Origin of the sequence: Clostridium sp. UBA871, from assembly GCF_002295255.1 — a bacterium.
In the GTDB taxonomy this organism is placed as follows: domain Bacteria; phylum Bacillota; class Clostridia; order Clostridiales; family Clostridiaceae; genus Clostridium_J; species Clostridium_J sulfidigenes.
Genome location: NZ_DBFV01000004.1, coordinates 1 through 230,686, shown reverse-complemented (window position 1 = coordinate 230,686; position 230,686 = coordinate 1). Strand labels below are relative to the sequence as shown.

At 29.9% G+C, this 230,686-nt stretch carries 239 protein-coding genes, 1 tRNA gene, 2 pseudogenes, 1 CRISPR repeat array and 1 other annotated feature (1 of these 244 cut by a window edge); of the genes and pseudogenes, 42 read left to right on the top strand and 200 right to left on the bottom strand.

Features of this window, described 5'->3' with window-relative positions; genetic code table 11:
• The 61 genes from B3086_RS07070 to B3086_RS06770 form a co-directional block, all read right to left on the bottom strand.
• On the bottom strand, nt 1-788 hold the 5' portion of the coding sequence (locus tag B3086_RS07070; RefSeq protein ID WP_346880324.1) for an SDR family NAD(P)-dependent oxidoreductase. 421 nt of this gene lie to the left of the window's left edge; the window shows 788 of its 1,209 coding nt (coding positions 1-788); the start codon lies at nt 786-788; the stop codon falls past the left edge of the window.
• Between the two features lie 416 nt (nt 789-1,204).
• A complete protein-coding gene (locus B3086_RS07065) occupies nt 1,205-2,245 on the bottom strand; it encodes a serine hydrolase (RefSeq protein ID WP_346893103.1) in 1,041 nt (346 codons plus the stop codon).
• Between the two features lie 402 nt (nt 2,246-2,647).
• Nucleotides 2,648-3,310, bottom strand: coding sequence for a Type 1 glutamine amidotransferase-like domain-containing protein (locus B3086_RS07060; RefSeq protein WP_346880326.1), 663 nt, complete (start codon nt 3,308-3,310; stop codon nt 2,648-2,650).
• 219 nt (nt 3,311-3,529) lie between these two features.
• On the bottom strand, nt 3,530-4,372 hold the full coding sequence (locus tag B3086_RS07055; protein ID WP_346876734.1) for a class I SAM-dependent methyltransferase: 843 nt from the start codon (nt 4,370-4,372) through the stop codon (nt 3,530-3,532).
• A gap of 151 nt (nt 4,373-4,523) precedes the next feature.
• The gene (locus B3086_RS07050; RefSeq protein ID WP_346893101.1) at nt 4,524-5,444 is read right to left on the bottom strand and encodes a phosphotransferase enzyme family protein; all 921 of its coding nucleotides are present in this window, start codon (nt 5,442-5,444) and stop codon (nt 4,524-4,526) included.
• Nucleotides 5,445-5,548: 104 nt separating this feature from the next.
• Nucleotides 5,549-6,403, bottom strand: a complete 855-nt coding sequence (locus B3086_RS07045; RefSeq protein WP_346893099.1) for a hypothetical protein — start codon at nt 6,401-6,403, stop codon at nt 5,549-5,551.
• Nucleotides 6,404-6,531: 128 nt separating this feature from the next.
• The gene (locus tag B3086_RS07040; protein WP_346893097.1) at nt 6,532-7,278 is read right to left on the bottom strand and encodes a GNAT family N-acetyltransferase; all 747 of its coding nucleotides are present in this window, start codon (nt 7,276-7,278) and stop codon (nt 6,532-6,534) included.
• Nucleotides 7,279-7,352: 74 nt separating this feature from the next.
• Complete coding sequence (locus B3086_RS07035) at nt 7,353-7,964, bottom strand: GNAT family protein (RefSeq protein WP_346893095.1); 612 nt, start codon at nt 7,962-7,964, stop codon at nt 7,353-7,355.
• 13 nt (nt 7,965-7,977) lie between these two features.
• Nucleotides 7,978-8,478 carry a GNAT family N-acetyltransferase gene (locus tag B3086_RS07030; protein ID WP_346846863.1) on the bottom strand — a complete coding sequence of 167 codons (501 nt, stop codon included), beginning with the start codon at nt 8,476-8,478 and terminating at the stop codon, nt 7,978-7,980.
• Between the two features lie 188 nt (nt 8,479-8,666).
• Nucleotides 8,667-8,876 (bottom strand): hypothetical protein, encoded by a 210-nt coding sequence (locus B3086_RS07025; protein ID WP_346846862.1) that lies wholly within the window; start codon nt 8,874-8,876, stop codon nt 8,667-8,669.
• An 11-nt stretch (nt 8,877-8,887) separates the two neighbouring features.
• Nucleotides 8,888-9,412 (bottom strand): hypothetical protein, encoded by a 525-nt coding sequence (locus tag B3086_RS07020; RefSeq protein WP_346846861.1) that lies wholly within the window; start codon nt 9,410-9,412, stop codon nt 8,888-8,890.
• A gap of 59 nt (nt 9,413-9,471) precedes the next feature.
• Nucleotides 9,472-9,900: a GNAT family N-acetyltransferase gene (locus tag B3086_RS07015; RefSeq protein ID WP_346893092.1), complete on the bottom strand. Its 429-nt coding sequence runs from the start codon at nt 9,898-9,900 to the stop codon at nt 9,472-9,474.
• A 272-nt stretch (nt 9,901-10,172) separates the two neighbouring features.
• Nucleotides 10,173-10,934: a sugar phosphate isomerase/epimerase family protein gene (locus B3086_RS07010; RefSeq protein WP_346893090.1), complete on the bottom strand. Its 762-nt coding sequence runs from the start codon at nt 10,932-10,934 to the stop codon at nt 10,173-10,175.
• Entirely contained in the window at nt 10,912-11,043 is a 132-nt protein-coding gene (locus tag B3086_RS07005; RefSeq protein ID WP_346893088.1) for a hypothetical protein, read from the bottom strand. Before B3086_RS07005 ends, B3086_RS07010 begins: the two co-directional genes overlap by 23 nt.
• Before the next feature lie 474 nt (nt 11,044-11,517).
• Nucleotides 11,518-11,964 carry an NUDIX domain-containing protein gene (locus tag B3086_RS07000; protein WP_346846858.1) on the bottom strand — a complete coding sequence of 149 codons (447 nt, stop codon included), beginning with the start codon at nt 11,962-11,964 and terminating at the stop codon, nt 11,518-11,520.
• Nucleotides 11,965-12,087: 123 nt separating this feature from the next.
• On the bottom strand, nt 12,088-12,399 hold the full coding sequence (locus B3086_RS06995) for a hypothetical protein (protein WP_346893086.1): 312 nt from the start codon (nt 12,397-12,399) through the stop codon (nt 12,088-12,090).
• A gap of 80 nt (nt 12,400-12,479) precedes the next feature.
• A complete protein-coding gene (locus tag B3086_RS06990; RefSeq protein ID WP_346893084.1) occupies nt 12,480-12,668 on the bottom strand; it encodes a hypothetical protein in 189 nt (62 codons plus the stop codon).
• Between the two features lie 5 nt (nt 12,669-12,673).
• Entirely contained in the window at nt 12,674-12,805 is a 132-nt protein-coding gene (locus tag B3086_RS06985) for a hypothetical protein (RefSeq protein ID WP_346893082.1), read from the bottom strand.
• Nucleotides 12,806-13,045: 240 nt separating this feature from the next.
• Nucleotides 13,046-13,570 carry an NTPase gene (locus B3086_RS06980; RefSeq protein ID WP_346893080.1) on the bottom strand — a complete coding sequence of 175 codons (525 nt, stop codon included), beginning with the start codon at nt 13,568-13,570 and terminating at the stop codon, nt 13,046-13,048.
• A 320-nt stretch (nt 13,571-13,890) separates the two neighbouring features.
• Complete coding sequence (locus tag B3086_RS06975; RefSeq protein ID WP_346893078.1) at nt 13,891-14,190, bottom strand: hypothetical protein; 300 nt, start codon at nt 14,188-14,190, stop codon at nt 13,891-13,893.
• A 100-nt stretch (nt 14,191-14,290) separates the two neighbouring features.
• Nucleotides 14,291-15,097: a PP2C family serine/threonine-protein phosphatase gene (locus tag B3086_RS06970; RefSeq protein ID WP_346893076.1), complete on the bottom strand. Its 807-nt coding sequence runs from the start codon at nt 15,095-15,097 to the stop codon at nt 14,291-14,293.
• A gap of 185 nt (nt 15,098-15,282) precedes the next feature.
• Nucleotides 15,283-15,774: a hypothetical protein gene (locus B3086_RS06965; protein WP_346893074.1), complete on the bottom strand. Its 492-nt coding sequence runs from the start codon at nt 15,772-15,774 to the stop codon at nt 15,283-15,285.
• A gap of 77 nt (nt 15,775-15,851) precedes the next feature.
• On the bottom strand, nt 15,852-16,280 hold the full coding sequence (locus B3086_RS06960; protein ID WP_346893072.1) for an N-acetyltransferase: 429 nt from the start codon (nt 16,278-16,280) through the stop codon (nt 15,852-15,854).
• Nucleotides 16,281-16,364: 84 nt separating this feature from the next.
• The gene (locus tag B3086_RS06955) at nt 16,365-16,826 is read right to left on the bottom strand and encodes a GNAT family N-acetyltransferase (RefSeq protein WP_346893070.1); all 462 of its coding nucleotides are present in this window, start codon (nt 16,824-16,826) and stop codon (nt 16,365-16,367) included.
• A gap of 62 nt (nt 16,827-16,888) precedes the next feature.
• Nucleotides 16,889-17,083: a hypothetical protein gene (locus B3086_RS06950; protein ID WP_346880338.1), complete on the bottom strand. Its 195-nt coding sequence runs from the start codon at nt 17,081-17,083 to the stop codon at nt 16,889-16,891.
• On the bottom strand, nt 17,074-17,490 hold the full coding sequence (locus tag B3086_RS06945) for an OsmC family protein (RefSeq protein WP_346880339.1): 417 nt from the start codon (nt 17,488-17,490) through the stop codon (nt 17,074-17,076). Before B3086_RS06945 ends, B3086_RS06950 begins: the two co-directional genes overlap by 10 nt.
• 72 nt (nt 17,491-17,562) lie before the next feature.
• A complete protein-coding gene (locus B3086_RS06940; protein ID WP_346880340.1) occupies nt 17,563-18,075 on the bottom strand; it encodes an NUDIX hydrolase in 513 nt (170 codons plus the stop codon).
• 284 nt (nt 18,076-18,359) lie between these two features.
• Nucleotides 18,360-18,566, bottom strand: a complete 207-nt coding sequence (locus B3086_RS06935; RefSeq protein WP_346893068.1) for a hypothetical protein — start codon at nt 18,564-18,566, stop codon at nt 18,360-18,362.
• Between the two features lie 93 nt (nt 18,567-18,659).
• Complete coding sequence (locus B3086_RS06930; RefSeq protein WP_346880342.1) at nt 18,660-19,067, bottom strand: HIT family protein; 408 nt, start codon at nt 19,065-19,067, stop codon at nt 18,660-18,662.
• An 89-nt stretch (nt 19,068-19,156) separates the two neighbouring features.
• The gene (locus B3086_RS06925) at nt 19,157-19,375 is read right to left on the bottom strand and encodes a nucleotide modification associated domain-containing protein (protein WP_346893066.1); all 219 of its coding nucleotides are present in this window, start codon (nt 19,373-19,375) and stop codon (nt 19,157-19,159) included.
• Between the two features lie 228 nt (nt 19,376-19,603).
• Entirely contained in the window at nt 19,604-20,062 is a 459-nt protein-coding gene (locus tag B3086_RS06920) for an NUDIX hydrolase (protein WP_346878863.1), read from the bottom strand.
• A 23-nt stretch (nt 20,063-20,085) separates the two neighbouring features.
• Entirely contained in the window at nt 20,086-20,493 is a 408-nt protein-coding gene (locus B3086_RS06915) for a DUF3795 domain-containing protein (protein ID WP_346893064.1), read from the bottom strand.
• Between the two features lie 5 nt (nt 20,494-20,498).
• Complete coding sequence (locus tag B3086_RS06910; RefSeq protein WP_346880345.1) at nt 20,499-20,918, bottom strand: DUF3788 domain-containing protein; 420 nt, start codon at nt 20,916-20,918, stop codon at nt 20,499-20,501.
• Nucleotides 20,919-21,291: 373 nt separating this feature from the next.
• A complete protein-coding gene (locus B3086_RS06905; protein WP_346880346.1) occupies nt 21,292-21,780 on the bottom strand; it encodes a GNAT family N-acetyltransferase in 489 nt (162 codons plus the stop codon).
• Nucleotides 21,773-22,213, bottom strand: coding sequence for a pyridoxamine 5'-phosphate oxidase family protein (locus B3086_RS06900; protein ID WP_346893062.1), 441 nt, complete (start codon nt 22,211-22,213; stop codon nt 21,773-21,775). The genes B3086_RS06905 and B3086_RS06900 overlap by 8 nt, the downstream gene beginning before the upstream one ends.
• A 70-nt stretch (nt 22,214-22,283) precedes the next feature.
• Complete coding sequence (locus B3086_RS06895; protein WP_346893060.1) at nt 22,284-22,694, bottom strand: VOC family protein; 411 nt, start codon at nt 22,692-22,694, stop codon at nt 22,284-22,286.
• Nucleotides 22,695-22,939: 245 nt separating this feature from the next.
• The gene (locus B3086_RS06890) at nt 22,940-23,611 is read right to left on the bottom strand and encodes a manganese catalase family protein (protein WP_346846838.1); all 672 of its coding nucleotides are present in this window, start codon (nt 23,609-23,611) and stop codon (nt 22,940-22,942) included.
• A 225-nt stretch (nt 23,612-23,836) separates the two neighbouring features.
• A complete protein-coding gene (locus B3086_RS06885; RefSeq protein WP_346893058.1) occupies nt 23,837-24,793 on the bottom strand; it encodes a phosphotransferase in 957 nt (318 codons plus the stop codon).
• A gap of 196 nt (nt 24,794-24,989) precedes the next feature.
• Nucleotides 24,990-25,355 carry a hypothetical protein gene (locus B3086_RS06880; RefSeq protein WP_346893056.1) on the bottom strand — a complete coding sequence of 122 codons (366 nt, stop codon included), beginning with the start codon at nt 25,353-25,355 and terminating at the stop codon, nt 24,990-24,992.
• 162 nt (nt 25,356-25,517) lie between these two features.
• Nucleotides 25,518-26,462 carry an alpha/beta hydrolase gene (locus B3086_RS06875; protein ID WP_346846835.1) on the bottom strand — a complete coding sequence of 315 codons (945 nt, stop codon included), beginning with the start codon at nt 26,460-26,462 and terminating at the stop codon, nt 25,518-25,520.
• Between the two features lie 82 nt (nt 26,463-26,544).
• Nucleotides 26,545-26,991, bottom strand: coding sequence for a VOC family protein (locus B3086_RS06870; protein WP_346893054.1), 447 nt, complete (start codon nt 26,989-26,991; stop codon nt 26,545-26,547).
• Between the two features lie 14 nt (nt 26,992-27,005).
• Nucleotides 27,006-27,266 carry a zinc ribbon domain-containing protein gene (locus B3086_RS06865; RefSeq protein ID WP_346893052.1) on the bottom strand — a complete coding sequence of 87 codons (261 nt, stop codon included), beginning with the start codon at nt 27,264-27,266 and terminating at the stop codon, nt 27,006-27,008.
• An 80-nt stretch (nt 27,267-27,346) separates the two neighbouring features.
• A complete protein-coding gene (locus B3086_RS06860; RefSeq protein WP_346893050.1) occupies nt 27,347-28,249 on the bottom strand; it encodes a YafY family protein in 903 nt (300 codons plus the stop codon).
• Nucleotides 28,250-28,276: 27 nt separating this feature from the next.
• Nucleotides 28,277-28,405, bottom strand: coding sequence for a hypothetical protein (locus tag B3086_RS06855; protein WP_346893048.1), 129 nt, complete (start codon nt 28,403-28,405; stop codon nt 28,277-28,279).
• Nucleotides 28,406-28,417: 12 nt separating this feature from the next.
• Nucleotides 28,418-28,897, bottom strand: coding sequence for an NUDIX domain-containing protein (locus tag B3086_RS06850; RefSeq protein WP_346891405.1), 480 nt, complete (start codon nt 28,895-28,897; stop codon nt 28,418-28,420).
• A gap of 149 nt (nt 28,898-29,046) precedes the next feature.
• Complete coding sequence (locus B3086_RS06845) at nt 29,047-29,601, bottom strand: flavodoxin family protein (RefSeq protein WP_346891407.1); 555 nt, start codon at nt 29,599-29,601, stop codon at nt 29,047-29,049.
• Between the two features lie 404 nt (nt 29,602-30,005).
• Entirely contained in the window at nt 30,006-30,479 is a 474-nt protein-coding gene (locus B3086_RS06840; protein WP_346891409.1) for a GNAT family N-acetyltransferase, read from the bottom strand.
• Between the two features lie 142 nt (nt 30,480-30,621).
• Complete coding sequence (locus tag B3086_RS06835) at nt 30,622-31,068, bottom strand: GNAT family N-acetyltransferase (RefSeq protein ID WP_346846829.1); 447 nt, start codon at nt 31,066-31,068, stop codon at nt 30,622-30,624.
• A gap of 186 nt (nt 31,069-31,254) precedes the next feature.
• Nucleotides 31,255-31,914 (bottom strand): UDP-N-acetylglucosamine pyrophosphorylase, encoded by a 660-nt coding sequence (locus B3086_RS06830; RefSeq protein ID WP_346846828.1) that lies wholly within the window; start codon nt 31,912-31,914, stop codon nt 31,255-31,257.
• Between the two features lie 220 nt (nt 31,915-32,134).
• Nucleotides 32,135-32,362, bottom strand: a complete 228-nt coding sequence (locus B3086_RS06825; protein ID WP_346846825.1) for a hypothetical protein — start codon at nt 32,360-32,362, stop codon at nt 32,135-32,137.
• Between the two features lie 260 nt (nt 32,363-32,622).
• Nucleotides 32,623-33,447: a GNAT family N-acetyltransferase gene (locus tag B3086_RS06820; protein ID WP_346846824.1), complete on the bottom strand. Its 825-nt coding sequence runs from the start codon at nt 33,445-33,447 to the stop codon at nt 32,623-32,625.
• Between the two features lie 280 nt (nt 33,448-33,727).
• Nucleotides 33,728-34,531 carry an alpha/beta hydrolase gene (locus tag B3086_RS06815; RefSeq protein ID WP_346880356.1) on the bottom strand — a complete coding sequence of 268 codons (804 nt, stop codon included), beginning with the start codon at nt 34,529-34,531 and terminating at the stop codon, nt 33,728-33,730.
• A 13-nt stretch (nt 34,532-34,544) separates the two neighbouring features.
• The gene (locus B3086_RS06810; RefSeq protein ID WP_346893046.1) at nt 34,545-35,171 is read right to left on the bottom strand and encodes a TetR/AcrR family transcriptional regulator; all 627 of its coding nucleotides are present in this window, start codon (nt 35,169-35,171) and stop codon (nt 34,545-34,547) included.
• Nucleotides 35,172-35,530: 359 nt separating this feature from the next.
• Complete coding sequence (gene pheT, locus B3086_RS06805) at nt 35,531-37,555, bottom strand: phenylalanine--tRNA ligase subunit beta (protein WP_346893044.1); 2,025 nt, start codon at nt 37,553-37,555, stop codon at nt 35,531-35,533.
• A gap of 18 nt (nt 37,556-37,573) precedes the next feature.
• Nucleotides 37,574-38,581, bottom strand: a complete 1,008-nt coding sequence (gene pheS / locus B3086_RS06800) for a phenylalanine--tRNA ligase subunit alpha (protein ID WP_084178103.1) — start codon at nt 38,579-38,581, stop codon at nt 37,574-37,576.
• Between the two features lie 49 nt (nt 38,582-38,630).
• Nucleotides 38,631-38,917: a binding site (T-box leader), on the bottom strand.
• 983 nt (nt 38,918-39,900) lie between these two features.
• On the bottom strand, nt 39,901-40,359 hold the full coding sequence (locus B3086_RS06795) for a GNAT family N-acetyltransferase (RefSeq protein WP_346891419.1): 459 nt from the start codon (nt 40,357-40,359) through the stop codon (nt 39,901-39,903).
• 223 nt (nt 40,360-40,582) lie between these two features.
• Nucleotides 40,583-41,707 carry a DUF4037 domain-containing protein gene (locus tag B3086_RS06790; protein WP_346893042.1) on the bottom strand — a complete coding sequence of 375 codons (1,125 nt, stop codon included), beginning with the start codon at nt 41,705-41,707 and terminating at the stop codon, nt 40,583-40,585.
• Between the two features lie 201 nt (nt 41,708-41,908).
• Nucleotides 41,909-42,478: a GNAT family protein gene (locus tag B3086_RS06785; RefSeq protein ID WP_346846818.1), complete on the bottom strand. Its 570-nt coding sequence runs from the start codon at nt 42,476-42,478 to the stop codon at nt 41,909-41,911.
• 64 nt (nt 42,479-42,542) lie between these two features.
• Nucleotides 42,543-42,929, bottom strand: a complete 387-nt coding sequence (locus tag B3086_RS06780; RefSeq protein WP_346846817.1) for a hypothetical protein — start codon at nt 42,927-42,929, stop codon at nt 42,543-42,545.
• Between the two features lie 70 nt (nt 42,930-42,999).
• Entirely contained in the window at nt 43,000-43,758 is a 759-nt protein-coding gene (locus tag B3086_RS06775; protein ID WP_346893040.1) for an APH(3') family aminoglycoside O-phosphotransferase, read from the bottom strand.
• A gap of 59 nt (nt 43,759-43,817) precedes the next feature.
• Nucleotides 43,818-44,369: a hypothetical protein gene (locus tag B3086_RS06770; protein ID WP_346846815.1), complete on the bottom strand. Its 552-nt coding sequence runs from the start codon at nt 44,367-44,369 to the stop codon at nt 43,818-43,820.
• 387 nt (nt 44,370-44,756) lie between these two features.
• Here B3086_RS06770 and B3086_RS06765 point away from each other — a divergent pair, with 387 nt between their 5' ends.
• The 3 genes from B3086_RS06765 (at nt 44,757) to B3086_RS06755 (ending at nt 46,863) form a co-directional block, all read left to right on the top strand.
• Entirely contained in the window at nt 44,757-45,227 is a 471-nt protein-coding gene (locus B3086_RS06765) for a hypothetical protein (protein ID WP_346893038.1), read from the top strand.
• A gap of 227 nt (nt 45,228-45,454) precedes the next feature.
• Nucleotides 45,455-46,246 carry a CPBP family intramembrane glutamic endopeptidase gene (locus B3086_RS06760; RefSeq protein ID WP_346846813.1) on the top strand — a complete coding sequence of 264 codons (792 nt, stop codon included), beginning with the start codon at nt 45,455-45,457 and terminating at the stop codon, nt 46,244-46,246.
• Nucleotides 46,247-46,377: 131 nt separating this feature from the next.
• Nucleotides 46,378-46,863: a hypothetical protein gene (locus B3086_RS06755; RefSeq protein ID WP_346846812.1), complete on the top strand. Its 486-nt coding sequence runs from the start codon at nt 46,378-46,380 to the stop codon at nt 46,861-46,863.
• 403 nt (nt 46,864-47,266) lie between these two features.
• Here B3086_RS06755 and B3086_RS06750 read toward each other — a convergent pair whose 3' ends face one another.
• The 4 genes from B3086_RS06750 to B3086_RS06735 form a co-directional block, all read right to left on the bottom strand.
• Nucleotides 47,267-47,767 carry a GNAT family N-acetyltransferase gene (locus tag B3086_RS06750; protein ID WP_346846811.1) on the bottom strand — a complete coding sequence of 167 codons (501 nt, stop codon included), beginning with the start codon at nt 47,765-47,767 and terminating at the stop codon, nt 47,267-47,269.
• A 127-nt stretch (nt 47,768-47,894) separates the two neighbouring features.
• Complete coding sequence (locus B3086_RS06745; RefSeq protein WP_346846810.1) at nt 47,895-48,557, bottom strand: Type 1 glutamine amidotransferase-like domain-containing protein; 663 nt, start codon at nt 48,555-48,557, stop codon at nt 47,895-47,897.
• A 117-nt stretch (nt 48,558-48,674) separates the two neighbouring features.
• The gene (locus B3086_RS06740; protein WP_346846809.1) at nt 48,675-49,202 is read right to left on the bottom strand and encodes a GrpB family protein; all 528 of its coding nucleotides are present in this window, start codon (nt 49,200-49,202) and stop codon (nt 48,675-48,677) included.
• A 235-nt stretch (nt 49,203-49,437) separates the two neighbouring features.
• Nucleotides 49,438-49,890 (bottom strand): NUDIX hydrolase, encoded by a 453-nt coding sequence (locus B3086_RS06735; RefSeq protein ID WP_346891430.1) that lies wholly within the window; start codon nt 49,888-49,890, stop codon nt 49,438-49,440.
• A 511-nt stretch (nt 49,891-50,401) separates the two neighbouring features.
• On the opposite strand from B3086_RS06735, the gene B3086_RS06730 reads away from it, so the two are divergent.
• Both B3086_RS06730 and B3086_RS06725 read left to right on the top strand, forming a co-directional pair.
• The gene (locus B3086_RS06730; RefSeq protein WP_346846807.1) at nt 50,402-50,524 is read left to right on the top strand and encodes a hypothetical protein; all 123 of its coding nucleotides are present in this window, start codon (nt 50,402-50,404) and stop codon (nt 50,522-50,524) included.
• Between the two features lie 30 nt (nt 50,525-50,554).
• Nucleotides 50,555-50,821: a hypothetical protein gene (locus B3086_RS06725; protein ID WP_346846806.1), complete on the top strand. Its 267-nt coding sequence runs from the start codon at nt 50,555-50,557 to the stop codon at nt 50,819-50,821.
• Between the two features lie 217 nt (nt 50,822-51,038).
• Here B3086_RS06725 and B3086_RS06720 read toward each other — a convergent pair whose 3' ends face one another.
• From B3086_RS06720 to B3086_RS06710, 3 genes are all read right to left on the bottom strand, one after another.
• Nucleotides 51,039-51,518, bottom strand: a complete 480-nt coding sequence (locus tag B3086_RS06720) for a GNAT family N-acetyltransferase (RefSeq protein WP_346893035.1) — start codon at nt 51,516-51,518, stop codon at nt 51,039-51,041.
• Nucleotides 51,519-51,631: 113 nt separating this feature from the next.
• The gene (locus tag B3086_RS06715; protein ID WP_346893033.1) at nt 51,632-53,536 is read right to left on the bottom strand and encodes a S41 family peptidase; all 1,905 of its coding nucleotides are present in this window, start codon (nt 53,534-53,536) and stop codon (nt 51,632-51,634) included.
• 211 nt (nt 53,537-53,747) lie between these two features.
• Nucleotides 53,748-54,218 carry an NUDIX domain-containing protein gene (locus B3086_RS06710; protein WP_346893031.1) on the bottom strand — a complete coding sequence of 157 codons (471 nt, stop codon included), beginning with the start codon at nt 54,216-54,218 and terminating at the stop codon, nt 53,748-53,750.
• A 204-nt stretch (nt 54,219-54,422) separates the two neighbouring features.
• Between B3086_RS06710 and B3086_RS06705 the strand changes: the two genes are divergently transcribed.
• The gene (locus B3086_RS06705) at nt 54,423-54,752 is read left to right on the top strand and encodes a hypothetical protein (RefSeq protein WP_346879371.1); all 330 of its coding nucleotides are present in this window, start codon (nt 54,423-54,425) and stop codon (nt 54,750-54,752) included.
• Between the two features lie 252 nt (nt 54,753-55,004).
• Here B3086_RS06705 and B3086_RS06700 read toward each other — a convergent pair whose 3' ends face one another.
• The 18 genes from B3086_RS06700 to B3086_RS06615 form a co-directional block, all read right to left on the bottom strand.
• Complete coding sequence (locus tag B3086_RS06700) at nt 55,005-55,307, bottom strand: spore coat protein (protein ID WP_035135694.1); 303 nt, start codon at nt 55,305-55,307, stop codon at nt 55,005-55,007.
• Nucleotides 55,308-55,311: 4 nt separating this feature from the next.
• The gene (locus tag B3086_RS06695) at nt 55,312-55,527 is read right to left on the bottom strand and encodes a hypothetical protein (RefSeq protein WP_346846800.1); all 216 of its coding nucleotides are present in this window, start codon (nt 55,525-55,527) and stop codon (nt 55,312-55,314) included.
• A gap of 266 nt (nt 55,528-55,793) precedes the next feature.
• Nucleotides 55,794-55,982: a hypothetical protein gene (locus B3086_RS06690; RefSeq protein ID WP_346876788.1), complete on the bottom strand. Its 189-nt coding sequence runs from the start codon at nt 55,980-55,982 to the stop codon at nt 55,794-55,796.
• Nucleotides 55,983-56,253: 271 nt separating this feature from the next.
• Entirely contained in the window at nt 56,254-56,712 is a 459-nt protein-coding gene (locus B3086_RS06685; RefSeq protein WP_346891436.1) for a GNAT family N-acetyltransferase, read from the bottom strand.
• A 220-nt stretch (nt 56,713-56,932) separates the two neighbouring features.
• The gene (locus B3086_RS06680; protein WP_346876790.1) at nt 56,933-57,259 is read right to left on the bottom strand and encodes a hypothetical protein; all 327 of its coding nucleotides are present in this window, start codon (nt 57,257-57,259) and stop codon (nt 56,933-56,935) included.
• A 229-nt stretch (nt 57,260-57,488) separates the two neighbouring features.
• On the bottom strand, nt 57,489-58,124 hold the full coding sequence (locus B3086_RS06675; RefSeq protein ID WP_346891438.1) for a class I SAM-dependent methyltransferase: 636 nt from the start codon (nt 58,122-58,124) through the stop codon (nt 57,489-57,491).
• Nucleotides 58,125-58,406: 282 nt separating this feature from the next.
• A complete protein-coding gene (locus B3086_RS06670; protein WP_346876792.1) occupies nt 58,407-58,919 on the bottom strand; it encodes a GNAT family N-acetyltransferase in 513 nt (170 codons plus the stop codon).
• Between the two features lie 75 nt (nt 58,920-58,994).
• Complete coding sequence (locus B3086_RS06665; protein ID WP_346893029.1) at nt 58,995-59,705, bottom strand: HAD family hydrolase; 711 nt, start codon at nt 59,703-59,705, stop codon at nt 58,995-58,997.
• 374 nt (nt 59,706-60,079) lie between these two features.
• Nucleotides 60,080-60,325, bottom strand: a complete 246-nt coding sequence (locus B3086_RS06660; protein ID WP_346846792.1) for a hypothetical protein — start codon at nt 60,323-60,325, stop codon at nt 60,080-60,082.
• A 174-nt stretch (nt 60,326-60,499) separates the two neighbouring features.
• Nucleotides 60,500-60,919, bottom strand: coding sequence for a GNAT family N-acetyltransferase (locus B3086_RS06655; protein WP_346893027.1), 420 nt, complete (start codon nt 60,917-60,919; stop codon nt 60,500-60,502).
• A gap of 108 nt (nt 60,920-61,027) precedes the next feature.
• Nucleotides 61,028-61,495, bottom strand: a complete 468-nt coding sequence (locus B3086_RS06650; protein ID WP_346891442.1) for an NUDIX domain-containing protein — start codon at nt 61,493-61,495, stop codon at nt 61,028-61,030.
• Nucleotides 61,496-61,629: 134 nt separating this feature from the next.
• Nucleotides 61,630-62,547 (bottom strand): hypothetical protein, encoded by a 918-nt coding sequence (locus B3086_RS06645; RefSeq protein ID WP_346893025.1) that lies wholly within the window; start codon nt 62,545-62,547, stop codon nt 61,630-61,632.
• A 271-nt stretch (nt 62,548-62,818) separates the two neighbouring features.
• Nucleotides 62,819-63,262 (bottom strand): GNAT family N-acetyltransferase, encoded by a 444-nt coding sequence (locus B3086_RS06640; protein WP_346846788.1) that lies wholly within the window; start codon nt 63,260-63,262, stop codon nt 62,819-62,821.
• Between the two features lie 105 nt (nt 63,263-63,367).
• Nucleotides 63,368-63,850 (bottom strand): GNAT family N-acetyltransferase, encoded by a 483-nt coding sequence (locus tag B3086_RS06635; protein ID WP_346846787.1) that lies wholly within the window; start codon nt 63,848-63,850, stop codon nt 63,368-63,370.
• Between the two features lie 184 nt (nt 63,851-64,034).
• Nucleotides 64,035-64,334: a hypothetical protein gene (locus tag B3086_RS06630; RefSeq protein ID WP_346876797.1), complete on the bottom strand. Its 300-nt coding sequence runs from the start codon at nt 64,332-64,334 to the stop codon at nt 64,035-64,037.
• A 158-nt stretch (nt 64,335-64,492) separates the two neighbouring features.
• Nucleotides 64,493-64,855: a sigma-70 family RNA polymerase sigma factor gene (locus B3086_RS06625; RefSeq protein WP_346893023.1), complete on the bottom strand. Its 363-nt coding sequence runs from the start codon at nt 64,853-64,855 to the stop codon at nt 64,493-64,495.
• A gap of 186 nt (nt 64,856-65,041) precedes the next feature.
• Nucleotides 65,042-66,535, bottom strand: a complete 1,494-nt coding sequence (locus tag B3086_RS06620; protein WP_346893021.1) for a virulence-associated E family protein — start codon at nt 66,533-66,535, stop codon at nt 65,042-65,044.
• An 80-nt stretch (nt 66,536-66,615) separates the two neighbouring features.
• A complete protein-coding gene (locus tag B3086_RS06615) occupies nt 66,616-67,017 on the bottom strand; it encodes a sigma-70 family RNA polymerase sigma factor (RefSeq protein WP_346846783.1) in 402 nt (133 codons plus the stop codon).
• Between the two features lie 781 nt (nt 67,018-67,798).
• Here B3086_RS06615 and B3086_RS06610 point away from each other — a divergent pair.
• Nucleotides 67,799-68,143, top strand: a complete 345-nt coding sequence (locus B3086_RS06610) for a hypothetical protein (protein ID WP_346846782.1) — start codon at nt 67,799-67,801, stop codon at nt 68,141-68,143.
• 231 nt (nt 68,144-68,374) lie between these two features.
• Here B3086_RS06610 and B3086_RS06605 read toward each other — a convergent pair whose 3' ends face one another.
• The 6 genes from B3086_RS06605 to B3086_RS06580 form a co-directional block, all read right to left on the bottom strand.
• On the bottom strand, nt 68,375-69,178 hold the full coding sequence (locus B3086_RS06605; protein ID WP_346879384.1) for a RelA/SpoT domain-containing protein: 804 nt from the start codon (nt 69,176-69,178) through the stop codon (nt 68,375-68,377).
• Nucleotides 69,179-69,392: 214 nt separating this feature from the next.
• The gene (locus tag B3086_RS06600; RefSeq protein WP_346890807.1) at nt 69,393-70,631 is read right to left on the bottom strand and encodes an MFS transporter; all 1,239 of its coding nucleotides are present in this window, start codon (nt 70,629-70,631) and stop codon (nt 69,393-69,395) included.
• A 1-nt stretch (nt 70,632) separates the two neighbouring features.
• Entirely contained in the window at nt 70,633-71,382 is a 750-nt protein-coding gene (locus B3086_RS06595) for a hypothetical protein (RefSeq protein WP_346893019.1), read from the bottom strand.
• On the bottom strand, nt 71,382-72,104 hold the full coding sequence (locus tag B3086_RS06590; protein ID WP_346846778.1) for an ABC transporter ATP-binding protein: 723 nt from the start codon (nt 72,102-72,104) through the stop codon (nt 71,382-71,384). The genes B3086_RS06595 and B3086_RS06590 overlap by 1 nt, the downstream gene beginning before the upstream one ends.
• Nucleotides 72,105-72,182: 78 nt before the next feature.
• Nucleotides 72,183-72,830 carry a TetR/AcrR family transcriptional regulator gene (locus tag B3086_RS06585; protein WP_346846777.1) on the bottom strand — a complete coding sequence of 216 codons (648 nt, stop codon included), beginning with the start codon at nt 72,828-72,830 and terminating at the stop codon, nt 72,183-72,185.
• 156 nt (nt 72,831-72,986) lie between these two features.
• Complete coding sequence (locus B3086_RS06580) at nt 72,987-75,158, bottom strand: peptidase domain-containing ABC transporter (protein WP_346893016.1); 2,172 nt, start codon at nt 75,156-75,158, stop codon at nt 72,987-72,989.
• A gap of 426 nt (nt 75,159-75,584) precedes the next feature.
• Here B3086_RS06580 and B3086_RS06575 point away from each other — a divergent pair, with 426 nt between their 5' ends.
• The 5 genes from B3086_RS06575 (at nt 75,585) to B3086_RS06555 (ending at nt 80,920) form a co-directional block, all read left to right on the top strand.
• On the top strand, nt 75,585-75,806 hold the full coding sequence (locus B3086_RS06575) for a lichenicidin A2 family type 2 lantibiotic (protein WP_346846775.1): 222 nt from the start codon (nt 75,585-75,587) through the stop codon (nt 75,804-75,806).
• Nucleotides 75,807-75,827: 21 nt separating this feature from the next.
• Complete coding sequence (locus tag B3086_RS06570; RefSeq protein WP_346846774.1) at nt 75,828-76,016, top strand: lichenicidin A2 family type 2 lantibiotic; 189 nt, start codon at nt 75,828-75,830, stop codon at nt 76,014-76,016.
• Nucleotides 76,017-76,174: 158 nt separating this feature from the next.
• The gene (gene lanM, locus B3086_RS06565) at nt 76,175-79,228 is read left to right on the top strand and encodes a type 2 lanthipeptide synthetase LanM (protein ID WP_346893014.1); all 3,054 of its coding nucleotides are present in this window, start codon (nt 76,175-76,177) and stop codon (nt 79,226-79,228) included.
• Nucleotides 79,229-79,242: 14 nt separating this feature from the next.
• Nucleotides 79,243-79,959: a flavodoxin family protein gene (locus B3086_RS06560; protein ID WP_346876808.1), complete on the top strand. Its 717-nt coding sequence runs from the start codon at nt 79,243-79,245 to the stop codon at nt 79,957-79,959.
• A gap of 100 nt (nt 79,960-80,059) precedes the next feature.
• A complete protein-coding gene (locus B3086_RS06555) occupies nt 80,060-80,920 on the top strand; it encodes a site-2 protease family protein (RefSeq protein ID WP_346893012.1) in 861 nt (286 codons plus the stop codon).
• A gap of 199 nt (nt 80,921-81,119) precedes the next feature.
• Here B3086_RS06555 and B3086_RS06550 read toward each other — a convergent pair whose 3' ends face one another.
• The 4 genes from B3086_RS06550 to B3086_RS06535 all read right to left on the bottom strand — a co-directional run bounded on the left by B3086_RS06550 (nt 81,120) and on the right by B3086_RS06535 (nt 85,121).
• Nucleotides 81,120-83,093 carry an ABC transporter permease gene (locus B3086_RS06550; RefSeq protein ID WP_346893010.1) on the bottom strand — a complete coding sequence of 658 codons (1,974 nt, stop codon included), beginning with the start codon at nt 83,091-83,093 and terminating at the stop codon, nt 81,120-81,122.
• A gap of 113 nt (nt 83,094-83,206) precedes the next feature.
• Nucleotides 83,207-83,962 carry an ABC transporter ATP-binding protein gene (locus B3086_RS06545; RefSeq protein WP_346893008.1) on the bottom strand — a complete coding sequence of 252 codons (756 nt, stop codon included), beginning with the start codon at nt 83,960-83,962 and terminating at the stop codon, nt 83,207-83,209.
• Between the two features lie 26 nt (nt 83,963-83,988).
• Entirely contained in the window at nt 83,989-84,426 is a 438-nt protein-coding gene (locus tag B3086_RS06540; RefSeq protein WP_414632274.1) for a helix-turn-helix domain-containing protein, read from the bottom strand.
• A 260-nt stretch (nt 84,427-84,686) separates the two neighbouring features.
• Nucleotides 84,687-85,121 (bottom strand): DUF3788 family protein, encoded by a 435-nt coding sequence (locus tag B3086_RS06535; RefSeq protein WP_346879393.1) that lies wholly within the window; start codon nt 85,119-85,121, stop codon nt 84,687-84,689.
• 583 nt (nt 85,122-85,704) lie between these two features.
• Between B3086_RS06535 and B3086_RS06530 the strand changes: the two genes are divergently transcribed.
• Entirely contained in the window at nt 85,705-86,142 is a 438-nt protein-coding gene (locus B3086_RS06530) for a GNAT family N-acetyltransferase (RefSeq protein ID WP_346893004.1), read from the top strand.
• Nucleotides 86,143-86,592: 450 nt separating this feature from the next.
• A CRISPR array of direct repeats spans nt 86,593-88,845; the repeat unit is 29 nt; unit sequence ATTTACATACCACATAGTTAATGAAAAAC.
• Nucleotides 88,846-89,036: 191 nt separating this feature from the next.
• Here B3086_RS06530 and cas2 read toward each other — a convergent pair.
• From cas2 to B3086_RS06400, 27 genes are all read right to left on the bottom strand, one after another.
• Nucleotides 89,037-89,300 carry a CRISPR-associated endonuclease Cas2 gene (gene cas2 / locus B3086_RS06525; protein WP_346893002.1) on the bottom strand — a complete coding sequence of 88 codons (264 nt, stop codon included), beginning with the start codon at nt 89,298-89,300 and terminating at the stop codon, nt 89,037-89,039.
• 14 nt (nt 89,301-89,314) lie between these two features.
• A complete protein-coding gene (gene cas1b / locus B3086_RS06520) occupies nt 89,315-90,298 on the bottom strand; it encodes a type I-B CRISPR-associated endonuclease Cas1b (protein ID WP_346893000.1) in 984 nt (327 codons plus the stop codon).
• Complete coding sequence (cas4, locus tag B3086_RS06515) at nt 90,291-90,821, bottom strand: CRISPR-associated protein Cas4 (RefSeq protein ID WP_346892998.1); 531 nt, start codon at nt 90,819-90,821, stop codon at nt 90,291-90,293. The genes cas1b and cas4 overlap by 8 nt, the downstream gene beginning before the upstream one ends.
• Nucleotides 90,821-93,136: a CRISPR-associated helicase Cas3' gene (gene cas3, locus B3086_RS06510; RefSeq protein WP_346892996.1), complete on the bottom strand. Its 2,316-nt coding sequence runs from the start codon at nt 93,134-93,136 to the stop codon at nt 90,821-90,823. Before cas3 ends, cas4 begins: the two co-directional genes overlap by 1 nt.
• A 44-nt stretch (nt 93,137-93,180) precedes the next feature.
• On the bottom strand, nt 93,181-93,924 hold the full coding sequence (gene cas5b / locus B3086_RS06505) for a type I-B CRISPR-associated protein Cas5b (RefSeq protein WP_346892994.1): 744 nt from the start codon (nt 93,922-93,924) through the stop codon (nt 93,181-93,183).
• A gap of 9 nt (nt 93,925-93,933) precedes the next feature.
• Entirely contained in the window at nt 93,934-94,806 is an 873-nt protein-coding gene (gene cas7i / locus B3086_RS06500) for a type I-B CRISPR-associated protein Cas7/Cst2/DevR (protein WP_346892992.1), read from the bottom strand.
• Complete coding sequence (cas8a1, locus tag B3086_RS06495) at nt 94,806-96,452, bottom strand: type I-B CRISPR-associated protein Cas8b1/Cst1 (RefSeq protein WP_346892990.1); 1,647 nt, start codon at nt 96,450-96,452, stop codon at nt 94,806-94,808. Before cas8a1 ends, cas7i begins: the two co-directional genes overlap by 1 nt.
• 15 nt (nt 96,453-96,467) lie before the next feature.
• The gene (cas6, locus tag B3086_RS06490) at nt 96,468-97,190 is read right to left on the bottom strand and encodes a CRISPR-associated endoribonuclease Cas6 (protein WP_346892988.1); all 723 of its coding nucleotides are present in this window, start codon (nt 97,188-97,190) and stop codon (nt 96,468-96,470) included.
• Nucleotides 97,191-98,139: 949 nt separating this feature from the next.
• Entirely contained in the window at nt 98,140-99,951 is a 1,812-nt protein-coding gene (locus B3086_RS06485; protein ID WP_346892986.1) for a hypothetical protein, read from the bottom strand.
• Between the two features lie 319 nt (nt 99,952-100,270).
• Nucleotides 100,271-101,503 (bottom strand): HNH endonuclease domain-containing protein, encoded by a 1,233-nt coding sequence (locus tag B3086_RS06480; protein WP_346892984.1) that lies wholly within the window; start codon nt 101,501-101,503, stop codon nt 100,271-100,273.
• A gap of 250 nt (nt 101,504-101,753) precedes the next feature.
• Complete coding sequence (locus tag B3086_RS18030; protein WP_414632282.1) at nt 101,754-101,900, bottom strand: DUF4351 domain-containing protein; 147 nt, start codon at nt 101,898-101,900, stop codon at nt 101,754-101,756.
• A gap of 89 nt (nt 101,901-101,989) precedes the next feature.
• A complete protein-coding gene (locus B3086_RS06475) occupies nt 101,990-102,772 on the bottom strand; it encodes a GNAT family N-acetyltransferase (protein WP_346892982.1) in 783 nt (260 codons plus the stop codon).
• A 108-nt stretch (nt 102,773-102,880) separates the two neighbouring features.
• Nucleotides 102,881-103,411: a GNAT family N-acetyltransferase gene (locus B3086_RS06470; protein WP_346892980.1), complete on the bottom strand. Its 531-nt coding sequence runs from the start codon at nt 103,409-103,411 to the stop codon at nt 102,881-102,883.
• A 520-nt stretch (nt 103,412-103,931) separates the two neighbouring features.
• The gene (locus B3086_RS06465) at nt 103,932-104,378 is read right to left on the bottom strand and encodes a GNAT family N-acetyltransferase (RefSeq protein ID WP_346892978.1); all 447 of its coding nucleotides are present in this window, start codon (nt 104,376-104,378) and stop codon (nt 103,932-103,934) included.
• Nucleotides 104,379-104,485: 107 nt separating this feature from the next.
• Nucleotides 104,486-104,758, bottom strand: a complete 273-nt coding sequence (locus B3086_RS06460; protein WP_346892976.1) for a CD3324 family protein — start codon at nt 104,756-104,758, stop codon at nt 104,486-104,488.
• Nucleotides 104,759-104,983: 225 nt separating this feature from the next.
• Nucleotides 104,984-105,742: an NERD domain-containing protein gene (locus B3086_RS06455; protein WP_346892974.1), complete on the bottom strand. Its 759-nt coding sequence runs from the start codon at nt 105,740-105,742 to the stop codon at nt 104,984-104,986.
• 236 nt (nt 105,743-105,978) lie between these two features.
• A complete protein-coding gene (locus tag B3086_RS06450; RefSeq protein WP_346846752.1) occupies nt 105,979-106,380 on the bottom strand; it encodes a DUF4351 domain-containing protein in 402 nt (133 codons plus the stop codon).
• Nucleotides 106,380-107,114 carry a hypothetical protein gene (locus B3086_RS06445; RefSeq protein WP_346892972.1) on the bottom strand — a complete coding sequence of 245 codons (735 nt, stop codon included), beginning with the start codon at nt 107,112-107,114 and terminating at the stop codon, nt 106,380-106,382. The genes B3086_RS06450 and B3086_RS06445 overlap by 1 nt, the downstream gene beginning before the upstream one ends.
• 527 nt (nt 107,115-107,641) lie before the next feature.
• Nucleotides 107,642-108,622 carry a serine hydrolase domain-containing protein gene (locus B3086_RS06440; RefSeq protein WP_346893356.1) on the bottom strand — a complete coding sequence of 327 codons (981 nt, stop codon included), beginning with the start codon at nt 108,620-108,622 and terminating at the stop codon, nt 107,642-107,644.
• A 5-nt stretch (nt 108,623-108,627) separates the two neighbouring features.
• Entirely contained in the window at nt 108,628-110,916 is a 2,289-nt protein-coding gene (locus B3086_RS06435; protein WP_346892970.1) for an excinuclease ABC subunit UvrA, read from the bottom strand.
• Between the two features lie 90 nt (nt 110,917-111,006).
• A complete protein-coding gene (locus B3086_RS06430; protein ID WP_312496017.1) occupies nt 111,007-111,942 on the bottom strand; it encodes an AraC family transcriptional regulator in 936 nt (311 codons plus the stop codon).
• A gap of 213 nt (nt 111,943-112,155) precedes the next feature.
• Nucleotides 112,156-112,668 carry a DUF3189 family protein gene (locus tag B3086_RS06425; RefSeq protein ID WP_312496019.1) on the bottom strand — a complete coding sequence of 171 codons (513 nt, stop codon included), beginning with the start codon at nt 112,666-112,668 and terminating at the stop codon, nt 112,156-112,158.
• Nucleotides 112,669-112,835: 167 nt separating this feature from the next.
• Nucleotides 112,836-113,591 carry a PHP domain-containing protein gene (locus B3086_RS06420; RefSeq protein ID WP_346846749.1) on the bottom strand — a complete coding sequence of 252 codons (756 nt, stop codon included), beginning with the start codon at nt 113,589-113,591 and terminating at the stop codon, nt 112,836-112,838.
• A gap of 314 nt (nt 113,592-113,905) precedes the next feature.
• On the bottom strand, nt 113,906-114,889 hold the full coding sequence (locus B3086_RS06415) for an effector binding domain-containing protein (protein ID WP_346892968.1): 984 nt from the start codon (nt 114,887-114,889) through the stop codon (nt 113,906-113,908).
• Nucleotides 114,890-115,325: 436 nt separating this feature from the next.
• Nucleotides 115,326-116,054 (bottom strand): DUF2812 domain-containing protein, encoded by a 729-nt coding sequence (locus B3086_RS06410; RefSeq protein WP_346846747.1) that lies wholly within the window; start codon nt 116,052-116,054, stop codon nt 115,326-115,328.
• A 15-nt stretch (nt 116,055-116,069) separates the two neighbouring features.
• On the bottom strand, nt 116,070-116,390 hold the full coding sequence (locus B3086_RS06405) for a PadR family transcriptional regulator (RefSeq protein WP_346846746.1): 321 nt from the start codon (nt 116,388-116,390) through the stop codon (nt 116,070-116,072).
• A gap of 342 nt (nt 116,391-116,732) precedes the next feature.
• Nucleotides 116,733-117,671 (bottom strand): YafY family protein, encoded by a 939-nt coding sequence (locus tag B3086_RS06400; RefSeq protein WP_346892965.1) that lies wholly within the window; start codon nt 117,669-117,671, stop codon nt 116,733-116,735.
• 127 nt (nt 117,672-117,798) lie between these two features.
• Between B3086_RS06400 and B3086_RS06395 the strand changes: the two genes are divergently transcribed.
• Nucleotides 117,799-118,251, top strand: coding sequence for a VOC family protein (locus B3086_RS06395; protein ID WP_346846744.1), 453 nt, complete (start codon nt 117,799-117,801; stop codon nt 118,249-118,251).
• A 460-nt stretch (nt 118,252-118,711) separates the two neighbouring features.
• Here B3086_RS06395 and B3086_RS06390 read toward each other — a convergent pair whose 3' ends face one another.
• From B3086_RS06390 to B3086_RS06370, 5 genes are all read right to left on the bottom strand, one after another.
• On the bottom strand, nt 118,712-119,266 hold the full coding sequence (locus B3086_RS06390) for a Type 1 glutamine amidotransferase-like domain-containing protein (RefSeq protein WP_346846743.1): 555 nt from the start codon (nt 119,264-119,266) through the stop codon (nt 118,712-118,714).
• A gap of 55 nt (nt 119,267-119,321) precedes the next feature.
• Complete coding sequence (locus B3086_RS06385; RefSeq protein ID WP_346846742.1) at nt 119,322-119,945, bottom strand: class I SAM-dependent methyltransferase; 624 nt, start codon at nt 119,943-119,945, stop codon at nt 119,322-119,324.
• Nucleotides 119,946-120,034: 89 nt separating this feature from the next.
• Nucleotides 120,035-121,273 carry a DUF6179 domain-containing protein gene (locus B3086_RS06380; RefSeq protein ID WP_346892962.1) on the bottom strand — a complete coding sequence of 413 codons (1,239 nt, stop codon included), beginning with the start codon at nt 121,271-121,273 and terminating at the stop codon, nt 120,035-120,037.
• 8 nt (nt 121,274-121,281) lie between these two features.
• Nucleotides 121,282-121,755, bottom strand: coding sequence for a DUF6323 family protein (locus tag B3086_RS06375; RefSeq protein WP_414632273.1), 474 nt, complete (start codon nt 121,753-121,755; stop codon nt 121,282-121,284).
• A gap of 206 nt (nt 121,756-121,961) precedes the next feature.
• Entirely contained in the window at nt 121,962-122,309 is a 348-nt protein-coding gene (locus B3086_RS06370) for a TIGR04076 family protein (protein WP_346846740.1), read from the bottom strand.
• 255 nt (nt 122,310-122,564) lie between these two features.
• On the opposite strand from B3086_RS06370, the gene B3086_RS06365 reads away from it, so the two are divergent.
• A complete protein-coding gene (locus B3086_RS06365; RefSeq protein WP_346846739.1) occupies nt 122,565-123,974 on the top strand; it encodes a YncE family protein in 1,410 nt (469 codons plus the stop codon).
• Nucleotides 123,975-124,135: 161 nt separating this feature from the next.
• Here B3086_RS06365 and B3086_RS06360 read toward each other — a convergent pair whose 3' ends face one another.
• The 7 genes from B3086_RS06360 to B3086_RS06330 all read right to left on the bottom strand — a co-directional run bounded on the left by B3086_RS06360 (nt 124,136) and on the right by B3086_RS06330 (nt 132,721).
• A complete protein-coding gene (locus B3086_RS06360) occupies nt 124,136-124,879 on the bottom strand; it encodes an ABC transporter permease (RefSeq protein WP_346846907.1) in 744 nt (247 codons plus the stop codon).
• Entirely contained in the window at nt 124,866-125,597 is a 732-nt protein-coding gene (locus B3086_RS06355; RefSeq protein WP_346846738.1) for an ABC transporter ATP-binding protein, read from the bottom strand. Before B3086_RS06355 ends, B3086_RS06360 begins: the two co-directional genes overlap by 14 nt.
• A gap of 51 nt (nt 125,598-125,648) precedes the next feature.
• Nucleotides 125,649-126,413 carry a MerR family transcriptional regulator gene (locus B3086_RS06350; RefSeq protein WP_346846737.1) on the bottom strand — a complete coding sequence of 255 codons (765 nt, stop codon included), beginning with the start codon at nt 126,411-126,413 and terminating at the stop codon, nt 125,649-125,651.
• 135 nt (nt 126,414-126,548) lie between these two features.
• Entirely contained in the window at nt 126,549-127,556 is a 1,008-nt protein-coding gene (locus B3086_RS06345) for a D-cysteine desulfhydrase family protein (RefSeq protein ID WP_346846736.1), read from the bottom strand.
• A gap of 69 nt (nt 127,557-127,625) precedes the next feature.
• A complete protein-coding gene (gene uvrA / locus B3086_RS06340) occupies nt 127,626-130,475 on the bottom strand; it encodes an excinuclease ABC subunit UvrA (RefSeq protein ID WP_346892960.1) in 2,850 nt (949 codons plus the stop codon).
• 35 nt (nt 130,476-130,510) lie between these two features.
• Nucleotides 130,511-131,446 (bottom strand): nucleotidyltransferase domain-containing protein, encoded by a 936-nt coding sequence (locus tag B3086_RS06335; RefSeq protein ID WP_346876844.1) that lies wholly within the window; start codon nt 131,444-131,446, stop codon nt 130,511-130,513.
• A 270-nt stretch (nt 131,447-131,716) separates the two neighbouring features.
• Nucleotides 131,717-132,721, bottom strand: coding sequence for a GNAT family N-acetyltransferase (locus B3086_RS06330; protein WP_346846733.1), 1,005 nt, complete (start codon nt 132,719-132,721; stop codon nt 131,717-131,719).
• A gap of 394 nt (nt 132,722-133,115) precedes the next feature.
• Between B3086_RS06330 and B3086_RS06325 the strand changes: the two genes are divergently transcribed.
• Both B3086_RS06325 and B3086_RS06320 read left to right on the top strand, forming a co-directional pair.
• Nucleotides 133,116-133,958 (top strand): hypothetical protein, encoded by an 843-nt coding sequence (locus B3086_RS06325; protein ID WP_346846732.1) that lies wholly within the window; start codon nt 133,116-133,118, stop codon nt 133,956-133,958.
• Nucleotides 133,959-133,994: 36 nt separating this feature from the next.
• Nucleotides 133,995-135,464, top strand: coding sequence for a hypothetical protein (locus B3086_RS06320; RefSeq protein ID WP_346846731.1), 1,470 nt, complete (start codon nt 133,995-133,997; stop codon nt 135,462-135,464).
• A 268-nt stretch (nt 135,465-135,732) separates the two neighbouring features.
• On the opposite strand, the gene B3086_RS06315 is transcribed toward B3086_RS06320, so the two are convergent.
• The 3 genes from B3086_RS06315 to B3086_RS06305 all read right to left on the bottom strand — a co-directional run bounded on the left by B3086_RS06315 (nt 135,733) and on the right by B3086_RS06305 (nt 139,002).
• The gene (locus tag B3086_RS06315; RefSeq protein ID WP_346846730.1) at nt 135,733-136,806 is read right to left on the bottom strand and encodes an aminoglycoside phosphotransferase family protein; all 1,074 of its coding nucleotides are present in this window, start codon (nt 136,804-136,806) and stop codon (nt 135,733-135,735) included.
• A complete protein-coding gene (locus tag B3086_RS06310; RefSeq protein WP_346846729.1) occupies nt 136,796-137,641 on the bottom strand; it encodes a sugar phosphate nucleotidyltransferase in 846 nt (281 codons plus the stop codon). Before B3086_RS06310 ends, B3086_RS06315 begins: the two co-directional genes overlap by 11 nt.
• A gap of 74 nt (nt 137,642-137,715) precedes the next feature.
• Entirely contained in the window at nt 137,716-139,002 is a 1,287-nt protein-coding gene (locus tag B3086_RS06305; protein WP_346846728.1) for a Gfo/Idh/MocA family oxidoreductase, read from the bottom strand.
• Between the two features lie 249 nt (nt 139,003-139,251).
• On the opposite strand from B3086_RS06305, the gene B3086_RS06300 reads away from it, so the two are divergent.
• The 4 genes from B3086_RS06300 to B3086_RS06285 all read left to right on the top strand — a co-directional run bounded on the left by B3086_RS06300 (nt 139,252) and on the right by B3086_RS06285 (nt 142,832).
• The gene (locus B3086_RS06300) at nt 139,252-140,163 is read left to right on the top strand and encodes an AraC family transcriptional regulator (protein WP_346846727.1); all 912 of its coding nucleotides are present in this window, start codon (nt 139,252-139,254) and stop codon (nt 140,161-140,163) included.
• Between the two features lie 92 nt (nt 140,164-140,255).
• Complete coding sequence (locus tag B3086_RS06295) at nt 140,256-141,152, top strand: YafY family protein (RefSeq protein WP_346846726.1); 897 nt, start codon at nt 140,256-140,258, stop codon at nt 141,150-141,152.
• Nucleotides 141,153-141,218: 66 nt separating this feature from the next.
• Nucleotides 141,219-141,659 (top strand): GyrI-like domain-containing protein, encoded by a 441-nt coding sequence (locus B3086_RS06290; protein ID WP_346846725.1) that lies wholly within the window; start codon nt 141,219-141,221, stop codon nt 141,657-141,659.
• 180 nt (nt 141,660-141,839) lie between these two features.
• On the top strand, nt 141,840-142,832 hold the full coding sequence (locus B3086_RS06285; RefSeq protein WP_346846724.1) for a choloylglycine hydrolase family protein: 993 nt from the start codon (nt 141,840-141,842) through the stop codon (nt 142,830-142,832).
• Nucleotides 142,833-142,960: 128 nt separating this feature from the next.
• On the opposite strand, the gene B3086_RS06280 is transcribed toward B3086_RS06285, so the two are convergent.
• The 3 genes from B3086_RS06280 to B3086_RS06270 all read right to left on the bottom strand — a co-directional run bounded on the left by B3086_RS06280 (nt 142,961) and on the right by B3086_RS06270 (nt 145,147).
• A complete protein-coding gene (locus B3086_RS06280; protein WP_346846723.1) occupies nt 142,961-143,848 on the bottom strand; it encodes a hypothetical protein in 888 nt (295 codons plus the stop codon).
• Between the two features lie 409 nt (nt 143,849-144,257).
• The gene (locus B3086_RS06275) at nt 144,258-144,737 is read right to left on the bottom strand and encodes a DNA-deoxyinosine glycosylase (RefSeq protein ID WP_346846722.1); all 480 of its coding nucleotides are present in this window, start codon (nt 144,735-144,737) and stop codon (nt 144,258-144,260) included.
• Between the two features lie 56 nt (nt 144,738-144,793).
• Nucleotides 144,794-145,147, bottom strand: a complete 354-nt coding sequence (locus tag B3086_RS06270) for a winged helix-turn-helix transcriptional regulator (RefSeq protein ID WP_035134068.1) — start codon at nt 145,145-145,147, stop codon at nt 144,794-144,796.
• Between the two features lie 177 nt (nt 145,148-145,324).
• Here B3086_RS06270 and B3086_RS06265 point away from each other — a divergent pair, with 177 nt between their 5' ends.
• Nucleotides 145,325-145,978, top strand: a complete 654-nt coding sequence (locus B3086_RS06265) for an oxygen-insensitive NAD(P)H-dependent nitroreductase NfsB (RefSeq protein ID WP_035134070.1) — start codon at nt 145,325-145,327, stop codon at nt 145,976-145,978.
• A gap of 138 nt (nt 145,979-146,116) precedes the next feature.
• Here the strand turns inward: B3086_RS06265 and B3086_RS06260 are convergent, their stop codons facing one another.
• Nucleotides 146,117-146,986, bottom strand: coding sequence for a methionyl aminopeptidase (locus tag B3086_RS06260; protein ID WP_346846721.1), 870 nt, complete (start codon nt 146,984-146,986; stop codon nt 146,117-146,119).
• Nucleotides 146,987-147,017: 31 nt separating this feature from the next.
• Nucleotides 147,018-147,698 carry a DUF5680 domain-containing protein gene (locus B3086_RS06255; protein ID WP_346846720.1) on the bottom strand — a complete coding sequence of 227 codons (681 nt, stop codon included), beginning with the start codon at nt 147,696-147,698 and terminating at the stop codon, nt 147,018-147,020.
• A gap of 406 nt (nt 147,699-148,104) precedes the next feature.
• Here B3086_RS06255 and B3086_RS06250 point away from each other — a divergent pair, with 406 nt between their 5' ends.
• Nucleotides 148,105-148,698, top strand: coding sequence for an ATP-dependent Clp protease proteolytic subunit (locus B3086_RS06250; RefSeq protein ID WP_346846719.1), 594 nt, complete (start codon nt 148,105-148,107; stop codon nt 148,696-148,698).
• 200 nt (nt 148,699-148,898) lie between these two features.
• Here the strand turns inward: B3086_RS06250 and B3086_RS06245 are convergent, their stop codons facing one another.
• The 4 genes from B3086_RS06245 to B3086_RS06230 all read right to left on the bottom strand — a co-directional run bounded on the left by B3086_RS06245 (nt 148,899) and on the right by B3086_RS06230 (nt 153,461).
• Nucleotides 148,899-150,080, bottom strand: coding sequence for a GNAT family N-acetyltransferase (locus tag B3086_RS06245; protein WP_346846718.1), 1,182 nt, complete (start codon nt 150,078-150,080; stop codon nt 148,899-148,901).
• A gap of 638 nt (nt 150,081-150,718) precedes the next feature.
• Nucleotides 150,719-151,417 carry a LiaF transmembrane domain-containing protein gene (locus tag B3086_RS06240; RefSeq protein ID WP_346846717.1) on the bottom strand — a complete coding sequence of 233 codons (699 nt, stop codon included), beginning with the start codon at nt 151,415-151,417 and terminating at the stop codon, nt 150,719-150,721.
• Nucleotide 151,418: 1 nt separating this feature from the next.
• On the bottom strand, nt 151,419-151,874 hold the full coding sequence (locus B3086_RS06235) for a LytTR family DNA-binding domain-containing protein (protein WP_346846716.1): 456 nt from the start codon (nt 151,872-151,874) through the stop codon (nt 151,419-151,421).
• 306 nt (nt 151,875-152,180) lie between these two features.
• Nucleotides 152,181-153,461 (bottom strand): serine hydrolase domain-containing protein, encoded by a 1,281-nt coding sequence (locus B3086_RS06230; protein ID WP_346846715.1) that lies wholly within the window; start codon nt 153,459-153,461, stop codon nt 152,181-152,183.
• Nucleotides 153,462-153,868: 407 nt separating this feature from the next.
• Here B3086_RS06230 and B3086_RS06225 point away from each other — a divergent pair, with 407 nt between their 5' ends.
• Nucleotides 153,869-155,959 carry a peptidoglycan-binding protein gene (locus tag B3086_RS06225; protein ID WP_346892955.1) on the top strand — a complete coding sequence of 697 codons (2,091 nt, stop codon included), beginning with the start codon at nt 153,869-153,871 and terminating at the stop codon, nt 155,957-155,959.
• 307 nt (nt 155,960-156,266) lie between these two features.
• Here B3086_RS06225 and B3086_RS06220 read toward each other — a convergent pair whose 3' ends face one another.
• The 4 genes from B3086_RS06220 to B3086_RS06205 form a co-directional block, all read right to left on the bottom strand.
• Nucleotides 156,267-156,752, bottom strand: a complete 486-nt coding sequence (locus B3086_RS06220; RefSeq protein ID WP_346846713.1) for a hypothetical protein — start codon at nt 156,750-156,752, stop codon at nt 156,267-156,269.
• 129 nt (nt 156,753-156,881) lie between these two features.
• Nucleotides 156,882-158,045, bottom strand: coding sequence for a MerR family transcriptional regulator (locus B3086_RS06215; RefSeq protein WP_346846712.1), 1,164 nt, complete (start codon nt 158,043-158,045; stop codon nt 156,882-156,884).
• A gap of 379 nt (nt 158,046-158,424) precedes the next feature.
• Nucleotides 158,425-159,279: a DUF6544 family protein gene (locus tag B3086_RS06210; protein ID WP_346846711.1), complete on the bottom strand. Its 855-nt coding sequence runs from the start codon at nt 159,277-159,279 to the stop codon at nt 158,425-158,427.
• On the bottom strand, nt 159,263-159,730 hold the full coding sequence (locus tag B3086_RS06205; protein WP_346846710.1) for a MarR family transcriptional regulator: 468 nt from the start codon (nt 159,728-159,730) through the stop codon (nt 159,263-159,265). Before B3086_RS06205 ends, B3086_RS06210 begins: the two co-directional genes overlap by 17 nt.
• 596 nt (nt 159,731-160,326) lie before the next feature.
• Between B3086_RS06205 and B3086_RS06200 the strand changes: the two genes are divergently transcribed.
• The 3 genes and pseudogenes from B3086_RS06200 (at nt 160,327) to B3086_RS06190 (ending at nt 162,690) form a co-directional block, all read left to right on the top strand.
• On the top strand, nt 160,327-160,947 hold the full coding sequence (locus B3086_RS06200; protein ID WP_346876858.1) for a VanZ family protein: 621 nt from the start codon (nt 160,327-160,329) through the stop codon (nt 160,945-160,947).
• Nucleotides 160,948-161,153: 206 nt separating this feature from the next.
• A pseudogene (locus B3086_RS06195) lies at nt 161,154-162,063 on the top strand (IS1595 family transposase); the annotation flags it as partial.
• 99 nt (nt 162,064-162,162) lie between these two features.
• Entirely contained in the window at nt 162,163-162,690 is a 528-nt protein-coding gene (locus tag B3086_RS06190; protein WP_346846708.1) for a GNAT family N-acetyltransferase, read from the top strand.
• Nucleotides 162,691-163,214: 524 nt separating this feature from the next.
• Here B3086_RS06190 and B3086_RS06185 read toward each other — a convergent pair.
• Nucleotides 163,215-164,156, bottom strand: a complete 942-nt coding sequence (locus tag B3086_RS06185; RefSeq protein WP_346846707.1) for an iron-siderophore ABC transporter substrate-binding protein — start codon at nt 164,154-164,156, stop codon at nt 163,215-163,217.
• Nucleotides 164,157-164,274: 118 nt separating this feature from the next.
• Between B3086_RS06185 and B3086_RS06180 the strand changes: the two genes are divergently transcribed.
• Genes B3086_RS06180 through B3086_RS06170 form a run of 3 tightly spaced genes read left to right on the top strand, consistent with a single transcriptional unit; the run spans nt 164,275 to nt 167,077 of the window.
• The gene (locus tag B3086_RS06180; RefSeq protein WP_346846706.1) at nt 164,275-165,282 is read left to right on the top strand and encodes an iron ABC transporter permease; all 1,008 of its coding nucleotides are present in this window, start codon (nt 164,275-164,277) and stop codon (nt 165,280-165,282) included.
• A complete protein-coding gene (locus B3086_RS06175; RefSeq protein WP_346846705.1) occupies nt 165,279-166,301 on the top strand; it encodes an iron ABC transporter permease in 1,023 nt (340 codons plus the stop codon). Before B3086_RS06180 ends, B3086_RS06175 begins: the two co-directional genes overlap by 4 nt.
• 5 nt (nt 166,302-166,306) lie before the next feature.
• Nucleotides 166,307-167,077, top strand: a complete 771-nt coding sequence (locus B3086_RS06170) for an ABC transporter ATP-binding protein (RefSeq protein ID WP_346846704.1) — start codon at nt 166,307-166,309, stop codon at nt 167,075-167,077.
• Between the two features lie 386 nt (nt 167,078-167,463).
• Here B3086_RS06170 and B3086_RS06165 read toward each other — a convergent pair whose 3' ends face one another.
• Nucleotides 167,464-168,168 (bottom strand): XRE family transcriptional regulator, encoded by a 705-nt coding sequence (locus tag B3086_RS06165; protein ID WP_346846703.1) that lies wholly within the window; start codon nt 168,166-168,168, stop codon nt 167,464-167,466.
• A gap of 108 nt (nt 168,169-168,276) precedes the next feature.
• Here B3086_RS06165 and B3086_RS06160 point away from each other — a divergent pair, with 108 nt between their 5' ends.
• Both B3086_RS06160 and B3086_RS06155 read left to right on the top strand, forming a co-directional pair.
• Entirely contained in the window at nt 168,277-169,554 is a 1,278-nt protein-coding gene (locus B3086_RS06160; RefSeq protein WP_346846702.1) for a DNA polymerase thumb domain-containing protein, read from the top strand.
• A gap of 9 nt (nt 169,555-169,563) precedes the next feature.
• The gene (locus tag B3086_RS06155; RefSeq protein ID WP_346846701.1) at nt 169,564-169,800 is read left to right on the top strand and encodes a hypothetical protein; all 237 of its coding nucleotides are present in this window, start codon (nt 169,564-169,566) and stop codon (nt 169,798-169,800) included.
• Between the two features lie 120 nt (nt 169,801-169,920).
• On the opposite strand, the gene B3086_RS06150 is transcribed toward B3086_RS06155, so the two are convergent.
• The 5 genes from B3086_RS06150 to B3086_RS06130 all read right to left on the bottom strand — a co-directional run bounded on the left by B3086_RS06150 (nt 169,921) and on the right by B3086_RS06130 (nt 175,445).
• Entirely contained in the window at nt 169,921-170,598 is a 678-nt protein-coding gene (locus tag B3086_RS06150) for a class I SAM-dependent methyltransferase (protein WP_346846700.1), read from the bottom strand.
• A gap of 22 nt (nt 170,599-170,620) precedes the next feature.
• Nucleotides 170,621-170,959, bottom strand: a complete 339-nt coding sequence (locus tag B3086_RS06145) for a DUF6054 family protein (RefSeq protein ID WP_346846699.1) — start codon at nt 170,957-170,959, stop codon at nt 170,621-170,623.
• Nucleotides 170,960-171,177: 218 nt separating this feature from the next.
• Nucleotides 171,178-173,415, bottom strand: coding sequence for an RNA polymerase recycling motor HelD (gene helD / locus B3086_RS06140; RefSeq protein ID WP_346846698.1), 2,238 nt, complete (start codon nt 173,413-173,415; stop codon nt 171,178-171,180).
• Nucleotides 173,416-173,734: 319 nt separating this feature from the next.
• Nucleotides 173,735-174,559 (bottom strand): GNAT family N-acetyltransferase, encoded by an 825-nt coding sequence (locus B3086_RS06135; protein WP_346846697.1) that lies wholly within the window; start codon nt 174,557-174,559, stop codon nt 173,735-173,737.
• Nucleotides 174,560-174,572: 13 nt separating this feature from the next.
• Nucleotides 174,573-175,445 carry an AraC family transcriptional regulator gene (locus B3086_RS06130; RefSeq protein WP_346846696.1) on the bottom strand — a complete coding sequence of 291 codons (873 nt, stop codon included), beginning with the start codon at nt 175,443-175,445 and terminating at the stop codon, nt 174,573-174,575.
• Between the two features lie 443 nt (nt 175,446-175,888).
• Between B3086_RS06130 and murC the strand changes: the two genes are divergently transcribed.
• Nucleotides 175,889-177,304, top strand: a complete 1,416-nt coding sequence (gene murC, locus B3086_RS06125; protein ID WP_346846695.1) for a UDP-N-acetylmuramate--L-alanine ligase — start codon at nt 175,889-175,891, stop codon at nt 177,302-177,304.
• Nucleotides 177,305-177,477: 173 nt separating this feature from the next.
• On the opposite strand, the gene B3086_RS06120 is transcribed toward murC, so the two are convergent.
• The 3 genes from B3086_RS06120 to B3086_RS06110 form a co-directional block, all read right to left on the bottom strand.
• Nucleotides 177,478-178,305: a class I SAM-dependent methyltransferase gene (locus B3086_RS06120; RefSeq protein WP_346879955.1), complete on the bottom strand. Its 828-nt coding sequence runs from the start codon at nt 178,303-178,305 to the stop codon at nt 177,478-177,480.
• Between the two features lie 170 nt (nt 178,306-178,475).
• A complete protein-coding gene (locus B3086_RS06115; protein WP_346846693.1) occupies nt 178,476-179,741 on the bottom strand; it encodes an alkaline phosphatase family protein in 1,266 nt (421 codons plus the stop codon).
• A gap of 193 nt (nt 179,742-179,934) precedes the next feature.
• Entirely contained in the window at nt 179,935-180,888 is a 954-nt protein-coding gene (locus B3086_RS06110; protein WP_346846692.1) for a GNAT family N-acetyltransferase, read from the bottom strand.
• Between the two features lie 169 nt (nt 180,889-181,057).
• Here B3086_RS06110 and B3086_RS06105 point away from each other — a divergent pair, with 169 nt between their 5' ends.
• Nucleotides 181,058-181,216 (top strand): hypothetical protein, encoded by a 159-nt coding sequence (locus tag B3086_RS06105; protein ID WP_346846691.1) that lies wholly within the window; start codon nt 181,058-181,060, stop codon nt 181,214-181,216.
• A 43-nt stretch (nt 181,217-181,259) separates the two neighbouring features.
• On the top strand, nt 181,260-182,609 hold the full coding sequence (locus B3086_RS06100) for a DUF4317 domain-containing protein (RefSeq protein ID WP_346846690.1): 1,350 nt from the start codon (nt 181,260-181,262) through the stop codon (nt 182,607-182,609).
• Between the two features lie 31 nt (nt 182,610-182,640).
• Here B3086_RS06100 and B3086_RS06095 read toward each other — a convergent pair whose 3' ends face one another.
• Together B3086_RS06095 and B3086_RS06090 are read right to left on the bottom strand one after the other, a co-directional pair.
• Nucleotides 182,641-183,480 (bottom strand): hypothetical protein, encoded by an 840-nt coding sequence (locus B3086_RS06095; protein ID WP_346846689.1) that lies wholly within the window; start codon nt 183,478-183,480, stop codon nt 182,641-182,643.
• Nucleotides 183,481-183,800: 320 nt separating this feature from the next.
• Entirely contained in the window at nt 183,801-184,193 is a 393-nt protein-coding gene (locus B3086_RS06090) for a hypothetical protein (protein ID WP_346846688.1), read from the bottom strand.
• Between the two features lie 277 nt (nt 184,194-184,470).
• Here B3086_RS06090 and B3086_RS06085 point away from each other — a divergent pair, with 277 nt between their 5' ends.
• The gene (locus tag B3086_RS06085; RefSeq protein WP_346846687.1) at nt 184,471-185,175 is read left to right on the top strand and encodes a DUF421 domain-containing protein; all 705 of its coding nucleotides are present in this window, start codon (nt 184,471-184,473) and stop codon (nt 185,173-185,175) included.
• A 221-nt stretch (nt 185,176-185,396) separates the two neighbouring features.
• Here B3086_RS06085 and B3086_RS06080 read toward each other — a convergent pair whose 3' ends face one another.
• Entirely contained in the window at nt 185,397-185,708 is a 312-nt protein-coding gene (locus tag B3086_RS06080) for a hypothetical protein (protein WP_346892952.1), read from the bottom strand.
• Nucleotides 185,709-185,880: 172 nt separating this feature from the next.
• Between B3086_RS06080 and B3086_RS06075 the strand changes: the two genes are divergently transcribed.
• Together B3086_RS06075 and B3086_RS06070 are read left to right on the top strand one after the other, a co-directional pair.
• A tRNA-Met gene (locus B3086_RS06075) sits at nt 185,881-185,956 on the top strand.
• A gap of 231 nt (nt 185,957-186,187) precedes the next feature.
• Nucleotides 186,188-186,823, top strand: coding sequence for a chloramphenicol acetyltransferase (locus B3086_RS06070; RefSeq protein ID WP_346846906.1), 636 nt, complete (start codon nt 186,188-186,190; stop codon nt 186,821-186,823).
• A 40-nt stretch (nt 186,824-186,863) separates the two neighbouring features.
• On the opposite strand, the gene B3086_RS06065 is transcribed toward B3086_RS06070, so the two are convergent.
• The 3 genes from B3086_RS06065 to B3086_RS06055 are packed head-to-tail and all read right to left on the bottom strand — an operon-like array spanning nt 186,864 to nt 189,580.
• Entirely contained in the window at nt 186,864-188,138 is a 1,275-nt protein-coding gene (locus B3086_RS06065; RefSeq protein WP_346846685.1) for a radical SAM protein, read from the bottom strand.
• Nucleotides 188,139-188,144: 6 nt separating this feature from the next.
• The gene (locus B3086_RS06060; protein WP_346846684.1) at nt 188,145-189,008 is read right to left on the bottom strand and encodes a methyltransferase domain-containing protein; all 864 of its coding nucleotides are present in this window, start codon (nt 189,006-189,008) and stop codon (nt 188,145-188,147) included.
• Entirely contained in the window at nt 189,005-189,580 is a 576-nt protein-coding gene (locus B3086_RS06055; protein WP_346846683.1) for a class I SAM-dependent methyltransferase, read from the bottom strand. The genes B3086_RS06060 and B3086_RS06055 overlap by 4 nt, the downstream gene beginning before the upstream one ends.
• A 256-nt stretch (nt 189,581-189,836) precedes the next feature.
• On the opposite strand from B3086_RS06055, the gene B3086_RS06050 reads away from it, so the two are divergent.
• On the top strand, nt 189,837-191,897 hold the full coding sequence (locus B3086_RS06050; protein WP_346846682.1) for a catalase: 2,061 nt from the start codon (nt 189,837-189,839) through the stop codon (nt 191,895-191,897).
• Nucleotides 191,898-192,052: 155 nt separating this feature from the next.
• Here B3086_RS06050 and thiI read toward each other — a convergent pair whose 3' ends face one another.
• The 20 genes from thiI to B3086_RS05955 all read right to left on the bottom strand — a co-directional run bounded on the left by thiI (nt 192,053) and on the right by B3086_RS05955 (nt 209,772).
• Complete coding sequence (gene thiI / locus B3086_RS06045) at nt 192,053-193,201, bottom strand: tRNA uracil 4-sulfurtransferase ThiI (protein ID WP_346876874.1); 1,149 nt, start codon at nt 193,199-193,201, stop codon at nt 192,053-192,055.
• 1 nt (nt 193,202) lies between these two features.
• Nucleotides 193,203-194,336, bottom strand: coding sequence for a cysteine desulfurase family protein (locus tag B3086_RS06040; RefSeq protein ID WP_346846680.1), 1,134 nt, complete (start codon nt 194,334-194,336; stop codon nt 193,203-193,205).
• 303 nt (nt 194,337-194,639) lie between these two features.
• Entirely contained in the window at nt 194,640-195,002 is a 363-nt protein-coding gene (locus B3086_RS06035) for a DUF4180 domain-containing protein (RefSeq protein ID WP_346846679.1), read from the bottom strand.
• A 14-nt stretch (nt 195,003-195,016) separates the two neighbouring features.
• The gene (locus B3086_RS06030) at nt 195,017-195,505 is read right to left on the bottom strand and encodes a helix-turn-helix domain-containing protein (protein ID WP_346846678.1); all 489 of its coding nucleotides are present in this window, start codon (nt 195,503-195,505) and stop codon (nt 195,017-195,019) included.
• Between the two features lie 277 nt (nt 195,506-195,782).
• Nucleotides 195,783-195,908, bottom strand: a complete 126-nt coding sequence (locus tag B3086_RS18025; protein WP_414632272.1) for a hypothetical protein — start codon at nt 195,906-195,908, stop codon at nt 195,783-195,785.
• 42 nt (nt 195,909-195,950) lie between these two features.
• Nucleotides 195,951-196,940, bottom strand: coding sequence for a GNAT family N-acetyltransferase (locus tag B3086_RS06025; RefSeq protein ID WP_346876876.1), 990 nt, complete (start codon nt 196,938-196,940; stop codon nt 195,951-195,953).
• A gap of 215 nt (nt 196,941-197,155) precedes the next feature.
• Nucleotides 197,156-197,986, bottom strand: coding sequence for a phosphoenolpyruvate hydrolase family protein (locus B3086_RS06020; RefSeq protein WP_346846676.1), 831 nt, complete (start codon nt 197,984-197,986; stop codon nt 197,156-197,158).
• A 38-nt stretch (nt 197,987-198,024) separates the two neighbouring features.
• Nucleotides 198,025-199,233 carry a Tm-1-like ATP-binding domain-containing protein gene (locus tag B3086_RS06015; protein ID WP_346892950.1) on the bottom strand — a complete coding sequence of 403 codons (1,209 nt, stop codon included), beginning with the start codon at nt 199,231-199,233 and terminating at the stop codon, nt 198,025-198,027.
• Nucleotides 199,234-199,390: 157 nt separating this feature from the next.
• Nucleotides 199,391-200,584: a phosphoenolpyruvate hydrolase family protein gene (locus tag B3086_RS06010; RefSeq protein ID WP_346846674.1), complete on the bottom strand. Its 1,194-nt coding sequence runs from the start codon at nt 200,582-200,584 to the stop codon at nt 199,391-199,393.
• A gap of 153 nt (nt 200,585-200,737) precedes the next feature.
• Nucleotides 200,738-201,847: a peptidase S41 gene (locus B3086_RS06005; RefSeq protein WP_346892948.1), complete on the bottom strand. Its 1,110-nt coding sequence runs from the start codon at nt 201,845-201,847 to the stop codon at nt 200,738-200,740.
• Nucleotides 201,848-202,437: 590 nt separating this feature from the next.
• Nucleotides 202,438-203,457 (bottom strand): MerR family transcriptional regulator, encoded by a 1,020-nt coding sequence (locus tag B3086_RS06000; RefSeq protein WP_346876879.1) that lies wholly within the window; start codon nt 203,455-203,457, stop codon nt 202,438-202,440.
• A 146-nt stretch (nt 203,458-203,603) separates the two neighbouring features.
• The gene (locus B3086_RS05995; protein ID WP_346846671.1) at nt 203,604-203,798 is read right to left on the bottom strand and encodes a hypothetical protein; all 195 of its coding nucleotides are present in this window, start codon (nt 203,796-203,798) and stop codon (nt 203,604-203,606) included.
• A 55-nt stretch (nt 203,799-203,853) separates the two neighbouring features.
• Nucleotides 203,854-204,624: an ABC transporter permease gene (locus tag B3086_RS05990; protein ID WP_346846670.1), complete on the bottom strand. Its 771-nt coding sequence runs from the start codon at nt 204,622-204,624 to the stop codon at nt 203,854-203,856.
• On the bottom strand, nt 204,618-205,319 hold the full coding sequence (locus B3086_RS05985) for an ABC transporter ATP-binding protein (RefSeq protein ID WP_346846669.1): 702 nt from the start codon (nt 205,317-205,319) through the stop codon (nt 204,618-204,620). Before B3086_RS05985 ends, B3086_RS05990 begins: the two co-directional genes overlap by 7 nt.
• Entirely contained in the window at nt 205,319-205,687 is a 369-nt protein-coding gene (locus tag B3086_RS05980; protein WP_035135482.1) for a GntR family transcriptional regulator, read from the bottom strand. The genes B3086_RS05985 and B3086_RS05980 overlap by 1 nt, the downstream gene beginning before the upstream one ends.
• 166 nt (nt 205,688-205,853) lie before the next feature.
• On the bottom strand, nt 205,854-206,399 hold the full coding sequence (locus B3086_RS05975) for a cyclase family protein (RefSeq protein ID WP_346846668.1): 546 nt from the start codon (nt 206,397-206,399) through the stop codon (nt 205,854-205,856).
• Nucleotide 206,400: 1 nt separating this feature from the next.
• Complete coding sequence (locus B3086_RS05970; protein ID WP_346846905.1) at nt 206,401-206,871, bottom strand: MarR family transcriptional regulator; 471 nt, start codon at nt 206,869-206,871, stop codon at nt 206,401-206,403.
• 281 nt (nt 206,872-207,152) lie between these two features.
• Nucleotides 207,153-207,983 carry an endonuclease VIII gene (locus B3086_RS05965; RefSeq protein ID WP_346876881.1) on the bottom strand — a complete coding sequence of 277 codons (831 nt, stop codon included), beginning with the start codon at nt 207,981-207,983 and terminating at the stop codon, nt 207,153-207,155.
• Nucleotides 207,984-208,134: 151 nt separating this feature from the next.
• A complete protein-coding gene (recA, locus tag B3086_RS05960; RefSeq protein WP_346846666.1) occupies nt 208,135-209,157 on the bottom strand; it encodes a recombinase RecA in 1,023 nt (340 codons plus the stop codon).
• Between the two features lie 111 nt (nt 209,158-209,268).
• Nucleotides 209,269-209,772: a CarD family transcriptional regulator gene (locus B3086_RS05955; RefSeq protein WP_346876882.1), complete on the bottom strand. Its 504-nt coding sequence runs from the start codon at nt 209,770-209,772 to the stop codon at nt 209,269-209,271.
• A gap of 154 nt (nt 209,773-209,926) precedes the next feature.
• Between B3086_RS05955 and B3086_RS05950 the strand changes: the two genes are divergently transcribed.
• Nucleotides 209,927-210,355, top strand: coding sequence for a MarR family winged helix-turn-helix transcriptional regulator (locus B3086_RS05950; protein WP_346846664.1), 429 nt, complete (start codon nt 209,927-209,929; stop codon nt 210,353-210,355).
• Between the two features lie 97 nt (nt 210,356-210,452).
• Here B3086_RS05950 and B3086_RS05945 read toward each other — a convergent pair whose 3' ends face one another.
• The 10 genes and pseudogenes from B3086_RS05945 to abc-f form a co-directional block, all read right to left on the bottom strand.
• The gene (locus tag B3086_RS05945; protein WP_346846663.1) at nt 210,453-210,806 is read right to left on the bottom strand and encodes a hypothetical protein; all 354 of its coding nucleotides are present in this window, start codon (nt 210,804-210,806) and stop codon (nt 210,453-210,455) included.
• Nucleotides 210,807-211,088: 282 nt separating this feature from the next.
• The gene (locus B3086_RS05940; protein WP_346846904.1) at nt 211,089-211,679 is read right to left on the bottom strand and encodes an HDIG domain-containing metalloprotein; all 591 of its coding nucleotides are present in this window, start codon (nt 211,677-211,679) and stop codon (nt 211,089-211,091) included.
• Nucleotides 211,680-211,761: 82 nt separating this feature from the next.
• A complete protein-coding gene (locus B3086_RS05935) occupies nt 211,762-213,534 on the bottom strand; it encodes a GH3 auxin-responsive promoter family protein (RefSeq protein WP_346846662.1) in 1,773 nt (590 codons plus the stop codon).
• Nucleotides 213,535-213,562: 28 nt separating this feature from the next.
• Nucleotides 213,563-215,320, bottom strand: a pseudogene (argS, locus tag B3086_RS05930) (arginine--tRNA ligase).
• A 173-nt stretch (nt 215,321-215,493) separates the two neighbouring features.
• A complete protein-coding gene (locus B3086_RS05925) occupies nt 215,494-215,835 on the bottom strand; it encodes a hydrogenase/urease maturation nickel metallochaperone HypA (RefSeq protein WP_150843686.1) in 342 nt (113 codons plus the stop codon).
• A 94-nt stretch (nt 215,836-215,929) separates the two neighbouring features.
• Complete coding sequence (locus B3086_RS05920; RefSeq protein ID WP_346846660.1) at nt 215,930-218,620, bottom strand: FAD-dependent oxidoreductase; 2,691 nt, start codon at nt 218,618-218,620, stop codon at nt 215,930-215,932.
• 31 nt (nt 218,621-218,651) lie between these two features.
• Nucleotides 218,652-219,323: a hydrogenase nickel incorporation protein HypB gene (gene hypB, locus B3086_RS05915; RefSeq protein ID WP_346846659.1), complete on the bottom strand. Its 672-nt coding sequence runs from the start codon at nt 219,321-219,323 to the stop codon at nt 218,652-218,654.
• A 489-nt stretch (nt 219,324-219,812) separates the two neighbouring features.
• A complete protein-coding gene (locus tag B3086_RS05910) occupies nt 219,813-220,538 on the bottom strand; it encodes an MBL fold metallo-hydrolase (RefSeq protein WP_346846658.1) in 726 nt (241 codons plus the stop codon).
• A 613-nt stretch (nt 220,539-221,151) separates the two neighbouring features.
• On the bottom strand, nt 221,152-223,059 hold the full coding sequence (thrS, locus tag B3086_RS05905) for a threonine--tRNA ligase (protein ID WP_346846657.1): 1,908 nt from the start codon (nt 223,057-223,059) through the stop codon (nt 221,152-221,154).
• A 117-nt stretch (nt 223,060-223,176) separates the two neighbouring features.
• Complete coding sequence (gene abc-f, locus B3086_RS05900; RefSeq protein ID WP_346892945.1) at nt 223,177-224,775, bottom strand: ribosomal protection-like ABC-F family protein; 1,599 nt, start codon at nt 224,773-224,775, stop codon at nt 223,177-223,179.
• 522 nt (nt 224,776-225,297) lie between these two features.
• On the opposite strand from abc-f, the gene B3086_RS05895 reads away from it, so the two are divergent.
• On the top strand, nt 225,298-225,954 hold the full coding sequence (locus B3086_RS05895) for an HAD family hydrolase (protein WP_346846654.1): 657 nt from the start codon (nt 225,298-225,300) through the stop codon (nt 225,952-225,954).
• A 277-nt stretch (nt 225,955-226,231) separates the two neighbouring features.
• On the opposite strand, the gene B3086_RS05890 is transcribed toward B3086_RS05895, so the two are convergent.
• Nucleotides 226,232-226,954: a DUF434 domain-containing protein gene (locus tag B3086_RS05890; protein ID WP_346846903.1), complete on the bottom strand. Its 723-nt coding sequence runs from the start codon at nt 226,952-226,954 to the stop codon at nt 226,232-226,234.
• 202 nt (nt 226,955-227,156) lie between these two features.
• Here B3086_RS05890 and B3086_RS05885 point away from each other — a divergent pair, with 202 nt between their 5' ends.
• Complete coding sequence (locus tag B3086_RS05885) at nt 227,157-228,269, top strand: DEAD/DEAH box helicase (protein WP_346846653.1); 1,113 nt, start codon at nt 227,157-227,159, stop codon at nt 228,267-228,269.
• Between the two features lie 202 nt (nt 228,270-228,471).
• On the opposite strand, the gene B3086_RS05880 is transcribed toward B3086_RS05885, so the two are convergent.
• On the bottom strand, nt 228,472-229,557 hold the full coding sequence (locus B3086_RS05880; protein ID WP_346846652.1) for a glycosyltransferase: 1,086 nt from the start codon (nt 229,555-229,557) through the stop codon (nt 228,472-228,474).
• Nucleotides 229,558-229,678: 121 nt separating this feature from the next.
• On the bottom strand, nt 229,679-230,686 hold a 1,008-nt coding region (locus B3086_RS05875; RefSeq protein WP_414632271.1), incomplete at its 5' end, for a hypothetical protein.

The following is a 230,686-nucleotide window of genomic DNA, read 5'->3' as shown; positions in this document are numbered from 1 at the left end:
CCAGAATCAGACAAAACCTGTATAGCACCAATTTCTTGACCGTTATATCTATCAGCCATTAAAATTGATATAGCAAATCCAGTGCCAGCCTCTTCAACTCCAAGTATGTGATCTTCATTCATTTCATAAAATTCTTCTGTTGTTATTCCCATATGAGATGACACAAGCTCTATTCCCTTCATTGCCGTTTCTGTTTTAACAAGTCCTGGACCGATAGTATATACTTTTATATTTGTACTTTCCAATTCTCCATATAGTGTATTAGACAACTCCACTTGTGTTGTTTTAAATACTTCATATGCTCCCATAAAAGGTGCTGCACCAGATGATGAAACAAAAACAATTGTTCCAGAATTTTTTTGTTTCATCAGTGGTAAAACTAATTGTGTTAATAGTAATGGGGCTTTGAAATTAACGGCATAACTCTTATCCCATACATCAATAGAAACTTCTTCTACTGTTCCCATAGCAGCTATGGTCGCATTATTAAATAAAACATCTATGCGTCCATATTTATCTTTCACATGAGAAACTAGAGCATATATCTGATTTTCATTAGATAAATCAATTTCATAAAATTCTACAGAGTTTTTACCAAATATACTATCTAAAGTGCTTTGTGCGCATAATACTTTTCGTTTATCGATTTCGGCCACAATAACCTTTGCTCCCATATAAACCAATGCTTTTGCAGTTTCAAAACCTATCCCACCCCCTGCACCAGTTAAAAGTATAACTTTACCTTCCAATTTATTCTTAAAGGATATATTCTTTTCTATAAACATCATAATCTCCTTCTTTATAATTGTTAGCCAATTTCATTTTTGGTTTTAAATACTTATCTTTATAATAAGAAAGAAACTTAACTCGACTTCATATTATGTTTACCAATGAGTCCATATTTTAATACAATCAAATCCAAATAGCATTCATTCTCGTGGATTTGATACATAATCCAGCCAACCTTATTGCCCGTTTCGATATCAGAGATTATATAGTTTTCCTTACGTGATAAAAGTTCGAATCGTTCTTTCCATTCGTCTTCAGACGTATTGTTTTCAGCAAAATATAGTTCATACTCCTCATTCGTAAATAAAGAACGTATAAATTCAATATCACTCACCGTAGTTACACTAAATATAATACACATTAACTTCCCCCTCATAAAATATAAATAATTTTCACCTTAGTTTACATATACGATTTAAACCCCTATCGTTATATCTTCAAATACCTTAAATGCCATATAACTACCTGCATCACGATTGCATAAAACAGTACACACACTTTTGTTTTGTGGATAATAAGCACTTCTGAAAGAGACTCCAGGGTCGCCACCCATAACATGAATTTTTATAACCATGTTATTACATGTATCTAACCATACACCATATCCATAGGCACTACCATTTTCTCCAGTTTTTATTTGTGGAGTACACATAGCTTGTACATTCTGAACCGATAGCAGTTTTCCATTTATAAAAGCATCCCAGAATAAATACATATCACTTGCAGTAGTATATGCCCCTCCATCTCCACCGCCAATGATAGGCATGGAATAAATATTAGACTTTAAGCCTCCCTTTCCATTATCTGTATAACCAATTGCAGTATCACATGGAAGATTGTCCATCGAAAAATAACCGCTATTACTCATTCCACATATGTCAAAAATGTATTTCTGGATAAAAAGTGAAAAATCCACTCCTGAAACTTTTTCTATAATCATAGAAAGTATTACAAATCCACCGTTATTATATTTGAAGCGAGAACCAGGTTCAAACTCCATTTTTTTATTTTTAAGCAATCTCAAAAAATCACTTGGTGATTTCATGACATACATCGGAATATTTCCCCATACCTTAGCATAGTAAACATCAGATTCATTTTCTTCTTCATCAAAATAGTCGCTAAATCCTGATGTATGGGTAAGTAGATGGCGAATTGTCACCGAATTATCCATATATGGGAAAAAGTTCGGCAAACAATCTGTAACCGAATCATCTAATGACAATTTTCCCATTTCAATTAATTTTAATATGGCAATAGCGGTAAAAATCTTACATCCAGATGCTGTTGGAAATCTCGTATTTATATGATTTTTAATGTGTTCACTTATATTAGCTTCACCCATAGCTTCTTGTATAATTTTTTTTCCACTAATCGAGAGGAATATGACTCCAGAAAAGTCAGGGTTCTTGTTTAATATTTGTGATTTAATAATATGAGCATCCAATATTTTCACACTCCACTTCAAATTTTACAATTATATTCATAATATTTTACAACTCAACCTCACCTATCCATATATAAATTTTACCATTGAATTTATACCATGACAAACAATTTATGTTAATATAAATATTTCCTAATAATGTATCATCCAGTTTAAAAATAAGGATTTTCAATTTTATTAGTTCTGAAGGTACTTGAATTGTGAAATGAAAAATACCGTAAAATCCATTTCTGAATAATACGGCATTTAGAAAAATTATTCGATTTTATATTTTAGTTGTTAAATATAAATATTGTGCAAGAAACTTATTATAGATTATGCTTATACTGTACGCGACCATGACCTTGACTGTTGCAGAAGTTTTGCATAAAGAAATTAATTTAGTTAAACCATCATAGCCACTCACCACAACTAAAGCGTCTCATCTAACTTTTGAATCTTTGAGTGAGAAATTAAATATACATTGCCTAAAATGTCGATTTTGTTTCCTTTTACACGTACAGCACAATCTTTGTTCGACGCGTAAATATTCATTTTTTCTGATAATGGAGATAATTCGCTTTGAATTTGTGCAATGTTATTTTCAAGATCAAAATGAGACAGCACAGAAAAATCGTCAAGACCGATACCGTTGTAAATAGAACTTCTGTCACATTCATAGCCAGTATATTTCGAGCATACCCATTTAGCGGACATGTTTATCGCACCCGCACTTGTTCCCATCACAACTGCTTTGCCTTTTTTAATTAAATCCGATAATTGATATTCAATCAAAAGGGCATTTTGTTCAACAGTATTTCCACCTAACAAGAAAATGACCGAAGCATTTTGAATTAATTTTTGGGCCTCTTCCTTCTGTACGCTATAATCAATTAAATGATATTCATCAAATATAATGTTGGCCTGGTCAAGCCACGAACGTTCAGTAGCACCAACTTCCTTATCTTCATGAAGAAATGGATTGGCGCTAATCATAACAAGCATTTTTCTATCAGTTATATCCTCATACAATAACTTGACCAGTTTTTCAAGAAAAACATCGTTAAACCAACCTAAATAATAGTGAGTTTTCATAAGTACCTCCGTATTAAAGTTTATATAATATAAACCATTTGTTATTCGCATTACAATACAATTATAACACATTTTGTAAATACCGCATTATTCAATTTTTAAAGATCAATATGTCTTAATTAGTTCGCACTATCCACAAATTGTAACGTAACTAATATATAACTAATTTTATGCTTTTACATATTACTGAATAATACGGTATCTAAATTTTTTAAGAATTTATAATTTTTCACCAAAGGCATATAAAACAGACTTTGTATGTGGTATGCCTCCTGCTTCTTTCATTTCTCTAAGTTTTTCAAAAACTTCTGATTTAAAGTCTTCAAGCATATCTTTTGGTATCTTTTCTAGTGTGCTTATAGCACCATGAGTCCAAAGTTTATCCCACCATTCTTGTTCATCTTTGTATATAAAAACTTTTTCTTCACTTATAACTCGTATATTTTTAAATCCAGCTTGATTCAAAATTTTATATAAACCTTCTTCTGTATCAAATTCAGGGATATCCTCTGATTGATACTCATCTAATTCATCTTCAAATACAGGTAAATATTTATCAAATAATTCATTTAGCCACATAAATTTTTCATCTTTTTTTCTAAGAAATGTAGTTAATGAGAATCGACCACCACTTTTTAGAACTCTCATGAATTCATGAAAGGCAACTTTATAATTTGGTAAGAAGAATACTCCAAATCCACAGAGTATATGCTGAAAAGTTTCATTTGCAAATTCTAATTTTTCAGCATCCATTACCATTGCATGTACATTTTTTACACCTCGGCGTTGCATTTCTAAATCAATTTCATTAACCATTCCTTCAGCTATATCAATACCTGTAACAACTCCACTCTTTCCAACTTTCTCTGCTGCTGAAAAAAGTGAAGCTCCTTTTCCTGATGCAACATCTAAAACTCTTTCGCCTTCCTTTACATCTGCAAATTCAACCAATCTCTCTCCAAAGTATGTAAAGTATCTTGGACCACTACCATCAAAAACTGCTGATACCTTATTAAATATATTAGTTATATCTTTTTTTATTTCTATACTTTTGTCTTCCATAAATTTCTCTCCTACCAAATAAGTTAATCAATTATTTTTTAATACTAAATATAATGAACTCATACTATATGTTAACCCAATATATTCAAGCTTTTCTTGCAGAAATTCTTCAGTATCTTCTCCTTTTACCACAAACCCTTTTATATAATTATTAATCTTTAAGATATGGTAAAAATATATCATTACACCAACGTTCCATTGATTTCTCAATCCATGGCTGATTATAAATTTTTTCATGTTGACAGATGATAAATAATAGTACCTGTAAGCTTAAACATGTTTGAATAGCTTTTTCATCAACCTTTATACTGCAATAGGATTCATAACCCTTCAAAATTTCTTTATTTAACTTGTCATTATTGATATGACTGAATATTGATGCTAAATCCATTTCTGGAAGACAATATCCTGATAATGAGAAATCAGTTGGAACTATTGCTTCATTACATAAAAGGAGATTTGATTTTCCAAGATCAGCATGAACAAAAGAAAATCTATTTTTATCTTTATCCATCTTCATCTTAATTTTTAATAAAGTATCTATAATAATTGCCCCATGCTCCTTATCATAATGCTTAGCTACTATTGCATACCTGGCCTCTTCCAATAATTTATCAATCATTTCTGCTCCATATATATATCTATTTTCTATCTTTACCTTACTCATAGATTTATGAACACTACCAATCATCCTTCCTAGCCTCAAGGCTAATTCATTGGTAATTTCCACATTTTCTAAAGTCTTACCCTTTATCCATTCCAAAGCAGTAACCAGACTTCCATCCCTTAAAGTGGTAATAGGTTCTCCACTTTTGTTTCTAAATACTTTTTGTGTCCCTAATTGAGAAGTGTTTTCCAGATAAGTAAGTACTTCCATTTCACTTTCTACAAACTTATTCTGTGCAACTCCAAGACGCAAAAAATCCACTGAAAAACCCTTTGATGGTTTATGTATCCTGAGAACAAATTGTCCATTATCATCAGTAATACAATATGTCATATTTTCATTATGACGCACAAATCTTGATGTGGGATTTACAAAATTGTATTTTTCTATTGCTTCTTCAATCATAATTTTTTCTCCTGAATATTCAGTATTTAAGGACGTTAATTATTTTTTAATTGGTTAATGATGTATGAATATTGCTAATCTTTATTAAATAATAATTTAGTAAACTAAAGTATACATCTATAGCATCTATATCTTTCTTTAATTTCAAAACCTGCATTCAACACAAAATTTAGTTCGTCACTATTATCTTCATCAACAAAATATAATATTTCTTTTACGGAACCAAATTCATTATATAATTCCATGAGCATTTCATTGATTAAAATACTTTCAATACCTTTATTTTTATATTCATTATCAATAAATAAACCAACAACGTCTGATAAGTCTTTGTTACCCTTAGTAAAAATGCTTCCATGAATCTCTTCGTCTTTTCTAAAGACAAGTACTTGAAAATAATCCATATCATTTTTCAAATTTGTGCTATTGTAATAAATACCTAATGGAATAGCATGTTTATCATGAAATATAGCATATTCTTCAAAATTATCTTTAGTAATTTTATCTACGTTATCATGCCTTTGATTCCAATGAGTTTTTAAATTATATAAGTTTGCCACAATACTAGATTCGATACATTCTATATTCTTTTTCTTAAAATATTGGTTTGCATTTTCGTTAGAAAATGGTACACCTATAAATAGCTTATATCCAGACAATTCCTTACTTATGTAATGAATCATTTCTTCTGCAACTTGTTGATAATCGTCTCTTATTAAAAACTGTAGTGTTTGTGCATATTTTTCATCAGGTATCCAAAAATAAGTGCATACGCCCCATAATACATCATTTTGATAATAGGCTATTATATTACGATTCTTCTCATTTAGAGTCTTTTCAAGTTCTCCTTTAAGCTCCTCTATTGAGTTTATCCTTGGATAACTTGCATGTATATTGTCCTGACTTAATTCCCATATAAAATCAATTACTTCCTCAGATGTATAAACGTTTTTTATCATTTTTATCCCCCATTATTAATTATTTTGAAATCCTATTTAAATATATTTATTAATCTAAACTCTAATTTCCTATTAAAATGTCACATAAAAAATTGAGGTGTAAATTGCTTGTTACTTCACTTGTAATATTAATATAATAGTTTCACTAATTCATTATAAGATGAACTACCATCAAGTATATTCTTATATGTGCTTATCCAGTAAGGTATCAACCCAGCTCTATGAGCTACTGCTTGTGAGGCAATATTAGATGATGATGCACAGTATATGGGTAAAATGTTTTTGCTTAATATTTTATGCATTAAATGATTTACAAGTACTGTAGCCAAACCACCTGTTCTATAATTACCTTTTACATCCATACCCATTTCCCACATATTATTGTATTCCTTAGATGCACCAGCAAGTCCTATGATTTCTCCATCCTTCATAGCAAAAAATACAATTGCAGTAGATGCATTTCCACATTCATCAAACTCTAATGAATTATTAAATCCTTTAATTTCTCTTAATTTATTTATCTCATTTCCTTCTAAATAGAAATATTTGTATTGTGGTAATAAATCACATAACTTCATTTCTTTCATATCAGGAATATAATAAATTGATTGACCATATATTAAAGGGCATTCAAATACCTCATCTCTTGATTTCCCAACTAATAAAGTCTTCACATTTTCCATAATTTCATCTGAAGCTGATACAATAATTGTTTTTTCAATGCTCGTAATTTCCAAAAATGGATTTTGTTGAAATTCATTTAATTTAATTGGTTTATGAAAAATTAATCCGTTATGATCAAAGATTTCTTGTTCACAATTTAAGTGTTCTCCAAGATTTTCTTTCACAATTTTTTTAATTTGCATCTTATTCATTTATCCATCTCCTAAGTTTTATCTATCCATGTATTATTTAATAATCTTATTTATATTAGAAACAAAAACTGATACTACTCAACTATTGGATTTAATAAAACCATATGCAAATGGTCCTCCCATTTCCCATTTATCTTTTGATATTTTTCAGATAAACCTTCGTTTTTGAAGTTAAGTTTTTCTAAAACTTTTAATGAAGATATATTTTTAGGCATTACTGTAGCTTCAATACGATGAAGTTTATATTCATCAAACATAACAGCTATTCCTTTCTTTAATACCTCTGTTATGTATCCTTTATTTGCTTCACTACAATCAATGCTATAACCTACATAACATGATAAGAAAAACCCTTTAGTTATATTACTAAAACAAATTGTTCCAATTATCCTTTCATATCCTATATCTTCTTTTTTAAAAATCCATAGTCTTAATTGTTTACCATCAATTATTTCAATTAATTCCTGTTCAACTGCATTTTTACGATTTTCTAATTTATAAAAATTCTCACTTCTTAATGGATCAAACTCTCTCATATATTCTCTATTTCTATTAAAATATTCTAATACTAGTTCAGCAAATGAACCATCTATAACTTTTAAAATAAGCCTTTCTGTTTCATATACTTGATATATAGTAATCCCCCTTATTTTTTTGCATACTCCATAGATTCTTATGGTTTTCATAGTTATCTTTGGGTTAAATATTAATAATTTTCAAATTTTTCAACATAGATATATTCTGATTTTTTTCATCTATAACTTCATATTCTAAACTTTTATATAGTGAATAAGCAGGTTTATTGTATTTAAAAACATTGAGTAATATTTTATTAAACCCCTTTTCTATTGCTTCTTTTTCAAGCATAAGCAAGGTCTGTTTTCCATAACCTTGTTTACGGTACTTTTCAAGTATTAAAAAATCGCAAATGAACCCTATATCTTCCTTATACTTTTGATACCAGATAAATCCCAAACTTTCATTGTCCTTATTTACAATCACATAAATATAATTATCTTTTGTTCCCTTTCCTTGTGGGAGCAATTCATTAAAACTTTTTTTTGCATCCTCAAGTGCATTTTCTTCACTAGATAGACCCGCCTTTATTAAATCTTTGGAATAATTTAAAATATCCCACTGAGCAAATCTATCAAATTCAGCATCACTCATTTCTCTAAATTGTATATTGAAGTCTTCCATGTTCTTCCTCCTTAAGTATAGCTTTAATTATACTAATTATAACATGATTTACAATATATTAAATTTATATTTCAAATAATAAAAAATTCAATAAAATTACAGAGCAAAAATACCGCATATCTAATGTGAATAATACGGTATCATAAATAAACTATTTAATTATATATTTGTCTTTTCATTAAAATCTCCTAATATGAAAATGTCTGCAGTAGTAGTAGTCCCAAAATCACTACTCCTGCTATACCAGAAAATCTATAGAAAAAAACTTTAGGATCATCCTTATCTAATTCTTGTAGAATAAACATAACTCTAATTGTGTTCATAATTTTCAAAGGTTTTATAATTATAAATATACTTATTACTATCAATATAATACAAAGAATTTGCTCAAATAACATAAATATACCACCTATAATTTTCCAAGCATATAAAATGTGGTGAAGATCATTAAAGCAATAGCAAGTACAATTCCTACAATAATATTCCACATTAAATCTTCACTGGCTGTTTTAGATTTCTTTGCTATATAAATACAAATATAATTTGTTATAAATACTACTACTAAAACAACTAACGCAAATGGTAAAAACTCATTAAAGCTAAATAATAATTTTGTACCCATTTCATTCATTAATCTTATTTGCATAAATCCATTGAATCCTATTAAAACAGTCAATATATAATAACCTATTATAGTTGTAATTCTCTTTTTTCTAATGAAGTCTCTGCCTTTTTCTTTGTATGCATTATATAACTTTGGGTTTACTAGTACTAAATACTTATCATAGTATTCTGCTTTAAAAGTAAATAATATAGCCAATGCAAATAACATTATTGCTAATATTAGTAAAGTTATGCCTGGTCCTATGGTGCAGTACAATAAAGATATAATTAATAGTAGTAATATAAAAATGCTAACTTGCTTTACACTCATTTAAATCCATCCCTCTCGATTTTCAAGTCTATTCTTTCACTTTTTTTATCCCCATTGTATTATACGGTCTGCTTACTTAAATAATCTTGTTTAGTTAATTCAACAATTTCATCTGAAACTCTTTTAAACCCTACTTTATTAAACACTTTATCTGCTGATATTCTGGATTTTGGAAAATCATCGAATACCTTATCTGCTCCTAACTCATTGAATGCAACATCAACTAATAATCTTAATGCTTGTTCACTAAATCCATTGCCCCTATGTCTTGCTTCGACTAATATATTAACACAGTAAGACTTTTTTTCACTGACATATCTTAGAGCGACCTCTCCAACAGGTATATTTTCATCAATCTTAATAATATATGCATAATATCTTTCTGGAATATTATCAACCCATCGGAAAAACCAGTCTCTCCAAGTATTTTCTTTAAAATCTATACATCCTGTTCCATCAATGTCTCCATATCCTATATTGTAAGTCATTGTTTATCTATCTGATAAAAGTTTCCTTCTATAATCTAACTCTTCAAACTTAGGTATCTTTAATTCCACTTTGTTATTTTCCATTTATGCTCCCCCATATTAGATAAATTAGTGTAAAGTTTTATGCACTTTTAATTTTATAAATTATTTGCATATTAAGGTTTCTAGAGTGTTTTGTATGGTGTGAAAATTATACTTCTCTATTACTTCTTACAGACAGTACATCCTTAAAGAATATTGTGTATTAAGTTCAAAGTGAATCATATTTAAACTTATGCTTTTAAGAAATTATTTTCTATAAGCCAAATTATTGAACTTTCCATATCATTTATATTTGTTTCTATTCCCCAAATTGAGTTTGGAGCATATTCCTCTAAAGCGTTACAAATTTCTAAAAAATCAATTGTACCTTTTTTAAACCCTAAGTGCTCATCTTCTTGTCCATAATTGTTGTGTAAATGAACAAATCCTATTTGTTTATTAAGTTTTTTAACCCAATCTAAAACAGATGTTTTTGAATTGCAATGAGCATGACCTATATCAAGACATATATTCAAACGACTATCATTTACTGTTGATACTACTTCAGAAATCAAATCAGGAGTATGCTCAAGCAAATTTTCTATATAAAAAACTGTTTCATCATCTTTATTTCTTAAAAAGTCATCCCAAAATATTTTACTTCTTTTAACCCAATTAGGGGGATAACTTGTTCCAGGTACATAACCATGATGAAGAACTATGTTTTTACAACCTAATTTACGAGATATTTCATATGAATATTCAAATCTGTTTTTTGTAGCCTCTCTTATAAGACTATCTTTACTTCCAAAACATAAATCGGTAAAAGAACCATGTATTGAGCAGACTTTTATATTTTTATACCTTTCTAATTGTTTTTCTATTTCATTTGGATAAGTATTAAAATATTCAGAGTCACTAAATGCATCAATATTTACATTAACATTAAATTTTTCACATAAATCAGCAACTCTTAAATATTCGCCATTGTCACATAATAATATTTCTTTCATTGTAATTACCTCCTGTGAGAAAATGATTGTAATTGCTTTTCATAAAAGCATTTTCATTAGGTTTTTTAATTTTAATGTCTGTAATATCTCTAATGTCACCTTCGTTCATGCAACCACCACCTCATAAGAAATAAGTATCCATTTCACAATATTTTATAATTTTCCATTTGCAAACATAGTTTTATATACTTATTGTAGCATAATTACAATAAAATGTATGTATATAAAAAAGCACCCCTACATAGAGATGCTCTAAATATTACCTTTTACTATTTTTTATATTAAATAACTATTCCCCAAATGATTTTTTTCTTATTCACAAATAATCCTCCTAATTTTATAAGGTAGTTTAAAGATGTTTCACTTATATTTTATAGTTTCAATATTATATACTTATTATAGCATAAATTCTATATAATGTATGTTTATATTTATAAAAGTTACTACTATAAATAACACTTTCTATCTCACAATTAGGCACTTCAATTTCTACACTTCTAATGTCGGTTGCAGTATTCCAATTAAACATTTTAACGTAGTACTCTTACCAGCATCATTAGGTCCAATATGGATTAGCAAATATTTATTCCATACTCTCATTTCCAAGATATACTACCGTTTCTTCATCATTATATAAATTCATTATCTGTTTTCTTAATTTTGAAGGATATAGTGGCTCATTCATAAGATTTTCAATAGGTAACCAATCAAATCCAATTTGATTATAATCACCAGTAATTTGAGCATCAGGTATTTCTTTGATATACTCGCACAAAAATACTAAATCAACTCTATGAAATGATTCCCCTGTTACTCCTTCAATTACAAATTCAAGAGTTTTTGGTTCAACAATCAATCCAAACTCTTCTTTAACTTCTCTTCTAACAGCCTCTTCCAAAGTTTCTTCAGATTCTTGACCACCTCCAGGCATTATATAAAAAATATCACCGTTATCATTGATTTTTGATGCTAACATTTTCCCATCTTTAATAATCAATGCCTTTGCAGAATTACGTATTTTTCTTTCCATTCTCTTACTCCTTTTATATCTACAAATATAAATAATATTTACTTCGTTCTATCCTATAATTTTTCATTCACAAACATGGTTTCATATACTTATTGCAGCAGAATTACAATAAAATGTATGTATTTAAAGCATCCTATCAACTATTTCATTTATAGCATCAATTACTATCTGAGGCTTATCCTTCTGTATATAATGACCACATTCTTTAACCATGATGTGTTTACTATAATCCGATAATGTTACTAGGTCATTTTGATAGCTTAACCAGGTTTCTTCCGAAATGGCAGCAGACTCTTCACCTTTATGGTCAGCAGTAAGTACAATTATTGGAATATTCCTTAAAGCATCCTTTTTTCTTATTTCTTTTACTTGCTTAGCACTCATTAATAATTTATCAAAAGTTTGCTCTTCTCCAATCAATTGTTTTCTCACCATTTCTATTTCTTCAGCAGAAGAACGGTTTACCCTATCTTCAAATTGATTTTCATGTGAACAGTCAATAAATATAATACCAGCTAATTCTTTAGGGTATGTAACTCGTGAACTTGCTCTAAACTTGTTCTTGATAAATCACCTGTAGCACTATTTCTCAGCTGTGCTCTATCATAAGAAAATGTTATTGTAGTTTTTGAAATTTCTTGCTGAACTAACTTCCAAACTCCATTATCATCGCCTAAACCTGATTCAAATATCACAGTTGGCATTCCTTTCACCTCACATTTATGTTTATTTCTTTATCTTCAACATTCCAGTGACATTGATTCTGTTTCCAGTTAATATCATGACTTACAAAATCTATATTCACATTCCCATCACTTAATACTTTTACTCTATCATCCATATTAGATCTATTTCATAAATTCATATTTTAAAGTAATTTTAATAAAAGCACCCCTACATAGAGATGCTCTAAATATTACCTTTTACTATTCTTTATATTAAATAACTATTCCCAATTTAATCATTCTATTCTCCTTCATTTTTAAAATATTAAAAGTAAGAGTAGAATACACTCATGAAGTTCACCCTTTCTATTGCTTTTCTAATAATATATTTTATACTATTAGAAAACTCTATTAAGCTAAATTAATCCTTGTATTTCATGAAATATGTCTTCTAAAATAGTATTCCTATTTTCATTATTTATTGAATAAATTTTAATTCCAGGAAGTTTTTTTATCTCATCTATATCAGGATGTTTCTCATTAAAAATTGTTCCTATAACACAATTAGTACCACTTAGAATATTACATATTTGCTGTTTGAATTTTGTTGATAATAATTGAATAGGACCTATTTCATCAATAATGATTATTTTATTTCTATTAGAATAATTGCTAATAGTTTGTAATGCAAAATCCTCAAATACTTTTATATTGATACCATATCTGCCTATTCTAACATCACTTGGCATATCAACATCCGCTATTCTTTGCCGTTTACCATCTAAACTTACGCAATCAAATCCAATTCTATCAAAATCATTTTTTACTTCCTCAGTATAAAAACCTATACAATTGCATTCTCCTATCATTTGAATAATCTTTTTTAATATTGTAGTTTTTCCGATTCTAGGTTCACCTGATAATAATACTTTAGTCCCCATTTTATTCTCCTTATTATTAAAAATAATAGTTCTCAAATAGTTTACTGTAATTTGGGTAATTATCAGCTTTACAACTAAGTGTAAATACTCCATTTGTACTTTTGGGTTACTTTTTTATATTATATTTTTTAATATAATAGTTAACGCTTAATTTAATACTATTAGGATGTAATTATAACATATTTTGCAAATACCGTACTATTCAATTTTCAAAGATAATTATATAAGAATGTAGTGTGGTACCACCAATTGGTTATTTCGCTATTTCCTTGAATTGCGAATTAAAATTTATAATACTTTTCATAAGTATCTGGATAAACTTATTTTATTCCTTTTATAAAATCTTCATCTGAATACCCATTATTAATAAGCCACATTTTAAATTCGCCAACTGTTTTTATTTCATCTTTCCCTTTTTTAATTGAGTTAACGAATTGTGGACATCCTTGTACATGTCTAAATTCCTCAATTTCATAAGTATTGTTAATATGATTATTAGTCAATACTATTAGCTTTCCATTCCCTAAACCATAATCATCAAGCCAATAAGGATTAACTGTTGCACCTATATATTCAATACCATCTTTACCTATATTACTTGCTTTAATATATTCAAACATTCACATATCCTCCTTCGCATTTTTATCACATTGCGAAATAAAGCCTATGCTAATTTTTGATATGAGATTTGTATTTAAAATATTTAACTATAAGGGGGGATTAGCCAGTAGGTTTTGGTGCATCATGATTATTAAAATAAGACCAACCAATTATCGTAGCACTATCTCTACCTTTTTGTTTATGCACCTCATTAAAAACTCTTGATATATTTTGGGATATACTACTATCAAATGTTAGCATTTCACATAATTGTTTGCCATTTTCAAATGTTCTATTTCCACATTCTAATACTCCGTCAGTAAGTAAATATATGTAGTTCTGACCTTCTCTTAATAATCTCGTTCCTGTTGTATAGCAAGGAATATCTAAGTCAAAAGTATTTACTTTTCCAACCCACTCATAGAATTGTCTTTGGTTAAGTGCGAATTGATTTAATTCTATAAGTTCTGGATGAAATAAATATACAAGATTATCTCCTATAGACATCCACCAAAGATATTGTTCTTTTTGAGCTACTATTAGGCATGCAGTCTCGCCTTTTATATACTTACACTTTTCTTTAAATTCTTTACTGTTAAATATATTAAAAAAGAATTTATGCAATTGTGTAAAAACATTCTGAATTGGCATATCTAAAATTTGCTCTAAATGATATTGTTCTTTTTTTATTGTTTCAAGAACTAAGTTAGCACTTTCGCTTGTTGCATGTGCATCAAGTAGCAGGGCAAATCGCCAAGCATTGTCACTGCTACAAAGCATCAATGCACCATCCTCATTTTTATATGCACCACTATCAGAATTACCTCCATAGTACCCAAGAGTTATTTCTCCACATATTCTAATTGTATGTTTATTGAGAGACATATCTTCATTTCCAAGCCAATAAAGCCTATTGTTATCAGTCACAAGTCCACCCCCTAAAAGAGAATACATAAATTATTTAGTATGTAATATTTTACAATTTTTCATTTGCAAACATAGTTGCATATACTTATTGTAGCATAATTACAATAAAATGTATGTATGTAAAAAAGCACCCCTACATAGAGGTGCTCTAAATATTATCTTTTACTATTTTTTATATTAAATAATTATTTTAACTCTTCCATAACTTTCCTAATATCAAAATCCTTATCTAGGATTTTATAATATTTTTCCTTATATTGATCTTGTTCTTGAAAACCAATTACGTTATCATCATAAAATGTAATATAAAATACACCTTCAGTATAAGTAGTATATTCATCTTCATCATAGCTTGCTACAAATTCAAGACTATACTTAGACCAATCCTTAGGCCTCCTAGCTTTTTTATAAGACAACTCATCAATTATACTGACTAACTTATCTACTTCGCCATCTTTAGTATTATCTATACAAGTAAAATTATCTAGCAAATCTGAATCTATTTCATTTTCTAGTATATAGGTATAGTCATACGCACGTACTTGTTTATAGGTGTAGTCATAGTTGGTTTTTGACATTAAGTTATTTTTAGGAAAAATATATGGTATGTCAATCCATACAATTGTAGCAAAGAAAATTAAAATAACTATTCCCCAAATGATTTTTTTCTTATTCACAAATAATCCTCCTAATTTAAAAGCGTGTTGCAGAATTTTTTTTGCAATACGCTTTCTTATGTTGATTATATATTAAACTATTTTTCACCAAAAGACATAGTATACTCTATCTCTTTTGTGTCCTCATGAACACGTTCATCTACAACTATAAAATTGTTTTTATCATAGAAGTTTATTGCTCTTTTGTTTTCTCTAAAGACATCTAATAGGAGATATGGATACCTAGATTTACAATGATCTATCAGTTTCTGTCCTACACCTTCTTTTTGATATTCTTTTTTCACAAAAATTCCTGCTATATAATTTTGTTCTACAATTCCTATAAAACCCTTTATAATATTATTTTCTTCATAAACATAAATATCAGCAGATGGCAACATTTGTTTCACCATATCATAATTTTTAATCCAGTATTCTTCCGGTATAAAACTGTGAGCATTAATGTTAGTTTCAAGCCAGATTGCCATTACATCATCTAATTTACTTATATCAAATTTTTTAATCATTCTATTCTCCTTCATTTTTTAAAATATTAAAAGTAAGAGTAGAATACACTCATGAAGTTCACCCTTTCTATTGCTTTTCTAAATTTATGTTGTTCTATTGATATACATTCTTGTCAGATTTTTTTCACCCTCGGCTTGGACCATACACAGAAACTCCCAACCATGACGCTCATAAAAAGACGTGTGGTCTGTAACAAGATAAAGTGTATCAATATTTTTTTCTCTCATATCATCACATACATAGTTCAGCATTTTACCAGCAATTCCTTGACAGCGATAATCATCTTCCACATAAACAGCACATACATTAGGAGTTAAATCTTTTCTGTTATGAAAATCATTTTCTATTACACCAAGTCCACCTACAATTTTATCTCCTATTATTACTATATACCATTGTGGAACAGGAGTTTTATTTTTCATACATTCATCTATGCTTTCAATATATGCTTCAAGGGGAATATTCCACTTTTCATGAAACCAATTTGCCGCGTAGTTTTTCAATTCAGGGTATTCCTGTATTTTTATAATTCTATAATTGCTCATTTTTCACTCCTTAAAAATTAATATTATTACAAGATATTTTTAAATACCGCATTATTCAATTTTCAAAAAAGAACTCTTGTCATATATTTTCTCAGATATTTTCCTGTATAGGATTCATCACACATTACAATATCCTCAGGGGTTCCCACTGTTACTATCTGACCACCATTTTCTCCTGCATCTGGTCCCATATCTATTATATAGTCTGTGGTTTTTATCAAATCCAAATTATGTTCAATTATCTTTTTTAGTGGCATATTATCTTATACTCATAGCTTATGTCAACATTACCTTTTACCATGTTCCAAACAGGGCATAACGACTCTTCCATCAGTTTTATAGTCCTCTCAATCTCATCAGTCTGTACGTCCTTTGATGCAATTTCAAATATTAAATGTATACTTTTAAAATATGTAGGATAGGTTTCTCTTCTTTCACCTGAAGCAATTACTTTTAATTCAGATACAGTTTTGTTCATCTTCCTAAGCAATAAAGCTAAGGTCATCCCACTACAGGTTGCCAGACTCATAAGAAATAGCTCAAGTGGAGTATACCCATCGCCTTCCACGGAATCAATAATTATCTCCTTATTATAACGTGATACCCCTGAAAATTTCACCTTGTCATTTATAAGATCTGCTGTTACTGTCAAATTATTACTCACAATAAAACCTCCTAAAATTACGTTTATACTATTTGAGAATATTTCGAATTACCTCAACGATAAATTTGGAATTTATTGTTGTAAATATCCTTTTTGATTGAAATAGTTTAAATAGCGTTTCTTCTGTGTTTCTATCATTTCTCCAGAGTTTACAAAAGAAATGAAATCTATATCATTTAACCATTTATACGACATAGTTTCCCCCTTTTGAAGTGTTATAGATGTTTTATCACAATCCGTAACGCACAAGAAAGTATAGAAAATACACTTATCATCATCGAAAACAAAATGGTCAACCTCTTCAAAATTTTCTGAAACAATCCCTGTTTCTTCAAGCAATTCTCTTTTTATACACGCCATCTTATCCTCACCTTTAAGTGCAGAACCTCCTGCTGTAGCTTCGTAATATCCACCATAATTACGTTTAGATAAGTCACGCTTCATAAGCAAATAATCGCCATCCTTATGCTGAACAAGAACTTCGCATACCAGATGATATAAACCATCTGGCAATACATCTCCACGAATTAAGTCTATATTGGCACGTGTTCCATCTCTAAAATATCCATCCCAAAATTCCATCATAAGTCCCCCTACAAATTCCTATTTATCTATGCTTTTTTTAATAATCTTTATTCCACCTTAATCTATTATTGAGCATCAATTTATAACCTTCTGTAAATTCAACCTCTTTATTTACATTGGTTCAGTAACTACAAACTTTAATTACAGCATATTCTAAAAATATTTATAATTTTAAGTTCGCACTTTTCTTACAAATTTCTATTTACAAACATGGTTTAATATGATTATTATAGCATAATTACAATAAAATGTATGTATATAAAAAGCACCCCTATAAAGAGATGCTATGTTAAATTATCTAGTAAATCTGAATCTATTTCATTTTCTTGTCTATAGGTATAGTCAAATGCACGTACTTGTTTATAGGTGTAATCATATTTGGTTTTTGACATTAAGTTATTTGTAGGAATAATATATTGTATGTCAATCCATACAATTGTAGCAAAGAAAATGAAAATAACTATTTCCAAAATGATTTTTTTCTTATTCACAAATAATCCTCCTAATTTAAAAGCGTGTTGCAGAATTTTTTTGCAATACGCTTTCTTTATGTTGATTATATATTAAACTTGTCTACTTTTGTTTTAAATTTCTTTATCAAGCATTATTTTTAAATCTTTGGCAATCTCTTGTGAAAAATTATGTTTTTTATCACTAAATGTCCACCCAAATCCGTCTCCCTTATATCTTGGAAAAACATGCATATGGTAATGTCCAATATCATTAAATTCTCCACCATTTTGCATTACACTATAGCCATCAGGAGAATACTTTTCTTTAATTACCTTAACAATTCTTTTAGATAATACCATCATAGAAGTTACTACCTCAGTTGGAATTTCATCAGTATCTAAATAGTGGCTTTTAGGAATTATAAGTACATGACCTTCATTTATTGGCTCTATAGTTAAAAAACACATAATTAAATCATTCTCATATACTAAGTTACATGGTAAGTCACCTTTTACAATTTTACAAAATATACAATCCATAGTTACCTCCTTAATTATTCTTAAACTTTCGTATTATTCTACTATTGTTCATTATTACTCTCCATCTTTATTTTCTATTTCAATGATAGTCATGATAGCGTATCAATAATGCTCTCATCTTTTACCTCGGCGCCCTGCTTAATTAATTGCTTATATCTTCGTAATTTATCTTCCAATCTTATTGCAGGCATAGTCAAACCATACTCTTGAAATCCTTTTGTAAAACTATCTCCATAATCTTTATTCTTTGCGGTATATATTTCATTTAATTCTCCACATATTTTCTTATGTTGATCAATTTTTTCCATATAAAACACTCCTTTCATATGATTCGTAATTTCATGCTATTATAATGTAATTATAACATATTTTTCAAAAACCTTACTATTCAATTTTCAAAGAACAAATCTCAATACTGTTTCACTTTATCCTTGAATTGCGAAATAAAAAATACCGTATATTCAGTTTGAATCGTACGGCATTTTCATAAATTATTCGATTTTATTTTTAGTGAGCTATTTATATTTTTCACAGCTTTACATTTCAATTACTTCACTATATTGAATATCATTTTTATAATTATCAAGAGCTATTTTTCTAATATCAATAATTTCATTTGGAAGATCATCTATTTTAAACCATCTCAATTCTGAGCACTTATCTGGTTCTATGACTTTAGGTATACCATGATACTTATTAACGACAAAATAAATATCATAATAAGTTCTTCCTCCAGTATTGCTAACACGATGAGATAGATGAACAAAAGATAAATCTTTAATTTTCACATCAATCCCTAACTCTTCTGCACACTCTCTTACAACAGCCATTTTAGCCGTTTCACCTTCATCCACATGTCCACTTGCTGCTATATCCCACTTCCCGTCTTGATAACCAGTATTTTTTCTACGATGCAATAAAATTTGTATAGTATCATCCTTCGCTTGTAAAATAATTGGAAATATCGCTGAAAATGACTTAAAATGTTTTCCCATTTTTCACCTCTTCAAATTATTTATTAAAATTTATTTTTCTTATACTCGTCAATTCTTGATTTATTATCATAAGCAAGTAAATACTCATTATATTTAGAAGCATCATAGTTTTCTCCTAATTTTTCTTTTGCTTCATTTGCTGAAAGTCCTTGCCTTTGATTAAAAGTGGAACAGGGATATTTGTTACATTCTCCACAATGATTTAAATTTTCTTCTATAACGCATTTTCTTACAGGACAATTGGTATCAATAAGTTTTCGATTTTCTTTTTCACATCTACATCCATCACAATGTATATCTTCTGCTAAAATATCAAGGCCATAATAATCCTTCCATGCTTTTGAAAGTTCTTTTCGCTGATCATTTTCTTTTATATTTGGTTCAAATGCTTTGCATAAGTCGCAACAATATCCACATCTTGTTATATTCATGATAGTTACGCTCTCTTTCTATTTGGTTTTTTCTTTATAAATAATAATCTTTCTATATCTGCAATTACTGTGTTATTTATTACATCTAAATATAACCATTTCCCATCATGATACTGGCGAGTATTATCATAGAAATTATTAATATATTCAGAGAAGTCTTTCCTTGAAGTTTCAAACTTTTCTCGTTCATTCTTTCCCAATATAATTAAAACTATCATACCTTTTTCTCTTGGATACAACGCACAAAATGTTTTTCCACTCTTACGATATTTTAATTCAAAAACACCTGTTTTCCCACCATTATCCCATAGCATATCCGTATCGTAATTATCCTTAATGAAGTTATTGATAGCACACCAAGTTTTAAATACATCTTCTTCCATTAATTGATTCAATTCCTCTTCTGTTGGTACTTTTTCAAGCATAAGTATATCCCCCTTTTTATAAATTCAAATAATTGAAACTTATATAATCATCATTGTCTCCTATAGATAAGTATGTATATTTATTACCTTGATAGGTTCATAATATCTTACAATTTTTCATTTGCAAACATAGTCACATATACTTATTGAAGCATAATTACAATAAAATGTAATATAAAACACACCTTCAGTATAAGTAGTATATTCATCTTCATCATAGCTTGATATAAATTCAATTTGAATAATACGGTACTGTAAATAAATTGTTTAATTGTATATTAGTTTGTCCATTTAAGAACGGTACGACATAACTGAATAAAAAATATGTTATATCCACCCTACAAATTGGAATTTGATGAACTTCTCATTATACTCATATCTCTTTTTGATAATAAACAGATTCCTTATCTCTGTACATTTCCAAATATCCAAGCTTTTTATAAAATGAATTTGTTCTTATATTCCAAACCGGAGTTTCTAAGCGCCATGTTGTAATCTTTGGAAACATCTTTTCAATATATTTCATTGATTCTAATCCGAAACCTTTTTTATACTCTTTTGGATCTATGAATATTCTTCCCACATACATAATCTCCTTATTTCTTTTATCCTGAAATAAAACGGCTCCGCCAATGAGATAATCCTCCTGCTTTATAGTGTATAAATTATGACTTAACATCATTTTTTTATGCCATTTTTCAGAATCATAATTGGGTGGCCCTCCTACCTCATCGGCACCTACCATTACGTCTGTATCGAAAGCTCTCTTTGAAATATTGGTTACTATTTTGATTTCTTCTGGACTCGCTAACTTAATATCCAATTCACTCACCATCTTTCTTAAAAATCTAATATTATCCAATTCTATAACTCTTTTTATTTAGTACATCTATATATTCACGCCCATTATTATTCCAACACTCAACTTCAGTAATATCCACTTCAATGAGTACCATATTTTTATATTTAGCCCAATACATAAATTCCTTATCAAGATGCTCACATCTCTCTAAAATTTCTTTATTTTCATCACTTAATGGATGTCCTAATATGACTGCTCTTCCTTGTATTTGTACATTATTAAAACACATTGCCACTAAAGGATTTTTAATAATTTGTTTATATTTCGCATAAGCTTTCGAAGTCATAAAATATATTTTCAATTCATTTGATGTGCAGTAAACAGTTCTAGCAGTAACTTTTCCATTTTCGCAGGTTGCTAATACAACATTTTTTTGTTCTTTCAATCGATCAATTATTTTAGCCCTCATCTCTGTATATTCAAGACTCCTCATTACTTTTCACCTCACAAAATATAAATAATCTTCTCTACAAATTACACACTAACATCACTTCAAATTATCATTACTCTACATGGTAGGTATCGTCATTACCTGAACATATTTCAATAAGGTTTCCTTCTGGATCTGCAACATAACAAATTCGCATACCATAAGATTCAGTAGTAGGTTTATAAACTGGCTTTGCTCCTGCATTTATAACACGTTGAAATTCTATATCTACATCAGAATAGTTAGGAACATCAAAACAAAGCTCCATATTGCCATTTATGCCTTTATTCCAATGGTATACCTCAGGTATAGATTCTTCAAAACCTTCTCTTGTGCATAAAATAAAATGATGAATTTGTCCTTCCATTTCAATAGCTGTAAATCCACTGCCATCCCAATTTATATTTAATCCCATTACATCTTTATAAAATTTAACCATGGTTTCCATGTTATTGACATATAATCCAATTGCTCCAAATCTCATTGTTATACCTCCGTTAATTCAAATAATCTTTTAGTTCACCACAAATTATAATTATTCACTTACATTTACAGTTTTATATACTTATTGTAGCATAAATACTATATATTGTATTTTAATATTTGAAAAAATCACTTCTATAAAGAGGTGCTCTAAGTAGCGTATGATTAATTTTTCATATTATTTAAGTCACAAAATAAAAAATACCGCATAATTCACTTCTGAATAAGACGGTATTTAAAATAATATTATCTTCTAGGGTTTTCAAAGGAAGGTGGTGTTGGGTTTGGAGCTTCATGGGAAGGGCCTGGAGTTGATAAATCAAAATATAACTTAGAATCTTCAGTAACTCCAAAATCCTTATTTGAACCGCTCTTTTGAACTTTATTTAAAGCCTCTCTAAATAATGCGTTATGAGCTTCTTCTCTATTAAGTAAAAAATCTATTGTTGCTCTTACTTCTTTATCCTCTATCTGTCTATAGAGATATTCATAAACAACCTTTGCTCTTTGTTCAGATGCTATATTAGATAGTAAATCTGCAACTAAGTCTCCCGTAACAGTTACATAATCTGCTGTCCATGGAGCACCTGATGAGTTAATAAGTACAGGTGATAAACCACATTGTACATGTGTTTGAATTTCTCCATTACATACTTCAGTATTATTAACATCATGACCATTCAAAAGATTTATAGTCTGTGCAACCATTTCCATATGGCTAAGTTCCTCAGCTCCTATATCTAAGAATAAGTCCTTTATTTCAGGATCTTTTATTCTAAAGCTCTGAGAAATATACTGCATAGCTGCTTTTAACTCACCATTTCCTCCTCCTAGTTGTTCTTGCATTAGTACTGCATACTGAGGATTTGGTCTCTCTACTTTAACTTCATGCAACAATTGCTTTTTATGTTCAAACATTCTACTTCCTCCTAATAATATATTTTTATTAAATTTATTATTAGCAAAGTTTCAGTGTAATATTCTACACCTTTACCATAATACGGTATTAAAAATAATAATATTTGATTATATCTTTATTCATCATTGAAAGTATCTACTTTCGAAACCTAAACTACCTATAGAAATAGATGATTTATTAATTGGAAGGATGGTCAATGGCTTGAACATCTAATTCCAATGATTTCATTCTTCTTTCTCAAATTGGTCTTTGCCATTTAAAATGATATCAGCTAAAGCCTCTGCATTTTTATAATAATAAGTGAAACCTTCATCTCTTTCAAGAGATTCATCATTTAATTCTCTTTCAATAAATTCAATACATTCATTTAGCCGTGAAAGTGTCACATCCCAAAGAAACTGTTTGTAATCAGGTTTATATACCAATTTATCATATATGCTTTTTAGGAAAATCTCTCTATATTCATCTGTCATATAAAATGGAAAAGGAAAAAACTTCTCTGATCCGTGGGATATTAAACGCGCAATATCCAAAGAATAAGGCATAATACCTGCAAAGGCCCAGTCTATTAAAACAATACCTTCATTGCTTTCTATTGCATTACACTGCAAGAAATCCCCATTACATAAGGTGCGTGGACATACTAACTGTCTATCTAAAAAAACACCATATGCAGAAGATAGTTTCTGCTCATTTATAAGACATTTTGACCTTTTATTTATTCTTGTCCAATATCTTTCAAATCGGTTGTCCAACTCATTATCTTTAAAGTCATTTTCCTGCCAGTACATATTAAAAATACGAGAAAGACTGTCAGCACATCCATAGGCCATGTCTTCATCAAACATTCGTAAATCCCTTCCAGCAATATGTTCAATTAATATCCACTTCACGTTGTTAATATAAGCCCACCCCTCAAGTTTTGGCACAGGTAAATTTTTATTCTCAAGAAATTTTTCATAAACTTCTACCTCATATTTATCTGACTTTTTCAAAATATATGTCTTATCATCTGACATTATTTTATAGACATTATATGCCCTGTCTACACCTTCTCCGTTATCGTGAAAACGTTCAATATTAATTTTATGTGAAGGTGTTACATTAATTACATCAAGAACACTCTTCAACATGTTTATATGGTTTATATCTCTTATTTTTTCTGTATATACCCCTTTCATTGGATATCCCCCTTTTGTATGGTGAACAATTTCTTACAATAGACATTTATATTTATTTTGCCTAGTTATTTATGATTTTTGTTACAATTTTATTTAATCTATACAACAAATATTATCAGTAATTATTCATTAATAAGGCCTTTTTCTTCCATGAATTGAATCTATAAAACCTAAACTACCTATAGAAATAGCTGATTTATTCATTGGAATAATGGTCAATGGCTTGAATAGCTAACTCCAATGATTTAATTCTTCTTTCTAAAAGTGTTCTTTGAGGACTTCCTACCTTAGATTTAGCATAAACTCTTTCAATTGATGGGAGTAAACCAGTAAGAACATTTCCAGCTTCAACTAATTCTTTCTCATTGTAATGGTGGGGTATTTTATTCCAAACTTTTTCTAGCATTGCCAACCCAATGTGAAGAGCTTTAAGTCGTTTCTTTATTAAGGTAGTATTTGACCTTTTTTCTGTCATCTGAGCCAAGGCCTTTTCAGATTTACTGATAGTTGACTGGAAGGATTTTATTGATTCCAATTTACATTCATCTGATACATTTTCCATGTTAGTGCTCTCCTTTATTCGTCTATTAATTATTTTGATTCACGAGGTTAAACCATATTTGGTAATTTCCATAATATGTATTTATATTTGATTATATTAGCTAATATATTTAAAATACGGCTTAACTACCTCTTATTTATACTTCATAATCTTAGTATTTACTCATAATCTGCAAATATCAGCTAAAGCATTAGTAAATAGTTTCGGTTGATCAAGCATCATAAAGTGACCAGCTTCTTTTATAATAAACATTTTTTTGTTTGGTGCATTAATTGAATCAAAATAACGACTTGCTATTGTATGCGGGGCTTGAAAATCTCTGTCTCCAAGAATATAAAAAACAGGTATTTCATAATCACGACTTTCTTCATATAAACTATGTGAAAATAAAAAATCCCAAAGTTTTTTATTACTACTCATCCCTTTAAATAAACTCACAATATCTGACAACCTGAAAATTGGGCTTTTAAGTAATGTTTTTATTATAGGAATAAAATTCATTCCAACCTTATACTTTCCTTGCAGTATTCTAATTCTTTGTAATTTCTTTATCATAGGCTTTTCGTAATTTTTTTCGGGATAAACCCCTATTTTTTCAAGACTGTCTAAATCCTTTTTATTGCCCGCTTTTATTATTAATTCCCTTACTTTTTCGTAACCAATCTTTTCATTCTCCACTATATCTATTACTTGTCCTGCACCGATGTAGTATAATACCTCTTGAGGATATTTCAGCACAAATAATGTTCCCAGTACACTTCCCCAAGAATGACCTAATATAACAATCTTCTCCTTGTTATATTTCTTTTTCAAATAATTAACTATTTCAAATAAATCATCTATTAATTCTTCACAAGAAGGATAGTTACTATTTCTTTTCGATTTGGTTAATGTTTTTCCTGCACCTCTTTGATCCCAATGAACAATGTTAAAAAAACTTGATAATTCTTTTTGAAAAGCATATGCGAATGTTGACTCTGGCATTCCTGGACCACCATGTAAAAACAAAAGGACAGGAAGTTCAGCACTGATGGTATGGTGTAACAAGTATTGCTCTATTCCATTGATTTTGATATATTCTGAAGAATAATCGTTTTGTTTTTTCATAACTTACACCTCCTCTATAAAAATAATCTCTATTTCTGAACATACTGGTATTTCAACATTATTACTTATAGTTGTACAAATTTTATTTTACTACCTCACCATTATATCCACCAGTAATTTCAATAATGTTATTATCAGGGTCTTTTAATTGAAAATAATAATATGGTGTTCTGGAATAAAAATATTTTATATTAGTAATCTTCGTTGATATATTTAAACTTATAATCCTATCGTATTCCTTTTGCAAATCTTCAATCCAAAAATTTAAAACAAACTTATTTTTATTAGGTGCACTTGTTACACCAGTGAAATCAAATTCTTTATCATATTTGCCTATACTTATTATCTTATCAGGATTTTCTTCATCGAAGTGTGGATTAAGCATAGATATGTTGTGTCCTTCAAAGTGAAATTCTGCAAACCTATTTTGATTTCTACAACTTACTTCTATATCAAGCAATTTACTGTAGAAATCTATAGATTTATTAATATCTGCTACAACAAGATAAATGGAACCTAAATGTAACATAAAAAAATCCTCCTTTACTTCTTTTTCCAACGTTTCAAATTTGGCATATACTTCATCATTTTAGCTCGTGCAGTTTCTGCATCTGGACAATCGTCGCTTATTCTAAACGGAATACAGCTTTCAATCATTTCTTCCAAAGTTTCATCTTTTATAAATCTACCATTAAAAAAACAATAACAGCAATAGTCTTCATTACTTGAACTATCTGAATTTTTTCCAAGCTCCTTCTCATCTTCTAAAGACATACCACAACTTTGACATATTTTTTTCTCCATAGTTAATCTCTCCTATCAATATTTAAATTGTTAATTTTGTCTTATTATACCATTTTAAAATTGACACCTGTATGTCAACTTTAAAAATAATTTTCATAAGCTTCTTTAAATCTATTTGCAACTTCACTTTTTAATGATTCAGGAGAAATAACTTTAGCATGATTCCCAAATGACATAATCATCCCATAAAGCCACTCATCTTTAGGATAATTCAATGATACAGTAAAAGTTCCATCCTCATTAGATTTTATTTCATGTTCTTCAAAATAATCAAATACTTGATATGCCATACATTTATCTATTTTCATAGAAAACGAAATTTTATTTTGCGGAGAATCTATATATTTATCAATTTCTTCTTTATCCTCTATGTTAAGCTCCTTCTTTTTAAAAGACTCATCAAGACATTCAACTCTTTTCATTCTTGACAATTTAAATACTCTAATAGCCTGTTTTTCTTGACAGTACCCTCTTAAATACCATGCATGTCCTTTAAACCAAAGCTGTATTGGCTCCACTTTACGAGTTGAAATATCTCCAATTCTACCGTAATAATCAAATTTTAAAACACGTGTTTTCACTATTACAAATTTTACTCTTTGAAATAATTCTTGATGTTGATTACTCCAATCAGAAAAATCTATCGAAATCCAATTTGGATTTTTTATTTGAAATAGCCCAGATAATTTAACTAATAAATCATTAATAGCGCCTTTTTCTACCTCTTGTATACTTTGAATGGCTGCTAAAATTTGAATCTGTTCATCTTCAGATACAATACTTTTTTCAAAAACAAAATTATCAAGTATTGCAATTCCTCCATACTTTCCTTTTTTAGCGTATATAGGAATTCCAGCCATACTTAACGTTTCCACATCACGATAAATAGTTCGTACAGATACTTCAAAATGTTCTGCTAATTCACTAGCTTTTATACATTTTTTTTCTGATAGCAAATACATTATTTCAAATAATCGCTTCAATCAATCTCCCCCCAAAATGGTGTACAACTAATCAATTATCAACATTAAATCCTCTCCTGCAGGATATCTATATTGTACATATATTGAATAAAACTTACCACAATAGAATTGTATGGTAAGCTTTGTATAAGGTATCTTCTCTATATATTTTGTCATAACAAAAATATTTTAACCGTGATTATAAGCTATATGTTCTGAACCGAAAAATTTAGGATTCTCACTACTTATCATTTCAAAAATATTATCATTTAAAAAACTAGGTAATAAATATATTTCCTTTAAATTATTTATATCAATCCATTCACTTTTAAGTTGCATATCATCTATTTCTGTAGGATTAATAGTTTTGTCATTTTTTAATTTACATATAAAAATATGATATATTTTATGAATATAATCAGGATATAACTCTCGTGTTTTAGGGCTATCACATATTTCTTCATATAAAGCAGAAAATCTTATTGGTACAACATTGTATCCTGTTTCTTCAAGACATTCTCTTATAACAGCCTCATGTAAAGTTTCATATATATCTTGTCCTCCACCTGGCAACGAATAATAATTCCCATTATTCTCATCAAAGCACTTGTTTAATAAAATTTTATTGTTATCTATAATAATTGCTTTTGCTGCACTTCTAATGCTCATTTTTACCTCCATAAAAAACTAACCGGTTGTTAAAATACTCTTTGTCTGACACTTAAAAAGAACTTCATCTTTTCATTTTAATATCTCGCATGACTTATAAGCAATATAAGAAAAATACGAATTACTTAATTTTAGATTACGCCAAAAATCTATTCATCATCATTAAAAAACAATGCTAAATTCTTTGAACTTTCCATTGCTTTTATATCATCTTTAGATGATATATTATTTGTATTATGGCTATAAATAATTGGTGCAATGTCCCTAGAGTTCATATGATGTAAAATTGTACATGCTGTAGTGTAGGCATCTTCAATACGTCCATCCCCACCTCCAACAATTATAACTCCACCTTTTTTTTCTTTCTTAATAGGTTTTATATTTTGAAAATGTCTTGCACAAAAATATGTTTGTAACCTGCTTGTAATAGCAAGTAACTGACCTGTTAATTGAGAAAAGTAAAGTGGTGATGCAATTAATATGTTGTCACATTCTTGAATATATTTATAAACTTCTTGCATCTCATCGTTTATACAGCAGCCATCATTTTGCCAACAGTATCTACAATCAATACAAGGATGAATATGGCAATCATATGCATCTACTATTTTATATTCACCATCTAAATATTTAATAAACTCGTTTATCAAAGCCATAGTATCACCATTTTTTCTAGGTGTGCCACTAAAAATAAGAGTTTTCATTAATCAATACTCCTCGTATAATAAGTTTATAGTCAGTTAAATGACTGCTATAAACTTATTTATTTTTATATTTTAGTATAGATAAGAATGTGTCTGTGTTTTTCTGTGGGGATTCTCCTACAATTATTCATTTGTAAATTCAATCTACTAACTTATTGATAAACAATTTCATGTCGCTTTCAAAAATAGATAACCCCTGAAACCCGCATGAACACAACAACTAGTTTTATAGTTAAATATATCCATAGTTAAATAGGTTCATATTTTTATATTTAAATAGTTCTCTATATCCATATTTATATTTAAAACTAGACAAGGATATTTTTTTCATTTTAATATCTCACATAACTTATAGGCAATATAAGAATATTGTGTATTAATATAACTTCTGATTATGATTATAATTATTTTGCGAGTGTTAGAGGAAACTTATTCATTGATGTATATTTTGATACTCGAAATCCGAGATTTTCATATAATGGTTTCCCTTTTTCAGTCGCCATTAAATCAACTGCGGCAACGCCTAATAGCTTTGCTTCCGATAAAAGTTCAGTCATAACTTTCGTTGCAATGCCTTTTCCTCTATATTGAGGGTATGTAAAAACATTGTATACCGTACCTACAAGATATGATGAAAACGCTATCATCGGAGGTCTTTCCACGATTGACATAAATGCAGTTGCTAATACTTCATTTTCATTCTCGGCAATGATAGCAATAAATCCATTGTTAAGGTGTTGAGTAAAATATTCTTCTAACTTCGTTCTAATATCTTGCACCTCTTCCGAAGAATACACACCTTTTTCTGCAAACAGGTAATCCATACGAATATTTATGAGGAGGTCAATATCCTCTTTAACCATTTTTCTTACTTTCATGTTTTGCACCACCTTATATTTATAATCTTCAGTTCGCACTTTCCTTTGAATTGCGACATAAAAAATACCGCGTATTCAGTTTTGAATAGTACGGTATCTACGTTATATTTAATTTTTATAATACTTTAACATTGTGACTTAATTATCTGACTAAGGACTTCTTAAAATTCAATGGAACATCAACTTCTTCATACCCTAATGATTTATGAGCGATTGGGCTAATAGGATACCTTTCAGTGGTATCTGACCCAATTTCTATGCACCCATTTTCTACAGCCCAAGTTTCACCTTTTTCCACTAATAATTTTCCAACACCTTTTTGCCTATATTCTGGTTTTACATACCATCCCTCTATAAATCCTACGTTCTTTGTTTTACATCCCAATGCAGTTTCACGTATTGATACCTCTATAAACCCTACTATATTCCCATTATCTTCTGCTATATAAAACATATAATCTAATTTGAATCGCTTATATATTTCTTTCATCTCTTTTTCTAATTCTTCCAAAGTATGATAAGACCATAACAAATATCTTAGTTTTAGCCATTCATCAAAATCTTGTATTGATACTTCTCTTATTTTCATATTTTCACCTCAAATTAATTCGTACTATTTTACTATCATGAAGCAATTATAACATATATTGTAAATACCCTACTATTCAATTTTTAAAGAACAAATTTATAATTTAGTTCGCCATATCTACAAAATACGAATTAAAACACAGTAAAATTCACTTCTGAATTAATACGATATCCTGGTTCCTTGACTTTATTTTCTCTCTACAATTTCACCAGTACTTTTCAAAATACTATTCTCTGGAATATAACCTCTTACAGAACTTAATGGATAAACAATACTATCTTTTCCTATTATTGTCCCTGGGTTTAAAACTGAGTTACATCCTACTTCAGCTGAATCGCCTAGAATTGCACCAAATTTCCTTAAACCAGTTTCAACAATATCTGTACCATATTTTACTTTTACTAATGTTCCATCAGACTTTAAATTAGAGGTTATTGCACCTGCCCCCAAATGCGCTTTATACCCTAATATTGAATCACCAACATAATTGTAATGGGGAACCTGCACTTTATTAAAGAGGATTGAATTTTTAATTTCAGTTGAGTTTCCAATTACAACATCATTACCAATAATAACATTGTCTCTAATGTAAGCAGAATGCCTGATTTCACAATTGTAACCGATAATCGCTGGACCGTTTATAAGAACACTTTTTTCTATAGTAGTGCCTTTGCCAACCCATACAAATTCCTTTATTCTTTCAAAATCGCTTGGCAGATTTTTTGCATATTCAAAAATGAAATCCTTAATTTCTGTAAGAGCTTCCCAAGGATACTTAACCCCACAAAATATTGCTTGTGCATATAATTCACTCAATGTAAAAAGTTCATCAACAGAAATCCCCATAATAATCCTCCTTAATGTATTTTATAATAATTAATTGATTTCACATCAAATCCACTAGGATATTCATTATTTTTAGGAATTCTAATACCTAACGGCAATTTATATAAAGCCATCTTTTACCCCTTTCTCATAATAATGATACATATTATATATTTTAAAATATCATACTATTCAGAAATTAATATCCATATTTTAAGTAATTGTAACTTTTATTAAGTTGCTAGATATTTAAAGAAATTTGTCCAGATATATAGAAATGAAAATAAATAAGTACTAAAAATATTACAGTTACACCTATTAGATATATAATTTTTATTAATTTTATTTGTATTGGACTTGCTTTCTTTAAACTTTTTTGAAGTTTGGGTGTTAGTAATAAGAAATAAAATGCTAATGCTACAATGTAATAAATACATGCAATAATTATAAATAAATATTTCTCAATCATGTATATTCTCCCCCCCTGTAATATTAATATAAATACAATTTATATGGCTTAGAATCAATTTAAGAAAATTATACCACATCATATTGAATATTCATCCATAAATCTCACAAATTTAGTAATTAATATTTCAAATACTATACTATTCAATTTTCAAAGATCAAACTTTCTTAATTAGTTAGCAATACTGATATACTTTTCATGTTAGTGATCTCCTTTTTTCATCTATTAATTATTTTTATTGGTCACCTCACTCTTTATAATTATATTTTTTTTACCATACTATATGATCTATAGCCTCTTGGATCATTCTCTTTTACCAAAACTACCTTGTATCCTAATTTTTCGTAGAATTTTTCTGCTTGAAACTCTACTGTACCTAAATTAATGCTATAAACATTTAGCTCTTTTGCTTTTTCCTCTATTTTACACATAAGATTTTTACCAATTCCATTTCCATTACATTCTTCATCAACTACAAGCCAACCTATATACATTGAATCTTCAGTAATGCTCCCATGAACTCCTCCAACAAATTTATCATTATCTAATGCAACAAACATTATATTTCTTTCTTCCATTGGATAAATATTATTATCTCTATTAAACTTTTCTATTCGATTTAATAAAATAGAATTATATTTATCTACTTTTGCAGTCACAACCATAACTTGTATCTGTAAATTACTTTTTATATCAAAATCAATATTCTTCAAATAAAAATATCTAGTTGTTCTTGGTGTCCTTTCTGTAGTTCCTCCAATATCAAAACCAATAGACTTAAAATCTTCTACTCTAGATTCAACTTCTGTATATAATTTCATGCCTATTGCTTTATTTTTATAATAATCACTAACTTCTGAAATCAACTTTTTTAAAACATCAATGTTCTCATAAAACATACTACCAATACTTACCCAATCCCAAGAATAATTTGTATATATACTTCCAACCAGTTTTTCACCATCAATAGCATAAAAATATTCAGTTGATGAATCTTTTTCGCCAGTATGTTTTAAATTATAAGCTCTTAATTCTTTTATCAGTTCATCTTTATATTTAAAATTTTTATCTTCTATATACCTCATTTTACCCCTCCAAAAGTCCATAAATTTCTTGTATCGGACAATTAAAATAATAATACAAAATTTATCTCATATTTATAGAAAAAACTACGGCTACTTATGGTACGGTTCTCGTAACAGTTCTATCGGCGTGCTTAAGCAAAATTTATTATTTATCATAACCATGAATCTGTCTTGAAGATATAATAAGCATCATCTACCACAAATTACCATTTGGCGTTTTGCATTTTTAAAAATGAAAATATAAATATAAATGTATGTAACAACTATACTCCTAATATAACTAATTGTTTACAAAGTCAATAATCAACTTATTAACCATATCTGGATTATCTTGATTTGAGTTATGCCCTGCATGATGAATAAAATAAAATGTACAATTGCTATCATCTTTTGCCCATGCCTCAGCAATTTTTTTAATATTGCCTGTTTTGTCATCTGAACCACAAAGTAACAACACAGGTTTTTTAAACTTAAATTCCGAATCATAGTGAAGACATCCTGTTAAATCTGTTATTATATCAATAAAGGTTTTTTTATCTATCCTTTCAAAGCAATCCCTAACGTATTTCTTTACACTAGCTTTGTTTCCACAAGCATTCGCACTCTGTTTTATAAGTAACTTCCATGGATAGCAGTTAAATATAAACTTAGTACATTTCAGTGAACACTTTTCCATAAATGTGAGCTTACCTGTGTTTTTGGTACAATCAATCAACACTGATTTCTCTACTAGTTCTGGATAATAATAAGATATTTCCTGAGCCAGATTGCCCCCCATTGATTGTCCTATAAGAATCGCTTTATCAATATTATAAATTTCATATAATTTTTTGCAGTCGCTAATCATTTCTTTAAACTGAAATTTTTTCCCTTGCTCCAATTTAGATAAACCGTGCCCTCTAGAATCCCATGCAATTAAATTGTAAGTATCATCAAATGCCTTAAATTGTTCATTGAACATTTCATGATTAACACCTGCTCCATGAAAAAATAGCACCCATTTATTTGCTGTTCCCTTTCTATACCAGTAATGAATCTCACAATTCAAATTTTGAAATACCAAATGTGTGACTTTATCCTCCATAATGAACTCCCCTTTATAGTTTAATCAAGAATTCTTCCTTGTAATAATATTTTTTCAAAGAATTCATCATACCCTTAAACTCACTTACCTTCTGCTGCATTTTTGAAATATCCAAATCTTCCAGTCCACGCATTAACCCTTCTGCCGCAGAAAGAACTATATCAAGCAATATCTTTACATCACTTGGATTTTTAAATTTATCATAATCGATAATCTTTAATATCTCCTCTTCCCCAGTTTGCAGCATTATTTTTTTCCTCTTATCTAGCTCAAGCTTTATCTCTTCAAAGCTTTCATAATACGCTTTTGTGACAAACTTATACAAATATGGATAGTCATTAATCATTTTCATTCTACGCTCCACAGTTTTATTGATTAGTTGAAAAAAATCATTTATTTTTTTATTAACACTCTCTTCCTTCTGTTCATCAAGAAAGTTAATTGCGGTATTAAATAAAAATAAGTAGTATTCCTTTTTGTCTTTAAAATAATAAAACAATAACGACTTGGAGATATCGGCTTCACTAGCAATTGCATTCATTGAAGCTTTCTTATATGGATATAATGCGAATAGCTTGTATCCAGAATTGAGCAAATTTTTTTGTTTATATGATGGTAACTGAAAATATGATTGATTCATAGTATTCTCCTTTATAGACCAAAACGGTCAGTAGATTAATTTTATTTTAACCCTACTGACCGTTTTTTAGAAGACCTAAAATTTAATATTCAATAAATTTGTAAACTAACTATAAATACCTGCTACTCATTTATCGAAATTTTGCTACTACTTGCTGTTGCCCATGCTGGGCGCACAATAACAAAACCCTCAACAACAACTTGTTGAGGGTTTCATTGGTGGAGGTGAAACATGTCATCCCAAATCCACGATTGCTAATTAGTTTACAAAAAAACTTAGATACTATTTATTTTTACTCTACTTCAATTCTAACTGTGAACTTATCTCTAATTATTTTCTAACGTAGTATAACCATTCCACTATCTAAGTTGTAACCCATTTTCATTAAGATAATTAATAAAAAGCTCTTTTACCTTAGTAATCTCTTCAATTTGTAAAGTTCTATTACTATCACCAATAATCATTCTAATAGTAGTACTCTTCATGTTATCTGGAACATTTTTTCCTGAATAAGTGTCTATATAATTAGTTTGTATTATTAATGGGTGGATGAATCTATTCACTAGGGATTCTATATCATCATAAAGCGTATTCATTGGAGTTAAAATACTGAAATCAAGATAAGTTTCAGGATATTTGGAAATTGCTTCATATTTAATTAGATTTTTTTCTACAGTACTAAGAATCTGCAAATTAATGTCTATTACCTTTATAGTATGCTTGCTGCTGAATAATTTCAGTGTAGAGGACGGTATAGAATATACATATCCTAATTTCACATCTTTATAGCTTATGCTAAGGCAATGCTCCTTATAGTCATCCTTTATTTGAATATACTTTCCATCAATATTTTTCGCAGTTTTTAATAAATAGCTGCTAATTCCCTTTGTATAGCGATATAATTGTTCCTCATCTTTGCTGCTGTAAATTGCAGCTGTCAAATGCTTAGGTTGAGCTAATTTACCATCATCCATTTTGAATACTCTTCCTATTTCAAAGATTTTAATTTCCTCGAAGCTTTTTCTATTGTCATAAATTATTTTGAGTAAATTAGGCAGTATATCGCTTCTAAGGCTTTCATACTGCTTTACTCCAGAATTCACTATCTTCAAGGTATTTTTATATTCATAGCCAAGTCTCTTAAGCCAATTGTTATCGTACCATGAGTAGGAGTGAACCTCGTTGAAGTCAAATTTTTTCACTAATATATCATTCAATAAATACTCCATGTCCTTTATAGGATCTTTTATACCAGCAGTTACTTCTGCTTTATTAGGACTGCCTTTTATATTATCATAGCCATACACTCTAAGAATTTCTTCTATTATATCTGCTTTGCAGGTGATATCCTTTGTTGCCCTGAAGGTGGGCACTTTTATATAATATACATTCTCTTTCTCTTCTATCTCAAACTCCAAACTCTTTAGTATATTCATCACAACAGTCTTATCAATGTTGTTTCCTAAATAAGTTTCTATATATTTACGGTCAATGCTAATATCTATAGACTTTACTTCATTAATAACATTATCGTACAGCGATGTTTCTACTTCTATTTCAGGCTGATACTTCTGAAGCAGTTTCAAGAATCTCCCAATGGCAACAATAGTAATTGCGGTATCTAAGAACTTTTCATATCTCACGCTTGCATCTGTTCTAATACCTAAGGATGAGGCAGTTTTTCTTACAGCTATCCCATCAAAAGTAGCAGATTCAAGGATTATTCCTTCTGTATTTTCACATACCTCTGATTCATATCCTCCTATTATGCCTGCTATGGCTAAAGGCTTATCCTCATAGCATATCATTAATGTATCTTTAGGAATATCTCTTTGTGAATTATCTAAAGTATCGAACTGTATTGACTGCTTTAAGCTAGCTGCTCTAATAGAATGGATATCTCTACTATTAAAAGTATGAAGAGGTTGACCTATATCAAGCATAACATAGTTTGCAATATCTACTATAATATTAATTGGTCTAATGCCGCAGTTACTTAATCTATCAGCAATAAGCTCTGGCGATTTATTTGCCTTCACATTACCAATTTTAATTGCAGAATATCTCAAAACCTTTTCTTTATCTTCAATATCGACCTCTAAAGTCTTTTTACTACTGTCTCTTAGCTGCTCTTCCTTTATATAATCTATACTTTTTAATTTTCTACCTGTGATTGCTGAAATTTCTCTTGCTATTCCATAATGGCACCATAAATCTGGCCTATTGGTTAAAGATTTATTATCTATTTCAATTATCACGTCATTCTCTATATAATTTACTTCTTCTATCTCTGCAGTAGTGATTGTGAATTTACTTACAAGCCAATCAACATCTATATCTTTTATTTCCACATAATCATTTATCCAATCTAATGATATCTTCATTTTTCTTACCCCCATTACTTATTTAAATTGCCTCATAATTTTCAAATTGCCAGAGTTGAAAACTCTGATATCTGGTACTCCGTATTTCATCATTGCAAGTCTTGTAAGTCCAAGACCAAATGCAAAGCCTGTGTATTTTTCGCTGTCAATGCCACCATACTTTAATACATTTGGATGAACCATTCCACATGGCAGTAATTCTACCCATCCAGAATGTTTGCAGGTAGGACATCCTTTTCCTCCGCAAATTTCACATTTTATATCAAGTTCAAAGCCTGGCTCTACAAACGGGAAATATCCTGGTCTAAGTCTCACCGTAATCTGCTTTTCAAATATTTTACTTAACATTGTTTCCATAGTATAAATGAGGTTTGCCACAGATATTCCCTCATCTATTACAATACCTTCAAGCTGGAAGAATGTATTTTCATGGGACGCATCAATATCTTCATTTCTGAAGCATCTTCCAGGAATAATAGCCTTGATTGGAGGAGAATACTGCTCCATTATATGCTGCTGTCCTGCTGAAGTCTGAGTCCTTAATACCATACCATTTTCTAGCCAATAGGTATCCTGCATATCTCTAGCTGGATGATATTTAGGAATATTTAAAGCTTCAAAGTTGTAGTAGTCTGTTTCAACCTCATTGGTATCAGCTATGATGAAACCCATTCCCTTAAAAATTTCTTCAATATCCCTTTGAACAATTGTTATTGGATGATAAGTTCCCTCCTCAAATTCCATGCCAGGGAGGGTTATATCAAATTTATTTTCCATGCTGCTGTTTTCAAGGTCAGTTTTTAGTTCTGATATTCTTTCTGTAATGTAGTTTTTAAGCTTATTTCCTTCAACACCTATAGCCTTTCTTTCTTCAATACTAAAGCTGCTTAGTGACTTTAATATATTTGTTAATTCTCCATTCTTACCTAAAAATCTTATTCTCAATGATTCCAGCTCTTCCATAATTTTAACTTCTTCAAAAGCTCTCACTACCACTTCTTTTAATTGGTTAATTGACTCTGCCATTTTAATCCTCTCCTTTTAACTTTTTGAAAATTAAAAAACCCCTCATCCTAAAAAGGACGAGAGGTTAAACTCACGCTGTACCACCTTATTTATCAATCATATTTGATATTCTAATACTGTTTACAGAACACCTAATACAATTGACATCTCAAACAGATACGGGAATGAAATCCGATATCCTCTTTCTTATAACGGTGAAAGCTCCGTTTTACCTAATAAAATTTCAGCTTAAAACTCCAGAGGGAACTTCAAAGTAACTTCCACTGCAGGTTTCTCAGCATCCCCTACTCTCTGTAAGCTTTAGATAAATTTACTTTCCTCTATCATCGTCATATCAATATTCATTTTCAAATATATTAACATAATAATATTTTAAAGTCAATATTTTTTTAAAATTCTGATTAATTCGCATCAATTACTAAATTGTATATTTTAAACTCATAATGTTTATAATGATTAAATTTATTGCTGGAACTACCCTCATCATTCAAAAAACACAACCGACTGTAAGCAGCTTTTTAAGCCACCTACATGCGGTCGAGGGTTTCACTGGTGGAGGCGAACCTTATTTAACTCCTATACAAAAATTCCAAGTCATTTAAGGTATGGTTCTACATAAAGTTCTTTAAAAAAATCTACGTGATTTATGGTAAGGTTCATCTGGAGTTTCTCAAATCATGTTATGTATCATAATTTTGGATGACATCAGTGATTTATAATTAACTACCAATTTTAGTAAAAACCTCATTCACTTATGGTACGGTTCATCTTATCGAAAGTAATCATTCTAACTTGTGTGTAACATATACCCCAATTTTACCTTTATCAAATTATATTGTTAAATAAAATGAATACTTTGACCCCCTCTGAAAGAACTTCATCTAACATTTCATTCCCCACAGTTACACAAAACTAATGTTGGGATATCTGATTTTTACTAGTATTCCCGTCGTTGATATCCGATAATATTATTCTAGCTGACAATTGACTAGTACGTCTTCTCCTACAATTATTCATTTGTAAAATCAACCTACTAACTCATTGATAGACAATTTCATGTCGCTTTCAAAAATAGATAACCCCTGAAACCCGCATGAACACAACAACTAGTTTTACAGTTAAATATATCCATAGTTAAATAGGTTCATATTTTTATATTTAAATAGTTCTCTATATCCATTTTTCCCTATATAAATAGGTAAAAATATACCTATTTATATTTAAAACTAGGCAAGGATATTTTTTTCATTTTAATATCTCACATGACTTATAACTAATATAAAAATATTGTAACCAAATTATAAAAATACAAGAATATATTACAGTTTTTTAGCCATTATTATGAATTCCGTATATCCATCAGAAGTTTCCAATACATTTCTTTCAGTTTCTTTAAAACCTAACTTTTTATATATCTTTATTGCTCTTTCATTGAAGGATGCTACCATTAGCTTAACATTATTTCCTTTATAGTTTAGTCTTTTAATACCAAACTCAATGCATGCTCTGGTAAATTCTTTGCCTAAGCCTTGTCCCGTTAACTCAGGTTTGATCCCTAACCCTATGGTCATTTGTCCATCCTCTAACCAGTGGCAATAAAATCCTATCATATCTTCTCCATTAAAACAGGCAAAATATCTTACCTCGCTATCTGGTGCTAAAAATTCCTTTAAACCATCTTCTGATGGCATATCATAAAATGAATAAATTCCATCATAGTGCCACTTGTTAACTTCACGTATATGTTCTATTGTAAATTCCTTAAATTTTAGATTCATTTTTTATCCCCCCATTTTGGTAAAGCATATTTATTATTAAATATTATAAAATCATTAATTTCACCTCTTAATTATAAAAAGACTATGGGATATTACTCTCCCCTCAGTACTTGTCTTTATAAGATAATCATACTTATAATTTTTTACAGTAGTTATTTATATTAAATTTTATTACCTAATCTATTAAGATTACGATTTTAAATATTATGTTTATTGCTTTACATTATTTGTTTCTATTTACTGACGCTTCAACTATTCTTTTGTTAATAGAATAATTACATCCAAAATTAGAATCATCAAACAATTCTATTCTCGATAGTAAATCAATATCTTTTATATTACTCCAGTTAATTTCGCTGCTTAATTCTTTTAATATAATTTCTGAATCAAAACCAAGATAACCCCTACTATAATAGTTTATAATTTTAGGTTCTACATAACTTGTTAAGCCTATAGAATTATGTTTCTCTATTATCTTAATGTATAAGTTACATAAAGCTGCTTCCCGTTCTTTTCTTTCAGGTGAAGCTATCGCCGTCTCTATTAAATCAGATATAGCACTCGATATTTCAAGCCTTTTGAAAGCAACTACGAACCACTTGCTATAGGGATAATATTTTTTTTCATAATAAAAACATATCTTCATTAGCTTATTTATTATTCTATTCGTAATAATACTTTCACCTATTCTATCATCCTTTTCTGCACATCTACCTATAAAAGCTTGTTCCTCATTAATTGATTTCCATAGTATAAATAAACGTAAGAGCAAAACATTCCTTGGGAAAAATTGAATAGCTTGTCTTGCTTTAGTTAAATCTCCAATTCCATCATAAAATACTTCTCCACTTGTTAGTTCTAGTAGATGCTGTATTGGGAAGGATATCCAGTCCTTAAAATCTATTTCTCTATGTTGATTAACAACTATATCATTGTTAAAAAAAGAATTTACCGTATTTATTTCTACAAAATGGTTAATAGGATATGTATTCTTATATTGCATATAACCATTATTAGTCCATCCTTCGACAGCCTTGTAGTTAGTTGGAAACCCCTTATATTCAAAGGGTAGGTTATATTTGAAGAGGGTATCTAACTTAGTTTTTACATCATTAAAGTTTTCTTCCTCTAAAAAAATTTGTAATCTGGGCCCCCAAACATGGTCAGTGGATTTATAGTCATCAAACCCCAATACATCTGAGCAATGTCCAACGAGCGCTGCTGCATATCGAAGATCCGGATATTGCTTATCTATTAGTGGTTTTATAATATCAAAGTAAAATCCTTTATTTAATTTTAGTCCTGGAATAAATTCATTCTCACTTTTACATACAAAGATATCACTCATATTCCTACTCCTTTTATCAATTAGTGAATAATATCTTACAATTATTCATATACAATCATAATTGTAATACTTATTATAGAACAATTACAATAAAATGTTTTAAAATACAAAAAGCACCTCTATAAAGAGATGCTCTAGTCAGTGTATGAATAACGTTTATTATAATTTGAGTTATTAAATAAAAAATACTGTCGTGATATATTAACCTTCTTTATAATTATTATGATATTCTCGATCCAGCATACTAAAATAGAATTGGTCGACCCACTTACCTCCACATAGATACTCTTCCCTAAATACACCCTGCTTTGACATACCTGCTTTTTCCATTATTGATGCAGATTTTTTATTTTCGCAATGGCACATACCTAATACCTTATGAGCTTTCAATTCATTAAATGCAAAGGATAGCAAAATCTGTACACTCTCTAAACAATAACCATTACCTTGAAACTCAGGCAAGATAACATATCCAATTTCCCAGCTCTTACGTGAAGTAATACATTCCCATATATAAACTACTCCCATCTGTACCCCATCTGAACTTCGTTTAACTATAAAATCAAAAACATCATTTTCTTCAATTCGCTTAATAAACTTCTTTCGAATACGATTTTTGTCAGTCTCAACATGTTCCTCATAACACCATAATTCTTCATCACTTTCTTCATTACATATAAACTCCATATGTTCTTCAGTTACAGGTACAAGTTCTATAGATTTTCCTTTTAATAGATGTTGTATTTGTTTTTCTATATTTATATTTTCCATTCTTATCCCCCACTTTTTCATTTTCCTCTGCTAATCTAATTTCATATAATATTCTAATACCTCTTTATATTTCATATATAGGTGCAGACCTCTTTGCTTTTATTGAATAATCATCAAGGTAATCTGGTAATCTTTCCTCTATACTACATCCATCTAATGAATACCAAGTTATTTTTTCAATGACATCACACAAACTTTTGCCATGAAATACTTTGGAATTTAAAATATCCTCTAATTTAGCATAATCATAGGCTTGTAAGCCATTTGATGTTAATCCATACCAGTATACTTCTTTACCTGGATTATCTCTATCTGGCATTTTCCCAAGCCAGCAATCTTCATATTCTGTGTCATCATCAATACAAAAGTTAATTTCAATACATGAATTATACTTTACTACATCACTTTTTAGTACTGTTATTAAGTCTTGCAATTTGATTTTCGCCAACATTCTCACCCCCAATACTTGTTTTCATAAGATAACCCATCTTTGTAATTTCTACTCCGCAATTTATACATAATTAGAATAGCTCATCTAATAAAATATAGTATTTTATTTTTACATAATCAGGTTTTATTTCTAATTCTTCAAACAACATATCTGTATATCTTGAATCAAAATCCATTAATTCACGAACACATAATGCAATATCTTGATATAGATCGCCAACTCCCCCTCGTCCTAAATCTATAAAGGATGTAATATCTTTACCATCTGTAAAATAATTGTTAAAACAATAGTCTCCATGTGTAAACACTAATTGTTCTACTGGCTTATTCCTTACGAGATAATTAAATACATCCCTAGATGTTTCAAGGCCTTCCGTATATTTATTTCTATCCACTCTTCCTATCAAATTATGTTCAATCCTGTATTTTGCTTTTTCTAATTTTTCCTCTATTCTACTGTTTAAATTACATTCTGTGATATCAACACTCTGCAATTTCTTTATACCAATAGCTGCTAAATGAACTAATCTTTCTGGAGCTTTTCTATATGTTTCATCTTCTAGCATCTGACCTTTTGCATTCTCTATTAGCATATAAGAAATGTCATCTTCTATCACACGATAAATCACTTTTGGTACTGATAGTTTTCCATACAACCACTGGTACATCTCATATTCTCTGATCACTTCATCATTAACCTTTTCTATCTTTAAATAATAAGATTTTTCCATATCAAAGCACTTAATTACTTTTGCTTTAGACATACCTTCTTTATCTACTTCAAAGTGCATACCTGCAAGTATTTTTTCTAACTTATTTGGTAAATACATATATTTTCCCACCAATCCTTTTTCTATATAAATATCTGGTTTTCTATATTCATTTAAATCTATCCTTGTGATTCTGTTGATCTATTTATTTTTTCATCTCTCCATAGTTTTAACAACTTTTTCATTTTTTTTCTGCTATCAATAACCCAAAACGGTTTATTAGGATATTTTTTATGTAAATTCATTATAGTATGTTTACGTGTTTTAGAGAAACTCCATAAGCCTTTACAAAGACGTAAAAACTCCTTATCAAGTTTTTCTTCAAGATATTGGGGTATATCCGAACGCTTTTTACCATTTCTTGTTAATACACTAACCAAACATATGAAACGATTTATATCAAGAAATATTATTAAATCTGCTGCTTTAAATCGCAATTCCATTGTGTCAGTATGATTTCCCTCAATTATCCATTTTACCTTTGATGTAAGTTCCATTTGCTTCTTTATCCATTCTTCTCTCGGAGGTTGTTCCCAATTAGGACGCCAAAACTCAACATCAAGATGAATAAGTGGCAAACCCGTGATAACAGACAATTCTTTAGATAAAAAACTTTTTCCACTACCATTATTACCAACAATAATAATGCGATTGTATCCTAATATACTCAATACTATCACTTCCTAAAATATAAATAATTTAATACCTATTATTAATGGGGCATGTCTAAAGAAATTATTCAGTTTCATATTTCTTAATCTCCTTCGATCAATTTATTATAATTACACATAGCCTATAAAATAATTATACATGAATATAAGCAAGTATAATCTAATTCTTCAAAATATCAGTATTAATAAATTTATTAAATATTTCAATCAGAATCATTTTAATTTTAAAGTGAAATTTACCCTCGTCATATGTAGATATTGGGAACTAATTAAGAAAGTTTGATCTTTGAAAATTGAATAGTACTTTATTGGTAAGATATGTTATAATAGTATCGAATTGTACTGGATAAATGGGAGTCATTGGGCTAGAAGTAAGGAGGATTGGTAATGAGGAAAAACGCATTATTAACTTGCTTTATATTAATTGTGTGTGCCATGATAACAGCATGTTCATCTGTAAGCAAAGATTATTCATCAAATATATCTGTAGATAATTCAGAATTAATATATGAATCGAAAGAATCTCCAAACGAAAACTATGTTAGTTTGGAGAAAGATAAAGTATTTTTTGTGGTACAAGTATTTCAAAAATCAGATAATTCTATCATTGTAAATTCAAGTTCAAATTCACAGTTTTTTGATGATATGCAATATATAATTAAATATGATAAGAAAATTTCTAAATCAGATATAGATATAAAATGGTTGACTCTAATGGGTTCTGAGGATGCTACGAAAGAAAATCAAATAGCCATATCTGATATAATAATATCCTATAGCGGAGAAGTAATTAGTGAAAGAAAAATAAATTTTGTTAAGAAAGCAATAGAAATAGTTGTAGATACTGTCAAAAATTAATTGTAATGCGGGATAAGTCCCCATTTTATAGTATATAGAGGAGTAATTTCAAATAAATACAATTCATTATAATTACACATCACCTATAAAATAATTATACATGAATATAAGCAAGTGTAACCTAATTTTTCAAAATATCATTATTAATAAATTCATTAAATATTTCAAGTAGAATCATCCATCCATTAAAATTCAATGGATACTTCAAAATGTGAGGTGAAGAAATCATGACAGATAAAAAAATTATAGTACAATTTACGATGCTGACATTTTGCATAGCCTATATTGTGTCAGGTGCTTTGATTATTCTTGGGCAGTTCGGATACTCGGTTTACAATTGGGTTCACTCGTTACAGCAATTCGGTATGAACATTCCTTTTGCAATCTATATTTTGTCACCCGCTATTGCTTCATATATCGTTCTGAAGAAGAATAACAAAATAGCAGATTTTAAGGAATGGTTGAAAACTGTTTTTTATTTTAAAAATAAAATTTCCCTCTATTTGTTCGTTGTTGCAGGGCTTGCACTGTATTTTTTGATACATATTGCAGTTTCAGGCCATACGGAAATGGTGCTTCCGTTTTATACGTTCTTCCTTTCTCTACCTGGGGGGCTTATTATCGGTGGCTTGGAAGAAGCTGGCTGGATGTACATATTGCAGCCTGAGCTTGACAAAGATTATGGCTTTGTTTTTTCTTCCATTTTTACAGGTATAGTTTGGATTTTTTGGCATATTCCTCTCTTTTTTATTCCGGGGACTAATCATGGAGAGGGACTCATTAACTTTTGGATGTTTGCAGTTCAACTCATGGCGTTTCGTTTTTTTAATGGAGCAATCTACAAAATATCAGGAAAAGGCTGTGTGTTTATGTGTGTATTATTCCATACCATGTTTAATGCAGCATCCCCCATCTTTGGCACCATGACTATGACTTGGTTAGGAACTGTTGTGGCAAATACTATGATTATTGTTGTTTCAATTGTAACTGTTGTGATGTACAACAAAAGTATAGTGTAATAGTACAACCCTGCATCCTTATACAAACTTTTCTTTGAAAATTGAATAGTACGGTGTTGGGAAATATGTTATAATATGGTCAAAGTAAGCGTGTTTAAATCAGTTGATAAAAAATAACGGGAGGTATTTTTATGGATTTTAGGATAATATCATTGCCACCATTCAAAGCAGCATCATCTGGGATAGATAAAGAATTTAACTTTTCCCCTGACGGTATTTTAGGAAAGTTCAATAAGTATTTTTCTGCAATTAATCTATGTGAACGAGATAGTTTTATGCCCAGAGACTTTTTATGTTTTGATGAAGAAAAACAAGGCCTAGTATGGTGGTGGGCATTGAGTGATGATATGGATGATGGCAGTAACGAAATTGTTGATTTTGAAGGCGGGTACTATGTAACTTATTTCTTCAAAGATGGAGATGAAGAAACACGTGGTAAGTTATATAATCAAGCCTTGGAATATATTAAGAATTCTGATATTTTCGAACTGGATATCCGTCAAAATCATTATGGTATGGGACATATTATTACACCACCAGAGATTATAAAAGCACAAGGATGGGCACAAATGGAAGCGTTTATACCCATTAAATTAAAATCAACCTCCAACTTGTAATGAAAGTTACAGTGAAGTAATTGAAATGTAAAGCTGTAAAAGATATAAATAGCTCACTAAAAATAAAATCAAATATTTTATGAAAATACCGTACTATTAAAACTGAATATACGGTATTTTTAGTTCGCAATATAATTAAAATCCAATTTATTATTTTATGAAAAATCAGCAAATATTGAATTAACCATTTAATATAGTTTTTCTATTATTCTATAGATTCTATTAATCTTACATAATTTACCACTTCATTTAATTCGTATTCATTGTTGTTATTTAATACTTTAATTATATCTCCAGTTTCAAGTGCTGTTGACCAAAAATATCCGGGGTGATGTATTAACCTTACTTATAATTATTATAATATTCTCGCGCCAGAATACTAAAATAGAATTGATCAATACACTTATTGTAAATTGTTTAATGGAAATGTATATTTAAAAACACTAATCATATAATCTTTTTCTTGAAAATCTCCGCAATAATCAAATCCCGCTTTAGAATAATAGTTTTTTAATTTTACATTTCCAGCCCAACAGTCTAAATATAGTGTTTTTCTTAAATTTCTTGAAATCTTAAAGGCATAATTAACAATTTTAAGTCCTATATCTTTTCCTTGATACCCTGGTAATATTGCTATTCTGTAAAGATATAAATTATTGGGTTTGTTGATGTGAAGTACAGCATTAACATCCATGTCTTTTATAGAAAATGTTCCAACTATTAGCTTGTCTATTGTCATCATATAGATGTTTTTATTTTTTACGTCTATGTTTATTTCTTCAATATCCCAAGGATATGTCCATTGATTAATACTTTTTTGATGTAAGTTTAACGTTACTTTATTTAGTAACTCAACTATTATCCTTATATCATCTTCCTCTGCTAATCTAATTTCATATAACATTCTAATACCTCTTTTATATTTCATTTATAGGTGCAGACCTTTTTGCTTTTATTGCATAATCCTCAAGTAATCTGGCAATCTTTCCTCTATACTACAGTTCCTTCTTATTGAAAATTTAATATTAAAGTTATTTTTGATAAACTTTTGCATTTCCTAACAATGATAGGTTATAACCGTCAACAATTATTGCACTTTGTTGTTGTGTAGTATATACCATCTTTCCATTTTCTCTTATATATTTTTCAATACTTTTATTTTGTGAATCAGTATTTTTATAGTGTACTTCAACTGCAAAATTGTCTATACATCTTAGTCCTTTTTCATAAATAAACTCTGGATAATCTTTATCTGGAGAAATATAATACTGCGAGCATTGCATCATAGCACCAGCACTCCATCCCATTATTATTCCACTATGCTGTTCTACGGTATTAATCAATCCTAACTCCGATAGCCTACTCATTATTTTATCTGGGAATCCACCTGTAAAAAAAACTATATCCGCTGAATTAATTTTTGCTTTAGCACTTTCTGAATTGTCTGTAAAGTAATTAATCAATGTTATATTATTATCCTCTATTCCATAAGTGTAAAATGGAGCAGCTATATTTTTGTAATGCTCACCACTTATTTTATTATAGGATTTTTCCCACTCAGCCTCATTTTTTATCCAATCCTCATGAAAAGCAAAAGGAATCACACAAATTTTGTACTCAGGTCTAATTATATTCTTTAATGTTTTATATGCCCATGATTCGTTAAAATCTAATCCATCTAATAAAATATTCATAATACTCCCCCTCAATGAAACTTTTTAAAATTCATAATGCTTCACAATTTAATATAACCGTTTTTATTTTCTGCTACAAACATAAATTCCATTATGTATTCCTTACTAAAGAGCGTGTCAATCCACTTCTTCTTTTACCTTTTTTAATACAGAATTAATAAATTCATTCTTTGCATTTGTATATGAACCTCTATCATTAGTATACTTTGAAGCTAAATTCTTCTTTAGCCTTGAATATTCCTCAACGGCTTCCTTATTTAGCCTAAGGTAATCACGAAAATAGATGTGATTTTTCCACAGTTCTCCGTTAATTATTTCTATATGCAAATAATGAGTTCTTAAATCTTCCCTTCCTTTAGCAAACATTACACGACCTTCAATCCCTGCATTATCTCTAAATTGATATCCATTTGCTTCTAATAAGTTTCTATGCTTATCTACATCATCCAATGATTTAACTCCTACAGCAATATCTATAATTGGTTTTGAATCAAGTCCTTCTATTGATGTACTTCCTACATGTTGTATGTCTATAGCAGTTTTGCCTAACAAATGATACAATAGTTTTTCTTCTTCCTTATAAATCTCTTTCCAATTAAAGCTATATGGAACAATCTTAACGGTTCCCCTTGCTAATCCAATCATTTATTTAACCTCCTTAAAGAGATGCACTAAATATTCTAGTTTAATAGTTAAATATATCTATAGTTAAACTGGTTCATGTTTTTATATTTAAATAGGTCTCTATATGCATTTTTACCTATATTAGATAGTTAAGTATATACCTATATGTATTTTAAACTAGGTAAGGGTATAGTTTTTAAATTTTAATATCTTACATAACTTATAGACAATATATTGAATTTGTAAATTGATTAATCTAAAATAAGTTTGTTTCAATTCTACTATTTAGTTCAAATAGTGCAACTTTATTACTTTCCCAATATAACTTTTTAAAAACCTCTTGATATGTCCCCCAGAAATATTCAGTATGTTCTAATGATAATTCTATATGGTTATTGTTAATATTAACTGCAAAACAATATTCAGGTATTACAAATACATTCTTATCCCAATATTGTCTACATTTCTCTGATATGCAGTTAGCAGGCACATAAAATGTAGATACTAATTGATAAAATTTATTTAAACTTTCTATACCAGACTCTTCAAATGATTCTCTCTTTGCAGCCTCTAAAGGAGTTTCATCGTCTTCAGCTCCGCCAGCAATAAATTGCCAATAATCTCCATTATTTCTCTTAAAAATACAATATAATGGGATTTCATTAACTAATTTATATGGTATTACTAATACCTGTATAGGCGCTCTCATAATATAAACTTCCCTTTTACATTTATTTGTATTTAACGAATAATAAATTACATTTTTTCATTTACAACCATAAATATAATACTTATTATAGCACGATTACAATAAAATGTATGTATATGAAAAAAGCACCTCCATAAAGAGATGCTCTAAAATAAATGGCTCTGATTTTTAATCAAAGCCATTAAATTCAATATTATGCTTATACTATTCGTCTTAATATTGCTTCTCATATTCTATAAGCATAATCCTCAAGATTATTTTGAGCTTCAAATCCTTCTGGCATTTTTTATGCTAACTCAATACTTTCAATGGTTATATTCCCCTTATTCCTTTTAGTCTTCATTAAGGGCAAAAAAGTTAAAGTTAATATATCATCTACGGTAAATTTAAAATTATTTTATTTTTCATTATTTTGTAGTAAACTATTCATAGTATAATTAATCCATAAATTGATTTTTTAGTATTTTTTTCTAATTTGAGTTATGACATTAATTATGAGGAGAGTAAGTAGATGAAAAAAAGAACAAAGATTATATTTAATGCAGAAGGAGAAAATTCAACTCAAAAGAAAGAACATGAGGAATCTATGGAAAGATGGAAAAAGGAAATACAAGAAGATAATAGATCAGATTGATTAACTTTAATATATATTGGGAGGTGTATCATGAATAAGATAGAAAATTTACTAAAAATTCGTAAAATTTCTTTGGCCTGCTTATTTTTATCTGTTCCTCTATGCTTTATAGGATGTTTTTTTCCTTTTACCTTATTTACAATTATTGGTATAAGTTTATTGCCAGTATTTATAGTATTATCTCTTTTGTTTTGGAAATGTCCTTATTGTAATTACAGGTTACCAATGAAATTTGACAAAGATAGTGATATTGATTTGGTATATCAATGTCCATATTGTAATAAGAAGTTTAATTGAAGTAAATATATATTTATAGACAATATCCAGATATGAAAGACAATATGTAAAATGAAATATAAAAACAAATGGAAGAGCAATCTTCCATTTGTTTTTTACCCCTAATATAAATTAAAATTTAAATATCTAGTCACTTTATGCCTCAATATTGTACTTTCCTAAGGCTGATTGTAAAATAAAATTCTATAAACTACAATAGTCTTTATTAGGAATTCTATTAAGAAGAGTGCTCATAAAATTCCATTCTAACAAATTCTCCATAACCAAGAGGCGTATCTTTCCTATAAGTATCTACTACATTAAACCCTGCACTTTTATAACATTTAATCGCCCTTTCATTGAAAGACCGAACTTCTAAAGCAATCTTTTTATCTGTATATATCTTCTTGCATTGTTCTTTTACTATTTCCATTAAGACCTTTCCTAATCCTTGTCCACATAGAGATGGTTTTAAACCAATTCCAATAAAAACACACTCATTTTTATCCAGTAACCTTATGTATCCACATAAGCAATTGCAATGATCAATCACAGCATTAAATTCACTCTTTCTCTTTTCTTCTATTGTAATCCCCCATTTTTCATTAGATACTTTATCCCATCCTGGATAATTATATATAGAATATATATCGTCATATTTCCAATCGCAAACTTCTTTTGCATATAGCTCTGTAAGACCTGCCAATCTCAAATTCATTTCGTACACCTCTAGAAAATTTTCCATTTACATTACAATATGATACTTTCATGAATAAATTCACCACATCCACCACAAGGTGGCATATTTTTCTTACTTATTTTACACTATTGCTATTTACTCTCTGGTTTCGTGATTAACTCTATTGCTTTTTCTATAACCTCATCCTTACCCTCTGCAATTCCTTTCACAGTTTGTTTTACAGTTATGTCAGGTTTAAGACCTATTCTTTGTGTCTGGCTTCCATCCATATATGTTACTGCTAGCCCTGATATAGATGTCTGTATACACCCTGGGAGTGTAATGTCCATTTTATTACCATTAGCTCCTGCAGAAGGAGTTCCTATTACCGTTGCATTTGGTGCATCCATAAAAGACATAACCATTGTCTCCAAGACGCTTTGTGTACATTCATTCATCAGTATTATTACCTTCCCATTATACTGATATCTATCTTTTACTTTTCCTAATGAGGTTCTAATAATGCCGTTATCAAATATTTTGCTAAATGTAGTTGAATCTATACCTTTGTCCAATTGTTCCGCTATGAATCCTCTTCCTGAACTATTACTGGTTGATTTGATAAATTTCCCTGGTTCGAAACTATTACTTGAATAAAATTGTTGATATTCAGAAACTTTAGGTTTTATATATTCCCCTATAGGATAATTAATAAATTTTAAATATTCACTCATTTTTACATTATCGAATCGCGCATCAATAATCAACCCTTCTGTCCCTTTAAATTTTTTCATTAATTTATCTAAATCTCCACTTTCAAGTGTAGCTATATTAATATAACCTATTTTTTTGTCTCCCATAAAGCAACTTTTCTCATCTTGGCCCAGTCTTTTTACATCATACTTGCTATTATAATAGCATGGAACATTCAAGCTTAACTTTTCACCATTTCTTATTACCTCTATTTCAGCTATTTCTTTTGTAGAACGCAAAAGGTAATAGTCAAAAGCATTTGTAAAACGATTTTTATCTGATACTGATATATATTTGTTGCACTCCTCTATTATCTTTTCTATAGTAGTTCCATCAATAGCTACCACAATATCTCCTACCTTTAAAGGGGACTTATCTTCCCTGCCAGCAATGACAATCTGACCATCTATATTAAATATTGATGCTTTTGCTTTGTATGCTCCAAAGTGTTGTTGTAGCACCTTAAAGTTATCATTAAAAAAGCCATGAGAGTCATGAATATATGTGGTAAGATTTGCAATGGATAATACATATGATTCCTTATCACCTTGAAGTGCTAACTCAGGAATCTTGTCATAAAGTACTTGATCCCAATCTTCATCCATGAGATTTTTATATGGATAGAAATATTCTATAATATTCCAATAACGAAACAACCCGAGCAATCTCATTCCTGTGTCTTCATAGTTAATAGAATTGTCCATAAAAGAATCTGAAGATACATTAACAATATCCCCTTCTTCAAAAACAGCATATCCATTGTCATTATCAGTTACTTTTACCTCTGATAAATTTTCAAGATAGTCAGCAAGGTTATTTCCAAGGACTTGTCTATTCTTTATCCATGAATATTCTACATCTAAGTATACTTTCTCTTTTACTTGACGATATAGATCTTCCTGTTCTTTACTAAGTGTATTAACCTGAAATGGAAACTGGTTTAACCATGTAGCCATGATATCTCCAGCTTCTTCCTTGGTGGTTGCCTCAAGCACCTTTGGCATAACTCTAAATAATTCTGCATCCCAATTAACATTCCCTGCTGTAATCTCTGGATGACGATACTTAGTAAATCCCCAGACCTTTGCTAAAGTATGCAAATTCTTCTGTTGAACTTCACTTAATTTTTCTATTCTAACTTCACTATCCGATGCAAACTCTGTATCTTGGGATCTTTTAAGATTCTTTTCTTCAGTTTTATCTGAACTAGTACAAGACACAAATGTTAGAACCATAATTATAAGTATAAAACTAATTACTATTTTTTTACTAAATACATTGATTTTAACTTCTCTTTTTTTCATACTTTCCACCTACATTCTTTAGTACTTTAAAATCTTTTTCAATAAGATCTTATCTTTGATAAAGTACAATTATATACAATATTGTCTATAATATTATAAATATACCATAAAAACACTATACCACATAGTAACTAATGTGAAAACCATTTATGGAATATATTATAATTTTTGTTAGGTGATTTGAAATATGCTCACTTTAAAAAATCAACAGTTAACTTATCATTGATGAAAAATACTCTTTAATTATATGTCTATGTGTTTCAGCGATATTTACTTTTTCTAGCTCTTGGTAAGTAAAATACTTCAATTCTTCTGATTCGTCACTGCATACCAATTTATGATTCTCTGTTAAATTTACTATATAAGCAGCAGATATTATTCTAACAATATTTCCATCTGGATATGCAGCGATTCTTGATGGGTCTGAAAACATTTTCCAAAAGAACAAAGACTCTTCTGATATTATAATTCCTGTTTCTTCATTAATTTCTCTAATTATTCCTTCTTCTAAACTTTCATCAATTTTCAAACCTCCGCCTATAAGTGCCCAACGGTTACTATCTGCTCTTTTTTCTAATAATATTTTATTATTATACTTAATAATTGCACAGGCACCTATATGGTTTTGCTTATTAGGTTTTGGCGCATTTTCATTTTTATAATAAAATTTTGCTTCAATCATATTGTTCCATCCTCCAATATTTAAAATCTACAATTTTATGAACTATAACACAATTATTCATTTACAATCATAATTATAATACTTATCATAACATAATTTAAATAAATTACAATTTATTTACACTGGTTAATTTATTCTCCTAAATCACAAATCTGCATATTATTAGCTCCATTACACAAACTAAAGGTGAAAGGAGGCTTTGATATGAAAAAGTTTACTGTTATATTGTTAATTTTAATTACATTGGTATTAAGTACTTTTACTTCTACACGTGTATTTGCTGAAAATATATTTACAGAGGGTGTTTATAAGGCGACTGATTTCAATATATCCCCAAATGAATCTTATCTAGTTCAAAATGTTTCAGCAAACGATAGTGTTTTTCTTACTCTTTATGATGAAAATCAAGTTATAATACAATCTATTCGTCTTGAACCTAAGTCTGCTAAGTATAATTTAATTCCTCTTAAGCCTGAATATAGAATTGTTATAGTTGGTAATGGTCAAATATTTATTGATAAAGGGACACAATAAGGTGTCCTTTTATTGTAATAATCATTTATTATTTGCTCCAAGTATATTATTCAGTTATTAATATGCAGTAAACTATGCTGAATGCTGAAGAGTTATAATATATTTTTTTCATTTGTAAGCATAACTCTTCTAGTCATTACAATGGTAACTACCGCTTTTATATACAAAAAATAAGAGGTGCTGTCCCACCTAGAAATTACTTTCTATTGTGTAACAGCCCCTTACAATTAATTATAATAGATTTTTAAGTTATTATTCAGTTTGATCAGTTACAGTTTTTGATTCATTATAGGTATCAGTCAATTGTTGCATAGGTGAATTATAAGGTTTAGCCCAACCTTTGTTTACAGCTAGTTCTGTAAGAGCGGTGTGCCCTCCAACTATTTGACTTAAACCAGAAGAATATATGGATCTTAACTCTGGAGTACTGCTTGTTAATGTAGCATTAAGATAAGCGTCAGCTGCAGCTTTTCCAGAAGAAAGCATATTTGTAGATATAACCTCATCATTGATATTAATGTTATTTTTAATTAGGTTTCCAACTAAATTTGCCATTCCATTATACCTCCCTTGGAACTGTTACTTGATTTTCGGTAATAAATTGTTGTAATCCTTTTATCCTACCCTCGCATGCTAGCGTGCTAGATTCACCTTGTCTTTTTAGATTTTCATCTGTTATTAGTGCATTCACTGCTCTTTGTACAATTAATCCATCTTGTTCCATCTTCAAAAGTGATGTTAAAGATAGTACTTCTGCTTCTGAAAGTTTTCTCATGTTCTTACCTCCTAAATATAAATTATAAGCACTTATATTATGTGATTTTAAGAAGGTTAATAACCATGTTATATCTATCCATTTCATTTTCAAATAAGTATCATTTGCTTTTTTATGAGGTAGGTTTGTTAATATAATACTTATTATAGCTCAACTACAATAAGATATATTAAAATACAAAAAGCACCTCTAAAAAGAGATGCTCAAATCAAGGTTTATTAAATACTAATCTATAGATTTATTAAATGTCTTAATAGAATCATATATTAATATAATTTCTTAATTTCTTCAAAATATGAATTATTAATTACTTTAGTTATAGCTTTACTTACGTAAGAATAATTAAAATCTTTTAAATGAATATTTCCAACATAATATTCATTTTCCCTTTCTTCTAAACAGAATAAATCATAGTACTGATTTAAGTCATTGAGCAATTCTTTCAAATCATCCATACTAGGATAACCATAAACTTCTTCAGCATCTATATTAATACTCCAATCCCTTACTATTTGAGCGTATTTCCTAAAAACCTCTACAAATGAATTGCAATATTCATCATTTTCATTATCACTAAATATAATTTTTGATTTATCATTATTAATGATTATTGGTAATATTTCTTCTATGCTAGTAAGTTCTAGTTCGTAATTAGCTAGATTTTCATAATCTTTTATTATTTGCTTCTAGTATTCCCCTTATTTCCTAACACTATCTTCCACATCCTCATCTATGTCCTTCTAATTTAGCCTTAATATATCCCATATATATCATTGATGAACTATCAGATATTTGAGGAATCTCAAATCTACATTTCTTATAGAAATCATAATTTTCTGGAGTAGTATGCACCCACCAATTTCCATGGGGTAACTTTTCTAAACACAAGTCTATAAGTTTTTTACCTATGCCTTTTCCTCTATACTCTTCTTTCACAGCCAGGTCTTGGATTGTTGCTGTCATGACTCTATCTGATACAACCCTTACCATAGCTATCATATCTTCCTTATCCCAGACAGTGAAAACCCATGATGAATTTTTAAAGCAGATTTCATACTTTTCATCTAGCCATAACGGTTGATTTACAGACACCCAACCAACTTCATTGTACATTTTTTTAATGATATCCCCCTTAATCCCATCTGCACCTTCTCTAATAATCAATCCTTTATAATATTGATACATTAAATCCCCCCCTAAAATTAATTTGAACACAATTTCCTAATTTTTTTCATTTGCAATCATAAATATAATACCTATTATAACATTAGTACAATAAAATGTATGCAAATAAGCACCTCTATATAGAGATGCTCTAAAATAAATAGCTTTGATTTCAAATCAAAGCCATTTAATGATAAGTATACTTATTTTATAATAACTAGTTAAAAAATATAAGATCTAATTATTTTATACCTGCATCAATATGTACTTCACCGTCACCAACTATTACGATTTTATATTCAGATTTAAGAGAAACTAAATAATGTCTTGGTGATTTAGGTTCTAGATATAAGACTTGTGTTTTAATATTATTTTCATTAAAAACAATAACAGAAATACTATATGCTGATATATTTTGAACATGATAAGAACCATCTTTTGAATGATTAAAATCCGATACTTTATAAAAACCCTCTTTATACATATTTCGTGAAGATGCATAAGTTGTAATAGATGTACCAAATATAATAGTTACTAAAATTAGTAAGATCATAATAAATTTTTTCATATAATATCCACCTCTCAGTGATATTTTATGTATTATTAATAATAATATACAATTATTCACTTATATCATTTTGCACTATAAAATAGGAGCAATATAAAATGTACTCTATAAGGTGGACAAATTAAGAAGAAGGCAAGGCTTAGGTATTAACTAAACAACTTATGAAAAAATTCAAAATGAAAAGAGTGTCAATTATCCTAACTAATAATTATTATCGTTAGCTTTATGATTATCCTCTTTTTCTACCTAAGTAATAATAACCGTTTGATTTATTTCCATTCATAGTTGTATATACCACCTGATTTAAAATCAATTTATCAAATGGCTGCAAACATTGATCAATCCATTTTATATCGTGATGCCTAACTATAGCACCTTCAGGTAATTCAAATACACCATATCTTTGGTATTTATCTTGAAATAACTTATAACGTTCTATATTGCGTTCATCTGTGTTTAGTAAGAAATCATTAATATACAGAATCCCATTAGGTTTCAAAACACGCTCTATTTCTTTTAGCAATGCTGCCTGTTCTTTATCGTTAACAATACACGTTAGCACTGCAAATAAAATAACCGCATCACAACTTTCACTATCTAATTCAATATTATCTCCTTGCATTACCCTCAAATCTAAATGAGGATATTTTACATTGCCTCGTTGTATCATTTTCTCTGAGAAGTCAATTCCTATTAAATTGCTGTACCCTTCTAAATTTAGCTGTTCTAATGTTCTTCCATAACCACAACCCACATCTAGAATAATACCTTCCTTATTAACAAACTTAGCAAACTCTTCAAAGTGAAAAGGTGTTGTAAATTCTTTGTTTTCTGCGACTGTATTCCAATATTTCTTCTGTGTCATGACAAACCTCCTAGTTTCTTTTTATTGAATTATAATTTATGATGAAATATTATATAAATAACCTTTACTTAGTCTTATGTTATATAAGATTGTGTTTATAATGTCCTTAATGATTTGTTCCATTCAATATAAAAATCAACCATTGAATTATATCTTTTAGACCTATCAATATTTATGGATTTAATTACGATATCATATAGGTTTTTATTCAATTGCTTATTATTTATTAATTTCATTACCTAATTTAAGAAACTTTCAACTTAATGCAATTTATAATTGCAACTACTTTTCCATTAAGTATGCTGAACATGAAACACTAAAATCACATTGTTCATATAATTTTTTTGCACTAATATTATCAACATCTACGTATAGCCTAATGCCTGTAGCATTCTTTTCTTGCCTTAATATCTCTGCTTTTTTCATTAATTCATAGGCAAACCCATTTCTGCGATATGAAGGATGAATCCATAATTCATCAACATAAACATGTCCAAAACCATTATATTTACCAACTTTAGGCATATAAATTAATGAAATCCAACCAACATATCGTCTTTCCACTTCAACCACATATATAAACAAATTAGGATTTGACAATTCATTTATAATACTTTGCTTAATTGCTTCTTTCAATGGTAATCTTTCACTACCGTTCATTCTCCAATATATCATATCATCAAATAATGAATAATTCCGTGCATCTATTTTCACAATTTTATAGTTCATACAATCACCCTCATATACAATATAATTAGTTATCTTTTTATCTAGTAAATCCATATTTTTTGACATTCTCTTTAAAGCATTATTCACTCTTGCTTATATATCATTATCAGTCATCCTACAATTTGTCTAACATGCCTATTTTTATCTAATTATCTCTAATAATTCATTTAGGGAATTAATCTCAATAAAATTTTTGTTATTAATATGGGTATCATGTTTACGGTTTATAAAAACAGGTGTAAAACCAAATTTTTCAGCCCCTAGAACATCAGCTTCAAAGTTATCTCCAATGAAGTAAACTTGTTCCATTTCGATGGTAGTATCATACTTTTTAATATCATCAAATACAATTTTAAATAAATCTTTATGGGGCTTCCTTATCTTATAATCCGCACTGAAATGTATATTAGCAAAATATTTTTCTAAATCATATTGGTTAATGAATCTTTTCATTACATTCTTTTTAAATATGGAGTTACTTAATAAATATACTGGGATTCCTAATAACTTAAGTTGCTCTAAGGTAGAAATAGTGTCATTAAACAATTCAGTAGTATTTATTTCAAGTGCACAATTAAATAAAATTTTTTCTAGGGAATAATTCACTTTAAAACCATATTTATTTTTAAAATCTAAAAGTTCATCTTCAAATGCCAGTTCTGAATTATCCTCGCTTCTTTTATCATAAAGTTCTTTCCAATATGTAGCTGCATAATCTAGAAATTCAGCTTTAACAGTGTCTTTTGATAAAATATTTTTATGTAGATAAGATAAACCCGAATTAAAATCAAATTTAATATCATGAAGCAATGTGTCAAATAAATCAAAGACAATAGCTCTAACTTTAGCCATAAAACCCCTCCGCAAATTATTATTTATCTAGCCTTGATAATATTTTTTGTATCCTAACCGTACAGTCAATCTTTCTATTAACATGGTCTCTCCATGAATTAGATAAAGGAAAATTAAAAGATATCTAGGTATCGGGTCTAAATCGAAATTTAGAAGTTCCTCCACTTTTAGCATGCTTCAATCCTCCTTTTAGCTCCGTTGCTTAAATGCATTTGTATATATGCTTTTTGCACAACCATCGCTGATCGCTTTATGGTAATATATTCTATAAAATACCATAAATTCCTCTAAAGCAAAAGAAGTCTTGTTAGTAGAGTTTGGATTTTATAATAGACTAAAATAAGCTAAAATTAAACCATTAATAAGTTTTCAAATTATTCAATGTAAATTAATACCCCAATTATTCTCAAAACTATTACTGTAATAAATCCAATTATAATTAATCTATTTGCTACCTTAAGTTCTTCTAGCGTTTCCTTACTAACTATTTCTGTATCATCATGCCTCTTTAGTTTTTTAGATATCTTTATATGCTTTATATATCCCCAAAGTATTATACAATAAGGAATCAAAGAAAGTAGTTCTAGAATAACAGGAAATTCTCTTAATATATCTCTCAAATATATACCCCCTTATATGATAGTGCGTAACAATTTATAATTATTCCTTCACATTCTTATTCATATACTTATTATAACACAATTTCAATAAAATGTATAAAAGCACCTCTATATAGAGATGCTTTAAAATAAACAGCTTTGATTTTTAATCAAAGCCATTAAAACCTGATCAATCTATGCCTCAAAATTGTATTTAACAAATGTAATTCCTTCAAGTTCACATGATGTGGACATACCACTTTTCTTATAAAAGGCTTTAGTTTTTTCTGTATTATCAGTCATCAGTACAATTTGTCTAATATGCTTATATTTATCTAATACTGATTGTAAAAGATAATTTCCTATGCCTTGTCTTTGATACTCTTCTTTTACTAAGATATCTTGTATATAAATAATAGAAGCATCATCACCAACAACCCTAATTAATCCAATCAACTCTTCCCCATCAAAAGCTCCAATATTGAATAAGGAATTTTTTACTGCCTTAAATAGTTTATCAGGTTTATCTGAATATACTGTCCACCCAACATTTTTATATAATTCTATCAATTGTTTTAATTCAAACGTTCCATTTTCTTTATATTTTATATTCATTTTTATTCTCCATTTCATATATATTTGAACTAGCTACTTTATGTGGAGAATTAATTTCTACCACTCACTAATAATTTCTTATTTTCCGTTTTAAGAAAAGGACAACCATCAAAATTCCTTTAATTCAATAAAATCAACACCATTTTCACTTGCAATTCCTGCATACAACTTATTATTATCTTTACCTATAGACAAATAATGCCTCAAACATTCTTTAGCAGTAAAAGGCATTTCTCTATCTAAAACTTCATTCATATTAACCCACTCCAATATGCCTTCATCACATTCATTAATGTCTATTTCAGTGTTTTGTAGTTCAGTGAAATAGTAATAGTTTTGCCTAATCTCATTATTCTTCATACGAAGTGTAACATATTTTAAATCTACAGTTCCAATATCGTTTTCTGTAATACCTGTTTCTTCAAACAGTTCCCTTAAAACACATGCCTTTGGATTATTTAGTTCGCCTTTTTCAAAATGACCACCTATACCACACCAAGAAGGTTGCACAACTCTTGAACCAACTCTATAAAGCAGTAACATTTTATTTTTAAATATAATATAAATTGTAGTCATATTCCTTAACATATCTAAAACACCTCATTTAAGTTTCTTTTAGACTTTAAGTTCACTTTCTTATACCCCTATGCGAAACTTATCAATATAATTTCTTAATTATAGAAGATTACGAACTAATTAAACTCCTATATTTATTTTGCAGCCTCAATAATCCAGTCAACTATATAATTAAATCTTTCTGATGTAAGTGCATGACCACCTTCATATTGTTTAATACTAATTTGATTTCCTGCATTACATTTTTTATATTCCTTTTCTGCCTTTTTATAGATATCCATTGCATCTTTCGAGTATTTATCTTCTATTGCTGATACAATTAGAAATTTAGTTGGGCAAATCTCGCATACTACATCGTCAATATCATAATATCTCATAAAATTTGGTATAACACTTGCCATTTCAATGCCAACATTATTCTTAATTCTATTTCTAAATGTTGCTGCACTACCGCTAGCACAAGCATAATGTATTCTTTTATCAAATGCAGTAAGATAAATAGTTGTATTACCTCCATATGAATGTCCTAAACAACCTATTTTATTATAATCAACGCAATCCAATCCATTTAACACACTGATTGCTCCCATTGCATCTTCAATTACTGTTTTTGCCAGAGTCTGACCTGTGAGTATTCCGTAGCACATTGTAAGAAAATGCTGCCAGTCATCATCTTCATCATTTTTATTGATTCCCGAGGCATTAACTCTTCTATCCTCAAAACACAATGAATCTGGTGCTATGACAACAAATCCCCTCTCTGCAAGTGCAGGACCAAAGGCTTGAAGATGATTCCCAGCAAGACCACAAACTTCACTTTTGCCAAGATTTCTTTCTCTGTTATGTTGATGATTTATTAAAACTGCTGGATGCTTTCCTTCTCCATCTGGCAAAAGCAAAAAGGCAGTGTTTTTACGTCCATGTATGAAATATTGAATAAGTTCCCTTGTGTATCCATTACATTGGAATGTTTCTAAAACCTCATAATTTATTCTGCTACTCACAGGCTTCAAGTCAATAAGTTTTAACATCTCTATACTGTTTGTACTCATACTACCTCCTTCTAATAAATACAAATTTATACTTTTGCAATATACGTATTTTATTTACTTCGTAATTTAACACAATTATTCCTTAACATACTTATTATAGCACAATTGAAATAAACTGTATGAGCATATTAAAAGCACCTCCATATAGAGATACTCTAAAATAAACAGTATTACTAATAAGTTATTTAATTATATATCAATTTCACCATATAAAAAGATGAGATTTTAAAACATAAAAGCTCTCCGACTCCACCTTGCTTAAACAATCATTTTAAATTGTATACTTAAATATAAGTTCTCCATTAACATCCTTTTCATTTATATACTCAAATCCAATGCTTTTATATAAACTATAAGCTAATGTATTTTGCTCAACTATACTTAAGTAGATAGTATTAACATCATATTTTTTCGAAACTATATCAATAAGGTTGGTCATTGCAATTCTTCCAAATCCTTTTCCCTGGTATCTTTCATCTATCATTATTCTATCAATCCAAGTATCTTTATTAGGCCCAAAGGATCCGTACATTGCAAATCCAATTACTGCCTCCTTATGATATATAGCTACAGGATTCCATTGACTACAAGTTCTTGCTTCTTCTAAGCATTCATCTACAGTTTCAATAAATTTCTCTTGGTCTGACTTTAATTTTATTTTCCTAACAATATTTTCATTAGTATTATCTATATCTTTAAAATATATATTATTCATATAATTACTTATCCCCCAAATTCAAAACATTTAAATTCATGCATCTTAACCAATGAATTACTTGATTAATCTTCTTTCTTATCTTAATTCAATCTGTTTATAATATTATTTTTCCTTCTTAAAAACAAAAGATTTGCATTCATCATTATATATGTTTTCCTTTAAAAATGTAAATCCACATTTTTTAGTATAAAATCTATGGTTTCTTATTGAATAATCCGGCGTTTCAACTGTCCATATCTTAGCATTTATATATTTTTGCTCTATGTCATTCCAAACTATAGTTCCAAGATGATGTCCTCTGTAATTTGGATCAATAAAGAGCATTTCCAAACTATATTCATTATTGGGCTTAATTCCAACTGTGTAAGCACCAACTGTATTTCCTTCATAAATAACTTTATAACTTTCAAAATCTGTGTGCTCATTGAGCCATTTAATCAAACTGCCATCATTATATCCTTTAGGTCCATCCTCTTTTATATCCGTGTGCATTGATGTATCTTCATTAAATGCAGAAGTCATGATTTTTGTTAATTCTTTATAGTCATCAGTATATATCTTTTGATACAAAATCTTGTTATTCATTATAACTTCTCCTTCTTATTGTTTAGTACTTTGACACGTTTTTCCTACAATTATTCACTTATATTATAAACTTATTGTAACATAATTTCTATAAAGTGTATGTTTATGTACAAAAAGCATCCAATTAAAGAAAAGGTCATAAAATTAAGTGGCTACTTTTTTCTAGAAGCAACCACTTTTTAGTTTAAGTAAATGAAACTACCCTACCAACAGTTAAGATAAAAATTATAAATCCTGTCATTATAATGGTTATGGCTACTGTAAAGACTCCTCTAAATAATTGAAACCAGCTGATGGCTGCCGAAAATCCAAGTAGCCCTAGTAATAGTGTGATTATAGAAAGTATCATAACTATAACTAATGGATGCACTTGCAATAGATCCATTGTAAAGTTAATTACCTTATTTGATTCTATTGATAAAAAGAATAATATTACACATATCAATGATAAAATGAATGAGTAAATATTTAACCTTAATTTCATACTGAACCTCCTAGATATTCCATGGTAATGCAAGGTGCTTATTTAGCACGCTGCAATATTCTATTATAATTTACAATTTTACCATATTGTACGACCAATGGTATTAACTTAAATTTAAATTTCTATATACATTCAGTAAAACCTTATAAATAGAGTTTTTAGCTTCTCTGAAGCTTACTAACAGAATTCTTTCCATCGGTGTTTCTGCCCATGTAAATTAGACCTTCAAGGTTGTTTTTTATAGCTATAGCTACATGACATGGGAAGTGACCTTTGGTTATATCATAGCCATGGACTGCTTTATATAGGGCAATAATACCCACTTGAATTAGGTCATCTATGTCATAGCCCTTTACACTTATAGCCACAGCTTGGCTAGATATAAAAGCCTTGAAATTTTTTATTAGCTCTTCAAGGGCAGTATCCTCCCCTGCTTTTGCCTTTGTCACCAATTCTTGAATTTTAGCACAATTATCCATAACAAAAATCCTTTCTCTTAGGCTATTTCCTCCTGTGTCCATGTGTCCATTTTTTCCCCTATATATACATATATAGTATATATATATATTATTTATATTATAAATATGCTCTAATAGAATATCATGGACATAATAGATACATAGGGGATTAGCCCTTATTATTACTAGGTTTGAGGCATGTCCTTAACTGTGTCTTTCCCTGTGTCTTTGGAATCAGGGATACAGCTTTTAAGTGTTTTCATAATTATTCTTTCTTATAAAGGCTCTTTGACATCCATAATTTTTACCAAATCTCAGCTTTCCTGTGCCCATGTTATAGGGTTCCCAATCCTCAAGGACACGGAGCACATCATTAATTTCTCTAGAATTCATAGGTTTCATGTACTTAGGATCTCCTTGTAATAGCTCCACCCATATCTCCATGGCACATATTTTATCTCTTTTTTTAGTGGGTATTATATTTTCCTTAAAGTTAGTTCCATGAATATAACTTCTTCTAGCTGCCACATCAAGGTCCTCCCAATTTTCAGGAAGAGGCATTTCAAGGTATTCATGAATCAATCCCTCTATGGAACTTCTCTCTGTATGCTTCTCTTGGATTTTAACTGCTTGCTTTTCTAGTTCTAGCTCTAAGTATAACCCTTCTCCTATCTTCCAAAGCTCCACAGCTTCTGCCCAAATCTGGTGGATTTCAGCCTTTATATCCTCTCTCCATAAATTCTTTTTAATTCTATGTTTCTCTACCATTACAGGCCAAAACCTTCTGTTCCCTGTTTTATCCTTTAAGAAGTCCATTTCATTGGTGGTGCCAAAGAATACACACTGCATTGGAAACTTTGTAACCCTCTTTCCATAGGCAACTCTATAGATATCTTCCCTCTTAGATATAAAGTGTTTAACTGCCTCCGTCTCTGCTTTTTTTGCAGCAGTAAGCTCTGCCATTTCTATAATCCAAGCATCTTGAAGTTGTTCATAGGCTTCTTTCCCTTGCACTGTGTTAAAGGAATCTGAGTACCAGTTTTGCCCAAGAAGGCTTAAAATATGACTCTTGCCTACACCTTGTTTTCCAACCAAAACCAGCATATAATCAAACTTCACTCCTGGATTAAAAATCCTAGCCACCCCAGCAACTAAAGCTTTTCTTGTAACCATTCTGTTATATTTAGTATCACTAGCTCCTAGATAATCTATAAATAGGTTGTCCACTCTTTTAACTCCATCCCACACTAAGGAGTTAAAGTAATCTCTAATGGGATGAAACTTATTTTTCTCCTCTACAATTAAAAGACCATCATTAATCTCCATGGGACTAGTTATCCTATAAACCTTTTCTATATAATGCCTTAAAGATGAATCGTCACTGTCCTTCCACTGATCCCCTTCTTTTTTATTAAGAAGCCTATGCCAGGGTAGATTACCCTTAATCATAGTTCTATGGGAAAATTCATTTAAAGCTATTTTCCCCTTTAGATTTTCTTCATTAGTTATTGGCTCCTTAAAATTCTCAGATGCCTTTTCTTTCTTAGCATCCTTTTCCTCACTTTCCCCCTTAACATCCTCTAACTTCCAAATCAGTCCCTCTTCCTGATCCTTAGGTAATTCACCGTCAGCACCTAAAGCCTCAGACTCCCTCTCATCCAAAGCTTTAAAAAACCTAGCTGACAATGTTAAAACCTTGATAAGTTCCCTGCAATTAAAGTTCACATTAATATTAATATCCATAAATAAACCTCCTTCAAAAAAATACCCTCTATATATAAAGCCTTCGTAGCAATTAATTCGTAGCTATTTTTGAAAATTTCTTAAAGTTTTTTTAAAAGGATTATTATTTCCTTATATATGAGCTTAAGAATCCTTCTTATATTTCCCTCACTAACCCCTCTCTCTTTGGCAATGGACACAATGGTTTTCCTTTGAAAAAACACTAGGTAAATTAACTTTCTCTCATCGAAAGATAATTTACCTAGTGCTTTATAAAGACTCTCATTAATTAATATTTCTTCTACATTCTCAATAACTTCAATATCATTAGATCTAAATTGAAAACCATGCTCCTCCATTTCCTCAAGAGAATTGTGTTTGCGTCTCTCCTTGCGATTATTATTATGAACCTGCCTTTCTATCTCCATGACAACTTTAATAAGCTCATCAGGGATATCTACCTTCTGAACTTCACCTGTAATAAATTCATACTTAATTTTCATATTCATCTCTCCTAGCTTCAAATTATTTTGAAACTTTTATGAAGCTATTCAAAGCCTAGGTGGAGATGCTTATAAAGGGATAAAAAAAGCCTTCCACAATGAAAGGCTTTAAAAACTAACCCTAGATGGATTAAATTCTGTTAAAATAAAAAAATAGCCGATGACTGCTAATTTAGCAACCATCCGGCTATTCGGTAGTTAATCACTCCATTGCTCGGTATGTTTTATTATACTTTAACCTATATCTTAACTCATTGTATATGAAAATTCTATTTTTCTTAATTTAATATTATTTTTTACCCCCAGAAGTTTTCTACACTTATTACACTTTATCTCTATAATTCCAACGTAGCTATTTTCCACATCGAATAATCTATTATTGCAAATTGGGCATCTCACCTGAATCAATTACATCTAATCCCCCTCTCTATACTAATTTCCCCTTTAAATTACTTAATCATAATATAGATAATATATCATTTACCTACATTTCCCCTTAATATAACCTAACATATCCTTTTATTTATGTCTTTTCTACCAAATACTTTTATCATTAACCCGAATTCCATAAAAGTATAGTTACATTATATGACATTTTTAAGGGAAGGTCAAGGAATTATTTGAATTATTTTGAAAATTTATTGTTTTTATCCATAAAAGTGTTTTTCAAATATGTTGCTATATACGTGTATATATTTTACAATTAGTAGGAGTAACTGGATAGTTACAATAAAATTAAAGTATATAATATTTTAATTTTATTCTTTTAGGAGGTTATAGAATGGTAGTGGAGCCTTTAAATGATGTTATGTCTCATTTTAGATTTGTATTTTCCGCCTATGTAGTATTGTTTATAATTATAGTTTTGAATTTTTATAAATCCCTACATATTAGAAAGAATTTACAGAGAGATAATTCAGTTGGCAAGTTAATTCAAAGATTTGATTTGGTTATTGATATTTTTTGTGGACTAGCAATGGCTGCAGGTTTAATGTTTCAAGGGGTATTGGCAGATAATAATGCATTAGGGCACAATACTTGGTTTATGGCACTTTTAGTCATATCCATTGTGAGTTTTATCATTTTTGTATTAACTGTAATTGTGGTTAGGAAAGATAAAAAATAGGCATATTAAAATCAACTTTCACTTATTATTTATTTTCAGATGCCTTAATGGATGTAGAGATTAGAAGTTTGTGAGTATAAATAATTTAATGAAAATATATCTCTATAAGAATTATTTTAAAGGCATGGAGATCATAAGATGGTCCCATGCCTTAATTTCGATACAATAAATAATTTAATCCATTAATCATTATAGGACATACTACCTGACAATTATTGGTGTTAGTAACATTTATTTATTTATCGTTACCTGTCTTTTTAAATCCTCTATCTCTTTATCCTTAAGATCTATAATCTTTTCATACTTTTGTTCCATTTCCATCAAGTTTTTGCTTAACATATTTATAAAGGATGCCATCTCATCGGAACTTCCTGCTATACGGTTAAATAGCAAAAGATTTAATTTTAAGACCTCTGGGATCTCTTTGTGAGAATATCTAAGTTGATGGTCAATCTCTCCATAACCTTCTTCAAATATGGTTCTTACTTGAATTTCCGCTATAACCTTTTGATTAGTTGGAAAAAATTCTATAAGATAATGGACAGAACGGTATCCTGATTTTCTAGAATTAATTTGTATATTTAATTCCTCAAATATTTTTGTATCATCCCCTTCTCGTACATTAGCAGTTATCTCAACAACCTTCCAAGTTCCCAGAATATAATTATGTATATCTTCCCAATCATCCTTGAATATATGTATGGCTCTAATACCTATCAAATCATTTATCTCTTCTTTATAGTTAGAAACGGAAAATTGAAAATCCTCTCCATACTTTGATTTTCTATCCTCTGTCTTTCTAATAATCTTTTCAATAAGCCTTTCAGAATCCTTTACTCTAGATTTTACCGTATGTATTTTCTTATGTGCCCTAAGTGTATTTGCTATAAATTCTGCTTGTGTCTCATAAGTCTCTTTATACATATTGAAATCCATATATATTTCTTCTAAAGTGTCCCAAACTATTCCACTCTTTATAATCTCTTCATTCTTAAGATGATATTTACTTAAAAAAGTTTCTTTATCTAAAATCATAAATCTTGCCACCTTCAGTTTTACTTATTTTGTCCATAATAAATATATTTTATGATATTTTAAACTTATTGTAACGCAAAGTGATAAAAGATAGCAAATTGTATTGCCCATAGAAAAACGTAAAAAATAGCATTATCACGTCCCTACTAAAACAAACTTTACTTTAGTAGGGACTTTAGGTTAGTTTTAGAGGGATTGCTCATAATAAGAACTATCATGATGCATCCATATTTTTAAATATATCCTTTGATGTAAGGGAGATGGCTGCAGATAGAATTCCAACCACTAGCAGAATAATCCCTGTATGATTTGAAAATTGATCAAAAGCTACCCCATATATGGCTTGCCCAATCGGTTGTGCACACATGGAGAGAGAAATCATCACTGCGATTACTTTTCCCACAAGCTCTGGCGGTGTTTCACTTTGAACTGCTGCAATCATCTGTACACTGAACATTGTGGCAAGTGCCATGATGACAAAGCTTGTGGCTGTAATTACTACATAACTGACCATATTTGCCATGCCTAGTAGCAGTGGAATTGCCATGACCCCCACAGATAGGCTGCAAAGAAACATCAAAATGTGTGAACTTGTAAGCTTTAGTTTTTTGCTGAATACAGCGGTTAAGATTCCTCCGCAAAGTCCGCCAAGTGCCATGGCTCCCTGTGAAAACCCAAGCAGCTCATCACTCATTTTAAGTATGCCAATAATTAGAATAGGCATGCCAACAATCAGCATTGATGATAGTACCAGATTGAAAATAGTAGCCAGACCAATGATATTAATGAGGACCGGTTTTTCTTTTTTCATATAATTTGTGCTGTCAAGAAAGTCACTTTTTATAATTGCAGATATTTTCATTGCATTATTTCTTTTTTCAAAGGGTATGTGTATAAAAATCTCCATTATAGCAGAGGCAGCAAAGCAAGCAATACTAATGAGAAGGATGGGTACAATGCCAAAAGCACCAAATAACATACCACCAATAATAGGCCCCAAAAGCCCTGCCAGTGCACCAACCTGGTTGACTACCGCACCTGCTGATAAAATTTTATCTCCTGAAACCAGCAATGGAATACTTGCTTGCACTGTTGGCTGATAGGTGCCACTAATGCCATAAAGCAACATTAAAACAGCAATAAACAGTGGAACTATGGGCAGTTTTCCAAGAGCCATAAAGAACAGAAAAACAATGCTTGCCGTTAAAAAATCAAGTGCTACCATGATATTTCGCTTGTTCACTCTGTCAGCCAAAATACCTCCTAAAAATGAGAGAAAAATCATGGGAAGAAAGGAGGACGCTGTTACAATTCCGAAAAGAGATGCTGAGCCTGTTTCTCGCAAAAGATAGAGAGGAAGCGCAAATCGCAAGATTGCATTACCAAACATTGAAATGATTTGTCCGATTACTACAAGTGTAAAGTTCCTATTAAATAGTTTTGTTTGTTCCATATTACAATGCCTCCATCTTATTTACCTTTGACAACAGCTCCATAAATACTACAAGACCTAACACTAGTAAAACAACCATTCCTATTAGCCTGATTTGCAAAGAATTTTCAGGTACAAACGACATCATATTGCCAAATGGAATAATTAACAGAAAGGATGTTACTACAGTAGCTACCAATGACTTCCTCCAAAATCCTATACGCATTGCTATAAGACCTATTGAAGCTGCCAGCAGTGCTGAAACTCCTGTTGTAACAAGTAGGTTTGGCCACATTTCACCTGTAAACATATTGGGTAAAATGTGAAAAGTATTTGATAAAAAAGCAACCATACTGATTGCAACAATATTACATATAGATACCGCAATGGCAATAAAGAAAAACACAAAGCTGCATTTCGCAAAGAGAATTTTGCTTCGCTTTATTGGGTATGAGAACAATAGAATTGCTCTTTTCCCAGTATATTCTTCAACTGTAAATTTAGCGTGCATGATAGCAGATAAGACACCGAATGCAGCAACAAACAGTATGGAAATCAAAGATATAAAATTATTCCATTGACTAAACATACTCAAATCTGTAGGCAGGGAAACGCCTCCTCTAATTTGGATCATCTGCTGTGATTGTTCAATTTGTGGTATATATGCTGTTAAAAAGCAAAATCCAAATCCAAAAATCAAGATAAGAAAGGATGCCACAATATAAGATCTAATTTTGTTTCTTTCAAGTTCTAAATTTATAAGTTTTATCATTATAATTTCCCTCCTCTCATTTTTTCAATTAAGAAATCTTCAAGATTGTTTTCATGCTCTACAATTAAGTCCTTCACATTAGCTTCAAGGGTTAACGTGCCATTTGCAATGATCGCAACTCTTTCAACGGTTTGTATAACTTCGCTTAAAATATGACTTGAAAGTAAAATTGTCATCCCTTGATTTTTAAGGGAAATAAATAAATCTCTCATTTCCTTAATTGCAACAGGATCAAGTCCATTAATGGGCTCATCAAGGAGCAATACCTTGGGACTATGTATCATACTTCTAGCAATGCCTAAACGCTGACGCATGCCAAGAGAAAACTTTGATACTGGTTTATCGCCCACATCACCAAGACCGACACGTTCAAGGGCTTTTGATATATCTGCATCCATCCCCATATATCTAAGATGAATGGACAAATTGTGAGTAGCATTCAGATGCTCATAAAAATATGGTACCTCAATAAGACTACCGATGTTACCGAGTACCTGGTCTCGTTGGGCCCAAGCATTTTTTGCCAGAACATATGCACCACCCTCAGTTGGCTCAAGCAGCCCAGCCATAAGCTTTAAGAGGGTTGTTTTCCCCGCTCCATTTACACCTAATATGCCATAAATCTCACCCTGTTTAACTTTCATTTCTAGACGATTTAATACGGTCTTGCCATAAAATTCCTTGCATAGTCTGTTTGTATGCACTGCAAATTGATGTTCCATATACTTCTCCTTATTCATATACCGACGTTCGGTATGTATTTTACCAAAAATATTCTGCCCCCTGAGGAGCAGTTATTTCTACCCATTGTAGCGACTACTGTACTCAACATATTGTAAGATAGTCTCTGTATCTAAAATATCAATTCCTATTCCATTCAAAATCACACTGAAAAATTCCATTTTCCTACGCATTTCTTCAGGTGTAGATTTTGCAATGGCAGGGTTTACCCAAATGTTCATTAGTGTAATGATCACCTCAGCAAGTTCCTTTGGATAAGCGGTTTCAATTGAACCATCACTTATTCCCTCGTTGATGATAGGCTCTATATAGCATGGGACAATCAATTCATAGATTTCTATAACTTGTTTCATCACAAATTTAGGATCATTCATAATTTTGTTTGACATTGCTATAATCGCATTACTACCCGGATTAGCGTAGCCGGCTTTAATCATCATTTTTAGCTTTTCATAGCCAGTCATTGTCTTGTCATCACGGAGTTTATTGAAATAAGCTGTGTTTTCATTGCCAATTTTCTCACATACTGATTGAAAAATTTCCTCCTTGGATTTAAAATGATGATAGATTGCCCCCTTGGAAAGCCCCCCTAAATTATTGATGATATCTTGAATTGAAGTGTGTTCATAACCTTTTTCTATAAAGAGCTTTAAGGCTGCCTCTAAGATTAGGTTAACTGTTTCTTCTGGATATTTATTTCGTGCCATACAGCATCCACCTCCATACCTACCGTTGGTATCTATGTTATCATTGATGATTTTTCTTGTCAAGCACTAATATACTATTAATCTAAATATAATAAACTATAGTATTTGTCATTCAATATGGTTCTATGAAATTTGTAGATTGCACCTAATAAGAAATTATTCTTTTTCTGCTGCAAACATTTCTGCATAAATACCTTGTTTTTTAATCAAACTCTCATGATTACCGCACTCCATTATAGTTCCACTTGAAATCACAATGATTTTATCGAATCGCTTAACTAAATTTGCTTTATGCGATACTAATATACATGGAATTGATTTTTTTAAGAGATTATCAATTATTTTAGTTTCTGATAAAGAATCAAGGGCACTGGTTGGTTCATCTAATAGTAGCATCTTAGTGTTTCTAAATAATATTCTGGCCAGTATTATTTTTTGTTTTTGACCTCCAGATAAATTCATTCCTTGATCTGATATGGTAGTAGATAATCCCATTGGTAATTCTTTTATCAATGTATCTAAAGTTGAATCACAAATAACTCGTTGTAAAAAATCAGGATCATAATTTTCTTCTCCAAGGGTAATATTGTAAAGAATGCTTTCATTAAATATAATAGGATTTTGATTAACCATTCCTATAGCATCTTTAATAGCCTCTTTAGAGTATTTATCTATAGTTAGATTATTAATATAGATCTCACCTTCAGTAGGTTCTAATAAATTATCAAGAATTTTTAATAATGTGCTCTTCCCAGAACCACTTGAACCTACCACAGCAATTTTATCATTTTTATGGATGGATAGATTAATATTATTTAGTATTAGCCTATCAAATATTGAATGTTTAAAAGATATATTTTCTAACCTATAAGAATCAATGTGATCAATTCTTTCTAGCATGTGTGTATCTGAATTAAGATGTTTTGTAGAGTTTATAGCAAATATTTCATTTATCTTTTTAAACTGTATCTTAATAACAGTCATCTGTATAAATGTACTCATAACCCCATTCAAGGGTGAGAGAAAAGATTGAGATAAAGTTATAAACCCTATTAATTTTCCAAGGGTTATTGAAAATACTCCTTGTCCATAAATTAATGTTGTACCAATCAATATTAAAATAATAGGAGTAAAGTAATATATTGAACTTATAAAACTACCTAAGACAGAAATTTTTATATCCTTCTTTAAAGTAAGATCGCGTTCTAGCTTGAATTTTTCTGACCATCTCTTTAGAAAAATATTTTCTAGGTTTAGAGATTTTATTGTTTCCATTCCTTCAAAAAGTTCAATAATAATATTTTGAGTTTGATTCTGCAAAATCATTTCTTTGCTATTAAAATTAAATAGCATTTTTGTGTAGAATAAGGATGAAAAAATGATAATAGCACCTATTCCAACAGTTATGAAAGTAAGAATTGGAGAATAAGAATACATTATAAAGAGATATACAACTACTAAAATAATTTCAATTATTGATTTTAAAAATTGTTGGCTTAGTAATTGCTGAATGTAACTTATTAAATTTGCTCGATAAATCCAATCACCAGAGGCACGATTTATAAAATACTTAAATTGGATTTCCGAAATCTTCTTAATTAGCTTATCTATCATCTTTCCATTAAAATTATATTTTAATTCTGCCAGCAATAAGTCATTTAAAAATTGCATCAGAGTATAAATTATAAAAATTATAATAAACCCAGGCACTATTAATAAAGTTCTTTGAAGTAGTGATCTTACAACATTGTTGCCATCAATGAGAAGTCTAATAAAGGTAGGCACAATTATTGAAAATAACTGTAAAATTATCATTGATACAAGTAAGAATATTAGTGATTTTTTTTGCTTTACAAAGAAATTCATAATGATTTTTTGCAAAGTCTCTACATGTGATTGTTTCTGTTTTTTCCCCGTATCAATAATCATATCAGTTGGTTCAAAACTAAGAATAACCTGGCTAAATGATTCTTCAAATTCCATTTTTGAAACCTTCAAAATTCCCTTATCAGGATCAAATAATGTTACTTTATTTTTAATACTTTTAACCACAACAAAATGATTATTATTCCATAGAATAATAATTGGATGTTTAATTTTTGACGACATCAAATCATCTGAGTTAATTTTATAGGCTTTACCTTTTATCCCATGATCAGATATGATCTCAATTAAATTGTATAGACTCAAACCTCCCCTAGGAACCCCATAATGATCCCTTATTTCATTTAATGTAGATTTAATGCCCCAATAATTTAATATCATTGTTATACAAGCAATACCACATTCACTATGTTCAGATTGTTCTACTAAACTTAACTTTCCCATATTTGTGTCCATCCCTTTCCATTAACTTAAAGAGCTAAATAAATAAAAAAGCACCCTTATTTATTTAAAAATTATGGTTGTATTATCCCAAATATATGTAAAATTGTCAATGTAATCTTCTTTTGCTGTAAATAATATATACTGTACTTTTTACATGTTGTGTACTTGTTAAAAATTAAACATTGCTCTGATGAGAAATAAATAATTTAATTTACAAGATTTATATGGCTATTATTTGGGAAACCTTGTAAATACAATAATTCAATTTTAATATATCATATTATATATAAAAACAAAAATGTAAAATATTTAATAATATGTAAACAATATTGAAATTATAAAATCTTCGTGATATATTTAACATGTAAATTCAAAAGTACATGCATGTTAGATGAATTTAACAAATTAAAAGGGGGGGAAATAAAAATGCAAAAAATGTCAAATGAAATTTGTGGAAAGAGCTTAAGGGAAATGTCACAAAATGAAATGCAAGATATATATGGTGCTTCATCTGAAACAAATGGTACACCAGCTACTGTTGTTAGTGCAATATCAAAATTTGTAACAAAAAGCTCAAAGGCGTGCATATCTGCATCTGCATCTGCTATAAGTGGTATTCTTTCATATAACAAAGACTGCTTAGGCTAATAAAAAATAAGGAGACTGGTTATGGAAATGAAACAAGATAAAATTGTTGGAAAGAGTTTAAAGGAATTGTCAGAAAAAGAATTAATGGACGTTTATGGTGGACGTGGAATGTCAGAACCTCAATCTACCATGGTATGCTCTGCATTAATAACTTTTGTAGGCTCATACCTTGGTTCTGCAGTGACTAAATGCGGTAAGGACAATAAATAATAATTAAAATATAGAATAATCATAAGTAAGAGGTGTTGGCTCACCATCACCTCTTACTTATGTAATAATATAAAATTTATAACTAAATAAAAGTACCCACTTTTAGCATTGTGTAGGTTGTGGAAGTACGTAACTAAATAGGTAGAGGAGAAAATATTATGTACTATAATTTTTATAATGCACTTACTATAAAAGAAAGATATTCAATAATAGAAAATCAATTAAAATATAAAAATAACTTTAATAAAGAAGCTTTTATGCTTTGGCGAAATGATATGTCTATATTAAGTAATGCTGAATTTTCAAAGATGCTAGAAATAAATAAGTATAACCAAAATATTTTTTCATTTGCTGTTGAGAAAAATCCAAATCAGGAATTAAAAGAATTATACATAGACTATACAAAAAATTCTGATTGGTATAATAAGCTCATTGAAATACATGAATTATCCAACTCATGTATTGATTTTGATAACACAAAACTTTCATATTTATTAAGATATTATATAATATATGCTGATAAAGAAATCAGAAGTAAGCTTAAACCAGAAATAATCAAATTTATTAAACAAGAATCAATTCAGTCTATTTTATTATCCTTTTTTTCACAAATTAGTGACATAGGAATAAAGGCTATTACCCTTGAAATTAATATGCAAAGAGAAAAAGGCCTTCTTCTTGGAGATACTACTGAGGACAGATATAAATATTTTATTAGCAAATATGAAAATCCAGAAGACATTCTAAATTTCTTTGATAAATATCCAGTATTAGCTCGTGTTCTTGTAGAAATGACCACAATGTTTATTAAGAATACCATTGAAGTATTTGACCATATTAATGAAGATAAAATAAAGCTAAAGAGCCATTTTCATATAGATGAAAAAGATTTTATTATTGATACAATATATTACGGACTCGGTGATTCACATAATGGAAATAAAACGGTAATGACATTAGCTTTTGAAAATAATAGAAAAATATTGTATAAGCCAAAGAATTTACATGTAAATATTGCATTTTCTAAGTTATGTGATTATCTTAACGATAGAGCTCCAATTCTGCCTTTGAAAACTGTAAATTCTCTTGCTGTCAATGATCATGGCTATGAAGATTTTATTGATCATATAGATTGTCAATCAGAAGAGGAAGTAAAAAGATATTATACAAGATTTGGTTATTTATTAGGTCTTATGTATCTTCTTAACGGCACTGATATGCATATGGAAAATTTAATTGCCCATGGCGAACATCCAGTTATTATTGACTTAGAAACAATAGTGCAGCAACCTACATTATTCAATGGTAAGGATAATGATAAAACTACACAGCTAATCAAACGAAAAGTGTTTGAAAATATTGATAGAATAATGCTATTAACTAGCAGACTTAAAAATAGTGATAACAGTAAGGGAATAGACATTAGTGCTTTATCTGGAGCAGAGAAAACCCTTGATGAAAAGGTACTACAAATCACTAATCTTAATACTGATGAGATTAGATTTGTAGAAGAAACTGCTGTACTACCAGGAAGCCAAAATCTCCCATTAAAACAGATTGATTTTAAAAAATATAAAAATAACGTAATTGATGGCTTTACTACTATATGTAATTATTTTATAAATAATAGAGAAGAAATTTTAAATTCAGATGTGTTTAAAAGCTTTAAAGGGTTAAAGGTAAGGCAATTATTACGAAATACTAATCAATATGCTAAGATATTGGGTCACTCCTATCATCCTGACTTTTTATCTGATATGTTAGATAGAGAAAAAATATTAGAAAACATGTGGAGCATTGAATTTAACAATTCAACATTTATTATTAGTGAAATTGAAGATATGATGTTTAATGATGTTCCTTATTTTTCTTATTACACCCATGGATTAGAAATATATAGCTCAAATAGAAATCTGGGAGAGTTTACTTCAAAAACTTCATATGAGTATCTTATAGAGCATATTATAAGGATTAGTAATGAAGATATCTTGAAACAAGTTTCCTTAATAGAATTAGCATATGGAAACTATGATATACCTAATAAAATTAAGGAATATGAAATGACAGTACAATCCCTTAAAGAAAATTCTTCAACTGAAAACACTTTCTTAGAATGTGCTATTAATCTTAGCAAAAAAATATTATCTGAGCGAATTAAAAGTGAGGATCTCCTTCTATGGATGACAGTAAACACAAGTAAATATGAAGAAGACTCCTATAATGTTATATCAGCAGACTTTTATGACGGTGTTTATGGAATTGCATTAGCTATGTACTATTTATATAAAGTAACAAATGAGACCAAATATTATAGCTATTTTGAAAAAATAATTGATGAGTGTAATACGGAAGATCAAATAATATATGTTGAAAAAAATATTGGATATACCAGCACCTTTAGTTTTATACACATGGCATCCTTCTTAGAAAAAGAAGATTTACAAAAAAGTAAAGTTAAAGGTTATATAAATAAGTATTTAAAAAAATTAGAGAATAATATTGAAATTGATGTTGATTATCTTAATGGAGCAACTTCCCTTGTAAATTCTTTAATTAGATTATATGATAACTCTCATGATACAACATACTTATCCCATATTATCACCTATGCTGAAAAAATATTAGCATGCTTTAAAAAAGATGAGGTAAAGGATTTTCAGGCTGGTTTTGCACATGGCTTAGGACCTATTTCTTTAATATTCTATAAATTGTATAGTATTACAAAGTCAATAAAGTACCTTAATTTTGCAGCCGATATATTAGATAAGGACAAGCATCTCTACTCCAATTATGAAGAAATGCCACTATCATGGTGTAGAGGTTTAACTGGTCTGGCAATTTCTCGTATTGAAATTTGCAAAACTATGAAAAAAGCAAATTTAGATTATACTGAAGTTTTAGAAGAAATTGAAAAAATCAATGACCATATTATGAAGTCAGCCATGTTCCAAAATGATTGTTTATGCCATGGTAATTCAGGTTTAGTAGAATATTTCTTGACTAGATATTCTTTAACATTGGATTTACATGATTATGACATGGCAAAAACAATAATGAACAAGATTATGACAACCCAAAAGGCAAAGGGTAAATTCCATTTGAAACAACTTGAGCATATTTCTTCAATAGGATTATTCACTGGAGAAACTGGTATTTTATTTGAGCTAATTCGTTTGATTAATCCTGAAATTGTTCCTTCAGTATTAAGTTAGAGAGGTGATATTATATGAAAAATATTGTAACACTAATAGGTACACGTAATTTAAATACTCGAACCTATAAATATGTTGAAGAGATTTTCAATGAACTCAATGTAGAAAGTGAATACAATAATACTATTTTAGACCCAACAAAATATTGCCTTAATCCTTGCTCTGGATGTAAAAATTGTTTTAGTAATGGTATTTGTATTTTTGATAATCTTAAAGATGATAAAGGTAGTGAACTTAAACAACTACTTTTATCTGCAGATTTAATAATTATTAGTTCACCAGTGTATGCCCATAATGTAACCTCTGATGTTAAACTAATTTTTGACAGACTTTCTTATTGGTTGCACATTTTTAAATTGTTAGGAAAGCCAGTTATAATACTAACCACAACAGATACAAATGGTGAAAGCTTTGTTAATGATTATTTAACTAAAATGTTTCAGTATATGGGAGCAGTAATTATTTCAAATGAAACTTTCTTTGCATATGATACACAGGAGGAGATTTTTCATAAGCTCCAATCAATAAGAAGTATCATAAAAGATGCTCTTGAAGGAAATATTGTTTTAGAATCCTCTCCAATGCAAGAGGCTATGTTTCAGCAATTAAAGTATACTTATTTGTTTTTCCCTAAAGAACATTACGAATATAAATATTGGGATAGTCACGGATATTTTAATGCAAACAGTTTTTCAGAACTTTTAATTAAGGATAACAGCCATAATGAATAAATTTTTCAACTATACAAGTTTTCTTTTAATACTAATATTATTAAATTTAATTAGTTTTTTTCTACGGATAACAATAATAAATGAAATAACCCTTTACTATTTGTTATTTTTAATCGCCGTTACTTTCCACGAACTTGGACATTTTGCCTTTGGTAAAATCATAGGAATGAAGCTGGAATCCCTTTATGCTGGGCCCATAAAAATTTGTGTTGTGAATAACAAGGTTAAACTTAAAGAAAATAGCATTTTTTCCTTAAGTAATGGCTTATGTCAAATGTTTAAATGCATTGATAAAAACCAGGTATCAAGGAATTTTTCACTCTATTATTTAGGGGGCATATTTACTAATTTATTATTATTTATTCCTGCCATTCTTATAAGTAGAATAGAAACTGAATTTTACTTTAAAACAGTTATTACCACCTTTGGTATAATCAATTTTGTTATTGCATTAGCAACGTCACTGCCCTTTGAAGGAAACGATGGATGGATGGCACTTTTATTACTAAAAAATGATAAGGGCATTAAAAATAAAGTTTGGCTCCAAAATATATATTTAAGTGATATTGATGCTAGTGAGTTAACAGAGGCTGAAATAGATAATTTATTTCAAGTATTTAATAACCATGAAGACATAAGTGATATTTTCACTTGCGGTAGTCTATTAGCATTACACTATATAAAAAACAGTAATTATGACTTAGGAAAAGATTACTTTATGGAAATTATCAATATTATGAAAAAGCAAAATAAAACTAACAGGATGGAAGCAAAGAGTTATATTGAAGTCGTAGATTTTCAATTAAAATTGCTTACTTTACTAGAGAAAAATGCAGATATAGAAAACTTCAATGATTTTGACAAATCACAATTAATAAAAACAGCAAAAGAATATCAAAGAGCGACTATAGACAATCGATTTAGAGAGTACATTGATACTATTCTGTCTAGGATAAGGTAGCTTTAGAGTATTTATTGTATAAGCCGATGGTAATTTAATATCATTGGCTTAATTTCAGTCTTTTAAATCTATTCCAGGAATCGTAGTAATAGAGTGTGAAATTATTTCTGTAAATAGCTTTCCATGATAATGATTTTAAAGGCATGGTGATTATCCTATAATCCCATGCCTTAAATTTAGTAGAAGTATTTTCTATTGATTAAACACTAGTTACTTCCTTTATATATTTATTTTTACTTATTTTATAGAATATAAACTGAATTAAAATTTCTAAAAGAAGAGTAATAATTGACTTCTTCATTAACAGTTCAGTCATCCCACTATTAAATACCATAATATATAAGAAATATACCCCTAACATTCCTCCTATAAATATGGGAACAAAGAAAATTATTCTTAACTCCTTCTTAATTACCGATTTTACTTCATTCTCCAAAATTCCAACTTTAAATAGGATACTGTTTCTTTTTCTCTCTTCATTAACATCAGAAATTACTTTATAATATAACACTACTCCATTAGTTATAAGAAATAGTATTCCTATAAAAATTGTGGTGAATAATAACATACCATTATCATCTAATTGCATTCTGATTAACTCTTCTCTATAAAGTGGCCTATATGCTTCCAAGGTTCCTCTTTTATCCTCAGATATCTTACCACCCCATAGCTGCCCTTCATTCCAATAGGTGCTATCTAAATCGTTAACACCTTTTAAATAGTTTAGTAACCCTTTAAAGGCAACATCTTTATTTCTTACATTCATTAAATGTAAGTTTTTAATTGCTCCTTCTTTTACATTTTTCTTTATCATATTATAGTCATTATCGTTAAGAATAAATGCGAATCCTGAATCATATTCTCCACCATACCTAAAATTAGTGAATTGCACACCTTTTTCTTTTCTAATTTTATCAGCGTTTATTTTCAAAGTGTGAGATTCATTAACAAGGTCATCAAATTGTTCTTTCTCTATCAAAGTCCCATGTTTTAGTGCTAACTTATTCACTATTTCTAGATTATTATCCTTAAGAGTTAAAAAAATCAGATTTGGAATCTTATAGTCTTTACTTTCATTTTCAACACTAACATATAATGCCTCATTAGGTTTAATATTAATATTTATTCCCATATGTTTATTATAGTTTGACTGGCTAATTACTGAATGTCTAGTATTTAAGACACTAAGATTACCCGATTCTTCCTTAAAAAGAGGTACTTCAATATATTCTAATTCTTTGTATTCATTTACGCTTCCACCATTATCTTTAACAACATTTATAACATCTTCTCTATTTACACTGTTATACTTATTACTTTCAACAAACATAATATCATATGGATTTTCATTTGAAATATATTCTCTAGTTGAAACATAAATTGAATAACTATATCCTACAAATAGCATAGCTCCAGCTAATAGTAGAGAAGTAATAAACAATATGTTTTTATATGCTAAAAATCTATGAGATAAATTGCTTAAAACCAACAAGTTCTTATTATATATATTAGGAAACTTCTTTAAAATAGCTTTGATCAAGGTAATGATTGCACCAATTATTATATATGGACAAATTATAATTACTAAAAATAATCCTAATATTATAGGTGCAACATCCTCAATATTTCCCTTTAGGATAATAATAGGTAAATAATATAAAGCTGCCACAAAAATCAATATAGTTACTACGCCAATAAATACATTAGTATGTCCAACTTCCTTTTTTACATCAGCTTTAATTCCTTCAACAATAGATATACTTCTAAGGTAAAATATGTTGAATATTACATTTCCTAAAAATATTATTGCAAATACACCAGCACTTAATAAAAAGCTCTCATAATTCAATGTGTACTGGATATTAGCTCCACTAACCATTTTATTTAGAGCCATATAGAACATTCTCCCCAAAACTGTGCCACTAACAATTCCCGTAACTAGAGAAGCTATCATAACCCCGATGTTTTCCATAATAACCATTTTAGTTAAATCTTTGTATGTCATTCCTAATGTTAAATACACACCAAATTCTTTACCTCTATTTTTCAAAAAGTATACATTGGTATAAGTAATAAAAACTATAGAAAATATGATAATTCCCACTAATGCCAACTTTACTATGTCATATGTTGATGTTTTCCCAACACCTCTGATTATGTCAGAATTGTACATTAAACTTCCATACATAAATAGCATTGCGCATATTAAGGAATTAACAAAATAGAAGGATATATATTTATAAAAATTATAGAAAAAGTTCTTTTTTATGATAGCATGAAAGGTCATTAATTATCTCCTCCTATAAGACTTTGAACTTCTAGAATTTTATCAAATAATTTCTTTCGGTTCCCATCAGAGGTAATTTCCATTTTTATTTTTCCATCTTTTATAAATATAATTCTTTTACAGAAAGAAGCTGCAAAGGGATCATGGGTTACCATTAACACTGTACTACTTTTTTCATCATTCATTTTGGCTATAGTTGTCATAACATCATTTGCCGATTTTGAATCTAAATTTCCTGTTGGCTCATCTGCAAAGATTATACTAGGATTATTAATTAGTGCTCTTGCAGCAGCAACTCTTTGCCTTTGACCACCTGAAATATTATAAGGATACTTTTTCTTTAAATCTAATATATTAAAATACTTCATAAGATCATTTAAACGATTTTCTATTTCACTTTGATCTTTCTTATCTAATATAAGAGGTAATGATATATTCTCTTCAACAGTTAAACTATCTAATAAATTAAACTCTTGAAAAATATATCCAATATTTTTTCTTCTAAATAAAGCAAGTTTGTCCTTTTTCATTTCACTAATATCATTATTATTAATAATCACATTACCTGAAGTACCCTTATCTACACCTGAGAGAATGTTAAGTAAAGTACTCTTTCCACTTCCACTTGGCCCCATTATGCCTACAAATTCACCACTATTAATAGTGAAATTTAACCCATTTAAAGCACTAACTTCTTTAGCTCCCTTAAATGAAGCATATACTTTAGTTAACCCATTAACTTTTAATATTTCCATACACCATACCCCGCTAAAAAATAAAATTATCTCTTTTCTTTATTCTTTCTTCTAATAACTTCTAACACATATCCTATTCCCATACCTATAAAAGTCCCTGCAGTTCCCCACATAAAATTCCCTGTAATCACACCAACACCTGTCCCGATTATAAAACCTCCAAGCATTAAATTTACTGAATCTTCATCCTCATCCTCTTCATCATAACTATCACTATTATCACTAGATACATGCTCTTCTTGATTTATGCTTTTTTCTTTATCTGCCTTTTCATTAACTATCAACTCATCTAAACTAACATTAAATATATCCCTTAATAATATAAGGTTATCTATATCTGGATATGCTTTACCTGATTCCCACTTTGAAATTGCTTGACGTGATATATTTAACTTTTCTGCAAGTTGTTCTTGTGATATATTTTTTTCTTTCCTTAATTTTTTTAGATTTTCTTTAAAATTCAAAGTAATCACCTCATGTATAATTATCTCTATCTATTTGCTATTATACAAGCATATATTAGTTACTTTTGCTGTAAACCAGTGGTTGCATCAATTAAAAATTAAGCTTAGATTCCTTAGTCTTGATATAGAAGTTAAAAGCAAAGAAAAAAAGTGCCCCTCCTGCAAAGAACAACTCTTTTAATCAATTAATAATCTATTCTAATAAATTTGCCAGTGAAGGACTTCAAATAATAGGTAAAGAGCGGAGATTAAATTTAGTATTACTTTACAACAGGCTTCTTTTTAAAAGCTAATAATCTTATTATCTCTTCTATATCTTCCTTTGTTTTAGGTCTGTAATTAATCCATCCACCATCACTACAAGGATATTTATTCTTCCATAATTCTTTAGTTAAAGATAAACCCCCATTAATTACTTCATTGAGTTTTTCCTTATCTTTTGAACTTATTTGCATCATTACATCTATATCGCCACTTTCAAAAAAGATATAACATAAGTGCTTGGTTTTATGGGAATACTTATATCCCCAACCGTAATTATTTCCAAATGGGAACTTTAATTCCTTTTGCATATCATATTGTTTATCAAAGGTTTCTTCAAATTGCTTCAATAACTTTTTCGTATCATTTCCAATGAATTCAAAAATCTCTTTTTCCGTAGGTATATTATTTTTATCTAACATCCTATTACTCATATCAACTTCTCCAATCATATATTATATAAAGAGAGTTATAAGCTTCTCTAAAGCTTTACTAACAGAATTCTCAGTATCAGTATTTTTGATACTTAGAAGTCGTTGTCCTTTAGGGGAAATCCTTATCCAGGGACGTAACAGCTCTTTACTCCAACCTTGAAGAAAAGCAGAGAGCCCAAATCTCTGATTTGGTGCTAATCGCTTTCACAGAGTGCGATAGGAGTATTAGAGCTGATAGTCATCGGATTAAAATTAAATAGCATAATTTTTTACTATTATGTATTATCATATATATATTATACGTAAGTTGTCAATAACTTGTCGCATAAATACTTATAGCTATTCATTATAGTGTTTCTCTTTTTGAGTTAAATAAAGGTTCATAAGTTTCTAGTCTTCAAAGGATTGTTTTCCTCTTGCTGTATAAGGGATATATTTCAATATTTTATAATAATTTGTATTACATTTACTATAATGATACACTAATAAATAGGTCGTATATGTAAACCATAACAAATCAAAATAACATCTAGAGATTTATTTGATTTTATTATCTCAAATCTAAAAATAGGGAGGAAACTCTATGGGAATTATGCTAAAACAAGTAACAAAAGAAAATTGGTATGAATGTAATAATTTAGAGGTTTATAAAGAACAAGAAGGAATTGTTGCACCAAATTATAACTCAATCATTTTAAGTTTATTATATGAAAATTGGAATGCAAAATGCATTTATGATGATGATATGCTAATTGGACTTCTTTTATATGGAATTGAAGAAGATACGAGTAAACCAATGTTACTTAGGTTTATGATTGATAAAAAGTTTCAAGGTAAAGGATTAGGAAAAAAATCAATGCTAAAATTGCTTGACTTAATAAAAGTTGAATATGGCAATATAAAATTCTATACAACAGTTTCTCCCCAAAATATATCTGCAAAGAAGTTATATGAAAGTGTTGGTTTTAAAGAAACTGATGAAATAATATGGGATGAAAATGTAATGATAGTACAATTATAAATAAAACCATGAGCAAGTGACTCCAACAAGACACGTCATCACTAAAATGTTACCCATTCCCCAAATTAGGAACAAAATGAATAAATTTTGTTCCTATTAAATTATTAAAATACATATAAAAAATATTCAAAAAACTCGCAAACCCTCACAGCGCCAACAACTAGTTAACTAGTTATATAGTTAACTAGGTTCATATTTAACTAGTTTCCTAGGTAAAATTTTAAATATATCCCTATTAAACTATATAAAATTTTCTATATTTAACTAGGGATATATTTAAATATGTATATATTTTAGGGGGTGATGTGGGAGGATTTTTTTGATTAAAATTTTTTTGATGTAAGTTATTTACAGCTTATATCATATTTACTTGAATATATTTAAGCTTTTTTCTTAAAATATTTATAATAATCTGTTTTACTTCTTTTTTAATTTTTTAAAAAGTCACAAATTTAATATCTACATAGTTAATGAAAAACTAGGGAAATAAGTAGAGCAGAACAGGCTGTAATTAAATTTACATACCACATAGTTAATGAAAAACGAATCCTTCTGCATAGTACCACGCTCCATTTTTATGTATTTACATACCACATAGTTAATGAAAAACTATGCTTCAATGTCAACTAAATTAGGATTACAAGCAAATTTACATACCACATAGTTAATGAAAAACTATAACCGGTATATTCACTAACTATTTTTTCTTCAAATTTACATACCACATAGTTAATGAAAAACTTTCATTCTCATTTACCCCTTTCATTTTAAGTTGCATTTACATACCACATAGTTAATGAAAAACGTCTTTTCTTGTTATAGGCTTTCGTATTACCTACACATTTACATACCACATAGTTAATGAAAAACAATAAAAACTCCACATTTCAATATTGTCCACCCCAAATTTACATACCACATAGTTAATGAAAAACCTAACATATTCGTTCATTGTTATTACCCTCTCATTCTATTTACATACCACATAGTTAATGAAAAACCTAGTATATACGCCTGGTTATTCCTAACGCCTTTTCCATTTACATACCACATAGTTAATGAAAAACTAGTCAGTGACATAAATAATTTGTTTGGAATATCTCTATTTACATACCACATAGTTAATGAAAAACTTTTTAAAGGGGTAGAATTTAAATTAACTAGTTTAATTTACATACCACATAGTTAATGAAAAACGCTTTTAATTTTGCTTTAGCTCCATTTATAAACCCTATTTACATACCACATAGTTAATGAAAAACTTAAGTTCATTAATCATATTTTTAAATGTTTTAGTATATTTACATACCACATAGTTAATGAAAAACAAGTAATATTACTGAGGACAATGGGACTGTATCCGAATTTACATACCACATAGTTAATGAAAAACTAAGTCATAACAATAAGTTTCTGTACCTGTAGCCTTATTTACATACCACATAGTTAATGAAAAACCCATTTTAGTTTATTAAATCAAATAGACTTCAACTCTATTTACATACCACATAGTTAATGAAAAACTTCCCAATCTTTATATAGATGACTCTCTTCTGTATCATTTACATACCACATAGTTAATGAAAAACTTCTGCCCTTCGGAGTTCTTCTGCGGTTGGTGCTCCATTTACATACCACATAGTTAATGAAAAACACTATTGCTTATACTAACCAACTTAATAAAGTATTGATTTACATACCACATAGTTAATGAAAAACGGATATGCAGCCTTTAGCTTTTCAGCGTGATAATTTAATTTACATACCACATAGTTAATGAAAAACCTTTATCCATTAATTCATCACATTCAATATTAAATAGATTTACATACCACATAGTTAATGAAAAACCATACGTATCTGCATTTCTTACTAGGCTTGGTGCTACATTTACATACCACATAGTTAATGAAAAACAGACTCTAATTCCTTTATTTTGTCTATGTTATTCATATTTACATACCACATAGTTAATGAAAAACGCATATGGTGCATTGTAGGTAATTTTATCTGTACTTAATTTACATACCACATAGTTAATGAAAAACTCCATAACAGATAAATCACTTTCGCTTTTCATTTTTGATTTACATACCACATAGTTAATGAAAAACTTTATCTGTAAACAAACTTAGTCAAATTGCTAAAGTATTTACATACCACATAGTTAATGAAAAACATATAAATATTGATACTAAATTCTTTAATCTAGATCCATTTACATACCACATAGTTAATGAAAAACGAGTGTAAGGTTTTGAATTGAAGGGTCTTTAAATCAAATTTACATACCACATAGTTAATGAAAAACTTGCTTCCTCCTGCTGCTGCATCCATCTGTCCAACTAGATTTACATACCACATAGTTAATGAAAAACCTATCGTTTATATCTCTATCCCAGAAATCAATCTCTATTTACATACCACATAGTTAATGAAAAACTTAGAATATAACTCAATACAAACATATTGTACTGCTTATTTACATACCACATAGTTAATGAAAAACGTTCAAGCTATTTTAGAAGGTAGAAAGACAGTAACAATTTACATACCACATAGTTAATGAAAAACTTTTAGTTTTAGGATTATATATAAGCACTCTTCCATATTTACATACCACATAGTTAATGAAAAACTCAAAATAACGAATGTTAAACGGATAAAAAAGTTAATTTACATACCACATAGTTAATGAAAAACCCTAAATAATAATATCTCTTCTTCCCTCTATTTTACATGTATTTAGCCTGGTCAGCAATATGTTAAAATTACGATTTTTGCAGTTAACCCTTAGTAAGTTTTTTTATATTCTAGTTTTTTCTTTATTCTTGGCATTATTACTATGTTTGATGGTAGTTTGATAATTTCTAGGTTTACTGCAAATCAAAATATCACATAAAAATATCCATTACATTTCTATCTATTCCAACTACTTCTTTCTTTATATTATTTGAATTTTTAACCCGATAAACATATAATGAGTCTTCATGTTTATCCATTGTCTTTCTAAGTTCCTCAACACATTTGGTTAGTGCACCTTGAGTTATTTCACCCTCAAATACTGAATTTTGTGTCCATATCAAATATTTTCTTAATATCTTTCTAACTCTATTAACTCTTTTTTCATTAACATCATAGGTCAATATTACAAACATATACATATACCTCCTTACCACCAAACTTTTAGTGGCTTATAAATTTCATCACCTATAAGATGTTTTATTATCTTATAACATTCTAGCTTTATAAAAGTTCTGTATGATACACTTCTATTTAAGCTTCTATGTTTTATTGTAGTATCTAACTTTTTCTCAAATTCTCGTATAAATTTCTTCTTACCTATTTCATTTAAATAGCAAATTTCATCCATATAATCAAAATCACTTTCTTTAATCATATTGTTATTTACCATGCTAAATATTATAGAATCTACAATTATAGGTTTAAATATTTCTGAAATATCTAGTGTTAATGAAAATCTTTTTGTTGAAGGCTCATGCAAGTAACTTACTGTTGGATCCAACTGTGTTTTATAAAGTTCACACAATACAGTTGAATACATCATTCCATTTCCAAATGATATTAAAGCATTTATTGGATCAGTTGGTGGTCTCTTTTGCCTTTTTTCTAGCTTAAACCCATTTTTCAATATCACATTAAAAGTTTTATAATATGTTTTTCTAATTCTACCTTCTACACCCATAAGTTCCTCTATAGTTTGTACTTCTTTTAAATTTTTTCTTTCTATTTCAATACAATCAATAATATCACTGGTAGTATCTTTATGTTTTCTAAGATTTCGTAATATATTAAAAACAGCACCTTCAATAAATTTCTTTGCCAACTCTATTCTTTTTTCATAAATAAAATAGTGCTGTGATTGCTTTACTACTAAAAGTCCTGATACATTTTTCTTTCTTGGACAAAAACTTCCTGAATAGAACCCATAATAATTAAAGAAGTTTAATATTACTCCATTACTTCCAGCAAAGTTTATCATTTTGGTGTTTAAATCTATTTCTCCAAATAGGCTAATGCTATCCACTTGCTCTACTGGTATATATTTCTTACCTGTTTCATCTGAATCAAAGCATATAGTGTTATCCTTTCTTTTTAATCTACCACTGGAGAACATAAAATAATCTCTATTCACCTAATTCACCTTCCTTTACATAACAGAATTCATAATAAGAACACTTTTTACATATGGAACTATTTATGGGTTTAGGAATTTTATCTGAACTTTCTATTTTTCTAATATTTACAAGTGTTTCTTCGATTTCTACTATATCTTCAGGTGTTAGCTCTACCTCTTCTATACGTTTTTCTAATGTATAGTTTATTTTTCCCTTTTTTTCTATATCTAAGTTCTTTAAATAATAAAGATAGTACATTAACTGCTTTCTATCTGATTCTGGCATCCTTGATGATAGCTTTATTTCTCTAATATATTTGCTATTTAATATATCTAATTTTATATTTTCATCTACCGTCACTTCTTTATTTTTTTCTTTGTTATAAGCTTTTTCATGTAAAACCTTTCCTTGAATCACTCTATCATTTTCTTCTTCAAAGCATATATTTTTAGAGAACAGCCAAAGTTTTCTTTTGCAAATATAATAATAGTTTACTTTTGTACCACTGGTTTTATAATCTTCAAAATTATATTGTAACATTATAGAAACTGCTCCTCCTCATCAAATCCTTTTTTTTCTTTCTCTATTCTTGTCCCTTTTTCATAGGTATATTCAGTATCTCCAATAATGATTTCATTGTATTTGTTAATTACAATTCTATTTTTAATTCTTCCTGCTCTTTCTAAAACTTTATACTTCCTAATATCTATGGAGACTGTTAAATCCATAATCTTATCTTTTAGCTTTATAGAATCCGATACAGTATATTTACTATTTTTATCACTTAGCATCTCAATAATTTCTTTTATTTCTTCTTTATTAGCATCATAGATTGCTTTAGGCATTATAGTTTTACTGTCTATTCCTCTTAAGTCTATGTTGCTTTTTTCTATACTATAGTCCTCTATGTGTTTTAAGTCTTCTAAAGTTTCTTTAATAATTTTGAAGTAATTTGATTTCTTCAAATTACTAACAGTATAAATATCTTCTACTAGTTTCATTTTATACTCTTCAAAAATTTCTTTATGGCTCCATCCAGCTATAGCTTCTTTAGATAACTTAAAAATATCATAGTCTATTATGCCTTTTCCTACCTTTTCTGAAACTCCTGATGGTTTTACATCCCCACCTGTATAAATATATATATTAGATTGTTCACTGTTATAATCTCTACCTCTATACACTCTTCCCATTCTTTGAAATAATCCACAAATATCGGACAACTCCGTAAATAATATGTCGAAGTCTATGTCTACACTAGCTTCTACAACTTGAGTTGTTATCCATATTCCAGTATCATCATTATCTTTTTCTCCCATATATAATATCTCAGACTCTTTTTTTCTTCTGTCTCTTTTTATAAATTGAGAATGAAATAAGTTCACATTACATTGAATATTTCTATTTACAATTTCATCGTATAAATCTTGAGCTGTTTTAACTGTATTAACAATTACTAAAACCTTCTTGTTATGATGTTTATCTATTATATCATCTACATCTATGGGTTTTTCTAAAACACTTGCTCTATGTCTTAATATTGATTTACCTTTACTATTAAGCTTAATAAATGATTTTTCTGCCTTAATATATGCTTTTTCCCCTAACTCTCTTTTTATAAAATACTCGAATATTGGTGGGAATGTAGCTGTTAATATTGCAAACTTACCACCTACATCATTTATGTATCTTAAAGCTGTTATTAAAAACGCTACCAGTTGTGGTGAAAACATTTGAATTTCATCAATTACTATTTTGGAATATGATAATGTTGCTAGTTTTAGTTCATACCCTTCATACTTAAAAATAAAATCTACTAACTGATCTAAGGTACATATTGTTAAAGGCAAGCTTAGTTGTTTTGTTCTTTCCACATAATCTAAATCTACTTCAACGTCTGACATTTTTACATACTCCGATAAAGTTTCAGAATGAAGTAACCCTGTTAATTCTTTAGGAAATTTAATTTTCTCTAATATCCTTTTATATATTGCATTTATAGAAACTCTTAAAGGAAGAATAAAGAACCCTTTATTATCTCCAATCCATAAGAGTCCAGCTTCTGTTTTTCCTATTCCTGTAGATGCTACTGATATTATGTTTTTATTATTATTCTTATACATAAATTCTTGTAATTTATTCATTGTGCCAAAGCCTTCTATTAATTCTTTAACTCTTAATTCCAGTTCTTTATTTTCTAATTCAACAATTACATCTTTATTAGAACTTGCTGCAAAATCTATCTTATTTAATAATCCTTTATTTACAACATATTTATAGGCTAAATTTAATTTCTCTTGTTCTTCATTGTCATCCTCTAAGTTATCAAAATCAATGTCACCCATAGAAATTCTATTACTGGTGTATCTTGAATTTGAAGGATACATTTCTCTACCTTCAGGCAATTTATCATATTGGAATTCTTTAAAGTAATTTATTAATTCACCTTTAACTGTAGCTTTTATATTATCTTCATTTTTTTCTTTTTCTCTTACATGATGATAGTAAATACTTTGATATAGTATTTTAAGCTCATCCTCATCATAAATCCTCTTTAATTCTTTTCTTTGTAAAAAAGCAACGCTCAGATATCCATGAGTCACTTCATCACTAACGCCTGTTAAATCTTCTAGTTTTTTATTAAACTTTTGAGCTTTCATTATTTTATTCTGAAACTTTGAGTTCATCTTTCCTAAGTCGTGGTATATACAAGAAAGTCTTAATATCTCCCAATCTATAAACTTAACTTTATCACCATATATAAATTTTAGAACTTTTAATTGATTTAGTAACTCATCTGTATGCTCTTGTATAGTTTGAATCGGGTTACTTTTTGCTATATACATATTCTCCATGGAAACACCTCACATTAAAATAAAAGATAGGGTAAAACCCTACCTTAAGCTAGAAATACTATATTGCCATCCTCATCTACTTCTATTTCTCCATCATCAATATCTCTACCTTTGTTACTATGGATAACTTCTACTTTTCTCCATTTTCTAAATTCAGTACTTTTTTTAATCTCTACTTTTTCATAACATTTTGTTATATTATAGATACTTCCACCAGTCTTATCATTTATAATATTTTCATTCTTTTCTAAAGGTATAAATGCGTCCAATGCTAGAGTTGAAGATTCGTCTCTATCTTCAGTTCTTATTGTTACTATTTTCACCTCATCAACTCTTGCTAAGTCTTCTCTTCTTCCTAAAGAAATGTATTCTCTGGGGTTTAAAAGTGAATTATAGATTTTATCTACTAAGGTTTTATCCTCTGGAACTATGTGTATAAGTAAATTTACATCTGTTAAAAGTTCTGCTGTTGTAACTCCTCTTGTAACTCCATAAGCAACTTCCTTGCCATTTTCAATTGTATTTATTTTAACTTGATGTCTATCTGATTCATATTTTGCCCCTGCAAACTCATATCTTGTATACAAGTCATTTACTTTTGAATGGTATTCTCCCTGAACAGAAATGTCCATAGGTTTATATTCTTTGAAATCGCATATATAGTGTATCATTCCAATTATTGTTGAATAAGGTGGTAATGGATAAGTTTCCTTTAACTGAAAGCTTGTAGGTTTTTTATAATTTACAAGGTTTTGGTTAAGCCTTATTCTTATAGCTTTTTTCTCCATTATAATCACCTATCTATTATAATAGCTTGTTACTTCTGAGTTTAATTCATTAAAGAATTCTCCCATGCCCATAGCATTTAATCTTTCCATTATATTATTATCATTATTAAAGATTCCTTTTATTAATCCTACCCTTGTATTATCTTTAATAGCATTATCTAATGATAATACACCCTCTAAAGCTTCAGTTACTATCTTATTATTTTTGATTACTAATTTATTTTCAAAGAATGGATTTTTCCTACTATAAATACCACCTATTGCAAATATAGGAGATAGAGTTTCTCTTCTTCCTTTTATATCTCTATATAAAAATTTTATAGTGTCTAATAACAAGTTAACTCTTTTACACTTTTCTTCATTGCTAACTTCATACTCTCCATCAATTCCTACCTTATCTAAGTCAATAGTTATTGTGTAAGCATAGTATGATTTATGAATTTCAGTTTGAGCAATGTTTCCTCCATCTTTTTTCTTCTCTGCTGTTTCATTATATCTATCTAATAACCCTTTATTAGTTAAAAAATCCAAATCTGAATTAAAACTTTCTAAGGATACTGCATTTGATAATCTACATACTGCAGCTCTTGTTCTTACTGGCTTTTTAGTTTTCATATATCCAAATAAATCAATTTCTGCACTGTCCATTATTGTTGCATCAACTGAAAATTGTATAACCTCTTTATCTAAATCTAACTTAGTCGTATCAATACCCATTTGATTAACCATGTTATACCTCATAGCTTGACGTGATATATATGTGTAGCTTTCTCCATTTCCCCTTGTTAATTTTTTAAGAGAAGTTACATTTCCTACACCTTCACCATAGTTAGCACTTTGTGCTTCAAATATCATACTTATAGTTAATCCCTTTGCTTCCATTACTTGCTCTCCTCCTCACTATTTTCCTTATAATTTTTACCCTGTAATCCAACCATGAAGGCATATCCTGCTGACTTAAACTCATCATCATTTAACAATACATTACTAAATTCTGTTGGTATCTCCATTCCTATATACATGTATGAGTTTATTAAAGTATCCATAAATTTATCTGAGTTGTTCACCTTTAAGGCATTTAATAATCTATATGATATGCCTGCTAATTTATTTTCTGAATTCTTATCCTCATATTCCTTTTTAACCTTTTGACCGTACTTAGTAAATCTATCAATTTTGTAATAATTTGCCATAGCTCGTTCTCCTCCCCTTTCATTTAATGTTAAGTTCAATCTTAGAATATTTTTTATCACATATGTGTAATCTGATGTCTTACTTCCATGTTCTTTCTTAAGCAATAAATATATTAAGTCATACATGTTTCTATTTTCATATAATCTCTTTAACACTTCCCTGTAAAGATTTATATAATAGCCATCTATCTCTACATACATATTTATAAGTCTAGATAAAATATCTTTATATTTGTATATTACCTCTAGCTTACTTTTTGAAAGTATATTGAATGTGTATGGTCTTGATGAATTTTCAGAGTCATATCTAACAACTTGAATATTATCTATTTCAAACCTATTCTTTTCTATAGCATCCTGCTCCATATCATCTAAAATATTAAAATATGATTGTTCTTCCACATCATCCACTGTACTTATCTTTCCAGCTGTCTTATTAGCATTTAATAATTTTTTCACACTTGAATTATTATTTATAAATATTCCCTTACCAAGTACAAAATTAAATCCTAGCGGTATACATGAGTAAACTAAATTACATATTGGACATATATAACTATCACCATTTAAATTCCAAAAATGAGAACTCTTTTTATTCATGTCTGCCCCCATTTTTTCAAGCCAGCTTAAATTATAACTCTCTGAAAGACTTTTTAATGGATTATTACATGTCATACACCAATATTTACCTTTATTATCCTTATTATAAACTTTTGCACTATTCAAAAAATAATCTTGATAAACCTTGTACATATCATCATTATTTTTGGTCTTATGTAAAATTCCTACTCCACTCCAAAACTTATCTATGATGTCGTACATAACATTTTTAGCTTTAACATATTTTTCTGTATTTTCTCTTGTTAATATATCTTTAATTTTATAAAGAGTGATTATTTGTGAATAAACTTCATCTTTAACAGAATCAACACATTGTTTTTTTGATATTTTTATCACCTTTAACTCTTTAACAATTAACTCTACTTCATTCGTAACACCGACTAGGTTAAAAGCACTCTTATAGCTATTAGAGTTAATTTTATCCTTAGTGTATTTGATTAATTCATTAATACTCTCAATATCTTTTTCAGTTAAACTAACATTTTTAAATCTTTCTAAACTTAAAATTCTATCAACTATTTTAGAGCTAGTTAAATTATCATTGTTCTTACTCATCAAATAATTAAAGTAATCCTCTTCAAATCCTACTAATTCTTCTTCTTCGAACTCAATATAGTTATTTTTGAGCTTAACATTCTTATCGCCATGCTTCAGAGCATTATATAAACCTAAAATTCCAGCATTATATAGCCAATCTGATAAATAAATTCTCAAATTATCACCCCCTTATTATACTTTTTCTATCATGCCAAACCCTTGACTTCTTCTAAACCCTACTCCACTTTTCAATAATAGATTTAAATCATCTCTATGTCCCTTTAATTTGAAAATTCCCTTATATGAGTTAACATATAAAAATTTCTTATCACCTGAATATCCTCTTATGTCTTCTTTAACAACCATCTTCTTCATCAACACAGGTTCAAATTGTATATGTTCTATGCTTTCTCTTCCTAAGTTTGCTTTGATTATCTCATTGCAAATATAACTAAACTCATCATTAAAATTAACATCATCTATTTTTAAGAAAGTTCCATTTAAATCTTTTATACAAATAGGAGATTGAGTTTTAAAAACCTCCTCTGTACTTGTTATATCTTTCTCTTTTATATTACTTACTTTTTTTCTTTCTAAAATATATCCCTTATAATTAAAACTTGAGCTCTTTAATAATCCATTGTACAGATTCATACCAAATTTATAATCACAAGTTGATATATTAAACACTATATTACCATTGGTTATTATCTCATTATCATTTAACTCGTATTTATCTAGATAATATGAAAATGTGAATGGCTTAACCTTTTTATTACTTCTATCTTCATATGTGTATAAGTCATTATAGTAATCTTTATTAGCAACCTTAATAGCTTCCTTTATTATACTTACAAACATCATATTAGGTTGCCTTGGTATTTTATCACCGCATAAAACACATGTTATTCTCATAATCATCCTCCACTCTCAATATTAACCACAATATACCATATTAAAGAAAAAATTTCAAACCATCCCCATGCATTTTTCTTTAAATTATTACATGATAAAACAATATAAACTCTTAAAAATACAAAAATAGCCATCAGAATGCTAGTTGCAATCATATGGCTATTATATATTTTTTATTTTGATAGAGTGATCTTATAGAGTAACTTACTCATCATTTTTATCATAAACATCAGTAATAGAATTATTATAGATTTCATCTTATTATATCGTCGACTAATGTTGAACAGGAAAATATAAAAAAGATACGAAATTCGTATTCCTTTGTGCGGAGATTTACCGATGATTTCCTTCTAATTACAATTTCCTATTGCCACCCTTGTGTTATGGTTACCTCTACTACTGATTTTGAATAGGTTCAATTCATTTTCAAAAAACTAATTTACTTATGGTAAGGTTCTCCGTAACAGTACAATCAGAGATTTTTGTTTTTATATACTGTAGTATTTATTAATTATTCCTAACGACTGAGTTAAAAGAGACTACCTTTTTTAATTGTCTTAAAGTAAACTCCGAATGTTCAATTCATTATTATATGGATAATGAAAAGTTAATCACTATAGATATTATCTATATTTCCAATACAGACAATGTTACAAATTTAAGAAAATATACATTAACCAAACCACATATTAAGCTAGTTTTGTTCAATCAAACAAATACTCTTTACTTCACAGTTTTTTACATTAACGACACTTTTTAAATAAAATCTTTATATACTTTGACTTCTTTTTATTATCCCAATACGTATGTCAAAAACAATAGTTTCTTAATTTAAATAAACGTGATTAAATATACTAGAAACACTCATATCACCAAGGTGTCTTACTTACGTGCTCTTTCCTATGAAGTTTACAAGCTTTTTTGTTAAAATTTATTTAAAACCATAAAGCTATATGCAATACTCTTTCACTTCAACACAGTCCATCCAAAGCCAGATACCTGCAAGCATAATTTTTTTCTTTTTAAATTTGATTCTATCTTTCTGGTACTTTATAGCCATCGGACACTCCATATATTTTTCAAAATCAGCTATAGTCAATGTGCGACCTATATTTTCTAAATATTCATAACCATTTAGATATTTCGAATAAAAAATTGCTTCTTTTTTTTCTTTGGAAATTTTATACTGCCTTATAGGAGTTCTTGCAAAAAAATTATAAATATCTATTTCAGAAGTAACCAGTGCCTGTTTGCTTTTGATTATTGTACCTATGTAACAACTATATATTAATATTGGTTGTACTTTTTTAGGAAGCCAATCTGATCTTCCTACTAATTCTTTTGCCATACCCTTTAAATGTTTAGATTCAGAATAATGATTAGCAATCCTTTCTAACTGCTTTAAGTTTTCTTGAGTCTTTATATAAAACCTATGCCAATCATGTAGTGAATTGGGCTGTAACAAATTTTTTATCTCACAAATAAATAAATCTTCATCAAAAATAAATGCCATGTCACAGTCAAACACGTCTCCTAGAATTTTTTCTTTCTTTTTGACATTTTTAATTCCACTTTTTCTCCATTTTTCTCTAATAAACTCTTCATAATAGTTACCTTTAAATTGGAGATTATTCTCTAAATCTTCGAATATTGAGATCAGAACCCGTACAATATCTGAATAACATATAATTCCTGGGATTGTATAAATATTATTCTCTATTACTATAAAAGGATATTTTTCAATATTTCTTTTACCATGACTACATCTTGTGAAAGAAATTGCTTTAAAAATGCAAGAATGATATCTCTCTTCAATCCCCCCATCAATAAATATCTCCTCCCATTCGATCCTACTTTTCATGCATAATAAACTCTCTTTATCTTGGATACACTTCCAATTTTCTTTATAGATTAATAAAAAAGTTTTTAACCAGTATTTGATTGGTATTCCTTGTATCTGTTCATCTAAAAATAAAAATTTATTTAATGGAAAAGCTTTCAGTAATTCTTCTTCAACAATTTCCAAATACTTACTTGGCGGCAAATAAAACAAATTCCCTTCATCATTTAAATGTAAAATAAGATTTTGCCATTGTGATAAAACCTCATTATCTAAATTAGCGATATTTATAGCATTCAAATCATAACTTGGATTATTTATAACACTGACATTATTATCAATAAATCGAAAATCAATGAAATCATATTCAAATAACTCGATCAATCGATTAGTGATTTTATACTGGTTATAACTCCGAAAGCATTCAGTTATTTGCATTTGTTTACTCTTTTTTAAATTTTTTGCTTTATAGATACCTCTTTTAAATTTTGATACAGGAACTTTTCTATCATCATAATTAAAGATTTCATTAATAAAATTAATTATATTCTGAGTATTTTCACCATACTGTATTAACATCTTATTTAACTCATTGAATAGTATTAATGAATCCAATTCTTGCAGATAACTCAGTATACAAAAATACTCTTTTTTTAAACTATCTCTCAATCTAAAGTAAAATTCGAAACTTTCCCAAGTACTAACCGGATATTGACTAGATTTTAATATCTGTATAACCTCATTGAAGTACTTAGTATCATACGTTTCTCTTAGGGAATACTTTAGTAATTTTATACTTTCTGATTTATTTTCATTTTTTAGTAATTCAATTACATTTTGTACTCTCTTATTAATTAAATCATCCTTAATAGCTCTAGATTTTTCAAGAAATTTGTAATATAAACTCTTTTTATTGCTCATTTTATCTCCTATTATTAATAAATTTTTTCTTAATAACTTTTCACATAATATTCCTTATTACTTTAAATATAAATTCTGATTCAATATATTAATATATTAAGTTAATTCCATAAAGGTTGGATTTAATCTTAAAAATAAATATATTAGTGTTTAATTAAAAATTTAAATTTTAAAAATTCTTCATTCCATAATCTAAACTTCCCATTATAGACATAATTATGCTTAATAATACTTTATTTTTTATTAACAGCAGTTATTTATGTTATTATAGTTCCTACCATTAATTTTACTAAGTTTCATCATAAACTCTTTTTATATCTTATAATCTTTCCCAAATTCCATACCCCTGATTATAAGCAATCTGATACAGTGGTTCTATATTTGCTTTTAACTTCTGGTTAAATTCTTCTTTTTCAATTTTTCTTTCATTGTTTGCAGCTATCTTTATGGATAAATATCCTTCTAAGTGGTTCTTATATCTTTTAGGATTTCTCTGCATTATATCAAAGCTTCTGTATTGAATTTCACAGAACTTGTCCATGTATAAGCTAAGGTCAGGTAGTTTATTACTCTTTTGACTATTTACATTTTTAAAGGTAGGTGCTAAATTCCATAGTTCATCATGTAGTACAAAGCTCCAGGGAATAAAGTGGTCTATGCTTAGATTCCCATAATTAGAGAAGTTTTCTTCTGTTAGTTCCTTTCCTGTGTAAATATCACTAACAGTTTTATCTCTATTTATCTCTTTCCAAAGCTTAGTTGCTTTACTTAGATCTCTTTTACCTGGTGCTGTGATTTTAAATGGAATTGCTGGCACATTAGGATTTCTCTTTTGAAGATAACAAACTAGGTTATAATGCATCCATCCACATATTATAGTTTGATTAGCGCTTATGTACTTATACCAAGAGTCATTAATTTCTATAATCTTATTATCAATATCTATTTTATATATAGCTCTCTCTTCTAGATTGGTCAGCTCAGCTATAAACTTATTTCTCTTAGTACCATTCTTCTTAAATATATCCTTTGTTAATGCTAATTCCTTAGCAAAGAAGGGAGTTAAAAGTCTATAAGGTACATAATCACGAAGTTTTTTAATCCTTTTTTCAACTTCAACATCTTCTATATTTTCTATAACCTCTAATAGTTTATTTTTATTCATATCACAAGGTATATTATATTTTTCATGGATTAATATAACTAAGTCAAAGAGCCTGTCTTGAATTCCTAAACTAAGTTTATATTGAGTAACGGGATACCATGCTCCCACTATCATTCTACATACAAGTTTTCTAAAGGATATGTACTTATTTCCCTTAATTATTTCTTCATAGATTCCAAAGAACCAAAATATTTTATAGCTACTGCTTAATTTATCTTCCAATATTCGTGAAAAGCTATTTAAATCTACACTACCATCATAGGGTAAGGTAATAGCACCATATGGGTTAGTAATAATTGAAGATGTAATATCCTTAACACCAATTTGATTGTCCTCAAAGTCTTCTATTAATGAATTATTTTCATTTATAATATCCTTGTTACTCATGCTCTACCTCTTCCCTAGGGACTCTTTATTTCTTATATATTAAAGATGCATTAACCCATACACCAATATATTACACGTTACACATATATTGTACCACCTCCATCTCCACCACTCAATAAATTCATACCATATTCAACAAATATTTCCTTTGTTTAACCTGTAACTACATAAAAAAACAGCAGAATTCTGAAATTCTACTGTTACTATGTGCTCCTATTTAACTATAGTTTTATATTGAATATATCCATAGTTAAAGGTACTTCTTTAACTTCTCTAAAGATTCTATATCAAACACATCTCCATTAATTTTTCCTATCTTTTCTAAAGATAATTTAAGTATAGACTCTATTATATTCTCTGAAATATCCTTAAATTTTTTCCTTAAAAGTTTAGCTATGTTTAATAACAGTATTGATAATATGTTACTTTTTAAAACTCATTACTCATATGATGGCTGTCACCTTAAGTTGATAATTCATGGCAGCATCACTTTAAAGTTACATATATTATTCTATGATTGGCGATGAATCCGGATTTTTCCAATGTTTTTCTTGATGCTATATTTTTAGGGCTGCAGCAAGCCATGGGCTTTAAATTATTCCTATAGCAATGTTCCTTTAGCTGAGTTATAATATATGCTCCGATACCTTTTTTACGGTATTCCTCTGCCACAATCATTCCTATATCACCATATTGTTCATTTGATTTAAATATTCTAAATTCACCTATTCCTAGTAGAATGTCACCACTGTATAGTACGAATAGTTGATTGTTTTCTATTAAATCTTCATAATAACCTTCAAATGCAGGGTCACATTTTGCTTTTATAGTGACTATATCATCGCTTTTAGCTAATTTGAAGGACACATCTTTAAAATTAGCCAATTCATATTTTATATTTTTATTATCAGTAAAAAGATAACAATCTATAGATATATTCTTCTGATAATCAAGACACAAAGATAGAAATTCTGTCTCTTTAGTAGAAACAGTAGCATTTTCGGCAATATTATTCGCAATAATATATTCAAAAATCTCTGGTGCATGTATAAAATACTCTGTAAAAGTATAGAATTGTACTAAAGTTTTTTTGGAATCGACGAAAAAATGACCTGCTTTCTTTCCATTATAAATAATTATATAGCACTGGGAATTCCCTATAATTACATTTTCCCAGTAACCATCTATTGGCGATGCTAAAGTCTTAATATACTCTTTATTCAAAATAAATCTTTCTTCTGGTGATGTTACGTTCTCTACTTGTATCATCAAATTCCCCCTTTTAATATCTTTTCTTAATTATATATGCTTAATAAGCTAACTAAATTAATTATTTTTAAGTGCTTTTGTTATCGCATTTTTATATATTCCACCTTCTTAGGCTCTACAAAATGTTTTAAGAAAATACAAAGTCAAATCATCATTATTTTCACATTTTGCATAATGTTCTAATTGACTTCCATTATACCAAACCCCTGTACCATCTGGAATATATCCTCGTTTTACATACATTCTTTGAGCAGAGCCATAACCATAATGTAGTCCTACCGATAGAGAAACAAAATCACTTTTCTCTTTTGCAAGGCTCTCTACTACATCCATAATCTTATTACCTATACCTCTTTTTTGATATTTAATAAGGACATTAAAATCAACAATTTCAGGTATATTTTTATGTGCAAAAGGACCAACTTTGGTACATGGAAGTAATGTAACATATCCAGCAACATCACCCTTTATTTCAGCAATAATCACTAACCTTTCAATATTCTCTTGCTGATTATAATAGTCATTAAATAGTTCATATGGTTTATGCCAATTTTGTTCTGCAAAACCATGAACCAAATTTTCAATATCGCTCTTTATCATAGAGCGTATAAGTAAATTATCATTATTATAATAAATCATTGTAACCCCCCCTATTTAGTTCATTAATAATTTTTGAATCACTAGTGCTTCTAATCTCCCCAATGCCACAGATACTAGAATACAATTGATCATTGTTCCTTTTGTCTTTTACTAATGGTTAAATCCTCATATGAATATTAACTATAAATATATGCCCCCACTAATTGAAGATTGAATATTCTGCTTAAATTACTTAAATATCGCCTCTTTATTTCTTATATCTTAAAGATGCATTAACCCATCCACCAATATATTACACGTTACACATATATTGTACCACCTCACTGTCCACTACTCAATAAATTCATACCATATAAAGCATATTTTTCCTTTGTTTAATGTATAACTACATAAAAAACAGCAGAATTCTGAAATTCTACTGTTTCTAATTACTTAGTTTTATAGGAATTACATCATTATAATTTTTAATCTCAAAATTATCTACTGTAAGTTTATCACCTATATAAACCATAAAATTTGAACAAATTATACTTATTTAGTTAAACTATAATTTATATTATTATTTTAATTTCATATGCAGTATAGGGAATGGATTTCCCTGTTCGTCTAACTCAGATTTTTTAAAGATTTTAAACCCAAGATGTTTGTAAAAGCCTACTGATTGTGGATTTTGCTCATTTACATCCACATAATTTACATTTAACACTTTTATTGCATGTTCTACAAGTCTTTTTCCAACTCCATTTCCTCTACTTTCATTACTTACAAATAACATTTCAATTTTAAAATCATGAATTCCCATAAAAGCTTTTATAATACCATTTTTGTCTCTTACACATAAAAGTTTACTAACATATTTAGCACCTTCTATAACTTGAGGTTTTATTAAGATTATATCTTCTTCACTTAAAAAGTCATGTGTTGCTCTTACTGATGATTCCCATGTGTCTAGTATTTCTTCCATATCCTTATCATTAATATTATTTAAATTTTCAATTTTCATCATTTAATAAATCCTCCCAAGTAAATATGTTACTTAATATTATATATTAAATATGATTTGAAAAGCTTATTAAGAATATTTCTGTACTAACTATAATCAATTAAATATATTTATTTATTTTTATAGATATATAATATTCTCCTAATACTACTTTCAGATAGAAAATAATCTGTAGACAATTGTTTAATTGATATTCCTTGTAAGTACTTAATATATATTTCAAAATTTCTTGATTTCAGTTCAGTTTTTATCCCACTAACCTCACCCCAAGATTTTTTGTTGTTATCTTTCTTTGGAATGTATATATAATCACCATCGATGTATTTCTGAACTAAATCTAAAACATCTCTAGGTAATATATCTTGTGCTTTTTTATACTTCATAAACATTTCTCCTACTATTATTAGAGCAAATATTTAATCAAAAACTGCACAAAACATCTACTTTATCGCTCCTTACAAACTATGCTTTGATATCATTGCAGTTTTTGCTTGGAGCTAAATTAATTAATCTAATTTTACAAAACATAATGACACCTACCTTCTTGCTTAATTATATTATTATATCATTAATAAAAATGCTAGCTCTCCTATCTCGTATTGGGCTGACTATTTGAAAATAAATCTACATTTAGGATAATTGCTGCACCCTTTAAACTCACCATATTTACCTTTTCTCAAAACTAACTTGCCTCCACACCTAGGACATATATCATTACTTATTTTATTCTTATTATCAGTTAGTCGATTCTGAATTTGTGCTACATGGGCTTTGCTATTTTTTTTACCATCAATGCTCAAAGAAATCAACTTTGAGTATATTTGTTTTTTTACAGAATCTCTTAATGTCTGTTTATTGTATTTTTTAATTGTCTTCAATAAATTTATTGTATATATAACATCTGTTTTGCATTTAACTTTTAAATCCGCATTAGTAGTGAAAACTACAATTGGAATGTAATTCACATCTGGGAAGTCACCTAGTATCTTTTTTAGAGCTTGTATATGGCCGTAATTCTGCCTAATTGGATTATACATACTTTTCTCAGGTTTATAATTTTTCTGTTTCCAATATTCATCAAATTCATTCCCTATAATCCATCCCTTATAGTTTTTAGTTTCAATAACAAAAACACCATAATTAGATACAACAACATGATCAATCTGGGTTGTCTTACTTCCCACCTGTAGCATTATATCATTTATAACCATATACTTATTTTCATCAAGTCTTGATAAGAAAAATGATACTGATTTTTCTCCAAAGAAACCCTTTATTCTTGGCCTAAAAAGATCTAGTATTCCTACTGCAATTACCAACACCCATAAATACCAAAATCTAATTAAAAATTCAACAATTATTTCCACTTATTTCACTCACCTTTAATGCTATTTCTAAATTGAATATTATTTTACCTCATCCTTATTATTTAAATTTAATCAACAATATCCTTATTGTACCATCTCCCTGTCCACTGCTCAATAAATTCATACCATATAAAGCATATTTTTCCTTTGTTTAATGTATAACTACATAAAAAACAGCAGAATTCTGAAATTCTACTGTTTCTAATTACTTAGTTTTATAGGTAATACATCCCTAATTAAATATACTTCCTTAACTCCTCAATGGACTCTATATCAAACAAATCTCCATTAATCTTTTCTATCTTTTCTAAAGATAATTTAAGTATAGACTCTATTATATTCTCTGGAATATCCTTAAATTTTTTCCTTAAAAGTTTTATAGTACTTTTAGCTAAAGCATCTTTTGCTCCTTGCTTTATCCCTTCATCTCTAGCACCTTGAAGTCTACTTTTCTCATCCCTTATAGCTTTATCTCTCATCTCAGCTAGTTGTATTAACTCTTTATCACCACTGATATTGTATAGAACATCCATTGCTTCCTTGATTTCAGTATCTTCTTTTTTCATTATATCTATCTCCTCTCCCTCTGGATTTATTAAAAAGCTTAACCATCTATGGATTCTAATTAGGCACAGCATTAATTGAAATATGGGTTCTCTATCCTAGTTGGAATATACGGTGTTGGAATATCTATTATTATTTCACTTTCATTTGTACTTTGTGTATCTTCTTGATTATTTATTTCCCCTTGAGTTTGAGTTTCTGCTTCCACTTGAGCTTTTGATGCAGCTTCTGCTTCTACCTTTGCCCTTGCTTCAGCTTCAGCTTGAGCTTTTGCCTCTGCTTCTGCCTTTGCTCTTGCTTCGGCTTCAGCTTTTGCCTTTTCTTCCTCTTGCCTTTTGATTTCTAATTTATCATTTATTTCTGCTTTTAAGGCTTTTAGCTTTTCATTTCCATCAACAAATTCTTTTTTATCTCTTAAACTTTTTAGTTCTTCAATTTTATTTATAATTAAATCTTTGTCCTTAAGCTTGCTTATATCAATAGCTTCAAGTTCTGAAATGCCTTTATTTATTAATTCTATATTACTATTTGTTAGATTATCTTTAAACTGATTTAACTCTTCTTTTAGTCCTTCAACTTTTTTATATTCTTTATTTACAATAATCTGATCACATTTATTAATTAGCGCTTGGTATTTTTCCTCATTTGAGTTTAAAAGAAACTTACTAATGCCATCTTTATATTCCACTACATAATTACTAAAATCATTTATTATTCTATTTCCTTTCAAATATGTATAACTAACAACTCCAGTTATAGCAAATATAGCCACTATTAAAATTATTATATATTTTTTATTATTTTTCATTTTATCCCCCTACATAAGAAACGTGTTTAATACTATTTTTCTATACCTATCCTATTTTATCATGTTTATACATTTTTTTCATTATACGTTTATTACGTTTTATTTTAAAATTTATGTCTTTATATATAATTATTTAGAGAAATTTTTTAATAAGTCCTTTTGTTCGTACAAATAGCTACTCTCCACATTCACAGTCTATGAGAACATATAACAACTTCTTCTTAATTAAAAAAAGTGTAAAATTATATACACCCTCCATAAATTTAATTATGATATGGTTCAGTAATTATCACTCAAAAATCTCATTACTTATGGTACGTCTCACATTACCCTAAGTAAAAAAATCTAGATTTCTCCATATATAATATAAGTAATATTATTTAAAGTTCAAGTTTTAATTATACTTTTCATGAAAAAAAGATAGGATTTTAAGCCTATCCTATCCCTTTGAGTATCTTCACCTGAACAAATTGTAATTTGTAAAACTTTGGATTAGCCTCATAATCTCACTGATAAATTAATATATACTATACACAATTCTCAAATATTGGTTCAATATAATCTTTAATAAGTTTTAAACTATCCTTCGCATATGGCTTTAAAATAGAAGCAATAGAAACTACCATTTTTTTCTTTGTATTAACATAAATCGCATTTCCTCCCTGTCCCAAAGCTGCATATATATGTTCTTTATCATCAATAATCCACCACAGATAGCCATAGGCCAGCTTTCCTCCTCGGCTATGCTCCTTTATACTCTCATCTATCCACCACGCCGGTATAATTTGTTTATCTTTCCATATTCCATTACTTAAGTACAATTGACCTATTTTTGCCATATCCATTGGGGTTAAGGTAAGACCCCAGCCTGCTGTATTTATACCTTCAGGGTCAACAACCCAACCGCTAACATTTTTATCTTTGGGAAAGGCAAGATGTTCTTCTTTATTTGGTAATACCACATTGTGTCCAACATTAATTTCCAATGGCGAAAACAAATTTTCTCTTGCAAAATTAAGTACTGATTGTCCTGTTGCTTTTACAAGAATTCCTGATAAAATATGTGTTCCTACAATAGGAGAATACCTAAACTCTCCATTCTGCCTCTTCCCTCCTAATAAATCAAGCCCAGCTTTTATCCAGTTATCGCTTGCAAAAACCTTCGCATATGGTTCTGACTTACATTTATATGGGGCTGTCATAGTCAGCATGTCCTTAATGGTAACACTCTGTATCGTTTTTTCTCCTCTTTTAACTGTGTAATCCGGGAAAAAATCCAATACTTTCTGGTTAATATTTTTGATGTACCCTTTATCTATGGCAATACCAATCAATATGGAAATAATACTTTTTGTCACTGAAAAAACATGGCTGGTGTTATTAGCTGTATAACCATTATAGTAATTTTCATATAATGTTTCACCGTTTTTTAATACAATTATGCCAATAATATTGTTATAGCTACTGTTTATTATCTTTTCTAACCATATCTTTTTTCTTTGATTTATATGATTCATATAAGATACCCTCCTGTTCTGGAATTTGGATTATCTTTCAGTTGCTCTGGTATTCCTTTGGCAATAATCTCACCGCCCTTGTCCCCACCTTCCGGACCAAGTTCAATAATATAGTCACAGCTCTTTAATACCTCTACATTGTGTTCAATTACAATCACCGAATTGCCATTTACAACGAGTTGATCTAATAGTTTTAATAACAATGCCGTATCATACAAGCTAAGTCCAGTGGTTGGTTCATCTAACACATATAGTATATTGCCCTTTCGATGCCGTCCTAACTCTTTGGCAAGCTTCACTCTCTGTGCCTCACCACCACTTAAAGAAGAAGATGGTTGACCAAGGGCTAAGTACCCCATGCCCATTTGATCTAGAATACGTAGTGGTCTCACAATGCTATTCTGATCTTCAAAGAATGAAATGGCTTCGGTAACACTCATCTCTAACACATCGGCAATGTTTTTTCCTTTATAGTCTACAGAAAGACTTTCTTCATGAAACCGCTTGCCATGACACATCTGGCAAAGCTTATCTACGGAAAAATTGGAGGTCAGAAAGATTCTTTCATAACCACTACCACCACAGTCTGGACATGCCCCTTTAGAATAAAAGGAAAAATGTCCACCACTCATGTTTCTTATTTTTGCTTCAGGCTGTTTTGCAAAAAGTTCCCTGATTTTATCCCAGATACCAATATAAGAGACTGGCGTAGAACTGGAATTTCTTCCAATAGGCTCCTGAGATATCTTTGCAAAGCCACTAATCAGTTCTACTCCTGCTATATCAGTTGCAATACCATATTTTCTGGCACTAGCAAGACGTTTCAAAAGCGTCTCCTCAATGAGTGAACTCTTCCCACTTCCGGATAATCCAGCAATACCAACCATGACATGAAGTGGAAATGCTACAGTTAAGTCCTTTAAATAGTGGGTATTTGCATGCTCTAAGATTAGACAGTCTTCCTTATCAAAGGCATGCTTTCTAACCGTCCTTTCCGGCATCAAACATTTGCCTGAAAGATACTGACTAAGCATAGTATTTACATTTTCATATCCTTCATAATTTCCCTGGTAGACAACCCTTCCACCTTCTATGCCTGCTTTTGGACCAATCTCAATAATATGGTCGGCATGACGAATCATCTCTCTATCATGCTCCACCATAATCACTGTATTACCAATGTCTCTTAATTCCTTTACCGCTTCGATCATGCTTTCCTTCTCAGATGAATGTAATCCTGCCATGGGTTCATCAAAGACATAAATCAGAGAATTCAGTTTAGACTCCAAATGGAGATGGAGAAAGATTCGCTGTACCTCACCACCGCTTAAAGAAGACATCTCCCTGTAAAGAGTCAGATGTCCTAAGCGAAACTGAATCAGATGCTTCAATTTTTCCACTAAATTCTTTACCAGGTTCTTACCAAAATGAGATAATTCTTCCTCTGGTATTTCCTTTAGGAAATCAAGAAGACCTGTCAGTGTCATCTGTCCCAGTTCACCAATGCGCTTTCCATGAAGGAAGACTTCTCTTGCTTCTTCGCCGATTCGCTGTCCATGACAATCTGGACAAAGGGTCTTTAAATAAACTTCCTCCACATCCTCGCCCTTTTCATACGCATTTCTTAGTATACGCTCCAGACAGTAGCTTTGCTTGCCATTATCATATGTCCCATAGATGACTTCATTACTGATATCTTCTGGAAGTTCCCAGAATGGAGTTGCAAAATATACGCCGTATTTCTTCTTTAAAATTCGTAAGAAACCAGCTGTTACCTGCAGACTCTCATAGACCTCCAATAAGGTTGTTGTTTTATCTTGAATCAACTTCTCCAGATTAATATCATAATAAGAACCTCTGCCCTGGCAGCTAATACACATACCATCGGCCGTTGTATATAGAAAGAAGCCTAGGGAGAGATGTCCACTACGCTCATCCATAGCCTTTCCGTCACTGGTATATAACATGGCTAACTGGTTTAGAATTCCAGTCTTTGAGCCAACTGTAGAACGGGGATTGCTCTGCCTTATTGTATTTTGGCATACCGCCACCGTTGGGCCGATTCCTTCCATAGTATCGAATCTGTCCTCGTTATCAAGTCCAGTCAGAATTCCAATGGACCTTAGATACTTGTTCTTGCCTTCTTCAAACAGGATATCAAATGCAAGACTGGACTTACCGGAACCACTGATCCCGGTAATGACCACTAGTTGATGCTTTGGAATCGCTAGATTAATATTTTTTAGATTATGGATTCGTGCTCCTTGAATCTTGATTTCTTCCATATGCTCACCTCTGAATCGATTTGCAGCATCTTAGAAATGAATGGGCTCTATGGGAAGGTAGATGTCAACCCTAATTGCCTAAATCGTAGATTACTTCACATAATTCATTGGCTCAATAGGAACGTATATATCTACCTCATGGATAGGACTTCCATTGGCATAAGGTTCGTTTCGATACACTTCGAATGGATATGAGTTTCTTGGAACATAACCACTGCTGGTTATCCACTGTTGATACATGTAATTCCAAGCATCGCTATACTGTTCCTGCTGAATCTGAAAATGTCCCACCGCATACAGTCCGCCTTCTAGTTTCATCCTCCCAAGAATACCGTCTTCCTGAACTCGTATATCCTCTGGCACCGTGAGACACAGGCTGGTACGGAATTGATTCTCCTCTCCGAATTCCGGATTATCATGATACATGGCAATCACCCAGTTTTGACCCTTCACAAGAAGATGCTGCTTCTTTGCATGATCAAATAAAATCTGAATAAGATTGACATACTTCTTTGCTAATGTGTCATAGGTACCTATATGTCTCACATAAGCCACCTGTTTTTCCTCTAAATTTGCTATGGTAATCTTCCCTGTGACAGGAAGCAGATTGTCTGCCCATTCTTTCTTCACTGTGTCCTTATTATACTCTGACAGTAAAAAAGAATCTTTGCAATTCTTGCTATATTCATTCCGGTATTCTCTTGGACTAGTGCCATAATAATTCTTAAATGCCCGGGAAAATACGGCTGAATCAGTATATCCAAGTTCATAGGAAATATCCGTAATATTTTTATCTGCCCGGTGTGCAAGCAAAAAAAGTGCATTCTCCATGCGAATCCGGTTCACATAATGGACTAAAGGCTCGTTTAATATGCCCTGAAATATCCGGCTGAAATGATATTTTGAAAACCCAGCAGCACTGGAAAGTTCCTCAATAGACAGTGATTGCCCTAAATGACCTTCAATATAGTCCTGCACCTTATGAATTTTTCGTATGTATTCATCTTGACACTTCTGATCTGGCATATGATACCCTCCTGTTCTTGATAAATATAGGATAAGGTATTTAATAAATCTTTTCAACCCACCCTCAGAAGAGTTGCTTTGAACTGCTTTCATACCACGTTACGCTAATATAAATAATCTCCAGTACAAATAGAAATAGTTATAACACAAGCCAATGATACTTTTTATATCATTGGCTTGAATTTAATATATAACCCCTATAACAGTTAAAAATTATTTTTTCTTAAATTCCTTATTATCTAAAATAATAACCTCTGACTTATCTTCCTTTGATGCCTGCTTTGTGTGATTTACAAGTTTTATAACGTTCTTATATGATTGTTTTGCTCCCTTTACAAGCAAGGGTACTCCTAGAAAATCAATTTTTAGCCACCTAGAAAGTAATCCGCCAAAGGTCATTGGTAATGGAACCGTTGGTGATGTATTAGAAAATATAATTTTCTCATCTAATAGCTTTTCTTTATGAAGCATAGAAGTTAAATTATATAATCCTGGAATTAAAACCTTTGAACGTCCTCTACCTACAACATAGACTTTATTTCCATCTTCATCACTTCCATAATAAAAAAGTTCTCCACGATTTCCATATACTAACTTATTAAAGTTAGGTAATTTCAATATTTCATCCTTAGTTGGTTCTCGAGTTTCATCCAGCATTTTTAAGTGATAAGCAATTGCTAGAATAGACGAGTGGGTTCCTCCATAACAATTATATATGTATATCATTTAAATCACCTAATTTCTTCTTTTTTTACTTTATTTTAATAATTGTAGTATATGCAATAAACATTTATATTAAACATTCTTTGAACACATTTTATCCAAGTTCCTCAATGTTCTACAATTCTTTATACATAAAATAAATATGTTACAATCCGTTACCACTACCAAACTTAAGCTCTTAATAATTTCATTAATTTATGTGCATCTCCATCAGCATTAATAATATCATCATCTGTAAGACCTGCCTCAGCTGCAATATTATATGCTTTACCAAAATCCCCTACATCCTCTGATTTGTGTGCATCACTTCCTAATGAAAATTTAACGCCCATGTTCTTTAACTTTTTTATTGTTTCAATATCCATATTCTTATGAGATCTGTTAATTTCTAAAGCAGTATTTCTTTCAATAGCGACCTTTCCAATTTCAATAATATCTGGATTAACATGCTCTAATGGATGATTTAATATTGTAATTTCATATTTTTTAATAGCATTAATCGCAGCTTCTGTATAATTTCTCAATAAAAGTGGATTTTGTACCGCTCCAGGATGATAACCCACACAAATTATGTCCAGGTAATCAATTATTTCATCTTTAATATCTATATCACCCTTTTTAGTAACAATGTTACATTCTACACCAAGAAGAATCTTAAAGTCATTCTCCTTCAATAATGAACTCTTATTAAAATCATCAATTACTTTACGTACTTCTTTATATTGATTTAGTTTCATCCCGTAGATACTATGCCTATAACCATGGTCTGTTATTGCTATTTCTTTTAATCCTTTTTTTATTCCAGTTTTAACATTTGATTCAATACTTCCTTTTGCATGTTCTCCAAAAATAATGTTAAATAAGGGAATATGCCCCTTTGCAATATTAGTATGAGTATGATAGTCTGCAATAATCTTAAAACTCATTTTATCTCCTCCATAGTTTTATTTTGCCCATATTGCTGGATAATTCTTACCATATATCACAATTCTACACAAACAATATATATCATTACTTCTGCATAGTATTTGTTTTTTACCATAAAAAAAACCTTCATTATTTATGGTACGGTTCACCGTAACTATTTGAAGTGAAGTTTTTCCATCTTTTTCTTATTTAAAAGCAAACAAAAAGATGCTCCATCCCGAAAAGATTAGCATCCTTTTAGTTAATATACATCTTTAGAAAAAATTGTAGTTTATTGGGGTACAGGTTATGCTCAATTTACATAACACAGGTATCATTTTAACTTTATAGGTAAAAGTAAATCAATATGACCATCTATTCCATTTTCAGGCCAACCCATATGGGAAGAATAAATCCAATTTAAATGCTCCTCTAGGCATCCGCCCATAATCTCTTCTCCTTGCTCTCTGTAGTTGGAATCATATTTATCACTTTCTTCTACCCATTTGCTTAAAAGCTTCCATTCGTGGAAGTCAGGGAATACAATAGTATGGGCTGCGTACATTCCACCCTCAAACCTCTTTTTTACGAGTGGCGCTGGGACTTCCATGTCATCAGGAATGGTTACCCAATCCTCATATCCGTGATGTGGTCTATTATGCGATGGATTTGGATGATTAAACCCAAACATTCTTGCATCGGGTTTCTTTTCGTACAGATTGCTCTCACGAATAAATTTATCTACCACACCTCCAACTACTTCCTCTGGATTCTCACCAATAAAGTGATACGAAGCGACAGTACATGGAGACATCACAACAATTCGAACATTTTGTAACTTACCCAATACCTCATTTGCCTTGTTTAATTCTTCCATTGAACGTTCCTCCTTAAAATTAATTCTAGAAAGGGTTAGCGGTTCAATGACTTTTATGATATCAGCATCTTGTAATAAATCAAGTTTAATTGTTGTTCCCGTGCTTTTATTCAAGCGTGATACAAAAATCTCCAACACATACCGAATGATATCAAGTGCAGTTATCTCATCATTAATCTCAACTATGTTTCTTTGGAATATTTCGATAATGTTAGTCAATTCAGGAGTTTTGAAAATCAACGCAATTTGTTTTATTGGAATCCGCAGCTTGCGTAATACAATGATATACTGAAGACGTAGAATAGCATTTTCATCATAAACGCGATATGCGTAATCTTCTTTGCGTTGACTGAATAATAGCCCCATTTGTTCATAGTACCGAAGCATTCGTGTAGAAACATTAAAGACCTTTGTTACTTCACTTATAGTCATCAATCCCATATGCTCAACTCCTTTCTGTAATCAGAATAATGGACGACACGATGTCAGAGTCAATAGACTTTTAAAATATTTTCCGAGGATTATATAAATTTTCTCATACTGCATATCTAATCTCAAATAAGCAGGTAGATAAATTACTATTTGTATATTAATCATATTTGTTAATAATATAATTGTACCATACTATGTAAACGCGTTATTGCTTATAATACGGTATTTTTACCTTTAGAAATTTAGTTACTTTATTTAGCTCCCTTTTCTGGTGTTGTGATTTTAAATAAAATTGCTGGTACATTAGGATTTAACTAGTTCTATGTACAATAAATATACCTTTGTTTAAGGCACAACTACATAAAAAAACAGCAGAATTCTGAAATTCTACTGTTCCTATGTTTATCTCCTACATAAAAATACTCTTATCCATACTTTATATAATTTATAGAGACTTTTTATATTTCTTAAAGTAGACTAAACTTGAAAAAATAAAAAAAGCACCAAAAATTATAAAAAATACTGCAGAAAAATATAGTTTCCCAGTTAAATGCCATATTCCTATAGCCAACCATAGAACCCCTGAAATTGCATATAATATCCATGAACTTTTATTATTTATTGCTTTACTATTACACGTACCATCTTTTTTTATTTGCTTAATTCTAGAGCTATATGCTAAATAAGGCATAAAATTAAAGACAAATACAAATATATCAATTATCAACAATCCAACAATAATCAAAAATATAGGCTTAATGGCGACTAAAGAAACAAATAGCAACCCAATTATTGCTATAGCTAGTATTAAAGAATATAAAGTCCCTTTTCTTGTTAGATTTCTTATACTTGTATATTTATCTATTTCTGAATCACAATCACTATAAATAGGTTTAGTTCCAGCTTGTGCTGAAAAAATGTGCATATAATTTTCTATAGAAACAATACGATTCCATCCTGCTTCTTTAAATATAGTGAAGTATTCTTCATTTGCCTCTGTTTGGTAATCTAAGTTATATATTATATCTTGAGATTTATCTTTTCTTAGTTTATAGAAAAACCCTCCTACTATATCTTCTAATATCCAACCTTGCCTTGCATATTCTTTTAATTTTTCCATATCACTTTCTTCACTAAATGCAAACCCATTAATCATTACATATTTACTTTTCAAAAATATCCCCCTTTTCTAACCCAAAAAATTTTCAGCGAATTTGATCATCTGCTTTTTACGTTCAATCTCTTTTATAAGCATCTCTCGTCCTTTATTGGTTATTTTATATATTTTTTTATTTTCATCTGTGTCACAATTTAACTCCACTAAATCTGCTGCTAAAAGCTTTTTCAATGTTGTATAAAGTGATGCAGGACCAATAGTAACTTCATTATTAGTAAACTTCTCAATAGTTTTCATAATTAGGTATCCATGCTTTTCATCAACAACACTAGATAAAATATAAAAAGCAGAATCTGTTAATTCCCCTATATCAATAAAATCTTTTCTTGGCATAAAATTCTCCTTCATATTATATTTAATGATATATTATTAAATGATATATCATTAAATATAATATATCCATAAATGATATACTTGTCAAGTTTTTCTTTATTGCTTTCGTTATTTATATATTTTTATTAAAATATATAAATATACTGATAAAAAAGGCTTCTTCCATAAACTAAATATTAATTAATAAAAAATATAACCACCTGTAAAGTAGCTATTTAATCTACTTACAGGTGGCTGTGAATATGTATGTTTAAATTTATCATTCATAGTATTTTTATATCACAATGGAAAACTTATAAACTAAAGGATATGATTGAATTAATATTTTAGTGTAGATGAATTTTAGATTTCTTCATAATGATTTAGAATTTTTTTGATCTTTTCATAAATAATAGATTTTAACCGTTGTGGCTTTACTGACTTAATACAAGTGCCATATCTAAGAAAATAATCAGATATAAAATCTTCTTCACCTACATTATAAAATCCTTTTATAATTGTCTTTGTTCCTGTTTCTATTTTCATAGAAGGATAATGTTCCTTGTAGAAAATATCCGATGCACCATCTAAAATCTCTACTTCAAAATTAATACTTTTATCAGATTGGTAAAATTCTATGGGAGAGTTTATAACATCATCAATTAGAAATTCTAGCTTCTCACTACTAAAATCTAATGAGGTTATTTTATCACATCTAAGAACTTTGTATTTATTACTATTAAGCTCTATTCCACTAGCGTACCACTGTCCAAATTTAGATAAAATTTTAAAAAACTGTATATGGTAATTTATAGTTTTATCGTTTTTCAAATACTTTGTGGTGCAACTAACTTCATTAATAATACTTTCTAAAATCCTATCTAAGAATTTACTTACATTATTATGTTTAGAGGCTTCAAATTGTAAGGACTTTTTCATCTTATTAATTTTTTCTATTTGTTCTTCCGATAGACAGTTTTCAAATTTTTCATTTAGTTTATTTACACTTAAATGAAAGGGTGTAGACTCGTAGGCATTTAGTGTGAGCATTGCAAAATACAGCGCGTATACTTCGTCTATGGTAAATATAATAGGTGACAATAATCTATTTTTCAATATAACATATTTACCGTATCTACCTTGCTCTGTATAAATAGGCATTCCCAATTCTTCTAATGAACTAATATCACGCAAAGCTGTACTTTTTGAAATGTTATATTTATTCATTAAGTCACTTAAATTGAAGCAATCCAGGTCATTTAGGTACATTATCATATGGTTTAATCTTTCTGATTTTTTCATATATCCTCCGTTTTTAAATTATCTTAAGTAAAGGTTTCACATTTTGACACCTTTAAATATTATAATGTATTTATATCAATAATATAATCATTGATATATAATTTACTACAAAAAGGAGATTAATATTATGAGTAAAACCTTAGAAACAGCTATTTTCCTTTCAATGAATGGAAAAGCACAAGATGCTATTAATTTTTATAAGAAACACTTTAACGCAGAACAGTTAATGATTGTAACATATGCAGATATGTTAAAGATGGGTGATAAATCACGAGAAATTAATGATGAAAATAAAGATTATATTTCTCACTCTGTTTTAAAAATTGGCAATACTAAGGTTATGATTGCTGAAGATACAATGGATGCCAATGAAGAGTACAAAGTTGGTAATAATACCTCTCTATGTGTTCAAAGTGCTGATTTGGAGGAAATCCATCAATTCTATGATAGCTTAATCGCAGATAAGAGAGTTAGAATAATTGTACCATTAGCTAGTAATATATTTAGTAAAGCATATGGAATCATTGAAGATCCATTTGGTATTAAAATTCAATTATCTTTCGATGAAAGATTAAAGTAAAAATAAATAAATTTATGTAATTAGATTAATTCTAAAACATAATTTTTTTATACATTACTTAGGAAACTCGACTCACATTCGCTCACTGAGTAAGTCCTGCTAACTAAATCAAAGATTTAGAGCATCACTTAAAAATTATGATTAAATTTCTTGGTCTTGATATAGAAGTTAAAAGTACTGAAAAAGTGCTACATCCCGTAAAGATTAGCACTTTTTCTAAGATTCGTAATTTATAACATAAATCTAATCCAATAACCCTAAAACAAAATAAATGTTCTAAGACTTAGCTTAGTGTTGACGCACTAAGCTTTTCTTACTAGAATTCTTAGAAACCTGTTTCTTTAGAATTCTGTACTCCTCAGCTCGACTGAGTGAGTTTCCTATCTATATTCCATATTATTACTTGTAATATATACTATTTTATGTGTATAACATATTAATAATACAAACTTTTGATTTTTTACTCTATTATAGCAATATCATTATCTGTAATTATTATGGCTTGACTGTCCATTAATTTAATATTAGGACAATCACTTGTATTTAAATATCCACATTCTGTACCTTCTTCTGCGTGAACATTGAGCGTACAATTGATATAACCTAAATTGTTAGGTAAATTTTTTGATAAAACAACACTCCCTGCACTTACTCCTACATATACCCCTCCGTTATGTAAAAATTTTTTCAATGGAATATTGAAATTAGTTTCGTTCATTTTGTTCAATAAATGTTGTGTAGTTCCACCGCAAACGTATATAACATTAAAATTACAAATTTCATCACAACTCATAATTCTATCTAAATCATATGTAACTATGTTATCTTCTAAAATACCAGCATCTAAAAGGTCGTTTTTACACTCTGGAATCCATACCTTTGCATCTTCTGTTATTGCAGCAGTTGGAATAAAAATAGCTCTAATTTTATCCTTAGGCATATTTACTAATTCTAAAAACTTTTCTTTAATATTTCTATTAGTAAATCCAGTAGATGTTAATATCAAATTTTGCATAATTAAAAATCTCCTCTACAAAATACTATTTGCCTGTCACTAAAAAATTTCTTACTTATTTTTTACATTTTATCAATAAAAACTTCATTGGAGGTTTATCTTTATTATCACTATCTATTTCATCAATTTCAGAAAATTCTACAAGTCCATATTTTTGAAAATCTTTTTTTATTGATTCTGAATCATAAAAAAAGATTTTTACTCCGTCTTTAGTTTCATAATAACTTTCATTAAGTTTTTTTCCTTTTCCAAACATAGGAGCTTTCTTTGAAACAGCTGTAAAAATCATATATCCGTCTTGTTTTAATTGATTATAACAATCACTAATAAATTTTTCCCTCTCACTTTCATTTAATAAATGAATAAGTGCATAGCTAAATATCCCTTCATAGAGTTTATTTTCAAAAGGCATATCTCCTACTGAACCATGATAAATATTAATATCAATCCCATGTTGCCTTGCTAAATCAATAGCTGTTTTTGAGATTTCGATTCCTGTAACATTTATATTATTATCAATAAATACCTTTGCATTTCTTCCATAACCAATACCAGGTATTAATATATCTTTTATATTATTTTCAATAAAGCAATCCTTGGCAATAATGGCTGATTCTGATGGTTTAAATCCCCACATTGTTTGTTTTTCTATAAAACTTTTTTCCCAAAACTCCGTCATATTTTCGCTCTCCTTAAAATATATTTTTTGAATCTGTAACAATAATAACCCCTAAAGCAAATGGATAAGTAATGTTAAAGTTTTTATTACTATTCACTTAGATCTCTTATATAATGCATAAATTTAATTTCCCATTGTGAATCTGAACTATATGCTTCATATTTATTATCTAAATAGTGTTTAATAATATAAATCTCTTCCTTTGAAAGTGTTTTAAATAATTCTAAAGCTTCATCTTCCCAAAAACACAGGTTTAGGACTTCCACTAGGTCACTTAAGCTATTAACCTCTTCTTTTACCATTGCAATCTTATCTGAAATAAATCTACAATCATTTATTTCATTGATTAAATTGCGTAACCTTTCATTATCCATAGTATCATTATCTATAAACTCACTTTCTTTTAAATCATCTTCATACTTAAAGGATAAAAATATATTATCAATATTTCCTGTGGATAATCCTACTTCAATTCTAGGATAAATATTCACAGCTGTTTTTTGGATATATTCTATCTTTTCATTATCAACTATCCCTAAAACATTACAAATGCTCTTTGCTGAGCTCTCTAATTTTACTAAAATTTCAGTTTTGGACAAGTTTCTAAAAATCCCTAACAATGTTTCTCTTTGCAATGCCGAAATCTCTAATGTTAATATATCCACGCCTAAAATATCAAGCCCTATGGCATTTGTTAGTATTGGTTCAAAAATATTAATTAATAGCTCTTTATAATCAGAACAATAGCTATTTAGAATATAAATAATATTATCCTTATCAAAACATAAGCAAAACTCATTTTCTATAAGTAGCGCTTTTAAGTATTCATTTATATATTCAATTCCCTGCAACTTTTCTGATATGGCATTAGAAAGTTGATAATCTATGCTACAGTCTATCTTATGAGCAAAAAATCTATAGTCATATTTATTAAAAAATCTATCTATTTCATTTATTGTATCCTTATATGATATGTTTTCTATATTAGATGAACTTTTTCTAACTTCTTCTAATAATTTCTTTCCGCTCTCCATCAAAGAGGCTATTTTACTCCAAGAAGCTTTTAACAAGTCACTTATATCTTCTTCCATAAATACTTCCTTTGCGTTCATTAATTCTAATCCTAATGAAAAACAAATTGAATTAAGTAACTCTTCCGCTATTTCTATTGGAACTGATGTGCTATCACCCATTGTATATCGCTCAGTGTGCTTGCCAAGTAAATTCCATATTTTAAACTCAATAAGCATTTTATCTTCTTCACTTATATTTTTATCTATTTGAATATTATCTGAAAACGCCATTAAACTCTTGTTGCTTTCTTCCATAATACCTCCTAAAATTCATGTCCGTACATATCTATATCATCCACTTCATGTCCGTATCTTGTATTTCTACAAAGCTCTTCTAAAGTAGTTCCTCTTAAATACTCTAAAGAACCTTGACATTTTCCATCAAAATGTCTTTTCATAAACTCAATAAGTTCATCATCAGCTATCTGATCCATGGCTTCATTTTTAAAAAAATAGAACGACTCTTGAATCTCCGTTAATGTCTCTTTATAATTCTGTTGCATTATATAAGGAGAATCACAAAAAACCTCTACTATCTTTTTTAAAATTCCTTCAGAAAACTCAATTCTTCCTGTATCTTTTAATGACCTAAAACGATTCTCCACCAGCTCATTAATTTCTCCATCACATAAAGCTAACCCATATTTTATTGTTATTTCATTACACCCTTTTAACTCAATTGCAGCTTGTTTTTTCTGGAAATCTTGAAATGCTAAAGTCATATTTTTATCCACCATAATCACCTCTAGATACACAGTACTCCTAAGTCTGATCCAATACAAGACTTGAAATTTTAGTAATTTTGTGGTAATATAAACTTAGAAAATACTTCCCAGTTTGAAAATCAATCTGGGAAGTATTTCTTATATTATAATAGATTTTTCTTATATTACTGAGGTATATATTTCGGCTTCTCTTCAAACTGAGCACAATAAAATCAAAACTAATCAAAAAACTTTCCTTTATAAAAATTCTCATTGTCAAGTTTCTTTGCCGTAAGCCTGAACATGACACAGCCATCTGGGCATACAATATCCTTGCTATATTTGCTACTGCCACCAATGTTCTCTAAATCTCCGCCACTTCTCACCGACTCCATGATTGGGAACATAATCATCATAACCTTGGAACAGATACCCTGTCCATCCGAATTTATGGGACAGCCATAAGTGCAGGTATACTTATCACCCACCTCTTCGCCGTTTCTGCAGTACCGCTCTGTATGGTCACTGCGAAGAAACCCAGTTACCTCAATTTCAAATTCGTACTCCTCATCATACCATTTTTTCATAATCAACCTCCAAATTCTTGTTTATCTATATATAATTTTCCAATAGCTTAATAACATAATTATAACACAAGCCAATGACACTTTTAATATCATTGGCTTAATTTAAATACTTTACAAATTCCTTTTAAGTTTGGTTATACACAGATACCCTTCACCGCACCACAAGTAAAAAGTTTAAACTTCTCCACCTACAGATTAACTTATTGCTAAACTCCCTCATATTATAATAATAAAAAAATATAGGAGTAGATAAACATGTCTATTTTTGCTTATGTTGCAAATGACAATAATAAAATTTCAGTTATAGATACAAGTACAAATACGGTAATAAATACCATTCCAATTTTATCTCCAAGTGATATAACAAAATTTATTGCACTAACACCAGATGGTAGCTTTGCCTATGTTACAAACCTTTCAAACCTGGTAGCAGTTATAAATACTTGCACCAATACGTTAGTAGATACAATAACAGTTGGCACTTCCCCAACAGGCATTGCGGTAACCCCAAATGGTAAATATGTCTATGTAGTAAACTCTGGACTTGCAACCTCTCCCTCAGGAACAGTATCAATCATAGATACCAATACTAATACAATTGTGAATACTATAACTGTTGGTAGAAATCCCATTGCTGTGGCAATATCACCAAATGGCAACTTTGCTTATGTTACAAACTCAAAATCAGATAATGTATCAGTTATAGATACCACTACAAATACCATAGTAAACACCATAACTGTAGGAGATTTTCCTCAAGGCATAGCAATAACTCCAAATGGTACCCTTGCCTATGTTGCAAATCAAGGACAAAGTGCCTTCTCAAACACTATATCTGTAATAAATCTAACCAATAATACATTGGTAGATACCATAACTGTTGGTACTGGCCCTAGTTATGTTGCAATAACACCAGATGGAAATTATGCTTATGTCACAAATGTCTTTACTAATAACGTCTCTGTAATTAATACCAATACAAATACAGTAGTAAATACTATCCCTGTTGGAAATTGCCCTTTTGATATAGCAATTACACCCGATGGAAGATTTGCCTATGTTACAAACTCCTGTACTAATGATATTTCTATAATTGATATAAATACAAATACAGTGGTAAATACCATCCCTAATATTCCTTTACCACTAGGTATAGCAATAGCAAATGTTGATTTTCCATGCCCAACCCCTTTAAATAGAATGTGCATTGAAACAACAAGAATATTTGATTCAAATAAGTTTGAAGAAGAACTTAAAGAGACCTTTAAACTTCCACCATTATATAATACTGAACACATCCAATGTGATGTTGGAGAAACTAGATGTAATATATTAAATATAACTACAATAAACAAACAAACTAATTTAGTAAATGTAAAGTTGCAAATAAAAGTAATTATTAATTTTACAAGTAACTATCCAGATTGTTATTTATTTAAAAAAGTAGTATGCTTTTATAAAAATGTTAATCTTATAAAACCTGAAGGTGCTGATGTATATTGCTCTATTAATAATGTAACTTGTTCATGCATGCAACCAAGTAACTACTCAATTGGGTGCCATAATAAAAATTTATGCTGTACTATAAAGGTAACTGCTACTGTTAAATCTCAAAAGCTTGTTCAAATTGAAGTACCAGTTTTAAGATCTTGTGAACCAAATTAATGTTATTCTAATAACTGCATAACTAAAAATATATAAAATTCAACCATCTATATTTTTATGCAAAGTAGCTAGTAAAACTTATCATATTTTTACTAGCTACAATTCCATCACTTATTTGTTTTAATTGCTTAGACTATCACTATTTCTTTATCAGTTTCAAACTATTCCCACCTAAAAAACTTAATAGATACCCAAATGCATATCACAGAAAGTATACTTATAACTAAAATTGGTATCATTACATTATCTATGCTTAAGTTAAGTGATGCGCTTTTTAAAAGCTTTATTCCCTGAGTTAATGGTAAGATATCTGCCACTTTTTGAAGGGATGTTGGCATAACCTCATAGGGTAATGTTGCTCCTGAAAATATAAGCATAGGAAAGTATAAAATACTTGCAATAACACTTGCCATTTTATTATTTTTCGCTATTCCACCCACCATAAATCCAATGCTGAACATTGATGCCATTACTAATGTATAAGCTCCTAAAAAGTTTATCCATGAGCCTCTAAATTGAAACTTGAAAAATATTTTTGCTGTTAAATAAATAATTATTAATGAAACAATGGCATATAAAGTATAAATCATTCCTTGAACTACTAAAATCATAGCTGGGCTAACTGGTGTTACTCTAAATCTTTTTAATATCTTTCTATGACGATACTCAGATAATACTAATGGTAATCCCATGAAACCACCTGCACATATTGCAATAGTTGATACAGCTGCAAAGGATTGTTCCATGAATGTAAAGTCTGCTTCAGGAAACGCGGGTTTATTTCCATAAATAATACCTAAAATAATAGTTATAACCACTGGCATACAGATTGCAAAGATGAACATATCCATGCCTCTTAGTGATAATTTTAATTCAGTTTTTAACATTGCTTTAAATACTCTCATCATCCAAATCCTCCTCATCTACAAACCATAAATAGGCATCCTCAAATTTTTCATATGGACTCAGTTCCACTGCTTCTTCAACTGTTCCATAAAAATCTATTGCTCCATTTTTCAAAATACATATTTTATCGCACAGAACCTCAACCTCATCCATGAAATGAGATGTTAAAAAGATTGTGAGTCCTTGCTTCTTTAATTTTAATAAGCACTTCCACACATCTCTTCTAGCCTTTACATCTAATCCTGTTGTAAGCTCGTCAAGGAATACTACCTCTGGGTTAGGAATTAAAGCTAGGATAATAAATAATCGTTGTCTTTCACCTCCTGATAATTCACTTACTAAATTTTTCCCCTTATCTTGAAGGTCAAATTCTTCTAATAATTTATTGCAATCTAATGGATTTTTATAAAGAACCTCAGTTATTTCACACAACTCTTTCACTGTTATTTTATCTTGATAATTAGATTCTTGAAACTGAACCCCAACCCTTTGAAATAGCTGTTTTCTTTCTTTTTGAGGATTCATGCCTAGGATAGATACCTGACCATGATCAAAATTCTTTGTACCTAAAATACACTCTATGGTAGTACTTTTCCCTGCCCCATTGGCACCTATCAATCCAAATACCTCACCTTTCTTTACTGTTAAACTAACACTCTTCACCACTTGAGCATCCCCATAGGATTTATAGAGATTATGAACTTTTATTACTTCCATGTGTTATTCCCTCCTTTTGATAAAAGAATAACACCAGCACAAAGTCTGGTGTTAAAGTGTAGAGTTTGTATTAAATTTGTTTTTCATAAATTGTAATTGCCTTAATATAATTTTTGCATTTTTTTCTGCATCACTTAAGGAAGTAAGAAGCTTATCACATGCTGTAACAATGTCCTCATCTTCTTTTGGTTTATCAATTACCTCTCTAATATCAATTTCTATACTTTCTGACATTGAATTAATCATTCTTAAAATTGCTGAAAGAGAATAATTAGCACAACGTAAAGTACGTATTATTTTAAGTCTATTAATATCACTTTCAGTATAAACTCGATATCCATTATGCCTTCTCTTAACAGTAAGTAAACCATTCATCTCCCAATTTCTTAATGTGTCCATTGTGACCTTAAGATAGTCTGCTGTTTGCTTTCTCGTAAAAAATATATAATTATCTTGAGCATCCGTATCTAATAAAAGCTTCTTTGAAAGGTCTATAGCTTCCTCTGCATTTTTTTGTTCTTGCTTTATCTGACTTATATAATCATTTGTACAGTTAATTGCTTCTTGAAACTCCCCCTTGGCAGATAACTTAACAACATTGATTATCTTTTTTCTTAGCCCATTTTGTAGAACCTCTACTTTAAAGGCAGTTCTAGCAAGATTAAATTGCTCTATGTGATAGTCAGTAAATACTCTATAACCATTTTGTAATCTATTCACCTTTGGTATTAATTCAAGCTTTTCGTACAAACGTACAGTGTTGGAATGTACACCAACTCTTTTAGCTACTTCTGATGTTTTATATACCTTATCCATACTATGTGCACCTCCATGTTATTATAATAACACTTATGGAAAGTCTGGTGATATAGTGTAGAGTTCTATTTAATTCTTATTTAGTTTTTGCTATCTCATTTTCATCTTCTAATATTACAGGATAAATTCAATATGTTAGTATTTAAATAGCTCCTTTTGAGGAAATATTCCAAAAGCCCCACCAGTATGGATAAATAAAATATTTTCATTGTTTTTAAAGTTTCCTTTTTTTATTTCTTCACTTAATCCATACATAGCTTTACCTGTATAAACAGGATCTAAAATTATTCCTTCTAATTTTGCAAATTCCTTAATGAAATTTATTTCTTCTTCTCTACTTAAAGCATATCCATTTCCTACATATCCATCTATAATTCTTATTTCATCTTTAGACAATTCCAAATCTACATTAATATACTTCATGGTATCTTGTACTATTTCGTAGATTCGATTTTTAAAATATTCACTGTCATCACAAACATTAACACCTAAAATATCACACTTGTTTTCTGATATTTTATTTGCTAAAAAAGTTCCTGCGTAAGTACCTCCAGATCCCACGGCGAGTATAACTTTGTCAAAATGAACACCTAACTGCTGTTCCTGCTCAATAATTTCTTTCATTGCATTATAATATCCAAATGTGCCTATTACATTTGAAGCACCTTCTGGAATAATATAGGACATATAACCTTTTTTATCATATTCCGTCTTAATCTGTTCCATAATTTCTAATCTTGAATTTTTATATTCTTCTGCGGTAATAAAACGAATATCTGCACCTAAAAGCTTATCTATAAATAAATTTCCATCAGATTCAATACTGCTGCTTCCTCTTAAAACAAGTACTGATTTTATCCCAAGCCTCGCTGCTACTGCTGCCGTTGCTCTACAATGGTTTGATTGGATTCCACCGCAAGTTATAAGCACATTAGCCCCTTTATTAATAGCATCTTTTACTGTAAATTCTAATTTTCTAATTTTGTTTCCTGATACTTCAAGTCCAGTTTGATCATCTCTCTTTATATAAATATTGGGTCCACCTAACATTTTAGAAAACCTCTCAAGTTTTTCAATTTTAGTTGGCATATTTGAAAGTTCTATTCTTTCTGGAATTTGAATTTTGTTTAAAATATTATTCATATTTTGTTCATCTCCTTTAGTAATTATAAGATTGGAACGTAATTATACATAAACCCAGGGTATAATATTTCATTCCATATATTTTCTCAGATATTTTCCTGTATAGGATTTATCACACATTATAATATCTTCAGGACTTCCCTCTGCTACAATGTGACCACCATTTTCTCCTGCATCAGGGCCCATATCTATTATATAGTCTGCGGTTTTTATCAAATCCAAATTATGTTCAATTACCAGCACAGTATTTCCTAAATCAACAAGTTCATTAAGAGATAGCAACAATTTCTCAATATCTTTAATATGGAGACCTGTAGTTGGCTCATCTAAGATATATAGATTATCCTTCTCTTTTTTAATTTTCCCCAGTTCTCTTCCTAGCTTCAACCTTTGAGCTTCTCCCCCAGACAATGTAGATGAGGATTGTCCTAATTTTAGGTATCCTAATCCTAGCTTGTTTAATACATTCAATTTAGAGTGTATTAGGTTTACATCCTTGAAAAATTCCACTCCTTCTTCAATTGTTAGTTCAAGAATATCAGCTATGTTTTTTTCTTTATATTTGATCTCTAATATCTCGCTTCTATACCTTTTACCCTTGCATACTGGGCATATGGTTATGATATCTTGCATAAATTGCAACTCAGTTACAATATTTCCTTCTCCCATACAAGTCTCACATCTACCGCCCTTATTATTGAAACTGAAACTTGAAATGTCATACCCTCTAGCTTTTGCTTCTTCTGTTCCTGCAAATATATCTCTTATTTTATCATAAATATTAATATAGGTTGCTGGATTTGAACGTGAACTTCTTCCAATTGGTGATTGATCAATATATCTAACATCACTAATATTCTCAATACCCTCAACTCCATCATTGAGTCCTGGCTTAATTCTAGAATCATGCAACTTTGAGTATATGCTCTTGTATAATATCTCATTTACCAAACTGCTTTTTCCAGACCCTGATACACCTGTAATGCAAATAAAGGTTCCTAATGGTATGCTTAGGTTAAGATTCTTAAGATTATTTTCTCTTGCACCATGTATTCTTATATGTTTTCCTATGCCTAAGCGTCTTCCTTTAGGAATAACAATTTTCTTCTTTCCAGCCAAATATTGTCCTGTTATAGATCTTTCTGTATTAATAATCTCTTTAATATTTCCACTTGCAATTATCTCGCCGCCATTTGCTCCTGCACCTGGTCCTAATTCTACTATATAATCTGCGTTCCCAATAGTCTCCATATCGTGTTCAACTACAACTACAGTATTACCCATATCTCTTAGCTTTTTTAATGTATTAATTATTTTAAATGTATCCTTCTCATGAAGTCCTATACTTGGTTCATCTAATATATACATCATCCCCATTAGATTTGATCCGATTTGTGAAGATAAACGTATTCTTTGAGTTTCTCCTCCAGAGAGAGTATCCGAACTTCTCCCCAAGCTCAAATATTCAAGTCCTATTTCTTCCAGAAGCTCTAGTTTTATTATCATTTCATTAATAATCTGCTGTGCAACTTCCCTTTTAGACTCAACTACTTCTAGGTATGATATAAATTTCTTTAATTTCTGTATCTGCATTTTCCCAAACTCATTTATGTCTATTTCGTTTATCTTTACTAATAATCTTTCTTTTTTTAGCTTTTTACCCTTACATTCTGGACAAATGTGACTGACAAAGAGTTTTTCGTTATCTCTGTTCTTTGTTCCTTTATCTAAATTATCTTTATAAAGACGTGTTATATAGTTCACTAGCCCTTCATAACTTACGTACCTTCGTCTTCCTTCTGTTTCTCTCTCTCCTGTTGGCTTCAGCAGCTCATAACGTTCACCTTTAGTTCCATAGAAAAAAATATCTTTTATTTTCTCTGGGAGCTCATTAAAAGGAGTATCAATACTAAAATTATAATGTGCTGCAAGGCTATGCAATCTTGCTGCACCATTTTTATCACTCAAACTGAACTGAGATACATAAAGAGGGTCCATTCTCATGCTCTTCTTTTCATCCTTAATCAAAAGATATGGTTCTGTCATTTTATAGGTTCCAAGTCCCTGACATGTAGGACATGCTCCACTGACATCATTTGGTGAAAAATATTTAGGGAGGAATTTCCCTGTAATAATATTATGTTCACAGTTAATAAACCCCTTAGTAAACTTTCTTACTTCCTCTTCTGAAAGCTCCTTGTTTAGGATCTGTAATCTTATAAAATTCTGCCCTACTTCCAATCCTCTTTCTATTGCGCTAACTATTTGTTCATAATTCTTTTTATATACTGAAACCTCATCTACTATTACTTCAATTTTATAAGTTCCAGTCTCATCTAAGTTTATATTATTTTTAATATCAAATACTTTATTGTTGATCACAAATCTTCTATAGCCTCTACTTCTAAGTTCAGTTAATAAATAATCATAGCTTTTATCAAATATTTTATTAACAGGGGCTTGTACTTCAATTCTAGTACCTTCTGGGAGACTCAATATATGTTCAGCTATTTGACTGGTTGACAAACACTGAATTTCCTTATGGCATATAGGACAATGTGGAGTTCCTAAAACTGTATATAATAGTCTAATATGGTTTGACAAGTCAGCCATAGTTGCAACTGATGAACGGGGATTCTTAATACCTCTCTTCTGTGGAATTGATATTACTGGGGATAACCCTGTGACCATATCTACATCAGGTTTTTCCATATTCATTATATTAGATCTAGAAGATGATGATAGAGACTGTAAAAATCTTCTTTGTCCTTCTGCATATAATACGTTATAAGCAATAGACGATTTTCCTGAACCGCTTACCCCAGTAATTACAGTGAGAGCATCTCTAGGTATCTCTAAATCAATATTTTTTAGGTTGTTCTCTCTTGCTCCTTTTACACTTATACTTTTTCTAACCAATTGTATTCTCCTTTACTTTCTAAATAGCTTCTAAGTTATATATCACTGTCAAAATTATAATAATATGCCGCTTCTTCAAAGGTAACCTTGCTTTTATCCATAAGTTTTATTGATTCACTAACCTTAATTAGTACATCTCTTTCTGCAAGCCAATTATAAGTATCTGTAAGTTCATTGCCATCATTACTAATATTATATTTCTTTTTCAAGTATTCATTAATCATTGATACGCCTCTTATTTCACCTTCTTCTTTCATCCATCTGACAATAGGATGAAAAAGAACATCTTTTCTCTCTTCTATATACTCTTTACACAATTCTAATATTTTAACTAAACTTAAAATAGTTACTTCATTTTTAATCAAAGTCATATAGGTGCAATTAAAAAAATCAGGATTGAGATTTAATCCTTGACTTATTACTTCTCTGCCCCTAAACTCATTATTTAATGCTATTTCTATACATGCTATATGGCATACTAGTTTTTGAATTAAACTGAATCCATCAACAAGCTCTTCTTCAACCAGTAATAGCTTTTCTGCTTTTTTTACACATATAATTCCATAGATGGCCGACTTTAACAAATTCTCCTCTTTGTCTCTATCACCTAAGAATTTATCTCCATTAAAAAGCTTTTCTATTGTTTCATCAGTTGAAAATAATAAATTACTTTCATTTAAAACTGTTCTAAAAAAGTTTTGATTTTGGGGACTATCTACCAATTCAATAAAATAATTTCTGCTATATAGTTCCACTTGGAAGTCTATATCATCCTCTACAAGTGAATACTGCTTATATACCTTCTTGCTGTTTTCCTTTAATATTAACCATATATCTATATCAGACTTTCCCCATAAATTATCACTTGTAATACTTCCATAGGAAAATGCAGCAATAATGTTACTGTCCCTTCTTACCTTTTCAATAAATTTCTCTAAGGCACTGTTATATCTTTTTTTAATATATGACATATTTGTATTCATAATTGCTAAATCTCTTCCTCTCTTAGAATATTAACCTCTAAACTCATACTTTAAATTATATACTTTATTTCCAAACTGAACAATAATATTAAATATTTTACATTTTACTCATAATATTGTTTACACATTCAATAATAACTACAAAAAACAGTAGAATCCTGAAATTCTACTGCTTCTATGTGTTTTAAATTTGCTAATCTTATAGAAGATATTGCCTTAATTAAAGATACTGCTTAACTTTTCTAATGCTCTAAGCTACTATAGAATAATACTTGGGTTATTAAAGTTTGCCCATGCTATATTATTGTCAATATTTCTAATCATTCTGTAAGCTATTGGCTTAAATCCACACTTAGGCCAAAAATTTGAACCACCAAGGTTTGTTATTTTCCAATCTGTTATTATGCTACTATATCCCTTTTTCTTCATAATCCTATAGCCTTCATTCATTAACTTTTTACCAACACCTCTTCCCCTTTGGGAATGGTGAGTGCCCGCAATATGCAGCTCTACCCCATTATCAGGTGCCATCAAATCTGGAGTAATAGGCTCATATACTTGAAATCCTAATTCCTTCATATCCTTTTCTGCAATAAGAATCGTTGAATCATTATCCTCTACTAAACTTTTATACCCGGCATTTATATTCTTTACAAGTTCAGGTTTTACAGGTAAAAAAGTAGGTGCTGAATTGAGGCATGATAAGATTATACTGGACATATTACCCATTATTTCACTATCATTTTTGTTAGCTAATCTAATTTCTGCATCAGATGAATTTTCAAAAGCCTTGTAATCCTCCATATTCATTATTCCATATACATGATCAATAAAAAAACTTAGTCTTTGGAAGGCTTCATAGTACACCTGATTTCCTAGAGGTACAAATGTATGGTGACTAAAGTAGCCATGTTCAAGCCATATAACAGAAACCTTTGTATAGAGCTCCCTTATAAGCTCAGAGGATTGATCCATTCTGATTGCAATTCCCTCATAGGGCACCCATATATGTCTGCCTCTATGGTCAATTTTCATCTCACCAAATAAATAACCTACTAGTTCATCATTATCAAAAGCTCCTATTCCAATTACTTTTCTATTAACAAATAAATCCTCAAGTAAACCCGTAATATATTTTGAATTAAGACAACTGTTCTTCAAGGACGGAAATGACTTACTCTCAAGGTTTTGCCTGCATATTAACAAATCAGACATTGCAGGTATATTATCAATAGTGATTTTTCTAAATTCGCATTTCTTCATTCCTGTACCTCCTAATATAATAATGATATGGCCACTAAGGGCTATCCTTTTCTCAATAAATTTATATTACATATTCTAACATAGTAAGTTATCATTAAATATGTAAAAAACAATTCTGTATTATTCATTACATAGATTCCCAGCATCTATTAATAAGCAACTTCTCCTAAAGCATTTACCTATGTAACATATCCAGCAACTTCACTCTTTATTTCAGCAACAATCACTAATCTTTCATTACATTTACGATAATTCAGCAAGTGTAACCATGTATTCAAGAGCTCCAATATCTTTTAAGGTATATCAAAATATCAAAAGGGTATAATAAAAATACTTTTTTAATTAACTATAAGTTACACAGAATTAAATATTAAATAGTAAGGAGAATATGAATATGTCTGTCATACTTTCAATCGAAGACGGTGCACCTTGGTATCTTAGTCCTAGCATTTGGGTTGTTCCTGGTGATGATCCAAATGGTAGCCCTGGATTCCCAACTTTTAATAGTAAAAATTATGTTTGGTCGAGGGTATACAATAGTGGTACAACTACTGCCTATAATGCAATTGTCAACTTTTACTGGACAGAACCATCATCATTAATTACTAGAAAAACAGCAAAAAAAATTGGTTCAAGTAGTGTTATCCTTGGTCCTGGAGAATCAAAAGATGTCCTTTGTCTAACACCTTGGTATCCAAATTGGGGAAATGATAAGCATATATGCCTTATCACAGAAGTATTTTCTTACTCTGATCCACTTCCTCCACATGGAGATAATGATCCATTCAATCCACCAGCAGATAGACATGTAGCCCAACGGAACATTATTGTTGAAAGCATCACCCCTAATAAGAAAACAATAGTAATACCATTTATAGCTGGTAATTCTGCCCGTATGTGCTCTGATGAAATTTCACTACAAGCTAGACGTGCACCCATAAAAGATTTATCTGAGTTAAAAACAGTTATCGGATTAGAAGAATTACCGAAAGAGATGGAATATGTAGAAGAATTTGGAATAACATCATATCGATGTGGGGATCAAATCACTAATATAGGGAAACCCTCCCTTACACTTAGTATAAATAAAGAGGATCAAACTGGAATGGCTCTTGTTGTAAGATTACCAAAAGAATACGACACCAATACTGGTTCTTTCTTTTTAGTTGAACAATTAATTTGTGATGAAGTAGTAGGTGGAATTGGGTTTTTAGTAATGCTTGAAAATAATGAGTGAGAAAATAAAGTTCAAGGAAAGAAAGGAGCTAAATAAATGTCTACTTTAACTGTGCCTGTAACAATTCCCTTTAGACCTTTTGCAATCTGTTCACAAACAAATATGATGAATACCGATGGTTTTTTTATTGTAAATATAGGAAAACAAATTATACAAACTTCTATTGTCAACGAAAGTAATACAACTCTAAAAAATGTACGTGTATATATTGAAGGAATTTCAGATCCTGGTATCCCTCTTCCTACATCATTTGATTATGTGGGAGATGTTCCTCCAAATGCATCTTTTTCTGTAAGATTTATAACAAGTTTTATCACAGCTAATCCTGGAATTGCAAATATCAGCTTCATCATTGAAAGTGATGGTTTTTCCTTTAATCGGATAATTAAGAAGATATTCATAACAAGAATAGATTATCATAAACCAACTAAGACATACAGTGTTGTCATGCCTGAAGGCTCAATGAAAATAAATATTCATAATGCTATTGTGGGCCTTGGAGAAAAAGATCCATGCAATCCCGAGAAAACAAAACCATTCATTGTACTACCAACTGATGTGACCTATGATTGGGTTCCAAATCCACCATATGAAGGGATCAGAGGCCCTTTCCCTTACAATGATCCTTGGTGGAAGATTGCTTTAGGAATCTTAGCTGGAGCATTTGCACTTGGTGCGCTTCTCTACGATTATTTTAGTGATGGAGAGCTTGATGGAGGTGTTGTGTCTGTTAAAGGTACCTTCGAGGAAACTACTCCATCGGTTTGCTGTCCTTCAGTAACTACATCAGCCACTAATACAGATGATTGGTTTGAGAGAGGTCTATATAGTGCTGCTGGGGCAATTGCAACTGCAGCAATTGCTTCAGATGGACCGGATTTACATTATCGTGGTCAGGAACAAACCCCTCCAGTTTCTGGAGAATTAACTATTAGTGAATCTGTCCAACTAAAAATTAATTATCCTGTAGCTCCTAGTCCCGGTAAAGATTATCCAATAGAAGGTGACTGGGAATATACTCGAACTACTACTAATAAAACCTATACATTCAATACATCTGATCAACGACAAAACATACATTTTTTGAACTCGTATGAAGTAAAATCACCTAATATTCATCACCGAGGTGATCCACTTAAAATTTGTGCAAGTTTTGAAAAATCCGATGGAAGTTATTATTCAGGTAACGAGCTTTACGTAAATGCAGTATTAATTTCTACACAGGGTGAAGTTCTTCGTTTCGAGCTTTGTGATAATGGCATAGGATTAGATGAGAAAGAAAACGATACTTTGTACTGTGGTGGCTCATATAATGAAGAAGAGCTTAAACCAGGAAATTGGTATCTATTCGTTTTTGCACAAGATGTAAATACCGTAAAAGAAGGTACTCCACCATTCGATGCAGCACATACAATCGGAGGTTTTTTACTTACTTCTCAATTAGAACTGAATTTTAATGGACCACCATGTCAACTTAATCATGATTCGGTTATCAAAGTGGTTTAAATATTCAAAACATATTTTTTAGTTACAAAGACTAGACCTTACTATAAAATGGTCTAGTCTATTTTTAAACCAGCAATTTCAGATATATTTTTATGTGCAAATGGATTGCTATGACTGCATCAAAGTTTTTACCATCAGCAGTTGTAATATTAAAATTGTCACAGGTTTTAAATTCCATTTGTAAAATATATTTCCTTTATTTAACCTATAATTACATAAAAAACAGCAGAATTCTGAAATTCTGCTGTTTCTAGGTATTCCTATTTATCTAACTTACTTCTATAAGTTCCCCTATTATTCTATTCATAATATCCATTTTACCTTCAATATCACTAACTAGCTTAAACTGTGTTCTTGCTCTATGAAGATTGTGTTTCTCCTTGTGAATTTTAAAATAGGTATCTCCATTTAAATAATCCGTTAAAAATCTTATACCGCATTCAAAGGTCATAAGTTTCACAGAAAAAGCCATAAGTTCAATCTCTTTTGGCACAAGTATAGGTAATACTTCATGAAAATACCCCTTTGTAAAATACTTAAACAGATTCATATCAAACCATATTTTTGATAAATCTGTTTCATCTTCCCTTCCGCTAGAAGCTCCATATCTAAGTGCATCACCGTAGTCATATAGAATTGACCCTGGCATTACTGTATCCAAATCAATTACACATACCCCTTCACCTGTGTCTATATCTATCATAACATTATTCAGCTTAGTGTCATTATGTGTTACCCTTAGAGGAATGCTTCCATCTTTCATTGCATCTAATATGATGCTCACATCTCTTCTGCGTTTTTTTGCAAATTCAATTTCTTTTCCCACTTCTTCTAATCTGCCACATTTATTATCTTCAATTGCTTTTAACAGATCCTCAAACCTGGTGGCTGTATTATGAAAATTAGGTATTGTGTCATATAATTTATCAGCAGGAAAATCAGATAACATATTTTGAAACTTACCAAAGGCCTTGGCACCATAATAAAATTGCATAGGATCTTCAACCTGATCGTAGGTCACTGCATTATCTATAAATTTATATACCCTGAAATAATCATTTTCATTGGTTTTATAGTATTTTTCACCATCCTTAGTATTTATTATTGTTAGTGTTTCTCTGTCAGGATTTCCTCCACTAAGAAGGATTTTTTTTCTAAGATGCTCTGTTATAGCTGCAATATTCTCCATTAAACCCTCAGGATTTTTAAACACATTACTATTGATTCTTTGCAATATATATGGTTTTGCAATATATGTATCATTTATATATCCGTTCCCATAAGAGCTCATTTCAGCATTAATATTAAACTGTTTTAAAACCTGATGCAGTTTATATTCCATGGTATAATCCCTCTCTAATCATTTGGTTTATAGCATTTTTAACTGTAGGCAAGTCTTCTTTGTATGTAACTCCATACCACTTATCTAATGTCTCAAGGACTTTCACCTTTGCACTTTGTGTTTTAATCATATTATCAACTACTGAAGGAAGATAAAATTCATCCTTTAATGGATTTTTTAAATTCTTTAAAAACAGAGTAAAATCCTCTTCAAGCACATGAAATATATCAGTGTCAAACCCCCACATGTTCATAGATACCATAGAATCAAGAGGTATTCCACTATTCTTATCAATAGATGTATGTTCCACCACACTTTTTAAATACCCTTTTTCTATTTCGCATAATCCTCGACTTACTGTGCCATTTTCAGTTAGTGTATTTTTTAGTCTAAACCCAGCCATGCACATCCCTTTATTTTGGGATAAATAATCCCCAACTATTTTGTAGGAATGGCTACCATAATAATCATCTGCGTTTATTACCATAAAGGGAGTGGTAACTGCACTTTTAGCACACATCACAGCATGCCCTGTTCCCCATGGCTTAAATCTATTGTCTGGGACAAAACACCCCTGAGGAATTTTGTCTAGTGTTTGAAAAGCATAATCAACATCTATTATCTTTTCAATTCTTTTGCCGATAACATGTCGAAAATCCTTTTCCATTTCTTTTTTTATAATAAAAACCACTTTTGAAAAGCCTGCTTTTACTGCATCATATATAGAAAAACCAAGTATTATTTCCCCATTAGGACCCACAGGCTCCAGCTGTTTAAGACTCCCAAAACGACTTCCCATACCAGCTGCCATTACTACTAATGTTGTTTTATTCATATTGCCACCTATATTTAAATACTTTCTTTATATTAATCTAGATTAAATACATTACTTAATTACTAAATCCCATTTTATTTTCTTAGAGTATCCAAATCAATCGCCACTCCATCTGCCAGCCTGGATTGTTCTGCTGCCATTGCGCAATAATGACTTTCTACGGATTTATCTACTGATGTTATGGCATTAGTTGGTTCTCCACCCTCTGCAATCATGTCAATGAATTCTTCCACCATACGATTGTCTCCCCCTGCATGACCAGAAAAATCCGTTGATAGTTTTGATATATCCATTACTTCAGTTTCTTTTCCAAATTGTGTGACTTTAATAGTTTTTTCAGTCAAGTCTGCAACAATTTCTCCTTGTGTCCCCATAATCTTCTGATAACGTGAACCTGTAGCAGTGAATGCACACATTGTCAATGAAATGGTGGCACCATCTGTCATATTTAGGTTTACAACCTGATGATCTACTACGTTATTATCACAGTAATATACACATCTTCCATAAGGTCCACTTTGAATTGCTTCTGTAATACTTTCTACAGTGGGATGAAGAGTCAATACATCAACAGGCCACTTTGTATTCCCCTTTGCCACACCAGTTTTTTCATTTGTTATATAAATCTTTTCTGCATCAAAGGGACAATTTGCTTTTGCTTTGCATCCATCCATACAACGCTTCGTTGCTCCTTCCGGTGCATTTTCTTTTTTGAATAAATAGGTGCTTCCAAAGGAAGATACAGACTTACAAGTTTTACCTGTGAGCCATAATAACAAGTCCATATCATGACAACATTTCTGTAATATCATAGGACTAGTAGTATTTGAGTTTCTCCAGTTTCCACGTACAAAACTGTGTGCTTGATGCCAATATCCCACATTTTCAATTGCCATAACAGAAACTACTTCTCCAATTATACCGCTGTCAATTACTTCTTTTAATTTTGTATAGAATGGTGTATAACGCAACACATGACATACAACCACTTTTCTTTCACATTCATTTGCTACTTTTACAATTTCCCTACACTCATCAAGGTCTGGTGAAATTGGCTTTTCCAATAACAGATGATAGCCTTTTCTAAGGGCCGGGATTGCTTGTCTTACATGTTCCTTGTCCTGAGTAGTAATAAACATAACATCTGCTAGCTTATCCTGAGCAATTAGTTCTTCTGCACTGTAAAAGCATGCCCTTTTCGGAATGTTATACTCCCTTGCCACATCTTCTACCTTTGCAGGATCAATGTCTGCAATTGCTACAATTTCAATTTTCTCTGGGAATAATTTAGCAGTTAATGCATAGGTGTCTTTTCCTCTACTACCAAGTCCAGCTAATGCTACCTTTAATTTTTTACTCATTTTATTTCCTCCTATTTACTTCTATTTTCTCCATTCATATTTTAAAAGGTATTTCTATGTGCATAGAGAAGACCTTTTCTATAACTTCCATACTGTTACATATATTGTATAGGTTTTTTTAAAATTTAGCTTATACAATCATCCAGTATAATTGTTATATCATCCAAAATATCTATTTGTTAAATTGTATTCTTTTGTTATATTTGCTAAAATAAATTGATAATAATGCATAAGCAAGGAGTTGGTTGTATGGCTTATATCAGTACTAGATTAAAAGAAGAATTTGAAATCACTGAAATCATCACCATTCACTATTTTGAATACTTGAAAGACTTTGTTTTCCATGGTGAGTCTCATGATTTTTGGGAATTCCTATATGTAGACAAAGGAACAGTTATGGTACAAGCAGCCTCTGAGCATTATCAGCTCTATGCTGGAGATATGATTTTTCATAGACCAAATGAATTTCACGCTGTGAAGGCAATAGGAAGGAAATCGCCTAATTTAGTGGCAATTTCATTTTTGTGCAATTCCCCATCAATGGATTTTTTTACTGGTAAAGTTACCACTCTGTCTTCTATAGAAAAAACTTTAATTGCAAAAATTATTTCAGAAGCGCGCGCTGCATTTTCAACTCCACTCCATATCCCTTCCATTGAACAAGTAAAACTCTCTACTAGTGCACCTTTTGGCTCACAACAATTGATTTTGTTATATCTGGAACAATTTCTAATTCATATAAAGAGGCATCATTGTGATGATGAAAAAGTTAAAAACCTATCTTCTGTTACAAAACAGTCTTGGGATAGCTCTAATAAATCCTATGTATTTGAACAAATTTTGCATTATTTGCAGCTACACATTTGTGAGCAAATTAAAATTTCAGATATTTGCAATGAATTTTCTATCAGCCGTTCTACCTTACATTCACTCTTCCACAAAAATAAAAACTGTGGAGTAATTGATTATTTCATATATATGAAGATTGAGCGCGCAAAGGAAATTATTCGTGATGGGAATATGAATATCACTGAAATCGCATATTTTCTTTCTTATAATTCTTTGCAGCATTTTTCCAAACAATTTAAAAAGTTAACTGGAATGTCACCAACGGAATACATCTCATCTGTAAAGGGGATTTCTCAAACTTATAAGTGGTAGCCATAATGTGGCTGCCATTCCTTATTTGACAGTATATAAATATGACATAGTGATGTCATATTCATGTGTTATAATATGATAGAGGTGAAGATATGCAAATCAACCGAATGTTTGAAATAATATACATACTTCTTGATAAAAAAAACGTTACAGCAAGAGAACTTGCAGAGAAGTTTGAAGTTTCTAGTAGAACCATTTATCGTGATATTGAAACATTATCATCAGCAGGTATTCCTGTTTATATGACCAAAGGCAAAGGTGGCGGAATATCTATTTTAGATGAATTTGTGCTGAACAAAGCTGTATTAACCGAAGAAGAAAAGTCTGATATTTTATCCTCACTACAAGCAGTTGGTGCAATCAATTTTAATGAAACAGATTCTGCATTACAAAAATTAGGCAGCCTATTTGGAGAGAATAACTCCGATTGGATTGAAGTGGATTTTTCATCTTGGTACAATTCAGAGAACGAATCTAAATCCTTTAATGATATTAAATCAGCAATCCTATCTAAGAAAATAATGAGTTTTACTTATTCAAGCGGAAAAGGCGAAAGAACTACACGAGATGTAGAACCTTTAAAGCTTTGTTTTAAAGGTATGGCACGTTATTTATATGCCTATTGTACTTTAAGGCAGGATTTTCGATTTTTCAAACTAAGTCGTATAAAGGATATTGTGGTTACAGATAAACATTTTCATCGAAAAGTTATGGAACCTATATTTAAGAAGGACAACATGTTTAATGAGCAATATATCACTTTGAAATTAAAACTGTCTCCCCAAATGGCTTTTCGAGTATATGACGAGTTTGATAATTATACTAAAGAAGTTGACGGCAGTTTTATAACTGAAACAATTTATCCTATGGGTGAATGGCTATTTCCTTATATAGCTTCTTTTGGTAGCCATTGCGAGGTATTAGAACCATTGGACATAAGAAACTCCATAAAAGAAGAAATACAAAAAATGATGAACAATTATTTATAATATGACATACTGTTGACATATTATTTGATTTATTATAAATATATCAAATATATGGAGGTAGTTAAAATGAACTATGAAATTGTAAATCTTGAAGAAAAAATTATTGTTGGTGTAAGTGTGACAACGAGCAACGAAGACCCTAAAATGGGTGAGAAAATCGGCAAGCTTTGGGTTGATTTATATCAAAGTGGCATCAATGCAAACATCAAGAATAAGGTAAATGAATATGCAATTGGACTTTATTCCGATTATACAGAAAACAGTTATCTTGTTACCGCAGGCAACGAAGTATCAAAATCAGAAAACAGTGAGTTTACAACAAAAATCATTCCTGCGGGGAAATATGCAAAATTCTCTGTACATGGACACATGGAAACAGCAGTAGCAAAAGCTTGGGACGAAATTTGGAAATTGGACTTAGACAGAAGCTTTACAGGTGACTTTGAGGAATACCTAAATAGTGACTTTGAAAATGCAGATATTGATATTTATATAGCATTAAAATAACAGTGATAAGATTCATCATATTTAGCTAATTAAGTTAATTCTACTGAGTTGCAACATTCCAGTGATCTAAATAAACTAAGTATCGTAACTTTAACATATTCTAAACATATATTATAATATTATAAAAATTATAAATTTGTAAATACTATAGTATAGATATATAAAAAAGAAGGTGTAGATATGTGTACAGCGTTTACTTTAAAATCTTTACAGATGGAAAATTTGTTTTGTAGGACTATGGATTTTTCTTACGATATAGAACCTGGATTTTTTATAATACCTAGAAATAACCCATGGTATAATCCTATTACCATGAAAAAGCATAATGATTGCTATAGCTTTATAGGTATCGGGCAAGAAGCTGATAATGTGCTAGGCTTTTTTGATGGGGTAAATGAAAGAGGCTTTGCTGCCGCAGCTCTATACTTTGCGGGTTATGCCGATTATGATATACCAGTAGAGGATAAGAATAAAGAGCCTATTGCATCATTGGATTTTCTACATTATATTTTAGGACTCTGTGCTTCAGTAGATGAACTAGATATGATACTGAAAAATATATGTGTCATAGGTCTTCCCGATCCTGTTACTAAAACGGCTGCTCCTCTTCATTGGATTGCAACTGATAAAAGTGGTAAATGTGTAGTTATTGAGCAAACAAGAAATGGGCTTGAGATATTTGATAATCCTATAGGAGTTATGACTAATAGTCCAGATTTTATGTGGCATATGACTAATCTAAGAAATTATATGGAATTATCTACAATCCAAGAAAAGAAAACCTGTTGGGAAAATGTTGAGTTAACACCCTTTGGTCAGGCTGGTGGAACAATGTTATTACCTGGTGGATACACCTCTCCAGAACGATTTGTTAGAACAGCCTTTCTAAAAACCCATAGTCAAGTACCTAAAGATAGAGTCGATGCAATAATGACTTGTTTCCACATTGTGGAGAGTGTTTCAATTCCAATGGGAATTGTTCTTACAGATAAAGGTACTTTTGATTACACTAAATATACTGCATTTATAAACACAAACACCTGTGAGTATTACTTTAAAACCTATGATAACAGTCAAATAGCGACTACAAGACTAATTAGTGATTATAAGAATTGTACACATCCTATCTACCTTGGTAATTTAAAACGTCCTGTTACCTTTGAAAAGCTCTAGAATTTACTTTTTTGCCCTACCTAATACCTTTGTTAGATTAGGTTCTTCCTAAACTTGAAAGGTCTAAACCTATCCCATTAAGGGAGTAAGTTTAGACCTCTTTCCTTTTCTAATTAATAGCGCTCTTACTATTCCCTTTCATCTGCACCACCATACAATTCCAAATTGTGTAAACTACTATGAACTTTCCTTTTATAACAGTTAGTTTTTATTAAAGTTTCAGATAAATAACAGCTTAAACTAACTAACAATATATCAATACCAAGTCTTAGAAGTGTATCAATAAACGTCCCCGAAAATATAATTGGTACAAAAATAAGAAAGGCAAACCAATTAATTCCAAATATTGTAATTCCAAATTTTATTGCACTTAAAGCCTTTGATTGTGATTTAGTAGTATTACCTAATAATAGATATACGATACCTATACATGTACCCATTAATAAAGTCCAAATAAAAGTAAAATAAGGTCTTTTCTCATAACCTGAATCTATAATTTTTGTAAAATAGAAAAAGTAACGTCCAAATAAAAAGGTTATAGAAAAAATGAAAATAGATAAAAATATGTTACTACTATTAAAAGGTCTCTTCTTTTGTTTAATATGACTGGAGTCACTTGTAAATTTACCTAATAATGATCCCATCAATACTATCGGTCCAGCATCACAAATTCCCATTACAATTTCATGTGTTAAAGTATTACCCGATAAAGAAACACCTTCCATCATACCCCATAACCACAATAAGCCTATTGCACTACCATATCGCAGCCCTTTTCCACTCTTTATTCCTAGAATTTTATCTTCATATCTATAAAACACATAGGCTACACTGGAAAAGGCAACCAGAATCCATACCGTAGCTGCTCCAACAGCTCCAATAGTTTTAACAAGAAAACTGAAGTTTGCAATTTTAGGAAAAGGACTAATCTCCGAAGTTATTCCATGAAGTGTCATATCAAGTATAGAACAAATAATAACTATAGCTATATATTTTATTAATTTAACAATTTTCATTTAAGCTCCTCCTTTATTATAATTGATATTTATAATATTACTCCTTCATCTTTTTCAATTTTATTATTCTATTTATAACAATGTACCTTTTGTCTTGATATTGCTTTACCTTATCCTTATTATTTAAATTTAATCAATAACATCTTTATTGTATCACCTCACTCTCCACTGCTCAATAAATCTATACCATATTAAGAAAATATTCCCTTTATTTATCATGTACCTACAATAAAAAAACAGCAGAATTCTAAAATTCTACTGCTTCTACATATTCCTTATTATCCGCTTGGATATCCCTCCTTGATTTTAGATGTGGTTGGCAAACCTACTTCTATTTATCAAAGAGGGTTCTTTTTTTCTACTTATAGCTAAAAGCTTTTTGAACCACCAGTATAACCAGTGGTATTCATTAAACAATCACTTGCCATTCTTCTATTAACTTATCAAGACTATATCTTGCATTTGCAGGACTAGTTGATGGAAGTTTAATAGCTTCTATTCCTGTTTTTTTTAATGAATATTTATTATAAAGTTGATATGCCTTGCCACCATTAACATATATCTTTTTAATATTGCTATTATCTAAAATACTAGTTAAATCTGATGGGACTACATTTTTAATACTGGAATCACTTGAACCTATGATATCACAAGAAGCTATTGTATCCCATATTGCAATATTATTTTCTAATAACATTTTCTTTTTTTCCTCAATAGTTCTATATTCAGAGCATCGAGTTATTGCTCCAATAACTTTCCAAAATCTATTTTGTGGATGACCATAATAAAAATCCGCCTCTCTTGATTTAACAGATGGCAATGTTCCTAAAATAAGAATTTTTGAATTTTTATCAAATACAGCTTCAAAGGTATGCTCTACATGCTTCATAACTCTCTCCTTTATAATTAACTTTTAAAATTATTATTATCAATTTTACTTAAAAGCTATTTATCATTATTTAATCTTATTAATTGTTCTTTTCCCCACTTAAATAACATTTCCATTATAGGTATTAATGATTTTCCATATTCAGTTAAAGTATATTCTACCTTTGGCGGAATCTCTTCATAAACTTCCTTATGTATTATGTTATCACTAACTAACTCTTTCAACTGATTACTTAACATTTTATCTGTAATTCCACTTACAGCTCTTTTTAATTCACCATATCTCATAACTTCACTATCATAAATATGCCATAAAATAACTAGTTTCCATTTCCCTGATATCTGAGTCATTGCAAATTCCATAGGGCACAGTTCACTACAATTTTTTATTTCTATTTCTTTATTATTCATACAACTCTCCTTTTTGATATCACTATCCTTTTAGATAGTACTTACTTTTAAGTGCATACTTGTTCATATAACAGTATGTTGATATTATTATAGCATACAAGGGCGGCAAACAAGTAAGCCTTTGAAAATTTATAAAATTAATATAAACTATTTTTGAATTAAAAGGAGATATATAATATGAACTTAATAGAAATAATGGAAAGACGTTACTCAACTAAAAAATTTGATAATACAAGAAAAATTTCAGCAGAAGATATGAAACAAATTAAAGAACTTTTAAGACTTAGTGCTTCAAGCGTTAATACTCAACCATGGCATTTTATAATAGCTTCAAGTGAAGAAGGGAAAAAACAAATAAGCAAAAGTACTCAAGGATTCTACGCTTTTAATGATGAAAAAGTACTTACTGCATCAGATATAGTTGTACTTTGTGCAAGAACTTCAATGGATGAAGATTACTTACAACATATCTTAGAAAAAGAAGATCAAGATGGACGTTTTGCTAACGAAGAAATCAAAAATGGTATGCATGGAGGACGTAGTACATTTGTTAACTTCCATAAAAATGACTACAATGACTTACAATATTGGATGGATAAACAAGTTTACTTAAATATGGGTAGCTTATTACTTGGTTCTGCTGCTCTTGGAATAGATGCAGTACCTATGGAAGGATTTGATGTTAAAGTTTTAAATGAAGAATTAGGATTAACTGAAAAAGGATTCACCGCTGTAGCATTAGTTCCTTTAGGATACAAAGCTAATGATGATTTCAATGCACAATTACCTAAATCAAGACTTTCTGAAGAAGAAGTATTTACTACAATTTAATTAATTATCCCCTCATTAATATAACTTACTCTAGATTTAAAGAAAGCTAATACAAAAGATTCCCCATTATTTTATTAGCTTTCTTTTATAATAGATTTCATTTTACGTTTCTTTTCCTACAGGCTTTTATCACATGATCTATCTAGCAATTATTTCTATTCCATCTTCAGTTACAAGAATTGTGTGCTCCCATTGTGCTGAAAGAGAATCGTCATCGGTAAGAACAGTCCACCCGTCATCTTCATCTATAAATATTTCATTACTTCCAGCATTTATCATTGGTTCAATGGTAAATACCATACCAGGTACTAAAACCATACCTATTCCTCTTTTTCCCAAATGAGAAACAAATGGTTCTTCATGAATATCTAAACCTACTCCATGTCCACCGAATTCTCTAACTACTGAATAACCATTACTTTCTGCATATTCTTGAATTGCAGCTCCAATATCTCCTAAGAACCCCCAAGGTTTAACTGCTTCTAAGCCTTTATTCAAACATTCTTTAGTTACTTCAACCAATTTCTTAGCTTCTTCATCTACTTCACCAATCATAAACATCCTTGATGCATCTGAGTAATATCCATTAAGTATAGTTGTTGCATCAACATTTACAATATCACCATTCTTTAGAATTACATCTTTACTAGGTATTCCATGGCATACAACATTATTTATTGATACACAAATACTTTTAGGAAATCCATCATAATTAAGAGTAGCTGGAATTCCACCTTTGGATATTGTATAGTCATGTGCCAATTTATTTATTTCTTCTGTTGCCATGCCTTCCTTAATGTTTTCACTAATTAAGTCTAGAAGACCATTATTAATCTCAGCACTCTTTCTTATTCCTTCAATTTGCTCTTTTGTTTTTATGAGGTTTCTAGTTGGTACTATATGACCTTTTCTTTTTAAATCACTTAACTTTTCATCAGATTCTAAATGACAGTTTTTATATTTTAATCCACTTTTGCACCAACATAAATTATTTCTGTTTAATTTCATAATCTTTTCCTCTCTCATATATTCATTTTAATTATTTAACTGATCCTCCATGGAAATGACATTCATAAACCTTAATATGGTCAAAATATATTTCCTCATGTCCTTGAAACCACTTAAATTCTCCATTTATTATACAATGATATTTATACTGCCCATTTTGATAAATAATAGGACCTCTATATGGATTCTCCTTAGTTACTAAACTCAAAACTTCCTTCAAAAAACTCCCTGAAAATCTTTCATCTAAAATTCTTCCAATATAATTCATTGACCAAAATGGAATATCATCTTGCCATATTGCTTCCTCTCCTACAAACTTCTCTCCACCTATATATGTATCTATATATTTTAAAGTTCCTTCTGTATATTCTAAATCATGAGAATTTGGTCTTGAAGATTCACTCTCTGTCCCCTCCCCAGCATATGTAGCTTTTTTAGCCCTACATAAGAAATCAATTATATTTTCATTTATATGATTATCGCTATGCTCTTCTATACATAAGCGGCAATTTTCTTCATAATCATTAACTAGTTTATCAATGCTTACTTTAAAATAATCACTTAGTGCAATCAGTCTAGCTATATCGGGATAAGATTGACCCACTTCCCATTTTGCAACTGCTTGCCTTGATATCCCTAAAACTTCAGCTAACTTTTCTTGTGATAGACCCTTTGCTTTTCTAAGTGTTTGCAATTGTTCTTGAAAACTCATTGTTTAATCACCTCTTGTATAAGTATACTGATAATATTATCATGTTTCTACCAATTAAGTATAACAAATTTGACAACCTAAAGTTGCTTTAAATAAAAAGGTAATTTTAATACTGTTAAATCATATCTTTCCTATTACTTTTATAATATATATTTAGTTTCTATAATATATATTTATTTTCTATGATTTACCAATTATTTTAACTATATTGTAAAAAAATTAAATTAGTGTTAGTATAGTTATTACTAAAACAAATATAGTAAATATAGTAAATTATAAAAACGGATTCATAATATAGTCGCAATTTTTTCGTATTAATCAATTTAAATCCAACTACTAGGTTATAGAAATCTACAGCTATATATTCATAACTTAAATATATTTAAGATTATAGGAGGAAAATAATATGATTTTTTATAGTAAAGAGAGCGAAAAAGAGGAAATTTCAAAAGACACACCCAATATAGTCATGGAAAAATTATTGAAATCAAGAACTATAGTTATTTCTGGTGAGATTAATCAATCTTTAGCAGAAAAAGTAGTTACTCAACTTTTAATCCTTGAAGAAATGGGAAATGACCCTATTAAAATATTTATAAATAGTCAAGGAGGGCATGTTGAAGCTGGAGATACAATACATGATATGATAAAGTTCATTACACCAAAAGTTATAATGATAGGTACAGGTTGGGTAGCAAGTGCTGGTATAACAATTTATCTTGCAGCTGATAAAGAAAATAGATATTCTCTTCCTAATACAAGATATATGATTCATCAACCATTAGGAGGATTTAATGGTCCAGCTACAGACATCGGTATTGAAGCTGAAGAAATATTAAGAGTTCGTAAAAGAATTAATAAAATTATAAGTGAAGCTACTGGTCAACCACTAGAAAGAGTTGAAAAAGACACTGATAGAAACTATTGGTTAAGTTCTGATGATGCTATAACATATGGTATAGTCAATAAAATAATATCAAATCATTCTGATTTGAAGTAATTTACAGAGTTTTTTTCACAGGCTCCACAGATCCTTTAGAAGTTTAATTTAAAAATTATAAAAACCTCAGTTATATCTGAGGTTTTTGCTTTATATTCCATTATTCTTCTCAACATATTGAACTAACTTAATTCCTTTATTCATTTCTGCCAATCTACCTTTTGTATTAATATTATTTTGCCTTATCCTTTAATATTTAATCAATCCCATTGACCTGGAAATCTTAATTTTTGTAGCTTTGGGAATTTTTTATTATATTCTTCAACTTCTACCTTAGGTAGATTTTCAAAAACTTCCGATTCGTAGAATTTACCTTTTATATCTTTCATACTATCTTCTGCTAATTCAATTCCCATAAATGCATCAAAGTTTTTACCATCAGCAGTGGTAATATTAAAATTATCACAGGTTTTAAATCCTATTCGAGGATAATAATCTGGTTCTCCAAAAATTACAATACCTTTATACCCTTTATTTGTAGCTAGCTTCATTGTTTCCCTTAATAACAGCTCACCAACTCCACTTCCTTGCCATTTAGGCTCTACACAAAGAGGACCAAAGGTTATAATTTCATGGGTATCTACACCATCAACAATCTTTGCCTTTGAATACATTATACATCCTATTACTTTACCATCCTTTACTGCTATTCTGCTGAGCTCTGGAAGATAGTCTTTATGCTTACGTAATTTATGCACTAGGTAATGTTCGTCACAGCCAAGATGATGTTTGTTCCAAAAAGCATGCTGTGTCATCAGCTCCACATTGTACCAATCATCCTCTGTTTCCATTCTAATTTCTACCTCTTCACCATTTAACTTTTTCTTTTCTTCTGGAAACCATCCAAATTCTAATCTAACTTCTTTTCTTTGTAAATCATTATTCCTATAGCAGCAAGCATCCATACCAATCAAAGTAAATCCTTCATGCTGATAAAAATCCACTGCATTAACATTGCAAGACTGTGTTTCTAGTATAATAGCTCTACGACGTTCTCTTCTTGCTTGTTCCTTTACAACCTGAATTAATGCATGACCTATTCCATTCTTTTGATATTCTTCTGCTACCCAAAGTTCTGTAATTCTTAGACGATTAGACCATAGTTCTTGATCTGTTTCAATTGCAGCAATTAATTTATCTTTAACTAACACTCCCCAAGCATAAGCATTCTCCCAGTGGTCTTCATATAACTTATCTGGAAAATCATACTCTTCTGGTGTATGGGTTACTGGCTCGCTAAAGTCTTTCTTTTCTATATCAATAGTAAAGCCTTTATCCGTTTCATTTACTACAACATCATAATATTTATCTGTAGTATAACCTATCGGGATTATAGTTTCCTTCCATTTATCCTTTGCTAAATGTATAATTTCATATTCCATAGTATTTACCCCCAACTTTTCATACTTTCAATTATATTTATTTTCTATGTTTTTTTAAGTCCTATTCTTCTAATTAATTCAACAATCGCTGTATAACATATTATTAACATGTACATTAATCGTACTGCTAAGTGTAGGTTTGGGAGAAAAATTACTATAAATCCTAGAACACATACGACATACATAGAAATTATAATATTATTCATAATCCACATAAAATATATCAATGCTATTATGCTAATTAAACTTAATATATAAAATAAAATTCTCAATTTCGTATATTCTTTCTTGGTTAAAGTATTTAGTAAAATATTAATAAACCTTGATGTTTCCACATCAGGATTATTTTTTTCTTTATAGTGTACCTGTAACAATAAATCCATTAACCCTACCCCTTATAATGTATTATATGTAAACTATATACATATACAATTATGTTGTCAAGAAAATTTTTAAGGTAGCAAAACATATTGTGTTCCTAATTACCTAGTTTTATAGTACTTTTAGCTAGAGCAATTTTTCATTCTAGCTAAAAAACAGATTTACCTATAGTACACGCTTCTCCCTAACAGTTATAAGACATACTATTTAAAATATAATACCTATGCATAGAGTGCATAGGTATTATATTTATTTATTTAGATATAAATTATTTCTACTCCTGAAAAATCTATACATCCACATATAGTTAGAATATTATCTGCTGTTCCTTCATTTCTATTTTTTTCAGTTATTGCACTAAAAGATGTAGTAGATATATTTTCAACAGTCCAATTTCTAGGTATATATAACTCTACACCAGAAAAAAAAGCTTCTATATTAACATATCCTTTTCCTTCATAAAGAACAGCATTATCAAAATACACTTTCATTGCTCCAAAGCTACACTTTAAATCTGCTTGTTCAAATTTATCTGTATTTATATACTTAATACTTCCAGCAAATGAGGTCTTTAACTTTATATGACTTTCATCTTCCGTATCAATAGTATTAAATTTAGAAGAATCCCAATTACTTTTTCTGCGAGACCACTTAGGATGTTTATTAAAAACCATAGAAAGACCGACACTTCCAAGTAATGCTGCTATTAATACTGTCCATGGAGTGATAGCTGTTATACCAAGCTGTTCATCATAATCAATACAAATGAGTGCTATTGGGAATAAAATGCCTGCGAAATTAGCTTTTAATACACTCTTTATAATGATACCAACTAAGAAAATTGTAAATAAAATTGTAAAAATATTTGTATCTGAAAAATATCCAAGTTTATAGATAATTAAAGCAATTCCACATAGTATAAGAGAAAGTCCTCCCGAAAGTCTACTGTTATCCATTTTATCTCCTCTTTTCTAATAATTTATTTTTTAGTGGTTTATAATAATATCTTGAAACATACACCTGTTTGTGAGTATTTTGAAATTCGACCTTACTTGATGATGATAGACTATGTGTTATGGAGTAAATATGATTTGTATTTAGAATTGTTGATTTTGAAACTCGCATAAAATATCCTGGCAAAAACTCTTCAAGTTCGTAAAGCTTGTATTTCACGTTATATATATTGTCTATAGTATGTGCACAAACCCTATTTCCTTCAGTTTCAAAAAATATTATTTCTTCCAAAGAAAGATAATATTCGGTATCACCTCTATAAAAAGTTATACATTTCTTGCATGATAGCATATCGTGAAACATAATTTGAATATTTTTAATGTCTTCATTAAGTTCACTACATCTAATAATAACTTCATTTTCGCTTATTTTATTATCTACCTCAATTCGTATTTTCATATTTTCACTCCCCATATTTTTATTATATTAACTATTTTTTCCCTTGTAAATATAACAACAGTAAGTGGTTAGTTATTGTCTATAAGTGGTATGTTTTTATACGTATGTTATATTAAAATATATAAAATAAGAAGTTTATCTGTATTGATATAGAAGTTACCCTATTGCTAAAATACTTGTTCCAGGTAAATAGAAAACATTTTAAATTTAAAAAAGCAGCCTTTTTCAGACTGCTTTTTTGAATTCTAAACAAGCAATTTATATTTTTATATGAAATAATTCTCTTTAAGCTTTGAAGTGTATCAATTATTGTTTTTTAGCTCCCCAAAAGTACATTTCTCCATTCTTGTTTTTATAAAAGGCATAACTCTCATCAATCCAAGTATGATGAAATTCAGTTTCTGATATTGGATACATGGGTATAATATATTCATCATCTAGAACAAAAAACATTTTTTCTTTGGCCCTTCCAACAGTGAGTTTCTCGCCGTCCCCTTTATATATCCCTATATATTCTTCATATATTTTGGAATCTAAAGCATATTCGAGTGGTCTACTTGGAAATTGATATTCCTCTTGAAACATTATAGCAGCAAGAATATCTGTAATACGCCAAACTGCTGTAAATCCATAATTACTTAATACAATAATACTTACTTGTTCATTGATGTATCTGTCAAATCCAGTTGTGAACCCCAATCCACCGCCGTCGTGACTTATCCTCTTGCGTCCGTACATTTCATCTATAAACCATCCATATCCATAATCATTATCCTCAGTTCCTCTTTCTCCGGAATTTGCATATGGTGAAAATATAGTATTCAGTGTTTCCTCTGAAACAAGGCCTCCATTATATAAAGCTTGATCCCATATTAGCATGTCCTCAACTGTAGAATAGATTTCCCCTGATCCAAATGTTACATCCATGTTTACATAATCAGTATGGATTAAATCATTATCATTTAGATAATACCCATTAGCTAGCCCTGGTATAATTGCTTTATTTTTTTCAATACCAGTATTCTTCATATTTAAAGGCTGAAAAATGTTCTTACTTAAAAACTCATCATAGGTCACACTTGAAACATTTTCAATAATACATGCAAGCAAATAGTATCCGTAATTAGAGTAATTCCACCTTTCCCCTGGCTCACACAAAAGAGGTTTATCTTTAAATATATTAAACATATCTTCATGTGTATGCTTTGATTTACTATACATTATTGGAAAGTTTGGTCCAAATAAATATTGAAGACCGGAAGTATGAGTTAAAAGATGATGTATAGTTATTCTTTTATCAAATTGATGAAATTCAGGAAAATAATTAGTAATGCTTTCATTAACATCTAATAAGCCTTTTTCTTGTAACATCATCACTGCTATAGCGGTAAATTGTTTTGTTATAGAACAAATTCTAAACTTTGTTTGTGATGTATTGGGAATACTATGTTCTATAGAAGCCTTTCCATAGCCTTTTTTAATGATAGTCTCACCCTTTTCAGCTACTAATATGGAACCACTAAATGCCCATGTATTGCAGTATAATTCCATAAAATCATTTATTTTTGTTGCTAGTAAACTGTTCATTACTATACTCCTTACTTACATTCTTTATTTTTTAGTTCTATTTAATATAATTTTAGATTTAATAAAATTATATTACAATAGTAGAAAATATTTCTATATCATTTTTTACATAAAGCTACCACCTATTATAAGAGTAGTAGCTTTAACCTAAAAATTTCTATCATAATTTTCTCCTTTATGTATTAATACTCTTATTTTTAAATGTATAAGACTTAATAATACCTTTCTTGTATCACCCTAATCTTTATCCCTCAATGAACAAATATCAATTTAGGCAGTCTTATCCTTTAGGACAGTTTAGCATTAATAGCTGATTACAATATAATTATTTTTTATACCGCAATGTGACAGTATCAAAACAAATATCCATCAATATAATATATTAGAGTAATATTTAGTGGTGTAAAATGGGAAAAGGATATATAATAGTTCAACTTTCAAAAGAACAAGAAGCCTTACCTATCACAAGTGCAAAGATAAAAATTAGAGATCAAAAAACAAAAGAGGTTATTTTTGAGACAGACAGTGGTGTAGATGAAAGTGGCAGAAGTGAGATTATTGAGTTAGATGCTCCCGATAAAAATTTGTCATTAGAACCAATGAATAAAACATATATTCCTTATGCTAGATATGATGTGTTAGTAACCGCAGAAGGATATAATAATGTACTAATAGAAGGTGTTAGTATTTTTGATGAAACTACTTCTATTCAAAATGTATCATTAACTGAGATAGTTAAAGTTGGTGCAGCTGCATTTTACAACACAACGGAAAATAGGATTGTTATACCTCCTCATCAATTATTATTGGATGTTCAAAGAGATCAGAAAACTGGAGTGTTATCTCAACCTTTTGTATTAAGAGAAGTATATATACCAGAGTATATTACAGTACACCTTGGAGCTCCTAGTGCATGGGCGCAAAATGTCACTGTCAGGTTTGTAGATTATATTAAAAATGTTGCTTCCCATGAAGTTTACCCAACATGGCCTGAAGAATCCCTAAGAGCCAACATTTATGCCCAAATAACCTTTGCCCTTAACAGAGTTTATACAGAATGGTATGTAAGTAGAGGTTATTCATTTCAAATAACAAATTCTACAGCCTATGATCAATATTTTGTATATGGAGGAAATGTATTTGAGAATGTAAGCGAAATTGTAGATTCTATTTTTAATGAATATTTTTCTATAGTTAATAGTAATGCACCATATTTTACACAATATTGCAATGGTACAACAGCTAAATGTAATGGGTTATCTCAGTGGGGAACTGTAGACTTAGCAAACGGTGGTAGAAATGCTTTTGAAATATTACAGTATTATTATGGTAATGATAAAATACTAAAAAGAACTCCAATAATTGCTGGGTTAGTTGAGTCATATCCTGGATCAGCAATAAGGAGAAACGATAGAAACTCCAATGTAACTATAATACAACAACAGTTAAATAGAATATCACAAAATTATCCTGCTATTCCTAAGTTAATTCCTGTAGATGGAATCTTTGGACCTAACACTGAAGCATCCGTTAAAGTATTTCAAAGAATATTTAATTTAGTTCAAGATGGAATAGTGGGAAGAGCAACCTGGTATAAATTATCAGCAATTTATACTGCTGTAAAAAGATTAGCTGAATTAGATCAAGAAGCAGAAGAAAATATGATTATTGAAGAATTAGATGGAAGTTTTGATGGAGATTATCCATTAGGAGGATTAAAATATGGTTCTAAAGGAGGAAAAGTAAGGGAGCTACAAGTATATTTAAGTACCCTAGCAGAGGCTTATGGATTAAAGAAAAATGCTATAACTGGTATTTTTGATTATGAAACTCTGGAAACCTTAATGGAATTTCAAAAGGCATTTAATTTGCCTATTTTAAAATCAGTTGATAGAAGGCTTTGGAATACTATATACTGTGCCTATGTAGATTTAGAAGACATTTACTCAGTAGAGGACTTAACTAGATATCCAGGGTATGTTTTAAGGAAAAATTTTAGCAATAAAGATGTAAGAAGACTTAAAACAATGCTTAGAAAGATATCTACATTATATAAAGAGATACCAGAAGTTAATGTTGATAGAGATTTTGATGGAAGAACACAAAATGCTGTGTTAAGATTTCAAAGAACCTTTGGATTAGTTCAAAATGGCGAGGTGGATATTAATACTTGGAGGAATATTGTATTTGTATATTTGGCATTAGACTCTGGTAGGGATATAAATACCTCAGATATTCTTTTCCCATTCCCATTTGAACTAAAACTTGGAGATAATAATGGGTATGTTGCTGTTCTTAAAGAGTATATGAATGTTTTAGCTAAAAACGGATATAACATAAGAATTCTACCTATAGATAATATATTTGACTTAGCAACGGAAAGAAATGTTAAGAGTCTTCAAAAGGTATTTGACCTAAGGAGAACTGGAGTTGTGGATACAATAACCTGGGAAAAAATCGCATCAACCTATAACGACTTCTTCACTGGTAGAAGGTAAGGTCCATTCTTAAAATTTATATAGCTATGGAAAAACAGCTAACTTCAACAAAAAGAGAGTAGGTAAATTTGTATTTACACAAATTTACCTACTCTCTCTTAACCTAAATTAAACTTTAATAAAATTATAATCTTCTGATTGGGAAAATAAATATAATTGTCCTATACCCTGCTTCTCTAGCAAGCTGCATTGTTGTTTCTAATAATAAACCACCAATACCTGTGTTCTGTAAATCAGTTTCCACACAAAGTGGTCCAAAGGTTATCACATCATAAGTTTCTTTATCATTAACAACTTCGTGCTTTGTTTATCTATCATATTTCATTCTTAGCTTAATTGGTATAAATGTTTCCATCTGTGCCCATCCCTGTGCCTTGATAATATCCTTAGGAGTAATAATATGTCCCATACTATAATGATTATTGCGTTCATCCAATTCAAACAATTCTGATTTATTAATGTATTCTATAGCCTCATTATACAATTTACTACTCATTTCTTCATCACCGTCTCTATATGTGTAAGTAAGATAATACCCGCCATCAAAGTCAACTACATCGTTACTACCGCTATCCATGTCATCATTTAGCGCCCACCACCAAACCATACCTTGTTCGACAGGATCAAAAAATAAAAAATCTCGTGGCATAAAGTCATCTCGTGGTAATGGCTTAATATCAGAAAAATATGCATCAAACTTTCCCAATATTCCTTCTGCAGAAAAATCAAAATTTTTATCAACCCCTGATGAAGCAGCTTTAAACGGTGGTAATGAAACAATTCTAAATTTCATAATTCCATCTCCTTGTATATATTACAAAAATTTTATTTTACCTAATTATAACATATATCCTAGCGCCAATATACGTTAATACTTGTAACCTTCTTTCTATATGGCAAATCCTTCATAGTTTTTAATTCATTACTTACTATTTTCAGCATAAAACTTTAAAGCTTCCCCCATAAATTTAGATGCTCCACTTCCATATTGTTTATCAATGGCTTTTATCCATGTGGAATTTGATAAATAAAGCTCTGCTGTATAACCCCAATGATTCTCTCCCTCATCTACTTTGTAAAATTCTTGACTTTTTTTAGTTGCATCTGATATTTCTTCAACAATTTGTTGAACCTCTTTTGAATAAGGATCTTTACTTAAGTCAGATGCAAGCTTTTTATATAGTTCTTCTAATTTAGGCTGCTTATCTCCCAAATAATTTTTTAGAGCTTCTCCGATAAATTTAGATGCACCATTTCCATATTTCTTATCCACTTCTTCTATCCACTTAGGATATACCAAATAAATTTGCACCATATAGTACCAATGATCATCCCCATTATCCATTTTGAAAATTTCATAATCTTTTTTAGCTATATCTGTTATTTCTTCAGCAATTTCTTGAATCTCCTTTGAATAAGGATCCTTACTTAAGTCAGATGTAAGCTTCTTAAATAGTTCTTTTAATTTAGGGTGCTTACCTTCCAAGGAATCTCTTTTAAACTCATCATATTGTTCTGCTAAAGTAAACGTAGCACTATTGTTAAGATTTTTCTTTAAAGCCGTAGCATATTTTTCAATACTTCCATATTTCTTTATAGCCATTTTAGCAATTTCATCTTCCTTAGATTTAAATTTTTCAATATGGTCATTATATTTATCTACACTACCATAAATTTCACTTACCTTATCCTCGTGTTCTGTTTTAAATTCTTCCAATACATTAAAATATTCATTCATATCAAATTCTTTAAAATTCATTGCGCTTTCTCCTTTTAAGGTTTTATTTATAAGCTCTATTAAACCATTCAATCTTTTTCTTTTTAAAATAAGCAACTTTTTCTGATTTTTTAGTGCTTGCATTTTATCAAAATATGGACTCATCATTATCTCTTTAACATCTTTTAAAGGTATATCAAGCTCTTTGAAAAATAAAATTTGCTGCAGAGTTTTAAGAGCTTCATCATCATAAAGTCTATATCCTGCCTCTGTAATTTCACTTGGTTTTAATAATCCTATTTCATCATAGTAATGTAATGCACGCACACTTACTCCTGTCAAATCCGAAACTTGTTTTACTGTTCTCATTGCTACACCTCAAAGTTTGATTTTACAGCTATCAATATTATCTAATACTCAGCCGGCTGTGAGTTTTTGTTAATATACTCAAGTTATATTTTTATATTACACTATGACGTGGTGTTAGAGTCAACGCTTTACAAAAGAATTTACACACTCTTTAGTTTTCTTGTTTTTAAACTTTAAGCAAAGAAATCTCATGAGAAAAGAGGCTGTGACAAAGTATTTTCATACTTTTGTCACAACCTCTGTTTCACAAATCTGTCTACTCTCACCTATATTTGAACCTCTAATATAAAACTTATAATATTATATTTTCATATAACAATTTTAGTAAAAGGGTTTCCACCTATAGATTCAAACCATATCTACTGTAACTACCAATCTACTAATAGAATGTATATTCTATATCAGTACCATCAAAATATATTATATCTTCATTATCAAAATGCCACTTAGATTTTAATCTATTAGGTAATAGTAAATCACCATTATTCTTATAATCTTCATATAGCGCAGACCATTTTCTATGTTCTAATCTTCCATCATTATAGATAAGTGCTCTATCATCAGTTGTAAATTCAACAAGCTCTCCACTATCTAAGAATTTATAAATTCCACTTGCCTTTATGTTATCATACGTTATTGATACACCCACTGTATTTTTATCTATTTCTTTTATGTCTACATCTCCACTTAATAACTGTGACGGCATAAATATAATTTCGGCAAGCCAGGTCACCAAGGCTGCTTTATTCATTTCTTCCCCGCGTTGATTGAATAGAGTAATATTTTTTGCTACTACTCCCTTCATCCCACCTTCACCATTAATAAATGAGTCCAAGCCTTGAAATGGTATGCCATAAAGTGATGAATCTATAAAAGCAAATCTAGCTGGAACATCTCCAAAAATATGTTCTGAATAATTTATTTTCAATGTTTTATTCATCTCTATATTTACAAAATCGGCATCCTTAAAATTAAAACTCACATGGTTACTACTAACCTTATTAACTAGCTTAGTATAGCTATAAAAATTCTGCATGGATTGTGGTAAATCCTCCAATGTATATTTAGCAGCTTTTTTATTTTCATTAATATTTTCTTCACTTGCAACTAAATAATCCTTAAAGTTTGTTTTTAATCTTGAATAAGGTACATTGAAATAAATAACTAATATAGATACTAATAATAAAATTATGCCTGAAATTAACCCCATTTTTTTCTTAACTCTCCTCTTCATTTTGTTTCTCCAATACCATAATATTTTTCTCTAATTGCTTTATTCCTTTAAATACACCTAATAACATTTCTTCATCAAAATCTGCAAACAAATTTTCAATATACTTTTCTTCACTTTCCATTCTTTGTTCAAAATAGTCTGTACAGTACTTTGTTAATTCTAATCTTTGTATTCTACCATCCTCTTTATCCTTAACTATTACTAAGAAGCCTCTTCTTTCTAATATACTAGCCATCTTTTTAACATTCTGTCTTGAAGTCCCCATTCTTTCCGCAGTCATTGAAATTGTTGGAGCTTCATATTTAAAGCTAGCTATAATAGCAATTAAAAACCATTGCTTTGTAGATATATTAGAATCGAATTTATCTCCTAGTAGTTGTAATTTATTAGATAAAGCAAATATACCTCCATATATATAAGCTTCCATTTTCTTTTCCTCTTTTTTATCCACTATTCATCACACTCCATAAAAATTATATTCACCAATATTTATTGTAACTTAAAAGTAACTGATTACATATATAATTATACGTAACCAGTTACCTTTATGTCAATACTTACAAAAAGATAATAGATACTTACCTATTATCTCTTATTTTCCATATTTAAATGATTTGTAATAACACTTATTCTTCATATTTGAATATATTAAATCCTACCTTCGAAATAGGAAAACCTCTGAAATACCCATAAACAGAACAACTATTTGACTAGCATTCCTGCTATATAATTAAAATTAAATATATATATTTATAAAAATATGATTTTCATCTAGGAGGCTTAATGATAGTAGTAGCAATAGAGTTAATAAGATGAAGTTACTAAAGAGTTTCATAACAACTATTACAAAGGTATATAATTGAAAGTTTGCAATAATAATCTTAAGAAAACCTTAAGAAACAATTAAGAAGATTTTAAATAATTACTTATATACTATATTTAGTAATAAAAAATAATTTATAAAGGAGTGTTTTAGAGATCAGTTTTCAAATTAAATTTTTAATGTAATAGTAAATATTAAGATTAAAACGGGGGAAAGAGATTTCTATGATGAAAAGTTATATAATACCAATGATATTATCATTTTTTCTAATAACTATTTTAAATATATTCTTAAATAAAAATAGTAAGAGTCTTAAAAAGAAAATAGGATGGCAACATTACTTTTTGGGATATCTTTTTATATTATATCTTATGATTTCCTTAATAGATGTAGTCGGAATTCCTACTTTGAGCGAATGGAAAAGACTTTCAAGATTAAACAGGCCATTATTTAATCCCATTATAAATTTAGTGCCTTTTAACGATGGACTTGAGCTTTCAGCAATACTTAATATAATACTTTTTATGCCTTTTGGATTTTTATTGCCAACATTATGGAAAAAGTATAGAACATTATTGCCCACAGTATGTAGTGGAATATTATTTTCAATTATTATTGAAATTGCTCAATTGTTTGTCCAATTTCGTGCATCAGATATTAATGATTTAATAATGAATACCCTAGGAACTATTTGTGGTTGGATTATTTTCAATATTATTAGTAAGTTTTTTCATGAACTTGCCAATAAAACAGTAGTTGAAATTTCTTCTAAGGATAGTATGGTTATTAAATTAGAACCTTATCTATACATTGCAATTCCAATTATAAGTACGTTTTTGAGTTAATAAAATGATACTCTTATTTTTAAAAGGGTTACTTTAGATGTGTTATCTTTAGATTACTGTATTACAATTAACTGTTAGATTTAAAGAATAGTGTTTATAATATTACATTTTTAATTTAGGCTATGTTTAAGATAAGTGTTGAAAATTTATATTTTCTGAATATTTGGGTGCAATAAGACTATATAAAGGATTACGGAGGTATTATTATGCCAAGTGTAGCGTCAGTAAAGAAAGATTTAGATGCTTTAGGAACAACAGGACAGGAAGAAATATTAAATTATCTTGAAGAAGTTATTGTATTAGGTTCTTTTGCTACCGAGGTTACTAACGAGGTTAAAGAGAACCGATTCTCCAAGGGAAAAGTCTGCCCCCACTGTGGACATGAGGAAGTATCAAGAAATGGCAAGTTCAATAGCAAACAAAGATATATCTGTAAGTCCTGCCGAAAGACCTTTACTGATTTTACACGTTCACCCCGTTACAACAGTAAGAAAGATATTAAAAAGTGGATATTATATTCTAAATGTATGATAAATGGTTATTCCATAAGAAAATGTGCAGAGATAGTTGGGATTAGTGTGCCTACATCTTTTTATTGGAGGCATAAGTTTTTAGACGCTATCAGAGTGTATATGGGTATTGGTAATGTTGGTGGAGTTATAGAAGTTGACGAGGCGTTTTTCAGAGAATCCTTTAAAGGAAATCATAAGAAAAGCACTACGTTTATAATGCCACGAGAACCTCATAAATGTGGAGTAAAAGGCAGTAGGAGTAGTAAGAGGTATATCAAAGGAACAGGTCTGTGTACTATGTGCCATTGATAGAGTGGGAAATATTATGACTGAACTAATATGTAAAGGTAGGATGAAACATACAGATTTAGAAAGGCTCTTTACAGGCAGGATTGAGGATGAATCTATCCTTTGTACTGATTCACACAAGAGTTATATTAGATTTGCACAAAATTTAGGTGTTAAACTACAACAAATTAAACGTGGGAAGCATAAGGAAGGCATTTACCATATACAGCACATAAATGCTTTTCATAACAAACTAAAAGAATGGATGTATAGTTTTCATAGTGTAGCCACAAAATATCTTTTGAATAATCACATTACTATGTTGTATAATTAAATACAGACACAATAGTAGATTAATGTGGCTATAAAAGATGTAAAACAACTCAACAAATAGTAATTTATAGAGGTGATTTTTATGGAAGACTTAGTATTAAAGAAAGTAGCAATAGAATATGGTGATGACATATTCTCATATAAGAATGAGTTTATTAAAAATAATGAATCAATGGATGGAACAGGTTTCTTAAGAAATTCGAATTCGCCACAAGAATATATTGAAAAGTCATTATTGAATGAAACAGAAGAAGTAGATGGAAGAAAAGTTACATCAACACAATTATTAGCAATTAGGAAAAATGATAATTGCATTGTAGGAATGATACAAATAAGGCATTTTTTAAATGATTATCTTTTACAATATGGTGGACATATAGGATATTCTGTAAGAAAGTCTGAAAGAAACAAAGGATATGCAAAAGAAGAATTAAGACAAGCATTAATTTATTGTAAGGACATATTACAACTAAGTAGAATTTTACTTACTTGTGATAATGATAATTTGGCTTCTCAGAAAACCATATTATCCCAAGGTGGAAAAAAAGAAAATGAAGTATTAATTAAAGATGAAAATTGTGTTGTTGAACGATATTGGATAGATTTATAAATTCCAATTTGTAGGGCTGATGTAACATAATTTTAGATTCAGTTCTGTCGTATCTTTCTTTAAATATGAATTAATGGAAGCCATTTTTGACTTCCATTAAAAATTGCCATATTATCAACACTGTTATTAAACATAGCCTTAATTTAATATTATTGTTAGCGAATGCCATTCGAACTTAGTTCTTCTAATTTACTAGAAGAACTTCCATGAATATTTTATTACTTAGTATTTATGAATGGTAAAATCGTAAGCAACACAACTTGTTTGAGTGTATACGAGTTATTGTGTTGTAGATTTTATCTTGAATAAATGCTTTAGTAAATCAATATTCCGAAAGGGCTGAGCGTTAATAATATAAGAGATTATTCAATATTTATTTAGACTAGCTTATTTTACGAAAGCTTCTTTTCACCCTTAAAAACAAAAGGTTCTGTCTTGTCTAGGAAATATATCCCATTTTTAGATAGCACCTTTTTTATTATATTATATGTATTAAAACTTCCATTAATGGCTAATTAATAACCTTAGATTTTTCCTTCCTTTAACATATTAGTTAAATCATCAAGCATTAAATTAGCGGCTTTTATACCACCTGCTGTATTCCAAATAGTATCGTCTACTTTATAAGCTTTATTATTTTTTACAACATTTAGAGATTTAAACATCGGATCATTTAACCACTCTTCTTCTCTAGCAAGACCTTTACCATCTCCTAGTTCATAAGTAAAGTATAACATTACATCTCCATCAGCTTCATTTAATCTTTCCTTGCCTATTTCATTAACGAAGTCTGTTCCGTGTTGAGCTGCTGGTCTTTTAAATCCTATTTCTTTAAGAATAGTTCCAGCGAAAGTATCACCAAGGTATATTCTAGTTTTTCCATCCATAAATCTCACAAGTGATATTTCATTATTTAATTTATCACTATAAGTTTCTTTTATAGAAGTAATCTTACTTTCATATGCTTGTATAGCTTTCTCACCTTCAGATTTTTTATTTAAAACTTCAGCATAGAATTTAAAATTATCCTTCCATTCGCCTCTTATTGTATCTGAATAAACAGTTGGTGCTATTGCACTTAATTGGTCATATATCTTTTCATGTCTCATTTTATTTCCAATTATTAAATCAGGTTTTAAAGCAGCAATTGCTTCTACATTTGGCTCTGTCTCCTTACCAACAGGCTTAACACCTGTAAGTTCACTTTTAGTATGTTCATACCAATCACCAGTGAAACCAGTTACAGCTCCAACTGGTTTAACACCAAGTGTAAGAAGTGCTTCTACACCCTCATTAGTTAATATAACAACATTCTTTGGATTTTCAGGAATTTCTGTTGTTCCCATAGCATGTTGTATAGATATAGTTTTATAATCTGTTGTATTTTCTGTTTTATTAGAGCAACCAACAAGTAAGCTTACAATTAGCATACCTAATAAAATTGCAGATAATAATTTTTTTTGCATTTGTCATTCCTCCTAAAATTTATTATGGATTTTATCACTTAATTATGATATCATGTTTGAGAAAGATTATCAATAATAAATGATATTATTTTTCAATATTATAAATCGGAGGAGTTATATGAAAAATATTCTAAAAAGTAATAGCGGTAGATGGATGTTACTTATATTACTTACAATATTCACTCTTATATTATGTTACTTAAGTATTACTAAAGGATTTATACCTACATCTTATGATACTTTAATAGATGCATATAAAGATTTTAATAATTCTCAAGAACATATAATTATAAGAACTTCAAGAATTCCAAGAACATTAAATTCTCTTCTAGTTGGAGGAGCTCTTGGAGTATCTGGACTTTTAACTCAAGGATTGACTAGAAATAAATTAGCCTCGCCAAGTATCTTAGGTATAAATTCAGGAGCAGTATTAACTTTGGTTATAGTTCTCACATATTTTCCCAATGTATCTTCACTAAGACTTGCCTGGTTAGCATTTTTAGGTTCACTAGGATCTTCTCTACTAGTTTATTTATTATGTGGAGGTCTTTCAGGTGACATAAGGCCTATGGACTTAACATTAGGAGGTACTGCTTTAGGTGCACTATTCTTTTCCTTAGCACAAGGTATTTTGTATAAAAATGAGGCTGCACTTGAGCAGGTTGTTTATTGGATGACAGGTTCTGTTGAAGGGAAGAAATTAGAACTAATAGTTAAATTTATTCCAATAATATTAATAGTAATAGTATTTACGTTGCTTATCGGGAAAAAATTCAATGTATTTTCATTAGGAGAAGAAATGGCAAGGTCATTGGGTATGAAAACTCTATATTTTAAAATACTTATAATAGCTATAGTTGCTATTTTATCTGGTGTATCTGTGGCTTTGGCAGGTCCAATAGCTTTCATTGGACTTATAACTCCACATATAGTACATAAATTTATTGGAACTGATTATAAATGGCTAATACCATTTTCTATATTAACAGGGGCATCTATACTATTGCTTGCAGATATAATGTCAAGATTTATAATTTATCCAAAAGAAGTCCCAGTTGGTGCTTTAACTGCACTTATAGGTGGTCCTTTCTTTATATATGTTGCGAAAAGGAGGACCAGACAATGATAAATATAAGTAAAAAAGCTATTAAGTTAAGTGCGCTTTTACTAGGGATTACTATCTTAATGATATTTTTTTCATTATGCCTAGGTGAAGCTATGGTAGGTCCATTAGATGTACTAAAGAGTATATTAGGAATAGATATAGGATTTTCATCTATTTTAGTTACGAAAATAAGGTTACCAAGAGTTCTTGTTGCCTTTTTTGTTGGAGCCTCTTTAGCATTATCGGGAGCTATACTTCAAGGAGTGGTTAAAAATGATTTAGCATCTCCAGATATATTAGGTGTAGTTAATGGAGGTTCCGTTGGAGCATTGGTGTTTTTAACTATTTTTATAGATCCTAAGAATAATTCATTAACAACATCTATATTATATATGCCTATATTTACTTTTATATTTTCATTTATAGCTTTAATGTGCATTTTGCTTATAAATGGAAAATCTTCTTCAACAAATAAATTAATTATAATAGGAATTGGAGTCTCTGCTATTGCTAAGGCCATAACTAATATTCTTATAATAAATGGACCAATAATTTTTATAAAAGAAGCTACAACTTGGATAACAGGAAGTATATATGGTGCTAACTGGACACATGCAATACTGATTATAGTAATATTTAGTATTTTCGCTACATTAACATTAATATTTATTAAAGATTTAAATCTTCATCAGCTTGAAGATGAAGTTGTAATAGTCCTTGGTAATAAGCTACATAAAAGCAGGATAATACTCTTAGGCATTTCTGCTGCATTAGCAGCAGGAGCTGTAACTATTGGTGGTGGTATATCTTTTGTAGGTTTAATAGCTCCTCACATTGCAAGAAAATTGGTAGATTCAAAGTTTGAAAATGTAATCCCACTTTCAATACTTATAGGTGGAATAATAACATTATTAGCTGACTTTGTATCTAAATGGTTATTTTATCCACAGGATTTACCTATAGGTATATTTACAGCTTTTATAGGAGCACCTTACTTTATATACCTTTTAGTTAAAAAAAGAAACTACAAAAGGGGATGATAGAAATGATAAAAGCAAAAAATTTAAAGTTATGTTATGATGAAAAAATTATATTAGATAATATTAATATAAATATAGAGAAAGGAAAAATTACTGCCTTAATTGGCTCTAATGGATGTGGAAAATCTACATTAATAAAGGCCATGGCAAGAATACTTAAACCTAAAAATGGAGATATACTCATGGAGGATAGAGATATTCTTAAAATGCCTTCAAAGGAAGTTGCCAAGCTTATGTCCATGCTTCCTCAAAGCAGTAATGCTCCAGAAGATTTAACTGTCTATGATTTGGTGAAACAAGGAAGATACCCTTACCATAATTTATTATCATTTTGGAGTAAAAAGGATGAAAATCTAGTTTTAGAAGCCATAAAAAAGGTTGGACTTATAAACGATAAGGATATAACTTTAAATAACCTATCTGGTGGTCAAAGACAAAGGGCTTGGATTGCATTATCTTTAGCACAAGATACAGATATCATCCTTTTAGATGAGCCTACAAATCATCTAGACATAAAGTATCAGCTAGAAATTTTAAATATTTTAAGAAATTTAAATGAAAAAGAAAATAGAACCATAGCAATGGTTATTCACGATATAAATCATGCATTAAAATATGCTGATAATATAGTTGCTATAAAGAATGGAAACATATTGGCTCAAGGCCCTAAGGATGAGATTATAAATGAAAAACTTATAAAGGATGTCTTTGATGTTGAATGTACTCTTATTAATTCCCCTATAGATAACTGTAAATTATGTGTACCTTTTATTTAAGTTTTATAACGAAAACATATTAAGATATAGTTATTCGTATCATAATATGATGTTATTATTGAGGTTTTCCACATCCTTTTGTTATACATAGATTTAAAAGTTATCCCTTATTGTAACTTAGATAAACTATTTTATAATAGGGAATAACTTTTTTATTAGTATAATTCTATTGCTATTTATTTTTCATATTTTTACATACTTAATCCTAACTTCAAAATTGGAAATTCCCTAAAACCCGCATGACCACAACAACTATTTTAATAGTTATATATTTCTATAGTTAAATAGGTTCATATTTTTATAGTTAAATAGTTTCCTACTTACATTCTTAAGGGAACTCTTAAAAAGAATTCCCTTAATTGATTTGAGTATCTATAAAAAATTTATTACTCTACAACCTTCCCAAAGCAATGAAACTCTACATTTCTTGGAACACTTATAGGCGCATATTTTTCATTAAGGGAAATAAGCTTAATTCCATCTCCACAAATAGAAATCTTTTTACAGTAGGAGTTATTTTCAAAGGCAAATACTCCAATTTCTCCATCCTCCAAAATGTCCTGTTTATGAATCCAAACTATTTGGCCATCTACAAAACGAGGCTCCATACTATCTCCTGAAATTCTAACTCCAAAGTCTGCTTCCATAGGAACATCACTACCTACTTCAATGATTTCACAGGAGTTGTCATCTAGATATTTACCAGTTCCTGCAGATACCGGTAAATCATAAAGAGGAAGCTTTCTCATATATATTACTTTTTCTTCTTTAACATCATTACTATACATACCGCTGGCAATAAGGAGCGTTATGTATTCTTCTACCTTATTTTTCCCCTCTTGATTTAGATTAGATAAAGGTGAGTCTACACTGCAATCCACAAAGGTTCCTAGCACGTCACTAACCTTTAGTGCTTCACAAAGAGCTAAAAACTGATAAGCATTGGGAGTAGTATAATTAGTTTCCCACTTACTAACCTTTTGATTCGTTACATCTATACCTTTGTTTTTTATAAACTCAGCTACTTCATATTGGGATAAACCTATAGCTTCCCTTGCAGCTGTTATTTTTTCTCCTAGGGTCTTTTTCATAATTAGACACCCCCTTATGTTAATTGTATATTAATGGAATGATAATTACAATAGAAAAATATCATTATATGATACATAAAACTATTTACTTATCATATAATGATATATATGATGTTAATATATCTCATATGGAGATGGTTTTATTTTGAACGAGTAATTTTACATTCAGATATTAATTCTTGTTATGCAAGTATTGAACTTTTGCATCATCCCGAGCTAAAAGGAAAACCAGTGGCAGTTGGTGGAGACCCTGAAGCTCGTCATGGAATTGTCCTTGCTAAGGATGAAATAGCTAAAAAATTTGGGGTGAAAACAGGAATGCCTTTGTGGCAGGCAAAACAGCTATGTCCTGGAATTATATTTTTGCCACCAAGGATGGATCTTTATCTAAGATTTTCTAGAATGGCCCATGAAATATATGGGCATTACACAGATATGCAGCAGGCTTTTGGAATAGACGAAAGCTGGCTAGATGTAACAGGGAGCTGTGGGCTTTTTGGCAATGGCTTTGAAATAGCAAAGCAAATTAGCAATAGAATGAAGGAAGAATTAGGTATAACAGTTAGTATAGGAGTTTCATGGAATAAGATATTTGCAAAGCTAGGCTCTGATTATAAAAAGCCTGATGCTATAACTGCAATTTCAAAGGAAAATTATAAGAACATAGCTTGGTCTTTGCCAGCTTCAGACCTTTTATATGTTGGTAGAAGCACCAATGCAAAACTTAAAAGCATAAACATAAATACTATTGGAGATATAGCCAAAACCCATCCTGATTTTCTTAAAAGGCATCTAGGGAAAATGGGACTTATTCTACATTCTTTCGCCAACGGTTATGACACTTCAGAAGTACTAGTTGAAAGTTATAGTGCTCCCATAAAATCTATAGGTAATAGCACTACTACGCCTAGGGATTTAGTTTGTGATGAAGATGTATGGCTTATTATAATAGTTTTAGCTGAAAGTGTGACAAAACGACTTAGAGAAAATGGATTAAAATGTACCGTAGTTGAAATATCAGTTAGAGATACCAAGCTTTGCAGTTTTTCAAGGCAAAGGAAACTTCTAACTCCTACCAATATAACCAAGGAAGTTGCCCAGGCAGCCTTTAAGCTATTTAAAGAAAATTATAGCTTTAAAAATCCCGTAAGAAGTATTGGTGTAAGAGGTGCTGACCTTGTAATTGATACAATGCCAGTACAGACAGATTTATTTATGGACAATGAAAAAAGACTTAAACTGGAAAAAATAGATGAGGCTTTAGACCAAATTAGAAGACGTTTTGGATATAAGAGTATTCATAGAGCTATTATGTATACAGATAGGAATTTATCAAGGATTAATCCTTGTGAGGATCATACAATACATCCTCATGGTTATTTTTAGGAGGTAATTATGTCAAAGATTTATGTGGATGTTTTAGCAGAGTTTACAAAGGAAGGTGTATTAAAACCCAGAGAAATAATTTGGGAAGATGGCCGCCACTATGAAGTAGACAAAATAATAGACATAAGACCAGCTGCTAGCTTAAAAGCTGGAGGAGCCGGAATTAGATACACTTGCAAAATTCAAGGCCGTGAAAAGTACGTATTTTACGAATCAAATTACAAATGGTTTGTAGAGGGAAAGTAGATAAAATAACCCTTCATAACATAGAAATGTATTATGAAGGGTTTCATGGATGAATGTAAAATGCTCCCTACCTAAATCTCAATATGATATTTTTTTATGAAAATTAAGGATAGACTAAAATTAATCTATAGACTTTTTAATAATAAGAAATAGACTAGACTCATCTACTTCTTCAATGCTATAATCACTACCGAATTCCTCACCAAACTTTTTAAGTTCATCTTCAGAAAATGTATTAGCAACAAATCCGTCCTTACACACAATCATACCATCATGAGTTTTTTCCAAATCAATTTCTCCAAGTAGCCCCTTATCCGCCTGTTCATAGAACCAGGCTATACGATGATTCCAAAATTTAGGGCTGTATGTGCTAAAATAAGCCTTTCCTCCAGGAATAAGCACTTTCATACATTGTCTAATTAAATCCATAGGGTATCCTTTCATAGCTGATAAACCATTTTGTAAACATAATACCACATCAAATTCTTCACCAAATTTAAGGTCGTGGGCATCCATAACTTCAATACTACATTTAGGGCTTTCTTTTATATAATTCCTACCAAGTTCTACAGAGTCCTTTGAAATATCGATACCTACAAGCTTTGATGCAAAAGGTGCCAGTTCCTTAATTATACGTCCATAGCCTGTTCCAACCTCCAACACCTTCTCATTACCCTGTAAATTTTCACCCACAAATTTGATTTCTTCACCTAAATAACGCTTAATTCTTGGATATTTTGAATCATAAACCTTAAACAATTTTGTAGAATTTAAACTTTGTTCATAGTAATTATACACAAATACACCTCCCAATTACTGTTTATATTATATAATTTTTTAATATTTCTCTTGGAGAATTAGTAAATTTATCACTTGCTCCCCAGTCAAATCTAAATAGTCCTTCACCACCACCGGCACCTATGCAGTGAACATGTGTAACATCATGAACATTATTTATGCATACTGTTAATGTAAGCCTGTTCCCTGCTCTATAGAAATGTTTTTCATAGACTATTACAATCATAGCATGAATATCATCAATATTTACAACATGATAATCTATCCTTTCACCTGTAATACTTTCATTTACTATTCCTTTATCTAATAATTCAGCTACTTCACTTAAGCTTAAATTAACATTAAAATTATCTCCAGCCATAATACTCGTCTCCCATAAAATATTTAATTAATTCAATTTGTATTTGCTCTACTATATGTTTATGAAAAACCACTACCCATAAATTCCTATTTATCTAATGCCTTATAGTTATCTTTCCCTTTTATTATAACATATTTTGTAATTAATTTTCAGATTCAAGTTTTGATTACATTTTCATATAAAAAAAGATAGACTTTTTCAGTCTACCTTATTTCTTTTCACTTTAATAATGATGATACATTCCTTAAATAAAATATATCTAAAACATGTAGGGCTCTTGTACAAGCTGTATAAAGTAGCAATCTATCCTCTTCATCTTTATACTTTAAATCACTGGCATTATATATCATAACCACATCAAATTCCAAACCCTTAGCAAGATATGCAGGAATAACTAAAATATCATTAACATACTCATCATCCTCACTTATAATCATTTTAATATTAATCCTATCCTTCAAATGATTGTAAACCCTCTGTGCCTCATCAACATTTTTTGTTATTATTCCTATGGAATTATGCCCATCACCCTTATGAACTTTTACCTCTTCAACTATTCTTTCATTTATATCTTCTTCATCTAAAAGACCAGTTAATTTTGGCCACTCCCCACTTCTTTCCACGTATTCATCTTGAATTTCATCACTTAATATTTTTCGAGAAAATTTAGTTATTTCCATTGTTGATCTATAACTTTTAGTTAAATTTATTATAGAAGTATCCTCAGGTTTAAGTATATTTACAACATTGTTATAACTTCTAACATTCATATAAGGATTAATGGATTGAGATATATCGCCAAGGATTGTTTTATTTGCTTTGTTAAATAACTGATTAAAGATTTCATACTGTAATGGTGAGTAATCTTGAGCCTCATCAATAATTACATACTTCACTTCTTCTGTTTTTAGAATATCACCTACAGCTCCTTTTATAAATAATAAAGCTATTTGATCTTCATAATTTATCTTTTTAACCCCTAAATTCTCTAATGTATATCTTTTAATTTCTCTAATACTTTCATTATCATATTTAATATTTACCATCTTTAAGAAGTGTTCTAAATCTTCATAAAAGGCTTTATAGCAATCCATCAAATCAAATTTAGTTTTTTCTTTCACCTCATTAACTATAGAATTAATGTCTCTATTTACTAAAGATTTACTTCTTTTAACTATTTCATCTTTATCTAAGTGTTCACCGGATTCTTCCATTTCTTTTACTGCTTTATCAACCAATGTTTTTTCATAAGGTTCTATAACATATAGAATTCTTTGCTTTAGCTTTTCTAACCTTCTCTTAAGAGGAAGCCTCTTATAGTCCTTATAAAATAATTCCTGTATTTCCACTGCTGAAATTATAGTTTTCCCTCTTAAAGTAATATCTTTAAAATCTCTACCTATCTTTTCTAAGTGCTTTATATATATCTTTAATAAATTAACAAACTCAGCAGATGACTTAAACTTCAAGCTTTTGACCCTAATATCATAAGACTGCTCACTCTTATCACCAAAAATTGTCTCCATCATTGCACAATAATCTTCTTTATCTCCTACCTCCTCTAGAACTTTATGCATATATTCTTTAAATGTAGTTTGAAGCATATTCTCTTCCCCAAGCTGGGGTAAAACATTGGAAATATAATCATTAAAAATATTATTTGGGGAAAATATAACTATGTTTTTAGATGTTATGGTATCTCGATGCTTATATAATAAATATGCAATCCTATGAAGAGCAACAGAAGTTTTTCCACTCCCTGCAGGCCCCTGAACAATTAAATTTTTATATTTTTCATTACGAATTGCCTTGTTTTGCTCTCTTTGAATTGTAGTCACTATAGCCTTCATTTTATTATCGCTACTTTTACTTAATATATCTTGTAATACTTCATCATCTATTTTTATATTACTGTCAAACATATAATCAATCTTGCCATCACTAATTTTATATTGCCTTTTCATTGATATTTTGCCATTTATAATCCCATCAGGACATTTATAATTAGCACTTCCAATTTCATAATCATAAAACATACTAGAAACTGGTGCCCTCCAATCATATATAAAGAAATTAAAGTCTTCATCAATTAAATTAGAAATTCCAACATAATACTTTTCAGCTTTTTCTTCTCCCTCTTCCTCAAAATCCATTCTTGCAAAATAAGGAGATGAAATCATCTTCTCATATTTATCAACTAGCTTTCTTTCAAACTCATGGTTCCTCTTTTGAATTTTCATGGTATTAATAAACTGCATAAAATCTCCTATATGCTGCATACCGTTTTCTACTGAAACAGCCCCAAGATTTTCCCATAATTCTCTTTGGGTTTCAATAGCTTCTTTTTTAAAATTATCTTTGGAGTTTTGTTTTTCTTTTAATTGCTTTTTTACCTCCCTAAGCACCTTTTCTAACCATTCTATTTCTACTAGCCATTCAGATTTATTTATTGACAAAATATCTCCTCCTTGTAATAAGCTTTAGCATTTTAGAATTAACATTGCTATTTTATCACATATACCTTAAATTACCAGTCTATAATTACTTTGTTATATATGGTATAATTAAAGTGTAGAGATAGTATATTAAAACTTCCTAGCTTAAAAATAGTAAAAAGTGAAAAACTCCATTTATATGAAGTTTCTCACTTTTTATCATTTCTTCTCACTATACTAATTTTTCTTTTTATTTACTTTGTTTCTCAACAGATACACTTCACCCTAACTATTATAATTTGTGTTTTCTATTTAACCTCCCTGTATTTATTCTACATAATTAAATAGTTATACCTGGAAACATGAAGTTCTTTTCAACCTCATTATATCTAAAAGATTTATATAAATTTATAGCACGTTTATTGAGTTCCCATACTTCTAGCTTTGTTTTATTTAAATTTTTTGACAAGAAATAATTAAATATATACTTAACTATAATTTTTGATATTCCTTTGCCACGTGCTTCTGATAAAACATATAAAGTTTCAATATAGCCGTAACCATCCTTTTCAAAGATTGTGCAACCACCTTGTATATTTCCATCAACTAAAAAATATAGATTTTTAAAATGCTTTTCCTTACTTTGTTCTAAAAGTGCATCTACATCTAAGGGTGATATAAAGATTTCATTATATATTGCACTATACTCCATAAGCTCCTTCTGAGAACTTAAATTTATCTCAGTTACTTCTACTTCAGTGAATGTATATTTAGGATTCTCTTCAATATCTGCTTCCATAATGATACTGTAGTTTTCATCAAAACCATTTTTAATATAAAAATCAAGCTTCTCATTGTTATATTCAAATCCAGAATATATTCTTGCTTTTAAGTCTGGTCTTTCCTTATGAAGCTCTTTAGCCCTTAGGAATACCTTATCAAATAATTTTTGTTTAACTTCATCTTTTAAAAGCTTGTCTATATTAGATTCTATATCAATATCTATAAAGATAAGGTATGGTGTTTCATGGGCCTGATGATAATTTATATTAGGATATGTATAGGCACTTCCCAAATAGCTTCCATCATCACTAAAGGCTAAAAAAATATTTTCTTTACTATTACCGTACTGATCTTCCTTTGGATTTTTTATTTCAATACTCATTTTATCCCCCATTTTATTTTCTTTTTACTGGAATCCATAACTCACAACTATAATTAATATATTGATCATCATCCCAAAAATACTTTTCTATACATGGTCCTTCTATTTGTTCAAATCCTGATGATGGAAACCATTCTGAATATATTAGCCTCCATAAATCTGCTATGGCAAGGGTATTCAAGTTATCTCCCCTGCCATCGAAAACAGCCCATGTACATGAAGGTATGTTTACTATTTTATATTCATTAGGTATATCTTTATCAGGAACTTTCCACCCCATCATATATTTTCTACTTCCATCTTCTTTAAAATCATAATGAATTCCATAAAGCATATTCATTTTAGAATATCCTAAAAATTCATTAATCTTAAGATGGGTTCCATCCTCCCAAATTTTATCACAAAATTCTGGTATTTCTTTATACAATGCATTATCTATTAATGTGGTTAAAAAATCCACTCCAAAAAATTTAAATTCATCTTGTTTAACTATTCTATAATTAATTTCGCATTCCCCTTTAATTGATATTTGAAATGAGAGTTTTGGAAATGATTTAAGTCTTGCATTGCCCTTTTTTATCATAGAGGGTGTTGAACCATGAAGTCTTTGAAAAGCTTTAGTAAACGCATCTGGACTTTCATAACCATATTTAGCAGCTACATCAATAATCTTTACATCTTTAGAAGATAACTCTTCACCAGCAAGTGTTATCCTACGATTTCTAATATATTCTGTTAAAGTAACCCCAGTTAATGCATGAAACATTCTTTGAAAATGGTAACGTGATGTAAATGCAACCTTCGCTATTTCATCAATACTTATATTTGAACCTAAGTTATCTTCAATATATTCAATTGCATTATTAATATCCTTAATTATTTCCAAAATTCTAACCTCCATTAAAGTATATAGTAACAAAGGATTTTATTCCCGTCTTACTGTGCTTTGTTTTGTCCATACTAATTTGATTATATTAATTTACTAATTACCTTATATTCTGTTAGTTCTTTGTCAAAGATGAAAAAATTCATTAAATTTAACTTCTTATTTATATTTTAAATACAACTTAATTTTTCACATATTATCAAATTTTTACTTAATTCTTATTATACATTACTTTAAAATTGAATTGAATGGTTTCTTGAGCTTCATGCAAGTCTATAATCATTTCTTTTTCACCCATTGGAAAACAATAGTAAACTCATGTTATAATTAATTTGAAATTGTAATTTAATGTGAATCAACTTTATTTTGAATAAATAGCAGAACAAAGGCTTTTCTAAAACATATTCTTAATCTAAATTACATTATGATAGGAGTGAATTATATTGGAAAATAAAATAAAAGTGCATTTCATGGGTATATGCGGAAGTGGTGCTGCACCTATAGCAATTATTGCAAAGAACATGGGGTTTGATGTTTCAGGATGTGACTTGAATATATCAGGATATTATAAAGATGCTCTTTTACAAAATAATATAGATATTTTAAAAGGTCATGATTCAAGCCATATACAGGATATTGATATCTTAGCTATATCACCTGCCATTTTAGATATTTCACCGGATCATCCAGAAATACTTGAAGCTAAAAGAAGAGGAATTTTAATGACATGGCAGGAGTTTTCAGCTAAATATGTGCAAAATGAAAAGTTTGTTGTTTCCATTGCAGGTACCCATGGTAAATCTACAACTACAATTTTAATGGGACTTGTTTTGGAAAATGGTGGTCTAGATCCAATTGTTGAAGCCGGAACAACCTTTAAGAATTGGGGTGGTGGATACAGGTTAGGAAAGTCAGATTACTTTGTATGTGAAGCTGATGAATTCAATAATAATTTTTTAAATTATAGTCCTTCAATAGCTGTAATAAACAATGTGGAAATGGATCATCCAGAGTTTTTCAAGGATATAAATCATGTCAAGGCTTCTTTTAAAAACTTTATAAAAAGGCTTAAAGGTTCAAAAATTTTAGTTGTTAATGAAGATAGTACAGCTATTAGAGAAATATTATGTGAGTTAAGACATTGGCTAAATGAAGAAGGAGTAAAAGTTATTGGATATTATATAGATAATAAGCTTGAATTCCCTTTTTACATGGAGTATAAAGCAGAATTGACTTCAAACACCCCTGAATATTCCTCCTTTAAAGTAGTAAATGGAGATAAAGAATATAATTTTAACCTTGGACTTATCGGTAAGCATAACGTTGAAAACTCTTTAGGGGTGTTAATTACTGCCCTAGAGTTAGGTGTTGATATAGATGCAATAAAGAATTCATTTAAAAATTTCAAAGGAATAGGAAGAAGACTAGAATTAGTAGCAGATATTGATGATATTAAGATTTTTGATGACTTTGCTCATCATCCTACAGCAGTAGCAACTACCTTAGATTCAATTAAACTTAGTTATCCAGGAAAAAAGGTCTTCGCTGTCTTTGAACCACATCAACTTTCAAGAACAAAGCTGTTTTTTAATGAGTTTGCTATAGCATTAAAAAAGGCAGATAGAGTTATTATTACAAATCCCTTCTTAGGACGAGAAGCAAATAAAAACATAGAGCCAGTTAATTTAGATATGCTATGTAGTGAAATAGATATAAATAAAGCTGAGTATATAAAAAGCTCTGATAAAATATGTAGTAAACTCCTTAGTGAAGCTAAAAGTGGAGATATAATTATAGTTTTTGGAGCGGGTGAATCTTATAAATTATCTAGAAAAATTATTAATGTATTAAAAGAATAAAATAATAAGGTGTGTAATAAATTCAACATAATTTATTACACGCCCTATTTGCTTTAATTATAACTCAACTCATATGCGTTCGCTGAGTAAGTTCTACTAATTAAATATGAAATTTGAAGCATAACTCAAATGTAACTCTACTCATATGCGTTCAAATATAGCAATCATTCCTTTTATAACACTTTCTTAGGATTCTTAGCTATAAACATTCCGCTAGATTTAGGTATATCAATACTTCCTTCTCTTAAAATTATATCTTCCAAATATCTGTAAAAATCCTGTACTTTGCTCTCCGTCATTATATCCTGTATGTTCACATGTTCATCTAATGATAGAACATAATCCGCTAAAGGCTTTGCTTCTGTTATATGAAGGGAATCTTCATATACTAAAGTTTCAACAGAATCAAAATGCTTTGATAACTGCTCTGCCCCATTTTCTATACCAAATTCCTTTGCAACAGAAAAGGATTCATAATCAAGTTGAGAATCAAAATTTCTCACTAAGTCTTTTAGTCCCTTCATATTATAAAGACTATTGGTAGTAGCATAAAAAGTTCCATCTGCTTTAAGTATACGGGCAATTTCACTGATTGCTAAATCTCTATTTTCCACATGGTAAAGCATATGATTTGCAATGGCACACTGAAATGAATTGTCTTCATATTCAATATTTTGTATATCACTAACAGAATAATCAAATACTTCATCAATTCCTAAAAGGTTATCTTTTGCTGATCTCAACATACCTTCAGACAAATCTGTGAGAATCACCTGGATATCCTTTGGTATCCTATTTCTATTATTAGCCCATGTACTTCCATTCCCACATCCAAATTCAATAACTTTATCATTAGGCTTAAACTTATATTGATCAAATACCCAATTAAACCATCCATATTTATTTGTACTAAAACCATCATGTAAAGCTTGTCTGGCTTTTAAATTCTTATCTGAATTATACTGTCCCCTAACTATATCTCTGTCATTTGCTCTAGACACATAATCACTCCATTCCTATCATTCAACATTAAAACCTGACCTTTGTCATTACAGCCTCTCCCATTCATCCCCCCTTTCCATCAGGCAGATACAATCAGATTGTGTTCATAACTTGTTTATGTCTCCCTGGGGACTTTTCGAAGTAGCTTGTAACTTAGGTTACTACAATATTATTTAAACATATAAAATAGAAATGGTATCTCCATCTCTTCTTTACTTGCTCCACCATGCATTCCTAGGAATGTAACTTCAAATATATCTTTTTCATACCACCAAACAGTATTATTTTCTTTAGGCAATATAACTAAATTTCCAACTCTCTCTAATAACTTTTCACTAGGAACTCCAAATAAGCCTTTATCTTTTAAATCTTCAAATAGATATACTTGTGCTATTTCATATAACTCCTTTTCAAGAATAGTCTTTAACTCTATCAAATATTTCTCCTCTACATGCAGAAATAAATCTCTACAATATCCTGCTGGTGACATGATATCATTGTTTTTATTTTTCTTTAAATACTTCTCTATATCAGGAATTAGTTTATTAATATAATATGGATTTTTTAGATCAATATCAATTTGACCATGGTCTGCAGAAATTATAATAGCAGTATTACTAAACTTATCTTTTCCTTCTTCATAAAACCTATCTAAATTTTTAAATAAATTACCCATAACTATTTTAAATTCTTCTGATTGATTTCCTTTTGCATGAGCTATAGCATCAATGTCATGTAAATAAACATAAAAATATTCTTTATCATCATTCTTTAATAAATCCTTTGATAATGATTTAAACAAATCTTCATTTGTGTCATAACCCTTTAAATTAGCATCCCTACATGTGAATCTAGTATAGGTACTATTATTTATATGACTAGGTTGATAAACAGTACTTTTTATTCCATGGTTTAATAATTCTTTAAAAAAGCTTTTTTGTGGTATAAAGTCACTGGGTTTTATATTTTTCCTTGTTAAGGTTTCATTATATTTATTTCTTGCTTCCTTAAATAAAAATGATGTTACTATATCATCAGCTTTTGGTTCATAATAAAACCACTCATAAAGTCCATGTTCATAAACTGATTCACCAGATAATGCTGTTGTTACATGTGCTGTTGTAGTAGATGGGAATTGTGAAGTTAATTTTGAAACTACACCGCTCTTTTCTAATTTACATAAAAATTTAGAATGCTCTTTATATTTATCGTAAAAACACCATCCAAAAGCATCCGTTAGAAAAAATACTATTTTATTAGGTTTCTCATTGCTATTTCCGATAACATCACTAGGAAGTTTTTTATCTGAATCAATATTAAATAAATCTTTTATAGTTCCACAAATATTAGAAAAACAGTAACTATCATATAAAGGAATTGTCAGTCCACTAATATTACTTTTATTAACTTGGTTTATTGAATTTGTATTTATCATATACTCACCTCTCAACTTTGAGTTTACAAATATATTTTAAAACTTCCATTTATTTCTTTCAAGCTCTATGCATCTTATTTCCACATTATAGAAACCGATTTCTGCAAATATCACTATATATTAATACGTAATTATATATTAATAACGGGATACCATATTAGAGTATATAGAAATCAGCATTTGCTTCTAGTTTTTATCTAAGAATTCTTTCATCAATTCTTCTAACAAGACTATACGTATAACTATCAAAATACTTTTCCCAAAATCTTAACGCAGTTGGATTAATTGTTTCAAAATCCACACCTAATCTCTTTATACCATCCCTTTTTAATGTTTCAATAACAACGGAAAGTAAACTCTGGATTATATTCTTCCCACGATAGCTATCTTTCAAATATGCCCCACAGATATGCAAATAGTCTGGTTCTTCAGTGATAAATGTTTCTCCATCATTTGTGACTTCTAAATATCCTATTATTTCTGATTTATCCTTGGCAATAAAGAAACGTGATTGTCTATTATTGCATCTCTCTACAAATTCCCCTTCTGAAAGCTCTTCATTCAGAAAATATGTAGGGCTCTTTCTCATATGCCTTACTAAACTATTGCTTAACGATAACAAACATCCTGCTTTGCTATAATGTACTTCTTCATAAGAATATTCTGTGTTAATTTCAATATTGAGCGGCTTGTTAACATTTCTGATTCCATCTCCACACCTTATGCCAAATCCATTCATTGTCAAAGATTTCATAACTTGAGCATCATGGCTATATAGACAAATTGCATAACTTAAAATTTCTTCCTTAATCATTTCTTCTGATACATATTGAAAAAGAAGTGATGCTATTTTACCCCTATTTTCTCCGCCATAAGCATTTGCAAATAATGGAGAAAATGAACCTTTAACATTGCCAAAATGACCGTTTACACTTTTCCAAAAACTTAAATACCCTAATACTTTTCCTCTTTCAATAGCTACCATTCCATGATTATTCTTAAAAATATCACTCAATAAATCAGTAAGAACCTCTTTATAGTCTTTATCATTTAAGGCTTCTATATATTTCTGCTCCATATTATATTGTTTTTGTGCAAGCTTAACTGCATCCTCTAAATACTTTTCATTTAACTTTTCAAATACCATTCTCTTACCCCTCTTAATATATAACTTATTTAGTAAAATCCTGTTTTAGTTTTTCTGCCACTAACCTTCTATATGGAATCATACCCTTATTATACCAGATACATTCTAGGTATGCTTATTATTTTCATATCATCTGTATTTACTTTACCTAATAAACCCTTTAATTAAGATGAAAAAAATATTATACTTAAGTGAGTGTCCAAATCTTTGGTTTGGCTTACATGGACTTATTTATCCTAAAGGACAACGAGTCCTAAGTATGGAAAATACTGATACTAAGAACTCTGTTTATTGGAATGAATATAGTGATGCCTTTCTGTATAGTTAATAATACCTACAAATAGAAAAATACTAGATTGAGGAGTTTATATATGAGAAAAAAAGATATACTTGAGTTAAAAAGACGTTTAAAAAAAGATCATTGCACCTTCACTAAGTTGTGTGGTTGCTATGTTAATGGAGAAAAAAATATCATTTTAAAATTTAAAGAATCATTTCTAAATTTAGATGAAGATGAATACTTTAAGTACTTAGAAATCGCTAAAAAAGTACTGTCTGGTACTATTGGAAATAATATTTTAGAACTTAACTTTCCAATTAATGAAGACTATGTGAATGAAAGACAAATTTCTCTTATGCAACTTAAAAAAAGTCAATTAAAAGATGATGCCCTCCTTGATAACTTTTATAATTTAATTATTGATAATTATGATTTTACCGGTAATTTTATAATACTTGTTTTTCATGATGCTTATGACGTTATTACTAAAACCACTGATAATGCAAAGTTAGATGAATCTGAAGAAGTATATGAATATGTGTTATGTGCAATATGCCCTGTTTCACTTTCTGAGCCTGGTCTTAGATACTTTGAAGAAGAAAATAAAATAAAAGCACGTATTAGAGATTGGGTAGTTGATGCTCCAACTAATGGCTTTGTGTTTCCTGCTTTTATTGAGCGTAGTTCAGATGTCAACTCTATTATGTATTACACGAAAAATGCAAAGGATACCCATCCTGAATTAATGGAAAATGCTTTGGGTTGTTATTCAAAACAAACTGCTACCTTGCAAAAAGAAACATTTGAGTCAATTATTAAAGATTCTTTTAGTACTGAAGAAAAGAAGGCTGATAAAATTTTTATGGAAGTACAAGAAAATCTAAGTGCTATGGTAGAGGAATACAATGCTATATATGATGATGCAGATTGTGAACCTATAAGCTTAACAAAGAAGGATATACAAAACCTTTTAATAGAAAGTGGGGTTCCTGAAGAAATCACTTCTAAGATTGAAGAATCCTATGTAGAAAACTTTGGTGATGATCTTCCTTTAGCAGAAAATTTAATTGATTCAAAGGCACTTAAGGTAAATGCCCAAAGAAAGAAGGAAGAACACCTTCAAAAACAAGTAGAAATACTTCAAACTAAACTGGATGAAGTTAAACAAGAAACTTCTGTAGATAGTGAAACTCCCTCATCTACAGAAGTTAGTGAAGATAATATAATTTTAGAAGAAACTTTAGAAACTAATTTAGAGAAAGATTTGGATATAAATTCAGAAGATAATAAGAATGCTCCTGACTATGACGTTATACTTCAAGTAAAACCTGAAAAGATACCTCAAATAAAATCTCAAATAATTGATGGTCAAAAATGCATAGTTATTCCTATTAATGAGAATGAGCAAACTGCAGTTAATGGCTTAGATCATTTAGTTTAAGGTATCTAAGGATAAATATAGATTTACTTACCTACATTGCTGAAGTATTACTTCTAATGAAGCTTACTTCAGCCTTACCTGAATGTAGTTGCCATATATACCAGAAAGCATAAGGAATTATTATTAGACCGTTAAATATTCCCCATCCATATAATATATCTGCATTAAACCATGATGATGCATCCATTACAGCTGGGAATAAGTTAGGTAAACAAGCTCTAATTAATACGTGAGCAGATAAGGTATATATACGAGCTGCTATATAAAGTTCAGGTTTTCTTTTAATAATTGGATATATTTCTGCCGCCAATAATATGCATATAGAGCTAGCAAAGTATTTACCAGTTTCACCATAAACAAAGCATAAATTCCAAGTTGTATATAATAAATTCCAAGCTATAGTTGTATAAGCTATAAACATACTATTATCTTCAGCACTTAATTTAAAGAATTTTCGTCCATTTGGGAATGGAATAGTAAAACATAATAATAATCCACAAAGCGCATTGCCATAGTTTTTTAAAGTAACATCTTTTATAGTAGCTTCTGCAATATTTAAGAATAGTACCGCATAAATGAACCAAACGATCCAATCCTTTCTCATAAAGTCCCAGAACTTTCCTTTATATTGTTCCTGATCAGCTACACGGAAAAATCCACCTATTATAAGTGGCAATATAGCACTGAATGTTTTTGCCCAACGAAACCAACCATTTATGCCTCCCATAAGCCAAAGTGGAAAAGTAAATAAAGATACAACCCAGAAGATAGCTGCAAATTTGTGATGTTTCCTCATATATTCAATCATGAATAAAAGTAAAATAAAATAAGTTCCCATGGAAAGTACATATTCCCAAACAGGAATATTCATATTATACATCTCCTCTTTTAAATATTGTAACAAATAATCCTATACTTATATATATTACATAGTATAGTTAAACATAACTAACATAAATTTACATTTTATGTTTTTAATTACAATACGAATTAATAAATTAGTTATTATAAAAGATAAAACTCTAATGCCATTGTAACTTTAGATAAACTTAAAAGAGATACCCCCTTAAAGATGGTATCTCCTTTTTAGTTATATATTAAATATCTGAACGCTACATTCTAAATCATAGTTTCTTTCTTTTGATTCTATATATTTAATGCCTTATTTTTCATAAAATTTTCTCCAAAAATTCACCGCAGGCTTATTACTTGATATTTGCTCAATTTTATATTTACCCTTGTATCTAACAAAATTCTAATTGCAGCATTACCTACTTCTTTCTTTCTAAAACTCTTTAATAGAAATAGCTCATGAACAACATAATCAATATCTTTTGGAACATATTTCCCAGTATTAAAAAGAACAAAACCTGCCACTTCCCCTTGATATGTTATAAAATAAGGAGTTAAATCCTCTGATTTAAAATACATTTCTAAACCATCATATTCAAATTTTCCATCTTCATTAATTTTTGAATCATCTGCAAACTCTGATAAATCATGTAAATATATACTCATCAAATTCTCCAGTTTTTCCTTTGATTCTATGTTTACTAGTTCTAATTTTATTTCATTTAAATTCATTTTATACCCCCTATTTTATAAAGTAATCTTAAATGAAACAATTCTGAATTTCATAATTCCATTTCCTTGTATATATTACAAAAATTTTATTTTACCTAATTATAACATATATCCTACCCTAGTGATATCTATGTGTAAGTAGTTTTATCCTTTTTTATCTAAAAATAGTTTAGTTTATTATTAAAAACTTTCATTCTAATTTTTTCATTAATTATTGGTTAAAATAACATCAACGATAAACTACATATTAGATTTTTAGTATAAAGGAGATATCATTATGGATTTTTTACAAGGTCAGGAAACACTTACTATCATGGAGTGGGCTTTGCGTGCTATTATTGCTTTTTTCTTTTTAGTTATTGTTGCAAAAGTCTTAGGACAACGTAGCATCTCCCAATTAAGACTCCTTGATTTTGTCATTGCTTTAGTAATTGGAAATATTATTGCTCATCCATTATCTGATGAAAACCTTGGGTTAAAGGGATCTGTCATTTCAACAATTGTATTAGTTGTCCTATATATTGCTGGAGTATTTTGTGTTCTAAAATTTCCATTTATAAAAATACTTATTAATCATAAACCAATCACAATTATCAAAGACGGAGAAATTATTTATAAAGGATTAAAAAAAGCAAGAATATCTCTTGATGTGTTATTAGAAGAATTACGTGAAGAAAAAGTAGAAGATATAAAAAAAGTAGCATTAGCGATTTGGGAAGCTGATGGAAAATTTTCTGTTTTTTTAGACCCAAAATATGAACCTATTACTCCTTCATTCTATCAAATGGAAACAGAAGCCTTTGATTTGCCTAGGACAATCATTAAGGATGGTAGAATTAATTACGAGGAGCTAAAGCAAACTAATAAAGATGAAGGTTGGGTTGTTTCCAAATTAAAAAAGTTATATCAAACTGATATAAAAAACGTTCTACTTGCCACCTTAGACAATAAAGATAACCTAAAAGTTTTTTTATATAAATAATTCCTAGAGGACTAAGCATATCCATTAATATTATAGATACGTTTAAGCCTCTTTTTATTTAAAAACCTCCCTATTATAGCACGTTTTAACTGACTTATATCTATTAACATCCATATTAATTTAATTTTTCCAACAAGCTATATACTAATAGTAGCTCATTGAAGTTACTCAATGTATCTCTTAACACTTCATATGGTACACTTATATAAATTTAAATTATTTTATATTTCTTTGTCTTTAATTTGATTTTGAAGTTTATTTGAAAACCCTGTTGCTATCCCCGTTATCAAACCACTAAATATGAAGAATACATTAGTAGGAATATCTATCAAATATATACCTATAATTCCAATAATTATCTGCAATACAAAAGCAGAACATACTACTAAAAAAGGTTGCCATTTCTTGTCCATTTTTATTTTTGCACTAATTTTATCAGTTATGGCATATTCCTTATCAAAGTTATGGTAAACTATCATACTTAACATCAATGGTACTAATATAAATGATGATTTTATTAATGAATCTAACATGCCCTTCTCCCCTTTAAATATGGCTATTTAGATGTATAAATCTTAATGAAATATCTTCATTAAATTATACACGTAAAAATATAATATTTATTTTGCTAATACCATTGACTTATCTCACTATTAATACTATACTGAATAAGAAGCTTAAGGAAATCTCTTAAGAACTTAATATCGCGGGATGGAGCAGTTGGCAGCTCGTCGGGCTCATAACCCGAAGGTCGTAGGTTCAAGTCCTGCTCCCGCAACCATAAAAGATTCTATATTTAATATAGAATCTTTTTTATTTATGAATTATATTTAAGTCTAACTTCTCAATTTAAACTTAGTGGTATAAATGATATAATTGTAATGTTATGCATTGTAATTTAGTTTAAAAGTTAACTATGAGATTTTTAAGTGTTCATAATGCTAATTTTACAAAATGGAAATTGCGGTATTTTATCAGGGAATTTACTATTTTTATGGAGAGTGATATATTAATGAAATTTATAGATATAGAAAACTGGAAAAGAAAAGACCACTATAATTTTTTTAAGAGCTTTAATTACCCACATTTTAATATTTGCGGTAATGTAGATATTACAAAATTTTATAGTTATATTAAAGAAAATGAAATCCCATTTTTTATATCCTTTGTATATGTAGCTACAAAAGCAGCCAATGATATAAAAGAATTTAGATATAGGATAAGAGAAGATAAGGTAGTTGAGCATGAATATATAAACCCTGCTTTTACTGTAATGGTACAAGATGAAGTATTTAGTTTTTGTAGAGCAAAATTCATAAATGAGTTCAATGATTTTAAAATTAGTGCATCTGAAGAAATAGATAAAATAAAAAATAATATCATTATTAAAGATGAATCTGATTGTGATGATCTCTTATATATGACCAGTATTCCTTGGGTTTCATTTACTGGTGTAGCCCACCCAATTCAGATGAATCCTGTTGACAGTATTCCAAGAATAGCCTGGGGTAAATACTTTGAAGAAAATGGTAAAGTTAAGTTGCCACTGTCTGTTCAGGTACACCACGCCTTAGTTGATGGCTTACATGTAGGACAATATTTTAGTGTAATTCAAGAGATTTTAGATAATCCTTCAAAATATTTATAAAACATGTTAAAGGAGCTTTTCAAAAGCCCCTTTAATTTCCTTATTGTAAATTCCTATAATATTTAGGATATCTATTACTTTTATTCTTATTACAGATATTTATTGCCTTTTCCTTATTAAGTGGAAGTATCCCTTCTGATTGCTTAAATACTTCCCTATTTACTTTTTGAGCAAAGCATCCAATTTTAGGCTTGCCTATATGATTTTTCATTTCAATCCATAGTTTTTTTACAGATTCTTTTTTTACATTTCCAAAGTTCATAGGTACAAAATCACAGGGATATAATTCTCCCGAAGCACTTATATAGGAATGTTGATTTCCTGCTCCACAACCAAATTTTAATTCACTTTCTGTATAAGCAAAGGTACTTATCTTAGGTAAATCACTTCTTTTATTTGCCTTATGTTGCAATTTTATAAGCTTTTCTCTATCACTTTCACTATACATTACACTACTTAATTGTTTTTCTGTTAAAAGATTGCCACTTAGGATAGGTTCAAGTATCTTAACTTCATGGGCCCCATTATCCTTAGCAAATTTAAATAACTTAAATAACTCTTCCTCATCAAGATTTTCTTTCAATATAACGGTTTGTGCCATTACATATAACCCTGCTTTATTTGCATTTCTAAGAGCTTCAATAGCATAATCAAAGGCATTTTCATTATTTCTATTTTTATTGTGTACATCTTTTTCATAAGAATCTAAACTTATTCCAATGCCAAATAGACCACTATCCTTTAACTTTTTTGCTTTTTCATAGCTTAGATTAAAACCACTGGTAAATAAAATAGATGTACTTCTATTATCTATACTTCTTACTATATCAAATATATCTTCACGTGCCATGGGCTCTCCTCCTGTAATTCCAATAATAGGAGTGCACATTTCTTGAAGCTCCTGTATAACCTTAATCCATTGTTCCTTTGTTAACTCTTCTCCTAATTGTCTACTTTTTGCACTACAATAAACACAATTATTAGGACATTTATGTGTTATACATAAATACATAGAAATAGGTGCAGTTCTCTCTGCATAGATTTGCTTTGTAAATATGTTTTTAGACCCATCAACTGCTAGTACATTTTGTACAAAGGACTTAGATGGAAAGGGTGGTAAAAATGTACTCAGTATATACTTGTCCTCATGCTTCACTAGTTTTTCACCCTTTATAAAACTTCTCATCATTTTTATATATTTTAATAGATTAAACTGCTTATCTTCCCTTAGAATATTGTAAATGTCAAATATACTCCTTATAACATTTTTATCAATAGCCATTTGAGACATGATTTTTAAATTATTTATGCTCATCCATTTCTATTCCTTTCTAAATACCCCATAGGCAAATTTATGATTTATTTCATAATCTTCATTTTTATATTTCTCTTTCTTTATTTTTTCCACTATAAGAGGTTCAACTTCATTATAATCATTAAAGATCTTCTTAGTGCCTGCCAATGCACCAGTTATATTTAACCACTCCATAAGTTCCTCTGGCTCCTTAAATCTAAAAAACACTTCACCTTCATCTACTTCTAAAACCTTAAAATTGTACTGCCTGCACCATTTAACTAAGCCTTTCTTCCCCTTTGGTAAATTTAATCTTATATCCATAGGTTTAATTACTTCCTTTTCCTTCTCTCTCATTACTTCTAGAAATATTTCTTCTATCTTATCTAAAGTTCCATGAACATTTGTAATTATAGCTAATATACCCTGGGGTTTTAAAGCATTATTAAAGAGCTTAAATAATTCATGATGATTGAAATAAGAAAGTGCCCAACCAAAAAATATCACATCAAATTTTTCATTAGATTTTTTCAAAAATTCAATACCATCACTATTAATAATAGTAACCTTATCCTTATTAACAGCGTTTAACTTCTCAAGCATTTTACTTGATTGGTCTACAGCTGTGATTTTATATTTTTCAGATTTATCTAAAAGACCCTTAGTTATATATCCTGTTCCACAAGCAAAATCTAGTATTTTCAATTCCTTATTTGGATCTATATACTTTGAATGAATAATATTATCAGAATGTGTTCCCATTTCTTCGAGCCAATGATTATAGGTATCAGAAACTTTATCATACTCTGCTCTATAATCTTCTTTGCTTACAACTTCTTTTTTAAAGAGTTTATAGCCAACCTTTAAGTAAAATACCATTTTATTTATCATATTTTCTCACCTACAAATATAAAATAATAGCCCTTATCATAAACTTTACTTATATGAAAATGTTCTTCAAGCAAAACCTTAATTTCATCTTTAGTTCTAAAAAACAATCTTCCAAAGAGAATAAATTCAAATAATCTTAACAACCTGGTTCTTATATGATTTTTATGGAAATCCATAATAACTATTTTTCCACTATCCTTTAGTATCCTACTTATTTCAGCAATGAGCTCCTCTTGTTCTTTGATATGATGAAAAACATCACTCATTATAACTGTATCTATAGAACCGCTGTGAAATGGCGTACTTAAAGCATTACCTTTTATAACTTTAACATTACCTCTTTCCTCTACTCTTGAAAGCATCTTCTCACTTTCATCAAGGACATATACAGTGTTACAGCTATTACAAATATGATTAGCCAAAAAGCCAGTGCCTCCCCCTATATCTACAACCACTTCATCCTCATTAATACCGGCTGCATCTTCTATATCTTTAATCTTATATAAGTTAAAAGTAGCCATAAACTTATCATAATATTTATAAACCTTATCAAAATCCTTAGTATTTCCCATAGACACCCTGCCCTTCAGCATGAAAAATATTTACTAAATATATTATAACATTCTTACACCAGCTATTACACAACAATTAACTTATAAGGTAATCAAAACCTTTTATTAAAACTCTGTTTAAAAAACATATCATAATGCACAAATTCAATATAATAAAACTTAGTTATCACTTAGTAGTATAAATACTTTTTAGTTGACAATATTATAGTAAACAACATTTTTAACTTTAAAGTTGATACTTTGAAAGGAGAATACCATGGGAAATCAAAACAACAATGAAAATAACCAGATAAAAAATGCAAAAGAGAAACAACTAGATGAATTTAAAGTGGATAACCAAGGAAAAAATCTTACTACAAATCAAGGTCTTACAATGTCACAGGATGAGTTTTCATTAAAGGCTGGGGATAGAGGGCCAACTTTAATGGAAGATTTCCATTTCAGAGAAAAAATTACTCATTTTGACCATGAAAGGATTCCAGAAAGAGTTGTCCATGCACGAGGTACTGGAGCACACGGAGAATTTCAATTATATGAATCAATGAAGGAATATACTAAAGCAGGATTTTTACAAGATCCTTCTATAAAAACTCCTATATTTGTAAGATTCTCTACAGTAGCTGGATTTAGAGGCTCTGCAGATACAGTTAGAGATATAAGAGGTTTTGCAGTAAAGTTTTATACTCAAGAAGGCAATTATGATATAGTTGCAAATAATATTCCTGTTTTCTTTATTCAAGATGCAATTAAATTCCCTGATTTTGTTCATGCAGTGAAACCTGAGCCAGATACGGAAGTTCCTCAAGCCTCTAGTGCTCACGATACCTTTTGGGACTTTGTTGCAAATAATCAGGAATCTGCTCATACTGTTATGTGGGCTATGTCCGATAGAGCAATTCCGAAAAGTTACCGTATGATGGAAGGCTTTGGCATACATACCTTTAGATTTATTAATGAAAGTGGTAAATCTACTTTCTTTAAAGTGCATTTTAAACCTGCCCTTGGAGTCCATTCTTTAGTTTGGGATGAAACTCAAAAAATAGCTGGAAAGGATCCAGATTTCAATAGAAAGGACTTGCAAGAAGCTATCAATACAGGCAATTATCCGGAATATGAAGTAGGTGTACAATTATTGCCAGAAGATAAAGAATTCAGTTTAGATTTTGACATACTGGATCCTACAAAAATTTGGCCAGAAGAGGATATTCCAGTAAAGATTATAGGAAAAATAACCTTAAATAAAAATGTAGATAATTTCTTTGCAGAAGTTGAACAAGTGGCATTTCACCCCGGTCATTTAGTTCCAGGAATTGATTTTACAAATGATCCACTACTCCAAGGTAGGTTATTCTCATATACAGATACTCAACTTACAAGACTAGGTGGACCTAACTTCCATGAGATTCCTATAAACAGACCTGTAGTCACCGTCCATAATAATCAAAGAGATGGACATTCAAGGCAGACAATAAATACTACTAATGTGAGCTACCATAATAATTCATTATCTAACAACACTCCTAAAACCCTAGGTGAAGACCAAGGTGGTTTTGCTAATTACCAAGAAAAGGTAGAAGGAAATATAGTTCGCTCACGAAGTAAAAGTTTTGAAGATCATTTTTCTCAAGCAGCAATGTTTTATAATAGCATGAGTGATGTGGAGAAAAAGCATATCATTGATGCATTTAAATTTGAACTTTCTAAGGTAAACAATAAAGATATTAGGCAACAAATAATTGATATGTTTGGTAATGTAAATATTAACATGATGACTCAAGTAGCACAATATCTCGGAGCTAACCTTCCTAAAGGTGAAGCATCAAAATATAACAAAGTATCACCAGCACTGAGTCAAGAAAATACTATTAAAAAATCGGATACATTAAAAGTTGGAATAATATTATCAGAAGGATATAATTCAGATGAATTTAACACAATGATAAAAGCTTTAAACGCAGCAAAAACTATGCCAGAAATAATAGGTTGTAACTTAAGCCCAATAAAGGGTTCTGATGGCACAAGTCAGCTACCTAAACATTCCTTGCTATCTGCAGACCCCGTACTGTTTGATGCTATCTGCGTTCTTGGCTCAGGCAATGTTGACCCTGACTTCAAAATGCGCACTAAGATGTTTATCGAAGAAACCTATAAGCATTTCAAGCCAATTTTAGTTTCACAATCAATGACTATGCTATTAAAGCCAGAGATGAAAGATCAACCTGGAGTTACAGTTGGGGATTCTAAGGATAAGTTTACAAATAAATTCATAACTGATATTTCAGCTCATAGACATTGGGATAGAAATATTACTATATAATAGATATTTTATTAAACTTGCAGCAACAGCATTCCATATGTGTTTTGATATTTCTAATTATATAACAACATTTGACTATGTTTAGCCAAATTTTCATCTAAAAAAAGATGCAGTTTAGAATTACTGCATCCTTTTATTTATTTAGGCATCAATTATTAAAGATCGTTGTATATCTCCATATTATCTATACATTCTTGAACAAGTCTATCTATATCCAGTATACTTTCAGAATTTCTTATTAAGTCCACTCTAGGTTTTATTTTTGGATGCTTTGGTACAAATATTGTACAGCAGTCTTCATAAGGAAGTATAGATGTTTCATAGGTTCCAATATCTCTAGATATATCCATGATATCTATTTTATCCATGGCGATAAGAGGTCTAAACACTGGCCTATCTGCCACGTCATTGCTGACCATTAGTCCCTCCATAGTTTGACTTGCTACCTGGCCTATACTTTCCCCGGTGGTTACAGAGTTTATATTATATTTTTCCGCTACAGCACAGGCAACTCTCATCATAAATTTTCTCATTATTATAGTAAGCTCATTCTCAGGGCATTTTTCTATTATATCCATTTGAATATCAGTGAAAGGTGCCACGTAAAGATTGATTTTCCCAGTGTAGCCCTTTAGTAATCTTGCCAAGTCCTTTACCTTTTCTTTAGCTCTTTCACTAGTGTAAGGATGGCTGTGGAAATAAATAGCGTTTAATTCTACCCCACGTCTTGCCATCAAATATCCAGCAACAGGAGAATCTATACCACCAGAAAGCATAAGCATAGTACTACCATTTGTGCCGTAAGGCATTCCTCCAACAGCTTTTACCCTTTTAGAATATACATATGCCCTTTTTCTTACTTCCACATTTATTATTCTTTGTGGTTTATGAACATCTACCCTTAATCCTTCTACAGCGTTTAATACTACAGCACCAATTTCACGACTCATCTCCATAGAATTTAGAGGGAAGGCTTTATTTGCTCGATTACTTTGAACCTTGAAGGTAGTTTCTCCAAAATCCTCAGCTTCCACAACCGCTTGAGCACTGATAGCTTCCATAGTAGGTTCTACTTCAGTAACTAAACAAACTTCAGAAACGCCAAAAACCCTTTTTACTTTTGACATTACCTCCTCCAAATCTTCACTATAGAGGAACCACCTTCCTTGATCGCTTATAAATTCATAGCTACATCCCTTAAGTACTGAATCTATATTCTTCATGAGCTTTTTTTCAAAGATTCTTCTATTTAATCCCTTTAAAAAAATTTCCGATGCATATTTAATAAGTAATAGTTTTCTCATATTATTTTCTCCTTAAAAATTTCAAACTTTTTTCTAGTACTTCTATAGTGTAATCTACTTCTTCTTTTGTATTAAACTCATTAAAGCTAAACCTTATGGTTCCCTTTGTTTCCTGAGTATTAAGGCCTATAGCTTTAAGCACATGGCTATCTCCTTGTTTCTTTGCGGAACAGGCAGAACCAGTAGATACATATATTCCCTTTTCCTCTAAAAGATGTAGTAGTACTTCGCCTCTTACACCTTTAAATGAAACACTTAAAATATAAGGACTGAAGCAATCCTCACAAGGACTGTTTATCACTATATCTTTTATATCTCTAAGTCTTTCTATAAAATATTCTTTAAGCTCACTTACCTTTGAATAATTAAGTTGAACATTATTATATATAATATCTGAAGCCTTTACAAAGCCTATAATACCTGGTAAATTTTCTGTGCCTGATCTAAAGTTTCTCTCCTGTCCACCACCGCTTATTAAAGCCTTAGGATTAAATCCTTTTTTTATGTAAGAAAAACCAACTCCTCTAGGACCATGAATTTTATGTCCACTGACGGATAACAAATCTATTTGAGCTCTTTTTACATCTATTTTAAACTTTCCATAGCTTTGGACCGCATCTACATGGAACTTAACTCTAGGACTTTTTCCTTTTATTAATGTCCCTATAGCTTCTATATCCTGTACAACTCCCAGCTCATTATTAACATGGATTATGCTCACTAATCTAGTGTCACTATTTATGCTGTTTTTTAATTCTTCTAGAGATATACGACCCTTATTATCAACCTTTAAATAAGTAACCTTAGTCCCTGCTGCCTCCAAATCCCTGAAGGTATTAAGTACGCTAGGATGTTCAATTTCACTAGTTATTATGTGCGCACCTACCCCAGTAAAACCTTTTACTAAAAAATTATTGCTTTCACTTCCACCAGAAGTAAATATTATTTCATCCTTGGTACAATTGATAGTCTTAGCTATTTTATCTCTTGATTCATTAAGAGCTATTTCTGCCTTAAGGCCTAAACCATGAGCGGATGAAGGATTTCCAAAATTATTTTTCATTGTATGTACCACAGCATCTATTACCTCATCATAAGGCTCAGTGGTGGCACTATTATCAAAATACACTTGCATAAAACCACTCCTAATCTATTATTCTACTTATTATATCAAATAATTCCTCCACCGCAACAAACTTTTGAAAAAAGTGTGATAGAGCATTAATATTGGCACATTAAATAGTTAGAGAAAAGACTACCATAATTTTTTAAAGCAAAAAACTGTAATAAGATTACATCTTATTACAGTCTGAAAATAATGTGTATTTTCATAATAGATAGTTTAGATATCTCTCCTATTGAAAAATATTTCTCCATAATAGACCTCTTTGTAATGACAACCATATGAGTTATAACTTACATACATGCCATTGTTATATTATAATTTCGAAATCCAAATTTCAGCATCTGCAATATTCTTAAATGTTCTGAAATGATTTCCTTTGTTAGCTTCCATAATCATTTCTTTAAATCGCTCATTAAGCTTTTCTTCATCTTCAATAATAACAGCGACTTTTACATTGTAGTTTATAAATTTTTGCAATGCCATGCCTGCGAGTCCAGTTTTAAGATTAAAGAAGTCTTCAGATAATACATTAGAATGCAGTATTATTGTATAAATGTCATTTTCCATACATTTAGATATGTAATCTAGCACATCTTGCTCTGAAGAAAGTTTCCTCAAATCAGAAACAAATTCAATATATTTATTGTTATTTTTGTTTACTACTCTGTAATTCAAAGTATTCACTCTCCTTATAAATTGGTTTGTTCCACAAGCATAGAAATTGAACTTAGCATACCTTCAATAAAGCTTACATTTCCCCATAACAAAACCCTTAGTCTGTTTACTTTTTCATCATATTTCATATTAATTGTTGATTTTTCCATTCCGGAATCTTTACAATTCATTAGTGCTATAAGAGTATTTGATATTCTAAAATATTCTTCTTTATCTACATCATTAATATCCACAACAGTAGATACATTTACCTTTTGCTTTATAGTATCTTTCACTTCTCCATTAGTAACAAAATCAATATTTGACTCTTCACTAATCTTTTTATTATTAATACTAACATTATTTTTTTCCATAAAAACACTTAAATCATGACCTGAAATTCTCCATTGCTTTCCAACTTTATTTGCTCCAAGCTTCCCTTCTGTTATAAATTTTCTTATAGTTTTGTGATGCATACCTAATATTTCTGCGATTTTATCTATTGTATAAAATTGATTTTCCATAAAAATCTACCCTTTCAAAATTAGTTTATGATTAAATTATAATAGTTCTCTTTACACTTGTAAAGTATTTTGTTGTATTTTGTTTAACTTTATTGTATTTTGTTTCTATTTGTTCAGCTTTTTATTTTATTTACATATTGTAAAATACCTATTTACTTATAAAATTTTTAACTTTTGATGACTCTATCAACTATTTGAGCACAAAACAAAAACTCTTAGCATTACTTCGGAGGATTTTATTAATGTATTTTATCAACTATTATTTTGAAATTGGCAACTATTTTTTTCTATATTCATAGGGTGAAATACCATAAAAAGTTACAAATGCACGTGAAAAATATTTCTGGGATGAATAATCTAGGTACTTTGAGATTGTGGCAATAGGTTTAAGAATAGTAGCCATCAGTTTAGTAAACTGATGGCTATCATAATAGTGAAATATTTGTTATTTATATAAAATATGAGCTGTCATTAAATAGTTGAATTTATATCCAACCCATTCACTAACATTAATTGCATGTTTGTTTGCAGGATGATGACATACAATCACCCTGTCAAAATTAACAGTCTCGAATAATCTCTTATACATAGATGCATAAAGCCATTTTCCTAAATTCCTTCCCCTATAGGATCTTTTAACTCCAATCATAAATTGGTAAGGAAAACCAGGGTCGTTATTATTGACAGATACATTTGATTTAGCAATCATTTCATTATTTGAGTTAAAAATCATATAACAATTATGAGTTATATTTCTTTTCTTATTAGACTCATTAATTTGCCTTTGTTTTTCAGGATTTATAATAAACTGTACATACCCCTCTTCCATAACATCCGGCATATCTTTCATAGTTTCTGTAAACAAATCACAATATTGTTTGATATAGCTCTCTGAGATGATATCAGTATATTTAATAGAAAGATCTGAATTTTTTGCTTCCAATTCTTTCATGAATTTATTAAGCATGTCTATATCAATGTCTTCTCTTTTTAAAGTGTAATAATTAGCCCTTAAGCTTACCTTATTATTGTATTGATTCATTAATTCATTTAATTCATAATTATATGTAACCATTACAATTTCACCATGTTGAGCTAGTTTCTCTTGAACCAATTGATTTATAGCCTTAATCATAAGTTCATCAATTGATAAATCGCATAAAGTGATGTTTAATTTATATTGTTCATTTCCATTACAGTCAGCAGCCTTACCACAATTAATCATTCCACAAATTAAAGAATTCTTTTCAAGTACAAATAGCTCATTATCACTTCCATTAAAAGACGATAAATATAGAGCTTTATAGTCATCATTACTTTTATATGGGTCTAAAAAATTATATTTTTTTGTTATATTCTTATTGATTAAATATAAGTTTTCAACTTCATCTGCTGTCAAATTATTGGAGTCAATTTTATAAATTTTATACATCATCTCTACCCTCCACATTTTTGATTTTTACCAATATATAACATTTTAGCATACTTATTTGAGGTAAACAATACATTTTGTAGATCAAATTTACTATACCCTTACTTTAAAATAATTTTACTAATATAAATAGAAGTTAACATCTCTCAGCAAAAAGTACCACCACCTATAAATAACTATTTAAGCCATTACAGGTGGTGGATGTGATGTTATATTTATTATTTACTTATTGCTTTAAACGCTTCTGTTTGTGATTTTATACCTTTTTCCGCTGCAAACCTTTCAATGCTTGAAGCACCAAAGAAACCGTCAATTCCTTCTGTTTTTTCTATTACATATGCAGCATCTTCTGGCTCCGCAATAGGTCCGCCATGACAGATTACCATAATATCAGGGTTAACTTCTCTTCCCGCTTTAATAATAGCTTCAATTCTCTCTACACAGTCATCAAGTGTAAGTGCTGTTTGTGCTCCTATTGTACCTTTTGTAGTCAATCCCATGTGTGCAACTAATATATCAGCACCAGCTTCTGCCATTGCTCTTGCTTGATCAGGGTCAAATACATAAGGAGTTGTAAGCATATCCAGTTCATGTGCTTTTCTTATCATTTCAACTTCTAAATCATAACCCATTCCAGTCTCTTCTAGGTTCTGTCTAAATACACCATCAATTAACCCTACTGTAGGGAAGTTTTGAACCCCTGCAAAACCTTGTGCTTTTAATTGCTTAAGAAAAATCTCCATTACTCTGAATGGGTCAGTTCCACAAACACCAGCAAGAACTGGAGTATTTTTTACAACCGGAAGTACTTCTGCTCCCATTTCAACTACAATCTGATTAGCATCTCCATAGGATAGTAATCCTGCGAGAGAACCTCTTCCTGCCATTCTGTATCTGCCTGAATTGTAAACTATAAGCATATCTGCTCCACCAGCTTCACTGAATTTAGCCGTAATACCTGTACCAGCTCCTACACCTAATAATGTTTGCCCATTTTTAACCTGTTCTTTGAACTTTGTCATAATTTCGTTTCTTGTCATTGTATTCATCAATAAAGCCTCCTTCTATTATTTAAATTTATTATTCACTATTTTTTCATCATATCTATTAATTTTTGTGCTGCTGCTTCTGCAAACTCTACTTCGTTAATAGCGCAATTCATTTCTACTACTTCTACAACATTTCTGTTTACACCATTTTTTAATATATTAAATAATACTTCATCCTCTTCTGGACCGTAAAAAGGCTGACCTTCTACATCAATAGCAGATACTCCTTTTAGAGGTATGAATAAAGCTGTTTTTCCTTTAGCTAGATTTAATTTTTCAACTAGTCTCATACCAATTGCTTCATTTCCCTCTTTGTTTGTTCTCATAAGCGTTACTGAAGGGTTATGTTTATATAAGTTACGTGTTATAAACTTCTCAGGAACTGTTTCATATGGTCCAAAATTACACATATCAATGGCACCTACTGATACAACCTGTGGTATTTGATTTTTGCCTGCTGCCTCTAAACGATGAGGTCCTGCATTTAAAACACCACCGATAACTTCATCTGCCCATTCTGTGGTAGTAAGGTCTAATACGCCTTCAATAAAGCCTCCATGGATAAGTGCTTCCATTGAACGTCCACCTACACCTGTTGCATGAAATACAAGAACTTCATAACCTCTCTTTTCAAGGTATTCCCTTGCAGCTGTTATACATGGAGTTGTTACGCCGAACATAGTTGCAGCAACTAATGGCTTTTTCTCTACGACTTTTGTATTTTCAAACTTAAGCATACCTGCAATTGCAAATACTGCATTTGTAAAGATCCTTGTTGAAATCGAGTTAAGACCTGCAACATCCACCACAGAAGGCATCATAATAATATCGCTGGTACCTACATAAGGTTCAGTATTGCCTGAAGCAACCGTTGAAACCATAACCTTTGGCACACCTATAGGCAGTGCCCTCATAGCTGGAGTTACCAATGAAGTTCCTCCAGTTCCACCAAAGGATATAATACCATCAAACTTACCCTGTTTATATAATTCGGGTAATAACTTCTCCATGCCTTTTGATAATACTTCTGTTGCTAATGCCCTATCTTTTTTGGAAACTAGAGTTTCTATGTCTGAGCCTGCTGCCTTTGCAACTTCATTGTTTGATACATCTGGTTCAAAAGCTGGCTCAAATACACCGGTATGAATGGTAAAAGTACATAAACCCAAACCTTCAATTAGTTCTTTTACGTATAAATATTCAGTGCCTTTAGTGTCAAATGTTCCTGCAATAGCGATTGTCTTCATTTCTTTAATCTCCCTACATAAATTTTCTTTTATCTAGTCTGTACAATATTAGATAAATGACTAAGATAATCGTCTTATAAAACGTATGATATTTATAAGTTAATCATACTTTTTTCATCTCTTTATGTAAACGTTGCTATGTACTATATTTTTGTGTTTATGTCATATTTCTAAATTTATATTGTTTTGGTGAACATCCCTTATACTTTTTAAACATTTTGCTAAACTGCACATAATCTTTATAACCAACTAATGATGCTAAGTCTGACAATTGGATATTCTCTTTGTTTATAATTTCTGCTGCTTTATTTACACGAAATTTAACTAGATACTCTGGAAAACTACAACCAACTTCTTTTTTAAATAAACTGCTTAAGTATCCTCTAGATATATGAGCTACTTTGGCTAAATCTAGAAATGAAATATCATTCATATAATTTTGGGCAACGTACTCTTTTACAAATTCAACATAATTATAGTGCTTTGTAATGCCATCTAACATTTTAATCATTAAATCATCTTCATCTAACTGAGTTGAAACTTTAAAAGCCTTTGTTATGTTTGTAATGAACTTCTCCGATGGAATTCTTTCAAATGTTGATCCCCCTATATATCCCATTAAGTCTTCAATATTACTATACATGTACTGAACATCAATTGGTGTTTTTACAGGTCCACCATATATTAATTTAATAACCTGTGGCTTTAACTCATTACATCTATTAAATATCTTTTCTGCTTTAACCTTTGCAGCTTCTAGTGAGAAGACTTTTTTTGCTCCCAACAATCCTCCTCCTGTTAGACCTAAATGTACGCAAATAACGTCAGCACCTGCAATAATCATCTGCTCTGCCTGTAATTCATTAAATACAAAGGCAACTGTAAACATGTCTTTTTCATTGGCTATTCTTATTGCTTCTACTTCAATTAAATAATTACATCCTTCTTCTTCAAGAGCTTCACCGAACTGACTGTCTATAAGTCCAACTGTAGGATAGTTATTAATACCTGAAAAGCCCATATCCTTTATTTTATCTATGTAACTTTCCATATTCTTTAGAGGGTCCGTTGCATTGAATCCAAATATAATAGGCATATCTTTTACCAATGGTATTATCTCTTTTGAAGCAAAGTCCATTACCATATCATTGCTATTACAAAATGGTAAATAACCTGCCAATGAACTTCTCCCCATTTGCCGAAATCTACCCGAATTTAACACTAAAATAAAATCAGCTCCCCCCTTTTCAGCATATTTTGCCGTCATTCCTGTACCTGTTGCTACACCAATAATATGATTTCCATTCTTTATTTGTATATTGATATTCTCTAATAACTTTTTTCTTTTCATACTTTCGAACCTCTTATTTTTTCATTAAACTCTTTATAAAGAAACAGCCCGGATAAATTTCAATGGTAAAGGCTTTTTTTCATTAACATTACTTCACTACGATAACTAAACACGCCCTCTTCATTTTTTAAATAGTATATCTTATTTATTCATTTATATCTCTCCCAAATTTATATAATCCTCAATTTTTTCATGTAAGGTCTTATCTGGATATAGAGACATGATACTATCATCATCTATCAATTTATAATATCGAGTTGAGTAGCTAACACTAAATTTACTATTTGGTAAAACAAATCTTAATATCTCCCCATAACAATTAGGTTTTCCTCCTGAAGGTTCACCCCAAATAACACAGTTTGTCTCAAATTTGAATTCATAAGCATTAAGTAATCCTGAGGAAAAAGTCTCTCTTCCTATTATTATTTTTAGCCTTTCCTTATTGTTAATTCTAGGATTATTCTTTATATAGCATAATAACGATCCTAATAATCTAGAATCACCACCAAGATTATTTCTTAAATCTATAGTGATTTTATCAATAGAATTTTTCTCTATATAGTCTATAATCTCTGTTATTTTTGTGCTAATTGTTTTATTTCCGTCTTCCCTGCAATAATTATACTTTATGTAAAGTTCCTCTTTATCTTCTAAATATTCATACCACAAATTTTCATTAGGTCTTCTTGCATATAAAGGTAATTGACTATCTAAGTATTTTAATTCATTAATATTAACTGTTTTAACTTTAACTGTATTGTGTTCTGTTGTTATTTTTATATTATCCACAGAATCTGATATCAATAATCCATATAAAACTTCTGCAACCTGCATATACTTCATACTCTGAGCCTTAAAAAAATATTCATTTTCAAAAGATATGATTTCTGAAAGTTCATGAAGAATTTTATCCATGCTAACATCCTCAATTGCTATAACTTTCTTAAATAATAAGTTCTTATAAGCTTCACTAGTTCTTATAATATAAATCCCATCCTCAAACCAATAAAACATAATAGGCAAATACTTATTAGCAGGAAATGCAACTGATGTATGGGCATCTCCAATCGAGGCAATCACCCTTGAAATCTCTACCTTCATCTCTTCATAATCAAAGTCACCTATCATTGACTTTAATTTATCTATCCTACTATCAAACTCTTCCCTACTTATATTAAAAAATAAATTTTTATGCTTTTCTATGAGATTTTCCCTCAAAAACTCAATATCTTCTACCCATTTTTCTTCCCATTGACTTTTCATAATATCACGCTCACCTCTTTATTTATGTCCCCTTAGTAAATAATTTCTAAATTAATCATGTTACTAAGACTTTAACATAAAATCTAATGCTTAAACAATTATATTTTAAAATATGATTCCTATATTGAATCACATTTTTACTCCATTGTCACATCTTTTTATTTAGGTATACTTAATCTAACTTTCAAAATAGGAAAACCCCTGAAACCCGCATGGCTACAACAAATAGTTAAATAGTTAAATAGGTTCATATATTTATAGTTTAATAGTTATCTATATAAATAGCTTAATATATTCCTATGTATATATTTGAACTAGCTAAAAGTATAATTTTTTTCAGATGTAAAATTGGTTTTTAAAATGAATAGCTTCATTAGAATTTTAACTAAATGTTTTAACATAATATTGAATAGCGTAAAAAATCCACCGGTTAAACCGTTGGATTTTTATTAATTTGCTTAAAATTTGGATTTTAGATATAGTCTTAAACTACTTCTAATAAGAATACCGAATATTTATTTCTGCATGTACAGTAGTTAAAGAAATTATTTGATTTATAGCTGTTGCGTATTATAAGAACTTATTTATTATTACAGATTATCCACTTTATTTCTATTAGCAACCACAACTCCTACAAGTGGATGCAATCTGTGTACTTCAACAGTAAAATCAAAATTTAAAAAGCAATTTTTTAACTCTTCCACGCTGGATGGAAAATCTACTTCTGGTCCATATCCTACTAAGGAAAATTCATCCTTATAATCATTAGGATTTTCAAAAAACATTAAATCACCAATAATAATACTTTGCAAATTTTCTCCACCTATATTAATCATTTTTTCTATTGCTTTTTGCTTATATATTGTAGTTAGATGATGTAATGCATAATTAGAAATAATTTTTGTAATACATTTTTTTCGTAAATCTACACTTAATTCAGGCTCTTCAAATGTTCCTATATATAGTTCAATATTATGTGCTCTTTCATTTTCTATATTTTCTTTAGCTTGTTTAAGCATTCCATCACTAATATCTACACCAATTGCTAATTTTATTTTTCGTGATAGCTCAATAATTTGCTTTCCAGTTCCACACCCTAAATCAAGTACAATATCATTTATGTTAGGTTTAATCAATTCATTTATTAGTTCTGCAGTTTTAGACCTCCAGTGATAGCTGTCCGTAACATATTGTTTACTTGCGTCATTGAATCTTTGTTTTGCTCTTGTTTCCATATTCGTTATCTTGATAATATCAATAAGTTGTTGAACTTCCAAAAAACTATTATTTTGTATTTGCTTTTCGGCTTTATTTAGAGCAGTAATAACTGTCTCAATATGTTTCTTCTTTTCCTCTAATGCTCTTGTTTGAACACTTATTATATTCTCTATATTTTGATTCTTTTCATTTATAAGTTGTTTTATTTCTTCAAGTGGCAAACCAATAAACTTAAGAGTAATAATCTGTTGTAGCTTGATGAAATCTTCATCACAATAAATTCTATAACCAGCTTGCGTTTTTAAAGATGGCTGTAACAGCCCAATCTTATCATAATGAAGCAATGTTTTTACAGTTACCCCTGATCTTTTAGCAAACTCACCAATCTTCAAGATTCACACCCCTTTCAATATTATTTTAAATCCTAACCTTTGGTTAGAGTCAATACTGATTGTTATAATTTATTAGATACTTCACATACTCCTACTATTGTTCATTAGATTATAGTTCTGTATCATAGTTAAGCAGTTTTAAGAATTTATTCATTTTCATTCCTTTCATCTAAATAAACTGAAAGATATGCTCCTATTCTTCCATTTGGAGCACATTCATCCATAAGGCCGAATTCTGGATCGTAAAATTTTCCATTATAATAAACTACCCAATGACCATAATTAGGAAACCATACTAAAAGAACGCATAGATGCGGTAAATGAATTATTTGTATATACATAAAAATATGCGCCAGTTTAAGTTTATTACTAAAACTGACGCTTTAAATTTTTTTATTATTCTAGATTAAGTTTATTCTTCATAATGTAGTTAGTTATACAGAATAAAATTGTGAAGAAAATTAAACAAACTATAATTCCACAAAGTATTGCATAGTGTGCAGATAGATAAATAAAACTATCACTTGCAACTAATATAGTCATACCTATTCCTATTATTGATTGTTGAGCAATACTTAATATCATAAATCCAGCAAATCCTCCTAATAATTTTTTTGATTTAAACAACTGACCTATAGAAAGTGATGCATAAAGCATCATAATTTGATGAGCTAAAGATACAATTCCAAATATTGTAAATTCTATTATACCGAAAATATTTAATCCAATTTCAGAGTAAATATTTTTAAATTCTCTAATTGCTTCTTTTAATACCCCTGGTTCATAGGCCATTACAAATATAGATGTTGCAGCTATGAAACCACTTATTATAGTCCATACCATAGATACTACTAATTTATTAACTATATTTTGAGAACTTTTTACTGGGATAGTATTCATTAAATATCCTTCATCACCAAATAGGTTTTTATAAAATCTTTGTACAGTTATAAAAAGTGTTCCCACAAAAACTGCCACCATAGTTACGAAATATCCTATCATTGTTATAATGGCAGGAATTCCACCTAAAAAATCCATATTTACCTCAGCCATATTAGTTCCAATAAATATCTTATTAATAATTGAAAATCCAAGCAAAGCTCCATAAAGAGGTAGCATTATTCTGCCTGTAGCCTTAAATTCATATTTTATTAATTTTCTTAGCATCTAAATACCTCCCTAAATAATTCATCTACTGTCTTTCCGCTACTTTCTCTTATTTCATCTACACTTTTTTGTAGCATTATTTCTCCATTTGATATAAAAACAACATCATCGAGAACTTTCTCTATATCTGCTATTAGATGAGTTGAAATTACTACAGTTGCATTTTCGTTATAATTGCTTATTATAGTATTTAAAATATAGTCCCTTGCTGCTGGGTCTACCCCTGCAATAGGCTCATCTAAAAAGTATAACTCTGCTTGCCTACTCATAACTAAAATAAGCTGAACCTTTTCTTTTGTTCCTTTTGATAAGGTCTTAAGCTTAACATTTGATTCAATATTTAACTTGCTTAGCATATCATAGGCTCTCTTTTCATCAAAATCCTCATAGAAGTCTTTGAAAAAATTTATAATATCAGATACCTTCATCCAATCATTAAGATAGGTTCTTTCAGGGAGGTAAGAAACTATTTTTTGAGTTTCTATGCCCTGAGAAAGTCCCGCTATCTTTACTTCTCCCGACGTTGGCTTTAACAACCCATTAGCTAGCTTTATTAAAGTCGTTTTACCACTACCATTAGGACCTAAAAGTCCAACTATTTTACCTTTTTCTAAAGTTAAATTAATACCTTTAAGTGCTTCTTTATTGTCATATTTTTTAACTAATTCCTTACACTGAAAAATTGGTTCACCCATTACTTCATCTCCTTTGCCATTTTCCCTAGAAATTCCATGATATCCTCATTACTAAGTCCTAAACTTTTCATACTCTTAAGAAAATTTACTGCTTGGTCTTTAGCTATATCCAGTTTAATCTCTTTTATCATATCTATATCCTCCGTGATAAATCTTCCACTAGTCCTTTGACTATAAACAAACCCTGACCGTTCTAACTCTGCTAAAGCCTTTTGTATAGTATTAGGATTAACTGATGCCTCTTCAGCAAGCTCTCTTACCGTTGGAAACTTTTGTCCTGGCTTGTATTCTCCTGAAATTATCTTTAGTTTAATCTGCTCAATTAATTGAATATATATAGGCCTTTGGTCCTTAAATTCCCATGCCATCTAATCACCTCTCTTGTATTATTGTGTTGTTGTACTAACATCTTAATACAATAATACAACTTGAAAATATTCTTGTCAATAGTTTTTTACATAAATATCAAAAATAAAATCCAGAGGAAGTTTAATCTTTCTCTGAATTTTAATCTTTACTTTATAATATATAAATTTATATAGTTTCAATCTCAACTTTTATTGCTGTAGCACCTTCTAGTTGAATCCATTTTAAATTCGCCTTGAATTCTGTAGTAACCTTATGTAAATTACATATATTTTCTATAACATAGGATCCTTTATTTTCAACATATTTATCTATTGCTACGTGATCTTTTCCATGTTGTATTCCACTTAGATCAATGCCTATTAATTTTACATTACAGTCTAATAATCTATCTATAAGCTCATTAGTTAAATATGGACTAGGCTTAGAATTAAAATACTCATCACTTCCATATCCATAGGTTTCTAAGTAACCCGTTCTAAATATTACAAAAGAACCTGCTTTAATTGATAAGTTTTCTAATATGTTAACGTCTATAATATCTATTTTCCTAGCATCTATTACCTTAACATCTATTTGTGGTGGTAATTCTATATTGGATAGATTGTAGCAATCTATATGAGTTCCTATATGTTGCCTTTGGTGTGTCGGCTGTGAGTCTCCCCACTTTAATATTTCTACCGGAATGTTAAAATCTGTTAAGTGTAAATTCATATTATATTTCTCCTTCTGTTTCTATTAGTTCGTCTAAATAACTATTAAATCTAATCAAGAAATTAGTTATAATTTTTTCTTCCTTCTTATCTACATTTTTAAAAAATATCCTATTTCTTGCTTCCCATTGCTTATGCTTTATTTCATGATATTTATATAACTCTTCACCTGACTCCGTTAATTTGAAATATATCTCCTTATCATTATTAGGATTTTTATATTTATCAATAAGATTACTATTAAGAAGCTTTTTAGTTATCTTACTAATAGCACCTCTTGTCATATTCATACTTTGGGATATTTTAGTAACATTGGGATTTTCTATTTTCCCTATTAAATCTATACAGTGTATTTCTGAAACCCCATAATTTTCATATTCACTACCCAAAGCCAACTTACCTAAAATCTCTTCCTTTTCATATATTTCTTTAAAACTTTTCATAATAATATTGATATTATCTACTTTAAACACCTCCATATTGTTTCCTTGTAAACAATACTATCATCTTTTTGTTTCCATGTCAACAATTTTGCACAAGTACTAATTTACTATTATAATTCCATTATTAATATAATTTAATAAAAGAAGCCATAAGCATAATTCTTCTTATAGCTTCTTTTAGGTCATTTTATATATTTTAGTAAAACCTCATCTAATTAAAAGCTCTACTCCTTATTAATTTTTATACTAGCCTTTATATACTTTTTCTATATCTAACTATAAAAGTACATTATTAATTTTATCATATTGAGTTAAAGTAACTGGCAATTCTCACAGTAATAAATGCTACCACCTAAATAATTTTCTTTTTTTATAATTTCACCACAAGAAACACAAGAAGAGCCTACACTATTTTTGCTCATCATAGTTTTATATCCACCATTGTTTCCATATAGATCCTTTTCTGTATCTCTTCCACCAAGTTCTGTCATTTTAGAAAGAACAGTTTTAATGGAAGTATATAAAACTTCCTTATTTTCATCCTTTAATGTATTAATTTTTCGTTTTGGATGAATTTTAGCCTGCCATAATATATCTTGTAGCACTCCATTTCCAAGGCCAGGTATTCGCTGCTCTGTAGCAAGAAATGCTTTTATACTTAGCTTCTGTAAATCCTGTGAGGATATCAGTTTATCAAAATAAGTTTCATTAAATTCATAAGAAAGTGGAGATGGTTTTTCCTTTGTAACCTGATAATAATTATTGGGAAACCCTTCTTTGGTATTAAAACACCATATTCCTCCATACATCTGAATTGATGCACTAACTTCAGATGAATCATTAAACTCTAACAGAAGTTGATGTTTGACCGGACGTTTTTCACCACTGCGCCTATATCTAAATCCTACCCCATCACCAATTAATATTGATGTATTATCAGCACTAATTTCAACCATACCTCCGTAGGCAGTTGCCATATTAATAGTCTTTCCTACAAGTATTTCATGGTATTTTTGTGGATCTCCATGATACCACGCAAACTTATGTGGATTATGAGCAGCAACAACATTCACAATCTTCTTTCCCCTAATTGTATTGTTAATCTGCCCTGCAAGTGTTAAAGCTTCCGGTATCTCAATCATTGTTATCTCTCCAATTATTTAAGACATAGTTTATCTAAATTTAGCTTTTCCAATTATTATTTATTATTCCATTATATACTTATCGTAAAGAAAATAAAAGAAAGAGAATCTCCATAATATGATGATTCTCTTTCTTTTATATTTAAAACATTTATTCATTTTCCTTAGTCTGTTTTACTAATTTAAGATTATATTTTTCTCTTATTATATTTTCTATTTCAAGAGCTATTTCAGGATTTTCTTTTAGATATAACTTAGAATTTTCTCTTCCTTGACCAAGTCTAGCATCTTTATAAGAAAACCAAGCTCCACTTTTTTCAACTATATCTTCCTTAACTGCTATATCAATAAGTGCACCTTCCTTTGAAATTCCTTCGTTGTACATTATATCGAATTCAGCTAGCTTAAAAGGCGGAGCAACCTTATTTTTGGTTACTTTTATCCTTGTTCTACTTCCAAGAATATCTTCCCCTACTTTTATAATATCTATTTTCCTTATATCAAGCCTAACTGATGAATAAAACTTCAGCGCTCTTCCACCTGTTGTTGTTTCAGGATTACCAAACATAATACCTATTTTTTCTCTTAGTTGGTTTATAAATATAACAACACATTTAGATTTATTAATTGATCCAGTTAGTTTTCTTAAGGCTTGTGACATTAACCTTGCCTGCAATCCTATATGAGAATCCCCCATGTCACCTTCTATTTCAGCTCTTGGAACAAGGGCAGCAACAGAGTCAACCACAAGGACATCTAAAGCATTTGATCTTACAAGCGCTTCAGCTATTTCCAGGCCTTGTTCTCCAGTATCAGGTTGAGAAATAATCAGATCATCAGTATTAACACCAAGTTTTTTTGCATAGGATGGATCCAAAGCATGTTCAGCATCGATATACGCCGCTGCACCACCACTTTTTTGAGCTTCTGCCACTATATGTAGTGCTACTGTTGTTTTACCAGAAGATTCTGGTCCATATATCTCCACTATTCTACCCTTTGGAACTCCTCCAACGCCAAGGGCTATATCTAAAGCAAGACATCCTGTTGGGATAGCTTCTATATCCATTGTTGAGGTTCCTCCAAGCTTCATTACGGAACCTTTTCCAAATTGTTTTTCTATATGGTTCATAACTGTTTCTATGGCCATACTTCTATCATTACTTATATTCATTTTTATCAACTACCCTTTCAAAAGCCCTTATAGCTTAAATTATGTCTCACTTTTTTAACTTCTACTGAGTAAAACAGCCCTCTTTAACATACACTTCTATTATGAGCATATTTAGTAGTCATTTTCATTAATTAATCTAGCAACTTTTCTATTTATTACTTCAAAAGTTGTGTTTAATTTGAATGCCAATTCTGTAAACAATATACTTTGAACATTAGATAAAAGTTTGATATCTTGCTGATGAAATTTCCTTCCTTCTGCTTCAATTTTAAGCTTTTTTCTCATTAAAGTACTTATTACCTTAGAGATTTCTTTACGATCTCCATTCTTTACAACCTTAGAATATACTTGATTTCTTTCAGTACTAGCTTCTATCCACTCTACACCTGGCTCCCTAAAGGATTCTAAAAGTTCTTCTGCCTCTTCTTTGTTTACAAGCTGTAACATGGCTACCTTATCACTCTCAACTGGGACACTTATACTTAATGAACTATCGTCCACTGGGTGCAATTTATAGTAATTTCTTTTTTTACCCCCTATTATTTGTTCAAATATGTCATCTACACGGCAAATTCCATGGGCCGAATAAATTATTAATTCTCCAATATTAAACATTTCAATTTCTCCCTTGTTGTACTTTGTCAACTAAGTTGACTAATTTCATTGTACATTAAATTAAACAAATTGTCAATTAAATTGACAATTCTTAATGAATTATGTATATTATTTGTATATTATTTTAGCAAAGATAACGATTGGAGTGAAGCCATTGAATTCTGAATTACAAAACTTACATTTAATTGATTTAATAAGTGAGCGTCACGTTCTACTTCGTAGAATATGTGAAAAATCATGGAATGATAGTAGTGATATACATATTTCAAACTCTGAATGGTATATCATGGCAAGAATATATAATAAAAAACCAACTCTATCTTACGTTACAAAACATGTTGATATCTCTAGACAGGCAACTCATAAATTTGTAAAAAATCTTGAAGCAAAGGGCTTAATTGAAATTACAAATTCAACAAACAATAATAGGGATAAATGTTTGCAGTTGACTCCCTTAGGTGAAGAATGTTATGAGATAAATTTATCTCAAAAGGCAGCCATAGAGCAAACACTATGTGAGAAAATTGGAACTGATAAGGTAGAAATACTTAAAGATATGTTAAAATTAGAATGGGACATATAGCTAATAAAATAGCCTTATGCCTCTGCTAATGTGTTTTTATTATATCTTTAGAATCATAAAGCTATGCAATGACTCTATATTTATCAAAAACTACTGATTATTTTGCATCTTTTGCTTTTGCAAGTTTTGCTGCTGCTCTCTTTTCTGCAAGTAATATTTTTTTCTCTTCCTTTGCAGCTTTTTCAAGTATTTCTTTTTCCTGTTTTTCTTCATTTCTTTTCTCTTCTAGTTCAGCTTTTGACTGCTCTTGCTTTATATACAATTTTTCTAATATACTATTCTGAACTTCCTCATTTGCTGCTTCTAGAAACATTTTAAATGCTTCTGGATATGCGAAGGCTTTTACTCCAAGGTCATCTTGAAATTGCACTAATATCTTATCGCCCTCTACCTCTGTTATAACTCCTGATCCGAATTTAATATGATTAACTTGCTCATTTTTTATATTCATTCTTGACCGTCTCCTCTCTAATTTCAAACTAGTGTTTTAATAATTTTTACTTTCAGCCATTCTTCTTTCATGATATTTTTTCTTTTAAAATATCATTACCTATGGCATAAACCAACGACTCATATCTTTGTAAGAAACCTTATTATAAAAAAACTCAAAACCACCTTCAGATGGTCTTGAGTTTTCATACACACTGACAATATAATAATATCATTTTTACTTTTACTTGTCAAATTTACTTACCCATATGGTTACATAAGTATAAAAATTATCCAATATAATCTACCAATTGTTATATAATTCCATTTCCTTATTAATGAAATCCTCACAAGAACGCATAGCTAGAATTGTTTCTTCAAATAATTTATCTAATTCCCAGTCAAGGATTTCTGCTCCTTGTCTAATTACATCCCTTGAACATCCAGCAGCAAATTTCTTATCTTTGAACTTTTTCTTAAGACTTGAAAGTTCCATATCCATAACACTCCTAGATGGACGCATTCTTGCAGCTGCACCAATCAAACCAGTAAGTTCATCTACCGCAAATAATATTTTTTCCATCTCATGTTCTGGTTTCGGTTGTTCTTCTGCACAAAGTCCATATCCATGGCTAGCTACTGCTCTTATTAATCTTTCATCAAGACCACGTTGTCTCATTATTTCTTGAGTTTTGCTACAATGTTGTTCTTGATACATTTCAAAATCTAAATCATGAAGCAATCCAACTCTAGACCAAAACTCTGCTTCATCTTCATATCCAAGTTTCTTTGCAAAGTAATTCATAACACCTTCTACTGTTAATGCATGCTGAATATGAAATCCTTCTTTATTGTATTCGGTAAGTAGTTCCAACGCTTCCTCTCTTGTTATCATCATAATATCCTCCTATAAAAACTTTATTAATAATATTATATTTTAAGAATATTACAAATACAAATAATATTAAAGAAGTATATCATACCTTATTTCTATTAATAATATTTAATATACTCCTATTATTAGAAATAACCCTTGGAATTTTAATTTGATTTTTTGATATTCCCTTCTTATATAAAGATTCCTTAATTGTATTGAAGGTATTTGGTTGTAAAAGTATTACCTTTACCATAGATAAATTCTTGTTATTTCTAGCTCTATCATAGGCTAAGTTAGAACTTCTAATCTCCTTATCCAAGGTTTCCGCTAATAATTTAATCTTATAATTAGATATACTATTTTTAAATTCAAAGTAAAACGTGTATCTTCCAGGTGTAATTGAGTTATCAGGCATTGTAGTATAGTCTACTAAGTTTAAATTTAATTTTTTTATTGTACTTTTTATAGAATTAGTTAAATGTTCTTCATTAGTTTTTTCAGATACCATATTCAACACTTGATTTTTCCTATATAAAAACTCCACTTCAGGACAATTATTATAAAATCCCACTACCTGAATAACATCACCCATTCTGTATCTATAAAGGCCTGCATAATTAGTAATAACTATTTCATACTTTGTCCCTATTTCTAGCTCTTCTAAACAAAGGGTGTTCTGACTATCTTCTTTTCCTTCCTTTTGTGGAATAAATTCATAAAATGCAGTGTCAGGGATAATTACATATCTTATCTTATTTGCATAAGGATTAATTCCAATCATAGCCTCAGTAGCTGCATAGGCTGGTGAATAAATTGGCAATGAATCAGTATAATAATTTACTTTATCATCATATATAGAAAAGTTTGCTCCAGTTACTGTGGCAATATATGATAAATTAGGCCATACTCTCCTACTTATACCCTTTAATCCTTTTCCAAATTCATACTCTAATTTATCAGCTCTACTAGCATCAGGAGAAAGAAGTGAATTTAACTTTTTTCTAGTGTTTTCATCAATATTCAAAGTATTTCTTATACATCCTCTCCTTATATCTCTAACTAAATCCTGATGTTTACTTTCTAATATCCTAAATAAATCCAATATATTAGATATAAAAACTCCACTAATATATAAAAGATTAGTTTCTTTTAATGCAAATAGCAGATGAAGATAAAGGGAGGATTCCTTATCTTTTATTTTCATGACTTCTATTGGTGAAGTATATAAGTATGGTAATATAAATCTTATACCATTCATCCCTCCAGAAGTGGCAGAACATATTGGTACTCCTCCTTGGGTATAAGTTGTCATTACTATATCAGCTATCATTAAGCCTCTTCCATAATTCCAATTTTCTCTAAAGTTATCATAAGAAAACTTATTGGTAAGTAATGCCATATATTTTGAAGCAAGTTTTCTACTTGTTTTAGTAGATGGAATTAACTTTTGCTTTCCTGTGGTTCCTGATGTATGACCAAAGTATTCTACACCTTCACTTATTAAAATATTCTTTTCACCATTTGACATTCGTCTTATATAATTTTCGTAATAATCATATTGGGTTAATGGAACATGTTTTTTAAAATCATCTATGGAGTTGATATCTCGAAAATTAAACTTAATTCCGATTTCACTTTTGCAATTTTCTCTTAATATTTTCAATAACACTTCTGCATTGACTTTTTTGCAATTACTAGTTTCTTTATCAAACTTCTTTTTAACTAATCCCCCACCTTCAATGGCGATTTTGTACAAGACTTTGCTTATAAAGCTCGTAATAACACACTTCCTAAGTATTTGTATATATCTAATGTATGAAAAAATATAAAATGATGTTACACCTTGATGGCGGCGAATTGCTTTAAATCCCATCCATGACTAAAAAAAGGACTGCAGTATATTACATTTTTTCAACACTTTCCATGCCTAATAAATCTAAGCATTGTTCTAATAAATCTTTAACTAAAGTAATAAGAACTAACCAAGAATTTTTTTTATTTTCATCTTCTTCATATAATATTCTTGTATCATTATAGAATTTATTAAAGTTATTTGATAATTCATAAACGTATTCACATATCTTATGTGGTGCACGTTCTCTAAAGCTCAGCTCAATTACTTCATTAAATTTAATTAATTGTAACATTAGGTTTCTTTCTGTATCACTTTGTGGTTCTAATACATTTTCCGTTAACTCAGATGTGTTAGCTTTATTTAAAATAGATTTAATTCTTACTATTGTATATAAAATATATGGTCCTGTATTTCCCTCAAAGGAAGCAAATCTATCTATATCAAATATATAATCCTTTGAAGCTTGATTTGATAAATCACCATATTTTAAAGCTGCTAAACCTACCTTTGATGAGATTTCTTCAACATCTCCTGCTGATATATTTTTATTACCTTTAAGCTTTTCTTTACCCGCTTCTTTAATTAAATTTATTAAATCTGCAAGCCTCATTACTCCACCTTCACGAGTTTTAAATGGTTTTCCATCTTTTCCATTCATTGTTCCAAAGCCTATAAAATCTAATTCTACATTCTCACCTGCAATTCCAGATTTTTTAGCTGATCTAAAGAATTGCTCATAGTGAAGTCCTTGTCTTTTATCAGCTAAGTATATTATTTCATCAGCCTCATAGTTTCTAACTCTCTCTACAACTGTAGCCAAATCAGTTGTTCCATATAGTGATGCTCCATCTGATTTCAATAATAGTAATGGTGGAAGTACACTCTTATCCTCTTCCTTACTTACATCAATAACTAAGGCCCCTTCACTTTCATAGCAATATCCATTATCCTTTAAATATTTTATCATATCCGGAATAAACTTTTATGCATCGCTTTCACCATTCCATAATTCAAAGTCAACATTTAATGCACCATAATTTTTCTTTAAATCATTAACAGAAACATTTAATATGTGTTTCCATAATGCTAGATATCCTTTTCTACCTTGTTGAAGCTCAACGGTAGCTTGTTTTGCTGCATTCATAACTTTTTCATCATTTTTAGCAAGGCTACTAGCATAAGGATATATTTCTTCTAATTCATCTATTGTGAATGGAGCTTCTTTTGGATACTCTCCAGTAAAACCTTCATTAAAATAAGGTAATTTGGGATTACGTCTTTCAACTTCAGAGATAACCATACCCATTTGAAGACCCCAATCACCTAAGTGAACATCTCCAATTACATCATGACCTATAAACTTAGCAATTCTTTTTATACTTTCTCCAATTATTGCTGATCTTAAATGACCTATATGTAAGGGCTTTGCAACATTTGCTCCACCATAATCTACAAATATTTTTTTAACTTTTGTAGCAGATGAAGTTCCAAACTTTTCATCATTATTCATCTTATTTACATAGTCAATTATTAATTTATCATTAACCGTTATATTAATAAACCCAGGTCCTGCAATTTCTAATTTAGAGAAAAACTTATTTTCTTTCAATTTTTCAACAACTTCTTGCGCTATGACACTGGGTGCCTTTTTGTATTTCTTAGCATTAGCTAAAGCACCATTGCATTGATACTGACATAAATCTGGTCTATTAGATACAGTTACCTTTCCTGATTCTTTATCATATCCTAGCTCTTCAAAAGTATTTTTTACTACATCACTTATTTCATCAATAAATATCTTCACACTATACCTCCTATTTTCTTACTAAATATAAATCTATGGTGTCATAAACATTTAAAACATTGCCATTTATAATAAATGCTAGTATCCTCATTAAATGTTAATCGCTTGTCCATATTATGCCCCTAGTAAAATATCTTATACGTATTTCTATCTCTTATCTTTTAAGTCTTACCTTAACAAGCAACTATTTCCTTTATCATAAACTCTTTTCCACATAATAGCTCCCATTCTTCACTTGTACAGCTTGGACACTTACTACTATTCTCAATGATATTAAAAACTTTTCTACATTTTCTACAGATTGCATTACCTGGTAATATTTCAATCTTTAATTTTGTGTCCTGTAATCTTGTACCATCTACTGCTACTGGATAACAAGATTCAATATATTTAGGAATCATTGAAGAAAGTTCTCCAATTTGTAAAACTATTGTATCTATTTTCTTTAATCCATTCTTTTCTGCGAAATTTTCAACAGTTTTAACCACTTCAATTACTACACCTAATTCATGCATTAAAATCACCCTTCTAATCTAGGTAAAAAGGTGGAGGCAACTATATGTTCCCTCACCTTTTCTCCTGTAATATGTCAATTATTTCGTTTTATTTTTAAGAATCTTTTGTGAATAACTTTTTAATCTTTCTAGCTGTGATTACACCTTTACGCTTAATTATATTTTTAACAATTATAGGTTTAAGCTTTTCAAGTGGTACACTTTGTGCATCATATTTTCTAAAAAGTGTAATAGCATCAAACTTACATCTAGTAGTACATGCACCACAGCCTATACATTGATATTCATCTGTAATTGTAGCACCACAGCCAAGGCAACGTTCTGTTTCCTTCATCACTTGCTCTTCAGTAAATGTAGGGCGTAAATCCTTAAAGGTTTCTTTTGATCTCGTTCCATCTACATGGTCTACTTTCTGCCTTGGTATGCGGTCATATCCTTGTAATGTTAAGTTTTCTTTATCAAGTGCAGAGTACTGTCTTCTATCTCTTCCAAGAAGTAAGCTCTGTCCAGGTTGAACATAGCGATGAATTGAAATTGCACCTTCTTTACCCAAAGCAATGGCATCAATAGCAAACTTAGGACCTGTTAATACATCCCCACCAGCAAATACATCTGGCTCCCCTGTCTGTAGAGTGAAGGAATCTGCTTTCACTGTTTTGTTTGGATTCAATTCTATTTTGCTGTCTTCTAGCAATCTACCCCAATCCATTCCTTGACCTACTGAAATTAGAACATGATTTGCCTTCACAATCTTAGTGATCTCTTCATCAAATATAGGACTAAATTTCCCATTATCATCAAAAACTGAAAGACACTTTTTAAATTCTATGCCTATAACTTTCCCATTTTCTTCAAGGATTCGCTTTGGACCCCAAGAATTGTTAACTTCAATGCTTTCTGATAATGCTTCTTCAATTTCTTCTTCAAGGGCTGGCATTTCCTCTCGACTTTCAAGACAGAACATGTTAACCTTTGAAGCTCCAACTCTTGTAGCTGTTCTTGCAACATCAATAGCAACGTTGCCGCCACCAATTACAACCACGTCTCCTTCAAGGTTTACCTCATTACCCAAGTTTACATTACGCAAGAAATCAACCCCTGTAATAACCCCTTCTGAATCTTCACCATGGATACCAAGGTTTCTGCCTAACTGGGCACCGATTGCAATATAGAATGCTTCATATCCTTGACCTCTTAAGTATTTAAGACTTATGTCTTTACCTACTTCAATACCAGTTTTAAATTCTACTCCTAGTTCTCTTAAAATATCTATTTCTGCATTTATAACTTCTTTTTCTAATCTATAAGAAGGAATACCAAGGGTAAGCATACCACCAAGTACCTTTTGCTTTTCAAATACCGTTACCTTATAACCATCAAGAGCTAAATAAAAAGCACAAGAGAGACCTGAAGGACCAGCACCTATAACTGCAATTTTATTACCGTATTCATGTCTTAATTTTGGTACATAACGAGTATCCATTTTTAAATCTTGTTCAGCAATGAATTTTTTGATTTCATCTATAGCGACTGGTTCATCAATATCGCCTCTAGTACAAGCAGATTCGCATTTTCTTGGACAAATACGTCCGCATACTGCTGGAAATGGATTTTCATTCTTAATAAGTTCAAGCGCTTCTTTATATCTTCCTTGAGATGCTAGCTTAACATAGCCTTGAACAGAAATATGTGCTGGACATTGTGTTTTACAAGGACTTGTACCTGTATCAACAACATTTTTCTTGTTGATACGATGATCTACATTCCATTTATCTGGACCCCACTCTGTATTGTGGGCAAAGTCAACTCTCTTCTTCTCAATAATTGGTGTTTTAGCACATAATTTTTGACCTAATTTCAATGCATTAACTGGACAAACTTGAACACACTCTCCACAACCAACACATTTGTCTTTATCAACTCTTGATACATAATTTGAACGCACCATATCATTATTTAAGAACATTCCTGCAATTCTCGTAGCGTAACATGAACAGCCGCAACAGTTACAAATGGCATGAGTTTTTCCTGGACCATCTGCATTTGGCATTTGGTGCATTAAACCATTTTCTTCGGCTCTTTTAATGATTTCAAAAGCTTCTTCGCGGGTAATTGCTCTACCTCTTCCTGTTCGGATATAGTATTCAGCGGCATGACCAAGCTGAATACACATATCTTCCTTCAAGTGGCCGCAACCTTCTCCCATAGCTTCTCTTGATGTACGACAAGAACAATCCGAAACGGAGAAAACAGTATTTTCATTGAGATATTTAGAAACTTCCTCATAGGATGCTCTTTTTGTTTCACCTTGAATTGATGTTTCTATAGGAATAACACGCATAGGACCTGTTCCAACTGGAAAAATGCCTGCTGTTATAGGTGCTTTTTTTCTTCCATAGGCCTCAAAAGCCTCGGCAATTTGCTTATAATTCTCAACACTTTCCTTATGCGGGTGGTTAACTATCATTTCCATGTGTCCTGGAACCCAAATCTCAAACCAATACTTATCAATGCCATCTTCTTTACCAACGAAGCAAACACCAGCAAGGGCTAGTTCCCATAGAATTCTCTTTGTTTCCTCTAAAGATTTTCCACATAAAGCAGCAACTTCTTCTGCGCTCTTTGGTTTACGGAATTCAACGCAAAGTCCTACTTCTGCCATTTCTTCTGTAACAACTGGTTCCAAAATTTTATATTCTGGATCTTTAGGCTTTATTTCATTTTTCGAACCAGGTTTTATCTTACTTATATGATTGGCAAGTTCTAATACTTTTACTTTTACCATACCCATTCCCCCAATAATTTTTCAATATACCCTATTTTTTATTCCAATCTTTTACTTCATTACGTATCCAGTTAACCCAGTCATCAATTCCCTCACCAGTTCTAGCAGAGATTGGGATGACCTTAATATTGGGATTCAATTTTTTCACACGCTCTTTCACTGCTTCTAAATCAAAGTCAAAATAATCTATTGCATCTATCTTGTTAATTAATAAAACATCAACAATGGAAAACATTAAAGGATATTTTAAGGGCTTGTCATCTCCCTCTGGTATACTTAGTATCATTGCATTTTTTGATGCACCAGTATCAAATTCTGCTGGGCATACTAAGTTTCCTACATTTTCTAATATTACAAAATCAATATCTTCTGTTCCCAATCCATTTAGTCCTTGTTTAGTCATATCTGCATCCAGATGGCACATGCCACCGGTATGCAATTGTATTACCTTTGCACCAGTCTTTGAAACAGTATTAGCATCCACATCTGAGTCAATATCAGCTTCTAAGACCCCAATACTCATTTCATCTTTTAAAGCTTCAATTGTTCTTAAAACAGTTGTTGTTTTCCCTGACCCTGGTGATGACATTAAATTTAACAAAAAAGTCTTATCTTTTTTTAAATCTTCTCTAAGTAGTTCTGCTTGTTTATCATTGTTTTCGAAAACATTTTGCTTAATCTCGATAACTTTATACATATCCATACTATTTTACACCCCCATTTAATTTTTCTTTTTTACATTAAAACATAAAAAATATTACTTACAATAAAATTGTATCATGTAATCCATATTAATGAAATATATTCCCATATATGCTTTAATATGATATATCTTACTATATACTATCTGTTATTTTCTCTTTGATTATTTAAAAATTTTGTAGCATGATTACTACCAAAACTTTGAACATTTTATCTCCGTGGACTATTGACGATATTTCACCATGGTTATGGTTGGCTCGCATATATGTAAAACCTACTTTTCTATATAATTTATATCTTCACTGATAATTCAATCATTCATATTACTATCTCTCTCATGTGTTAATACTCCTTTGCAAAGTTCCTATTCATATATTATCTTAATCATCTAAAATTCTCTTTTAATACTAATATATATTCAATTTCAACTCACCACTTAAACTAACAAAAAAATCGCACCTACTTATGGTACGATTCCTCTCTTTATGTCTCAACTTAACTTTTTTAATTCTTCCATTAAATATGAAATTGCTTCTTCCTTTGTTCCAGGTTTATCATGTCCCAGAACATAAGTATTAAAATCAATTTCTTTAATTAGCTTAATAAAACACCCTAACTTATCCTTATCATATTGGCCATTATTATCATAGTGATCTTCACAATCTGCATCACCAATAAACACCACTTTTTCTTCGGGTACATAAATCAATACCGAATCTTCTGAATGAGGTGCTTCAATTTCAGTTATTTCGCAATAAATTCCACCCAAATCAATTTTTAAACTTCCGCTAAATTCTATATTTGCAGAAGTTACTTTTATATCTTGTCTGTTTGAATACTCTAATTTAATACATTTGTCACACATTTCAATATCTTTACCTGTTTCAAGTCTACTTTTCATATCATCATCAGACCATTGCCATGTTGCAACTTCTTTCAATTTTTTATTTGTCAATTGTCCAGCAATTGTCTTTCCTACTACTGAATGCATGCCAAATGTATGATCCCAATGCCAATGGGTAATCACTGTATAATCTGGTAAGTTCAAACCTGCATTATTTAATTCACAATAAAATTTTTCTACATGTTTAGATGAATTACCTGCATCGATAGCCAATGAATATTTATCTCCTTTGATATATCCAATAACTGGTCTATCAGTTTCTTCTTCTGCAGGTAAGTAATAAATTCTATTAGATATTTTTTTTAATTCCATAAACTAACTTCCTCTTCTTTCTTTCTTACTTATTAAAAAGTACTTTATATTTAGTTAGGTATAATAGCAGTTGAGGCATATCTACGTGTAATTAATATAAATAAGCTTTAATTATCTTATTTGAAATTTATGATATACATACTTACATTTTATAGCATAATATCCACACGAACAATATTATTTATATGTTTATTTTCTTATCTCCTAAGTTTAAAACATACCTCAATATTTTATGTTCTATAAATAACAGCAGGTATAGTCTTATTATCAGTTGTCAATCACATCATCAAAGTTTGGAATAAGTAGTTTATTGAAATTGCATGTACGAGCCGTTGTGGTAGCTTTTTTTATCTTTAATTCAATTTCATCAATTCCTCTTGCTCTAATAAATATAATAAGAATATCATCTTTATTTGTAGTTCTTACAGTAATATACCCTTTTTGTTAAAAACACAAAATAACATCCATTTTCAGGATGTTATTTTATATATTTACCTTATTTTATCCGATGACTATCAGCTCTAATACTCCCATCTTCTTCAAAGTGGGACTAAAGAGCTGTTATGTCCCTGGATAACGATTTCTAAAGCTTCATAGAAGCTAAGAACTCTGTTTATAATTCTTTATTCCTTATTTCATTACTGATTCTTTCTATTAAAGATTCTAATTTAAAAGTTCCTTCATCTCCATTTTTTCTACTACGTAGTGAAATTGTATTTTCTTTTTCTTCCTTTTCTCCTACAACAATAATATAAGGTATTCTTTCATTTCTAGCTTCTCTTATTTTATAGCCTATCTTTTCATCTCTATAGTCCATTTCAACTCTTATGCCATTTTCACTTAGCTTCTTTTTAATACTCTCTGAATACTCATTGAATTTATTTGATATAGGCAGTACCTTTACTTGAACTGGAGCAAGCCATGTTGGAAACTTTCCTGCAAAGTGTTCAATTAATATACCTACAAATCTTTCTATACTTCCATATATTACTCTATGAATAACTATTGGTCTATGTTTCTCATTATCACTTCCAATATAGTCTAATTCAAACCTTTGAGGTAATTGAAAATCTAATTGAATTGTTCCACATTGCCATGTTCTTCCTATACTATCCTCAAGATGAAAATCTATCTTAGGACCATAAAATGCTCCATCACCTTCATTTATTTTATAGTCTAAACTTAATTCATCTAAAGCCCCTTTTAAGGAGTCTTCTGCTAATTCCCAGTCTTCATCACTTCCCATGGAATTATCTGGTCTTGTAGAAAGCTCGAGATTATACTTAAATCCAAATTTTGAATAAACTTTATCAATGAGCTCAATTACTCCTTTAATTTCTGATTTTATTTGATTTGGTAACATAAATATATGAGCATCATCCTGTGTAAAAGCTCTTACTCTCATAAGTCCATGTAATGCTCCTGAAAGTTCATGTCTATGAACTCTACCAAGTTCACCTACTCTCATTGGAAAATCTCTATAGGAATGAGCTTCAGATTTATATACTAACATTCCTCCTGGACAATTCATTGGCTTTAATGCAAATTCCTCATCATCAATAATTGAAGTATACATATTCTCTTTATAATGATCCCAGTGCCCAGAAACTTCCCATAATCTTTTATTAAGCATTATTGGAGTCTCGATCTCAACATAACCTGCTTGTGCATGCAAAGTCCTCCAAAAATCAATTAAAGTGTTTTTAAGAACTACTCCTTTAGGTAAGAAAAATGGAAATCCTACGCCTTCATCAACAAAGTTAAATAATTTTAGTTCTTTGCCTAATTTTCTGTGATCCCTTTTTTTAGCCTCCTCTACATTATGCAAATGAGTTTCAAGTAATGTATTATTTGCAAAGGCAACACCATATATTCTCTGTAGCATCTTATTTTTTTCATTGCCTCTCCAATATGCCCCAGCTACACTTGTTAGTTTAAAAGCTTTTACATACTTTGTAGATGGTATATGAGGTCCTCTACAAAGATCAATAAACTCTCCCTGCTTATATAGGGAAATTTTCTCTCCTTCTGGTAAGTCTCTTATAAGTTCAACTTTATAAGTTTCCCCTTTTTCCTCCATTAGCTTAATTGCGTCTTCTCTAGAAACATCTATTCTCTGAAATTTTAAATTTTCTTTAATTATGTTATTCATTTCTATTTCAATCTTATCTATATCTTCAGCAGATAGGGGACTTTCAATATCAAAATCATAATAATAACCATTTTTTATGGAAGGTCCTATAGCAAGTTTCGAATTACTATAAATTCTTTTTACTGCTTGAGCCATAATATGTGCAGTTGAATGTCTAATTACCTCAACAGCATTTTCATCATCATAGGTTAAAATATTTACCTGGTCATTATCTTTTAATTTGCAACTTAAATCAACCAAGGTTCCATTTACTTCACCTACTATTGCTGATTTAGCTAAATTTTTGCTGATTGAACTTGCAAGATCATAAACATTAGAATCATCACAAATTTCTTTTATTGAACCATCTTTAAGTTTTATACTTATCATACTTATCCCCTCCTTAACAAAAATTATTGAATTACTTTTATACGACAAAAAGCATCCGTCCCACCTTGGGACGAATGCATAACATCCATGGTTCCACCCAAATTGAATTAAAATAACTCAATTCATCTCAAATTTTATAACGGTATTTACCGATGGCATGGATAACCTTCCAACAACTTCTGAAAGACGATTTTGCAATATGAAAATTTCATTTTCAATTTTTTCTTTATCATTATATTTATTTTTATTTTTGCTTTCTAAATACTCATTATAATTACCTTTAAACATCTTAATTTTATGATTTTCTATAGTCATTATATTGTCTGCAATAGATTCTACAAATCTTCTATCGTGGGATACAAACAATAAAGTGCTATAATAATCTTTAAGTACATTTTCTACAACCTCAAGAGAGTTTATATCCATATAATTAGTGGGCTCATCTAATATAAGAAGATTTATATTTTGTAATAGCATTTTTGCAAAGGATACTTTAACTCGTTCTCCTCCACTTAATACACTTACTTTTTTATAAATATCTTCTCTTTTAAATAATAATCTTGCTAGTAGTATCCTAGCGAAAGTTTCATCATATATGCTACTTTCCATTACATTTTCTATAATAGTATAATTTTCTTTTAAAATGTCAATAGCTTGACTAAAGTATCCTATATTTGCTCCTTTAGCAATTCTAATAGATTTATCATTGTCCATTATCATCTTTATTAAAGTACTTTTTCCACATCCATTAGGACCAATGAGTGCTACCTTTGAGGTGTTATATATGCTAAATTCAGCATTATCTAGTATCATCTTCTTGTCAAATGCCTTAGTTATATTTTTACCCTCTATAACTATTTTACTATGGAGCTTATTTGAATCCTCAATGTCTAGCTTTATGTCCACTTGTTCTTTGGGTTTCTCTTTAACTTCAAGGTGATCTATTCTCTTTTCAATATTTTTCACCGCTCTTTCAATGTTTGCCCTGGCCTTTTGACCTCCCATCTTGTGAAGCCTAGCCTCAGAATTTCCCATTCGTTTAGGAGTAGTTTTTATACCTTTCACCCTTTGTTCTGCATGGATAATTACACTTTGAAGTCGCTTCTTTTCTTTTTTATACTCCTCATATTCAAATTCAGCTCGGTCTCTCTCCTTAGCTTTCAAAGCAGCATAGTCACTGTAATTACCATAATATATTTTTATTCTTCCATCCTCTATTTCTAAAATCTTATTACATAACCTATCTAAGAAGTTTCTATCATGGGATATAAGAATTAGAGCTCCTTTATATTTTTCAAAACTTTTTTCCATAAGCTCAATGCCCTCTATATCCATATTGCTAGTAGGCTCATCTGCAAATATCAACTGGCTATTCTGACTTAGTGCATAAGCAAGTTTAAATCTAGTCTTTTCTCCTCCACTCATGTTCTCATTCCAAATACTTTCTACATTAAATCTAGAAGCCATTTCACTAGTTATTGATATACTTTCTGGTTCTTCTAACTGTGATATATATGAGTATGTTCCATATAACTTAACATGGCCTTCATCTGGATGCAATCTTTGGCACAATATATTAATTAATGTAGTTTTACCTACTCCATTTACACCTACAACACCTATTCTATCCTGGGAACAAGCCTTTAAATTTTCTATATCCAAGATGGATCTATCACCAAAACTTTTTTTAATATTACTACATTCAACTAATAACAAAAAATCCCCTCCTTATAACCTGGAGAGGATAGCATCGCAACTATATCATAACCTTTAATCTGCACTAAATAAAACCTTAAAATATATACAAAAAAATCAGTATATATTAGGATTCAAAGTCTTAATTAAGGTTAATAACACACTATATTGACAAACCATCAACAGTTACAAAAATACTATCCACTCACAAAATCAAATAAAATGCATAACAACAAAGCCTTTCTTGAGGCCTCATTCTAATTTTGATTTCTCATAAATAAAAGTGAATTATATTCTCATGTCTGCAAATACCTTGCCTTTCTTAAAATTGAGTTTTAAACTACTCAATGATAATTATATAAATGACTCATTGATATGTCAACTTATTTAATTCCAAACCTATCTCTGCAATCTATATGAAAATATCTCCAAAATATTTTCATATTCATGTATAATATATATTAGTTAATATACATTTGTATTTATAATATTAACAAGTTAAAAATTAAATTCCAAAATATAAAAATATAAAAGGAGTCAGCTATGTTGAAATATAAATGTTTAGTCCTTGACCATGACGATACCGTTGTTAGAAGTACACCTGAAATACATTTTCCAGTATTTAAAAATACCTTATTTAAACTTCGTCCAAATACAGAAATAACTCTAGATGAATTTATGATGTATTGTTTTGATCCTGGATTTAATTCTTTATGCTTTGATATTTTGAAGTTTACAGAGGAGGAAATGGAATATCAACTTACTACATGGAATGAGTACGTAAAAAACAATGTACCTGCTTTCTATACTGGATTCGAAAGAATTATTCAAAGGCAAAAAGAAGAAGATGGACTAGTTTGTGTTGTCTCTCATTCCTACAGTGAAAACATAAATCGTGATTATTTAGAGAATTGTAGTCTTGCTCCAGACATGATTTTCGGATGGGAACGCTGTGAAGAAGAGCGTAAGCCTAATCCATATCCTCTTCAGGAAATTATGCGTAAATATGATCTTAAACCTAATGAACTTATAATGATTGATGATTTAAAGCCAGGCTTTGATATGGCAAAGAGTTGTAATGTAGATTTTGCTAGTGCTGGATGGTCACACACAAATAGCTTAATTATAGAATTTATGAAAAAAAACTGTGATTATTATTTTAATAAGGTTGAGGAACTTGAAAAGTTTTTATTTGAATAACATTAATCCAAAAGTTAATGAATAGATATCTCTTTCCAGAAGGTGTACATGGAACTTTTTTTCAGTACTGTATTATAATAAAATAATAAATACCTCTGCCAAATAACTATGGCAGAAGTATTTATTTTGCTACTATCTAGTAGGTAGAATTTTACTCACTCCCTCAACAGCTTTTTTATGCGTCTTTTTACTACGTTTGGTTCCAAAATTGCTTCCCTTCTTTTACCTGTTGATTTATACAAAACAGTAATGTTTTTACTTATGCGTTCATACATCCTTACAAAAAATAAAATTTACTAAAATCCACACAATTACCCCCTAACTTCTTATCCTCAATAATATTATTATTCATATTTATCCAACTGTTACATTTACCAATGATAATTGCATCACTAGATACTACATTTTCTTTTGTTTCTAATATACTATCCACATTGTTAATAATCTCAACCTCCACTTCAAATTGTAAATTTCCTAGCAAGTCTAAGATTCTCATCTTCAGTCTCCCTGAATTCGAAACTGGTTTATCTAAATAGAATATAGCTTTATTAACTTTATATTGTCCTAATCTTTCACCTAGTAGTTTAATTGCTATATCTGTTTTATCTATGACTGAATATGTACCCCGAAGTCCTGCTAAATCTCTTATTGTACCATCCATTGACTTTATAATTAGTGAATTAGAAAGTGCAACTTCTAGAGTTATTATTGTATTAAAACCATCTATGTTAACTGTTTTACCAGATAAAGAATCAGTAACTTCTTTAGATTTTCTATTTGTAACATCTTCACTTTTAGAAATTCCCCTGACTAATGCAAGCCTCTGCCTTTCAGATAAAAGATAGTGATTTCCTATAAAAGTTGATGCTCCCTTTATGTTATATCCCCTATTTAATAGAAACAAAAGCTCTTCTCCTGCCTTTTGTAATTTACATCTGTATTCATCTCCAAATTCCTTTTCATCCCTTGGGACATATCCTCTTCTAGTAGTTTTACTCAATATCTTCACCTTACTTTCAACAGTAATATATTTCGTGTTATTACCTTGCAATGGCCTTTTCTACTACCTTTCTTTTTCACCATTCATTATGCTCCACATTATAAGGATTATTCATCTCATTTGTATGGAATCTATTAAATTGATAAATACTTTAATATGTGTTACTATTAGGCGTTGAATAAAGGATGAAAGGTATGAGTAAATGAATTTTAAAGAATTAGGAATTAGTACAAATATAATAGATATATTAAATAAGTCTGGGATAAAAGATCCAACTGATATTCAAAGAGAAAGTATTCCATATATTAAAGATGGAAAAGACCTTATAGCTGAAGCTCAAACTGGCACAGGTAAAACTTTAGCATTTCTATTGCCCATTTTTGAAAATATTAATCCGAACCTTGATGCTACACAAGTGTTAATACTGACTCCAACCCGTGAGTTAGCCATTCAAATTACTAACGAGGCCTCTAAATTAGCTGAGAGCGTAAACATAAATATTTTAGCTGCTTATGGTGGAAAAGATATAGGTTCCCAATTAAATAAGCTTAAGGGAAGCATTCACTTAATAATAGCTACCCCTGGAAGACTTCTTGACCATCTTGAGAGAAAATCAATCAATTTATCTAAGCTTAAAACCTTTGTTCTTGATGAGGCAGATCAAATGCTACTTATGGGTTTTAAAAATGAAGTAGAAAATATAATTAAGCATACCCCTAAAAACCATCAAACATTATGTTTTTCTGCTACTATGGATTCTTCTGTTAAAAAACTTGCTTATAAATATATGAAAGATCCTATTGTGGTGTCTGTAAAAAAAGAAAGCATAACTCTTTCTACTATAAATCAAGAAATCGTTGAAACTACAGATCGCTTAAAGCAAGATTCTCTCTTCAAAGCTCTTGAAGAAGATAACCCATTTATGGCAATAATCTTCTGCAGAACTAAAAGAAGAGCCGATGCTCTTGAAATGGCTATGGGTAAAAGAAAATTTAATTGCGAGAAAATTCATAGCGATGTTCCTCAAAATAAAAGAGAAAGAATCATGAAGTCCTTTAGAAATGCGGATATTCAATATCTAATTGCAACGGATGTAGCTGCAAGAGGTATTGACATTTCTGGTATTACTCACATATATAACTATGACATTCCAGAATCTCCAGAAAGCTATATTCATAGAATTGGTAGAACAGCTAGAGCTGGTGAAAGTGGTTATACTTGCTGTTTTATGGACCCAAAAGATACCTATTTACTTGAAAAAATTGAAGAAAAAATAGGATTTAAAATTTCTAGAAGAAATATAGATTTAGTGTAACTTGAAATTTAACATGATATAAAATAATAAGGTACTAGGGGATTTATTTCCCTCAGTACCTATCTTTAAATTATATTTTTTACATTTATATTAACCCAAGTTTAATTCCACATTTTTCAAATGGTTAACATCAAAAATAAAGGTTTCTATTTTTATTATTAATCATATTGTATATAACTTCATCTATCTCTAATAATTATTATTAGATAAATTTTTTTATTAAATCAAGGTTATTCTTTAAACGCTTATTACTAGGTGATATTTCAACTGCTTTTGTTATATAATAATATGACTTCTTGTAAAGTTGTAAATTAAAACAAGCAATGGAAGCAAGATCATATGGTTCTGAACCCCATGGTCCTGGTTCATTAATATAAGATAACGGTCTATCTTCTATTTTAAGTGCACATTCTATCATATAAAGCACCCCTGACCATTCTTGTAATCTATATAATAAATTTGCCATATCTACATAGGGTTCTCTCAAATTAGGTTCCTCTAAAATGGATTTGGCAAACCATTCCTTAGCTTTACTAATATCTCCTTTCTCCATATAAGATTTTGCTATATATCTCATAGAAGCAGAACGTTCAGCTTTCCATAATGCTGTTGGTAATTCTAGGTGCTTTAATAATGTACTAATACATTTATCCCACATCTCCATGTACATATATTCTCTACCTAAATAGTGTAAGTTTCTATCATCAGTTGGATCTTCTTGTACCGACAATTCAAGAAGACCTAAATATTGTGCCCTAGATTTTGATTTTTCGGGATAGTGATTTAGTTGTATTTTGGGTTCAGTACTAACAATATATTGTTGATCACCATAATAATTCAAAACTTCATGAACAGGATGAACCCATTTAAAGCCATTACGTGCATGAATTTTTTCGTATAAAAATACATATCCTTCATTTCCATCTTCATCAAAATTCCAAGTATATCTATATCGTAACTGTTGAGTATTCTCTTTCCATGCATTCTCAACCTTTTCTCTCCAACCCTTTTCAAATACCTCATCTAAATCTGTGCATACACAAATATCAGTGTCTTCTGGCACTAGTTCTAACGATTTATTTCTTGCTACATCAAACCTCCATGGATTAAAAATTTCTTTATATACATTTACTCCTAATTCTTTCAGCTTGTTTACTGTATTATCTGTTGAACCAGTATCTAAAACTATTATACTATCAGCTTCAGACATTGAGTCTACCCATCTTTCTACGAACTGTTCTTCATTTTTACATATTGCATATACACAAATTTTATATGAATTCATCATAAAACACCTCACTATGCTCTAAAATCTTTACAATTTATACATTTATTTTTATAATCTTTAAGTATTTCTATTACTATCTTTAAATTTAGCTGGGGTTATTATAACCCCAGCTGAGTAAATTTTATAGGTGTACGCTAACTATTGATAAAGATGCACGAACATTTGCGTCTGTAGCCAGCAATACTGAACTCGTACTTATATTGGTTAAGTTAATTGTATCTCCAACAGCTCCATTTATTATTACAAATCCAGAAATTTGATCTCTTACATTACTAGGATTACTTGCTGGCCCCTGTATGGACCCATTTTGCAAGACTGCAAAAGAAACATAACTTGCTGTTGTTCTCTCATAAGAAACCCACCAACTAATGTAGTAAATTCCTGCTCTGTTAATAGTAATAGTTGTGTTTGTATTCCAAACTAAATCTCCATCATAATTTGCATTAATAGCATCAAATATGATTGGAGCATTTGCTAGAACTTCTTGTTGAAGATTTCTAGAAACTTGAAGTCCTCTTAATTGTGAATTTCCACCAGTAGGGCCTGTTGGTCCTTGTGGTCCTGTTGGCCCTTGTGCTCCCGTTGCTCCTTGTGGCCCTGTCGCTCCTGTTGCTCCAATCGGTCCTTGTGGGCCTGTTGGACCTTGAGCTCCTGTTGCTCCTTGTGGCCCTGTCGCTCCTGTTGCTCCAATCGGTCCTTGTGGGCCTGTTGGGCCTTGAGCTCCTGTTGCTCCTGTTGCTCCTTGCGGTCCTGTTGGACCTTGAATTCCAGTTAACCCTATTGGTCCTATTGGGCCTGTTGGGCCTTGAGCTCCTGTTGCTCCTGTTGCTCCCGTTGCTCCAATCGGTCCTTGTGGACCTGTTGGACCTTGAGCTCCTGTTGCTCCTGTTAGTCCTTGTGGGCCTGTAGAACCAGTTGCCCCCGCTGCTCCTGTTGCTCCTTGTGGCCCTTGTGGGCCTGTTGGGCCTGTTGCTCCTGTTGCTCCTGTTGCTCCTGTTGCTCCTGTCGCTCCTGTTGCTCCTTGTGGCCCTTGTGGACCTGTTGGACCTTGCGCACCTGTTGCACCTGTTGCTCCCATTGCTCCTTGCTGGCCTGTTGGGCCTATTGGTCCTTGTGGGCCTGTTGGGCC

Coding starts and splice junctions, on each gene's coding strand:
- B3086_RS06940 (WP_346880340.1), bottom strand. CDS start 18,075: ATGATGGAATTTTGGGATGGATATTTTAGAGATGGAACACGTGCCAAT.
- B3086_RS06300 (WP_346846727.1), top strand. CDS start 139,252: ATGGCTTATATCAGTACTAGATTAAAAGAAGAATTTGAAATCACTGAA.
- B3086_RS06050 (WP_346846682.1), top strand. CDS start 189,837: ATGGGAAATCAAAACAACAATGAAAATAACCAGATAAAAAATGCAAAA.
- B3086_RS06355 (WP_346846738.1), bottom strand. CDS start 125,597: ATGGAAGTAATAAAAGTTCATAATCTCTATAAATCCTATGGGGATGCT.
- B3086_RS06385 (WP_346846742.1), bottom strand. CDS start 119,945: ATGACGGAGTTTTGGGAAAAAAGTTTTATAGAAAAACAAACAATGTGG.
- B3086_RS06740 (WP_346846809.1), bottom strand. CDS start 49,202: ATGATTGGATTAGCAAGGGGAACCGTTAAGATTGTTCCATATAGCTTT.
- B3086_RS06190 (WP_346846708.1), top strand. CDS start 162,163: ATGGAAGACTTAGTATTAAAGAAAGTAGCAATAGAATATGGTGATGAC.
- B3086_RS06435 (WP_346892970.1), bottom strand. CDS start 110,916: ATGGAAGAAATCAAGATTCAAGGAGCACGAATCCATAATCTAAAAAAT.
- B3086_RS06840 (WP_346891409.1), bottom strand. CDS start 30,479: ATGAAAGTAAGAAAAATGGTTAAAGAGGATATTGACCTCCTCATAAAT.
- B3086_RS06925 (WP_346893066.1), bottom strand. CDS start 19,375: ATGGAAAAAATTGATCAACATAAGAAAATATGTGGAGAATTAAATGAA.
- hypB (WP_346846659.1), bottom strand. CDS start 219,323: ATGGATATGTATAAAGTTATCGAGATTAAGCAAAATGTTTTCGAAAAC.
- B3086_RS06995 (WP_346893086.1), bottom strand. CDS start 12,399: ATGGTGAGAAAACAATTGATTGGAGAAGAGCAAACTTTTGATAAATTA.
- B3086_RS06755 (WP_346846812.1), top strand. CDS start 46,378: ATGGATTTTAGGATAATATCATTGCCACCATTCAAAGCAGCATCATCT.
- B3086_RS06065 (WP_346846685.1), bottom strand. CDS start 188,138: ATGAGCATAAATAATTTAAAAATCATGTCTCAAATGGCTATTGATAAA.
- B3086_RS06670 (WP_346876792.1), bottom strand. CDS start 58,919: ATGTCAAAAAATATGGATTTACTAGATAAAAAGATAACTAATTATATT.
- B3086_RS06585 (WP_346846777.1), bottom strand. CDS start 72,830: ATGGCACGAAATAAATATCCAGAAGAAACAGTTAACCTAATCTTAGAG.
- B3086_RS06880 (WP_346893056.1), bottom strand. CDS start 25,355: ATGGAAAATGTATCAGATGAATGTAAATTGGAATCAATAAAATCCTTC.
- B3086_RS06665 (WP_346893029.1), bottom strand. CDS start 59,705: ATGGCTAAAGTTAGAGCTATTGTCTTTGATTTATTTGACACATTGCTT.
- B3086_RS06730 (WP_346846807.1), top strand. CDS start 50,402: ATGAAAAAAAGAACAAAGATTATATTTAATGCAGAAGGAGAAAATTCA.
- B3086_RS05935 (WP_346846662.1), bottom strand. CDS start 213,534: ATGGGATTTAAAGCAATTCGCCGCCATCAAGGTGTAACATCATTTTAT.
- B3086_RS06305 (WP_346846728.1), bottom strand. CDS start 139,002: ATGAGTAAAAAATTAAAGGTAGCATTAGCTGGACTTGGTAGTAGAGGA.
- B3086_RS06260 (WP_346846721.1), bottom strand. CDS start 146,986: ATGAAATTAAACAGAAATAATTTATGTTGGTGCAAAAGTGGATTAAAA.
- B3086_RS06720 (WP_346893035.1), bottom strand. CDS start 51,518: ATGAATTTGAGATTGGCAGGTCTTACAGAGCTATATGCAAAAGAAGTT.
- B3086_RS18025 (WP_414632272.1), bottom strand. CDS start 195,908: ATGGCTACTATTCTTAAACCTATTGCCACAATCTCAAAGTACCTAGAT.
- B3086_RS06345 (WP_346846736.1), bottom strand. CDS start 127,556: ATGAATAATATTTTAAACAAAATTCAAATTCCAGAAAGAATAGAACTT.
- B3086_RS06750 (WP_346846811.1), bottom strand. CDS start 47,767: ATGTTATATGAAATTAGATTAGCAGAGGAAGATGATATAAGGATAATA.
- B3086_RS06830 (WP_346846828.1), bottom strand. CDS start 31,914: ATGGGGATTTCTGTTGATGAACTTTTTACATTGAGTGAATTATATGCA.
- B3086_RS06980 (WP_346893080.1), bottom strand. CDS start 13,570: ATGGGGACTAAAGTATTATTATCAGGTGAACCTAGAATCGGAAAAACT.
- B3086_RS06795 (WP_346891419.1), bottom strand. CDS start 40,359: ATGAATCTAAAATTTAAGGAATTTACAATAGAACATATACGTGAAGTT.
- B3086_RS06180 (WP_346846706.1), top strand. CDS start 164,275: ATGAAAAATATTCTAAAAAGTAATAGCGGTAGATGGATGTTACTTATA.
- B3086_RS06240 (WP_346846717.1), bottom strand. CDS start 151,417: ATGGATAACAGTAGACTTTCGGGAGGACTTTCTCTTATACTATGTGGA.
- B3086_RS06280 (WP_346846723.1), bottom strand. CDS start 143,848: ATGAAAATTGTTAAATTAATAAAATATATAGCTATAGTTATTATTTGT.
- B3086_RS06560 (WP_346876808.1), top strand. CDS start 79,243: ATGAAAAATATTGTAACACTAATAGGTACACGTAATTTAAATACTCGA.
- cas3 (WP_346892996.1), bottom strand. CDS start 93,136: ATGGAGAATATGTATATAGCAAAAAGTAACCCGATTCAAACTATACAA.
- B3086_RS06700 (WP_035135694.1), bottom strand. CDS start 55,307: ATGGCAAATTTAGTTGGAAACCTAATTAAAAATAACATTAATATCAAT.
- B3086_RS06415 (WP_346892968.1), bottom strand. CDS start 114,889: ATGGGATTGATGACTATAAGTGAAGTAACAAAGGTCTTTAATGTTTCT.
- B3086_RS06295 (WP_346846726.1), top strand. CDS start 140,256: ATGCAAATCAACCGAATGTTTGAAATAATATACATACTTCTTGATAAA.
- cas4 (WP_346892998.1), bottom strand. CDS start 90,821: ATGTTACAATATAATTTTGAAGATTATAAAACCAGTGGTACAAAAGTA.
- B3086_RS06335 (WP_346876844.1), bottom strand. CDS start 131,446: ATGTCATATATTAAAAAAAGATATAACAGTGCCTTAGAGAAATTTATT.
- B3086_RS06910 (WP_346880345.1), bottom strand. CDS start 20,918: ATGCTTGAAAAAGTACCAACAGAAGAGGAATTGAATCAATTAATGGAA.
- B3086_RS06025 (WP_346876876.1), bottom strand. CDS start 196,940: ATGATGTATAAAATTTATAAAATTGACTCCAATAATTTGACAGCAGAT.
- B3086_RS06165 (WP_346846703.1), bottom strand. CDS start 168,168: ATGAAAAAGACCCTAGGAGAAAAAATAACAGCTGCAAGGGAAGCTATA.
- B3086_RS06820 (WP_346846824.1), bottom strand. CDS start 33,447: ATGAGGTATATAGAAGATAAAAATTTTAAATATAAAGATGAACTGATA.
- B3086_RS06400 (WP_346892965.1), bottom strand. CDS start 117,671: ATGAAAAAATCAGAAAGATTAAACCATATGATAATGTACCTAAATGAC.
- B3086_RS07055 (WP_346876734.1), bottom strand. CDS start 4,372: ATGGAAGACAAAAGTATAGAAATAAAAAAAGATATAACTAATATATTT.
- B3086_RS06450 (WP_346846752.1), bottom strand. CDS start 106,380: ATGCTGTGCCTAATTAGAATCCATAGATGGTTAAGCTTTTTAATAAAT.
- B3086_RS06760 (WP_346846813.1), top strand. CDS start 45,455: ATGACAGATAAAAAAATTATAGTACAATTTACGATGCTGACATTTTGC.
- B3086_RS06890 (WP_346846838.1), bottom strand. CDS start 23,611: ATGTTTGAACATAAAAAGCAATTGTTGCATGAAGTTAAAGTAGAGAGA.
- B3086_RS06620 (WP_346893021.1), bottom strand. CDS start 66,535: ATGGATATTAATATTAATGTGAACTTTAATTGCAGGGAACTTATCAAG.
- B3086_RS07005 (WP_346893088.1), bottom strand. CDS start 11,043: ATGAACGAAGGTGACATTAGAGATATTACAGACATTAAAATTAAAAAA.
- B3086_RS06060 (WP_346846684.1), bottom strand. CDS start 189,008: ATGATAAATAAAATGGTATTTTACTTAAAGGTTGGCTATAAACTCTTT.
- B3086_RS06235 (WP_346846716.1), bottom strand. CDS start 151,874: ATGAAAATACGAATTGAGGTAGATAATAAAATAAGCGAAAATGAAGTT.
- B3086_RS06070 (WP_346846906.1), top strand. CDS start 186,188: ATGAAATTTATAGATATAGAAAACTGGAAAAGAAAAGACCACTATAAT.
- B3086_RS06870 (WP_346893054.1), bottom strand. CDS start 26,991: ATGTTACATTTAGGTTCCATTTATCTTGTTGTAGCAGATATTAATAAA.
- B3086_RS06680 (WP_346876790.1), bottom strand. CDS start 57,259: ATGAAAAAATTTATTATGATCTTACTAATTTTAGTAACTATTATATTT.
- B3086_RS06030 (WP_346846678.1), bottom strand. CDS start 195,505: ATGGAAAATCAATTTTATACAATAGATAAAATCGCAGAAATATTAGGT.
- B3086_RS06245 (WP_346846718.1), bottom strand. CDS start 150,080: ATGGAATATGAAATTATACATTTAGCAAAGGATAAATGGAAGGAAACT.
- B3086_RS05995 (WP_346846671.1), bottom strand. CDS start 203,798: ATGTATATACAAATAATTCATTTACCGCATCTATGCGTTCTTTTAGTA.
- B3086_RS06015 (WP_346892950.1), bottom strand. CDS start 199,233: ATGAAGACAATCGCTATTGCAGGAACATTTGACACTAAAGGCACTGAA.
- B3086_RS06765 (WP_346893038.1), top strand. CDS start 44,757: ATGAGGAAAAACGCATTATTAACTTGCTTTATATTAATTGTGTGTGCC.
- B3086_RS06650 (WP_346891442.1), bottom strand. CDS start 61,495: ATGACTACAATTTATATTATATTTAAAAATAAAATGTTACTGCTTTAT.
- B3086_RS06100 (WP_346846690.1), top strand. CDS start 181,260: ATGAGAAAAAAAGATATACTTGAGTTAAAAAGACGTTTAAAAAAAGAT.
- B3086_RS06640 (WP_346846788.1), bottom strand. CDS start 63,262: ATGAATAATATATATTTTAAAGATATAGATAATACTAATGAAAATATT.
- B3086_RS05975 (WP_346846668.1), bottom strand. CDS start 206,399: ATGAATTTACACTTAACAGATTTTAACATTCCGGTAGAAATATTAAAG.
- B3086_RS07000 (WP_346846858.1), bottom strand. CDS start 11,964: ATGGAAAGAAAAATACGTAATTCTGCAAAGGCATTGATTATTAAAGAT.
- B3086_RS06175 (WP_346846705.1), top strand. CDS start 165,279: ATGATAAATATAAGTAAAAAAGCTATTAAGTTAAGTGCGCTTTTACTA.
- B3086_RS06010 (WP_346846674.1), bottom strand. CDS start 200,584: ATGAAAAGAAAAAAGTTATTAGAGAATATCAATATACAAATAAAGAAT.
- B3086_RS06570 (WP_346846774.1), top strand. CDS start 75,828: ATGGAAATGAAACAAGATAAAATTGTTGGAAAGAGTTTAAAGGAATTG.
- pheS (WP_084178103.1), bottom strand. CDS start 38,581: ATGGCAGAGTCAATTAACCAATTAAAAGAAGTGGTAGTGAGAGCTTTT.
- B3086_RS05880 (WP_346846652.1), bottom strand. CDS start 229,557: ATGATGAATTCATATAAAATTTGTGTATATGCAATATGTAAAAATGAA.
- B3086_RS06135 (WP_346846697.1), bottom strand. CDS start 174,559: ATGAGTATTGAAATAAAAAATCCAAAGGAAGATCAGTACGGTAATAGT.
- B3086_RS07060 (WP_346880326.1), bottom strand. CDS start 3,310: ATGAAAACTCACTATTATTTAGGTTGGTTTAACGATGTTTTTCTTGAA.
- B3086_RS06325 (WP_346846732.1), top strand. CDS start 133,116: ATGTCTGTCATACTTTCAATCGAAGACGGTGCACCTTGGTATCTTAGT.
- cas6 (WP_346892988.1), bottom strand. CDS start 97,190: ATGAGAATAACATGTGTTTTATGCGGTGATAAAATACCAAGGCAACCT.
- B3086_RS06315 (WP_346846730.1), bottom strand. CDS start 136,806: ATGGAATATAAACTGCATCAGGTTTTAAAACAGTTTAATATTAATGCT.
- B3086_RS06955 (WP_346893070.1), bottom strand. CDS start 16,826: ATGAGCAATTATAGAATTATAAAAATACAGGAATACCCTGAATTGAAA.
- B3086_RS06380 (WP_346892962.1), bottom strand. CDS start 121,273: ATGGAAGAAAGCAACAAGAGTTTAATGGCGTTTTCAGATAATATTCAA.
- B3086_RS06460 (WP_346892976.1), bottom strand. CDS start 104,758: ATGAAGTATAAAAAAGCACAAGATATATTACCTAGAGATGTTTTAGAT.
- B3086_RS06675 (WP_346891438.1), bottom strand. CDS start 58,124: ATGACACAGAAGAAATATTGGAATACAGTCGCAGAAAACAAAGAATTT.
- B3086_RS06695 (WP_346846800.1), bottom strand. CDS start 55,527: ATGAGAAAACTTTCAGAAGCAGAAGTACTATCTTTAACATCACTTTTG.
- B3086_RS06655 (WP_346893027.1), bottom strand. CDS start 60,919: ATGAATATAAAATATAAAGAAAATGGAACGTTTGAATTAAAACAATTG.
- B3086_RS06040 (WP_346846680.1), bottom strand. CDS start 194,336: ATGCAAGTGTATTTTGATAATAGTGCCACCACTGAGCCTTATGATGAG.
- B3086_RS05940 (WP_346846904.1), bottom strand. CDS start 211,679: ATGATAACAAGAGAGGAAGCGTTGGAACTACTTACCGAATACAATAAA.
- B3086_RS07045 (WP_346893099.1), bottom strand. CDS start 6,403: ATGATAAAAAACGTTTATACATCTGAGGAAGTAATTGATTTTATATGG.
- cas7i (WP_346892992.1), bottom strand. CDS start 94,806: ATGGAAGCAAAGGGATTAACTATAAGTATGATATTTGAAGCACAAAGT.
- B3086_RS06480 (WP_346892984.1), bottom strand. CDS start 101,503: ATGAGTAACAAGGATATTATAAATGAAAATAATTCATTAATAGAAGAC.
- B3086_RS06230 (WP_346846715.1), bottom strand. CDS start 153,461: ATGAACAGTTTACTAGCAACAAAAATAAATGATTTTATGGAATTATAC.
- B3086_RS06790 (WP_346893042.1), bottom strand. CDS start 41,707: ATGAGTGATATCTTTGTATGTAAAAGTGAGAATGAATTTATTCCAGGA.
- B3086_RS06465 (WP_346892978.1), bottom strand. CDS start 104,378: ATGATGAAAATTGAAAATTTAAATAATATTAATGATAAGGATATGGAA.
- B3086_RS06850 (WP_346891405.1), bottom strand. CDS start 28,897: ATGAGCATTAGAAGTGCAGCAAAAGCAATTATTATAGATAACAATAAA.
- B3086_RS06290 (WP_346846725.1), top strand. CDS start 141,219: ATGAACTATGAAATTGTAAATCTTGAAGAAAAAATTATTGTTGGTGTA.
- B3086_RS06285 (WP_346846724.1), top strand. CDS start 141,840: ATGTGTACAGCGTTTACTTTAAAATCTTTACAGATGGAAAATTTGTTT.
- B3086_RS06715 (WP_346893033.1), bottom strand. CDS start 53,536: ATGAAAAAAAGAGAAGTTAAAATCAATGTATTTAGTAAAAAAATAGTA.
- B3086_RS06685 (WP_346891436.1), bottom strand. CDS start 56,712: ATGTATCAATATTATAAAGGATTGATTATTAGAGAAGGTGCAGATGGG.
- B3086_RS06530 (WP_346893004.1), top strand. CDS start 85,705: ATGGGAATTATGCTAAAACAAGTAACAAAAGAAAATTGGTATGAATGT.
- B3086_RS06275 (WP_346846722.1), bottom strand. CDS start 144,737: ATGAAGCATGTAGAGCATACCTTTGAAGCTGTATTTGATAAAAATTCA.
- cas2 (WP_346893002.1), bottom strand. CDS start 89,300: ATGTTTGTAATATTGACCTATGATGTTAATGAAAAAAGAGTTAATAGA.
- B3086_RS05895 (WP_346846654.1), top strand. CDS start 225,298: ATGTTGAAATATAAATGTTTAGTCCTTGACCATGACGATACCGTTGTT.
- B3086_RS06365 (WP_346846739.1), top strand. CDS start 122,565: ATGTCTATTTTTGCTTATGTTGCAAATGACAATAATAAAATTTCAGTT.
- B3086_RS06855 (WP_346893048.1), bottom strand. CDS start 28,405: ATGACAAAATATATAGAGAAGATACCTTATACAAAGCTTACCATACAA.
- B3086_RS05985 (WP_346846669.1), bottom strand. CDS start 205,319: ATGGGTGAACCAATTTTTCAGTGTAAGGAATTAGTTAAAAAATATGAC.
- B3086_RS06475 (WP_346892982.1), bottom strand. CDS start 102,772: ATGATACAAGTAGAGAACGTAACATCACCAGAAGAAAGATTTATTTTG.
- cas5b (WP_346892994.1), bottom strand. CDS start 93,924: ATGGAGAAAAAAGCTATAAGAATAAGGCTTAACCAAAACCTTGTAAAT.
- B3086_RS06990 (WP_346893084.1), bottom strand. CDS start 12,668: ATGCCAACTGTGATATTTGAATCAGGTTTAGGCGATGATAATGGAGTT.
- B3086_RS07010 (WP_346893090.1), bottom strand. CDS start 10,934: ATGAAAGAAATATTATTATGTGACAATGGCGAATATTTAAGAGTTGCT.
- B3086_RS05885 (WP_346846653.1), top strand. CDS start 227,157: ATGAATTTTAAAGAATTAGGAATTAGTACAAATATAATAGATATATTA.
- B3086_RS06390 (WP_346846743.1), bottom strand. CDS start 119,266: ATGCAAAATTTGATATTAACATCTACTGGATTTACTAATAGAAATATT.
- B3086_RS06835 (WP_346846829.1), bottom strand. CDS start 31,068: ATGAAAATAAGAGAAGTATCAATACAAGATTTTGATGAATGGCTAAAA.
- B3086_RS06320 (WP_346846731.1), top strand. CDS start 133,995: ATGTCTACTTTAACTGTGCCTGTAACAATTCCCTTTAGACCTTTTGCA.
- B3086_RS06155 (WP_346846701.1), top strand. CDS start 169,564: ATGTCAAAGATTTATGTGGATGTTTTAGCAGAGTTTACAAAGGAAGGT.
- B3086_RS06605 (WP_346879384.1), bottom strand. CDS start 69,178: ATGATTTTAGATAAAGAAACTTTTTTAAGTAAATATCATCTTAAGAAT.
- B3086_RS06810 (WP_346893046.1), bottom strand. CDS start 35,171: ATGAATCAATCATATTTTCAGTTACCATCATATAAACAAAAAAATTTG.
- B3086_RS06110 (WP_346846692.1), bottom strand. CDS start 180,888: ATGGTATTTGAAAAGTTAAATGAAAAGTATTTAGAGGATGCAGTTAAG.
- B3086_RS05925 (WP_150843686.1), bottom strand. CDS start 215,835: ATGCATGAATTAGGTGTAGTAATTGAAGTGGTTAAAACTGTTGAAAAT.
- B3086_RS06745 (WP_346846810.1), bottom strand. CDS start 48,557: ATGAATATTTTATTAGATGGATTAGATTTTAACGAATCATGGGCATAT.
- B3086_RS06895 (WP_346893060.1), bottom strand. CDS start 22,694: ATGAGATTTGGAGCAATTGGATTATATGTCAATAACATGGAAACCATG.
- B3086_RS06225 (WP_346892955.1), top strand. CDS start 153,869: ATGGGAAAAGGATATATAATAGTTCAACTTTCAAAAGAACAAGAAGCC.
- B3086_RS06815 (WP_346880356.1), bottom strand. CDS start 34,531: ATGGAGGATAAAGTCACACATTTGGTATTTCAAAATTTGAATTGTGAG.
- B3086_RS06610 (WP_346846782.1), top strand. CDS start 67,799: ATGGTAGTGGAGCCTTTAAATGATGTTATGTCTCATTTTAGATTTGTA.
- B3086_RS06145 (WP_346846699.1), bottom strand. CDS start 170,959: ATGGCTGGAGATAATTTTAATGTTAATTTAAGCTTAAGTGAAGTAGCT.
- B3086_RS06590 (WP_346846778.1), bottom strand. CDS start 72,104: ATGGAACATCAATTTGCAGTGCATACAAACAGACTATGCAAGGAATTT.
- B3086_RS06975 (WP_346893078.1), bottom strand. CDS start 14,190: ATGTTTGAATATATTAAAGCAAGTAATATAGGTAAAGATGGTATTGAA.
- B3086_RS06330 (WP_346846733.1), bottom strand. CDS start 132,721: ATGAAGAAATGCGAATTTAGAAAAATCACTATTGATAATATACCTGCA.
- B3086_RS06445 (WP_346892972.1), bottom strand. CDS start 107,114: ATGAAAAATAATAAAAAATATATAATAATTTTAATAGTGGCTATATTT.
- B3086_RS06210 (WP_346846711.1), bottom strand. CDS start 159,279: ATGAAGAGGAGAGTTAAGAAAAAAATGGGGTTAATTTCAGGCATAATT.
- B3086_RS06550 (WP_346893010.1), bottom strand. CDS start 83,093: ATGTACAATTCTGACATAATCAGAGGTGTTGGGAAAACATCAACATAT.
- B3086_RS06105 (WP_346846691.1), top strand. CDS start 181,058: ATGAAAAAAATATTATACTTAAGTGAGTGTCCAAATCTTTGGTTTGGC.
- B3086_RS06630 (WP_346876797.1), bottom strand. CDS start 64,334: ATGAAATTAAGGTTAAATATTTACTCATTCATTTTATCATTGATATGT.
- B3086_RS06900 (WP_346893062.1), bottom strand. CDS start 22,213: ATGAGGAGTCTTGAATATACAGAGATGAGGGCTAAAATAATTGATCGA.
- B3086_RS06875 (WP_346846835.1), bottom strand. CDS start 26,462: ATGAAAAAACAAAACGATTATTCTTCAGAATATATCAAAATCAATGGA.
- B3086_RS06625 (WP_346893023.1), bottom strand. CDS start 64,855: ATGGACACAGGAGGAAATAGCCTAAGAGAAAGGATTTTTGTTATGGAT.
- B3086_RS06370 (WP_346846740.1), bottom strand. CDS start 122,309: ATGAAAAAATGGTATGATGAGGAGTACGAATTTGAAATTGAGGTAACT.
- B3086_RS07015 (WP_346893092.1), bottom strand. CDS start 9,900: ATGACTTACAATATAGGATATGGAGACATTGATGGAACAGGATGTATA.
- B3086_RS06430 (WP_312496017.1), bottom strand. CDS start 111,942: ATGCCAGATCAGAAGTGTCAAGATGAATACATACGAAAAATTCATAAG.
- B3086_RS06265 (WP_035134070.1), top strand. CDS start 145,325: ATGAACTTAATAGAAATAATGGAAAGACGTTACTCAACTAAAAAATTT.
- B3086_RS06545 (WP_346893008.1), bottom strand. CDS start 83,962: ATGGAAATATTAAAAGTTAATGGGTTAACTAAAGTATATGCTTCATTT.
- B3086_RS06705 (WP_346879371.1), top strand. CDS start 54,423: ATGAAAAAGTTTACTGTTATATTGTTAATTTTAATTACATTGGTATTA.
- B3086_RS06360 (WP_346846907.1), bottom strand. CDS start 124,879: ATGAGAGTATTTAAAGCAATGTTAAAAACTGAATTAAAATTATCACTA.
- B3086_RS06080 (WP_346892952.1), bottom strand. CDS start 185,708: ATGTTAGATTCATTAATAAAATCATCATTTATATTAGTACCATTGATG.
- B3086_RS06865 (WP_346893052.1), bottom strand. CDS start 27,266: ATGGAGAAAAAAATATGTCAAAGTTGTGGTATGTCTTTAGAAGATGAG.
- B3086_RS06960 (WP_346893072.1), bottom strand. CDS start 16,280: ATGATTAAAAAATTTGATATAAGTAAATTAGATGATGTAATGGCAATC.
- B3086_RS06310 (WP_346846729.1), bottom strand. CDS start 137,641: ATGAATAAAACAACATTAGTAGTAATGGCAGCTGGTATGGGAAGTCGT.
- B3086_RS06055 (WP_346846683.1), bottom strand. CDS start 189,580: ATGGGAAATACTAAGGATTTTGATAAGGTTTATAAATATTATGATAAG.
- B3086_RS06735 (WP_346891430.1), bottom strand. CDS start 49,890: ATGAGAGCGCCTATACAGGTATTAGTAATACCATATAAATTAGTTAAT.
- B3086_RS06085 (WP_346846687.1), top strand. CDS start 184,471: ATGGATTTTTTACAAGGTCAGGAAACACTTACTATCATGGAGTGGGCT.
- thiI (WP_346876874.1), bottom strand. CDS start 193,201: ATGAGAAAACTATTACTTATTAAATATGCATCGGAAATTTTTTTAAAG.
- B3086_RS06710 (WP_346893031.1), bottom strand. CDS start 54,218: ATGATTGAAGCAAAATTTTATTATAAAAATGAAAATGCGCCAAAACCT.
- B3086_RS06170 (WP_346846704.1), top strand. CDS start 166,307: ATGATAAAAGCAAAAAATTTAAAGTTATGTTATGATGAAAAAATTATA.
- B3086_RS06595 (WP_346893019.1), bottom strand. CDS start 71,382: ATGATAAAACTTATAAATTTAGAACTTGAAAGAAACAAAATTAGATCT.
- B3086_RS06775 (WP_346893040.1), bottom strand. CDS start 43,758: ATGTATTTACCAAATAAGTTAGAAAAAATACTTGCAGGTATGCACTTT.
- B3086_RS07035 (WP_346893095.1), bottom strand. CDS start 7,964: ATGAAAACCATAAGAATCTATGGAGTATGCAAAAAAATAAGGGGGATT.
- B3086_RS05980 (WP_035135482.1), bottom strand. CDS start 205,687: ATGGCATGGGAATTTAAGGACCAAAGGCCTATATATATTCAATTAATT.
- B3086_RS07020 (WP_346846861.1), bottom strand. CDS start 9,412: ATGAGTGTAAAGCAAGTTAGCATTTTTATATTACTACTATTAATTATA.
- B3086_RS06485 (WP_346892986.1), bottom strand. CDS start 99,951: ATGAGCAATAAAAAGAGTTTATATTACAAATTTCTTGAAAAATCTAGA.
- B3086_RS06350 (WP_346846737.1), bottom strand. CDS start 126,413: ATGGATAAGGTATATAAAACATCAGAAGTAGCTAAAAGAGTTGGTGTA.
- B3086_RS06020 (WP_346846676.1), bottom strand. CDS start 197,986: ATGAATACAATGACAAGAAACGAAATTATGACAAAGTTCAAAGAACAG.
- B3086_RS07040 (WP_346893097.1), bottom strand. CDS start 7,278: ATGAATAAGATGCAAATTAAAAAAATTGTGAAAGAAAATCTTGGAGAA.
- B3086_RS06160 (WP_346846702.1), top strand. CDS start 168,277: ATGATGTTAATATATCTCATATGGAGATGGTTTTATTTTGAACGAGTA.
- B3086_RS06470 (WP_346892980.1), bottom strand. CDS start 103,411: ATGATTTATTATAATAATGATAATTTACTTATACGCTCTATGATAAAG.
- B3086_RS06395 (WP_346846744.1), top strand. CDS start 117,799: ATGAGTAAAACCTTAGAAACAGCTATTTTCCTTTCAATGAATGGAAAA.
- B3086_RS05945 (WP_346846663.1), bottom strand. CDS start 210,806: ATGAATATAAAAAATGAGCAAGTTAATCATATTAAATTCGGATCAGGA.
- B3086_RS05965 (WP_346876881.1), bottom strand. CDS start 207,983: ATGATTGAGATACCGGAAGCTTTAACACTTGCAGGGCAGATTAACAAT.
- B3086_RS06615 (WP_346846783.1), bottom strand. CDS start 67,017: ATGAAAATTAAGTATGAATTTATTACAGGTGAAGTTCAGAAGGTAGAT.
- B3086_RS07030 (WP_346846863.1), bottom strand. CDS start 8,478: ATGGAAGACTTCAATATACAATTTAGAGAAATGAGTGATGCTGAATTT.
- B3086_RS06375 (WP_414632273.1), bottom strand. CDS start 121,755: ATGGTGGATAAAAATATGACTTTAGCATTTCAAGATTTCCAGAAAAAA.
- B3086_RS06420 (WP_346846749.1), bottom strand. CDS start 113,591: ATGAGTTTTAAGATTATTGCAGACTATCATACTCATACTAATATTGCA.
- B3086_RS06200 (WP_346876858.1), top strand. CDS start 160,327: ATGATGAAAAGTTATATAATACCAATGATATTATCATTTTTTCTAATA.
- B3086_RS07025 (WP_346846862.1), bottom strand. CDS start 8,876: ATGTTATTTGAGCAAATTCTTTGTATTATATTGATAGTAATAAGTATA.
- B3086_RS06250 (WP_346846719.1), top strand. CDS start 148,105: ATGATTTTTTATAGTAAAGAGAGCGAAAAAGAGGAAATTTCAAAAGAC.
- B3086_RS06985 (WP_346893082.1), bottom strand. CDS start 12,805: ATGGATGATAGAGTAAAAGTATTAAGTGATGGGAATGTGAATATAGAT.
- B3086_RS06115 (WP_346846693.1), bottom strand. CDS start 179,741: ATGATAAATACAAATTCAATAAACCAAGTTAATAAAAGTAATATTAGT.
- B3086_RS06725 (WP_346846806.1), top strand. CDS start 50,555: ATGAATAAGATAGAAAATTTACTAAAAATTCGTAAAATTTCTTTGGCC.
- B3086_RS06920 (WP_346878863.1), bottom strand. CDS start 20,062: ATGGGAAAACATTTTAAGTCATTTTCAGCGATATTTCCAATTATTTTA.
- B3086_RS06220 (WP_346846713.1), bottom strand. CDS start 156,752: ATGAAATTTAGAATTGTTTCATTACCACCGTTTAAAGCTGCTTCATCA.
- B3086_RS05910 (WP_346846658.1), bottom strand. CDS start 220,538: ATGGAATTAAAAAAAATATCTAATAGAATTTATTACTTACCTGCAGAA.
- B3086_RS06930 (WP_346880342.1), bottom strand. CDS start 19,067: ATGGATTGTATATTTTGTAAAATTGTAAAAGGTGACTTACCATGTAAC.
- recA (WP_346846666.1), bottom strand. CDS start 209,157: ATGAATATAAGTAATGATAGAAGTATGGCCATAGAAACAGTTATGAAC.
- B3086_RS05955 (WP_346876882.1), bottom strand. CDS start 209,772: ATGTTTAATATTGGAGAATTAATAATTTATTCGGCCCATGGAATTTGC.
- B3086_RS06915 (WP_346893064.1), bottom strand. CDS start 20,493: ATGAATATAACAAGATGTGGATATTGTTGCGACTTATGCAAAGCATTT.
- B3086_RS06635 (WP_346846787.1), bottom strand. CDS start 63,850: ATGAATAACAAGATTTTGTATCAAAAGATATATACTGATGACTATAAA.
- B3086_RS06185 (WP_346846707.1), bottom strand. CDS start 164,156: ATGCAAAAAAAATTATTATCTGCAATTTTATTAGGTATGCTAATTGTA.
- B3086_RS07050 (WP_346893101.1), bottom strand. CDS start 5,444: ATGATTGAAGAAGCAATAGAAAAATACAATTTTGTAAATCCCACATCA.
- pheT (WP_346893044.1), bottom strand. CDS start 37,555: ATGAAGATATCATTAGATTGGATAAATGATTATGTGGAAATAAAAGAT.
- B3086_RS06215 (WP_346846712.1), bottom strand. CDS start 158,045: ATGAGAACAGTAAAACAAGTTTCGGATTTGACAGGAGTAAGTGTGCGT.
- B3086_RS06825 (WP_346846825.1), bottom strand. CDS start 32,362: ATGATTGAGAAATATTTATTTATAATTATTGCATGTATTTATTACATT.
- B3086_RS06885 (WP_346893058.1), bottom strand. CDS start 24,793: ATGAAAGGGGTATATACAGAAAAAATAAGAGATATAAACCATATAAAC.
- B3086_RS06690 (WP_346876788.1), bottom strand. CDS start 55,982: ATGGATGATTTGAAAGAATTGCTCAATGACTTAAATCAGTACTATGAT.
- B3086_RS06780 (WP_346846817.1), bottom strand. CDS start 42,929: ATGTTGGCGAAAATCAAATTGCAAGACTTAATAACAGTACTAAAAAGT.
- B3086_RS06095 (WP_346846689.1), bottom strand. CDS start 183,480: ATGAATATTCCTGTTTGGGAATATGTACTTTCCATGGGAACTTATTTT.
- lanM (WP_346893014.1), top strand. CDS start 76,175: ATGTACTATAATTTTTATAATGCACTTACTATAAAAGAAAGATATTCA.
- B3086_RS06005 (WP_346892948.1), bottom strand. CDS start 201,847: ATGAAAAGTCAATGGGAAGAAAAATGGGTAGAAGATATTGAGTTTTTG.
- B3086_RS06090 (WP_346846688.1), bottom strand. CDS start 184,193: ATGAATTTAAATGAAATAAAATTAGAACTAGTAAACATAGAATCAAAG.
- B3086_RS06600 (WP_346890807.1), bottom strand. CDS start 70,631: ATGGAACAAACAAAACTATTTAATAGGAACTTTACACTTGTAGTAATC.
- B3086_RS06580 (WP_346893016.1), bottom strand. CDS start 75,158: ATGGGAAAGTTAAGTTTAGTAGAACAATCTGAACATAGTGAATGTGGT.
- B3086_RS06845 (WP_346891407.1), bottom strand. CDS start 29,601: ATGAAAACTCTTATTTTTAGTGGCACACCTAGAAAAAATGGTGATACT.
- B3086_RS06405 (WP_346846746.1), bottom strand. CDS start 116,390: ATGCCAAGAAAAGATTTTATTGATATAGGGGAATTAACAGATTCTGCT.
- B3086_RS06950 (WP_346880338.1), bottom strand. CDS start 17,083: ATGCCACTAAAAAAGATAATTGAACATAATTTGGATTTGATAAAAACC.
- B3086_RS05990 (WP_346846670.1), bottom strand. CDS start 204,624: ATGCTAAGAAAATTAATAAAATATGAATTTAAGGCTACAGGCAGAATA.
- B3086_RS06645 (WP_346893025.1), bottom strand. CDS start 62,547: ATGAGTACAAACAGTATAGAGATGTTAAAACTTATTGACTTGAAGCCT.
- B3086_RS05920 (WP_346846660.1), bottom strand. CDS start 218,620: ATGGTAAAAGTAAAAGTATTAGAACTTGCCAATCATATAAGTAAGATA.
- B3086_RS06575 (WP_346846775.1), top strand. CDS start 75,585: ATGCAAAAAATGTCAAATGAAATTTGTGGAAAGAGCTTAAGGGAAATG.
- B3086_RS06785 (WP_346846818.1), bottom strand. CDS start 42,478: ATGGAAAATATAAATATAGAAAAACAAATACAACATCTATTAAAAGGA.
- B3086_RS06255 (WP_346846720.1), bottom strand. CDS start 147,698: ATGAGTTTTCAAGAACAATTGCAAACACTTAGAAAAGCAAAGGGTCTA.
- B3086_RS06270 (WP_035134068.1), bottom strand. CDS start 145,147: ATGAATAATAAAGAAATAGAAATAAAAAATTGTAGTGAACTGTGCCCT.
- B3086_RS06425 (WP_312496019.1), bottom strand. CDS start 112,668: ATGATATACATATATAATTGTTATGGAGGAACCCACTCGTCTATTCTA.
- thrS (WP_346846657.1), bottom strand. CDS start 223,059: ATGATAAGTATAAAACTTAAAGATGGTTCAATAAAAGAAATTTGTGAT.
- B3086_RS06535 (WP_346879393.1), bottom strand. CDS start 85,121: ATGAGTAATAGGATGTTAGATAAAAATAATATACCTACGGAAAAAGAG.